The organism is Massilia sp. 01N417, assembly GCF_056399645.1.
In genome coordinates this window covers 279,960-466,009 of the sequence record NZ_JBFTRS010000001.1, presented here as the reverse complement: position 1 = coordinate 466,009, position 186,050 = coordinate 279,960, and the positions used below count along the sequence as shown (strand labels likewise).

The 186,050-nt window shown below is 66.3% G+C and carries 161 protein-coding genes, 2 tRNA genes and 2 pseudogenes (1 of these 165 only partly in view); 80 read left to right on the top strand and 85 right to left on the bottom strand.

Annotated features, from left to right (window positions below):
- The 16 genes and pseudogenes from AC1DOQ_RS02110 to AC1DOQ_RS02035 all read left to right on the top strand — a co-directional run.
- A pseudogene (locus tag AC1DOQ_RS02110) lies at positions 1-233 on the top strand (flagellar basal-body MS-ring/collar protein FliF); the annotation flags it as partial.
- A complete protein-coding gene (locus AC1DOQ_RS02105) occupies positions 214-1,236 on the top strand; it encodes a FliG C-terminal domain-containing protein (RefSeq protein WP_477359812.1) in 1,023 nt (340 codons plus the stop codon). The pseudogene AC1DOQ_RS02110 and the gene AC1DOQ_RS02105, both read left to right, overlap by 20 nt.
- The gene (gene fliH / locus AC1DOQ_RS02100; RefSeq protein ID WP_477359810.1) at positions 1,233-1,919 is read left to right on the top strand and encodes a flagellar assembly protein FliH; all 687 of its coding nucleotides are present in this window, start codon (positions 1,233-1,235) and stop codon (positions 1,917-1,919) included. Before AC1DOQ_RS02105 ends, fliH begins: the two co-directional genes overlap by 4 nt.
- The gene (gene fliI, locus AC1DOQ_RS02095) at positions 1,916-3,232 is read left to right on the top strand and encodes a flagellar protein export ATPase FliI (RefSeq protein WP_477359808.1); all 1,317 of its coding nucleotides are present in this window, start codon (positions 1,916-1,918) and stop codon (positions 3,230-3,232) included. Before fliH ends, fliI begins: the two co-directional genes overlap by 4 nt.
- A complete protein-coding gene (locus tag AC1DOQ_RS02090; RefSeq protein WP_477359806.1) occupies positions 3,229-3,672 on the top strand; it encodes a flagellar FliJ family protein in 444 nt (147 codons plus the stop codon). The genes fliI and AC1DOQ_RS02090 overlap by 4 nt, the downstream gene beginning before the upstream one ends.
- Positions 3,673-3,681: 9 nt before the next feature.
- Positions 3,682-5,121, top strand: coding sequence for a flagellar filament capping protein FliD (gene fliD, locus AC1DOQ_RS02085; RefSeq protein WP_477359804.1), 1,440 nt, complete (start codon positions 3,682-3,684; stop codon positions 5,119-5,121).
- 11 nt (positions 5,122-5,132) lie between these two features.
- A complete protein-coding gene (gene fliS / locus AC1DOQ_RS02080) occupies positions 5,133-5,522 on the top strand; it encodes a flagellar export chaperone FliS (RefSeq protein ID WP_477359802.1) in 390 nt (129 codons plus the stop codon).
- Positions 5,515-5,832 carry a hypothetical protein gene (locus tag AC1DOQ_RS02075; protein ID WP_477359800.1) on the top strand — a complete coding sequence of 106 codons (318 nt, stop codon included), beginning with the start codon at positions 5,515-5,517 and terminating at the stop codon, positions 5,830-5,832. Before fliS ends, AC1DOQ_RS02075 begins: the two co-directional genes overlap by 8 nt.
- A gap of 2 nt (positions 5,833-5,834) precedes the next feature.
- A complete protein-coding gene (locus AC1DOQ_RS02070) occupies positions 5,835-7,028 on the top strand; it encodes a flagellar hook-length control protein FliK (protein ID WP_477359797.1) in 1,194 nt (397 codons plus the stop codon).
- A 21-nt stretch (positions 7,029-7,049) separates the two neighbouring features.
- Positions 7,050-7,511, top strand: a complete 462-nt coding sequence (locus tag AC1DOQ_RS02065) for a flagellar basal body-associated FliL family protein (protein WP_477359795.1) — start codon at positions 7,050-7,052, stop codon at positions 7,509-7,511.
- Between the two features lie 23 nt (positions 7,512-7,534).
- Entirely contained in the window at positions 7,535-8,266 is a 732-nt protein-coding gene (locus AC1DOQ_RS02060; RefSeq protein ID WP_477359793.1) for a FliA/WhiG family RNA polymerase sigma factor, read from the top strand.
- Between the two features lie 25 nt (positions 8,267-8,291).
- A complete protein-coding gene (motA, locus tag AC1DOQ_RS02055) occupies positions 8,292-9,182 on the top strand; it encodes a flagellar motor stator protein MotA (RefSeq protein WP_477359791.1) in 891 nt (296 codons plus the stop codon).
- A gap of 20 nt (positions 9,183-9,202) precedes the next feature.
- A complete protein-coding gene (locus AC1DOQ_RS02050; protein WP_477359789.1) occupies positions 9,203-10,159 on the top strand; it encodes a flagellar motor protein MotB in 957 nt (318 codons plus the stop codon).
- 29 nt (positions 10,160-10,188) lie between these two features.
- The gene (gene flgM / locus AC1DOQ_RS02045; RefSeq protein WP_477359787.1) at positions 10,189-10,458 is read left to right on the top strand and encodes a flagellar biosynthesis anti-sigma factor FlgM; all 270 of its coding nucleotides are present in this window, start codon (positions 10,189-10,191) and stop codon (positions 10,456-10,458) included.
- A 2-nt stretch (positions 10,459-10,460) separates the two neighbouring features.
- Positions 10,461-10,889 carry a flagellar export chaperone FlgN gene (flgN, locus tag AC1DOQ_RS02040; protein ID WP_477359785.1) on the top strand — a complete coding sequence of 143 codons (429 nt, stop codon included), beginning with the start codon at positions 10,461-10,463 and terminating at the stop codon, positions 10,887-10,889.
- Entirely contained in the window at positions 10,876-11,607 is a 732-nt protein-coding gene (locus tag AC1DOQ_RS02035) for a glycoside hydrolase family 73 protein (RefSeq protein ID WP_477359783.1), read from the top strand. Before flgN ends, AC1DOQ_RS02035 begins: the two co-directional genes overlap by 14 nt.
- Here the strand turns inward: AC1DOQ_RS02035 and flgA are convergent.
- Positions 11,597-12,310 (bottom strand): flagellar basal body P-ring formation chaperone FlgA, encoded by a 714-nt coding sequence (flgA, locus tag AC1DOQ_RS02030; protein ID WP_477359781.1) that lies wholly within the window; start codon positions 12,308-12,310, stop codon positions 11,597-11,599. The two genes, AC1DOQ_RS02035 and flgA, sit on opposite strands and share 11 nt — an antisense overlap.
- A 76-nt stretch (positions 12,311-12,386) precedes the next feature.
- On the opposite strand from flgA, the gene flgB reads away from it, so the two are divergent.
- The 13 genes from flgB (at position 12,387) to AC1DOQ_RS01965 (ending at position 23,373) form a co-directional block, all read left to right on the top strand.
- Positions 12,387-12,746 carry a flagellar basal body rod protein FlgB gene (gene flgB / locus AC1DOQ_RS02025; protein ID WP_442122745.1) on the top strand — a complete coding sequence of 120 codons (360 nt, stop codon included), beginning with the start codon at positions 12,387-12,389 and terminating at the stop codon, positions 12,744-12,746.
- A gap of 14 nt (positions 12,747-12,760) precedes the next feature.
- Positions 12,761-13,165 carry a flagellar basal body rod protein FlgC gene (flgC, locus tag AC1DOQ_RS02020; RefSeq protein ID WP_477359779.1) on the top strand — a complete coding sequence of 135 codons (405 nt, stop codon included), beginning with the start codon at positions 12,761-12,763 and terminating at the stop codon, positions 13,163-13,165.
- A complete protein-coding gene (locus AC1DOQ_RS02015; RefSeq protein WP_477359777.1) occupies positions 13,165-13,833 on the top strand; it encodes a flagellar hook capping FlgD N-terminal domain-containing protein in 669 nt (222 codons plus the stop codon). Before flgC ends, AC1DOQ_RS02015 begins: the two co-directional genes overlap by 1 nt.
- Before the next feature lie 16 nt (positions 13,834-13,849).
- The gene (locus AC1DOQ_RS02010) at positions 13,850-15,031 is read left to right on the top strand and encodes a flagellar hook protein FlgE (RefSeq protein ID WP_477359775.1); all 1,182 of its coding nucleotides are present in this window, start codon (positions 13,850-13,852) and stop codon (positions 15,029-15,031) included.
- Entirely contained in the window at positions 15,031-15,756 is a 726-nt protein-coding gene (locus AC1DOQ_RS02005; protein WP_477359773.1) for a flagellar basal body rod protein FlgF, read from the top strand. The genes AC1DOQ_RS02010 and AC1DOQ_RS02005 overlap by 1 nt, the downstream gene beginning before the upstream one ends.
- A gap of 75 nt (positions 15,757-15,831) precedes the next feature.
- Positions 15,832-16,617, top strand: coding sequence for a flagellar basal-body rod protein FlgG (gene flgG / locus AC1DOQ_RS02000; protein WP_477359771.1), 786 nt, complete (start codon positions 15,832-15,834; stop codon positions 16,615-16,617).
- A 12-nt stretch (positions 16,618-16,629) separates the two neighbouring features.
- Positions 16,630-17,292: a flagellar basal body L-ring protein FlgH gene (flgH, locus tag AC1DOQ_RS01995; protein ID WP_477359769.1), complete on the top strand. Its 663-nt coding sequence runs from the start codon at positions 16,630-16,632 to the stop codon at positions 17,290-17,292.
- Between the two features lie 64 nt (positions 17,293-17,356).
- Positions 17,357-18,496, top strand: a complete 1,140-nt coding sequence (locus tag AC1DOQ_RS01990) for a flagellar basal body P-ring protein FlgI (protein WP_477359767.1) — start codon at positions 17,357-17,359, stop codon at positions 18,494-18,496.
- Complete coding sequence (locus AC1DOQ_RS01985) at positions 18,496-18,858, top strand: rod-binding protein (RefSeq protein ID WP_477359765.1); 363 nt, start codon at positions 18,496-18,498, stop codon at positions 18,856-18,858. The genes AC1DOQ_RS01990 and AC1DOQ_RS01985 overlap by 1 nt, the downstream gene beginning before the upstream one ends.
- 65 nt (positions 18,859-18,923) lie before the next feature.
- Complete coding sequence (gene flgK, locus AC1DOQ_RS01980) at positions 18,924-20,294, top strand: flagellar hook-associated protein FlgK (RefSeq protein ID WP_477359763.1); 1,371 nt, start codon at positions 18,924-18,926, stop codon at positions 20,292-20,294.
- 16 nt (positions 20,295-20,310) lie between these two features.
- Entirely contained in the window at positions 20,311-21,222 is a 912-nt protein-coding gene (flgL, locus tag AC1DOQ_RS01975; RefSeq protein ID WP_477359761.1) for a flagellar hook-associated protein FlgL, read from the top strand.
- 6 nt (positions 21,223-21,228) lie between these two features.
- Positions 21,229-22,266 carry a hypothetical protein gene (locus AC1DOQ_RS01970; protein WP_477359759.1) on the top strand — a complete coding sequence of 346 codons (1,038 nt, stop codon included), beginning with the start codon at positions 21,229-21,231 and terminating at the stop codon, positions 22,264-22,266.
- A 261-nt stretch (positions 22,267-22,527) separates the two neighbouring features.
- Complete coding sequence (locus tag AC1DOQ_RS01965; RefSeq protein WP_477359757.1) at positions 22,528-23,373, top strand: hypothetical protein; 846 nt, start codon at positions 22,528-22,530, stop codon at positions 23,371-23,373.
- A gap of 12 nt (positions 23,374-23,385) precedes the next feature.
- Here AC1DOQ_RS01965 and AC1DOQ_RS01960 read toward each other — a convergent pair whose 3' ends face one another.
- Genes AC1DOQ_RS01960 through AC1DOQ_RS01940 form a run of 5 tightly spaced genes read right to left on the bottom strand, consistent with a single transcriptional unit; the run spans position 23,386 to position 28,145 of the window.
- A complete protein-coding gene (locus AC1DOQ_RS01960; protein ID WP_477359755.1) occupies positions 23,386-24,141 on the bottom strand; it encodes a hypothetical protein in 756 nt (251 codons plus the stop codon).
- Positions 24,142-24,153: 12 nt separating this feature from the next.
- Positions 24,154-24,705, bottom strand: a complete 552-nt coding sequence (locus AC1DOQ_RS01955) for a DUF2059 domain-containing protein (protein WP_477359753.1) — start codon at positions 24,703-24,705, stop codon at positions 24,154-24,156.
- A 27-nt stretch (positions 24,706-24,732) separates the two neighbouring features.
- Positions 24,733-26,340, bottom strand: coding sequence for an OmpP1/FadL family transporter (locus tag AC1DOQ_RS01950; RefSeq protein ID WP_477359751.1), 1,608 nt, complete (start codon positions 26,338-26,340; stop codon positions 24,733-24,735).
- Positions 26,337-27,359 (bottom strand): transporter, encoded by a 1,023-nt coding sequence (locus AC1DOQ_RS01945; RefSeq protein WP_477359749.1) that lies wholly within the window; start codon positions 27,357-27,359, stop codon positions 26,337-26,339. Before AC1DOQ_RS01945 ends, AC1DOQ_RS01950 begins: the two co-directional genes overlap by 4 nt.
- 24 nt (positions 27,360-27,383) lie before the next feature.
- Positions 27,384-28,145 carry a C39 family peptidase gene (locus tag AC1DOQ_RS01940; protein WP_477359747.1) on the bottom strand — a complete coding sequence of 254 codons (762 nt, stop codon included), beginning with the start codon at positions 28,143-28,145 and terminating at the stop codon, positions 27,384-27,386.
- A gap of 166 nt (positions 28,146-28,311) precedes the next feature.
- Between AC1DOQ_RS01940 and AC1DOQ_RS01935 the strand changes: the two genes are divergently transcribed.
- Positions 28,312-29,172, top strand: coding sequence for a helix-turn-helix domain-containing protein (locus AC1DOQ_RS01935; protein ID WP_477359745.1), 861 nt, complete (start codon positions 28,312-28,314; stop codon positions 29,170-29,172).
- 182 nt (positions 29,173-29,354) lie between these two features.
- Positions 29,355-30,422 (top strand): AraC family transcriptional regulator, encoded by a 1,068-nt coding sequence (locus tag AC1DOQ_RS01930; RefSeq protein WP_477359743.1) that lies wholly within the window; start codon positions 29,355-29,357, stop codon positions 30,420-30,422.
- Here the strand turns inward: AC1DOQ_RS01930 and AC1DOQ_RS01925 are convergent.
- The 18 genes from AC1DOQ_RS01925 to AC1DOQ_RS01840 form a co-directional block, all read right to left on the bottom strand.
- A complete protein-coding gene (locus tag AC1DOQ_RS01925; protein WP_477359741.1) occupies positions 30,367-30,831 on the bottom strand; it encodes a hypothetical protein in 465 nt (154 codons plus the stop codon). The two genes, AC1DOQ_RS01930 and AC1DOQ_RS01925, sit on opposite strands and share 56 nt — an antisense overlap.
- Positions 30,828-31,688, bottom strand: a complete 861-nt coding sequence (locus tag AC1DOQ_RS01920; RefSeq protein WP_477359739.1) for a hypothetical protein — start codon at positions 31,686-31,688, stop codon at positions 30,828-30,830. Before AC1DOQ_RS01920 ends, AC1DOQ_RS01925 begins: the two co-directional genes overlap by 4 nt.
- The gene (locus AC1DOQ_RS01915; RefSeq protein ID WP_477359737.1) at positions 31,688-32,464 is read right to left on the bottom strand and encodes a hypothetical protein; all 777 of its coding nucleotides are present in this window, start codon (positions 32,462-32,464) and stop codon (positions 31,688-31,690) included. Before AC1DOQ_RS01915 ends, AC1DOQ_RS01920 begins: the two co-directional genes overlap by 1 nt.
- A 78-nt stretch (positions 32,465-32,542) precedes the next feature.
- Positions 32,543-33,112: a DUF6160 family protein gene (locus AC1DOQ_RS01910; RefSeq protein ID WP_477359735.1), complete on the bottom strand. Its 570-nt coding sequence runs from the start codon at positions 33,110-33,112 to the stop codon at positions 32,543-32,545.
- Positions 33,113-33,346: 234 nt separating this feature from the next.
- Positions 33,347-35,185 carry a translational GTPase TypA gene (gene typA / locus AC1DOQ_RS01905; RefSeq protein ID WP_477359733.1) on the bottom strand — a complete coding sequence of 613 codons (1,839 nt, stop codon included), beginning with the start codon at positions 35,183-35,185 and terminating at the stop codon, positions 33,347-33,349.
- A 236-nt stretch (positions 35,186-35,421) separates the two neighbouring features.
- Positions 35,422-35,982, bottom strand: a complete 561-nt coding sequence (locus AC1DOQ_RS01900) for a hypothetical protein (RefSeq protein WP_477359731.1) — start codon at positions 35,980-35,982, stop codon at positions 35,422-35,424.
- 126 nt (positions 35,983-36,108) lie between these two features.
- Positions 36,109-37,032, bottom strand: a complete 924-nt coding sequence (gene truB / locus AC1DOQ_RS01895; protein WP_477359729.1) for a tRNA pseudouridine(55) synthase TruB — start codon at positions 37,030-37,032, stop codon at positions 36,109-36,111.
- A complete protein-coding gene (gene rbfA, locus AC1DOQ_RS01890) occupies positions 37,029-37,457 on the bottom strand; it encodes a 30S ribosome-binding factor RbfA (protein ID WP_477359727.1) in 429 nt (142 codons plus the stop codon). The genes truB and rbfA overlap by 4 nt, the downstream gene beginning before the upstream one ends.
- A 142-nt stretch (positions 37,458-37,599) precedes the next feature.
- Positions 37,600-40,461, bottom strand: a complete 2,862-nt coding sequence (infB, locus tag AC1DOQ_RS01885) for a translation initiation factor IF-2 (RefSeq protein WP_477359725.1) — start codon at positions 40,459-40,461, stop codon at positions 37,600-37,602.
- A 95-nt stretch (positions 40,462-40,556) separates the two neighbouring features.
- Positions 40,557-42,122, bottom strand: a complete 1,566-nt coding sequence (nusA, locus tag AC1DOQ_RS01880; RefSeq protein WP_477359723.1) for a transcription termination factor NusA — start codon at positions 42,120-42,122, stop codon at positions 40,557-40,559.
- Positions 42,119-42,607, bottom strand: coding sequence for a ribosome maturation factor RimP (gene rimP, locus AC1DOQ_RS01875; RefSeq protein WP_477359721.1), 489 nt, complete (start codon positions 42,605-42,607; stop codon positions 42,119-42,121). The genes nusA and rimP overlap by 4 nt, the downstream gene beginning before the upstream one ends.
- 280 nt (positions 42,608-42,887) lie before the next feature.
- Positions 42,888-44,942, bottom strand: coding sequence for a pseudouridine synthase (locus tag AC1DOQ_RS01870; protein WP_477359828.1), 2,055 nt, complete (start codon positions 44,940-44,942; stop codon positions 42,888-42,890).
- 14 nt (positions 44,943-44,956) lie between these two features.
- On the bottom strand, positions 44,957-45,610 hold the full coding sequence (scpB, locus tag AC1DOQ_RS01865; RefSeq protein WP_477359719.1) for an SMC-Scp complex subunit ScpB: 654 nt from the start codon (positions 45,608-45,610) through the stop codon (positions 44,957-44,959).
- A 349-nt stretch (positions 45,611-45,959) separates the two neighbouring features.
- Positions 45,960-46,958 carry a glucokinase gene (locus AC1DOQ_RS01860; protein ID WP_477359826.1) on the bottom strand — a complete coding sequence of 333 codons (999 nt, stop codon included), beginning with the start codon at positions 46,956-46,958 and terminating at the stop codon, positions 45,960-45,962.
- 222 nt (positions 46,959-47,180) lie between these two features.
- Positions 47,181-48,134, bottom strand: a complete 954-nt coding sequence (locus AC1DOQ_RS01855) for a VTT domain-containing protein (protein WP_477359717.1) — start codon at positions 48,132-48,134, stop codon at positions 47,181-47,183.
- 253 nt (positions 48,135-48,387) lie between these two features.
- A complete protein-coding gene (locus tag AC1DOQ_RS01850; RefSeq protein WP_477359715.1) occupies positions 48,388-50,088 on the bottom strand; it encodes an ABC transporter ATP-binding protein in 1,701 nt (566 codons plus the stop codon).
- Between the two features lie 6 nt (positions 50,089-50,094).
- Complete coding sequence (locus tag AC1DOQ_RS01845; protein WP_477359713.1) at positions 50,095-51,111, bottom strand: ABC transporter permease; 1,017 nt, start codon at positions 51,109-51,111, stop codon at positions 50,095-50,097.
- Positions 51,112-51,120: 9 nt separating this feature from the next.
- Entirely contained in the window at positions 51,121-52,059 is a 939-nt protein-coding gene (locus AC1DOQ_RS01840) for an ABC transporter permease (RefSeq protein WP_477359710.1), read from the bottom strand.
- A gap of 321 nt (positions 52,060-52,380) precedes the next feature.
- Here AC1DOQ_RS01840 and AC1DOQ_RS01835 point away from each other — a divergent pair, with 321 nt between their 5' ends.
- Positions 52,381-55,155 (top strand): TonB-dependent receptor, encoded by a 2,775-nt coding sequence (locus AC1DOQ_RS01835; protein ID WP_477359709.1) that lies wholly within the window; start codon positions 52,381-52,383, stop codon positions 55,153-55,155.
- A 102-nt stretch (positions 55,156-55,257) separates the two neighbouring features.
- Here the strand turns inward: AC1DOQ_RS01835 and AC1DOQ_RS01830 are convergent, their stop codons facing one another.
- The 3 genes from AC1DOQ_RS01830 to aroG all read right to left on the bottom strand — a co-directional run bounded on the left by AC1DOQ_RS01830 (position 55,258) and on the right by aroG (position 57,806).
- Positions 55,258-55,950 (bottom strand): type 1 glutamine amidotransferase domain-containing protein, encoded by a 693-nt coding sequence (locus tag AC1DOQ_RS01830; protein ID WP_477359707.1) that lies wholly within the window; start codon positions 55,948-55,950, stop codon positions 55,258-55,260.
- A 96-nt stretch (positions 55,951-56,046) separates the two neighbouring features.
- Positions 56,047-56,652 (bottom strand): TetR/AcrR family transcriptional regulator, encoded by a 606-nt coding sequence (locus AC1DOQ_RS01825; RefSeq protein WP_477359705.1) that lies wholly within the window; start codon positions 56,650-56,652, stop codon positions 56,047-56,049.
- A gap of 95 nt (positions 56,653-56,747) precedes the next feature.
- Positions 56,748-57,806, bottom strand: coding sequence for a 3-deoxy-7-phosphoheptulonate synthase AroG (aroG, locus tag AC1DOQ_RS01820; RefSeq protein WP_477359703.1), 1,059 nt, complete (start codon positions 57,804-57,806; stop codon positions 56,748-56,750).
- Between the two features lie 430 nt (positions 57,807-58,236).
- Here aroG and AC1DOQ_RS01815 point away from each other — a divergent pair, with 430 nt between their 5' ends.
- Complete coding sequence (locus tag AC1DOQ_RS01815) at positions 58,237-61,095, top strand: TonB-dependent receptor (protein ID WP_477359701.1); 2,859 nt, start codon at positions 58,237-58,239, stop codon at positions 61,093-61,095.
- A 75-nt stretch (positions 61,096-61,170) separates the two neighbouring features.
- On the opposite strand, the gene tldD is transcribed toward AC1DOQ_RS01815, so the two are convergent.
- The 3 genes from tldD to AC1DOQ_RS01800 form a co-directional block, all read right to left on the bottom strand.
- On the bottom strand, positions 61,171-62,631 hold the full coding sequence (gene tldD / locus AC1DOQ_RS01810; protein ID WP_477359698.1) for a metalloprotease TldD: 1,461 nt from the start codon (positions 62,629-62,631) through the stop codon (positions 61,171-61,173).
- Between the two features lie 142 nt (positions 62,632-62,773).
- Entirely contained in the window at positions 62,774-63,577 is an 804-nt protein-coding gene (locus tag AC1DOQ_RS01805; protein ID WP_477359695.1) for a carbon-nitrogen hydrolase family protein, read from the bottom strand.
- Positions 63,577-67,917, bottom strand: a complete 4,341-nt coding sequence (locus tag AC1DOQ_RS01800) for a YhdP family protein (protein WP_477359692.1) — start codon at positions 67,915-67,917, stop codon at positions 63,577-63,579. Before AC1DOQ_RS01800 ends, AC1DOQ_RS01805 begins: the two co-directional genes overlap by 1 nt.
- Positions 67,918-68,072: 155 nt before the next feature.
- On the opposite strand from AC1DOQ_RS01800, the gene glnE reads away from it, so the two are divergent.
- The 3 genes from glnE (at position 68,073) to map (ending at position 75,152) form a co-directional block, all read left to right on the top strand.
- Positions 68,073-70,817 (top strand): bifunctional [glutamate--ammonia ligase]-adenylyl-L-tyrosine phosphorylase/[glutamate--ammonia-ligase] adenylyltransferase, encoded by a 2,745-nt coding sequence (glnE, locus tag AC1DOQ_RS01795; protein WP_477359689.1) that lies wholly within the window; start codon positions 68,073-68,075, stop codon positions 70,815-70,817.
- Between the two features lie 565 nt (positions 70,818-71,382).
- Positions 71,383-74,277 carry a TonB-dependent receptor domain-containing protein gene (locus AC1DOQ_RS01790; RefSeq protein ID WP_477359686.1) on the top strand — a complete coding sequence of 965 codons (2,895 nt, stop codon included), beginning with the start codon at positions 71,383-71,385 and terminating at the stop codon, positions 74,275-74,277.
- Between the two features lie 110 nt (positions 74,278-74,387).
- The gene (gene map, locus AC1DOQ_RS01785) at positions 74,388-75,152 is read left to right on the top strand and encodes a type I methionyl aminopeptidase (RefSeq protein WP_477359683.1); all 765 of its coding nucleotides are present in this window, start codon (positions 74,388-74,390) and stop codon (positions 75,150-75,152) included.
- 91 nt (positions 75,153-75,243) lie between these two features.
- Here map and AC1DOQ_RS01780 read toward each other — a convergent pair whose 3' ends face one another.
- From AC1DOQ_RS01780 to tkt, 3 genes are all read right to left on the bottom strand, one after another.
- The gene (locus AC1DOQ_RS01780) at positions 75,244-78,117 is read right to left on the bottom strand and encodes a TonB-dependent receptor domain-containing protein (RefSeq protein WP_477359680.1); all 2,874 of its coding nucleotides are present in this window, start codon (positions 78,115-78,117) and stop codon (positions 75,244-75,246) included.
- 250 nt (positions 78,118-78,367) lie between these two features.
- Positions 78,368-79,378 carry a type I glyceraldehyde-3-phosphate dehydrogenase gene (gene gap / locus AC1DOQ_RS01775; RefSeq protein WP_442122697.1) on the bottom strand — a complete coding sequence of 337 codons (1,011 nt, stop codon included), beginning with the start codon at positions 79,376-79,378 and terminating at the stop codon, positions 78,368-78,370.
- Between the two features lie 98 nt (positions 79,379-79,476).
- Positions 79,477-81,471: a transketolase gene (gene tkt / locus AC1DOQ_RS01770; RefSeq protein WP_477359677.1), complete on the bottom strand. Its 1,995-nt coding sequence runs from the start codon at positions 81,469-81,471 to the stop codon at positions 79,477-79,479.
- 137 nt (positions 81,472-81,608) lie between these two features.
- On the opposite strand from tkt, the gene AC1DOQ_RS01765 reads away from it, so the two are divergent.
- On the top strand, positions 81,609-82,337 hold the full coding sequence (locus AC1DOQ_RS01765; RefSeq protein ID WP_477359674.1) for a 16S rRNA (uracil(1498)-N(3))-methyltransferase: 729 nt from the start codon (positions 81,609-81,611) through the stop codon (positions 82,335-82,337).
- 78 nt (positions 82,338-82,415) lie between these two features.
- Here the strand turns inward: AC1DOQ_RS01765 and AC1DOQ_RS01760 are convergent, their stop codons facing one another.
- Positions 82,416-85,406 (bottom strand): TonB-dependent receptor, encoded by a 2,991-nt coding sequence (locus AC1DOQ_RS01760; RefSeq protein WP_477359671.1) that lies wholly within the window; start codon positions 85,404-85,406, stop codon positions 82,416-82,418.
- Positions 85,407-86,012: 606 nt separating this feature from the next.
- The gene (locus AC1DOQ_RS01755; protein ID WP_477359668.1) at positions 86,013-89,060 is read right to left on the bottom strand and encodes a TonB-dependent receptor; all 3,048 of its coding nucleotides are present in this window, start codon (positions 89,058-89,060) and stop codon (positions 86,013-86,015) included.
- 627 nt (positions 89,061-89,687) lie between these two features.
- Between AC1DOQ_RS01755 and AC1DOQ_RS01750 the strand changes: the two genes are divergently transcribed.
- From AC1DOQ_RS01750 to AC1DOQ_RS01740, 3 genes are all read left to right on the top strand, one after another.
- Positions 89,688-91,304 carry an NAD(P)/FAD-dependent oxidoreductase gene (locus AC1DOQ_RS01750; protein ID WP_477359665.1) on the top strand — a complete coding sequence of 539 codons (1,617 nt, stop codon included), beginning with the start codon at positions 89,688-89,690 and terminating at the stop codon, positions 91,302-91,304.
- A 2-nt stretch (positions 91,305-91,306) separates the two neighbouring features.
- Complete coding sequence (locus tag AC1DOQ_RS01745; protein ID WP_477359662.1) at positions 91,307-92,158, top strand: EamA family transporter; 852 nt, start codon at positions 91,307-91,309, stop codon at positions 92,156-92,158.
- A gap of 133 nt (positions 92,159-92,291) precedes the next feature.
- Complete coding sequence (locus tag AC1DOQ_RS01740; protein ID WP_477359659.1) at positions 92,292-93,296, top strand: acetamidase/formamidase family protein; 1,005 nt, start codon at positions 92,292-92,294, stop codon at positions 93,294-93,296.
- Between the two features lie 16 nt (positions 93,297-93,312).
- On the opposite strand, the gene AC1DOQ_RS01735 is transcribed toward AC1DOQ_RS01740, so the two are convergent.
- The 7 genes from AC1DOQ_RS01735 to glnA all read right to left on the bottom strand — a co-directional run bounded on the left by AC1DOQ_RS01735 (position 93,313) and on the right by glnA (position 103,415).
- Positions 93,313-94,266 carry an IS1595 family transposase gene (locus AC1DOQ_RS01735; protein ID WP_477359656.1) on the bottom strand — a complete coding sequence of 318 codons (954 nt, stop codon included), beginning with the start codon at positions 94,264-94,266 and terminating at the stop codon, positions 93,313-93,315.
- 138 nt (positions 94,267-94,404) lie between these two features.
- Complete coding sequence (locus tag AC1DOQ_RS01730) at positions 94,405-97,164, bottom strand: TonB-dependent receptor (protein ID WP_477359653.1); 2,760 nt, start codon at positions 97,162-97,164, stop codon at positions 94,405-94,407.
- Positions 97,165-97,440: 276 nt separating this feature from the next.
- Positions 97,441-98,406 carry a magnesium/cobalt transporter CorA gene (corA, locus tag AC1DOQ_RS01725; protein WP_477359650.1) on the bottom strand — a complete coding sequence of 322 codons (966 nt, stop codon included), beginning with the start codon at positions 98,404-98,406 and terminating at the stop codon, positions 97,441-97,443.
- Between the two features lie 288 nt (positions 98,407-98,694).
- Entirely contained in the window at positions 98,695-100,206 is a 1,512-nt protein-coding gene (ntrC, locus tag AC1DOQ_RS01720) for a nitrogen regulation protein NR(I) (protein ID WP_477359647.1), read from the bottom strand.
- Positions 100,207-100,268: 62 nt separating this feature from the next.
- Entirely contained in the window at positions 100,269-101,327 is a 1,059-nt protein-coding gene (glnL, locus tag AC1DOQ_RS01715; RefSeq protein WP_477359644.1) for a nitrogen regulation protein NR(II), read from the bottom strand.
- Positions 101,328-101,343: 16 nt separating this feature from the next.
- Positions 101,344-101,865, bottom strand: a complete 522-nt coding sequence (locus tag AC1DOQ_RS01710; protein ID WP_477359641.1) for a DUF4124 domain-containing protein — start codon at positions 101,863-101,865, stop codon at positions 101,344-101,346.
- Positions 101,866-101,999: 134 nt separating this feature from the next.
- Complete coding sequence (glnA, locus tag AC1DOQ_RS01705) at positions 102,000-103,415, bottom strand: type I glutamate--ammonia ligase (protein WP_477359638.1); 1,416 nt, start codon at positions 103,413-103,415, stop codon at positions 102,000-102,002.
- 296 nt (positions 103,416-103,711) lie between these two features.
- Between glnA and AC1DOQ_RS01700 the strand changes: the two genes are divergently transcribed.
- From AC1DOQ_RS01700 to AC1DOQ_RS01690, 3 genes are all read left to right on the top strand, one after another.
- Positions 103,712-104,170 carry a rhodanese-like domain-containing protein gene (locus tag AC1DOQ_RS01700; RefSeq protein WP_477359635.1) on the top strand — a complete coding sequence of 153 codons (459 nt, stop codon included), beginning with the start codon at positions 103,712-103,714 and terminating at the stop codon, positions 104,168-104,170.
- A 153-nt stretch (positions 104,171-104,323) separates the two neighbouring features.
- On the top strand, positions 104,324-105,370 hold the full coding sequence (locus tag AC1DOQ_RS01695) for an NHL repeat-containing protein (RefSeq protein WP_477359632.1): 1,047 nt from the start codon (positions 104,324-104,326) through the stop codon (positions 105,368-105,370).
- Between the two features lie 56 nt (positions 105,371-105,426).
- On the top strand, positions 105,427-106,506 hold the full coding sequence (locus tag AC1DOQ_RS01690) for an NHL repeat-containing protein (protein WP_477359629.1): 1,080 nt from the start codon (positions 105,427-105,429) through the stop codon (positions 106,504-106,506).
- On the opposite strand, the gene AC1DOQ_RS01685 is transcribed toward AC1DOQ_RS01690, so the two are convergent.
- From AC1DOQ_RS01685 to AC1DOQ_RS01675, 3 genes are all read right to left on the bottom strand, one after another.
- Entirely contained in the window at positions 106,493-107,863 is a 1,371-nt protein-coding gene (locus AC1DOQ_RS01685) for a TAXI family TRAP transporter solute-binding subunit (RefSeq protein WP_477359626.1), read from the bottom strand. The genes AC1DOQ_RS01690 and AC1DOQ_RS01685 overlap by 14 nt on opposite strands.
- Positions 107,864-107,888: 25 nt before the next feature.
- Positions 107,889-111,326 (bottom strand): transglycosylase domain-containing protein, encoded by a 3,438-nt coding sequence (locus AC1DOQ_RS01680; protein WP_477359824.1) that lies wholly within the window; start codon positions 111,324-111,326, stop codon positions 107,889-107,891.
- Between the two features lie 535 nt (positions 111,327-111,861).
- Positions 111,862-112,665, bottom strand: a complete 804-nt coding sequence (locus tag AC1DOQ_RS01675) for a competence/damage-inducible protein A (RefSeq protein ID WP_477359623.1) — start codon at positions 112,663-112,665, stop codon at positions 111,862-111,864.
- A gap of 172 nt (positions 112,666-112,837) precedes the next feature.
- On the opposite strand from AC1DOQ_RS01675, the gene AC1DOQ_RS01670 reads away from it, so the two are divergent.
- Positions 112,838-114,055, top strand: coding sequence for a WD40/YVTN/BNR-like repeat-containing protein (locus AC1DOQ_RS01670; protein WP_477359620.1), 1,218 nt, complete (start codon positions 112,838-112,840; stop codon positions 114,053-114,055).
- Here AC1DOQ_RS01670 and AC1DOQ_RS01665 read toward each other — a convergent pair.
- From AC1DOQ_RS01665 to AC1DOQ_RS01650, 4 genes are read right to left on the bottom strand one after another with little or no spacing between them, the layout of a single operon-like run.
- Positions 114,039-114,863, bottom strand: coding sequence for an EI24 domain-containing protein (locus tag AC1DOQ_RS01665; RefSeq protein WP_477359617.1), 825 nt, complete (start codon positions 114,861-114,863; stop codon positions 114,039-114,041). The genes AC1DOQ_RS01670 and AC1DOQ_RS01665 overlap by 17 nt on opposite strands.
- On the bottom strand, positions 114,864-115,865 hold the full coding sequence (locus AC1DOQ_RS01660) for a sterol desaturase family protein (protein WP_477359614.1): 1,002 nt from the start codon (positions 115,863-115,865) through the stop codon (positions 114,864-114,866). It abuts the gene before it with no gap.
- Positions 115,862-116,665: a polysaccharide deacetylase family protein gene (locus AC1DOQ_RS01655; protein WP_477359611.1), complete on the bottom strand. Its 804-nt coding sequence runs from the start codon at positions 116,663-116,665 to the stop codon at positions 115,862-115,864. Before AC1DOQ_RS01655 ends, AC1DOQ_RS01660 begins: the two co-directional genes overlap by 4 nt.
- Positions 116,665-117,636, bottom strand: coding sequence for a YncE family protein (locus AC1DOQ_RS01650; RefSeq protein WP_477359608.1), 972 nt, complete (start codon positions 117,634-117,636; stop codon positions 116,665-116,667). Before AC1DOQ_RS01650 ends, AC1DOQ_RS01655 begins: the two co-directional genes overlap by 1 nt.
- 198 nt (positions 117,637-117,834) lie before the next feature.
- On the opposite strand from AC1DOQ_RS01650, the gene AC1DOQ_RS01645 reads away from it, so the two are divergent.
- Both AC1DOQ_RS01645 and AC1DOQ_RS01640 read left to right on the top strand, forming a co-directional pair.
- Complete coding sequence (locus AC1DOQ_RS01645; protein WP_442122673.1) at positions 117,835-118,191, top strand: FKBP-type peptidyl-prolyl cis-trans isomerase; 357 nt, start codon at positions 117,835-117,837, stop codon at positions 118,189-118,191.
- Positions 118,192-118,345: 154 nt separating this feature from the next.
- Positions 118,346-118,603 carry an acyl-CoA-binding protein gene (locus tag AC1DOQ_RS01640; protein WP_477359605.1) on the top strand — a complete coding sequence of 86 codons (258 nt, stop codon included), beginning with the start codon at positions 118,346-118,348 and terminating at the stop codon, positions 118,601-118,603.
- Between the two features lie 9 nt (positions 118,604-118,612).
- Here the strand turns inward: AC1DOQ_RS01640 and AC1DOQ_RS01635 are convergent, their stop codons facing one another.
- Positions 118,613-118,888 carry a polyhydroxyalkanoic acid system family protein gene (locus AC1DOQ_RS01635; RefSeq protein ID WP_477359603.1) on the bottom strand — a complete coding sequence of 92 codons (276 nt, stop codon included), beginning with the start codon at positions 118,886-118,888 and terminating at the stop codon, positions 118,613-118,615.
- A gap of 159 nt (positions 118,889-119,047) precedes the next feature.
- Here AC1DOQ_RS01635 and AC1DOQ_RS01630 point away from each other — a divergent pair, with 159 nt between their 5' ends.
- The 6 genes and pseudogenes from AC1DOQ_RS01630 to AC1DOQ_RS01605 all read left to right on the top strand — a co-directional run.
- Complete coding sequence (locus AC1DOQ_RS01630) at positions 119,048-120,538, top strand: hypothetical protein (RefSeq protein ID WP_477359600.1); 1,491 nt, start codon at positions 119,048-119,050, stop codon at positions 120,536-120,538.
- The gene (locus AC1DOQ_RS01625; RefSeq protein WP_477359597.1) at positions 120,535-120,813 is read left to right on the top strand and encodes a protealysin inhibitor emfourin; all 279 of its coding nucleotides are present in this window, start codon (positions 120,535-120,537) and stop codon (positions 120,811-120,813) included. Before AC1DOQ_RS01630 ends, AC1DOQ_RS01625 begins: the two co-directional genes overlap by 4 nt.
- Positions 120,814-120,976: 163 nt before the next feature.
- Complete coding sequence (fdxA, locus tag AC1DOQ_RS01620; RefSeq protein ID WP_430894621.1) at positions 120,977-121,300, top strand: ferredoxin FdxA; 324 nt, start codon at positions 120,977-120,979, stop codon at positions 121,298-121,300.
- Between the two features lie 36 nt (positions 121,301-121,336).
- The gene (locus AC1DOQ_RS01615; protein ID WP_442122668.1) at positions 121,337-122,434 is read left to right on the top strand and encodes an NAD(P)/FAD-dependent oxidoreductase; all 1,098 of its coding nucleotides are present in this window, start codon (positions 121,337-121,339) and stop codon (positions 122,432-122,434) included.
- Between the two features lie 232 nt (positions 122,435-122,666).
- Positions 122,667-123,902: a polyhydroxyalkanoate depolymerase gene (locus AC1DOQ_RS01610; RefSeq protein ID WP_477359594.1), complete on the top strand. Its 1,236-nt coding sequence runs from the start codon at positions 122,667-122,669 to the stop codon at positions 123,900-123,902.
- Positions 123,903-124,044: 142 nt separating this feature from the next.
- Positions 124,045-124,203 (top strand): annotated as a pseudogene (locus tag AC1DOQ_RS01605) (IS1595 family transposase); the annotation flags it as partial.
- A gap of 25 nt (positions 124,204-124,228) precedes the next feature.
- Here the strand turns inward: AC1DOQ_RS01605 and AC1DOQ_RS01600 are convergent.
- The 3 genes from AC1DOQ_RS01600 to AC1DOQ_RS01590 all read right to left on the bottom strand — a co-directional run bounded on the left by AC1DOQ_RS01600 (position 124,229) and on the right by AC1DOQ_RS01590 (position 125,769).
- Positions 124,229-124,876, bottom strand: coding sequence for a VTT domain-containing protein (locus AC1DOQ_RS01600; RefSeq protein ID WP_477359591.1), 648 nt, complete (start codon positions 124,874-124,876; stop codon positions 124,229-124,231).
- 3 nt (positions 124,877-124,879) lie between these two features.
- Positions 124,880-125,248, bottom strand: coding sequence for a YfeK family protein (locus AC1DOQ_RS01595; RefSeq protein WP_477359588.1), 369 nt, complete (start codon positions 125,246-125,248; stop codon positions 124,880-124,882).
- 74 nt (positions 125,249-125,322) lie between these two features.
- Complete coding sequence (locus AC1DOQ_RS01590) at positions 125,323-125,769, bottom strand: RcnB family protein (RefSeq protein WP_477359586.1); 447 nt, start codon at positions 125,767-125,769, stop codon at positions 125,323-125,325.
- 172 nt (positions 125,770-125,941) lie between these two features.
- On the opposite strand from AC1DOQ_RS01590, the gene rsxB reads away from it, so the two are divergent.
- Together rsxB and nth are read left to right on the top strand one after the other, a co-directional pair.
- The gene (gene rsxB, locus AC1DOQ_RS01585; protein WP_477359583.1) at positions 125,942-126,613 is read left to right on the top strand and encodes an electron transport complex subunit RsxB; all 672 of its coding nucleotides are present in this window, start codon (positions 125,942-125,944) and stop codon (positions 126,611-126,613) included.
- A 24-nt stretch (positions 126,614-126,637) separates the two neighbouring features.
- Positions 126,638-127,315 carry an endonuclease III gene (gene nth, locus AC1DOQ_RS01580; protein WP_477359580.1) on the top strand — a complete coding sequence of 226 codons (678 nt, stop codon included), beginning with the start codon at positions 126,638-126,640 and terminating at the stop codon, positions 127,313-127,315.
- On the opposite strand, the gene AC1DOQ_RS01575 is transcribed toward nth, so the two are convergent.
- From AC1DOQ_RS01575 to AC1DOQ_RS01560, 4 genes are read right to left on the bottom strand one after another with little or no spacing between them, the layout of a single operon-like run.
- Positions 127,305-127,673: a nuclear transport factor 2 family protein gene (locus AC1DOQ_RS01575; protein ID WP_477359577.1), complete on the bottom strand. Its 369-nt coding sequence runs from the start codon at positions 127,671-127,673 to the stop codon at positions 127,305-127,307. The genes nth and AC1DOQ_RS01575 overlap by 11 nt on opposite strands.
- A gap of 56 nt (positions 127,674-127,729) precedes the next feature.
- Positions 127,730-129,169, bottom strand: a complete 1,440-nt coding sequence (locus AC1DOQ_RS01570; RefSeq protein WP_477359574.1) for a hypothetical protein — start codon at positions 129,167-129,169, stop codon at positions 127,730-127,732.
- Positions 129,170-129,595, bottom strand: coding sequence for an ExbD/TolR family protein (locus AC1DOQ_RS01565; protein ID WP_477359571.1), 426 nt, complete (start codon positions 129,593-129,595; stop codon positions 129,170-129,172).
- Positions 129,585-130,232 carry a MotA/TolQ/ExbB proton channel family protein gene (locus tag AC1DOQ_RS01560; protein WP_477359568.1) on the bottom strand — a complete coding sequence of 216 codons (648 nt, stop codon included), beginning with the start codon at positions 130,230-130,232 and terminating at the stop codon, positions 129,585-129,587. The genes AC1DOQ_RS01565 and AC1DOQ_RS01560 overlap by 11 nt, the downstream gene beginning before the upstream one ends.
- A 197-nt stretch (positions 130,233-130,429) precedes the next feature.
- On the opposite strand from AC1DOQ_RS01560, the gene AC1DOQ_RS01555 reads away from it, so the two are divergent.
- From AC1DOQ_RS01555 to AC1DOQ_RS01545, 3 genes are read left to right on the top strand one after another with little or no spacing between them, the layout of a single operon-like run.
- Positions 130,430-130,819 carry a VOC family protein gene (locus tag AC1DOQ_RS01555; protein ID WP_477359564.1) on the top strand — a complete coding sequence of 130 codons (390 nt, stop codon included), beginning with the start codon at positions 130,430-130,432 and terminating at the stop codon, positions 130,817-130,819.
- Positions 130,820-130,825: 6 nt separating this feature from the next.
- Positions 130,826-131,359: a hypothetical protein gene (locus tag AC1DOQ_RS01550; protein WP_477359562.1), complete on the top strand. Its 534-nt coding sequence runs from the start codon at positions 130,826-130,828 to the stop codon at positions 131,357-131,359.
- 10 nt (positions 131,360-131,369) lie between these two features.
- Positions 131,370-131,855, top strand: coding sequence for a hypothetical protein (locus AC1DOQ_RS01545; protein WP_477359559.1), 486 nt, complete (start codon positions 131,370-131,372; stop codon positions 131,853-131,855).
- A 3-nt stretch (positions 131,856-131,858) separates the two neighbouring features.
- Here AC1DOQ_RS01545 and proB read toward each other — a convergent pair whose 3' ends face one another.
- The 5 genes from proB to rplU all read right to left on the bottom strand — a co-directional run bounded on the left by proB (position 131,859) and on the right by rplU (position 135,319).
- Positions 131,859-132,986, bottom strand: a complete 1,128-nt coding sequence (proB, locus tag AC1DOQ_RS01540; RefSeq protein ID WP_477359556.1) for a glutamate 5-kinase — start codon at positions 132,984-132,986, stop codon at positions 131,859-131,861.
- The gene (locus tag AC1DOQ_RS01535) at positions 132,983-133,393 is read right to left on the bottom strand and encodes a hypothetical protein (RefSeq protein WP_477359553.1); all 411 of its coding nucleotides are present in this window, start codon (positions 133,391-133,393) and stop codon (positions 132,983-132,985) included. Before AC1DOQ_RS01535 ends, proB begins: the two co-directional genes overlap by 4 nt.
- Before the next feature lies 1 nt (position 133,394).
- Positions 133,395-134,507, bottom strand: a complete 1,113-nt coding sequence (gene cgtA / locus AC1DOQ_RS01530) for an Obg family GTPase CgtA (RefSeq protein WP_477359550.1) — start codon at positions 134,505-134,507, stop codon at positions 133,395-133,397.
- Positions 134,508-134,696: 189 nt separating this feature from the next.
- A complete protein-coding gene (rpmA, locus tag AC1DOQ_RS01525; protein WP_047824517.1) occupies positions 134,697-134,969 on the bottom strand; it encodes a 50S ribosomal protein L27 in 273 nt (90 codons plus the stop codon).
- A 38-nt stretch (positions 134,970-135,007) separates the two neighbouring features.
- Positions 135,008-135,319 (bottom strand): 50S ribosomal protein L21, encoded by a 312-nt coding sequence (rplU, locus tag AC1DOQ_RS01520; RefSeq protein ID WP_036230184.1) that lies wholly within the window; start codon positions 135,317-135,319, stop codon positions 135,008-135,010.
- A 268-nt stretch (positions 135,320-135,587) separates the two neighbouring features.
- On the opposite strand from rplU, the gene ispB reads away from it, so the two are divergent.
- From ispB to AC1DOQ_RS01480, 8 genes are all read left to right on the top strand, one after another.
- Positions 135,588-136,577: an octaprenyl diphosphate synthase gene (gene ispB, locus AC1DOQ_RS01515; protein ID WP_477359547.1), complete on the top strand. Its 990-nt coding sequence runs from the start codon at positions 135,588-135,590 to the stop codon at positions 136,575-136,577.
- Positions 136,578-136,628: 51 nt separating this feature from the next.
- Positions 136,629-136,705, top strand: a tRNA-Pro gene (locus AC1DOQ_RS01510).
- Between the two features lie 33 nt (positions 136,706-136,738).
- Positions 136,739-136,815: transfer RNA gene (locus AC1DOQ_RS01505), tRNA-Pro, on the top strand.
- A gap of 311 nt (positions 136,816-137,126) precedes the next feature.
- On the top strand, positions 137,127-137,315 hold the full coding sequence (locus tag AC1DOQ_RS01500) for a hypothetical protein (protein WP_477359830.1): 189 nt from the start codon (positions 137,127-137,129) through the stop codon (positions 137,313-137,315).
- 16 nt (positions 137,316-137,331) lie between these two features.
- Entirely contained in the window at positions 137,332-137,580 is a 249-nt protein-coding gene (locus tag AC1DOQ_RS01495; protein WP_477359822.1) for a TerC family protein, read from the top strand.
- Positions 137,581-137,612: 32 nt separating this feature from the next.
- Positions 137,613-138,101, top strand: coding sequence for a MarR family winged helix-turn-helix transcriptional regulator (locus tag AC1DOQ_RS01490; protein WP_477359544.1), 489 nt, complete (start codon positions 137,613-137,615; stop codon positions 138,099-138,101).
- Positions 138,094-138,843: a class I SAM-dependent methyltransferase gene (locus tag AC1DOQ_RS01485; RefSeq protein WP_477359541.1), complete on the top strand. Its 750-nt coding sequence runs from the start codon at positions 138,094-138,096 to the stop codon at positions 138,841-138,843. The genes AC1DOQ_RS01490 and AC1DOQ_RS01485 overlap by 8 nt, the downstream gene beginning before the upstream one ends.
- 36 nt (positions 138,844-138,879) lie before the next feature.
- Entirely contained in the window at positions 138,880-139,530 is a 651-nt protein-coding gene (locus tag AC1DOQ_RS01480; protein ID WP_477359538.1) for a glutathione S-transferase family protein, read from the top strand.
- A 6-nt stretch (positions 139,531-139,536) separates the two neighbouring features.
- Here the strand turns inward: AC1DOQ_RS01480 and AC1DOQ_RS01475 are convergent, their stop codons facing one another.
- Positions 139,537-140,739 carry an MFS transporter gene (locus tag AC1DOQ_RS01475; RefSeq protein WP_477359535.1) on the bottom strand — a complete coding sequence of 401 codons (1,203 nt, stop codon included), beginning with the start codon at positions 140,737-140,739 and terminating at the stop codon, positions 139,537-139,539.
- Between the two features lie 99 nt (positions 140,740-140,838).
- Between AC1DOQ_RS01475 and AC1DOQ_RS01470 the strand changes: the two genes are divergently transcribed.
- Entirely contained in the window at positions 140,839-141,783 is a 945-nt protein-coding gene (locus AC1DOQ_RS01470) for a LysR family transcriptional regulator (RefSeq protein ID WP_477359532.1), read from the top strand.
- A 2-nt stretch (positions 141,784-141,785) separates the two neighbouring features.
- Here AC1DOQ_RS01470 and AC1DOQ_RS01465 read toward each other — a convergent pair whose 3' ends face one another.
- From AC1DOQ_RS01465 to AC1DOQ_RS01430, 8 genes are all read right to left on the bottom strand, one after another.
- Positions 141,786-142,415 carry a head GIN domain-containing protein gene (locus AC1DOQ_RS01465; protein ID WP_477359529.1) on the bottom strand — a complete coding sequence of 210 codons (630 nt, stop codon included), beginning with the start codon at positions 142,413-142,415 and terminating at the stop codon, positions 141,786-141,788.
- Between the two features lie 100 nt (positions 142,416-142,515).
- Positions 142,516-145,224, bottom strand: a complete 2,709-nt coding sequence (locus tag AC1DOQ_RS01460) for a molybdopterin-dependent oxidoreductase (RefSeq protein WP_477359526.1) — start codon at positions 145,222-145,224, stop codon at positions 142,516-142,518.
- Between the two features lie 12 nt (positions 145,225-145,236).
- Complete coding sequence (locus tag AC1DOQ_RS01455) at positions 145,237-146,454, bottom strand: NAD(P)/FAD-dependent oxidoreductase (protein WP_477359522.1); 1,218 nt, start codon at positions 146,452-146,454, stop codon at positions 145,237-145,239.
- Between the two features lies 1 nt (position 146,455).
- A complete protein-coding gene (gene nirD, locus AC1DOQ_RS01450) occupies positions 146,456-146,803 on the bottom strand; it encodes a nitrite reductase small subunit NirD (RefSeq protein WP_477359519.1) in 348 nt (115 codons plus the stop codon).
- A gap of 18 nt (positions 146,804-146,821) precedes the next feature.
- Positions 146,822-149,350: a nitrite reductase large subunit NirB gene (gene nirB, locus AC1DOQ_RS01445; protein ID WP_477359516.1), complete on the bottom strand. Its 2,529-nt coding sequence runs from the start codon at positions 149,348-149,350 to the stop codon at positions 146,822-146,824.
- 12 nt (positions 149,351-149,362) lie between these two features.
- Positions 149,363-150,658 carry an MFS transporter gene (locus tag AC1DOQ_RS01440; protein ID WP_477359513.1) on the bottom strand — a complete coding sequence of 432 codons (1,296 nt, stop codon included), beginning with the start codon at positions 150,656-150,658 and terminating at the stop codon, positions 149,363-149,365.
- A 219-nt stretch (positions 150,659-150,877) separates the two neighbouring features.
- The gene (locus AC1DOQ_RS01435) at positions 150,878-152,032 is read right to left on the bottom strand and encodes a CmpA/NrtA family ABC transporter substrate-binding protein (protein WP_477359510.1); all 1,155 of its coding nucleotides are present in this window, start codon (positions 152,030-152,032) and stop codon (positions 150,878-150,880) included.
- 49 nt (positions 152,033-152,081) lie between these two features.
- Entirely contained in the window at positions 152,082-152,714 is a 633-nt protein-coding gene (locus AC1DOQ_RS01430; RefSeq protein WP_477359507.1) for an ANTAR domain-containing response regulator, read from the bottom strand.
- Positions 152,715-152,905: 191 nt separating this feature from the next.
- Between AC1DOQ_RS01430 and AC1DOQ_RS01425 the strand changes: the two genes are divergently transcribed.
- From AC1DOQ_RS01425 to AC1DOQ_RS01410, 4 genes are all read left to right on the top strand, one after another.
- Complete coding sequence (locus tag AC1DOQ_RS01425) at positions 152,906-153,145, top strand: hypothetical protein (protein WP_477359504.1); 240 nt, start codon at positions 152,906-152,908, stop codon at positions 153,143-153,145.
- Between the two features lie 25 nt (positions 153,146-153,170).
- Positions 153,171-153,338, top strand: a complete 168-nt coding sequence (locus AC1DOQ_RS01420) for a hypothetical protein (RefSeq protein WP_442122634.1) — start codon at positions 153,171-153,173, stop codon at positions 153,336-153,338.
- A 135-nt stretch (positions 153,339-153,473) separates the two neighbouring features.
- Positions 153,474-155,891, top strand: coding sequence for a S9 family peptidase (locus tag AC1DOQ_RS01415; protein WP_477359500.1), 2,418 nt, complete (start codon positions 153,474-153,476; stop codon positions 155,889-155,891).
- An 83-nt stretch (positions 155,892-155,974) separates the two neighbouring features.
- Positions 155,975-158,218 (top strand): RIFT barrel domain-containing protein, encoded by a 2,244-nt coding sequence (locus tag AC1DOQ_RS01410; RefSeq protein ID WP_477359497.1) that lies wholly within the window; start codon positions 155,975-155,977, stop codon positions 158,216-158,218.
- A gap of 18 nt (positions 158,219-158,236) precedes the next feature.
- Here AC1DOQ_RS01410 and AC1DOQ_RS01405 read toward each other — a convergent pair whose 3' ends face one another.
- Together AC1DOQ_RS01405 and AC1DOQ_RS01400 are read right to left on the bottom strand one after the other, a co-directional pair.
- Positions 158,237-158,725: a DUF2726 domain-containing protein gene (locus tag AC1DOQ_RS01405; protein ID WP_477359494.1), complete on the bottom strand. Its 489-nt coding sequence runs from the start codon at positions 158,723-158,725 to the stop codon at positions 158,237-158,239.
- Between the two features lie 92 nt (positions 158,726-158,817).
- Entirely contained in the window at positions 158,818-160,041 is a 1,224-nt protein-coding gene (locus tag AC1DOQ_RS01400; protein WP_477359491.1) for a urate hydroxylase PuuD, read from the bottom strand.
- Positions 160,042-160,145: 104 nt separating this feature from the next.
- Between AC1DOQ_RS01400 and AC1DOQ_RS01395 the strand changes: the two genes are divergently transcribed.
- Positions 160,146-161,084, top strand: a complete 939-nt coding sequence (locus AC1DOQ_RS01395) for a LysR substrate-binding domain-containing protein (RefSeq protein ID WP_477359488.1) — start codon at positions 160,146-160,148, stop codon at positions 161,082-161,084.
- A gap of 166 nt (positions 161,085-161,250) precedes the next feature.
- A complete protein-coding gene (locus tag AC1DOQ_RS01390) occupies positions 161,251-162,456 on the top strand; it encodes an ammonium transporter (RefSeq protein ID WP_477359485.1) in 1,206 nt (401 codons plus the stop codon).
- Here the strand turns inward: AC1DOQ_RS01390 and AC1DOQ_RS01385 are convergent, their stop codons facing one another.
- Complete coding sequence (locus AC1DOQ_RS01385; RefSeq protein ID WP_477359483.1) at positions 162,457-163,746, bottom strand: NRAMP family divalent metal transporter; 1,290 nt, start codon at positions 163,744-163,746, stop codon at positions 162,457-162,459.
- Positions 163,747-163,895: 149 nt separating this feature from the next.
- Between AC1DOQ_RS01385 and AC1DOQ_RS01380 the strand changes: the two genes are divergently transcribed.
- The 5 genes from AC1DOQ_RS01380 (at position 163,896) to AC1DOQ_RS01360 (ending at position 168,282) form a co-directional block, all read left to right on the top strand.
- Positions 163,896-164,465 (top strand): RNA polymerase sigma factor, encoded by a 570-nt coding sequence (locus tag AC1DOQ_RS01380; protein ID WP_477359480.1) that lies wholly within the window; start codon positions 163,896-163,898, stop codon positions 164,463-164,465.
- A complete protein-coding gene (locus tag AC1DOQ_RS01375; RefSeq protein ID WP_477359477.1) occupies positions 164,462-165,121 on the top strand; it encodes a zf-HC2 domain-containing protein in 660 nt (219 codons plus the stop codon). Before AC1DOQ_RS01380 ends, AC1DOQ_RS01375 begins: the two co-directional genes overlap by 4 nt.
- Entirely contained in the window at positions 165,118-166,401 is a 1,284-nt protein-coding gene (locus AC1DOQ_RS01370; RefSeq protein ID WP_477359474.1) for a S8 family peptidase, read from the top strand. The genes AC1DOQ_RS01375 and AC1DOQ_RS01370 overlap by 4 nt, the downstream gene beginning before the upstream one ends.
- Positions 166,317-167,063 carry a TorF family putative porin gene (locus tag AC1DOQ_RS01365; protein ID WP_477359472.1) on the top strand — a complete coding sequence of 249 codons (747 nt, stop codon included), beginning with the start codon at positions 166,317-166,319 and terminating at the stop codon, positions 167,061-167,063. The genes AC1DOQ_RS01370 and AC1DOQ_RS01365 overlap by 85 nt, the downstream gene beginning before the upstream one ends.
- 76 nt (positions 167,064-167,139) lie before the next feature.
- Complete coding sequence (locus AC1DOQ_RS01360; protein WP_477359469.1) at positions 167,140-168,282, top strand: TIGR03118 family protein; 1,143 nt, start codon at positions 167,140-167,142, stop codon at positions 168,280-168,282.
- 6 nt (positions 168,283-168,288) lie between these two features.
- On the opposite strand, the gene AC1DOQ_RS01355 is transcribed toward AC1DOQ_RS01360, so the two are convergent.
- The 8 genes from AC1DOQ_RS01355 to aptA all read right to left on the bottom strand — a co-directional run bounded on the left by AC1DOQ_RS01355 (position 168,289) and on the right by aptA (position 180,454).
- A complete protein-coding gene (locus AC1DOQ_RS01355; protein WP_477359466.1) occupies positions 168,289-170,253 on the bottom strand; it encodes an MHYT domain-containing protein in 1,965 nt (654 codons plus the stop codon).
- 192 nt (positions 170,254-170,445) lie between these two features.
- Positions 170,446-171,687, bottom strand: a complete 1,242-nt coding sequence (locus AC1DOQ_RS01350) for a Zn-dependent hydrolase (RefSeq protein WP_477359464.1) — start codon at positions 171,685-171,687, stop codon at positions 170,446-170,448.
- A gap of 141 nt (positions 171,688-171,828) precedes the next feature.
- The gene (gene hydA / locus AC1DOQ_RS01345; protein WP_477359461.1) at positions 171,829-173,229 is read right to left on the bottom strand and encodes a dihydropyrimidinase; all 1,401 of its coding nucleotides are present in this window, start codon (positions 173,227-173,229) and stop codon (positions 171,829-171,831) included.
- A gap of 48 nt (positions 173,230-173,277) precedes the next feature.
- Positions 173,278-174,765, bottom strand: coding sequence for an NCS1 family nucleobase:cation symporter-1 (locus AC1DOQ_RS01340; protein WP_477359458.1), 1,488 nt, complete (start codon positions 174,763-174,765; stop codon positions 173,278-173,280).
- 93 nt (positions 174,766-174,858) lie between these two features.
- The gene (gene preA, locus AC1DOQ_RS01335; RefSeq protein WP_477359455.1) at positions 174,859-176,133 is read right to left on the bottom strand and encodes an NAD-dependent dihydropyrimidine dehydrogenase subunit PreA; all 1,275 of its coding nucleotides are present in this window, start codon (positions 176,131-176,133) and stop codon (positions 174,859-174,861) included.
- A complete protein-coding gene (locus AC1DOQ_RS01330; RefSeq protein WP_477359453.1) occupies positions 176,121-177,497 on the bottom strand; it encodes an NAD(P)-dependent oxidoreductase in 1,377 nt (458 codons plus the stop codon). Before AC1DOQ_RS01330 ends, preA begins: the two co-directional genes overlap by 13 nt.
- 135 nt (positions 177,498-177,632) lie before the next feature.
- Positions 177,633-179,126 (bottom strand): CoA-acylating methylmalonate-semialdehyde dehydrogenase, encoded by a 1,494-nt coding sequence (locus AC1DOQ_RS01325; RefSeq protein ID WP_477359450.1) that lies wholly within the window; start codon positions 179,124-179,126, stop codon positions 177,633-177,635.
- A gap of 11 nt (positions 179,127-179,137) precedes the next feature.
- Entirely contained in the window at positions 179,138-180,454 is a 1,317-nt protein-coding gene (gene aptA / locus AC1DOQ_RS01320) for an omega-aminotransferase AptA (protein ID WP_477359447.1), read from the bottom strand.
- Between the two features lie 154 nt (positions 180,455-180,608).
- On the opposite strand from aptA, the gene AC1DOQ_RS01315 reads away from it, so the two are divergent.
- Together AC1DOQ_RS01315 and AC1DOQ_RS01310 are read left to right on the top strand one after the other, a co-directional pair.
- A complete protein-coding gene (locus tag AC1DOQ_RS01315; protein ID WP_477359444.1) occupies positions 180,609-182,087 on the top strand; it encodes an aminotransferase-like domain-containing protein in 1,479 nt (492 codons plus the stop codon).
- 11 nt (positions 182,088-182,098) lie between these two features.
- Positions 182,099-182,776 carry a TetR family transcriptional regulator C-terminal domain-containing protein gene (locus tag AC1DOQ_RS01310; RefSeq protein WP_477359441.1) on the top strand — a complete coding sequence of 226 codons (678 nt, stop codon included), beginning with the start codon at positions 182,099-182,101 and terminating at the stop codon, positions 182,774-182,776.
- Here the strand turns inward: AC1DOQ_RS01310 and AC1DOQ_RS01305 are convergent.
- Positions 182,769-184,814, bottom strand: a complete 2,046-nt coding sequence (locus tag AC1DOQ_RS01305) for a S9 family peptidase (RefSeq protein ID WP_477359438.1) — start codon at positions 184,812-184,814, stop codon at positions 182,769-182,771. The two genes, AC1DOQ_RS01310 and AC1DOQ_RS01305, sit on opposite strands and share 8 nt — an antisense overlap.
- A gap of 129 nt (positions 184,815-184,943) precedes the next feature.
- On the opposite strand from AC1DOQ_RS01305, the gene AC1DOQ_RS01300 reads away from it, so the two are divergent.
- Entirely contained in the window at positions 184,944-185,495 is a 552-nt protein-coding gene (locus tag AC1DOQ_RS01300; RefSeq protein ID WP_477359435.1) for a GNAT family N-acetyltransferase, read from the top strand.
- A gap of 98 nt (positions 185,496-185,593) precedes the next feature.
- Here AC1DOQ_RS01300 and AC1DOQ_RS01295 read toward each other — a convergent pair whose 3' ends face one another.
- Together AC1DOQ_RS01295 and AC1DOQ_RS01290 are read right to left on the bottom strand one after the other, a co-directional pair.
- Positions 185,594-185,989 (bottom strand): VOC family protein, encoded by a 396-nt coding sequence (locus tag AC1DOQ_RS01295; protein ID WP_477359432.1) that lies wholly within the window; start codon positions 185,987-185,989, stop codon positions 185,594-185,596.
- A gap of 35 nt (positions 185,990-186,024) precedes the next feature.
- On the bottom strand, positions 186,025-186,050 hold the 3' portion of the coding sequence (locus AC1DOQ_RS01290; RefSeq protein ID WP_477359429.1) for a VOC family protein. 373 nt of this gene lie beyond the right edge of the window; only the last 26 of its 399 coding nucleotides appear in the window; its start codon lies beyond the right edge, outside the window — the gene reads right to left on this strand; its stop codon occupies positions 186,025-186,027.

The following is a 186,050-nucleotide window of genomic DNA, read 5'->3' as shown; positions in this document are numbered from 1 at the left end:
CGCCGGCACTGGCGGGCGCCGCGGCGGCAGCGCTGCCGGCGGCGGGCACGCCTTCGCTGGGCGGCGCGATGCCGGTCCAGCCGCTGCTGGAAAACTATGATTTGCCACCGGCCGGTTCGGCCGTGGACGTGATGGTCGACCACCTGCGGGTCCTGGCAGGCAAGGAGCCGGAACGGGTGGCGGAAGTGGTCAAACAATGGGTGCAGAAGAAAAATGGCGGATCTGAACAATAACGACGTGCAGGAAGTGGCGCTGACCCCGGTCGAACAGGCCGCGATCGTGCTGCTGTCGATCGGCGAGGAACCGGCGGCGGCCGTGCTGCGCTGCCTCGAGCGCGAGGAATTGATCGAGCTGACCCACGTGATGAGCCGGATGAGCGGCATCAAGGTCGACGCCGTGAAGAACTCGATCCAGAAGTTCTTCGACGACTACCGCCAGCAGAGTGGCCTGCACGGCGCCTCGCGCAACTACCTGAAGCGCTCGCTCGACCTGGCGCTCGGCAGCGAGATCGCCAACAGCGTGCTCAATACGATCTACGGCGACGCCATCCGTCCGATGATGGCGCGCCTGCAGTACGCCTCGCCGAAGTGGCTGGCCGACTACATCGCAGCCGAGCACGTGCAGATGCAGGCCGTGTTCCTGGCCTTCCTGCCGCCCGCGCTGGCCGGCCAGATCATCGACGCGCTGCCGGAAGAAGGCCGCGAACTGGTGCTGCTGAACCTGGCGCGCCTGGAAGAGATCGACCGCGAGCTGCTGGCCGAACTGGAAGAGCTGGTGCAGCGCTGCCTGTCCGCGCTCGACACCCAGAGCGCCACCGTGGAAGGCGTGCGCCAGGCGGCCGAGATCCTGAACCGCCTGCCGAACAACCGCGCCACCATGGTCGAGCTGCTGCGCGCCCACGATCCGGAAGTCGTGTCGCAGATCGAGATGTCGATGTACGACTTCTTCATCCTGTCGAAACAGACCGAACAGACCATCACGCGCCTGCTGGACGAGATCCCGCTGGAGCAGTGGGCCATCGCCCTCAAGGGCGCCGAGCCGGCCCTGCGCGATGCGATCCTGGGCGCGATGCCGAAGCGCCAGGCACAGAGCTTCGAAGACCTGATGCGCCGCTCCGGCCCGGTGCCGATGTCGCGCATCGAGCAGACCCGCCGCGAGATCATGGCTGCCGTGAAGGACCTGGCCGACAACGGTGAAATCGAAGTCCAGCTGTTCGCCGAGGCGACCGCCGAATGAAGCAGTTCCGGCCTTATCACTTCCCGCCCCTGGCCCAATTCCTGGCTGCCAGCAGCAGCGCCTCGCCCGCATCAAACTCGACCACCGCGGAACAGGATTGGCAGGGCGCGATGGCCGACGGCTTTCGCCAGGGCCAGCAGGACGGCTACGACGTCGGCGTCGAGCAGGGCCGCAGCGACGGCTACGATGCCGGCCACGCCGAAGGCCTCGCGCGCGGCATCGAGGAAGGCCGCCAGCAGGCGCTCGCCGAGCTGGAAACGATGTCCAGGCCGATCGACGCCATGCTGCGCGCCCTGACGGAGCTGAAGACCGAATTCAAGAATGCCCAGCGCAAGGAAGTGGTGGACCTGGTCGGCAAGATCGCCCGCCAGGTGATCCGCGCCGAACTGGCGCTGCAGCCGGTGCAGATGCTGGCGCTGGTGGACGAGGCGCTGGCGGCGATGCCGCCGACCCGCGACGAGGTCGAGGTGCTGCTCAACCCCGAAGAACTCAAGCGTATCCAGGAACTGGATCCGAAGCGGGCCAGGAAGTGGAACCTGCTGGCCGACCCGAGCCTGGAGCCGGGCGAATGCCGCGTCAAGGCCGGCGATCACGAAGTCGATGCCGGCTGCCAGGGCCGTCTTGCCGCCTGCATGGAGCAGGTGCGTGAAGGCCTGGCTGCCGAAGAGGCGGAGGAAGCGTGAGCGCGCTGGCCCAGACCCTGCGTTCGCTCGACATCGGCGCGGTGCCGGTGGCCACGCCCACCGGGCGCCTGGTCGCGGTGCAGGGCCTGCTGCTCGAGAGCGTCGGCGTGAAGCTGCACACCGGCCAGCGCTGCCGCGTCGAACTGGTCGACGGCGACTGGCTGGACGCGCAGGCGGTCGGCTTTCGCGACAAGGTGACTTACCTGATGCCGTTCAAGAAGGCCGACGGCCTGGTGACCGGCGCCCGCGTACTGCCCATCAGCGGCCCGTCCAGCATCCAGATCGGCCCCTCGTGGATGGGCCGCATGGTAAACGGCCTGGGCGAGCCGATCGACGGCCTGGGCCGCCTCGGCGGCGACCAGACCCTGTCCACCACGCCGCCCAGGGTCAATCCCTTGCGCAAGGCGCCGGTGGAAGAGCCGCTGGACGTCGGCGTGCGCGCGATCAATTCGATGCTCACGCTCGGCAAGGGCCAGCGCGTCGGCCTGATGGCCGGTTCCGGTGTCGGCAAGTCGGTCCTGCTCGGCCTGATCACGCGCCAGACCGTGGCCGACGTGATCGTGGTCGGTTTGATCGGCGAACGTAACCGCGAGGTGCGCGAATTCGTCGAGAAGTCGCTCGGCCCCGAGGGTTTGCGTCGAGCTGTGCTGGTGGTGGCGCCGGCCGACGAAAGCCCCTTGATGCGGGTGATGGCGACCGAACTGTGCCACGCGATCGCCGCCCACTTCCGCGACCGCGGCCAGAACGTGCTGCTGCTGTGCGATTCGCTGACCCGCTACGCGATGGCGCTGCGCGAAGTGGCGCTGTCGCTGGGCGAACCGCCGGCGACGCGCGGCTATCCGCCGTCGGTATTCTCGAATCTGCCACAGCTGTGCGAATCGGCCGGCAACGGCGAGAACCCGAACGGCAGCATGAGCGCCATCTACACCGTGCTGGCGGAAGGCGACGACCAGCAGGACCCGGTGGTCGACAGCGCGCGCGCCATCCTCGACGGCCACATCGTGCTGACCCGCGAGCTGGCCGAACGCGGCCACTACCCGGCGATCGACGTCGCCCAGTCGATCAGCCGCTGCATGGCCCAGGTGGTCACGCCCGATCATGCTCAGGCAGCACGCAGGCTGAAGGCGGCGATGGCGAAGCATGCGCGCGTGCGCGACCTGATCCCGCTCGGCGCCTATCAGCCGGGCGCCGACCCGGAAACCGACCGCGCAGTGAAGCTGCATCCGCACATCGAAGCCTTCCTGTGCCAGGGCACGCGCGAAGATGCGCCCTTCGGCCCCTGCGTCGACCAGCTGATGGCGATGATGGCATGAGCAAGCAGAATACGATCACTAGCCTCGGCACCCTGGTGCGCCTGCGCAGCACCGAAGTCGAACGCCTGCAGGCCGACCTGGCCAAGCAGGAAGCGATGCGCGCGCGCTACCAGGCCACCGTCGAGCGCCTGACCGACCTCGCGGTCGGCAGCGGCCCGTCGGCTCAGCCCGGGGCCAAGCTGTCGCCGGCCCTGGCGGCCAATTGCGGCAACTACAAACAGGCCGTGTTCGCGCTGGCCGACAACCAGCGCACCGACCTGCACCTGATTGACGCGAACATGGCGGTCTCGCAGCGCAACCTGGCCCAGGCCTGGACCAGGCGCGAGCTGCTCGGCAAGGTGCTGGCCCAGCACGAAGCCGCGTTCGCGCGCGAGCAGGACCGCGCCCAGCGCAAACAGGAAGACGACATCGCCACGCAGTCGTGGCTGGCAAATCAATAAGGAGCAAGCATGTCCAGTATTAACGCCCCAACCTACGATCCGACCAGCACCGCGCAGGCGATGGCACAGAAGCTGACCGCGACCGCGCAGGAAATGCTGACCAGCCAGACCAAGAGCGCCAGCGCCACCTCGACCGCGCTGTCGAAACTGGGCTCGGCGATCTCCGCCTTCCAGACCAGCCTGGGTTCCCTGACCGGCATCGGCAAGACGATGCTGGCCCAGAGCGCGACCCTGTCCAACACCACCGTCGGCAGCGCGACCGCGAAGTCGACCGCTGCGGCGGGCACCTACAAGCTGTTCGTCCAGCAGGTGGCGACGGCGGGACAGGCGTCCTACCAGGTCCCTCAGAACGGCGACATCGGCGGACAGCTGACGCTCACGCTGGCGCCGCCCAAGACGCCGGCGACGACGCCGCCTTCGCCGTCGGCCACGCAGACCGGGCAATTCACGGTCCAGCTGAAAGCCGCCGCCGATACCGATAACGACGGCAGCCTGAGCGCGCGCGAGATCGCCGCCGCGATCAACAGCGAGCCGACCAACGCCGGCCGGGTATCGGCTGGCGTGGTCACGATCAACGGCGTGCCGCAACTGGTGCTGACGTCGGCGAACACCGGCGTAGCCAACAATGTCTGGCTCGATCCGAGCGCCGCCGGCACCACGCTTGCCGGCAGCCTGGCACTCGGCCAGCGCACGGTGACCACCGAAGCCAAGGATGCGATTCTCCTGTACGGCGCCAGCAGCTCGACCACCGGCACCCCGATCATCCAGCCCTCGAACACCTTCACGAACATCGACGGCGTGTCGCTGACCGTGACCCGCGCCCAGACGGCGGACGAAAGCCCGTTTACCCTGACCGTGGGCACCAGCACCAGCGCCACGCAATCGAATGTGCAGGCTTTCGTCGACGCCTACAACAAGCTCAAGTCCGTCATCGACGGCATGGTCGATCCGGGCGATCCGTCGACCGGCGCCAGCCCTGGCGCATTCGCGCACGACGCCGGTGTCCGCGCCCTGCAAAGCAGGTTGGTCAGCATGCTGCGCGCGACCGGCAGCCCGTCGCTGGCCTCGTATGGCATCACCGCCGCACGCGACGGCAGCCTGAGCCTCGATACGGGGCGCCTGAGCAAGCAGCTGGCGCTCGATCCGACCAGCCTGGACAAACTGATCGGATCGGCCAGCACCGGCAGCCCGACGGGCATCGCGGGCTCGCTGAACACCTACCTGAACCAGTGGAGCAACAGCACCACCGGCCAGATCACCCAACGCAACGATTCCATCACCAAGCTGCAAAGCTCGCTGACCAAGCGCCAGTCCGACCTGGATGCGCAGTACAACGCCGCGTACGACCGCTACCTGAAGCAGTTCACCGACTTGCAGACCCTGCAGGCGAGGATGAACAGCAACGTGTCGATGTTCGACGCGCTCTTCGGCAACGACAAGTCAAACTAAGAGATATTCCGATGTCTTATCAAGAAGCCTACGGCAGCTACCACGCCGTCAACCTGGAGGCGCAGACCTCGCGCGCCTCGCCGATCGAGCTGGTGCTGCTGCTTACCGACGGCCTGCTCGAAGAGCTGGCACGCGCCCGCGCCCACATCGTCGCCAAGCGCTACGAAGCCCGCGCCGCCAGCATCAACAAGTGCAACGACATCATCAACGGCCTTTCCAGCTCCCTCGATTTCGAAGGCGGTGGACAGGTCGTCGCCAACCTGGCAAACCTCTATGATTTCTGCACCCAGCACCTGCATGCCGCGGGCGTCAAGCAGGACCCGGCGATGGTCGACGAAGTCGTGAAGGTCCTCACCACCATTCGCCAGGGTTGGGCCGGCGTACAGGCGCGCAATGGATAAGTCGGCCGCCCTCCTCCGCACCGCCGAGTCGCTGCGCAGCGCGGCCGACGGCGCCGCCTGGGAACAGGTGGCGCAGATGACGCGCGCGCTGGCCCCGCAACTCGACGCGCTCGCCGCCGCCGGCCCGCTGAGCGGCGCCGAGCGCGCGGCCCTGCAGCGCCTGCGCGAAGCCCACGATCACGCCGCCGACGCCGTCGCCGCCGCCGCCAGTGCCCTGAAAGACCGCATGGACGACATGCGCGCCAACAAGGATGGCTGGATGGCCTATGCCATGCACGACGCAACCGAACCGGCCCCGAGCCAGGCTTGACCATGATGATGCTGAATACCGTCACCCAATCCGCCGGCGCCGCTGCCAGGAATGCCGACTCGGCCCAGCCGGCCCAGGCTGCGTCCGACGCCACGGGCGCCGCCCAGCCGACCGCCGCCCAGCCGGGCGCGCCCAGCCAGCCCTTCGCCGCCTGGCTCGACGCACAGTCGCAGGCCGTCGCACTGACGGCCCAGGCCAGCCTGCCGGCCGACGGCGCCGCCGTGGACGCCACGCCCCAGGCACGTGACGCCGCTGCCGCCACGCCGGACAAGGCCGCCGACGACGGCGCCGGCGCCGGTGCCGCGCAGCAGCCGCAGGATGGCGCGCTGCTGGCCGCGATGGCGATGCCGCTGATGCCCCTGACCCCGGTCCAGGTGGCGCAGGCAGTGCAGGCCGCGCAGCCCTCGGGCGCGCAGTCCGGTGACGACACCAAATCCACCGGCGCTACCGCGGCCGTCACCGCAGCCTTCGCCGATGGCCGCCGCGCCGCGACGCCGGACCGCGCCCTGGCCCTGCCGCCGGCCGTCGACACCGCGTCGGCCCCGGCCGCGCGCCAGGTCCAGCCGGACGCCGTGCCGGCGGTGCGCCTCGCCGTCCATGCGCAGGCCGATGCCGGCACCACGAACAGCGGCGGCCAGGATGCGGGCAGCGAACGTGGAGGCGCCGGCAATGCTGCGCCGGCCGGTACGCCGGACCGCGCCGCCCTCGCCGGCGCGATCGCATCGCAGCCGGCGCCGAACGCAGCGGCCGCCGACACCGTCAAGCTGGCCGGCCCGCCGACCGCTTGGCGCCAGAGCCTGCAGGAAGCGCTCGGCCAGCGCATGAACGTCCAGGTCGGCAATGGCATCGAGCAGGCCGTGATCCGGCTCGAGCCGCCGCAACTGGGCCGCATCGACATCGCGATCCGCCACAATGCCGGCGCACTGGAGGTGAACATCTCGGCCTCCAACAGCGAGGTGCTGCGCCAACTGCAAACCGTCAGCGACAACCTGCGCAGTGACCTGTCGCAGCGCCAGTTCACCGAGGTCGCCGTGACGGTCGCTCCGGCGCCGAAGAACGGCGCGGCACCGTTCGGCGATCCGCAGCAAGGCCGCGGCCGCCAGCAGGACCGCGAGCAGGAAGACAATCAGCCCGGCCGCGCCCTGGCCGAAGCAGGCAACAACTCGTCCGCTTTCACCCTGGGCGGACGCGACTAAGGTCAGACAACGATGAGCAAAATGAAAACTATCATCGCCATTGCCGGCGCCGTGATCCTGAGCGCCGCCGGCGCCGGTGGCGCCGTGTGGTGGTTCATGCCCAAGCCGGCGGTCGCCGCGGGTGCGGACAAGAAGGAAGCCGGGGAAAAGCCGAAGGCTGCCAAACCGATGAAATACGTCACCCTCGACAAGGTCATCGTGATGCTGCGCCGCGGCCCGAACGAAGGCGAGAGCCACTACCTGTCGACCGACCTGGTGCTGGCCACCGAGCCGTCCAGGGAAAAGGAAACCAAGGAAAACCTGCCGCTGCTGCGCAGCCTGGCCGTGAGCACGCTGTCGAGCTTCACGATGGACGAGGCCTCGACCATGACGGTCGAAAAATATGCCGAGCAGCTGAATCGCGCCTTCAATGCCGACTATGAGCGCAAGCATGCGGAAAAGCCGTTTGCGGAAGTCATGATCGGCAAACTGATCATCGAATAACAGCCGGGGACAATGTGGGTTACATGACCGACTACGCCGACAGTTACGCCAGCACCGAGTACGCCGGCGCCGCCATGCATGCGGCGATGAGCGCCGCGGAGGAGCAGCGCCACCTGGTGGCCTATGCGCCACTGGTCAAGCGCATCGCACGCCAGCTCAATTCGCAGGTGTCGGGCGCGATGGGACGCGAGGACATGGAACAGATCGGCCTGATCGGCCTGCTGGAGGCGCTACGCCGCTACGGCACGCCGGACACCGGCTTCGCCAGCTACGCGTCCTTGCGCGTGCGCGGCGCCATCCTCGACGAACTGCGCCGCCAGGACTGGCGTCCGCGCGCGGTGCGCCAGGACAGCCACAAGATGCGCGACGCCGTGCGCGCCCTCACCCGCAAGCTGGGCCGCGAACCGAACGACCGGGAAGCCGCGGAAGCGCTCGGCATCAGCCAGGAAGAATGGCGCCAGTTCCTGCTGGACGACGTCGCCGAGGAGCTGCTCAGCTTCGACGACGTGCTGCAGGAAGCGACCGACCGCGCCCAGAGCGCGCCGGGTCCGGAAGAACAGTTCATGGTGCGCCGCAGTCTCGAACAGGCGCTGAACGCCCTGTCCGAGCGCGAGCAGCGCGTGATCCAGATGATTTACGAATTCGAGCTCAGCTACAAGGAAATCGCGGCCGTGCTCGACCTGTCCGATGCCCGTGTCTGCCAGCTGAACAAGAGCGCGCTGGCCAAGATGAAAGCGGCGCTGGCCCAGGCCTGAACGACCAAACAAGAAAGGTAACAACATGCAAATCCTTGGCATCCTGATCGTGCTGGGCGCCGTATTCGGCGGCTTTGCCTTCATGGGCGGCACCGTCGGCGCCATCTGGCAGCCCATCGAAATGCTCATCATCGTCGGCGCCGCCGTCGGCGCCCTGGTGGTGGGCAATCCCAAGCACGTGCTGTCCGAGCTGCTGGTCCAGTTCAGGAAGATCATCGGCCGCCAGAAGCACGACTCGGAATTCCAGCGCCAGCTGCTACTGCTGATGTACGAGCTGCTGCAGACCGCCGCCGGCGGCCTGAAGGCGCTCGACGCCCACGTCGAGGCGCCCAAGGAAAGCCCGATGTTCCAGCGCTATCCGCTGATCCTCGAAGAGCCCAAGCTGCTGGCCTTCATCGTCGATAACTTCCGCCTGATGGCGATGGGTAAGATCAACGCCCACGAGCTGGAAGGCGTGCTGGAACAGGAGCTGGACGCCATCCACGAAGAGCTGATGCAGCCCTCGAAGTCGCTGCACAAGATCGCGGAGGCGATGCCGGGCTTCGGCATCCTGGCCGCGGTGCTCGGCATCGTGATGACCATGAACTCGGTCGGCGGCGGCGCCGACACCGCCGAGATCGCGGAGCACATCGGCGCGGCAATGGTCGGCACCTTCATCGGCATCTTCTTCTGCTACGGCGTGCTGGATCCGATCTCGAACATGATGAAGCAGCTGGTGAACTCGGAAGCGTCGACCATGGAGACCGTGAAGGTCGTGCTGTGCACCCACGTGGCCGGCAAGCCGCCGCTGCTGGCGATCGACGCCGGCCGCCGCCTGATCCAGCTGAACACCAAGCCGAGCTTCGCCCAGCTGGAAACCTGGATCAACGCCATGGCCGACGGCGAAGACGCCGGCGCCGCCAAGAAGCGCGCTTGATATAGACGGGGACGAGCGGCATGCAAGCAGCAAAAAAAGGCGAGAAGCACCACGAGGAGACCATCGTCAAGCGTGGCGGCGGCAAGCAGCAGGACGACGAGCACGGCGGCGCGTGGAAGGTTGCATTCGCCGACTTCTGCATGGCGTTGATGGCGCTGTTCCTGGTGCTGTGGCTGATCGCCGCGCGCGAGGCCTCGACGCTCAAGAGCATCGTGCGCGACAACACCGCGGCCGGCCTGATCGAAGGCAGCGGCGGCAAGCACGAAATCGCCGGCAATCCGAGCGGCAGCGTGATCGAACGTTTCCCGATGCCGAAGGCGAACGGCGGCGCGCAGGGGCCGGACGCCGGCGGCAAGGCCACCGCGAACACCCGTTACGAATCGCCGTCCGAGCTGGCGGCGCTGGCCCGCGCCCTGCAGAAGATGAGCGCCGATGCCGGCCTGGCATCGAACCTGGCCACCGTGGTCACACCGGAAGGCCTGCGCGTGATGCTGCACGATACCGATCGCCAGGGCATGTTCGTGCGCGGCAGCCCGATTCCCGTTGACCGTTTTTCAAAACTGTTGCGCGCAATGGCGCCGCTGTTCGAAAACATGGAAAATCAGATGCTGGTCGTAGGTCATACGGACTCCTTGCAGTACACTAGCAAGGACCCGAACAGCTACTCCAACTGGAGCCTGTCGGCCCATCGCGCGCTGGCTGCGCGCTCCCAGCTCCTGATCGGCGGCATGCGCAAGGAAAGCGTCCTGCAGGTGGTCGGCATGGCCGACCGCGCGCCGGTCGATGCCGCCAAACCCGACGCCGCCGTCAACCGCCGTATCGAACTGCTGATCCTGACGACGAAACAGGCCGCCTCCATTACCGCGATGTTCGGTACGCCCGCCCAGACCGAAGACCTGGGCAAGGACGTGTCGATCACCAAGCCGGGCGAGGACGCGCTCAAGGAACTGCGCAGCCAATTGCCGAAGAAACCATGACGATTCAATCCAAAACCCGAGGATCCCGCATGAAGATCACTGGCGCCTCCACACCTTCCATCACGATCACGCCGCAGGCCGGCGGTCCCGTGGCCGCTCCCGCCGCAGCCCCCGTCGCCGCCAGCGAAGCGCTCGAATCGAGCGTACTGCAGCCGGCGCAAGGCGCGCTGAAAGCCCTGCCCGACTTCGACGCCGCCAGGGTCGCCGAACTGCGCGACGCCCTGCAGAAGGGCGAGCTGCCCTTCGACGCCGGCCGCCTGGCGGGCCTGATCCAGCGCTTCCACGGCAGTCAGGGCTGACGATGGGCCGTCTGACCCGCGACCAGGCTGTCGCCCGCCTGCTGGACGGTATCCGGCACGACATGCAATCCTGCGCCGTCATCCGCGACCTGTTGGAGCGCCAGTTCCAGGCCGCGCTGCGCCACCGCGCCGCCGAACTCGGCGAACTGGCCGGCGAACTGATGCCCCAGCTCGACGCCATGGAGCAGCGCCGCCAGCAGCGCGTGCAGCTGGTGCGCGCCCTGCACGGCGCCAGCGCCACCATGGACGACATGCTGAACGGCCTGCCGGCCGCGCAGCGCGGCCGCGCCACGGCCGACTGGCAGCAGCTGGAGCAGCAGGTGCGCGACTGCAAAGAGGCCACCGCCCGCAACGGCAACCTGATGGCCGACCAGTACACCGTGATGCAGCGCGTGCTGCACGGCGAGGACCAGCTCTATGCGCCAGACTGAATTCACCACTGCCTCGATCACGGCGACCGCGCCGACCGCAGCGACCCGCCCGACGGCGGGCATCGGCGGCGGCAGCGGCTTCGGGAACATCTTCGGCTCGGTCCAGGAAGAAGTCGCGTCCTTCATCCAGAACGGCAGCGGCGACAGCTTCGGCGGCGGCAGTAATGCGACGCTGAGCGCGGAAGGGAGCATATGGCAGGCGCGCGCAAGCCAGGCCGCCAACGCCATCGTCGGCGACGGTGGCGAGGCCTCGCCCGACCAGCAGGCGTTTTTGGAGAGCATCGCGCCCTGGGCCAAGGAAGCGGCCGACAAGCTGGGCGTCGCGCCCGAACTGGTGTCGGCCCACGCCGCGCTGGAATCGGGCTGGGGCCAGCGTCCGCTGCGCAACGCCGACGGCAGCTCGAGCTTCAACCTGTTCGGCATCAAGGCCGGCAAGGGCTGGGCCGGCGACGTCGCCGAATCGGCGACCACCGAATACGTCGGCGGTGCCGCGCTCAAGACGAGCGCGCGCTTCCGCGCCTATCCGGACCAGGCCAGCGCCTTCCGCGACTACGCCCAGATGCTGATCGCTAACCCGCGCTTCCGCGGCGCCCTGGGAGCCGGCAGCGACGCCCACGCCTTCGCCTCGGGGCTGGCCAAGGGCGGCTATGCGACCGATCCGGGCTACGCGGCGAAGTTGTCGCGGCTGGCAGGCAAGCTGCAGGGAATCAGCGGCTGAGCCCGCTGTCGATGGGCTCCACGGTGCCCGGCCCGGCAACGCGCATGCGCACCACCTGGCCGCTGCCGGCGTTGCGCACCCGGACCACGGTGCCGCGCGCGCCGGCATCCATCGCCTCGCCGGCCGTGCTGACTTCGACGCCTTCGCGGCGCGCAACCATGAGTACCGCATCGCCGCGCTTGACCAGGACCGGGGCGCTGAGCTGCCCGCTGCGCAAAATGTCTCCTGGACGCAACATGCGGCGTGACATTTGTCCGACAGCTTCATCAGGCGAACTGATCGGATCGGCGATATTGGAAATATCACGGCGCTCGATCGTGACTTGCGCATCCGTCAAGGCTTCGTTGGCCGCGATCGGCGCCGCGGCGATGGCCACCATCGCCGTCACGCGGGCGCGGACGATGTACTCGTACCGCCATCCGGGCGTGTCGTTACAGCGCGCCAGGAAGCGCATCCGCTGGGGAGAACGGGTGTCCAGCGCTTCGATGGCGACGTTCTGGGCGCACGGCGGCGCGGCGCGGCTGGTGACGACGGACACCTCGAATTGCGGCTCCGTCAAGCCGGCAGCGGCCATCTGCCGGTCGAGCTCAGCACGGGCGGCTTGTTCGATTTGCACCGGAATCGATTGCGTGGCGGCTTGTGCAAACGCACAAAATAGTGCGAATGACGAAGCAACAAGGGTTGCCTTACGGAAAGCAATCATTAGACAATAGCGTCAGCGAAAAACCTGATTCTAACCAATCACACTGAAGTTCAAATAAAACCGGAGGTTTCTGCACATGACGATTAACTTCAAGGCCGCGCTCGGGGTGCATGCCGACGCGCTCGAGGTACGCGCCGAGCGCACCAAGGTGTTGGCCGCCAACATCGCGAACGAGAGCACGCCAGGCTTCACCGCACGCGACCTCGACTTCGGCGCCATGATGCAGGAACGCCAGGATGCGGACAACGGCCAGCTGAGCCTCGGCGACGACTCGCCGCTGTACCGCGTGCCCTACCACCCTAGCGCCGACGGCAACACCGTCGAGATCGGCGTCGAGCAGGCCGCGTTCTCGCAGAATGCCTCCGACTTCAATACCAGCCTCACCTTCATCAACATGCAGCTGCGTGGCCTGGCCAAGGCCATCAACGGCCAATAAAGGGCACAACCAGCATGGGCTTTAAAGATATCTCCCAGATCGCCGGTTCGGCGATGGCGGCGCAGTCGGTGCGTCTGAACACGATCGCCAGCAACCTGGCCAACGCCGACGTGTCGGCCGGCTCGGAAGCGGAAGCCTACCGCGCGCGCAAGCCGGTGTTCGCGGCCGCGATGGACAATGCCGCCGGCGGCGGCGTGCGCGTGCTGGACGTGGTGCAGAGCGCCGAGCCGCTGCGCCGCGTGCACGAGCCGGACAATCCGAAGGCCGATGCCGAAGGCATGGTCTACTACACCAACGTCAACGAAGTAGCCGAGATGGCCGACATGATGTCGGCCTCGCGCGCATTCGAAACCAACGTCGAAGTACTGGGCCGCATCAAGTCGATGCAGCAGTCGCTGCTGAAGCTGGGAGAAAGCTGATGGTCGCCACCACCGCCACCACCAACAGCCAGTTCAACGGCACCGGCACCCAGGGCTCGACCAAGGTCGCGACCCAGGCGAGCACCAGCGAGAACCGCGACATGTTCACCAAACTGCTGGTGGCGCAGATCCGGAACCAGGATCCCCTGTCGCCGCAGGACCCGACCGCCTACGTCAACCAGCTGTCGCAGCTGTCGCAGACCGAGGCGCTGCAGAACTTGTCGCAGATGACCACCGCCAACGCCAGCATCCTGCAGAGCATGCAGACCCTGGCGATGGGCAGCCAGGTCGGCTCCGAAGTCACCGTCGCGACCGATACCGTCAAGCTGGACGGCAGCAAGGTCAACGGCAGCATCCAGCTGAACGGCGCCAGCAGCGCCACCACCCTGGTGCTGACCGGCCTCGATGGCCAGCAGCACACGATCGAACTGGGCGCGCATGGTTCGGGCGCGCAGTCGTTCACGATCGACCCGGATGCACTTGGCCTGCCGCCGGGTACCTATGCGATCCAGGCCAAGCCCTCGGACGGCACCGCCCCGCAGATCGAAGTCGCCGCGCGCCTGAACAGCGTGCGCGTCGCGAACGGCGGCGTGGTGCTGCAGGTGGCGAACATCGGCGAGGTCGATCCCTCGTCCATCACGGGTTTCAACGGTAAAACCGCATCTTAAAGAACAAGGAATCGACATGAGCTTCGACATCGCGCTGTCCGGCATCCAGGCCATCAACCAGTCGCTGGAAACCACTTCGAACAACATCGCCAACGCCGCCACCTACGGCTTCAAGAGCAGCCGCGCGAACTTCGCGTCGGTGTATGCCGGCACCGCCGCCAACGGCGTGCAGATCGGCTCGCTGACCCAGACCATCGGCCAGAACGGCAGCACCCAGACCACCGGCCGCGCACTCGACGCCGCCATCGACGGCCGCGGCTTCTTCGTCAGCCGCGACCCGCTGGGCGGCCTGACCTACACCCGCGTCGGCATCTTCTCGACCGACACCAAGGGCTATCTGATCGACAGCAACGGCAAGAAGGTCCAGGGCTACGGCCCGGCCAACGGCGGCGCGCTGGGCATCATGGGCGACATCCAGGTGCCGACCGGCCAGATCCCGGCCGTGGCGACCACCAAGGTCAATTTCGTCGGCAACCTGTCGTCGGACTGGAAGCCGATCGCCGGCACCCCCAACCCGAGCGATTCGACCACCTACAACATGGTCAAGCAATCGGTCGCCTACGACTCGCTGGGCGCCCAGCACACCGTCTCGTCCTACTTCGTCAAGACCGGCGACAACACCGTCGACGTCTACTACGCCGTCGATTCGGCCGGCACCCCGACCAAGGGCGCGACGCTGACCTTCGACAACCAGGGCGCGCTGGCAAGCGGCGGCACCAGCACCGTCGCCATCCCGGCGACCGGCGGCGCAGCCGCAAGCTCCGTCGCCTTCGACTACACCGGTACCACCCGTTTCGCTGGCGAAGCCACCACCACCACCAATCGCAGCGACGGCTACGCCTCCGGCGCCTTCATCGGCGTCGAGCTGTCGAAGGACGGCTCGCTGGTCGCCAAGTACAGCAACGACCAGTCGCAGGTGGTCGGCACCGTCGCCATCGCGACCTTCGCCAACGAAGGCGGCCTGCAGGCGATCAGCGACACCAGCTGGACCGCCAACGCCGACTCCGGCGCCGCGCTGTACAGCGCGCCGGGCGTGGGCCTGTCGGGCAAGCTGAACACCGGCGCGCTGGAAGGCTCGAACGTCGACATCACCTCCGAACTGGTCGGCCTGATGACCTCGCAGCGCAACTACCAGGCCAACTCGAAGGTGCTGACCACCGAGAACCAGATGATGCAGGCCCTGATGCAGGCGCTGTAATGGACAAGCTGATCTTCACCGCCGTCTCCGGCGCCGAACGCCTGCTGCGCTCGCAGCAGGTCCACGCCAACAACCTGGCGAACATGGATACCTCCGGTTTCCGCGCCAGCATGGAAGTGGCGGGCAACACGGAGCTGGCCGGCTTCGGCTACGACGACCGCCACCTGTCGACCATGCAGGCCGACACCATCCTGACCCGTGCCGGCAGCGTGCGCGAAACCGGCCGTCCGCTGGACGTCGCGATCGGCGGCCAGGGCTACCTCGCCGTGCAGTACGGCGATGGCGAAGCCTATACCCGCTCGGGCGAGATCGAGATCGACGCCAACGGCGCGCTGTCGGTGAAAGGCCGTCCGCTGCTCGGCGAAGGCGGCCCGATCACCCTGCCCCAGCACACCGCGGTGGAGATCGGCACCGACGGTACGATCTCGGTGCTGACCGAAGGCGCGACCCAGATGCAGGTGGTCGACAAGCTCAAGCTCGTGAATGCCGAAGGCGCCGAACTGACCAAGAACGAGGCCGGCCTGATCGTCACCCGCGACGGCGCCAACCTGGCGGCCGACCCCGCGGTCAAGGTCAAGCCGCGCGCCCTCGAGGGCAGCAACGTCTCGGCGGTCGAGGAAATGGTCGCGACCATGAGCCTGAACCGCAGCTTCGAGATCCAGATGCGCCTGTTCAAGGCCAGCGACAGCATGAATGAAGCGGGCAACCGTCTCATCGGCGCCTAATTAATCAGACGGGGTCGGAGCCCACCCGGGAAATTCGGGCTCCGACCCCATGTATCACAGAATACGGAGAATCCCATGAATCCAGCAATGTGGATCAGCAAGACCGGCGTGCAGGCCCAGGACGCAAAACTGCAGGCCATCGCCAACAACCTGGCCAACGTGAACACCGTCGGCTTCAAGCGCGACCGCGTGGTGTTCGAAGACCTGTTCTACCAGGTCGACAAGCAGCCGGGCGCCCAGACCGCAGACAACACCGTCTCCAACGGCGTCCAGCTCGGCAACGGTACCCACATCGTCGGCACCCAGAAGGTCTTCACCAACGGCAGCATCCAGACCACCGGCCAGTCGCTCGACGTGGCGATCTCCGGTAACGGCTTCCTGCAGGTGCGCCGTCCGGACGGCCAGCCGGCCTTTACCCGCGCCGGCCAGCTGGCGGTCGATGCGAACGGCGTGCTGGTCAACGCGCAAGGCCTGCCGCTGGTGCCGCAGATCACGGTGCCGAACAACGCCACCGGCATCACCATCGGCGAGAACGGCATGGTCAGCGCGACCATCCCGGGTAACATCGCGCCGACCGAACTGGGCCAGCTGACCCTGACCACCTTCGTCAACCCGGCCGGCCTGCAGGCCCTGGGCGAGAACCTGTTCCAGGAAACCGCCGCCAGCGGCACCCCGAACGAAGGCCGGGCCGGCGACGGCGCCTTCGGCAAGATCAAGCAGGGCGCGCTGGAAGGCTCGAACGTGCAGGTGGTCGAAGAGATGGTGGACATGATCGCCGCCCAGCGCACCTACGAGATGAACACCAAGGTGCTGTCGGCCGCCGACAACATGCTGCAGTACCTGGCTTCCGCTTCCCGCTAATACACTCATCACATGATCCGTCTGACCACCGCGGCGGTAGCCGCACTGCTGCTCGCGGGCTGCGCGTCGAGCGTCCCCCTGAACAACCCGAAGCCGGTCGACGACGCGCTGGCCCTGCCGAAAGCGTCGGCGGCCCGCGCCGGCATCTCCGGCGGCGTGTTCTCGGCCGATACCGTGTCGCTGACCTCCGATGCACGCGCCTTCCGCGTCGGCGACGTCGTCACCGTGCTGCTGCAGGAAACCACCCAGGCCAGCAAGAAGGCCGGCACCAGCTTCTCGAAGGGGTCGAGCGCCACCGTGAACCCGATCGGCCTGCTCGGCAAGAGCTTCGGCCGCACCGGCGTCAGCGCCAGCGCCGACCGCAGCTTCCAGGGCGATTCCACCAGCACCCAGCAGAACGCGCTGTCCGGCGCCGTCACCGTGCTCGTGCAGGAAGTGCTGCCGAACGGCCTGCTGCGCGTGGCCGGCGAAAAGCGCCTGCAGCTGAACCAGGGCGAGGAATTCCTGCGCCTGGCCGGCTACCTGCGCGCCGCCGATATCGACAACGACAACCAGGTGTCCTCGCTGCGCGTGGCGAATGCCCGCATCGCCTACTCCGGCCAGGGCACGCTGGCCGAAGCCAACACGCCCGGCTGGCTGACCCGCTTCTTCACCGGTCCGCTGATGCCGTTCTGAGCGCTACCCAAGGCAAAACATGATTCGAATTTCTTCTACTGGCTCGGTTTTCCGTATCATTTCGATGGCACTGGCTGCGGCCCTGCCCCTGCCCGCGCTGGCGGCGCCGGCCGCGTCGGCCGCCCGTCCGGCAAGCGCGGCCGCCACCGTCATGCCGCAGAGCCGCGTGCAGCCGCTGCGCAACCTGGCCAGCGTCGAAGGCGTGCGCGACAACCCGCTGGTCGGCTACGGCCTGGTGGTCGGCCTGAACGGCAGCGGCGACTCGACCCAGGTGAAGTATTCGAGCCAGTCGGTGGTCAACATGCTCAAGCAGTTCGGCGTCAAGCTGCCGGACGGCGAAGAAGCGAAGAACAAGAACGTCGCCGCGGTGATGGTGTCGGCCGTGTTCCCGCCGGGTTACCGGCGTGGCCAGGCAATCGACGTCACCGTGTCCTCGCTGGGCGATGCCAAGAGCCTGCGCGGCGGCACCCTGCTGCTCACCCAGCTGCGCGCGGCCGACAACGAAGTCTACGCCCTGGCCCAGGGCAACCTGGTGGTCGGCGGCCTGTCGGCGTCCGGCAAGAGCGGCTCCTCGGTGACGGTGAATACCCCGACCGGCGGCCGGATCCCGAACGGCGCCCAGATCGAGCGCGAGATCCCGACCGATTTCGCGACCCGCCAGCAGGTGGTGCTGCGCCTGCGCCACCCGAACTTCGACACCGCCACCAACGTCGTCGACGCCATCAACCGCCGCTTCGGCCCGGTCGCCACCACTGCCGACGGCACCAGCGTCGAAGTGGTCGCGCCGGTCAATCCGACCGAGCGCGTGGCTTTTGTGGCCAAGCTGGAAAACATGCCGGTCGAAGCCGGCCTCGAAGTGCCGAAGGTCGTGTTCAACTCGCGCACCGGCACCGTGGTGATCTCCGACGGCCTGCGCGTGAAATCGGCCGCCGTCACCCACGGCGCGCTAAAGGTCGTGATCTCGGAAAGCTCGGCGGTCAGCCAGCCCGGCCCCTTCTCGAAGGGCCAGACCCAGGTCACGCCGCAATCCAAGGTCTCCGTCGACCAGGGCTCGGGCCAGATGTTCCACTGGCCGGCCGGCGCCAAGCTGCAGACCATCATCGACGTGGTCAACAGCCTGGGCGCGTCGCCGGACGACATCATGGCGATCCTGCAGGCGCTGGACCAGGCCGGCGCGATCGAAGGCGAACTGGTGGTGATCTGATGCTCGATAAACTCGACCCGCTGAACGCACAGGCGCACGCCGCCGGCAACGACCAGGATGCGGTGGCGCCGGCCGCCGACCTCCCCAGCCCCGCATCGGCGGACCGGGAATACGTAAAAAAGGCCACCAAGGCCGCCGTCGAATTCGAGAGCTTCTTCATCTCGCACATGCTGCAGCAGATGCGCGAAAGCCAGCGCACCCTGGCCCCCGAGGACAGCCCGATGAAGGACCCGGTCAACAGCGACATGCTGGACATGGCCGACAAGCTGCTGGCCGGCCACATGGCGAACCAGCGCGCCTTCGGCGTGGCGGATGCGATTCTGCGGCAATTGTTGCCGCAAGGATTTAATAAAGCCAAGTAAATGGTCGCCCTTGATTATTGACCGTTTACTGATCGCTTCCTGATCCCGAACAAGAAAGACACGCAATGAGCATCCTGAATAACGCACTGTCCGGCGCGCTGGCATCGCAACTGGCCCTGTCCTCGAGCAGCCAGAACATCGCCAACCTGCAGACCAAGGGCTACACCCGCCAGGCCGCCCTGCTGAGCGCGGTCGGCCCCTCGGCCGGCTCGATCCAGGCCGGCAACGGCGTGATCGTCAGCTCGCTGATGCGTTTTTCGGACAACTACAAGACCCAGCAGCTGTGGCGCGCCGCGTCCGACCTGGGCGAGCGTGCGCAGGCCCAGCCTTACCTGACCCAGCTCGAAACCGTGATGGGCAACGACGACGCCAGCCTGTCGGGCGGGGTCGACAAATTCTTCGCGGCCCTGAACGCGGTGGCCGGCGTCGATCCGACCTCGACCCCGCTGCGCCAGCAGGTGGTGACCGCGGCCGGCCTGCTGTCGCAGCGCTTCAATAGCCTGAACAACGTCTACAACTCGCAGCTGCAGTCGCTGCGCCAGCAGCGCAGCGCGATCGTCGACTCGGCCAACACCTCGATCGCCGCGATCGCCTCGCTGAACGCCCGCATCGCCAACGCCAACGCCACCGGAAGCAACGCCTCCTCGCTGATCGACCAGCGCGACCAGGCGATCGACAGCCTGGCCGGCCAGATGGCGCTCGAAGTCAGCGACCAGCCGGACGGCACCCGCAACGTGTCGCTGAAAAGCGGCCAGTCGCTGGTGCTGGGCAGCGTCGCCGGCAAGCTGGCCGTCACCGGCAACGCCGACCAGAGCTTCAGCCTGACCTTCGCCGGCACCACCTTCGGCCTCGACGTGACCCGCGCCGGCGGCCAGCTGGGCGGCCTGTCCGCCTACGAAAAAGACGTGCTGCTGCCGCTGCAGAACAACGTGGCCGAAATGGCCCAGCAGCTGGCCGACAAGGTCAACAACCAGCTCGCGCTCGGCAAGACCATGGACGGCACCCCCGGCAAGCCGCTGTTCGTCTACACCCCGGGCAGCACCTCGAGCATGCTGCAGGTGGCGAGCGGCTTCCAGACTGCCGACCTGGCCTTCTCCAGCGACGGCACGCCCGGCGACACCGGCAACCTGCAGAAACTGGTCGCCATCAAGGGCCAGTCGATCTCCCTCACCGGCCTGGGTTCGGTGCTGCTCAGCGACGCCGACACCCAGCTGGTCGGCAAGCTGGCGGTCGACAGCCAGCAGAACAAGGGCGCGCTCGACACCTACCAGTCCATGCGCGACCAGGCCGAGGCCGACTGGCAGTCGACCAGCGGCGTGAACCAGGACGAGGAAGCGGTGAATCTCGTCGAATACCAAAAAATGTACCAGGCCAATATGAAGGTGATGTCGGTCGCGAACGCACTGTTCGACGCCACCCTGGCGATGATGGGTTGAGAGTAGGGAGAGAACCATGCGTATCGCGACCAGCCAATACCAGGCGATGATGAATGCATCGCTGCAGAAGAACCAGGCCCGCATCACCGAGCTGACCCAGCAGATGGCCAACGGCAACCGCATCCAGGTGCCGTCGGACGATCCGGTCGGCAGCGTGCGCATCTCGCGCCTGAAGCGCGAGGAGGCATCCATCGCCCAGTACCGCGACAATATCGCCGCGGTGCAGCAGCGCCTGTCGAAGAACGAGGTCTACCTGGGCAACATGACCGGCGACATGAACTCCGGCCGCGACCTGCTGGTGTGGGCGTCGGACGGCAGCAATGCGCCGGCCGACCTGAACGCGATGGTGACCTCGCTGAGCGCCCTGCGCGACAGCCTGATGTACACCGCCAATTCGATCGACCAGGAAGGCCGCCACCTGTTCTCCGGCACCGCCACCGACGTCGCGCCGATCGCCTTCAACGCCAGCGCGCCGTTGGGCTCGCGCTACACCTTCGCCGGCAACGTCAACGACCAGACCGTGGTGGTCGGGAACGGCATCACCCAGGTCGCGAACCAGAACGTGAGCGGCCTGGAAAAGCTGCTGAACCAGCTCGACCAGACCATCTCCACCCTGTCGGCGCCGGGCGTGAACCCGAGCGACCCGGCCGTGCGCACCATCCTCTCGAACAACCTGGACGGCTTCGACGCCGCCATGAATCTCTTTTCCGGCAAGGTTGCGGTACTCGGCGGCCAGCAGAACATCCTCAAGACGATCGACGCCAACCACGAGAACGTCAGCCTGTCGAACCAGAGGGCGCTGCTGGACCTCAGCCAGCTCGACGTCGGTGCGGCGGCGATCGACCTGAGCGGCTATTCGACCGCACTCCAGGCAAGCTACAAGGCATACAGCAAGATCGGTAATCTCTCCCTGTTCGCAGTGCTCTAATCCGCAATGGAAACCACATTACGTACAACGACTGCCGGCGGCACCGGCAGCACCCTCGACACCCGCGCGCGCGTCTCGGCGCCCGTGGTCCGGTCCCGCGCCGCCACGAACACGAGCGAGACCGGCGCTACCGACAAGCCGGCGGCCGGCAGCGCCGCCGCGCCGCTGCGCAGCAATGCCACCAGCGTCGTCGGCGCGCTGCAGGACCAGGTCGCCCGCGCCCAGCAAGCGCTCGACTATCTCGACCAGGTCCAGGGCCAGCTCGAAGCCGTGAAGGGCGCGCTGAGCACCAAGCTGGCCGGCGCCCGCAGCGCCGTTCGCCAGCAGAACGACAGCCAGCTGGGCGCCACGGTGCGCCAGCTCGCCGCGACCCTCGCCGCGCGCCAGAAGAATGCCGGCGGCGGCGTCGACGGCAACCTGAATTTCACCGGCAACCCGGCCACCCAGCGCTTCCGCATCCGCGGCCTGGACCTCGCCTCGCTGCGCAGCGCCGGTCCGCAGAGCCTGGCCTTCTCGGTCGGTGGCAACGGCGGTCCGCAACTGTCTGCGAGCATCGGCCCCGACCAGACCGACGACGAGATCGCCGCCGCGATCGACCGCGCCATGGCGCCGATGGGCGTGCGCGCCGGTCTCGACGGCCAGGGCGGGCTGGTGTTTTCGACGCCGGAGTCGAACTGGCCGGCGGTCAAGGACAGCATCGCGATCAGTGGCCGCGGCCGCGTGGCCACCGATGAAGTCTCGCCCGCGCTCGCCCCGCAGCAGTGGCCCGCGGACAGCACCGGCGACGCCCTGCGTTCCAGCCTGCGCGAAGTGGTGCAGGCGCTCGAACGCGTACGCCGTTCGCGTGACGCCGCCAGCAACGCGCTGTCGGCCGCCACCGTCGAGATGACCCAGGCGACCACCCCGCCGCCGGAAGCCCAGGACGCGGCCCGGCAGTTCGCCAGCACCGCCACCAATCCCGACTACGAGTCGCTGCTGTCGCTGACCTCGGCGCTGGTGGGCGTCAGCCGCGAACGCGTGCTGGCGCTGCTCGGCTTGCGCTGACCCACAGCGGCACGCCGCGGGCCTGCCGCTGCTGTTGTGGATCTGCCACTGCGGCTGCGGGGCGGCGGCCGCGGGAATCTCACCAACCTGCACATTTCCAGCATCCGCCGCCGCCCGCACCGCAATCCTGTGGCCTGGCGCGGCCATGCGGCGCCACGCAAAATACGCACTTCCTCGCCACCGCCGATATCGCAGCGGTGCGGCGCGCATCGGCGTGTTTTAATCGGGACAACGCCAACTGGGTCTCCGACGACATCCGCCATGAAAACCCGCCTGTCCGCCTGTCTGTTCGTGCTTCTTCCGCTCGCCGCGATGGCGGCGATACCCCAGAGCCCACTGGCGGCCCGCTTCTCCTTGCCGCTCCGGGTCGACTCGAACGCCGTCCTCAACGTGCCGGGACAATCGATGATCGCGCTGATCGGCGAAATCACCCCGGGCTCGGTGGACGGCCTGACGCGCATCCTGCCCGGCGCTTCGGCGCCGGCAACCCTGTACATCGATTCGAATGGCGGCGACATGAAGTCGGCGCTCCGGCTGGCGAATTTCGTGCGCGACCACGACATCCGCGTGATCGTCGTCGGACGCTGCTTTTCGGCCTGCGCCCACTACGTCTTCAGCGGGGCGCGGCGCAAGGAGGCGATGCCGGGTTCGCTGATCGGCATCCACAGCAAACGCTTCCATTACCAGGATGGCGACAAGATCCTCGCACTCAACACCAGCGTGGACAAGGACAAGGCAAAGATCATGGCGGAGCCGGTCAGCCGCCGGCAGTATGGCGAGCTGCTCCAGCTGGAACGCGAATTCTATGCAAAAGCCGGCATCTCGAGCGGGTATCACGACGCCTATGCCGCCTTCGACGCCGCGCGCAGCCCCATCCAGGCGGCCAACTGCCGGAACGTGGACCTGTGGATCCTGAGCCGCTCCCAGCTGGAATCGATGGGCGTGAAAGGCTTCGGCGCGTTCTGGGCGCCGGCGTCGGCGGCCGAGGCCCGCAGCACGGCCGTCAAACTGGGCCTGCCTGAAAACCGGATCTTCTTCGGCAGCCCCACCGAGCTGGCCGCCCTGTGCAAGCCGACCCTGATGGAGCGCCTGCGCGCCCTGTTCTGATCGTCAGCGTCCTCAGTGGGGTTTGACGCTGATCGTCGTCCCCCGCAAATCGATATCGCGAATCTCCACGCTGCCAAAGCTCGGCCCCGGCGCACTCCCCACGCGGATATTGCGGAAGCTGATCTCGCCGATGGTGCTGGGCATGCGCAAGGTGATCGAGCCGTCCTTGTTGATCATCGCGTGCGAATTCGCGGCGTCATAGGTCACGTCGCGCATCGTGGTGTCGGCCGACAGCAGCATCGCCAGCGGATTGAAGACCCGGGCCAGTTCGCCCAGCACCCGCACGCCGCCGTCCGGCAGCGCGTTCGCCGGGTTACGGGCCGCATTCGCGCCGGCCTGCCCCGCCAGGGCGGCCAGGCGCAGCTCCAGCTGGCGGGCCTGGTCGCGCAGGGCGTCGTCATCCCCGCCTTTATTCCATCCCTGGGCCATGATCTCGCCCAGCTCTTCGTCCGACAATTCGCGCAGCGAGCGCTCGCCGACCAGGCGGGTCGACATCGCCGCGGCCGGCGCCGCCGTCACCGCGGCATAGGCATGCAAGGGCCCCAGCAAGGCCGTCGCCAGCGCCGCCGCCATCCTCAGGTTGCGCTGGCGCCGGATCGCGCCGCGTACCTGGGCTTCGCTGATCAGCTTCATGTCGGCCAGGATCTCGCCCAGCCTGCGGCCGCTGCGGCCCTGCTCGCGGATCGCCGCATCCAGCTGGGCTTCCGAAATCAGCTTCTTGCCCAGCAGGATCTGGCCCAGCTGGGACTTCTCGCGGTTCCGCGTCATCCAGTCCATCGCTTACTGCCCCACCGCGGTGCGCAGGCGCAGGCCGACACGGTTCTGCAGCTCCGTCATCTTCGGCTGGATCTGCGCGGCGTTGGCCTTGGCCACGTTCTCGCCGACGGTCCGTTTCATCTCCGGCACCAGGCTCTCGAACTTCGCCAGCAGCGGCGACTCGAGGATGTCGGCCAGCTGCTTGAGTTCCTCGGCGCTGAACTTCTGCGCCAGCAGCGGCGCCACGCTGGCCTGCACCACGGCCTGGGTGCTCGCGCGCAGCGGTGGCGCTTCCTGCTCGATGAATTTGCTGGCCTCGTCGTTCACGTCCTTCATCGCCGCCTCCTGCTTCTCGGCCGGCACCCGGCTGGTGATCACCACGCGCGACTGGCGGACCATTTCGGCCACCGGCGCCTGCAGCATCTGCATGCCGACGGAATCGAGCGCCATCTTGGCCAGTACGCGCTTCACCGGCGCCTGCTTCTCGGCCGGCACGCCCGCCGCGTTCTGGGCGCCGGCGCTCCCCGCCAGGGCCAGGCCCACGGCCACGCCTATTACAGACATCGATCGGGACATGTTCATCTCATCACTCCACATGTAAGTTCAGAACGGGCGCGTATAAGACGCGCCAAAATACCGGACAATCAGGCTGCCCGACACCGTGGTCGCCGCATACGGGTTGTAGATCAGGTTGAAGAAATCGTCGCAGTTCAGGTTGCAGTCGCTGCGCGCCGGGATGTTGTAGCTGCCCTTGATGTAGCTGCCGGTGACATTCACCTCGGCGCCGCTGTCGAATTTGTAGCGCAGGCCCAGGCTCTTCAATTTGGTGTCCGGCAGCGGTGCCAGGAGGCTCATCTGGTTGCCCGGGATCGAGCTCTTGCGCGGCTCGTAGCCGGCCCGCAGCGACAGCTTCTTCGTCACGTTGATCTGGGTACCGAAGCTGTAGTTGACCACGCTCTTGAAGCCCATCTTGAAGGTGGCCTGGTGCGAGTTCGCATAGCCGAACAGGCGCGCCATCTCGAGCAGCTTGACGCTCTGGTCGAACTCGAAGGTCAGCTGGTTCCACTTGTTCCAGTCGGCATAGCTGACGTCCGCGTTCAGCTGCACGTAGTCGGTCGCCATCAGCTTGATGCCGGCCTGCACCCGCCACGGGAAGGGAATCTTCGCCGTCATGTTGCCGCCCTGGTACTCGGGGATATCGGACGGCATGCCGGTGACGGCGCCGACGATCGGCCCCAGCAGGCTCGAATTCAGGCCGCGCACGAAGCCGCGCAGCATCGGGTCGGCGTGCACCATGTACTGGCCGCGGAAGGTGGTGGTGCTGCCGCCCTGGTAGACCAGGCCGAGTGCGAACCACTTCTTCGGCTCCCACAGGATGCCGAGGTTGACGGTCGGGTCGAAGGAGGCGTGCAGGTCGAAGTCGATGTTGGCCGCGCGCTTGAACGGGTCGACCATGGCTTCCGGACCGCCGCCGCACAGGCCGAAGGTCAGGGTGTCGATCACCGTGCCGTTACCGTCCGGGCACATGGCCCGCTGCAACTGGCCGACCGTGCCGAGCAGCTTGTTCGGCGCACGGAAATCGGTGTTGATCGCGAAGATGGAATAGGCGATCGGCACCGAAATGCCGACCCGCAGCGTGTCCGAGATCTTGTAGGCGGCGGTCGGCGACAGGTAGTTCAGGCGCTCCAGCTGGACCAGGCGGCCGTCGAAGCGCGCCGGGTCGTTCGGGTCCTTGGTGCGGTCCATGCTCATCGCCTGCGACAGGTAGACCAGGGTGCCGAAGGTCCAGTTCGAGCCGGGCGCATTGTACGAGAAGCCCAGACCCGGCACCGCCACCGCCGGCAGGCGCGCCTTCGGTATGCCGATGAAGGGAATCCCGATGGCTTGCCGCACCGGTCCGCTCGAGGTGCCGTTGATCGGGTCGTTCTTGAAGCCGCCGATGTCGATGTCGGACGCGGTCACGAACTTGTTCGGATTGCGGATCGAGGCGACGAACAAGGTGTCGATGTGCTGGCTGCCGGTCAGGCGCGCCAGGCCGGCGGGATTGAAATGGATCGATTCGATCCCCGGCGGGTCGGCCGTCACCGCATTCCCCATCGCCATCGCGGTCGGGCTGGTGGCCAGGTTGTCGGTGACGCCGGCCCGCGCCGCCGGCAGCGCGGCGGCCAGTGCGGCCGAGGCCACGGCGGCGGCGAGCAGGCGGGTCTTCATTTCAGCAGCAGCGGCACGCTCATGGTCAGCGACAGGTTCGGCGCCGCCGCGGTCAGGCCGGCACCGACGGTAACGTTGACGGTGGTCTTGGGCGTGAAGCGGTAGCCCAGGCCGATCGACAGGATGCCGGCGCTCTGGGTCTGGGTCTGGGCTTTGGTACGCGAGCCGGCACCGTCCTCGAAGGTCAGGGTGGAGCGCGCCGAGATCGATTCCTGGAACGAGAACGAGGTCGTGATCTTGTACGACAGCGCATACGCGAAGCCGAGGCCGAAGCCGAAGCTGGCGCCCGGCTGCACTTCGCGCAGCGTGGCGCCGGTCAGCTGCTGGTGCAGGTGCTTGGCCTTCAGGCCGTAGCCGACGTTGACGGAGCCGAACAGCGCGACCGGGTCGACGATGCGGGTCACGTTGGCGCCCAGGCTGAAGGTGTTGACGCCGGAGCCGGTCGCCAGGCCCTTCTGGGTGTCGACCTTGAAGGGGCTCTCGCCGGTGGCCAGGCGCACGCCGCCGGTAATGGTGAAGGTCGGCTCGTCGCGCTTGACCTCGAGCGGCTGCCAGCGCACGTTCAGGCCCAGGTCGCCGATCGTGTGCGAGACGCCCGAGTAGCCGGTATTGTCGGCGTAGCGGCTGATGAAGGGCATGATGACGTTGGCGGTCAGGTTGTTGCGCACGCCATAGTCGAGCATGAAGGTGTTGGTGACCGTGTGCGAATTGCTGTTCTCGATCGAGAACAGGGTCGCGAGCCCGGAGCTGAGGTCGGTGTTGATCTTCTCCTGGCCGATGTAGGCGTAATTCAGTTCGTAGTTCAGCTGGACCTGGCCCTTGCGGATCAGCGAATACTGCTTGTCGACGGCAGTCAGGGTCTCCTTCAGCAGCGTCGTGTTGTCGGCGTCGCCGTCCTTCTTGGCGAGGGCGTCGCGCACCGCATCCGAGGTCGCGGGCGCCGGCGACTGCTGGGCAAAGGCCGGCGCTTGGACGAGCAGGCCGCAAACGGCCAGCGCCAGCAGGGAACGAATCTTCATGGTGGTCCTTGTGGTGGTCTGTTTCTATTGTTTCCGGATCGAGACGCCGCCGAAGCCGTTCAGCAGGCGCTCCATCTGCAGCTGGTTGTCGATCGGGCGCAGCAGGCCGCGGTCGCGCACGCGGTCCATGTCGGCCACCCCCAGTTCGTGATCGGACAGGGCCAGCTTCATGACCGGCGGCTTGTCCTTCGGCGGATAGGCGAGGAACAGGGTGTTGCGGTCCCACAGGGTCGCGAATTCGTCGATCGGGAAGGTGATGTTGCCCATCGCCGGATCGGCCAGGAACACCAGGCCGCCGCGCACGCCGCGCAGCACCACGAAGTGCTTGAAGCCGGCGTAGTCGATTGGCACGATGCCCGGCTGGTCGAGCGTCAGGAGGTCGGCCATCTCGGCGCGGAAGCCCGCGCTCTGCACGTTGATCGAGGCCAGGTAGCGCTTCATGTCGAGCAGCGAAAAGCCGCGCCGCTCGATGATCTTGTCCTTCTCGCCGAAGGCCATCATGCCTTCCATCGACTGCTGCTCGCTGACGTCGATGCCGAGGTGGTACTTGAGGATGGTGACCAGGGCCGCCGAGCCGCAGCTGTAGTCGTAGGCCTGGTGGACGATGTTCTTGTACTTGAGCTCGGAGAACGGCTCGATGGTGACGTTCTGCACGCCGGCGGCCGCCACCGACATGGTGGTCGGGATGTCGAAGCGTTCGAGCGGACGGTCCTTGGCCTCATGCTTGGCCAGCACGCCCGCGCCACCCAGCAACGCCGCCAGGACGCCCAGCAGGACTGCGATCATGTCTTGTCTCCTCGGACGCTTCTTGCGTTCCTTGTGTGCCTGCCGGTCGACGTGGCGTTTTGGCCACGTTTATTGCAGTTTTTCTATATTTTGTATGCAGGCAAGCTATGGCGGTGTTATAAAACGCTGTCGTTTTTGTAAAAAACCGCTCATTCGAAAAGAAGCGATGAATTCCTGGGACAGGATCAGCAGTGCACTGGGAGAACCGGTGATCAGCGTCGAGATCGGCGGCGTGCCGCTGCGCGCCGAGCGCTACATCTTCCAGCTCGGCGGCTGCGAAGTGCCGCCGCTGGACTCGCTGGTGCTGGCCTGCCACCTGGGCGGCGCGCGCGCCACCGCCGGCCGCAGCGCCGGGCGCTCCTTCGATTTCCTGGCCGGTTCCTCGACCGTGTTTCAGCCGGGCTTCGCCAGCCGCTGGTCCTTCCACGGCGCGATCGACATGGCCATGTTCCACGTGCTCGATCCCAGCCACGAGCTGGTGCGCCACCTGCAGCGCCTGCTCACCGCGCGCACCAAGGCGCCGCCCTTCTCCGATCCGCTGGTGAATGCCAGTGCCCAGCAGCTGCTGGGCGAACTGGGGCGCACCAGCTCGCCCAACCGCACGGAGCACGGTTTCGTCGAGCGCCTGGCCCACATCATGATCGAGCAGACCTGCCGGGTCCTGGAGGGCAAGACCGGGCGCCACGTGCCGCCCGACGCCCTGCAGCTGGGCCGCCTGCAGGGCGTGCTGGAATGGATCGGCGACAACCTGTCGAATGAACTCTCGAATGCCGAGCTGGCCGAACGTGCCGGGGTGTCGGAGTCGCACTTCCGCCGCATCTTCCAGGAAGCGATGGGCATGACCCCGCACCGCTACGTGCTGCGCCTGCGCCTGGAGCGGGTCCACGAACTGCTGACCCGCACCAGTTTTTCGATTGCCCGTGTTGCGGCGCAATGCGGCTTCAACAGCCAGAGCCACATGACGTCCTGCTTCTCGGCCGCTTACGGCATCACGCCGGCGCGTGCGCGCCACCAATCGCGGATGTAAACAACTTCTTGCCGTAAATATAAAAAGTTTTCCGCATGAAAATGAGCGTTTTTTGAAAAAGAAACGATCATTTTCCGACGCGTCCGCATTTGGCGTGCACACATAATAAAAAACGGCAAGCGGGCGGCAGACCCGAGGCCACACAACAAGGAGACAGGCATGACCAAGGCACGGGGTCCAGCGTGAAGTATTTGTCGGCCACGGACGTGGTGCAGCGCATCAAGAGCTGCCTCTCGGCCGAAGGCGTGGACGTCGACGGCCTGTTCAAGACCGCCGGCCTCGGCTGGTTCGAGCAGGGCAGCGGCCGCGCCGCCGACCTGCTGGCGCTGTCCGACCAGTTCAGCCAGCTCTGGGAAGGCCTGGCGGCGGCCAGCGGCGATCCGCTGATCGGCTTTCGCGTCTTCGCGCCCGATCCGCTGAGCTGGCTCGGAGTGCTGGGCCACCTGATGCTGGCCTCGCCGACCCTCAGGCAGGCCGCGGACAGCCTGATGCGCTACATGCCGCTGGTCTCGCCGGTGGTGCGCGCCACCATCGAGCCGAAGAGCGACCGCGTGCGCGTCGGCCTGAACCTGGTCGGCAGCGCGCGTCCGGTGCCGGTGCAGCGCTACGACTTCACCTGGAACCTGCTGTTGACGACCTTGCGCTTCGTCGGCGCCCGTCCCGGGCTGAAGCCGGTCAGCGTCGAATACGCCTATCCCTCTCCCGGCGACGGCGCCGCCGCCTACGCCGAACGCTTCGGCTGCCCGGTGCGCTTCGGCGCGCCCGCCAACGCCCTCGAATTCGCCAACGCCGACATCACCGCGCCGATCCCGACCGCCAATCCGCTCGCCGCCGAGGGCCTGTTCCGCCTGCTTGACGAGCGCCTGGTGCAGGCCGAGCGCAGCAGCTTCGCGGCGCGCGTGCGCGAGATGCTGCCGGGCATGATCGACCAGGGCGGTGCCCTGCGCGATGCCGTCGCGCGGCGCCTCGCGATCAGCGAACGCACCCTGCAGCGGCGCCTGGCCGACGAGGGCACCGACTTCTCCACCCTGGTCGACGAAGTGCGCCGCACCATCGCCCAGCAATACCTGGGCAGCGACCGCATCAGCGTCAAGAACCTCAGCTACAAGCTGGGCTTCTCCGACCCCAGCGCCTTTCACCGCGCCTGCCTGCGCTGGTTCGGCAAGGCGCCCGGGGAATTCCAGCAGAAGGCCGCTAGTGGGACCACAAACGTAACTGGCCCTGCATCGTCATCTCGCCGTTCAGGCTGACCCGCCCCAGGTTGCCGCTCACCGGTCCGTGCGGGTCGGACTGCACGCTGATCGAATCGAAGCCGGTATCCGTGAACCGGACATAGCCCGGCAGGGTCAGCGCCACATAGCCGGTACCGTCGCCGGCGGTCTGCGGGCTGATGTTCAGACCCACCATCGTGATCACGCCGCCGATGTTCCTGACCACCATGTAGGTGGTGCGGCCGTCGACGTTCTGGGCGATGGTCAGGCGGCTGTCGGCGGTGATGGTATCGGGCTGGCGGTTCAGGTTCAGCTGGACCGCGAAGCTGATGCCGTCGGCGCCGCTGACCTGGGCCAGTTCGCTGTCCGGCAGCGCCTTCGGCCCGGCAAGCGCGGCGCCGCACAGCAGCATGGCTGACATGGCGGCGGCGGACGCGGCGATCCTCATGGCCTGAACTTGATGTCGAGGTACTGCAGCTGGATCGAGCCGATGCGCGAGCTGCCCAGGTCGACGTTGGTGCCGGGGTTGGTCCCACCTTCGCTGCGGAAGCCGATATTCCCGATCTGCAGCGTGCCCGCCTGCGCGGCGGCGCCGGCGTCCGGCCAGTTGATGCCGATGTGCAGGCGCGCATTGCCGGCATCGTCGGTGCGCACGTTGAAGATGCCGGCCTGGGAATTCACGTCGGCCAGGCGCCATGGCGCCACCGGCGCCGAACCATCGTCGGTGGCGGCGCCGATGCGCACGTTCGACAGCACCAGCGCCTCGCCGCTCGCGTCGCGGCCATTCGGTTGCAGCGCCAGGCTGCCGATCTCCATGCGGGTCGAGATGCCGAAGGCGAGGCCGTCGCCGGCCGCCGGCGTCGACCACTGGAAGCCGCCGCCGTAATAGATCAGGTCCTTCAGCACCACGCTGCCGCCCTTGACATTGAGGCCGCCGCCGTCGACGTCGAAATCGAACGCGATTTGCCAGGCTTCGCGTCCCAGCAGGTTCTGCGGCATGGCGATGTTGACGATCTGCGCCCTCCCCGGCCCGCCGGGCAGGATGTCCAGGCGGTAGGGGTCGGCGAAAGGCGCGTCGAGATTGTCCGAGCGCGAGGCCGACAGGTTGCCGATGCCGATGCTGCCGCGGCCGTCCGGCGTGGTGTAGCGCAGCACCGTGGTCCCGGACACCGCGAAGTTCGACAGGTTGAAGCTCATGCCGTCGCGCCCGCCGATCTTCGACAGCGCGCTGTCCGACAGCGGTTCCAGCGCCGCGGCCAGGCCGGGCACGAACGCAAGGAGGAACAGGGAAACGGCGGTGCGCATCAGTGGCCCGGCGGATTATTCGCCGGCACCAGGCCGGTCAGGTTCAGGGCGGTTAGCTTGTCGCGCCAGTTCAGCCAGATCCCGGCCTGGGCCTCGGTCAGGGCCGGCATGCCCGGCGCCGCCTGGAAGCTCACCGGTGTCTTCAGCACCGAGATCCAGAAGTCGCGGCTCGGGCCGGCGGCATCGCCGGCGGTGACGCCACCGACCTTCGACAGCGGGATGCAGCCGGTGCATTCGCCGTTCCAGCGCTTGCCGCCGCCGGCGTCGTTCAGGCTGTCGACGATGCCGGCCGCGCCGGCGTCGATGCGCAGCGCGCCGGACAGGCTTGCGATCTTCATGCCGATGTCGCCGGCGATGCCGTCGAAGCCCAGGCGCATGCCGATGATCTCGCGCTGGCCGGTGCTGCCGCTGTTCTGGTAAACGAATTCGAAATAGGGATTGGTGATCTGCACCAGGCGCTGGGCGTCGCCGGCATCGCTGCGGCCGAAGCGCAGCGCGCTGATGTCGAGGTCGGCGCCGCTGCCGTTGCGCGGACCGTAGTTGTATTCGCCCAGGCGCAGATTGGCCAGGTTGGCGTTCAGGGTCACGTCGGCATCGAGGGCGATGCGGGTGAAATCGAAACCGTTGTAGCTGGAATTACTGACGGTGAACAGGCCCTGGCCGCTCACGGTGGACATCTCGCTGTCCGACAATGCGCGCATCTGGGCCGACGCATTCCCCGCTGCCAGCAGGTTGAACGCGGCAAGCGCCAGCGCAACAAGAAAATATCTGCTCATGGATTATCCCGACGAGCGTTGCAAGTCAAAACGGCCCGGGGCCAAGCCCGCGGGCCGTCCGTCACCAAACAAGGGGAATCAGTGAGCCCAGATGTAGACGGTGGTGCCTTGCAGCTTGATGTCGTTGACGGCGAACGAACCGAAGGAGGCGCCCACATTCTTGCCGTTGGCATCCACCACGCCGCCCATGCGGATCGAGTCGACGCTCATGCTCAGGTTTTTGGTGGTGTCGACCAGCGGGATTGCGATCTTGACGACGTCGCCTTTCGGTGCAAAGGCGGCCAGGCCGGCGCTGGCGCCCGGCACTGCCAGCGGCGAGATCACGCCCAGGGTGGTAGCGGCGTTCTTGGTGCCGTCGGCATTGAAGGCGCTGACTTCGCCGTTGAAGGTTTCGTTGTTGACGATGTCGATCGTCGCTGCGATGGCGCCGGAGATCTTGATGTTGTTGAAGCTCACCGAGCCGCCCGTTGCGTCGGTATCGGTGTACTTGAATTCACCGATGTTGATATGCAGGTCGGCGGCGATCGACACACCGTCGCGGCCCGAGACCTTGGACAGGTCGCTATCGGCGATCGGGGTCAGGGCCGATGCGTACGAAGCGATCGAGGACAGGGCGGCGACGACGGCGAGTTGTTTCAGCAGTTTCATGGTATCTCCAGTAGTTATTGTGATCGACGGGTGTCTCTTCGGCTCCGCAGCGCCTGGGAGCTTGTTTCTTAATTGGAAGTCAATTAAGTGGTAATCATGTTATTACTTCCGTTTCATTTAATGCATTTTTTGTCCTGGCTCAGGGAGCCAAATCGATGGATTCCTGAGCCAGCCGATGGACGAAAAAAAACCCGCTGCAAGCAGCGGGTTTTTTCATGAAGCCTGAAAACCGGATTACGCGGCTTCGCGGCTGGCCTTCTTGCGCTCGTGCTCTTTCAGGTGACGCTTGCGCAGGCGGATGCTCTTCGGGGTGATCTCGACCAGCTCGTCATCCTCGATGAACTCGACCGCGTATTCCAGCGACATCACGATCGGCGGCACCAGGCGCACGGCTTCGTCGGTGCCCGAGGCGCGCACGTTGGTCAGCTGCTTGCCCTTGATCGGGTTCACGACCAGGTCGTTGTCGCGCGAGTGGATACCGATGATCATGCCCTCGTACACCGGGGTGTTGTGCTCGACGAACATGCGGCCGCGATCCTGCAGCTTCCACAGTGCGTAGGCGACGGCCTGGCCGTCATCCTGCGAGATCAGCACGCCGTTGCGGCGGCCGGCCAGTTCGCCCTTGCCGTTATCGACCGGCGAGTAGGCGTCGAACACGTGGCTCATCAGGCCGGTGCCGCGGGTCAGGGTCATGAAGTCGCCCTGGAAGCCGATCAGGCCACGGGCCGGGATGCGGTATTCCAGACGGACACGGCCCTTGCCGTCCGATTCCATGTTCTGCAGGTCGCCACGGCGGCGGCCCAGTTCTTCCATCACGCCGCCCTGGTTCACTTCTTCGACGTCGACGGTCAGGTTCTCGTACGGCTCGCACTTGACGCCGTCGATTTCCTTGAACACCACGCGAGGACGCGACACGGCCAGCTCGAAGCCTTCACGGCGCATGTTTTCCAGCAGGATCGTCAGGTGCAGTTCGCCGCGGCCCGACACTTCGAACACGGTGTCGTCCGGGGTCGGCAGCACGCGCAGCGCCACGTTCGACTTCAGTTCGCGGTCCAGGCGGTCGCGCAGCTGGCGGCTGGTCACGAACTTGCCTTCGCGGCCGGCCAGCGGCGAGTTGTTGACCATGAAGTTCATGGTCAGGGTCGGCTCGTCGACGGTCAGCATCGGCAGCGCTTCCGGGGTATCGACGGCGGTCACGGTCACGCCGATGCCGATGTCTTCGATACCGTTGATCAGCACGATGTCGCCGGCGACGGCTTCATCGACCAGCACGCGCTCCAGGCCCTTGAAGTTCAGCACCTGGTTGATGCGGCCCTTGATCGGGTTCTTGTCGTCCTGGCCGTTCACGACCAGCACGTCCATGCCCGGCTTGATGCGGCCACGGTTGATGCGGCCGATACCGATCTTGCCCACGTAGGACGAGTAGTCCAGCGAGGTGATCTGCATCTGCAGCGGACCGTCCGGGTTGTCGTCACGCACCGGCACGTATTTCAGGATGGCGTCGAACAGCGGCTTCATGTCGCCGCCGCGCACGCTTTCGTCCATGCCGGCGTAGCCGTTCAGGCCCGAGGCGTAGACGATCGGGAAGTCGAGCTGCTCGTCGGTGGCGCCCAGCTTGTCGAACAGTTCGAAGGTCTGGTTGATCGCCCAGTCGGCGCGGGCGCCCGGACGGTCGATCTTGTTGACGACCACGATCGGCTTCAGGCCCAGGGCCAGCGCCTTGCGGGTCACGAAGCGGGTCTGCGGCATCGGGCCTTCCTGGGCGTCGACCAGCAGCAGCACCGAGTCGACCATCGACAGCACGCGCTCGACCTCGCCGCCGAAGTCGGCGTGGCCCGGGGTGTCGACGATGTTGATGTGGGTGCCTTCATACTCGACTGCGCAGTTCTTCGACAGAATCGTGATGCCACGTTCCTTTTCGAGATCGTTCGAGTCCATCACGCGGGTGTCGACCGCCTGGTTTTCACGGAAGGTGCCGGATTGGCGCAGCAGCTGGTCCACGAGGGTGGTCTTGCCGTGGTCAACGTGGGCAATGATTGCGATATTACGAATCGCGCGTTTGGTGTCTGACATATGCGTATTCAACAGTGAATGTTGCGTGATGGATGGAGTTTCGGCTAGAGGCGCTCGGCGGGAGCCGGTTGGCATTGCCGATTTCCAGAACCCGCTAGTATAGCACGCGGATTCCGTCTGCTGCATTGCAGCGGCGAGAAAAGCCCTGAATTTTCAACGGTTTGAGCTTAAGGCCCAAATATTGAAGGATGATGACGGGCTGGCACGGGCCAGATGTGGAGGACGCTTCGCCGATTTCAAGAGCGGCGCAGCGCCCACATGGCGCTCGCCCAGAGGATCAGGCCGATGCCGAGAAAGCCCACCGGATCGGCCGGCCCGCCGGCGGCGAGTTGCGGATACGCCAGCGCGAACAGCACCAGCGCGGCCGCCGTCACGTAGTGCGGGGGATTGCGGAACACATAAGCCAGCGGCGCGAAGTGCAGGCCGATCACGGCGATCGCCATCGGCACCACCCAGGCGCCCTGCCCGATGTTGGCAAGCACATTGCCGAGCACCAGGATGAGGATCCACTGTCCGCCATTCACCAGATGAAACACGCGGTCGGCCCGCTTCTGTTCCGGCGTCTTCGCACGCGCGGCGACGGCCGCGGCATGGCGGCGGTAGCACAGCCAGGCGCTCAGGGCCAGCCCGATGCCCAGCACGGCGATGCCGCCGAACACCAGCAGCCCGGCGCCGGCGCGGCGGTCCCAGACCTCGAGCAGGATGGCCCCGAAAACCGAGAACAGCACGGCGCCGAAGGCGCGGCCACCCGCCTCGGCGGAGGGATTGCTGACGGTCTGGGGGATCTCGGCTTGCATGCGGGCTCCGGAGGAAGGGAATATTGGCTGATGTTCAATATTCTGCTTGCATGTATTAATTACAAGCAAGCTTTTCCTTCCCACTGTTGTTTCCCGGCGAACACGCCGAGCCCGGCGGATGGCGCTTCAGGCCTGGCGCGCGGCGATCAGGCGTTCCGGCGCCAGGATCGCGTATTCCTGCAGGATGGCCGTGCCCAGCAGCCGGCCGTCGGCATAGACGCGCACCCTGCCCTGCTCCGGCGGCACGGCGACCGCTTCCTTGCCGAGCGCCAGGCGCTGGCCGTTCAGGAAACGCTTTTCCAGCTCGGGCGTGAGGTCGATGCGCGGGAAGGTCGACAGCAGCGCGTCGACCGGGGCCAGCAGCGACAGCGGGTTCTCGTGCGCCTGCAGCTCTTCCAGCGTGACCATGTTGGCGGTGCCGAGGTCGCCGACCTGCACCCGGCGCAGCGCGCTCAGGTGGGCGCCGCAGCCCAGCAGCGCGCCGATGTCCTCGCCCAGCACGCGCACATAGGTGCCCTTGCTGCATTTCACGCGAATGGTCAGGAAAGGCGCCGCGATGGCAACCAGTTCCAGCTCATGGATGGTGACCGGACGCGCCTCGCGCTCCAGCGTGACGCCTTCGCGCGCATATTCGTACAGGGCCTTGCCGTCGCGCTTCAGGGCCGAGTACATCGGCGGCACCTGCAGGATGGGGCCGCGGAAGCGCGCCAGCGCGGCTTCGACCTGCCCGGTGCTGACGTCGACGTCGCGGGTCTCCAGCACCTCGCCCTCGGTATCGCCGGTGGTGGTGGTGATGCCCAGGTGGACGGTGGCCAGATAGGTCTTGTCCGCTTCCAGCAGGTCTTGCGAGAACTTGGTCGCCTCGCCGAAGCACAGCGGCAGCAGGCCGGTGGCGAAGGGATCGAGGGTGCCGGTGTGCCCGGCCTTCTTGGCGTTGACGATGCGCTTGACCTTGGTCAGCGCGTCATTCGACGACAGGCCGACCGGCTTGTCGATCAGGAGCACCCCGTCGACCAGGTCGCGGGGCTTTTTCGGCGGTCTTGCGTTCACTCGGAATCCGAATCTTCGTCAGTGTCTGCGGGGGCGGACTCGTCCACGTAGTCGGCGGCGCGCGTCGCATTCGCCTGGTCGATCAGGGCCGACATGGCCAGGCCGCGGCTGGTCGAGGTGTCGTGCACGAAGTGCAGCTGCGGCAGGGTGTGGATGTGCAGGCGCTTGCCGAGCAGGTTGCGCAGGTAGCCGGAAGCCTTGGTCAGGCCTTCCAGGGTCTGCTTGACCTCTTCCGGGCTGTCCTTGAGCAGGGTGAACCAGACCTTGGCGTGCGCATAGTCCGGGGTCAGCTTGACTTCGCTGATGGTGACCATCCCCACGCGCGGATCCTTCAGTTCGAACGCGATGAGTTCCGACAGGTCCTTCTGGATCTGATCGGCGACGCGCAGGCCGCGCGATGGAATGCTTTTACTGTGTTTTGCCATTTTGTTGACTGCGTATGTTTTTGTTATTACGCGTAAGGTGGGCACCTCGTGCCCACCCTACAAAAGATTGGGGCCAGTGGCCCGCGCCACATGGCACAGGCCTACTAGCCCCAATGCTACTCCAATCGTTGGAACGACCGTATTACAGCGTACGCGCCACTTCCTGCACTTCGAACACTTCCAGAACGTCGCCGACCTGGATGTCGTTGTAGTTCTTCAGCGACAGGCCGCACTCGAGACCGGCACGAACTTCCTTCGCATCGTCCTTGAAGCGCTTGAGCGAATCGATCTCGCCGGTCCAGACCACGATGTTGTTGCGCAGCAGGCGAACCGAGGAGGTACGCTTGACCACGCCATCGGTGACCAGGCAGCCCGCGATCGCGCCGACTTTCGATACCAGGATGACCTGGCGGATTTCGACCTGGCCGGTGATGTGCTCGCGCTTCTCCGGTGCCAGCATGCCCGACAGTGCCGTCTTGATCTCGTCGATCGCATCGTAAATGATGCTGTAGTAACGGATGTCGACGCCGTTGGTTTCGGCCAGCTTGCGCGCCTGGGCGTCTGCACGGGCGTTGAAGCCGATGATGACTGCCTTCGACGCGGTCGCCAGGTTGACGTCCGATTCGGTGATGCCGCCGACCGCCGCATGGACGATCTGGACGCGCACTTCCGAGGTCGACAGCTTCTGCAGCGAACCGACCAGCGCTTCCTGCGAACCCTGCACGTCGGTCTTGACGATCAGCGGCAGGTTCTTGACTTCGCCCTCGCCCATCTGGTCGAGGATGTTTTCCAGCTTCGCCGCCTGCTGCTTGGCCAGTTTCACGTCGCGGAACTTACCTTGACGGAACAGTGCGATTTCACGCGCCTTGCGTTCGTCGCCCATGACCATGGCTTCCTCGCCGGCGCTCGGCACTTCGGTCAGGCCCTGGATCTCGACCGGGATCGACGGACCGGCTTCGGTCACCGACTTGCCGTTCTCGTCCAGCATCGCACGGACGCGGCCGAAGGACGAACCCGCCAGTACGACGTCGCCGCGACGCAGCGTACCCGACTGCACCAGGATGGTGGCGACCGGGCCGCGGCCCTTGTCCAGACGGGCTTCGACCACCAGGCCGCGGGCCGGCGATTCCACCGGCGCCTTCAGTTCCAGCACTTCGGCCTGCAGCAGCACCTGCTCCAGCAGCTCGTCGATACCGGTACCGACCTTGGCGGACACCGGGACGAACGGCGAATCGCCGCCGTATTCTTCCGGCACCACGCCTTCGGCCACCAGTTCCTGGGTGACGCGATCGGTGTTGGCACCCGGCTTGTCGATCTTGTTGATCGCCACGACCAGGGGCACGCCTGCCGCTTTCGCGTGGGCAATCGCTTCCTTGGTCTGCGGCATCACGCCGTCGTCGGCCGCCACCACCAGGATGACGATGTCGGTCGCTTTCGCGCCACGGGCACGCATTGCGGTAAAGGCTTCGTGACCCGGCGTATCCAGGAAGGTGACCATGCCGCGCGGGGTGTCCACGTGGTATGCACCGATGTGCTGGGTAATGCCGCCGGCTTCGCCAGCCGCCACTTTCGCGCGGCGGATGTAGTCCAGCAGCGAGGTTTTACCATGGTCGACGTGGCCCATCACGGTCACGACCGGCGCACGCGGCTTGGACTCGAACTCGTGGTGCTCGCCCGGATCGGCCAGCAGCGCTTCCGGATCGTCGACGGCGGCGGCGAAGGCCTTGTGGCCCATCTCTTCCACCACGATCATCGCGGTTTCCTGGTCCAGCACCTGGTTGATGGTGCACATCTGGCCCAGCTTCATCAGCTGCTTGATGACCTCGGAAGCCTTCACGGCCATCTTGTGCGCCAGTTCGGCCACGGTGATGGTTTCCGGCACGTGGACGTCCTTGACGATCGCCTCGGTCGGGGCCTGGAAGTTCGATTCGCGATCGTCGTGGCCGCCACGACGGCCGCCACGTCCACCGCCCGCACGCCAGCCGTCACGGCCGCCGGTCGAGGGGGCGCCACGGCCCTTCATGCCGCCGCCAGGGGCGCCGCGCTTCTTCTCGTCCGACCAGGTCGAGGCCACGTTGGCCGACTTGATCGACTTCTTGTCGCCCGGTTTCGGACGTGCACCGCTACCGGTCGCATCGGCCGGCTTGGCTTCGCCCGGTTTCTTTTCAGCAGGTTTATGCAGGGTTGCCGGTTCGGCTGCCTTCGGCTTGGCCGCAGGCACTTCCGGCGCCTTGATCACGCGGCGCGGCTGGGCCATCATGGCCTTGATCTGGGCCACTTCGTCGGCCACGGCCTTGCGTGCACGCTCGGTGGCGGCGGCGCGTTCGGCGGCTTCCTTGGCGGCTTCGTCGGCCTTGCGCTTGGATTCCTCGGCGGCTGCTTTCTTGCTTTCCTCGGCAGCGGCGCGCTTGGTTTCAGCGGCGGCATCGGCGGCGCCGGCAGCGGCGTCGGCCGAAGCCTGTGCGGCGGCCGCAGCTTCGCGCTGCAGACGCTCTTCGGCATCGCGCTTGGCCTGCTCTTCGGCCGCCTTGGCCTGTGCGGCCTTCTCGGATTCCAGCTTGGCCAGGCGTTCCTGCTTCTCACGCAGTTCCGCTTCCTGGCGCGCCAGCAGTTCCGACTGGCGGCGCGCTTCCTCGTCACGGCGTGCCTGTTCGGCGGCGTCGATCACCGGGGCGGTAGCCGCCTTGGCAGTGACCAGATCGTCGCGTTGTACGAAAGTGCGCTTCTTGCGCACTTCCACCTGGATCGTGCGCGATTTGCCGCTGGCGTCAGCCTGCTTGATCTCGGAGGTTTCCTTGCGGGTCACCGTGATCTTCTTCTTTTCGCCGGATTCGGCGGCGCCATGGGTACGGCGCAGATGGTTCAGCAGCTTATCCTTATCATCCTTGGACAAGGGATCTGACGTCGAACTTTTCTCGACGCCAGCAGAACGCAGCTGCGTCAGCAGCAAGTCTGCAGGCATCTTCAGTTCGGTGGCAAATTGGGCTACGTTGTTACTCGCCATTCAGTCCTCTTTTCTATGTGTCGCGAGATGATAAAGAATTTTGCTCGGGTTGGAAACGCAAAGACCGCGGCACCGCCCCGGTCTTTGCACAACCCTTATGCCTTGGCCGTTTCTACCTGACTCCAGGCTTTCGCCTGCAGGGCCTTGGCCCGGTCGTCGTACTTGGCGTCGACCAGTTTCATCTCATCGTCAGACACATCATTAAATGCGTTCTTGATCAAATCACGGGCACGGTCGGTCGGCAGGGCCAGGATGGCGCCGAACTCGTCGTATGCCAGGCCCGCGAATTGTTCGAGGGTCTTGATACCGGCAAGACCAAGCTTGCCGGCGGTGGTGCGGTCCATCCCTTCCAGGCTGACCAGCGACTCTTCCATGCCCTCGAGGCCTTCTTCGGAAGCGATCGCTTCAGTCACCAGCGCGTCACGGGCGCGGGTGCGCAGTTCGTTGACGGTGTCTTCGTCGAACGATTCGATTTCCAGCATTTCGGAAATGGGAACGTAAGCGATTTCTTCAAGGCTCGAGAAACCTTCCTCGACCAGGATATTCGCCACTTCCTCATCCACATCCAGCTTTTCCATGAACAGCGCGCGCACGGCGGCGGTTTCCTGGGCAGCCTTGTTGGCCGATTCCTCGGCCGTCATGATGTTGATCTTCCAGCCGGTCAGATCGGACGCCAGGCGCACGTTCTGGCCCGAACGGCCGATCGCGATCGCCAGGTTTTCCTCGTCGACAACGACGTCCATCGCATGCTTCTCTTCGTCGACCATGATCGACGACACGTTGGCCGGGGCCAGCGCGCCGATCACGAACTGGGCCGGATCTTCCGACCACAGCACGATGTCCACGCGCTCGCCGCCCAGCTCACCGGTCACGGCCTGCACGCGCGAACCGCGCATGCCGACGCAGGTACCGATCGGGTCGATGCGCTTGTCGGTCGTGAACACGGCGATCTTGGCGCGCACGCCCGGATCGCGGGCAGCCGATTTAATCTGCAGCAGGCCTTGTTCGATTTCCGGAACTTCCAGTTCGAACAGCTTCATGATGAATTCCGGCGCGGTGCGCGACAGGATCACCTGCGGGCCGCGCATATTGCGGTCGACGCGAAGGATGTAGGCACGGACGCGGTCGCCGATGCGCAGATTTTCCTTCGGGATCATCTGGTCGCGCGGCAGGCGGGCTTCGATCTTGCCCGACTCGACGATCGCATCGCCGCGTTCCATGCGCTTGATGGTGCCGGTAACGAGGGCGTCGCCACGCTCCAGGAAGTCCTGCAGGATCTGCTCGCGCTCGGCGTCGCGGACGCGCTGCAGCACGACCTGCTTGGTGTCCTGGGCGAAGCGGCGACCGAACTCGACCGATTCGATCGGTTCTTCGATGTACTCGTCGACTTCGATGTCCGAAATCTGTTCCTTGGCTTCGAAATGCAGGATTTCCTGGTCGGGCAGCTGCAGGCCGGCCTCGTCGGGAACGACGTGCCAGCGGCGGAAGGTTTCGAATTCGCCGCTGTCGCGGTCGATGCTCACGCGGATGTCGACATCGCCCTCGTAGCGTTTTTTCGTGGCCTGCGCCAGTGCGAACTCGAGCGCGCCGAAGACGACCTCTTTATCGACGTTTTTTTCGCGCGCGAGCGCATCAACCAGTAACAAAATTTCGCGACTCATGCTTTGCGACTCCTAAAATCCACCTTCGGCACCAGGCGTGCCTTGTCCAGTTCGGCCAGCGTAAATTCCAATAACGCCAGGCCATCCTTGCTTTCAAATTCCAACCCGATCTTGTCGCCTTGCGGGGCGTGCAGGATGCCCGTGTAGGTCTTGCGGTTCGCAGTGCCGGGCATCGCGACGCGCAGCTTGACCGTGCATTCTTCGCCGGCAAAGCGTTCGAAGTCGGCCAGGGTGCGCACCGGACGGTCCAGTCCGGGCGACGACACTTCCAGGCGCTCGTAATCGACGTTTTCGACCGTCAACACGTGCGACAGCTGGTGGCTGACCGTGGCGCAATCCTCGACCGAGATCGGTCCCTTTTCGTCCGCCACCGCGGCCGGGAAATCGATGAACACGCGCAGGATGCCTCGCTCGGCACGCTCGATATCGACGAGTTCGTAGCCCAGTCCACTGACTGTGGTGGCAATCAAATCAAACAGCTGCACTGATTTCTCCAGATCGCCGGCTTGGCGCCGGACCTCTTAAAACGATTCAACAAAAAAAAAATGGGCAACTGCCCATCTTCTTATATTTCCAACCAGATGAAAGTGTCTGCACCAAACAAAACGCCGGGGAGAACTTTAATTGGTTGCGAATTATAACCCGATACAGGGCAGCTCGCAATCGCTGCGCTGCAAAATGAACAGGTATGCAACAGCTTACACCTTTGTCCAGCAGGGTGCATTCAATTCGCCGCCCCCGCCTGCGCGGGGACGACGGCACGGATTAACCCCGGCGGCCGCGTCGCGGCATGCCGTGATCGCTGACACGCGGACCCGACGGACGACGGCTCTGGCCGGCACCGGCGAAGCCGAAGGTGGTCTGCAGCGGATCCGGCTGGCGCGGACCCTTGCCGCCGCCACCGCCACCGCCACCGCCACCGCCGGCGCCGCGGCCCTGGCCGCCATTGCGTCCCTGGCCGCCGCTACGACCACCCTGGCCGCCGCCGAAGCCGCTGCCGCCGCGCCCCTGGGCGCCCGGCATGCCGGACTGACCGCGGCCGCCCTGCTGGGTGCCGACGCGCACCACGGGCGGGCCGAAGGGGTCGACGTTACGGTTGGCGTCGGCACGGTCGATGCGATTGCCGTTGCTGCGGTCCGCATTGGGGCCGCCGCGGTCCTTGCCGCCGCCCTGCTTCTGCTTCTGGCCACCCTGGCCCTGCCCCTGGCCGCCGGCCTTCTGCTCGCCCTTCTTCTCGATGCCGAAGGCGGTCATGAAATTGCGGACGTCGTTTTCTTCGAGCTCTTCCCAGCGGCCGCGCTTCAGGCCGGTCGGCAGGGTCATCGCGCCGTAGCGGGTACGGATCAGGCGCGAAACGGTCAGGTTGACCGCCTCGAACATGCGGCGCACCTCGCGGTTGCGGCCTTCGCCGATCACCACGCGGTACCAGTGATTGACGCCTTCGCCGCCGCCGTCGACGATCTTGGTGAAGGAGGCCAGGCCGTCTTCCAGCTCGACGCCGGCCAGCAGCTTCTGGCGCATGCCCTCTTCCAGCACGCCGAGGGTACGCACGGCATACTCGCGGTCGATGTTGTAACGCGGGTGCATCAGGCGGTTCGCCAGGTCGCCGGAGTTCGTGAACAGCAGCAGGCCCTCGGTGTTGAAGTCGAGGCGGCCGACGGCCAGCCATTTGCCGGTCTTCATGGTCGGCAGGCGGTCGAATACCGACGGACGGCCTTCCGGATCGTCCGCGCTGACGATTTCGCCGGCCGGCTTGTGGTACACCAGCACGCGCGGCGGCTTGTTGTTGTTCACGCGGCGCTGCAGCAGCTTGCCGTTGATGCGCACGGCGTCGGTCGGCAGGATGCGCTGGCCGATGTGGGCCGGCTCGCCGTTCACCGACACGCGGCCGGCGATGATCAGCTCTTCCATGTCGCGGCGCGAACCCAGGCCGGCCTCGGCCAGCACCTTGTGCAGCTTCGGCGCATCGTCCTCGGCGGTCAGGTCGCGGCGCGCCTTGGTCGCCTTGGCCTGGCCCTGGCCGCCCTCGTGGGCGTCGAAGGCGTCCGAGGTCACGAAGGAGAACACGGCGTCGGCATCGTTCGGCTTGGCGCCGCGGTTGTCCTTGCCGCCGCGGGCGTTCTTGCCCTTGCCTTGCTGCTGGCCCTGCTTCTGGGCTTGCTGGCCCGGCTGGCCGGCCTGGCCTTGCTGGGCCTGCTGACCCTGCTGACCCTGCTGGGCCTGCTGACCCTGCTGGCCGCGCTGCTGGCCTTTCCTGCCCTTCTTCTGGCCGTCGTGCTTGCCGCTGCGCGCGCCCTGGCGCTGCTCGGCGCGCTTCTCGGCGGCCTGCTCGCCCTGCTCCGCGCCGGCCTGGACCGGCTCGGCCACGGCATCGGCGCCGTCGGCCTGGCCACGCGGCGCAGCCGCGGCGGCGACCGCTTCACGCTGCTGGCGCTGCTCGCGCATCTGGCGCGGACCGCGCGGCTTGCGCTGGCCTTCATCCTGGGCCGCATCGGTGGCCGGTGCCGGAGCCGGCGCCGCTTCGGCGGCGGGCGCGCTCACGGCCTGCTCGGCATCGGCTTTCTTCGCACGCGGCTTGCGGGCTGGCTTGGCGGCCGGAGCCGCATCCTGCTGTGCCGGGGCCTCGGCTGCCGGCGCGGCGGCCTCCACAGTATCGGCGGCCGGCTTGGCGGCGGCCTTGCGGGTGCGTTTGGGTTTGGCGTCGGCTTCCGGCTGCGCGCCCTCGGCAGCGGCCTGGGCGCGCGTACGGCGCTTCGGCTTGGCTGCCGCCTCCAGCCCTGCTTCGGCAGGGGTCGTCTCGGTGTTGTCGGTTGGATTCATCATTCGTTTCGTTGTTATTGCTGACCTGACGCGAGATCAACCACCGGTTGCGTCGCAGGGTCGTGTTCATCAAATTGTTGCAAGGCCGCTTCCAGCGCTTCCAGGCTGCGTCCGCCGGCGCCGTCCGCCACTTCCTGCAGCGGCGGCAGCTGCGACAGCGAGGCCAGGCCAAGGTCGTCGAGGAACTGCCGGGTCGTGCCCAGCAGGGCCGGTCGTCCCGGCACCTCGCGGTGGCCGACCACGTCGATCCAGCCGCGGTCCTCGAGCATCTTGATCGTCTGCGAGTTGACGGCGACGCCGCGGATCTCTTCGATATCGCCGCGCGTGACCGGCTGGCGGTAGGCGATGATCGCCAGCGTCTCCAGCGTTGCGCGCGAATACTTCGGCGGCTTTTCCGGGGCGACCCGGTCGAGGTAAGGCTTCATTTCGGGCCGGCTCTGGAAACGCCAGCCGGATGCCAGGCTGACGATCTCGATGCCGCGGTCCTGCCAGTCCTGGCGCAGTTCTTCCAGCAGGATCTTGATCGTGTCGGCGCCCACGCCCGTGCCGACCTGGCGGCCGTTCGCATCCACGTCGGCGAACAGTTTCTTCATGCCGTGGATCGTCATCGGCTCGCGCGCGCACAGCAAGGCGGTCTCGAGGACCTTCTTGGCCTCATCAGTGTTCATAACGGCAAAGAAAACATCAAACACAAACGGCTTCAACGGTCACGAAGTGTCGTTGCAGCGACACAGGAGCTTACGCCCCGATGAGACAGTACGCGTTGAAACTGGGTTCCGTGGCCCGGCAGTGGCGCCGGGCGGATACCGTGGGGGCTTCATGCCGGCCACGCGGCAGCCCGCCGGAAAGCGGACTGCAAAGATAGACTTTCAGGAGAAACGGCGCTGCTGGAGCAGGAAGGACGACATCGTTTCTACCGATTGGCGGCCATTGTACCCGATAAAACCCGGAAAGGGAGAAGCCGCGAACAGGTGCGCGCGGATCGGCATGGCGGATGCTGCGCCGCCCTGCGCCCGCTCAAGCGGCAAGGCGCTCGGCCAGGATCGCGGAAACGCCCAGGAAAGCCGGATACTCGGCCGTGATCACATAGGTCGGGACCGCCGCCAGGTAGGCGGCAAAGCGGCCCTTCTGCTCGAAGCGGCGGCGGAAGCAGGAGCGCGCGAAGCGTTCGCCCAGGCGCGGCACGATGCCGCCGCCGATGTAGACCCCGCCCTGGGCGCCCAGGGTGACGGCCAGGTTGCCGGCCACCGTGCCCAGCATGCCGCAGAAGGCTTCGACGACCTCGTCGCACAGCGGGCATTCGCCGGCCAGGGCGCGGCGCGAAATCTCCGGCGCGTCCAGCACGGGTTCGGCCGCCCCGCGCAACTCGGCCAGCGCGCGGTAGATCAGCTCGACACCGGCGCCCGACAGCAGGCGCTCGGCCGATACATGCTCGAACTCGCGCCATGCGTACTGCAGGATCGCGATCTCGGTGTCGTTGGCCGGGGAAAAGGTGACGTGGCCGCCTTCGCTGCGCAGCGCGGTCCAGCCCTTGCCGTCCGGCGCCGGAATCAGGCCGGACACGCCGAGGCCGGTGCCGGCGCCCAGCAGGCCGATCGGTGCATTCAGGCCGGGCGCGCCGCCGCCGACCTGGACCTTGTCGCCGTCCGCCAGCCAGGGCAAGGCCATCGCCAGCGCCTCGAAATCGTTCACCACCACGAAGGTATCGAAGCCGCACTCGCGGCGCATCGCCTCGATCGAGAATTCCCAGTGGTGATTGGTCATGCGCACCATGTCGCCCAGCACCGGATTGGCAATCGCGATCGCCGCATGGCGCACCGTACCCGAGCCGGCCACCGCCTCGGCCACCGCCGGCAGGGCCAGGTAGGCGCGCAGGGCATCCGCCAGCGTCGGGTGGCTGGCGCAGGACAGCACTTCGATGTGCGCGATGCGGCCCGGGCCCAGTTCCAGCGCGAAGCGCGCATTGGTGCCGCCGATGTCGGCGAGCAGGCGCGGGCTGGCATGCCCCGCGGTCATGGTCGGGGAAGCGGCGGACGGCTGGAGAACGGTGGATGCGGGCGCAACAGTCATGGCATGGAATCGGAAACAGATTCCAGAAGCTTAAGGACTTCTCGGCTTCAGCGCAAGCGTTTATTGTAGTTTAGGTACATCGGCCTTTGTTTCTCTAGGAATCTCACGAAAGATTGCTAGGATTCATGAGTAGTCGAGCTACCAAACCTGGCCTGCGCAGGCGCTTGCTCAGCCGGCTTTCGGCTTGAGTTCGACGTCCGCATCGGCGGCGGCGCAATCCGCGTTCCAGGCGTCGAGGCCCCCGCGCAGGGGGCGGGCGCGGTGGAAACCGTTGGCGAGGAAGGTCTTCGCGACCTGGGCCGCGGTGACATCGTTCGGGCAGCTGCAGTAGATGACGATATGGCGGTCGCGGTCGAGGCTGGCCATCAGGCGTTCCGGGACGGTGTCGCCGTAGACCAGCGCGCCCGGGATGCCCTGCTCCAGCTGGCGCGCGGTGACGCCGCGGGCATCGACGATCAGCGGGTCGTGGCCGGCCTCGAGCAGGGATTTCAGCTCGGCGGTGGTGATGCGCGGCAGCTTGGCGGCGCCGAGGTTGCGGCGGCGCTCGATGTACTTGAACAACACGAACAGGGCCAGCAGCGCGCCGACCACCATCAGGGCCGTGCTGCCGAGGGTCTCGAACCAGGCGATGACGTCGTCGACGCTGCCGTGGAACCAGGCGCCGAGGCCCATGCCGACGCCGCTCCACAGCAGCCCGCCGGCCATCGACAGCCACAGGAAGCGCTGGGTGGTGGTGCCCATGGCGCCGGCCAGCGGCGGGGCGATGGTGTTGAAACCGGGGATGAACTTGGCGACCACCAGCGACTTCGCGCCCCAGCGGCCGAAATTGTCTTCGGTCTGGCTGACGCAGGAATCGGGTGACAGCGAAATCTTGCACAGCAGGCGCAGGATGCGCTTGCCGTAGTAGCGGCCGGCACGGAACCAGAAATAATCGCTGACCAGGCAGGCGGCGATGCTGGCCGCCAGATAAAGCGGCCAGTTGGCTCCCTTGTCAACCGCCAGCGCGCCGGCGATGATCAGCACCGGGAAGGCGGGAATCGGCAGGCCGATCTGTTCAAGCAGCACGATGCCGAACACGATCAGCGCGCCGTAAGTGTGTATCAGGTGGGAGAGCGAGGCCATGCCAATATGGTATCGGAAAAGCCCGCCCCGCGCCCCCTCCATATGCCTCTTGCCGGGGGCGCGACGCCTTAAATTCGGGGTCAGAGCACATTTCGCAACAGATTCGGGGTCAGAGCACTTTTTGCCCTTGCACTAACTGAAGCGATCCATGCCGAAGCTCGGCCAACCGCAGCTAAAGACCCGGCTCCGAAAAATCGCTCTGACCCCGAATTTCAGCGGAAATGTGCTCTGACCCCGAATTTTTGACGCAGCTTCAGGCGCCGCGCGGGATGGCGTTCAGCAGCGTTTGGGTATAGGGGTGACGGGGGTTGCGGTAGAGCTCGTCCGAGTCTGCCATCTCGACCACGCTGCCGTGGTGCATGACCATCACGCGGTCGGAGATGTACTTGACCACGGATAAGTCATGCGAGATGAAGATGTAGCTCATCTTGTACTCGTCCTGCAGGTCCTGCAGCAGGTTCAGCACCTGGGCCTGGACCGAGACGTCCAGCGCCGACACCGACTCGTCGCACACCAGGATCTCCGGTTTCATGGTCAGGCAGCGCGCGATCGCGATGCGCTGGCGCTGACCGCCGGAGAACTCGTGCGGATAGCGGTGGAAGGCCTGCTCCGGCAGCCCGACCCGCTTCAACAGGTAGTGGGCGTGCTCGACGCGCTCGGCATCGTTGGAACCGATGCGATGGATGCGCATCGGTTCCAACAAGATCTGGCCGACCGTGAATCGCGGGTTCAGCGAGGCATAAGGGTTCTGGAAGATGATCTGGATGCGCCGTTTATAGGCCTGGTACTCGCGGTCGCTCATCGCCAGCAGGTCGCGGCCTTCGAACAGGGCGCTGCCGCCGGTGGCGCGGTGCAGGCGCAGCAGGGTCAGGCCGACCGTGGTCTTGCCGGAACCGGATTCGCCGACCACGCCCAGGGTCTTCCCGCGCGGCAGCGTGAAGGAGACATCCTTCACCGCCTGGAACTCGCGCTTGCCGAACAGGCCTTCGCGCAGATAAAAACTCTTCTTCAGCCCCTCCACCACCAGCACGTTGTCGTCGGAAGCAGCATAGCCGCGCGAGCGCTGCGGCAGCACGATCTCCGTCGAGTAACGCCCGCTCAGCACATCGTCGATGACGGGCAGCCGCACCGGCCGCTCGTCCAGCTTCGGCCGGCAAAGCAGCAGCGCCCGCGTGTAGGGGTCGGCAGGCGCATGAAGTACCGACGAAGCAGGCCCCTCCTCCCGCACCTCGCCATGCCGCATCACGATCACGCGGTCGGCAATCTCGCCCACCAGCCCGAGGTCGTGGGTGATGAACAGCACCGACATCTGGTGCTTCTTCTGCAGCCGCGCGATCAGTTCCATGATCTGCTTCTGGATCGTCACGTCCAGCGCCGTGGTCGGCTCGTCGGCGATCAGCAGGCGCGGTTCGCAGGCGATCGCCATCGCGATCATCACGCGCTGCTGCTGGCCGCCCGACATCTGGCCCGGATAGGCGTCGATCTTGCTGGCCGGATCGGGGATGCCGACTTCGTCCAGCAGTTCGAGCGTGCGCGCGCGCGCCTGGCGCTTGTCCATGCCCAGGTGCTGGCGCAGCACTTCGCCGATCTGGAAGCCGACCGTGAACACCGGATTCAGCGAGGACATCGGCTCCTGGAAGATCATCGCGATGTCCTTGCCGCACAGCTTGCGGCGCGCCTCGATCGACTGCCCGAGCAGCTCGCGGCCGTCGAAGCGGATCGAGGAGCCCTCGTGCATGATCGTGGTCTCGACAGGCAGCAAGCCCATCACGGCCAGCGAGCTGACCGACTTGCCGCTGCCGGACTCGCCCACCAGCGCCACGGTGGCGTTCCTCGGCAGGCTGAAGGAGATGCCCTTGACGGCTTCGAACGTGCGCTTCTTGTCGATGCGGAAGGAAACGCGCAGGTCGCGCACTTCAAGCAGAACGTCAGGCAATGGCTGGTCAAAAGTCATACGGTCTCACTTCAGTTTCGGATCCAGCGCATCGCGCAGCGCATCGGCAAACAGCGAGAAGGCCGTCACCAGCAGGGCCATCGCGCTGGCGGCGGCGGCCAGCTGCCACCACTTGCCCAGGATGAGTTCATTCTGCGCTTCGTTCAGCATGCTGCCCCAGGACACCACGCCGACCGGCACGCCGAAGCCCAGGAAGGACAGGATGACCTCGGCCTTGATGAAGCCGACCACCAGGATCGACATCTGCACCAGCGCCACGTGCGAGACGTTCGGCAGGATGTGCGAGAACATCCGCCGCCAGCCGGAGGCGCCGATGGCGTCGGCCGCCATCACGTATTCGCGCGCCTTGTGCTTGATGTACTCGGCGCGGATCAGGCGGTAGGGCCCGGTCCATCCCGTCAGCCCCAGGATCAGCACGATGGTCAGCACGCCCTTGGTCTGCAGCACCGCGGCCACCGTCAGGATCATCAGGATCGACGGGATCGAGGTGAAGATGCTGTAGAACCAGTTGAACAGGTCGTCGACCTTGCCGCCGTAGAATCCGGAGACGGCGCCGAACAGGGTCCCCAGCGCCACCGCCACCAGGGCCGCGACCAGGCCGACCACGATCGAGGTCTGGCCGCCCTTGATGGTCTTTTTAACGATGTCGTGGCCCCATTTGTCGGCGCCGAAAGGCAGGGTCGCCGCCTTGACCACCTGCGTGGCGTGGCCACGCCGGGCCAGCTCCGCCTTCGATTCGGCGATATCGGCCGCCAGCGGATCGAAGGCATTCGGCGGTGCCGGCGCGGACGGACGGCTCAAGGCCGCCAGCGCGGGATCGGGACCGACGAAGGTCGGCGGCGCATAGTTGACGGCGACCTCGTTCTCCCAGTCGGCGGCCACCAGGCCGGTGGCGGACAGCAGCACCGACAGCAGGAAGATCAGCACCACCGCCAGCGAGGCCATGGCGATGCGGTCGGCGCGCAGGCGGCGCCAGGCGAGCGCCCACAGGCCGGGCGAAACGTTTTCGATCATTTGATTCATTTCAGCTGCTCATTTGAGCTGTACGCGAGGATCCACCGCCTGGTACATCAGGTCGGCCAGCAGGTTGAACACCATGGTGGCGGCGGCCACGTAGACCGTGATCGCCTTGATCACCGGGAAGTCGCTGCGCTCGACCGCCAGGATCACCTCGCGCCCGATGCCCGGGATGCCGAAGAAGCGCTCCAGCAGGAAGGCGCCGATCAGGAGGGCAGGCAGGTTCGCCATCACGTAGGTGATGATCGGGATCGCCGCATTGCGCAGCACGTGGACCCAGACGATGCGCCGCTCCGACAGGCCCTTGGCGCGTGCGGTGCGCACATAGTCCTGCCCCACTTCGTCCAGCACGAAGCTGCGGAACAGGCGCAGGGTCGGCGCCACCGACACCGTCAGGCCGATCAGGATCGGCAAGGTGGCGTAGCGCAGCAGGTTTTCGAGGAAATGGTCGCCCCAGCCCTGCACCGGGAACAGGCCCAGCTTGTAGGCCAGCCCGTACTGGAACACGATGATGTAGACCAGGATCGAGATCGACATGCCGACCGTGCAGGCAATCATCACCAGGCGGTCGGTCAGCGAGCCGCGCACGAAAGCGATGGCGAGCGCCAGCGCGATCCCGATCAGGGTCTCCAGCACGGTCAGCGGCACCAGCACCGTCAGCGAAGGGCCGAGCCTGGTCGACAGGATGTGCGAGACCGGTTCGCCGGTGCTCCAGGCATTGCCGAAATCAAAGCTCAGGATCTGCTTGACGAAGATGCCGAGCTGCACGTACCAGGGCTGGTCCAGGCCGAGCTGGGTGCGGATGTTGGCGATCGCCTGCGCATCCGCCATCTTGCCCGCCAGCAGGTAGGACGGATCGCCGCCGACCCAGTTGAACAGCACGAAGACCAGCACCACGACGCCGGCCATGGTGGGCAGCATTTGCCACAGCCGCCGGAGGATATAAGCAAACATCGGGGATTCCGGGTGAAAAGCGAAACTATAGAACAGTTTCCGAATGTTGCAGAGCAAAAAATTTTCCACCGCCTAACAGGGAAAATGCATACAAGTGTGGCATTTACGCAATGTTACGAAGAATTCATATTCATTCATATTGACACTGTAAGGACAGGAATGATCTGATGAGCCCGCGTCAGGTGAAAAAATTCTCATTTCTCACCGAACGACAATTGGTTACCTCTAGTGCTCGTATTCCTTGGTATATGCATGCCAAAGATTGACAAAAAAGCATATGCATGTGTGGACCGATTCATCAGACCATTTCTTGGAGTTGGAATGTATAAAAGAAAAGCTGTAGCCCAAGCAGTCTCCTTTGCCGTCGCCTACGTGGCCTTCGGCGCAGCCGCGATGGCGCAGGACACCTCGTCCGCCCCGATGCAGCGCGTCGAAGTCACGGGCTCGAGCATCAAGCGCGCCACCGCCGAAACCGCTTCGCCGGTCCAGGTGGTCACCCGCGAAGACCTGGCCAAGTCCGGCAAGGGCACCGTCGCCGAATACCTGCAGACCCTGACCGCCGACGGCGCCGGTTCGCTGCCGACCGGCTTCGGCAACGGCTTCGCCGCCGGCTCGACCGCGATCTCGCTGCGCGGCCTGGGCGCGACCTCGACCCTGGTGCTGCTGAACGGCCGCCGCATGGCCCCGTTCGCGCGCGCCGACGACGGCCAGAAGAGCTTCACCGACCTGTCGACCGTGCCGATGGAAGCGGTGGAACGCATCGAGATCCTGAAGGACGGCGCGTCCTCGATCTACGGCGCGGACGCGATCGCCGGCGTGGTCAACATCATCCTGCGCAAGGACTTCACCGGCCTGGTCGCCAAGGGCGAGCTGGGCGAGTCGCGCTACCGCGACGGCGAAGTGGCCAAGGGCACCCTGACCTGGGGCAAGGGCGATCTCGACACCGACGGCTTCAACGTCATGACCAACCTCGAGGTCTACGGTAACCACGAGCTGATGAACAAGGACCGCGCCGGTCGCAAGTGGATCGGCCAGGGCGACATCCGTCCGTGGGGCTATGCGGCCAACAGCCAGTTCGCCGGCGGCTACATCACGCCGGGCGCTTCCAGCCCGACCCCGACCGGCGCCCTGCGCGATCCGAAGACCGGCAACTACGTCTCGCTGCCGGGCTGCTCGCAGTTCTCGCCGGTGGTCAACCAGGACCCGGCCGGCGGCTGCCTGTGGTACCAGGACCAGTTCCGCTCGATGCAGCCGAATATCGACGGCGTGAACCTGTATGCGCGCGGCACCAAGAACCTGGACGGCGGCCTGCAGCTGTACGCGGAAGCCGGCTACTCCAAGCGCGACACCTCGTTCACCCTGACCCCGCCGGCGACCAGCTCGACCGTCGCCTTCCCGCCGAACGCGGCCAGCCCGACCGGCGTGATCGCCTACGGCAACACGATCCTGATGTCGGCCAAGCATCCGCAGAACCCGTACGGCGCCGACGTGCGCCTGCGCTACTCGATGTTCGACGTCGGCCCCAGCACCCGCTCGGTGGACAATGCCTTCAACCGCTTCGTGATCGGCATCAAAGGCCAGAAATTCGGCTGGGACTTCGACACCGCCTACCTGCACTCGATGTCGAAGCTGGACCTGAACTACAGCAACATGATCAACATGAAGGTGCTGCAGGCCGCCCTGGGCAATCCTTCCAGCCCGTACTTCCCGTACTACATCGGTACCCAGGCCAGCAAGAACCCGTCCTCGCTCTACGCCGCGATGGTGACCAATGCGACCTCGCATTCGACCACCAAGCTCGACATCGTCGACTTCAAGGCCTCGCGCGAGCTGATGCAGCTGCCGGGCGGCGCCATGGGCCTGGCGGTCGGCGCCGAACACCGCCGCGAGTCGCTGGACAACCCGTCGCTGTCGGGCACCGCCGACGGTTCGATCAACGCCTCCTACGTGGCGGCCAAGGGCGACCAGAACATCTCGGCAGTCTTCGTCGAAGTGGCTGCGCCTGTGATCCAGACCGTCGAACTGACCGGTGCACTGCGCTACGACAAGTACAAGAACTTCTCGTCCACCACCCCGAAAGTCGGCATCAAGTGGACCCCGCTGAAGACCTTCGCCCTGCGCGGCACCTACTCGGAAGGCTTCCGCGCCCCGGGTCCGGCCGAAGCCGGCGTCGAGTCGCAGAGCACCGGCAGCTCCTCGGTGCGCGATCCGGTCCGTTGCCCGGGCGGCGTCCCGGCAGCCGGCGGCGCAACCCAGGCCGACTGCGCGATCTCGATCGGTGCGGTCAAGGTCGGCAACCCGAAACTGTCGCCGGAAACCTCGAAGGGCTACACCCTGGGCATGGTCTGGGATCCGCTGGCCAACACCAGCCTGTCCGTGGACGGCTTCAAGATCCGCCGTGAAAACGAGATCAACCCGCTGTCCTACGTCGAAGCAGCCGCCCTGCCGACCGCGATCCGCAACGACAACAACCTGGTCGTGAACGGCGTCGTGATCCCGAACACGGGCACCCTGCTGCTGTCGAACGCACCGTACCAGAACTCGAGCTTCACCGAGATCAAGGGCGTGGACTTCGACGTCAAGCAGCGCGTCAAGCTGGGCGACTACGGCCGCGCGGTCGTGGGCCTGACCTGGACCCACATCGCATCGTGGGTACGCGCCGAGAAGAGCGGCACCCGTTACCAGTACGCCGGCACCCACGGCAACTGCGACACCTCGAACTGCGCCGGTACGCCGAAGGACAAGATCAGCCTCAGCGCTTCGTGGGACTACAGCCAGAAGTTCAACATGACCGCGACCGCCAACTACCGCGCCGACATGCAGAACGTGTACTTCGCCGGCGACAAGTGCGCCTCGCAGTTCGCGAACGGCAACCCGGCGCCTGGCGACTGCCGTCTGGCTTCGTTCACCACGGTCGACCTGTCGGCACGCTATAACGTGACCCGCCAGCTGCAGATCTACGGCTCGATCCAGAACCTGTTCGACAAGGTTGCTCCGCTGGATCCGCTGACCTACGGTGGCATGAGCTACAACCCGATGGACGCCAGCGGCGCCATCGGCCGCTACTTCAAGGTCGGCCTGCGCTGGACCATGTAAGCAAGAAAAACGGCGAATCTCGTTCGCCGTTTTTCGCAGCCCCCGCGCAGGCGGGGGCCCAAGGTGTCCAGCACGACGGCGAGCCCCCGGGCTCGCCGTTTTTCATTCCGCGGCGCCTGCGCGCAGGCGCTCCAGCAGCACGCTCGCCGCTTCCGCCGACGATCCGGGGTTCTGGCCGGTGATCAGGAGCCCGTCGCTGACTACGTAGGATGCCCAGTCCGCCCCCTTCGAATACACCCCGCCCTTCGCCTTGAGCTCGTCCTCGACGAGAAAGGGCACCACATCGAGCAATCCGACCGCGGCTTCCTCGCTGTTCGCGAAGCCGGTCACCCGCTTGCCTTCGACCAGGGGACGGCCATCCGGCGCACGCACGTGGCGCAGCACGCCCGGCGCGTGGCAGACGAATCCGACCGGCTTGCCCGCGGCCACGAAGGATTCGATCAGGCCGATCGAAGCGGGATCCTCGGCCAGGTCCCACAAGGGGCCGTGCCCGCCCGGATAGAAGACGGTATCGAAAGCGGCCTGCGAGACGCTGCCGAGGGGCACCGTGGAAGCGAGCTGCGCCATCGCGTCGGCGTCGGCTTCGAAACGGCGGGTGAGATCGGTCTGGAAATCCGGCTCATTGCTTTTCGGATCGAGCGGCGGGCGGCCGCCTTTCGGCGACGCCAGGACAATCTCGGCGCCGGCATCCTTGAAGGCATAATAAGGCGCGGCCAGTTCTTCCAGCCAGAAGCCGGTCTTGCGGCCGGTATCGCCAAGGCGGTCGTGCGAGGTCAGGACGATCAGAACTTTCATGCTACTCTCCCATGGTTGAGACCACTAATAGACCAGTCGTCTAGTTAGCGGCTAAAAAAAGCACCTTACGACAAGGTGCCCTTGTCCCTGCTTCGCTCAGGAAGCAAGGTGAAGCATCCGGCGCGTCGTCGCCAGGGCGGTATCGAAGGGCTGGGCCGTGCGCGCTATCTTGGCCATGATGCTGGCCCCCAGCCACAGCTGGTACAGGCTGCGCGCGACGCTCGCGGCATCGCCGTCGATGGTCAGCGAGCCCTCGTCCACGCCGGCTGCGATGGCCTGGGTCAAGCGGCTGACGATGCCTTCCGTGCCGCGCTGCAGCGCAAGGCGCATCGCTTCCGACAGGTCCGCCACTTCGGCGCCCAGTTTGACCGCCAGGCATTTTCCCTGGCAATCCTCGTAGGACTGCGATGCCTGCCACAGCTGCCAGTAATCCATCAGGCGCTGCGCCATCGTCAGGCCCGGCTGTGCGAGGATGCGATCGAATTCGGCCAGGTAGTCCTCGAAATAATTCTCCAGCAAGGCTTCGCCGAAAGCGTCCTTGGAGCCGAAGTAATGATAGAACGACCCTTTCGGCACGCCAGCCGCCGTCAGGATCTCGTTCAGGCCGACGGCCGAGTAGCCCTTGCCGGCCATGATGCGCTGCCCGGTCGCGAGAATGCCGGCGCGGACATCGGAATACGGGGCTGTGTTTTCAGTCGTCATGGAGTGCAGCTTAAACCGGAATAGACCAGTCGTCTAGAACTATTTTCGCTGCCCGGCTCAGTCGAGCCGGCAGCAATGATACTGGCCGTCGGACGTCAGTCCTGACGCAGCCGACGCTGGCGCACCGCCTGCGCCAGCCCTTCCAGCACGCCCACGCTGGTCTCCCAGTCGATGCAGCCGTCGGTGACCGACTGGCCGTAGACCAGCTCCTTGCCCGGCACCAGGTCCTGGCGTCCGCCCACCAGGTGGGACTCGACCATCACGCCGACGATACGGTCGTCGCCGGCCGCGATCTGGCCGGCGATGTCGGCGCACACCGGCACCTGGTTCTGCGGATTCTTGCTGGAGTTCGCGTGCGAGGCGTCGATCATCAGGCGGCCGGCGAGGCCGTTCGCGGCCAGTTGCTTGCAGGCGTCCTCGACGCTGGCGGCGTCGTAGTTCGGGGTCTTGCCGCCGCGCAGGATGATGTGGCAATCCTCGTTGCCGGCGGTCGACACGATCGCCGAATGGCCGCCCTTGGTCACCGACAGGAAATGGTGGGGCTGGGAGGCCGCCTTGATGGCGTCGGCCGCGATCTTGATGTTGCCGTCGGTGCCGTTCTTGAAGCCGACCGGGCAGGACAGGCCGGAAGCCAGCTCGCGGTGCACCTGCGACTCGGTGGTGCGGGCGCCGATCGCGCCCCAGCTGATCAGGTCGGCGATGTACTGCGGGCTGATCACGTCGAGGAACTCGGTGCCGGCTGGCAGGCCCAGCTCGTTGATGTCGCGCAGCAGCTCGCGCGCCATGCGCAGGCCGTCGTTGATGCGGAAGCTGTTGTCCATGTAGGGGTCGTTGATCAGGCCCTTCCAGCCCACCGTGGTGCGCGGCTTCTCGAAATACACGCGCATCACGATCTCGAGCTCGCCGATGAAGCGGCGGCGCTGCTCCGCCAGGCGGTGCGCGTATTCCACCGCCGCCTTCGTGTCATGGATCGAACACGGGCCGATCACCACCATCAGGCGATCGTCCTGGCCGTGCAGGATGCGGTGCAGCGCCACGCGCGCCGAAGCCGCGGTGTTCTCGGCGTTCGCCGTCACCGGAAACTCACGGATCAGGTGAGACGGCGGCGTCAGTTCCTTCATTTCGCGGATGCGTAGGTCGTCGGTGCGGGGCATTGCTGTTCTCCGTGTGCTGAGCTGACTTAAAAACGAAAAAACCGCCATCGCTGGCGGTTTTTCTGGAATCTTGCGTCGGACTTCGTTCTGCTGATGCGTGAACCTGCCGCTACTCCACCGCCGTCGGGCTGGAATGGCTAAACCAAAAATAAAAGGTAAAGAAGGCAGTGTGGCGCATGTGTGGTCCGGGGTGTTCGGTTGACTATAACAACAATATATGAGCATTGGCAAGCTCTTTATCCGTCGCGTGCGACCGTCATGACAGTCGATCGGTTGCGTGAAGCAGACATCCAACCTGGGCAAGCCAAACACGGTTGAGAGATGTCAGTCGTCCATGCAGCTCCGATGCAAAAGTCGGGATATGCCCCGGCCGACTTGCACCCTTCGCGAGCCGGGCAGGGAATCCATCAATGCCAACTGGAGTCTGGAAATGACTGAAACCCCGATATCCCGATCGATCCGGCGCCTGTTCGCCAGTGGCGGCGCTGCCGGTCTGGCGCTGCTGGCGCTGCCGGCCGCGCTGCCCTTGTCGGCCCAGGCGCAGGAAGCCGCGCCCAAGCCGATCCAGCGCGTCGAAATCACGGGCTCGAACATCCGCCGCTCCGAGGCGGAGACCGCGTCCTCCGTCATCACCGTCAACCGCGCCGACATCGAGCGCTCCGGCAAGGCCACCGTGGCCGAGCTGCTGCAGACCCTGGCGGTCGACAACCAGGGCTCGGTGCCGGTCAGCTTCGGCAACGGCTTCGCCGCCGGCGCCTCCGGCATCTCCCTGCGCGGCCTGGGTGCGGCCTCGACCCTCGTGCTGCTGAACGGCCGCCGCATCGCACCCTACGGCCTGGCGGACGACGGCCAGAAGCAGTTCGCCGACCTCAACATCATTCCCAGCGACGCCGTCGAGCGCATCGAGGTGCTGAAGGACGGCGCCTCGGCCATCTACGGTTCCGACGCCATCGCCGGCGTGGTCAACGTCATCCTGCGCCGGGACTACCAGGGCAACACGGTACGCGTCTCGCGCGCCTTCACCCAGGACTGGGACGGCAAGCAGACCAATATCGCCTTCACCAAGGGCGTCGGCAAGCTCGACACCGACCGCTACAACTTCCTGTTCAGCATCGAATACAAGAAGTTCGACGAGATCTGGTACCGCGACCGCGCCGACCGCGACTGGATCGGCCGGGTCGACCTGCGTCCCTGGGGCTATTCGTCCGAACAGGCCCTGGGCGGCACCGGCGCCATCGTTCCCGGCAGCGGCACCGCCGGCAGCGCCATCAACGGCAACGTGCGCCCGGTGGGCTCGACCGGCGACTACATCAACCGCGGCACCCTGATCCCGGCCGCGGCCTGCTCGAGGTTCACCAGCCACCCGCAAGGCGACCCCGGCGGCGGCTGCCTGATCGATGCGCCCCAGCTCTACAACCAGCTGATCCCGAAACAGGAAAACCTGAGCTTCTTCGCGCGCGGCACCTTCCAGGTCACGCCGGACATCCAGGCGTACAGCGAGCTCAACTACTACACCAGCCAGACCAGCACGTCGACCACGCCGTCCACGGTCAGCGGGTCGGTCGGCTTCCCGGGCGGCCCGGTCAACAACGGCATCGTCCGCCTCGGCCCCACCCATCCGGACAACCCCTTCGCCGGCACCCCCGCCACCCTGCGCTACCTGGCCGCCGACGTCGGTCCGCGCACCGCCCGCCTCGACGGCAACTTCATCCGCTGGATCGGCGGCGCCAAGGGCAGCAACTACGGCTGGGACTGGGACACGGCGATCCTGTTCTCGCACAACCACGTCAACAACACCCAGAACGGCTTCCTGCAGCGCGACGTCGCCTTCGCCCTGCTCGACCCGAGCGCGGCGAATGTCGCCGCCGCCCGCGCCGGCAGTCCGGTCTATGCGGCCCTGCCGCCGGGCACCGTCTGGCGCATCGGCGAGAACGCCGGCCTGAACTCGCCGGCGCTGTATGCGGCGCTGTCGCCGACGATCGGCAACCGCGCCAACACCAAGATGGTGCAGGGCGACGTCAAGGCCACGCGCGAATTCGACGGCATTCCCTACCTGGCCGGCAAGCTGGGCCTGGCGCTGGGCGCCGAGTGGCGCCACGAGGCGACCGAGCTGCAGCCGACCAGCGGCACCGAGCGCGGCAACATCATCGGCCTCGGCTATTCGGCCTACGAGGGCGCGCGCAATGTGTTCGCCCTCTACGGCGAGGCGCTGGTGCCCCTGCCCTACAAGGTGGAGGCATCGCTGGCCCTGCGCTGGGACCACTTCACCGACGTCGGCAACTCCTATACGCCGAAGGCCGGCCTGAAGTGGACGCCGGTGCGCGAGTTCGCCCTGCGCGGCACCTTCGCGCGCGGTTTCCGGGCACCGAGCTTCGCCGAGAACGGACGCGGCGGCCTGGCCGCCTACTCGACCGCGGCCGACCCGGTGCGCTGCGCCCTGGGCATCACCAGTGCCTGCAACCCGGCCTCGGTCGCCGTCATCACCTCACCCAACCCCGGCCTGTCGCCGGAGCGCTCGCGCAACTACTCGCTGGGCGTGATCTGGGATCCGCTGCCGCGCACCAGCATCTCGGTCGACTACTGGAAGATCAAGCGCAAGAACGAGATCAACCAGGAACAGGTCGGCGCCGCGATCGCCGCCAACCACGTGGCGCGCGACGCCACCAACGTCAGCGCCATCCCCGGCGACCCGGGCCCGATCGCCGCGGTGCTGACGCGCTACGAGAACTCGAACCAGACCAAGGTGCGCGGCCTCGACGTCGATGCGCGCTACGCCCACCGCCTGCCGGACGACTACGGGATGGCGACCGTCGACGTCAAGTACACCCGCCTGTTCGAATGGCTGCGCACCGAGCAGGACGGCAGCAAGACCGAGTACGCCGGCACCCACGGCAACTGCGACGTGACCAACTGCACCGGCACCCCGGACAACAAGATGAACCTGCGTTTCGGCTGGGAGCGCAACGACTGGCGGGTCTCGCTCAACGCCAACTTCCGCGGACGGATCCAGAACACCCTGTTCCGCGGCGACGCCTGCGCAGTGACTTTCGACAGCGGCGCCAACGCCCCGAACGGCAGCTGCGAACTGCCCTCGTTCACGAGCTGGGACCTGGTGGCACGCTGGAAGCCGCTGAAGGATTGGGAGGTGTTCGGTTCGATCCAGAACCTGTTCGACAAGGTCGCACCGCTCGACCCGCTGACCTACGGCGCCCAGTCGTACAACCCGCTCGACTTCGAAGGCGCGCGGGGGCGCTTGTTCACCTTGGGAGCGCGGTATACCTTCCAGTGAGCGGCTGATACACCGCGCAAAAACAAAAATGCCCGCAGCGATGCGGGCATTTTTCGTGTGACGGAGGGCTGGCGATCAAGCCGTACCACCCACCGTCACGCCATCGATACGCAGGGTCGGCTGGCCCACGCCCACCGGGACGCTCTGGCCTTCCTTGCCGCACACGCCCACGCCGGAGTCCAGGCGCATGTCGTTGCCGATCATCGAGATACGGTTCATCACGTCCGGGCCGTTGCCGATCAGGGTCGCGCCCTTCACCGGATAGGTCACCTTGCCGTTCTCGATCATATAAGCCTCGCTGGCCGAGAACACGAACTTGCCGTTGGTGATGTCGACCTGGCCGCCGCCGAAATTGACCGCGTAGATGCCGTTCTTGACCGAGGCCAGGATCTCCTGCGGATCCTTGTCGCCGGCCAGCATATAGGTGTTGGTCATGCGCGGCATTGGCAGGTGGGCGAAGGATTCGCGGCGCGCGTTGCCGGTGACCGGCATCTTCATCAGGCGCGCGTTCATGGTGTCCTGGATATAGCCCTTCAGGATGCCGTCCTCGATCAGCGTGGTGCACTGGGTCGGGTTGCCTTCGTCGTCCATATTGAGCGAGCCGCGGCGGTCCTTCAGGGTGCCGTCGTCGACCACGGTCACGCCCTTGGCGGCGACGCGCTGGCCGATCATGCCCGAATACGAGGACGAGCCCTTGCGGTTGAAGTCGCCTTCCAGGCCGTGGCCGACCGCCTCGTGCAGCAGCACGCCGGGCCAGCCCGGGCCGAGCACGACGGTCATCGGACCGGCCGGGGCCGGACGCGCTTCGAGGTTGACCAGGGCCGCCTGCACGGCTTCGTCGGCATATTTATCCAGCAGTTCGTCGCTGAAATAGCTGTAGTCGTAGCGGCCGCCGCCGCCGGACGAGCCCATCTCGCGGCGGCCATCCTGCTCGGCGATGACGGTCACGGACACGCGCACCAGCGGACGGATGTCGGCCGCCAGCACGCCGTCGCTGCGCACCACCAGCACCACGTCGTATTCGCCGGCCAGGCCGGCCATCACCTGCACCACGCGCGGATCCTTGGCGCGCGCGATCTTCTCGACGCGCTCGAGCAGTTTCACCTTGGCGGTGGCGTCGAGGGAATTCAGCGGATCGTGCGGCAGGTAGAGCGAGCGGCCGCCGCTCGGCTGGATGCTGGAGGCGACCTTCACGCGGCCGGCACCGGCACGGGCGATGGTGCGGGTGGCCGCGGCCGCGTCGAGCAGCGCGGCCTGCGAGATCTCGTCGGAATAGGAAAACGCGGTCTTGTCGCCGGACACGGCGCGCACGCCCACGCCCTGGTCGATCGAGAAGCTGCCGCTCTTGACGATGCCCTCTTCCAGGCTCCAGCCTTCGCTCTTGGTGAACTGGAAATACAGGTCGGCATAGTCGACCTTGTGCGTGAACATCGTCCCGAGCGTGGTGATGAGCTTGCCTTCGTCGAGCCCGAACGGCGTCAACAGCACGTCGCGCGCGACGGCGAGGGAGGAAAGATTCGGTTCGAATGGCTTCATGTTCAGGTCTTTCTGGTAAGGATAGGGGCATTTTGCCATATCGCGCCGGCGTTCGCGTTTGGCTGCGTTCGCGTGGGCACGGGGTGCCCACCCTACGGACGGCGGCATTGCGGTAGGGTGGGCACACCGTGCCCACGCGCGGTTACAACTTGCGGTGCTTCAGCGCAGGCAGGCTCTGACGCACTTCGGCCAGGACGTCCGTATCGACCTCGCCGACTACCACGCCTTCGCCCTCCGGCAGCTGGCCGATCACCTCGCCCCAGGGCCCGATCAGCATGCTGTGGCCGAAGGTGCGGCGGCCGTTGCGGTGGGTGCCGCCCTGGGCCGAGGCCAGCACATAGCACTGGTTTTCGATGGCGCGCGCGCGCAGCAGCACTTCCCAGTGCGCCATGCCGGTGGTGTGGGTGAAGGCGGCCGGCACCACGATCATGGCGACCTCGCCCATCGCCCGGTACAGTTCCGGGAAGCGCAGGTCGTAGCAGACCGACAGGCCGACCTTGCCGAACGGCGCGTCGAAGCTGCCGACGACTTCGCCGGGCACGATGGTGCGCGCCTCGTCGTAGCTTTCCTGGCCGCGGGTAAAGCCGAACAGGTGGATCTTGTCGTAGCGGCTGGCCGGCTTGCCTTCCGGATCGTAGACCAGGGTGGTATTCAGGACGCGTCCCGCTTCCGGCGACACCAGCGGCAGGGTGCCGCCGATCAGCCAGAAACCGTGTTCGCGCGCCTGCCCCGCCATGAACGCCTGGATCGGCCCCCGGCCCGGCTGCTCGGCGTGGCCGACCTTGTCCGAGTCCGACATGCCCATGATCGGCCAGTACTCCGGCAGGGTCACCAGCTTCGCGCCCTTGCCGGCGGCTTCCGCCAGCAGGCGGCGCGCGGTTTCCAGGTTTTCTTCGACGTTCGGTGAGGACACCATCTGCACTGCTGCGACTGTCGTCTTGCTCATCATTGGCCTTTCTTCTTCGCTGATTGTGCGGGCGACTGCGCAGGCGGCGCCGGATTGCCCGCCGTGGAGGCGGCCGCCGCGTTCGCCGCCTGGTTGTCGAGCTTGATCACATTGGGCGACTTCCAGGGACCGGTCACCTGCATGTGGTAAGTCAGCGCCTTCATCACCGGTGCCCTCAGGAAGAGCTGGGCCAGGTAGCTGCCCAGGCCGATGACCGGGTTGACCGCCAGCGCATACACCAGCGGTCCGGTGCCCAGGTTGAATTCCGGAATCACCACCACGTGCAGGTTGGTCGATTCATTGGCGATGTCGGCGGTGCCGTCCATCAGCACCGTGGCCGCCACCCCGTGCATTTTAAGATTATCCGTGTGCACCACTCCGCGCGAGATCATGGCGTTGGCGGTGATGCCGTCGAAGGCCAGGCCTTCCGAGAACACGTCGTGGAAGTCGAGCTTGAGCATGCGCGGCAGCATCTGCAGGCTCAGCACGCCGAGCAGCTTGGCCGCGCCCGGATCCTTCTTGAGGAACTGGCCGTCCTCGACGTTCATCTGCAGCTGGCCCGAGAGGCTCGGGATGTCGAGCGAATACGGCAGCCCGGCCCAGGAGATGTCGCCCGACAGCGAGCCCTTGCCGCGGCGCAGGGTGCCGGGGAAGCCGAGACGGTCGAGCAGGCGGCCGGCGTCGCTGATGTCGAGGTTGAAATTGAGCGCGGTATTGCTCTTGCCGTCGCGCGTCAGCCAGCGCCCGTTGGCCTTCAGCTGGCCGTCCGGATTGGTGATGGCGAGACGCTCGATGCGCCATTCGCGCCCGGCCAGGGCCTGGGCATTGCTGGCCACCAGCTCCAGGCGGCCGAACTGCTTGTCGAACAGCTCGAAACGCTCGGCCACGATGTCCAGGCCCGGGATGTTGGCGCCCGGGTCCTTGCCCGCTTCCAGCATGTCCTTGACTTCCCTGGCCGAGGATTCGGGGATGTCCAGCGAGGCCAGGCGCGCCGTCACCTTGCCCGACAGCTGGCCGTTCCGGGCTTCATCCCAGGTGACCCAGCCGGTGATCTGGCGCGAATCGACGCTGGCCTGCCACACGCCCGGCTGGTGCGACACGCCCAGCACCACGTCGTGCAGCGAGCGCTCGCCGATCACCAGTTCGCCGGCGCGCGCGCCGATCAGGTCCGGCACCACGTACTGGGCCATGCCGCCGCCCTGCCCGGCCTCTGGCGATGCCTGGCCGGCTGCCTCGGCGGGCCCGGCGATGCTCGACGCCGCCGCCAGCCAGCGGTCGACGTTCACCGACTTCATGTCGACGTTGATCATCATGCCGCTGTCCGGCTCCGGCGCCGGCACGTTCACGCCGATGCCGCCGCGCTTGACGATCCAGGGACCGTGGGGCTGGCGCTCGCGCACGTAGAGCGCCGCCATGGTGCTGCCGAGGGCGACCCGGATCTCGTCGTGGGCGACGCCGTTTTCACCTGGCGGCTGGCCGGTCAGCGTGAAGTGCAGCGGCAGCGCGTCCGCGGCCGGCTTGTTCAGCGGGGCCGGCAGTTCGACGCCGAGGCCGGCCAGGTTGGAGTCGAGCACGATCTGGGTCTGGCGGTCCCTGACCGTCACCGCGCCGCCGAAGCGGGCGCCGCCGGACAGCTTGCCGGCCAGGCGCTGCAGGGCCGGCAGCGAGCTCGTCGCGCGCATGCCGTCGGCGGTGGCGGTGCCGGCCATGCGGATCACGATGGCGCCGTCGCGCTGGGTGCCGCCGGACAGCTGCAGCGGCCCGCCCAGGAAGCTGGCGCCGATGCCGTTCAGGTTCACGCCGTGTTCGGTGAATTCGACCTTGCCGAGCGCGGCCTGGACCGGCGGCAGTTCCGGGAACAGGGTGATGTCGTTGTTCTGCAGCTGCAGCGCGCCCTGCACCTTGGTCTCGTGCAGGTCCGCCAGCGGCAGGTGCAGCTTCAGGCCCAGGCGCGCGCTGCCGCTGCCCTTGGTGTCTTCCGTGAAGTGGCCGATCCATTCCAGCACCGGGCTGCTCGCCACGTAGCGCAGGAATTCCTGCAGCTGGCCGGCGGCGGTGCCGTCGATGTCGAGCATCGATTCGTGGGAGCCCAGTTCGGGGATCACGGCGCGCACATTGCTCAGGTTCAGGCCGAGGGTGCGGGCGTTCTCGGCATGGATTTCCATGCGCGCGCGGTCGAACACGATGGAGCCGTTGATGTTCTCGGCCAGCGGCCACAGCGGCGTCTTGCCGTCCGCCGCGCGGTGCGTCGGCGCGTACTCGAGCTTGCCGTTGTCGATGCGGCCGCTGACGCGGAATTCGCCGCGTGCGCGCTCGGCCGCGGTGTCGCCGTGGAAGGGGAAGTGGGCCAGTTCGCCGCGCAGGCGCACCCTGGCGTCGCGCAGGGTGCCGCCCTGCAGCGCGCCGGTCAGCCATTCGCGCAGGCCTTCGTGGGTCACCAGCGGCAGCCAGCGGCCGATGGTGGCGATGTCGAAGCCGTCCACGGTGCCGGAAAAGTCGGCGCTGCCGGGGCCCTTGAGGCCGTCGCGGTGTTCGTTCAGCGGCAGCAGGTGGCGGCCCGACAGCGTACCCTTCAGGCTGCCCTGCGTGAAATTGAAGCCGTCGACCTCGACCAGCAACTGGTCGTCCTGCGGATAGGACCAGCGCGCGCGCAGGCCCAGTTCGTCGAACGGCAGGTCGGCTTCCGCGAACCAGGCCGGCAGCGCCAGCGCCATCTTTTCGGAGGCGATGTTGAGGCTGCCGCCGCGGTCGCTGGCGTCGATGCTGCCGCTCAGGTTGCGTACGCCCGGCACCGCCGCCCGCGCCGGGCGGGCCGGGTTGGCGCCCTCGGCCGGCTGGGCCGGGCGCGCCGCCAGCGCCTCGATGCCGAAGCCCTCGACCTGGCCGCGCAGCCGCCAGGCGGCCGGCCGCGGCAGGCTGCCATCCCATTCGGCGTCGACGTCGGTCAGGCGGCCGCGCGGCGCCAGCGCGGCCAGCAGTTCGCGCTGCTGCGGCGCCAGCGGCATCTGGGCCGCCAGCGTGGCCAGGGCGCCGAGGTCGACCTGGTCGGCACGCACCTCGAAGCGCTCCGGCTTGCCGTGCGCGGCCGGACGCCAGGTCTCGCTCAGCGTGGCCGGGGGCAGCACCACGCCGTCGCGGGTGACGACCGCGAAATTCTCGACGCCGATGCTGTGGCCGAGCGCGCCGAAGGTCGGCTTGCCTTCCTGGACGCCCGGCTTGATCTCTTCGCGCGCCGACAGCCGTCCGGACACCCGCGCCAGCTGCAGCGGCGGCGCATCGGCCGCCAGGCGGGCGCTGACCCCGGCCAGGGCGAGGTCGGCGGTAAAGCCGGCCAGGCGGGCCTGGTCGAAGTTGATCCAGGCGCGCACCGAGCCGCGCCCGGCATCGACGTTGAAGGGATAGCTGATGTACTGCTTCCAGCTGGCCAGGTCGGTGTTGCGCAGGTCGGCGTACAGCTCGCCCTTCCAGCGGCTGGTGTCGGAAGCCTTGGCGCCGAAGGCCGGGTGGGTGAAGCGGGCGCGCACGTCGAGCGGATCGGAGACCCCGGCCGGCGGCGTGGCGCGCAGGGCGAAACGGTGGGCCTTCCAGCGGTTTTCCAGCACCATGCCGAGGTCCGACAACTGCAGCACGGGCGCGCCGCGCAGCTCGTCGGTCCAGGACAGGCGGCCCTCGCGCACCACGATCTCGTGCTGGCGCAGCAGCCAGTCGGCACCGCCGCCGCCCTCCTCCTTTTTCTGGTTCGGGTCGATGCGCACGCCGGCCACCCAGAACACGCCGTCCGCGGTGCGGCGCACGTCGAGCTCGGGGCGGTTGATTTCCAGGCTCTCGAAACGCGGCTCGGCGGCCACCACCGACCACCAGGAGAAGGTTGCCGAGACCGAGGGCAGCGCCAGCAGCTGGCGGCCTTCGCGGTCGCGCAGGCGGACGTCGCCGAGGAAAAGGCTGGGATGCAGGCCGCGCCAGGAGGCGTAGACGCGGGCGATCGTGACCTGGTTACCGAGCACGCGGCTGGCGGCACGCTCGATGTCGGGCTTGTACAGGTCGATATTCGGCAGTACCGCCCAGCGCAGCGCCAGGAACAGCAGCATGAAGGTGAAATAGGCGAGCAGGACCGCCTTCACCGCGAAGCCGAGCACATGGTGCGAAGCCAGGTTGGCATAGCGGTAGGCGGCCTGCAGGCGGTGCCAGCGTTCGGACAGCGGCAGGTGGGCCTGGGCCGGAGGCGCCCCGGATGCGGGTTCGGAAGGCGCAGGCGCATCCGCGACACGGGCGTCTGCCGCGTGCCGGTCCTCGTCCTCTCGTCCGCCCTGCTGTTCCGGGTTGTGCATCAGGATGCTCAAATAAAGGCTTCGCCGTAAATATTTCGTCAATAAGAGAAGCGCTTGCAACAATCGCGGCGTCTACCTTACCATCACGCTGACCCAGGGCAGCATGGCGGGCAATTTTACCGCATAGCACGCCTCCCGGAACGTAGAAACTCGCCTGGATCCGCCCTATGAATTCCCCCGCAAGCGCATCACGCTTCTTTCAACGCTGGCTCGGCGCCGACGCCACACGGGCCGAACGGCTTGCGGCCCTGGCCGAATTATCGCTGTCCTCCCTCGATTTCGGCGCCGCACTGGAGAGCCAAGCCAGCGCCGGCCCCAGTGAAGTCAGGCTGCCGCTGGGCCGGGCGATGCGCCGCCTGCGCAATCTTTTGATCTGCGCCATTATCGAGCGCGACCTCGACGGCAGGGCCGACCTCGACGAAGTCGTCACCGCCATGAGCCGCTTCGCCGACTTTGCCGTGCAATCCCACCTGGCCTGCTTGACGTCCGAGATGACCGCCGCCCACGGCGTGCCGATCGGGGCCGAATCGGGCCGTCCCCAGCAGATGATGGTGCTGGCGATGGGCAAGCACGGCGGCGGCGAGCTCAACGTCTCGTCCGACATCGACCTGATCTTCGTCTACCCGGAAGACGGCGACACCCAGGCCGGGCCGGGCCAGCGTTCGCTGTCGAACCACGAATTCTTCATCCGCCTCGGTAAAAAGCTGATCGCCGCGCTGTCGGAAATCACGGAAGACGGCTTCACCTTCCGGGTCGACATGGCGCTGCGCCCGAACGGCAAGTCGGGCCCGCTGGCGGCCAGCCTGAACATGGTCGAGGATTACCTGATCGTCCAGGGCCGCGAGTGGGAGCGCTACGCCTGGGTCAAGGCGCGTGCCGTCACCGGCGACCCGCTGGACATCGCCGCACTGGACGCCATCGTCCGCCCCTTCGTGTTCCGGCGCTATCTCGACTTCGGCGTGATCGATGCGATCCGCACCATGCACGCCCAGATCCGCGCCGAGGTCAACCGCCAGGAGCGCCTGCACCCGGAACGCAGCGACAACGTCAAGCTGGGCCGCGGCGGCATCCGCGAGATCGAATTCCTGGCCCAGGTGTTCCAGCTGATCCGCGGCGGGCGCGACCCGGCGCTGCGCGAACGCTCGACCCGCAAGACCCTGCGCCTGCTGGCCGAGCGCGAACTGCTGCCGCCGGATACGGTCGAGCGCCTGCTGGACGCCTATACCTTCCTGCGCAACCTCGAACACCGCCTGCAATACCTGGAAGACGCCCAGACCCATACGCTGCCGGTCTCGCCCGAAGACCGGCTGGCGGTGGCGCGCATGATGGGCCTGCCTGACGAAGCCGCCCTGCTGGCGCGCCTGAACGAGCAGCGCGCCTTTGTGGCGGCCCAGTTCGACGCCATCTTCGCCGACAAGGCCGCCGGCGCCGAGCCGGCCGACCCGGCCGCCTCCTTCGGCCCCGCCATGAGCGACCCGGAGCACGGCGAGGCGATCGCCCAGCAGCTGGCAGGCCTCGGCTTCGACCGGCCGGAAGAAGCGGCCGCCCGCCTGGTCGCGACCTGGCAGGCGCCGCGCCTGCAGACCCTGCCGGAAGCCAGCCGCAACAAGCTGGCGGCGCTGGTCAACACGGCCCTGCCGCAGATCGCCGCCGTGGTGCGCGAAGCCGGCCTCGGCAGCCACGCCGCCACCCTCGGCCGCCTGCTCGACTTCTTCGAGGCGATCGCGCGCCGCGCGGCCTACCTGTCGCTGCTGATCGAGTATCCGCACACGCTGGACCGCGTGATCCGCATGATCAACGCCAGCGGCTGGGCCGCGACCTTCCTGACCCAGCACCCGATCCTGCTCGACGAACTGCTGGACGACCGCGGCACGACCGCCAACTGGGCCGACGAACTCGCCGCCCTGGCCACCAGCCTGGCCGCCCAGCTCGACGCGGCCGCGGGCGACACCGAGCGCCAGCTCGACATCCTGCGCGAAGCCCACCACGCCCAGCTGTTCCGCCTGCTGGCGCTGGACCTGGCCGGCGAGCTCTCGGTCGAGCGCCTGGCCGACCACCTGTCGGCGCTGGCCGACCTGATCGTGCTTGAAGTCGTCAAGCGCGCCTGGCTCACCCTGCCCCGCCGCCACCGCGAGGTACCGCGCTTCGCCGTGATCGCCTACGGCAAGCTGGGCGGCAAGGAGCTCGGCTATGTGTCCGACCTCGACGTGATCTTCCTGTTCGACGACGACGACCAGGACGCCCCGGGCAACTATGCCAAGCTGGCCCAGCGCTTCATCACCTGGATGACCACGCACACCCCGGCCGGCATCCTGTTCGACATCGACACCGCCCTGCGCCCGGATGGCGCCAGCGGCATGCTGGTCTCGACCGTCTCCGCCTTCGAGCGCTACCAGCGCAGCTCGGCCTGGATCTGGGAGCACCAGGCATTGACCCGCGCCCGGTTCTGCGCCGGCGACGCCGATATCGGCGCCCGCTTCGAAGCCATCCGCGAGGAAGTGCTGCGCCAGGACCGCAGCACGCGCGAAGCCGAGCTGCGCGACGAAGTGGTCAAAATGCGCAAGCGCATGCACGACGCCCACCCCAGCAGCAGCGGCCGTTTCGACCTGAAGCAGGACGATGGCGGCATGATCGACATCGAATTCATCGTCCAGTACCTGGTCCTGCGCCATTCCCACGCCCATCCCCAGCTCACGGCCAACAAGGGCAATATCGCCCTGCTGCGCATGTGCGGCGAACTCGGCCTCATCGATCCCTCCCTGGCACAAGGCGCCGCCGACGCCTACCGCGTCATGCGCCGGCTCCAGCACCAGGTGCGCCTGCAGGGCCAGGAACAGGCCCGTGTCGACCCCGCCCTGGTGGCTCCCCACGCCGAGGTGGTGTTGCGCCTGTGGCGCGCCTGCTTCGGCTGACATCCTGGGCAATTCCGCCGGTTTATGCACGCCGCATAAACAATCCACGGCAATCTTGATATTTCTTCAAGACAAAGAGTCAAGGTTGAACGTTGCGCAAAAGTGACAAAGCGCTAAGAAATTGCGCTGTCATGACGCATTTCTATTGTGCCAGCTTTGCAAAGCATAAACCCGATGACACACTGCACAGGCTGGTTTCCAGCTGTTCGGAAACAATTCTCACCGGGAATTTTTGGTGAGAATTCGGCTGCTTGCGTAACGTGAAATGTTTCAAAAGAACGTTGGTATTTACGCAAATTTGCAACAAAATTATTTATTCCCCGGAAACGATTGACATCCGGTTCCGCAAGATGATTTTATTGCTGTTTTGGAATGTATGTACTCTGCACATCGTTTCAAATAAGCCGCGACAACGACGGCATTCTTCACGGTTTGCTTGATCAGTCCACCGTGCCCTAACCCTAGGAGTTTTGCAATGATGATGGAAAAAGTCTTATCCCGGTCGATCCGCCTGATCTGTCTGGGTGGCGTTGCTCTCAGTGTGAACGCTACGTATGCGCAGGAGATGCAGACGCAGCAGGGACAGAACCAAAGCGGTGCCGCCCAGCAGCAGGCTGCAGCGGCAACCCAGACGCAGACGACGGCACCCGCCGCGATCCAGCGCGTGGAAGTGACCGGTTCGCGCATCGCCTCGCCCAACGCAGAATCGCCGTCGCCGCTGCAGGTACTGTCGGCCGCCGACATCGCCGCCTCCGGCGCCACCAACCTGCAGCAGGTGCTGCTGGAAAACCCGACTATGGGCTCGCCGGCGATCAGCCGTACCAACTCGGCTTTCCAGACCGCCAGCGTGGGCGTGTCCACCGTCGACCTGCGTAACCTGGGCATCTCGCGTACCCTGGTGCTGGTCAACGGCCGCCGCTTCGTTTCCGGTATCCCGGGCGAATCCGCAGTCGACCTGAACTCCATCCCGACCGATTTCATCGAGCGCGTCGAACTTCTGACCGGCGGCGCCTCGGCAGCCTACGGCTCCGACGCCGTGGCCGGTGTGGTCAACATCATCACCAAGCGCAACTTCAACGGCCTGATGCTGGACGCCCAAACTGGCCAGAGCACCAAGCACGACGACCTGAAGCGCAAGTTCTCGCTGACCTTCGGCACCAGCAACGACGACGGCTTCCTGATGGGCCACCTGGGCTTCACGCGCCAGGGCCAGGTCTGGTCGCGCGACCGCGAAGCCTCGGCGGTCGACCAGAACTCGAAAATGATCAGCACCGGCGATCCGGCCGATGCGTTCACGCCGATCCGCCCGTTCTACTCGAGCTACGCGCCGCAGGGCCGCTTCTTCCATGACACCGGCAGCTACACCTACGATGCCCAGGGCAACCCGATCCCGTGGAGCACCAACGGCAACAACGGCGTCGGCGCGACCGGCTTCAACCGCTCCTTCTACCGTTCGATCGCCGTGCCGGTCGACCGCTACCTGTTCGCCACCAACGGCGAGCTGAAGCTCAACGAGCGCACCCGCGCCTTCATGGAAGGCACCTATGCCTCCAGCCGCGTGTCCTCGACCATCGAACCGTTCGCCCTGGGCGCGGAAAACATCTTCCCGACCACCGGCCAGGTACCGGCCGAGTCGCGCGTCGGCAACACCATCGTGCGCAACCCGCTGGTCCCGCAATACCTGTACGACCGCATCAGCGACACCGACGGCGATGGCCTGAAGGACTACTACTTCACCCGCCGCCTGTCCGAAGTCGGCACCCGCAGCAGCACCGCGGACCGCGACACCTTCCGCTTCGTCACCGGCATCAAGGGCGACTTCGATGCCTGGAAGACCTGGAACTACGAAGTGTACGGCGCCTATGGCCAGACCAAGGAAGCCCAGCAGTCGACCGGCCAGGTCAACGTCCTGAACTTCGCCAACGCACTGCAGGCGATCCCGGGCGAAAACGGCGGTCCGCCGGTCTGCGCCAGCGCCGACGCCCGCGCCCAGGGTTGCGTGCCGATCAATGTGTTCGGCTTCAACAGCATCACGCCGGCCGCGCTGGCCTACGTGACCGCACCGGGCTCGCTGGTGACCCGCACCACCCAGAAACTGGTGGGCGGCCAGATCAACAGCGAAATCTGGGACCTGCCGGCCGGCCCGCTGGGCATCGCCGCCGGTTTCGAATGGCGCAAGGAATATTCGGAAGCGATTCCGGACGCCCTGACCCAGGCCGGCCTGAACGCCGGTAACGCGACCCCGCCGACCTCGGGCGAATTCAGCGTCAAGGAAGTGTTCGTCGAAACCCGCGTGCCGCTGCTGAAGGACATGCCGTTCGTGAAGTCGCTGAACTTCCTGGGCGCCTTCCGCCACGGCGACTACTCGTCGGTGGGCAGCACCAACAGCTGGAACGCCGGCTTCGAATGGGCGGTGATCGACGACGTCAAGCTGCGCGGCACCCGTTCGCTGTCGACCCGCGCGCCGAACATCAACGAGCTGTACCAGGCGCCGAGCCAGGACTTCCCGTCCGGCCTGAACGACCCCTGCCTGAACGTGACCGCGACCTCGACCGGCGCATATGACGCGCTGTGCCGTGCCGCACCGGGCGTGGCCGCGAACATCGCCGCCAACGGCAAGTTCACCCTGAACCAGGCCGACCTGCAGGGCATCAGCGGCTACAACCGCGGCAACCCGAACCTGAGCGCCGAAAAAGGCCGCTCGACCACCGTCGGCGTGGTCTGGACCCCGCGTTCGATCGACGTGCTGAAGCGTTTCACCTTCACGGCCGACTACTTCAACATCAAGATCGCCGACGCCATCGTCAGCACCCCGCGTCAGTTCACGCTGGAAAGCTGCTACAGCGGTTCGAACCCGACCTTCTGCCAGTTCATCACCCGCCGTCCTGCGGCCACCGGCAACAACAGCGCCGGCTCGCTGCAGTACATCGACACCGCCGTGTCGAACAGCGGTGGCCTGGCCACCGAAGGTATCGACCTGACCGCGGCCTGGAACGATCGCGTCGGCCCGGGCCGCCTGTCGACCAAGCTGGCCTACACCTACGTGAAGAAGGGCTACACCGTGCCGCTGCCGGGTGCCGCCCAGGATCCGTTCGCGGGTGAAGTGGGTGCTGCGAAGAACAAGGCGCTGTTCGACATCGGCTACAAGTGGAACCAGCTCAGCGTCAGCGCGACCATGACCTACCTCGGCCGCTCCGCGCTGGACGACCAGTTCCTGGCCGGCTTCGACCTGCCGCCGGGCTCGGTCAAGGTCGGTTCGCGTACCTACACCGACCTGCAGGCATCGTGGGCCCTGATGAAGTCGACCGAGCTGTACTTCGGCATGAACAATGCGTTCAACCAGAAGGCGCCGCCGATCATCAGCGGCCTGCCGGGCGACAGCACCGGTACCGAAACCGATGCCGGCACCTACGATCCAATCGGCCGCCGCTGGTACGCCGGTATCCGCGTGAAGCTCTGAACGCTTCCCTTCGGGGATGATCCAGGAACGCCGGGTTCGCCCGGCGTTTTTTTATTCGCGGTTATCATAGAGGGATGCCGGCGCAGGGCCGGCCATCACACTCTATATACATGGTCATCAAACTCAAGAACGACAAGGACATCGCCAAGATGCGCGTGGCCGGCCGCCTGGCCGCCGAGGTGCTCGACATGATCTCCGAACACGTCCAGCCCGGCGTCTCCACCGAGGAGCTCGACCGGCGCTGCAACGAATACATCCGCAAGGTGCAGAAGGCGACCCCGGCCAACGTCGGCTACCACGGCTTCCCGAAAACCCTGTGCACCTCGGTGAACGGCGTGGTCTGCCACGGCATCCCGAGCGAGAAAGACGTGCTGAAGGACGGCGACATCATCAACATCGACGTCACCGTCATCAAGGACGGCTGGCACGGCGACACCAGCCGCATGTACTTCGCCGGCACGCCCTCCCCCGAGGCCAAGCGCCTGGTCGACACCACCTTCGAAGCCATGATGGCCGGCATCCGCGTGGTGAAGCCGGGCGCGCGCCTGGGCGACGTCGGCCACGCGATCCAGACCCTGGCCGAGAAGGCCGGCTATTCGGTGGTGCGGGAGTACTGCGGCCACGGCATCGGCCGCGTCTACCACGAAGACCCGCAGGTGCTGCACTACGGCCGCCCGAACACCGGGCTGCTGCTGAAGGAAGGCATGACCTTCACCGTCGAGCCGATGCTGAACGCGGGCGACGCCGACGTCGAACAGCTGGACGACGGCTGGACCGTGGTGACGGCGGACAAGTCGCTGTCGGCGCAGTGGGAGCACATGATCGCCGTGACGAAGAACGGCTTCGAGATCCTGACGCCCTGGCCGAAACGCTGACGGCAGCAAGACGAAAAAAAGCCCGCGGACAAAACATCCGCGGGCTTTTTGCTGCCCGCCCGGCAAGCCGGACGGGTGGCTCAAGCAGGCATCACTTGAAGGCGTAGCGTGCGCTCAGGCTGAAGTAACGGCCGTACGGGTTATGCAAGGTTTCGTTGTAGCCGGAAGCCGTGTAACCCGGATCGTACGGCGCCTTCTCGTCGAAGAGGTTCTGGATGTTCAGGCTCATGGTCCAGTTCTTCAGGCCGGTGTACGTGTAACCCAGGCCGAAGGTCAGCCATTCCTTGACTTCGCAGCGCGGATAGTAAGTCGTGTACAGCGGGATCGTGTTGCTGCCCTTGGTGCTGTACTGGCAGAACGGCTGGGCGTAGGTGGTCTCGCCTTCCCAGATACGCAAGCGGGAAACCTTGCCCACGTAGTTGGCCGACAGGTTGACCGCGTGGTCGCCGTAGCGCCAGGTGGTCGAGACGTTGCTCTTCCAGCGCGGGGTCGCGCTGCCGGTCGACAGAGCCCAGTCGCGGACGCTCGGGAACGAACCGGCCAGGTTGTGGATCGGATCGCCGGCGAAGGTCTGGATGTAGAGGGTGTCTACATAGGTCGAACGCAGGGTGGTCGACAGCGAACCCCACTGGCCCAGGTTCTGGCGCAGGTGGGCTTCGATGTCGGCGCCGCGCAGTTCGGTCATGCCTTGGTTCTGCCACGGCAGGAACAGCATGATCAGCGGACCGGTGCCCGGGATCGGCTTGCCGTTGGCGTCGGTGATGAAGTTGACCGGGTTGGTGTCGCGCACGACGTTGCCTGGAACACGGTCTTCGTTCTTCAGTGCGTCATACGAGCTGCCCAGCACGATCTCGTTCTCGCGCTTGATGCGGTAGAAGTCCACCGATACGTCGAACTTGGTGCTCGGCGACCAGAGGAAGCCCAGGTTGTAGCTCTTCGAGGTTTCCGGCTTCAGGTCCGGGTTGAAGCCGCCGGAGCCGCCCACGCTCTTGGCGCAGTCGGCGGTGGTGCCGTTGGGCTTCGGGGTGACCTCGTCTTCGTTGCAACGCTTCGGATCCCAGGTGCCGTTCAGGAAGAACTGGGCGCCGCCCGGCACGACCTGGCTCAGCGACGGTGCGCGGAAGCCTTCCGCGTAGGTGCCGCGGATTGCGAAGGTGTCGGTGACGGTCCACTTGCCGCTGATCTTCGGCACATAGTTCGTCTTCAGGTTCGGGTATTTGTCGGCGCGGCCGGCAAAATCGAACTCCAGGTTCTTCAGGACCGGCAGGCGCGCCTCGATGAAGGCCGACTTGACGTCGCGCTCGCTGTTCAGGATGGTGTTGGCCAGGCCGTAGATCTGGCCGCTTGCCACCAGCGGATCGGGGGTCAGGTTGATCTTTTCCTTGCGCAGTTCGAAGCCGGCCGCGAAGCCGATTGCGCCGCCAGCCAGCTGGCCGAACTCGGTGGTGGCCTTGCCGTCCCACTGGGTGATCTGCGACATGTTGTGGGTGACCACGTCATGGCCGATGGTCGGGTCGGCTGCCACCGAAGCGATCGAAGCGCCGGCGTTCAGCTTGCTCAGGGTCGGCAGGAAGAGGCGGCCATAGTTGGTGCTTTCGTTCTCGGCACGGTTCCACAGCAGCGCGGATTCCCAGTCCCAGCCGAAGTGCGTGCCCTTGACGCCGGCCAGCAGGCGCTTGCCCTCGTTGATGGCCTGCGAACCGCCGCGCAGGTTGACGAAGCGGTAGCCGAGCGAAGCGCGGGCATCCGGGAACGGGTTGTTCGGGTGGCCGATCGGCAGGATGGTCTGGTAGGAAGCACCCGGACCGTTGGCGGTCCAGTTGGTGGTGACGCCGGTGCCGATGGTGATCGGCTCGCCGGTGTAGTCGCGGCGGGCGCGCGAATAGGCGATGTCCGCGAAACCGGTGACGTCCTTGCCCAGCTTCAGCTCACCGTGGGAGATGATGTTGGCATCGCGGCCATAGCCCTGGGCTTCCAGGTAAGGCGTGTTGTCGAAGTTACAGAAGGTGCGGCCCACCAGGGTGCTGGTCGGCAGCAGGCCATTGCCGGCAACGCTGCCGGTGATCTGTTGGCTGGCCGGGCAGCCCAGGTCGAACAGCATGTTGGTCGGACCGGTGGCCTGGGTCACGCCGAAGTTCTTGGAACCCGGACGGGTTTCCTTGTACATGGTCGGGTATTGCGACACCGAGCTGGCGTACGGCGACAGGAAGCGGCCGTTCAGCAGCTTGAGCTGGTCGTATTCGACATCCTTGGCGTCGCGGCGGGTGGTGCGATCACGCTGGTTGACGTCGGCGGTGATCATGAAGTTGTAGCCGTCGGTGTCCAGGTTGCCCTTGCCGAAGATGCCGTTGAAGCCCTTGCGGCGGAACAGGTTGTCGTCGTTCGCGCTGTAGCGCGCGGCGACTTCCGCGCCTTCGTAGTTCTGTTTCAGGATGAAGTTGATGACGCCGGCGATGGCGTCGGAGCCGTACACGGCCGATGCGCCGTCCTGCAGCACTTCGACGCGCTCGATGGCCGAGATCGGAATCGAGTTCAGGTCGTACAGGACCGAGTTGCCGTCGTTCGGGTCGGCATACGGGGCCGGGGTGACACGGCGGCCATTCAGCAGCACCAGGGTCGAGGACGAGCCCAGGCCGCGCAGCGAGGCGGTGGCCACGCCCTTGGCGAAGCCGGAGCCGCTCTGGAAGTCCTGAGCGCCGTCGGTACCCATCGACGGCACGAACTTCATCAGTTCGGATACGGACGCGGCGCCGGTGTTCTTGATGTCCTGTGCCGTCATGACGGCGATCGGCGAGGAGCCTTCCGTGTCGGTGCGCTTCAGGTTGGAGCCCGTGACGACGACTTTCTGGATGTGGCTGCCAGTCGTGGTATTGCTTTCACTGCCACTGCCACTTACGGTTTGGGCGAACGTGATCGACGTTCCCCCGAGGGTCATCGCCACGGCGATGACGCTACGCTTCAGCATGAGTTGCTTGTTCAAGTTAATCCCTCGGCATCTAGTTGTTATATGCATCACGTGTATGCACATCAAGAGTGTCGCCGAGGAAAATATTTTTTTGTACTGATTTGTATCTATTTATTACAAGAAAATGTCATTCGTTGTATTTATGAAACATCATTTTGCTAATATCTCAATTACAACTAGCATAAAACAACGCCCCTGGACCGATTCTCACGGTCAAGGGGCGTCTTTTACTGCAAGTTAATGTAACGGATTATTTCGCGTTCATCAGCGCGACGGTGGTGTCCAGCATGCGGTTGCTGAAGCCCCACTCGTTGTCGTACCACGAGGACACTTTCACCAGGCGGCCCGAGACCTTGGTCAGGGTGGCGTCGAAGTTCGACGAAGCCGGGTTGTGGTTGAAGTCGACCGACACCAGCGGCTCGGTGTTGTAGGTCAGGATGCCTTTCAGGGCACCTTCCGACGCGTCCTTCATGATCTTGTTGATTTCTTCGACAGTCGTGTCGCGCTTGGCGATGAAGGACAGGTCGACGATCGACACGTTGATGGTCGGTACGCGGATCGCGTAGCCGTCCAGCTTGCCGTTCAGCTCCGGCAGCACCAGGCCGACCGCGGCGGCGGCGCCGGTCTTGGTCGGGATCATCGACTGGGTGGCCGAACGGGCGCGGCGCAGGTCTTCGTGCATCACGTCGGTCAGCACCTGGTCGTTGGTGTAGGCGTGCACGGTGGTCATCAGGCCGGTTTCCAGGCCGATGGCGTCGTGCAGCGGCTTGACCAGCGGGGCCAGGCAGTTGGTGGTGCAGGAAGCGTTCGAGATGACGGTATCGGTGCTCTTCAGCACGTCCTGGTTCACGCCGAAGACGATGGTGGCGTCGACATCCTTGCCGCCCGGGGCCGAGATGATGACTTTCTTGGCGCCGCCCTTCAGGTGGGCCGATGCCTTTTCCTTGGTGGTGAAGAAGCCGGTGCACTCCAGCACCACGTCCACGCCCAGCTCGCCCCACGGGATCTCGGCCGGGTTACGCTGTGCGAACACGCGGATCTTGTCGCCGTTGACGATCATGGTGTCGCCCTCGACCACGACGGTGCCCGGGAACTTGCCGTGGGTGGTGTCGTAACGGGTCAGGTGGGCGTTGTGCTCGGCATTGCCGAGGTCGTTGATCGCCACGATCTGGATGTCCTGCTTCTTGCCGCCTTCGTAGAAAGCGCGCAGCACGTTGCGGCCGATGCGGCCATAGCCGTTGATTGCTACTTTGATCGTCATGTTTACTCCTGATTGAAAAAAATCTTATCGTCGAAGCATAGCGCGAAACGCTTGCCGCGCAGGCCGTCTCCAGGCCGGCGCGGCATCTACATCAAAACTCAAACCAGCACGGACTTGACCTTGCCGACCACGTTCTCGACGGTGAAGCCGAAGTACTTGAACAGCACCGGGGCCGGGGCCGATTCGCCGAAGGTGTCGATGCCGACCACGGCGCCTTCCAGGCCCACGTACTTGTACCAGAAGTCGGTCACGCCGGCCTCGACGGCCACCCGAGGAATTCCCTTGCCGAGCACTGACGCTTTGTAGCTCGCCTCCTGGCGGTCGAACACGTCGGTCGACGGCATCGAGACCACGCGCACGGCGATGCCCTGGCCGGCCAGGGTGGCGGCGGCGTTCACGGCCAGCTCGACTTCCGAACCGGTGGCGATCAGCACGGCGCGCGGATTGTCGGCGTCGCGCAGGATGTAGCCGCCCTTGGCGATGTTGGCCACAGTGGTGGCGTCACGCTCCATGAACGGCAGGTTCTGGCGCGAGAAGATCAGGGTCGACGGGCCGTCCTTGCGCTTCAGGGACTCGCCCCAGGCCACCATCGACTCGGTGGTGTCGCACGGACGCCAGTTGTCCAGGTTCGGGATCAGGCGCAGCGAGGACACGTGCTCGACCGACTGGTGGGTCGGGCCGTCTTCGCCCAGGCCGATCGAGTCGTGGGTGAACACGAACAGCGAGCGGATCTTCATCAGCGCGGCCATGCGCAGGGCGTTGCGGCTGTAGTCGGAGAAGGTCAGGAAGGTGGCGCCGAACGGGATGTAGCCGCCGTGCAGGGCGATGCCGTTCATCATGGCGGCCATGCCGAATTCGCGCACGCCGTAGTTGATGTGGTTGCCCGGGGTACCCGAACGGACCGGGATCGATTCCTTCCAGTTGGTCAGGTTCGAGCCGGTCAGGTCGGCCGAGCCGCCCAGGAATTCCGGCAGCACGCCGGCCAGCGCCTGGATCGCGTTCTGGCTCGCCTTGCGGGTGGCGATGGTTTCTTTCTTCTCCAGGGTCGCGCTGATTGCCGCGGCCAGGGTTTCCTCGAACTTGCCCGGCAGCTCGCCCTTCATGCGGCGCTCGAATTCGGCGGCCAGTTCCGGGAATTGCGCGCGGTAGCCGTCGAACAGCTTGTTCCATGCGCCTTCGGCTTCGGCACCCTTCTGCTTCTGGTCCCAGGCTTCATACACCGGGGCGGGAATGTCGAACGGAATCGCGTCCCACAGCAGGTGTTCGCGCACCGCGGCGACTTCCTTGTCGCCCAGCGCGGCGCCGTGCACCTTGTCGCCGCCCTGCAGGTTCGGCGAACCCTTGCCGATGATGGTCTTGCAGCAGATCAGGGTCGGACGGTCCGAGGTCTTGGCGCGGCGAATCGCGGCATCGACGGCTTCGACGCTGTGGCCGTCCACGTCCGGGATCACGTTCCAGCCATAGGCTTCGAAGCGCTTCGGCGTGTTGTCGGTGAACCAGCCCTCGACCTTACCGTCGATCGAGATGCCGTTATCGTCGTACAGCCAGATCAGCTTGTTCAGGCGCAGGGTGCCGGCCAGCGAGGCGACTTCGTGCGAGATGCCTTCCATCAGGCAGCCGTCGCCCACGAAGGCGTAGGTGTGGTGGTCGACGATGTCGAAGCCCGGACGGTTGAATTCCTTCGCCAGCAGCCACTCGGCCAGCGCCATGCCGACCGCGTTGGCGATGCCCTGGCCCAGCGGACCGGTGGTGGTTTCCACGCCCGGGGTGATGTGCACTTCCGGGTGGCCCGGGGTCTTCGAGTGCAGCTGGCGGAAGTTGCGCAGGTCGTCCATCGACAGGTCGTAGCCCGACAGGTGCAGCAGTGCGTAGTGCAGCATCGAACCGTGGCCGTTCGAGAGCAGGAAGCGGTCGCGGTTCATCCAGCCCGGATTGCCCGGATTGTGGCGATAGTGGCCGTCCCACAGCGCAACGGCGATCTCGGCCATGCCCATCGGCATGCCCGGGTGGCCGGAATTGGCTTTCTGGACGGCGTCCATCGCCAGCGCACGGATCGCGTTGGCCATCAGGGTGGTGGTTTGAACTGGTTTCATGGATGGATGTGGTAAGTCTGAGGATAGAAAAGCGGTGGCGCTGTGCGGCATTACTGCTGGCCTTAACCGCGTATTTTACCAGAGCATGATGGCGAAGCCTTAAAATGCCGACTTCTTATATGGAGAGCTTGCCGTTCATGCCACGTTTCTACTGCCCCCAGCCGCTCATCGAAGGCGCGATCGTCGACCTGCCGGACGCCGTCGCCCACCACCTGCACGTCGTGCGCCAGCAGCCAGGGGACGAGGTGGTGCTGTTCAACGGCGAAGGCGGCCAGGTTCGCGCGCGCCTGCGCGAGATCGGCAAGCGGCGTGCCAGCGCGGACGTCCTCGCCTTCGAGGACATCGACGTCGAACTCCCCTACCCCGTCACCCTGGCCCAGGGCCTGCCCGAGGGCAGCAACAAGATGGACTGGATCGTCGAGAAGGCGGTCGAACTGGGCGTGGCCGCGATCCAGCCGCTGGCGGCGGCGCGCTCGGTGGTGAAACTGTCGGGCGATCGTGCGGAGAAGCGCCAGGCGCACTGGGAAGGCGTGATCGTGGCCGCGTCCGAGCAGTGCGGGCGCAACCGGCTGGCACAGCTGGCGCCGCTGCAGGATTTCGGGCGCTATATCGCGCAGCCGTCGGACCAGCCGCGGATCCTGCTGTCGCCGCGGGCGACGCAATCGCTGGCCGGCTGGGCGCGCGTCACCGCGCCGCAGGCCGTCACCTTCCTGATCGGCCCCGAGGGCGGTTTCAGTGCGGAGGAAGAGGAAGCGGCGCTGGCACGGGGCGCGCTGGCGCTGTCGATGGGGCCGCGGGTGCTGCGCACCGAGACCGCCGGACTGGCGGCGCTGGCGGCGCTGGCCGCGCACTGGGGCGGCATCTAATATATAGAAACGAAAAAAGCCCACGGCGAACCGTGGGCTTTGCTTGATCGGGCTACGACCCCGAAGCTACATTTTCAATTACTTGAACTTGTAGTTGTACTCGGCGCTGAACTTCATCGAACGCGGAGCGCTGAAGCCGATCGGCATTTCGTAGGTCGCCAGGCGCTCGGTGTCGCCGTTGTAGACTTCGTTGACCTTGCTGATCGTCTGGCTGTTGAAGACGTTATACACGTCCCAACGCAGCTGCAGGCCTTGCAGGAACTTCGGCTTGTAGGTCAGGTTCAGGTCGAGCGTCTTTTCCCAAGGCAGGGTGCCCAGCGCGCCACGCGGCGACAGCACGTTGGTTTCGGCGGTTTCGCCGAAGCAGTAGTGCGCGGCGCCGCCGTAGTTCGGGCCACGGCCCAGCGGGTCGGTACCGAAGCACGAACGCGGACGGCCCGATGCCAGCAGCAGGTTACCGCCGACACCCCACTCAGGCGTGATGTCGTAGAAACCGAAGGCCTTGATCTGGTGCTTGCGCTCGTTCGGCAGCGGGCCGTCGGCGCCGATCATCTGCTCCGGATAGTCCCAGGTCTGGGTCGCGGCGATGTCGGTCTGGGCGGTGGAGGTATCCGACAGGGTCTGGCCTTCGGTATTGCCCCTGCTGCGCGACAGGGTGTAGGTCAGGCGCGCCCACCAGCCGTTGCGGTACGGGTGTTCCAGGCTGAAGTCCAGCGCGGCGAAGGTACGCGTCGGCTTGTCGAAGCCCAGGTCGGCCTTGGTCAGGTGAACCTTGGTGTAGTTCTTGTTGCCTGCAAAGTCGACCAGGAAGTCGTTGTCTTCACCCGGGTTGAACGTGGCGCAACCGAAGCCGGCGTAGTTCGAGGTGTCGATGTTGTGGGCCGCGGCGTAGGCGTCGAACGGACGCGAATCGCAGAGGTCGTCGATGGTCGAACGCAGCTTGCGGTAGGTGAACAGCACGCCGAAGGTGTAGTCCGGGGTCAGCTGTTTGTCCATGCCCAGCGTGATCTCGTCCTGGTAGGCCGGCTTCATGTTCTGCGCGGCGACGGTCTTCGGATCCTTGGCCTGGCCGAACTCGTTGTTGCTCGACACCGGCTGGAGGATACGGGTGGTGCCGGTCGGCAGGCCGTTCGCATCGGTGCCGGTGTAGGTGAAGTACTCATAGGTGTACTTCGAACCGTTGGCGCCGCGCAGGGCCACCGAGCTCGGGATCGGCACGGTGTAGCGGCCGGCGCTGCCGTAGACCTTGAGCGAGCTGTCGCCGTTCACGTCCCACGACACGTTCAGGCGCGGCAGCCACTGGTTCTTCATCTCGATGTACTTGGCGCCATCCTGGTTGGCGTTGTAGAAGCCTTCGCGGCGCACGCCCGCGGTCACCAGCACGTCCTTGGTCACCTGCCAGCGGTCTTCCAGGTACTGGGCGTCCTGGCCGGCATAGGCGTTCGAGTAGGTCTGGTAGACGATGTTGCGGACGTAGTAGCCCTGGGCGGCAATGCCGCCGTAGGTGTTCAGCGGCTGCGGCAGGACGCCGCCCGACACGACCAGCGGCGTGGTCACGTTGGTCGTCTTCTGGTATTGCCAGAGGCTGCCGCCGGCATAGCCGACGCCGGCATCCTTGGTCGTGATCTTGTTGTTGTCGAAGCCGCCGCGGATGGTGTGGGCGCCCAGCTTGTATTCCAGGTCGAGGCGCTTCGACTCGACTTCGTCGCTCGCGCCGCTCAGCGGCACGGTGCCGCTGACCTTCTGGCCGCTGGTGTAGTTAAAGCCGGGATAGCGGTTGGCGGTCGCTGCCGACACCTGGGCCAGGGTCGGATCGTAGCCGTTCGGCTGGTAGATGTGCTCCGACTTCATCTTGCCGTACAGGCCGTTGATGGTCAGGTCGTCGGTGATGCTGCCGATGTAGCGCAGGCTGTTGAACTTGCCGCCGTTGGCCTGCGACGGGCCGAATTCCTGGTGGGTCTGCGTCGTGGCGGCCGAACCGACGGCGCCGGTCGCGTAGTCATAGGAACGGGTCTGCTGGTCCGACGTCGGCAGGTCGCCGATGGTGGTGAATTCCAGGCGGTGGTTGTCGGTGATGTTCCAGTCCAGCTTGCCGTAGTAGCGCTTGTTCTTGGATTGCGTGTCGAGCCAGCCCGAGCTGCCCAGGTTGGTGGCGTTGGTGGCGCCCGCGACCTGGCCCGTATCGGTCTTGGTCTGCTCCAGCGAGACGAAGCCGAACAGGGTGTCCTTGATCAGCGGGCCGCCGACGTAAGCCGACAGCTGCTTCTGTTCCGATTCGTTCTGCGAACGGCGCAGGTACAGGGTGCCGTCGGTGGCCGGGAAGGCGCCGGTGTTGGCGTAGTAGCGGTCGCGGTACTTGGCGCGGGTCGACGACGGAACGATCGACGCGTAGGCGCCGGCTTCCCAGGTGTTGGTGCCGGATTTGGTGGTGATGTTGATCACGCCGCCGAGCGAACGGCCGAATTCGACGCCGTAGCCGCCGGTCAGGACCTGGGCCTGGGCGATCGCGCCGAACGGCAGCTCCATCGAGCCCATGCCGGTCAGCGGGTTGGTCACCGTCATGCCGTTGATGAAGAAGGCGTTCTCGCTGGCTGCGCCGCCGGCAACGCTGGCGCCGGCAGGATAGCTCGGGTCGCCGCGGGTGGTGTTCGGGGCCAGCTGGATGATGGCGTCGACGTTGCGGGCGATCGGCAGCTTGTCCAGTTCACGCGCGGTGAAGGTTGCGCCGTTGACCGAGCTCGACACGTCGATACGGGTACGGCGGCCGCTCACCTGCACCGTTTGCACGGCGCCGCTGGTGAAGACGGCTTCAGCGCCCAGGCCTGCCAGGACGTCCACCTGGGTCGTGCCGACGGCGTTACCGCCCTTCATCAGGGTTGCGGTATAGGTGCCGATCGGAAGGCTAGTGACGCGGAAGTTGCCGTTGGCGTCGATGCTCGAGCTACGGGTCTGGTTGGTGTCCTGGCTTTTCAGGACGATCGTATCGCCCTGGCCGGCAGCAACCTTGCCGTAGACGGTACCCGACGCGTTCGACTGCGCCATTGCCGGCTCGACCACGGCAGCGGTCAAAGCAACTCCTCCAAAAGCCAGTGCAAGCGCGTGAACTAATACTGATTTCTTCAACATGTGATTCCTTTATTTTCGATTCCAACAGTCTTGTAGACCGTTTCTTTTTAAATCACGGCCCCTACCCACTTTGTATTGACACCTGTATTTATAGGGATCAAAATAGGGCGCCCATTTCTTTGGTGCACAAAGATAATGTTTTGCCATAAAAGCATATGCATTCTTTCAATGTCAATTTTCTTTACGTATTGACATCGCATTGCCACAGCTGAAATTTAATGCACCGATTGGGTGCAAATCCATATCGCCAGCATGCTGCGTCGCAGTATGCCGGTCGAGCCGCTTCATCTCCGTGATTTGATTTTTTGCAATGTTCGGGTAAAGATCGCCGAAGTTAGCAAGAATTACAGACCCACTGTTCCGTATTGCGCCCCATGCGGCGCAACAATCTGGTGCGCCAGGCGCACTTCACCGAAGCAAATTCGGCAAACCCAATGTAAAAATCATGCACCTTGCATATACAAATTATGCAATTGACATGTCTGATTGATGCAACAAACAAAAAAATGCCCCGGCGAACCGGGGCATTTTTGCTTCAGGCTCGGCTGATCAGAACTTCTTGTCGTAGGACACGGTCAGGCGCACCGAACGCGGCTGGGTGTAGCTCAGCGGGGTCTCGTAGGTGTTGCGGATACGATTGCCGCTGTTGTAGCGCTCTTCCACGTTCTGCACGGTCTGCTTGTTGAACACGTTGAACAGGTCGACGCGCGCCTGCAGACCCGGCAGGAAGTCAGGCTTGTAGGCCATGTTCAGGTCCAGGTTGATATCCCACGGCAGGCGGCCGATGCTGCCACGCTGGTGGACCGTGTTGTGCGGCACGTCCGAACCCAGGCACCAGAAGGACTGGTTGGCGTAGTTCGGCGAGTCGCCCGGCTGTGCCGAGGTACCGATACAGCTGCGCGGACGGCCCGATGCTGCCAGGAAGTTCGCACCGGCGGTCCATTCCTTGGTCACGTCATAGAAACCGTAGGCCTTGATCTGGTGGGTACGGTCGTTCGGCAGGAAACCATAGGAGCCGACCATCAGCTCCGGATAGTCCCAGGTCGAGGTCGCCGACACGTCGGTCTGGGCGTTGTCCGACTTCACCTGGCCTTCGGTATTACCCTTGTTGCGCGACCAGGTATAGGTCATCTTGCCGTACCAGCCGTTGCGGTACGGGTGCTCGGCGAACAGGTCCAGGGCGGCATAGGTGCGCTTCGCCTTGTCGAAGCCCATGTCGGAGGCCTTCAGCGGAACGCGGGTCAGCTTCGAGGTATCGCCCGAGAAGTCCACCATGAAGACATTGTCCTCGCCCGGGTTGAAGCTCTGGCAAGTGTTGCCCCACAGCGGGTTGGTGATCGCGATGTTGTTGGCCTTCGCATAGCGCTCGAACGGACGCACGTCGCAGAAGTCGTCGATGGTCGCGCCCAGCTTGCGGTAGGTGGCCTTGGCACCGAAGTTCAGGTTCGGCGACCAGGCGCGCTCGAAGCCCAGGCTGATCTCGTCCTGGTAGGACGGTTTCATGTCGAGGGCGGCGAGGGTCGCGGTGACCTTGTCCTGGCCGTACTCGTTGTTGCCAGAGAGCGGCGGGGTCAGCTGCACCAGGCCGGTCGGGGCGCCGTTGGCGTCCACGCCGGTGTAGGTGAAGTACTGGTCGGTGAAGGTCGAACGGCCGGCGCCGCGCACCGAGATGTGGGTCGGGATCGGCACCGAGTAACGGCCCAGGGTACCGTAGACCTTCAGGCTGGCGTCGCCATAGACGTCCCAGGCAGCGGCGATACGCGGCTGGATCTGGTTCTTCATCTCCAGGAAGGTCACGTGCGCGTCGTTCTGGTTCTTGAACGACTCGCTGCGCACGCCCAGGGTCAGCAGCACGTCCTTGGTGACCTGCCACTTGTCTTCCAGGTACAGCGCGCTCTGCTCGCTGAAGGAGTCGGTCACGGTCGAGAACAGGTCCTTGGCCACGTAGTAGCCCTGGGTGCCCAGGCCGCCGCCGGTCGCCGGCGCCGGCATGGTGCCGCCGGTCACGTCGACCGGTGCGTTCGGGGTGTCGGTACGGTAGTAGATCCAGGTACCGCCGCCGGCCTTGAATTCACCGGCCTTCAGCGACGAGATCTTCGACTGGTCGAAACCGCCGCGCAGGGTGTGCTCGCCCAGGCGATACTCGAGGTCCAGACGGCCGTTCTTGACGATGTCCTTGGAGCCCGGCGCCAGGATGTTGCCGGCAATGACCTGCGGGTTGGTGTAGTTCAGGCCCGGCGCGCGCACCGACGGGTCGGAGGTGGTCGAGAACACGTTCGGGTTATAGCCGACGAAATCGTTCTCGTGCTTCGACACCGAACGGCCGTACAGCGCGGTCACCGTGAAGTCCTGGGTGATGTTGCCGGTGTACTTGCCCATGTTGACCACGGCACCGTTGTCGTTGACGTTGTTCAGGGTCTGCTGCGAGGTGACGTTGCCAGTGCGTTTCTTGTTCGCGAAGTCGAAGCCGCTGTCGGTCAGGTTGCGCTCGGGCGTATCGCCGATATTGGTGTACTCGAGGCGGTGGTCGTCGGTGATGTTCCAGTCGAGCTTGCCCATCCAGCGCTTGACCTTCTTGTCGTCGTCGCGCCAGCCGTTGTTGGCCATCGACGGCGAGATGCGCTCCAGGTTGACGTAGCCGCGCTGGCGGTCGTTGTATTCGGCCGACACGAACATGAACAGCTTGTCCTTGATGATCGGACCGCCGACATAGGCGCCGTAGGTCTTCTGCGTCTGGGTGTTGTCGTGCTGGTAGAAACGGATGGTGCCGTCGGTTGCCGCGTTATAGGTCTGGTGCGTATTGCCGTAGTAGATGTCCTTCTCGCGGGCGCGCAGGCCTTCCGGCTCCCAGGTCACCATCGCACCGGCCTCCCAGGTATTGGTGCCGCTCTTGGTGATGATGTTCAGCACGCCGCCGACCGAACGGCCGAATTCGGCACCGAAGCCGCCGGTGAGCACCTGCGCCTCGGCGATTGCGCCGTAAGGCAGCTGGGACGCACCCAGGCCGGTCAGCGGGTTGGTGACCGGGAAGCCGTTGATGTAGTACGAGTTTTCCGACGCAGCGCCGCCGCCCATCGAAGCGCCGCCGGAGAAGCGGGAGTCGACGCGGGTGGTGTTCGGGGCCAGCTGGATGATGGCGTTGATGTTGCGGGCGATCGGCAGTGCCGCCAGCTGGCGCGCGTTGAAGGTCGCGCCGCCGCTGGTGCTGGTGACGTCGATGGTGCGGCGCTGGCCGGTGATCTGGACGGTCTGCACGCCGGCGGCCGGCGCGAAGACGGCTTCCGCGTTCGAGCCGACGCTGGCGTCGACGTCGACCGACGACACCACGGTGTCGCCGCGCATCTGGGAAACCTTATAGGTGCCCGGCGGCAGTGCGGTTGCCTGGAAGCGGCCCTGGGCGTCCGGGACCAGGACACGGCGCAGGCCGGTCGCAGGATTTTCGATCAATACTTTGACGTCGCTGCCGGCCGTGGTGCGGCCGTAGATGCTGCCGGTGGCGTTCGACTGCGCCATTGCCGGCTCCATCACGGCGACGGTCAGCGCGGCGCCACTGAATGCCAGCGTCAACGCATGTACTAAAACTGTTTTCTTAAGCATGTGATTTCCTATTATGGGTAGTACGTTTTGAATCACTCAACTAGCCAGATCGAAAACTTCTCTCTCTAATTCGCCCGCAAGCGAAGGCCGTATCCTTCTTTCGTTAAGGATATGTACACACATAGAAACATGGCGATTCTGCAACTGTCAATTGCCGAAAATTGCTTGATGTGCGCCGCGTAATTACAAAAAAACCGTGCACCGAAAAAGGGCGTCCCGATATGCACAATTGTGTGGCGCAGCAAGACAATCGTTTCCGACTACCCCAAGCATCCGTACGCTTGAAAAAACCTCAATAAAATCAAGTCAATACATATACATATGCGTCAATACCATGCGTCTTGAGTTTATTGCAGCGCGGTATTTGTATATACAAAATTCTTATATCAAGAAATAATGCACCGTTATGGTGCATTCAAGAATTTTGTCTGGAACTTGTCAAATGTTGGGCCGGTGCAACGTCGCGGACATGCGGCGGACATGCGGCGGACATGCAACAGACATGGCGCCCGACTCCGGCAAGGCATGGAAAACGGACAATGCGGACGAGGCATTCTTGCCGCCGGCCCCGGCGGGTTACAATAGAAGGTTGAACCGACCAAGCGTTTGCTAGCGACGACCCCTACCATGTTGAGAATTGCCGAATTAAAACTTCCCCTCGACCATACCGAGCCCCAACTGCGCCAGGCCGTGCTGAAGCGCCTCGGCATCGGTGAAGACGAACTGATCGACTTCACCGTGTTCAAGCGCAGCTACGACGCGCGCAAGCGCAGCGCCATCGTGCTGATCTATGCGCTGGACGTGGAGGTGAAGGACGAGGCACAGGTACTGGCCCGCATGCGCGACGACCGCCAGGTCATGCCCGCCCCCGACACCGGCTACAAATTCGTCCAGGCCGGCAAACCGGCTCCGGGCACACCGCGCCCGATCGTGGTCGGCATGGGCCCCTGCGGCCTGTTCGTGGCGCTGATCCTGGCCCAGATGGGCCTGAACCCGATCGTCCTGGAGCGCGGCAAGGTCGTGCGCGAGCGCACCGTCGACACCTTCGGCTTCTGGCGCAAGCGCAAGCTGAACACCGAGTCGAACGTGCAGTTCGGCGAAGGCGGCGCCGGCACCTTCTCGGACGGCAAGCTGTACAGCCAGATCAAGGATCCGAAGCACTATGGCCGCAAGGTCCTGTCCGAGTTCGTGAAGTCGGGCGCGCCGGAAGAGATCCTGTACGTCAGCAAGCCCCACATCGGCACCTTCCGCCTGGTCAAGATGGTGGAACAAATGCGCGCCGAGATCCTGTCGCTGGGCGGCGAGATCCGCTTCGAGACCCGCCTGGAAGACGTGCTGATCGAAGGCGAAGGCGACAACCGCCAGGTGGTCGGCGTGCGCCTGGCCTCGGGCGAGGAAATCCCGACCCGCCACCTGGTGATGGCGATCGGCCACAGCGCGCGCGACACCTTCCAGATGCTGTACGACCGCGGCGTCTATATAGAAGCAAAGCCGTTCTCGATCGGCTTCCGCGTCGAGCACCCGCAATCGCTGATCGACGCCTGCCGCTTCGGCCCGAACGCCGGCAACAAGATCCTCGGCGCGGCCGACTACAAGATCGTGCACCACGCCTCCAACGGCCGCAGCGTGTACAGCTTCTGCATGTGCCCGGGCGGCACGGTGGTCGCCGCGTCGTCGGAAGAGGGCCGCGTGGTCACCAACGGCATGAGCCAGTACTCGCGCGCAGAGCGCAACGCCAACAGCGCGATCGTGGTCGGCATCACGCCGGAAGACTATCCGGGCCACCCGCTGGCCGGCATCGCCTTCCAGCGCGAGCTGGAATCGCGCGCCTTCGTCCTCGGCGGCGGCAACTACGACGCCCCGGGCCAGCTGATGGGCGACTTCGTGCGCGGCGTCGCTTCCACCGAGTTCGGTTCGGTGGTCCCGTCCTTCAAGCCGGCCGTGCACCTGACCGACCTCGCCACCGCCCTGCCCGACTACGCCACCGTCGCCCTGCGCGAAGCCTTCGTCGCCTTCGACAAGCAGATCAAGGGCTACTACAAGGAAGACGCGGTGCTGACCGGGGTCGAGACCCGCACCTCCTCGCCGATCCGCATCAAGCGCCACGACGACAACCTGCAGAGCCTGAACACCCGCGGCCTGTATCCGGCCGGCGAAGGCGCCGGCTACGCGGGCGGCATCATGTCGGCCGCGGTGGACGGCATCCGGGTCGCGGAAGCGGTCGCCCTGTCGATGGCCGGCTGAGCGTGGCGTCCGCGAGCAGGGACGCCGCCATCCCGGTACTGGCGATCGGCGCGGCGATGGTCTCGACCTACGCCGGCGCGGCCTTCGCCAAGCACCTGTTCCCGCTGGTCGGTGCCGAGGGCGTGGTCGCGCTGCGCGTCGGCCTGTCGGCCCTGCTGCTGGCGGGATTCACCCGGCCCTGGCGCGCCCTGCCCTCGCGCGCCGACCTTCCCTGGCTGCTGCTGTACGGCCTGGCGCTCGGCTCCATGAACCTGCTGATCTACCATGCGTTCTCGCGCATCCCGATCGGCATCGCGGTCTCGATCGAGGTGATGGGACCGCTCGCCGTGGTGCTGCTGTCCTCGCGCCGCGCGCGCGACTTCGGGTGGGTGGCCTGCGCCGGATTCGGCCTGTGGCTGCTGCTGCCGCTGCGCGGCTCCAGCGGCGCCCTCGACCCGGTCGGCATCGCCTACGCGGCCGGCGCCGCCTTCTGCTGGGCGATGTACATCGTGTTCGGCAAGCGCGCCTCCCAGGCCGGCGGTTCCGGCATCGTCGCCTGGGGCATGCTGGCGGCCAGCCTCTTCATCGTGCCGATCGGCGCCCACTATGCCGGCAGCGCCCTGCTCTCGCCCTTCGTGCTGGCAGCCGGCCTGGCGGTGGCGGTGCTGTCCTCGGCCGCCCCGTACACGCTGGAGATGATCGCGCTGCGCCGGCTGCCGCGGCGGGTGTTCGGCATCCTGGTCAGCTCCTCGCCGGCAGTGGCCGCGCTGGCCGGCTTCGTGGTGCTGGGCGAGCGGCTCGCCCCCGGCCAGTGGATCGGGATCGCACTGGTCATCCTTGCCTGCGGCGCGACCGCGGCCAGCGCGTCGGACTGACCGGCTTCGCTGAGCGTGCGTGGGCTCGGAGAGCCCACCCTACGCACACCACAGCATCGTAGGGTGGGCACACCGTGCCCACGCAAACACCAAGCGTGTAGACTAGGCTGGCTGCCACTTCGACCACAGTCCCATGCGCACCGCCCTCCTCTCGACCTGCCTGTTCCTGGCCTCCGGCCCCGCCGTCTTCGCCGCCGAATACACCCTGCCTGCCACGCCGCAAACGGTGGCCTGGGGCTACTACTCGGGCCAATCGAAACCCGTCCTCACCGTCCACTCCGGCGACACGGTCCGCATGCAGGCCCTGTCGACCTGCGGCTCGCCCGAGCGCATGATCGCCAACGGGGTCAGGCCGGAAGACATCCCGCCCTACACGGCCCCCATCTACAGCGAGGTCAAGGAAAAGGGCCCGGGCGGGCATATCCTGACCGGGCCGGTGGCGATCGCGGAAGCGGAACCCGGCGACGTGCTCGAGGTGCAGATCCTGAAAGTCGACCTGGACGCCGATTTCGCCTGCAATGTGTTCGGCGTCGGTTCCGGCTTCCTGCCGACCGAGTATCCCTATGGCCGCTACAAGGTGGTCCCGCTCGACCGCAGGAAGATGATCGGCCATTTCGCGCCCGGCATCGAGATCCCGCTGCGTCCCTTCTTCGGCAGCATGGGCGTGGCGCCCGCCGGCGGCAAGATCGACACCGCGCCGCCTTTCGTCCACGCCGGTAACCTGGACAACAAGGAGCTGGTGGCCGGCACCACCCTGTACATCCCGGTGGCGGCGAAGGGCGCGCTGTTCCAGGCCGGCGACGGCCACGCGGCGCAGGGCAACGGCGAGGTCGACATCACCGCGCTGGAGACCTATCTGTCGGGAACCTTCCGCTTCGTGGTGCACAAGGACCGCCGCCTGATCTGGCCGCGCGCCGAAACGCCGACCCACTACATCTCGATGGGCTTCTCGAAGGACCTGAAGGAAGCGACCACCCTGGCGCTGCGCGACATGATCGCGTTCCTGGTGGAGGAAAAGAAGCTGTCGCGCGACGACGCCTACATGCTGTCCAGCGTGGCGGTCGACATGGAGATCACCCAGCTGGTGGACGGCAACGTCGGCGTGCATGCCATGCTGCCGAAGAAGATCTTCAAATAAAAAGGCGCTGTTCGCGCTAGGTGTTGAACCTGCCCAGCGCCGCTCTCAAAAAGGCCTCGGGGCTAGCGATCCGCTGCCCATCCAGCGCCCAGCGCCAGCCGAAGTAATGGCCCAGGTAACGGCTCGCGACGCCGCGAAATGGCAGCAGCCAGGCGCGCATCCGGCTGTGATACGCGTTCACATTCTGGGTGTGCAGCGCACCGCGCCTTCGTTCGCCGGCGCTCGCGTTGATGGCCTCATGTGAGATCCCGAGCTCCCGCGCGAATGCCGGATAGGCCGCGTGGCTGTCGGTCACCAGCAGCACGTCGCGTTCCAGCCTTGGCCCCAGGTGCTCTACTAGCTGACGCTTGCTGACGCTTCCCTTGCCGGTCACGGCGTCGATGGTCCGGCCGCTGCGATCGCGTGCCACGAGGATGCACACCTGCTCGTTCGAGATCCCACGCTTCGTCGCCTTGCCGCCACGCTTTCGTGGTGGACGGTCGAGGCTTCTGGAACCCTTGTGCGATTCGAACACATACATCTCATCGGCTTCGGCGATACCGCTCAAGCGCTGCGGGCGGTCATCCTTGCTCAAGGCCAGGAAGCGGTGACGCCAGCGAAAACTGGTCGCACTGGCCACGCCGATCTCGCGCGCCGCGCGGCGCACGCTGTGGGAGTCGAGCATGCCGCCGAGGTAGTCGAGCCAGTGCCCTTTGTAGCGCAGCCGGGCCAGCGGCGTCCCGCTGAGCAGGTTGAAGGTGCGACGGCAACTGCGGCAGTGGTAGCGCTGCAGTCCATGTGCGTGACCGTGACGATAGGGTTTGCTGGCCTGGCAATGCGGGCAACAGAGTGGTGCAGCGGGCTGTTCGACGATCTCAAGTACGCGATCGAGGCCGGCTGCCGATTGCAGCAGTTCGAGCACGCGGGCGCGTTGCCGCCGGGTCAAGCTGGTGAGGCGTTGCAGGAACTGTTCGAACTGCCGTGCTTGCATAAGGCCTCCGTCAACGGTTCTGGTCGACGTTGGACCGGGAGCTTGCAAAAAAGATTCCACACTTGGCGCGAACAGCGCCAATAAAAAACCCGCCGCATCTGCATGCGGCGGGTTTCGTCGTTTACACGATGGCCAGTGTTAGAACTGGTAGGTCGCGCTCACGTAACCGGTCTGGCCATGCGGATCGTACCAGGTCGGATCGTAGCCGGTCTGGAAGTAGGAACCACCAGTGATGACTTCGGTCGGCTTGCGGTTGAACAGGTTCTTGACGCCTGCGGTCAGGGTCAGGTTCTTGATGCCGCCGTAGGTACCCTGCAGATCCCAGGTCGAGAAGGCGCCGACGTGCTGGGCGATCGGCAGGTCCGCGTCCGCGCGGGCCGCATCCCAGTAGCCCGACTGGAAGTTGTTGGTCAGCGCCAGGCCGAACTTCTTGTACTTCCAGTCCAGGGTCAGCTGATCCCTCCAGCGGAAGATGATGCCGCCGTTGGAGACTGCGCTCAGCACGTTGCCGTCCTTGTCGATGGTGGCGGCGACGCTGCGCTGCACGGTGCCGTCGGCCAGGGTCAGGTCGTACTTCGAGGTGTAGGTACCGTTCAGGCGCAGGTTGAAGTTACCGTAGGTCGGGCTCTTCAGCAGTGCCCAGCGCAGGTCGAGGTCGACGCCTTCGGTCTTCACGCTGCCGGCGTTGATGTTGGTGCCGACGATGTTGGTGATGTTGCCTGCGGAATCACGGGTCACCAGGCCGGTGTAGGCCGGGTTGCCGGCAGCCGCCTGGCCCAGCGTGAACGACGGCGACAGCGTGGTCACCAGGTTGTTCACGTTGATCTTCCACCAGTCGACGGCGATCGACAGGCCCTTGACCGGGTCGACGACGATGCCCAGCGAGGACTGTTCCGACTTCTCCGGCTGCAGCTTCGGATTGCCGCCGTAGGTCTGGTTGAACTGGCCGAACTGGCCGGTGACCGGGTCGGTCAGGTTGGCGCTGGTGCCGATGGTCTGCTGGTTCATCAGCTCAGGCAGCGACGGCTCGCGGAAGCCCTTGCCGTAGGAGCCGCGCAACAGCACCTGCGAGATCGGCTGCCAGCGCAGGCTGACCTTCGGGTTGGTGGCGCTGGCGTTCGGGTAGCGGTCGTGACGGACGGCCAGGTCGGCTTCCAGGTTCTTCACGATCGGGACGATGGTTTCCGCGAACACTGCCGACGAATTGCGCGATGCCGACAGCGGCAGCTGGGCGCCGCCGTAGCCCGACACGTCGCCGCTCTGGTAAGCCGCGCTCGGGTTGATCGCCAGGTTCTCGTCGGACATCGACGCGCCGACGGCGAACTTCACCATGCCGGCCGGCAGCTGGACCAGGTCGCCCGAGATGCGTGCGTTCAGGGCGTCGTTGCGCAGCACGGCGTTCATGACCGGACCGACGTAGTTGGTGCCGTAGATCTTGCGCGCCAGGTCGGCCGACTGGTACTGGACCAGCGGGTTGAAGTCAGGGTTGTTGCTCAGCAGCTTGACCAGTTCGGTCTGGCGCTGGTAGCCCTGGATCGCGCGCTCGGTGACGTCGCTCGAGTTGTGGGTGTAGGCGACGTCGTAGTCATAGCCCTTGACGTTGCCACGGAAGCCCAGCACCAGGTGCGATGCGATCGCGGTGTCCTTGGCGATGCGGTCGCCGCCGTCGAAGGCGCGGTAGCTGACGGTCACCGGCTGGCCGTTGACGCCGGCCGCGGTCGCGAGAGCGGTCGGGTAGTACGGGCTGTTCGGCGCGACGACGATGGCCGGGTACTGGTTGTTGGTCGCGAAGGCCGGGTCGGTCGACAGGAAGGACGCGCTGTACGGCGAAGCCTGCGCCTGCTGCGTGGTCTCGTTGCGCGACACGAAGCCTTCCATGAAGAATTCGGCGTTGTCGTTCAGCTTGAAGCGGAAGTTGCCGCCGATGTTGGCGCGCTTGGCCGCCGGCACCAGGTTCACGTACGGCGAGCTGTCGAAGCGGCATTTGCCGAGGTTGGCGTCCCAGGCGCTGCCGTTGGCTGCGCAGTTGGCCTGCGACAGGCCGTGGCCGATGCCCTCGCCGATCGAGTTCAGCGAATTCGGGACCACGCCCATGGCGTTGGGGGTGGTGGACGGATCGAAGGTGCTGTACGCGCCGCTCGGGGTGGCGCTGGCGTCGCGCAGGCCATTGTTGTTCCAGCCGGTGCGCGCGTAGTCGCGCTGGCGGCCGAAGATGGCGTCGTCCTTGCTCACGTCGGCCGACAGGGTGATGTTGTAGCGGTCGCTGTCGAAGTCGCCCCAGCCGGCCAGCAGGCTGGCCTTGTGGGTCTGGCCGCCGCCGTAGCGGCTGACGCTGGTGTAGCCGGTGGCTTCCACGCCCTGGTAGTTCTGGCGGGTGATGAAGTTGATGACGCCGCCGATCGCATCGGAGCCGTACACGCCCGAGGCGCCGTCCTTCAGGACTTCGACGTGGTCGATCGAGGCCAGCGGAATCGCGTTGACGTCGACGGCGGTGCCGTCGGTGGCGTAGTTGCCGAGGCGGCGACCGTTGACCAGCACCAGGGTCTTGCTCGCGCCCAGGCCGCGCAGGCTGGCGCTGGACATGCCGTAGGTCGACAGGCCCGCGCCTTCGGCCTGGTTGGTCGCGCCGGCCATGGCGTTCGAGGTCAGGGTGGTCAGCAGTTCGGCGGTGTTGGTGGCGCCGCTGCGCTTGATGTCGGCGGCGGTGACCATCTGCACCGGCAGCGCGCCTTCGACGTCGGCGCGCTTGATCGAGGAGCCGGTCACTTCGACGCGGGCGATCGGCTTGGTGGATTCCTGTGCCGACTCCTGCGCCAGCGCCTGGCCGAACATGCCTGCGCCAACGGCGCCGGCGAACATGACGCGCACGGCGCGCGACAGGGTTTTTTCTTTGAACATGGATGTTTTCCCAAACGATGATGAGATGTCGCTGGCTTGGGAAGATCAAGGTCGCCCAAGTCGGCGGACTGAATAATGATCGCCGGCTTGAGCATCGGTCAATATTTACACTGCTCGGAAGACATTTTCGCAACAGAACATTTAGTAACAATTGTAAGGTTGCTGAACAACGTACGGTTCGTTCCATTTGCTGCATAGCAATAAAAAAAGGCGCTCGAGGCGCCTTCTTCCGGATTTTTTCACACTTTCATGACGTTTTCATGACGTTTGCCCGGCTTACAGCCATCCGGCCTTGCGGAAGCGCCGATACAAATAGACACAAACTGCAATCATTACGCCGATCGCCATCGGGTAGCCCCACTTCCATTCGAGCTCGGGCATGTACTTGAAATTCATGCCCCACACGCCGGCGAAGGCGGTGAACACGGCAAAGATGGCGGCCCAGGCGGCCAGCTGCTTGTTCACCTCGCTCTCGTCGATCGAGACCATGGCCAGGTTCACCTGGATCGCGGTGGCGATGGTGTCGCGGATGCTGTCGAGGCGGCCGGCGATGCGGATCAGGTGGTCGTGGACGTCGCGCAGGTAATCCTGGACGCCGGCCGCCAGCGCCGGCGCCCGCCCGCCCAGCAGCGAGCCGACGGCATCCACCAGCGGGATCACGGCATGGCGCAGCTCCAGGCCCTTGCGCTTGAGCTGGTACAGGCGCTCGACGTTCTGGCGCTGGGCGCCGTGGGTGAAGATGCGGTCCTCGATGGTTTCCAGTTCGGATTCGAGCATGTCGACCACCGGGAAGTAACGGTCGACCACGGCGTCCATCAGCGCATACATCACGAAGCACGAGCCCATGCTCAGCAGGTGGGGTTCGCGCTCGGCGCGGGCGCGCACGCCAAGGAAACCCTTGACCGCATCGCGCCGCACCGACAGCACGTAGTTCGGACCGGCGAAGATCGCGAGTTCGCCGGTGACCAGGGCGTCGCCCTCGAGGTCGACCGTGTGCACGATGGTGAACAGGCTGTCGCCGTATTCCTCGATCTTGGGCCGCTGGTGGCCGCGCGCGGCATCCTCGACCGCCAGCTCGTGCAGGCCGAACTCTTCCTTCATCTGCACCATCTCGGCGTCGGTGGCATCGCGCAGCGCGACCCAGACGAAGCAGCCGGGGCGCTCCAGATAATCACTGATGTCCTCGACGGGGATGTCGGAGAGTTTTTTACCTTCCTGGTAGGCGACGCAGTTGATCAGCATGCCGATAGTCTAACACGCAGGGTGGGCGCTCCCGCGCCCACGCGGACGCAGGCGATATGCGAACGTCACTCGTGGGCACGGCGTGCCCACCCTACCCGGCTGCCCGGGAACGACGGTGGTGGTGCATTTTCGAATAAGGTCCCCCGGACCTTTCGAATAAGGTCCCCCCGACCTTTCGAATAAGGTCCCCCCGACCTTTCGAAAAAGGTCCCCCGGACCTTTCGAATAAGGTCCCCCCGACCTTTCGAAAAAGGTCCCCCGGACCTTTCGAATAAGGTCCCCCGGACCTTATTCGTCCTTCGCCCCGTCGATCCCCAGTTCCGCAATCTTCCGCGTAATCGTATTGCGCCCGATCCCCAGCCGGATCGCCGCATCGTTCTTGCGGCCATGCGTGTGCTTGAGCGCCGTGCGGATCAGGGCCGTTTCGAACTGCTTGCCCAGCACGTCCATCACCTCGACCTGGCCGTCGGACAGCATGCGCGCGGCCTGCAGTTCGAGCAGGCCGATCCAGCCGTCGGCGGCGGCCGGCACGCCTGCCGTCATCGCCGGCGGGATGCCGTTGCCGTCCACGCCGCCGTGCAAGGGGCTCGCCGACGGCGCCGGCATCGCCACCAGCGGCGCCATGGCCGCCGCCGGCAGCGCCTGGGCCTGGGTGGTCAGGTCGCGCGGCAGGTCCTTGACCTCGACGGTCTGGCCGGGCGCCATCACGGTGATCCAGTTGCACAGGTTTTCCAGCTGGCGCACATTGCCCGGCAGGTCGAGGCTGGAGAGGAAGCGCTGCGCCTCTTCGCTCAGGCGCTTGGGTTCGACGCCCAGCTGGCGTGCGCTCTGCACCAGGAAGTGGCGCACCAGGATGGGGATGTCTTCGCGCCGCTCGCGCAGCGAGGGCAGGCGCAGCCGGATCACGTTCAGGCGGTGGTACAGGTCTTCGCGGAACAGGCCGTCGCGCACGCGCTGTTCCAGGTTCTGGTGGGTGGCGGCGATCACGCGCACGTTCGCCTTGACCGGCTGGTGCCCGCCCACGCGGTAAAAGTGGCCGTCGGACAGCACCCGCAGCAGGCGGGTCTGCAGGTCGAAGGGCATGTCGCCGATTTCATCGAGGAACAGGGTGCCGTTCTCGGCCTGCTCGAAGCGGCCGCGCCGCATCGCCTGGGCGCCGGTGAAGGCGCCGCGCTCGTGGCCGAACAGTTCGGATTCCAGCAGGTCCTTCGGGATCGCCGCCGTGTTGAGGGCGATGAAAGGCTGGGAAGCGCGCGGGCTGTGCTTGTGCAGGGCGCGCGCGACCAGCTCCTTGCCGGTGCCCGACTCTCCCGTGATCAGCACCGTCACGTTCGATTGCGACAGGCGGCCGATGGCGCGGAATACTTCCTGCATCGCCGGCGCCTGGCCGAGGATCTCGGGGGTCTCGCTGGGCACGGTCTCGACGCTGGCTTCGCGCAGGCTTTCCTCGAGGGCGCGGCGGATCAGGGCGACCGCCTTGTCGATGTCGAAGGGCTTGGCCAGGTATTCGAAGGCGCCGCCCTGGAAGGAAGCGACCGCGGAATCGAGGTCGGAGAAGGCGGTGATGACGATCACCGGCAGGCCGGGATGCTTTTCCTTGACGGCGGCCAGCAGGTCGAGGCCGGATTCGCCCGGCATGCGGATGTCCGAGACCAGGACTTGGGGCGTATCGTCCTCGAAGGCGGCCAGCGCCTCGCGTCCGCTGGCGAAGCTCCGGGTTGCGAGGTTCTCGCGCGCCAGGGCTTTTTCCAGCACCCAGCGGATCGATGCATCGTCGTCGACAATCCAGATTGGTTTCATTGGTTCAGTGCTTCCCGCATAAGTACATCCATCGTTGGACCGCGGCCGCACCATCCCGGCGCTTATGGCAGCGGGATCAGGATGCGGAAATCCGTCAGTCCAGGCCGGCTTTCGCACTCGATCAGCCCCAGGTGCTGTTGCACGAAGGTCTGCGCCAGCGTCAGCCCGAGACCGCTGCCGCCGTCGCGCCCGGAGACGAGCGGATAGAAGATGCGGTCGCGGATATCGGGGGCGATGCCCGGTCCATTGTCGATGATATGCAAGTCTAATGCCAGCCCGTAACGAACCTTGGCCAGGGTGACCTGGCGCGCCACCCTGGTGCGCAGCACGATCTCGGCGTCGCCCGCGGCAATCCGCTCGCGCAGGGCCTGGGCGGCGTTGTGGACGATGTTCAGCACGGCCTGGATCAGCTGTTCCTTGTCGCCGCGGAACTCGGGAATCGAGGCGTCGTAGTCGCGGCGGATCGCCAGGCCGGACGGGAATTCGGCCAGCACCAGGCTGCGCACCCGCTCGCAGACTTCGTGGATGTTGACGTCGCCGACGATGTGGGGGCGGCGGTGCGGCGCCAGCAGGCGGTCGACCAGGGTCTGCAGGCGGTCGGCTTCCTTGATGATGACCTGGGTGTATTCGCGCAGCGAGGGGTCCGGCAGTTCGAGTTCGAGCAGCTGGGCCGCGCCGCGGATGCCGCCCAGCGGGTTCTTGATCTCGTGCGCCAGGTTGCGGATCAGTTCCTTGTTGGCCTGGCTCTGGTCGAGGATGCGTTCCTCGCGGTCGAGCTTGAGCTGCTGGACGTTCTCGCGCAGCTCGACCATCACTTCCTCTTCGCCGGCGGCGCTGACGATCACGTGCACGTGCAGGGGCTCGCGCCCGCCGCGCTGCAGGGTCAGGTCCTGGCGCAGGTCGGCGTACTTGTGCGCCCGCGCCTGGCGGCACAGCGCATCGAGCTCCTCGCCGTTGGTGAAGAGTTCCGCCAGGGTCTGGCGCGACAGCGATTTCACCGACACCTCGAGCAGGTGCTCGGCGGCGGGGTTCGCGTAGCGCACCAGGCCGGCGGCATCGGTCACCAGCACGCTCGATGCGAGCAGGTCGAGACCGGCGAAGCGCTCGTGGTTCGGCGTCATGTCAGCGGAAATTGGGTCAGCGGATATTGGCGATCTCGCGCTTGATCGCTTCGATGTTCTTTTCGGCGCGGCCGATGTCCTCGCGCATCTGGGCCACGCGCTCCTGGTACTTGGCGTAGTTGCGCTCGTTGCCCTGGCGTTCGGGTTCGCCGTTGTTGAAGTCGCGCTTGAGGTCGGCCAGCTTCTTTTCTTCGGCGCGCAGTTCCTCGTCGAGGATGGCGCGGCGGTCGTCGTCGCGGGCGCGCTGGGTGGCGTTGTCGACGCGCGGGAAATTCGCCGGGCTGGCGGCCGCGGCCGGCGGACGGGCGGCGCCCTGGCGCATGCCCACCGCCGGGGCGCGGGTCGGTGCCGGCGTCGAGATGGCGCCGGAGACGATCGAGTCGACCACCTTGCAGCTGCCGGTATTGGTATCGGTGTACAGCACGCGGCCTTCCTTGTCGACGCAGCGGTAGACCACGGATTGGGCGAAGGCCGGGACGGCCAGCGCGAGCGTCAGGTAGATGCCGGCCAGGCGCAGGCAAACGGCAGAGCTTGTCATTCGCATCAGGTCAGTCGGCACGGTGTGCCTGGTTGGGGAATCCACCGACTATACCGCATCCAAAGAAAAACGCGGGGCAGCCGGCCGGCTTTCCCCGCGTTTTTGTTACCGCATGGATACAGCTTGTCGAGAGATTACGACGAGTAGTACATGTCGAATTCGGCCGGGTGCGGGGTCATGCGCAGACGCTGCACTTCCTGCATCTTCAGCTCGAGGTAGGCGTCGATCATGCTGTCGCTGAACACGCCGCCGCGGGTCAGGAACTCGCGGTCCTTGTCCAGGGCGTCCAGGGCTTCTTCCAGCGACGAGCACACGGTCGGGATCAGCTTGTCTTCTTCCGGCGGCAGGTGGTACAGGTCCTTGCTCGCGGCTTCGCCCGGGTGGATCTTGTTCTGGATACCATCCAGGCCGGCCATCAGCAGTGCGGCGAAGCACAGGTAGACGTTGGCCAGCGGGTCCGGGAAGCGCACTTCGACACGGCGGCCTTTCGGGTTCGCCACGTGCGGGATGCGGATCGAGGCCGAACGGTTGCGGGCCGAGTAAGCCAGCTTGACCGGGGCTTCGTAGCCCGGCACCAGGCGCTTGTACGAGTTGGTGCCCGGGTTGGTGATCGCGTTCAGGGCCTTGGCGTGCTTGATGATGCCGCCGATGTAGTACAGGGCGGTTTCCGACAGGCCGGCATAGCCGTCGCCGGCGAACAGGTTCTTGCCGTCCTTCCAGATCGACTGGTGCACGTGCATGCCCGAGCCGTTGTCGCCGTTCATCGGCTTCGGCATGAAGGTGGCGGTCTTGCCGTAGCTGTGGGCGACGTTCCAGATCACGTACTTCATGTTCTGGGTCCAGTCGGCGCGCTCGACCAGGGTCGAGAAGCGGGTGCCGATTTCGTTCTGGCCGGCGCCGGCCACTTCATGGTGGTGCACTTCGACCGGGATGCCCAGCGATTCGAGGATCAGGCACATTTCCGAGCGCATGTCCTGGAAGCTGTCGACCGGCGGGACCGGGAAGTAGCCGCCCTTGACGGTCGGACGGTGGCCGCTGTTGCCGCCTTCGAATTCCTTGTCGGTCGACCAGGACGCTTCTTCCGAGCTGATCTTGACCATCGAGCCCGACATGTCGATCTTCCAGTGGACCGAGTCGAAGATGAAGAATTCCGGTTCCGGGCCGAAGAAGGCGGTGTCGCCCACGCCCGAGGACTTCAGGTAGGCTTCGGCGCGCTTGGCGATCGAACGCGGATCGCGGTCATAGCCCTTGCCGTCCGACGGTTCGATCACGTCGCACTGCATGAAGACGGTGGTCTCTTCCATGAACGGGTCGATGTTGGCGGTGGCCGGGTCCGGGATCAGCAGCATGTCCGATGCTTCGATGCCCTTCCAGCCGGCGATCGACGAGCCGTCGAAGGCGTGGCCGGATTCGAACTTGTCTTCGTCAAAATGCGAGATGGGAACGGTCACGTGCTGCTCTTTGCCGCGGGTATCGGCGAAACGCAAATCGACGAACTTGACTTCGTTATCCTTCAGCATCTGCATTACATCTGCGGCGGTCCTTGCCATTCGTATTCTCCTGATTGAAAAAGGGGTGTCGGTGACGCCAACGGGGCGTGCGACAGGCACATCTCCGTTAAAGCGAAAACTGTGCCAGCACTTGACCATGAGCAAATAAGCAATCTGTCCTTGGACCGCCTGCGATTTGCCCCTTAAAATCGACCACCGGTGCGGTGCACAAACTTGATGCAGGCTCGCTGTGAGCTCATCCATACGCACCAGCCTGGTGCAAGTGCGGCAGTATGCACCAACTTGATGCATGATGCACCATTTGTGCGAGCACGACCAACGATAGGAAAACGACCATGAGCACAAGCGAGGAAATCCTGGCCGCCGCCAGGGAGCGCGCACCCGGCCAGCCCTATGCGGGCGCCGTCACGCCGCAGGAAGCCTTCACCCTGATCAAGACCGATCCGCGCGTCAAGCTGGTCGACGTCCGCACGAATGCGGAGCGCGATTGGGTCGGCCGCCCCGCCATCCCCGAGGCCCAGCACGGTGCGGTGCAGTGGACCCTGTACCCGGGCGGTGCGCCGAATCCGGACTTCGCCACCCAGCTGCAGCAGGCCGCGGACAAGGACGACGTGCTGCTCTTCCTGTGCCGCTCGGGCGTGCGCTCGCGCCACGCGGCGCGCGTGGCAACCGAACTCGGCTACGAGAATGCCTTCGACATCCTCGAAGGCTTCGAAGGCGACCGCGACGGCGAAGGCCACCGCAAGAGCGTGGGCGGCTGGTGCAAGGCCGGCCTGCCCTGGACCGGGGCCTGATCCGCCGCGCCGCGGCGCGGTGACAATTTAACAGAATTTTCACAGTTCCAACGTGTTAGCCTGCCGGGATTCCAACGAAGGAATTCCGGTATGGCATCCACGATCACGCTGCGGCTTCGCCCGCTTCTGAATACAATCGGCGCAGGATTGTCGATGGCCTTGTGCATTGCCTGCGGCGGTGGTGGCAGCTCCGACGGCGCCGGCAACCCCACGCCGCCGGTGGGCACCACCCCGCCCGTCGTCACACCCGCGATCTCCGTGCTTGCCGGCAGCCCCACCGAATCCGGCGAAGTCGACGGCAGCGGCACCGCGGCACGTTTCATCGGGCCCACGCCGTTGACGATCGATGCCAGCGGCAATCTCTACGCAGGCGCATCCTGCGCCATTCGCAAGATCACGCCGTCGGGTGCGGTCTCCCTCTACGCCGGCACCTACTGCACCGGCACTAGCCAGAATGGCTTTCCGACAGCGTTCGCCCTGGCGGCAGCGTCCGACGGCAGGCTGTTCATGACCGATTACGGCCTCGATGTCTTCGAGGTCAGCCCGACCGGCGCAACGCGCACGGTCGCGGTGCTGGAATCGCCCACCGGAGGCGGACGCGGCGCCGGGATCGGCTTCGGCAACGGCCTGGCCGTCGATGCCGCCGGCAACCTGATCGTGACCACCGGCTTCGGCGCGCGCCGGCTTTCCCCTTCGGGCGGCTATACGATGCTGGAGGGCACGGCCAGCGGAGAAGCCGGGTTCAATACCTATGTTCCGGAACGCCGCGGCGTGGCCGTCGACGCCGCCGGCACGGTCTACCTGGCCAGCTACGACGCCACGATCCTGCGCATCGACACGGCCGGCAAAACGACGGTCCTGGCCGGCAGCAGCGGCCAACCCGGCGCCAGGGACGGCACCGGCGCCGAAGCGCGCTTCTACGGCATCGTTGCCCTCGCGCTGGATGGGCGGGGCAACCTGTATGCTGCGGAATCCGGCCTGCTCCCCGACAGCAGCGGCACCTCCACGAGGAGCACCCTGATCCGGAAAATCACCCCTGCAGGCGTGGTCACGACCATCGCCGGCAAGCCAGGCGCGAACGAGCTGCAAACCGGCGCCCTGCCCGGCAGCCTGTCCTTGCTGGGCGGTATCGCCGTCGACGGCAAGGGCAACCTGTACGCAAGCTCGGGCAGCACCATCGTCAAGATCGTCCTTCCCTGAGAGGCACGCCCGCCCGCCATGCTAGGATGCCGAAAACACAATATTCGGAGAACGGCATGCCGCCGAAAATAGTACGATCGTTCGCGTCGATTGCGGTAACGGCCCTGTGCGCCGCCTGCGGAGGCGGTGGCGGCAGCGGCGGTTCGAGCGGCGCCGGCAGCCCGGCTTTTTCCGCCGGCGTGACCACCCTGGGCCTGGTGGCCGGCAGCGCCGGCGAGGCCGGCAACGTCGACGCCACCGGCGCCTCGGCCCGCTTCGGCCATCCGGCCGGGATCGCCGCCGACACCGCCGGCAACCTGTACGTGGCCGACCGCGACAACTGCAGCATCCGCAGAATCGACACGGCGGGCGCCGTCGGCACCCTCGCCGGTTCGCCCCAACGCTGCCAAAGCATCGACGGCGCCGCCGGCGTGGCGGGCTTTTCCTTCCTGACCGCGATTGCCGCTTCGCCCGACGGCAGGCTGTACGCCACCGACGGCCTGGCGGTGCGCGAAATCGACCGGGCCGGCACCGTGCGCACCATCGCCACCCTCGACACCGCCACCGTGGTGAACGCCGCCGACATCCCCTATTTCTACGGCGGCGGCATCGCCGTCGACGGCTTCGCCAACGTGGTGGTGGCGAATGCGATCGGCGTGCGCAAGATCTCGCCTGCGGGCGTTGTCAGCATGATCGACGGCGTCGCGCGCCTGGACAATATCGCCAGCGTGCTGGGCAGCCACGCCTTCCAGCCGCGCGGGGTGGCCGCCGCCAAGGACGGCACCGTCCACGTCGGCGACTTTGCCAGCACGGTGAGCCGCATCGACACTGCCGGCAACAAGATGGTGCTGGCCGGCCTGTCCGGCGGCCGCGGCTTTGCCGACGGCGTGGCCGGCGCGGCACGCTTCGACCACGTCATCGCGCTGACCCTGGACGCCGCCGGCAATCTGTATGCGGCCGACGCCGGCAACGACCTGGTCCGTAGAATCGCGCCGGACCGGACCGTGTCCACGGTGGCCGGCACCATCGGCGCCACGACGCTCCAGCTCGGCAATGGGCCGGGCGCCCTGCCCGCGCTGGGCGGACTGGCGGGCGACGGCAAGGGAAACCTGTACGCGATCTCGGGCAACGCGGTGGTGAAGATCACCCCGCCGTAGGGCTCTTCAGGCCGGCGCGCACGCGCTGGCGCACGAAATTGATGTGGCTCCGCAGCCCATACAGCGCATCCGCATAGGCGAGCGGGATCGAGATGTGGTTGACGCGCGCCTCGATGTCGTCGAGGCGGCGCAGCAGGCCGGCGCGCACCTCGTCGCAGTGCGCCGGATCGGCGCTCGTTTCCAGCTCTTTCTCCAGCGTCTGTTCGACCGCGCGCAGCTGGCCGTACCAGCGGTAGACGCGCGAGCGGATCCGCCACACGTACAGCGGCGGCACGATCTTCGACAGCGGGATCACCAGCGCCGCCAGCGCCACCACGACGACCCACAGGCGGTCGAACAGGTTGGCCAGCCAGAACGACAGGTAGCGCTGCAGGAAGGGCGGGCCGTCGCGGTAGTACTTCGCCGCCTCGCGCGAGACCGGGATCTCGGTGTACTTCGGCGACGGGAACTGGCCCTGCTGCTGGAACCAGCCTGCGCCGCCGTGGATCTCGGTGGCGGCTTTCACGAATTCGTCGACCAGGGCCGGATGCAAATCGTCGCGCGCGACCAGGGTGGCGGTGGGCGCGATCAGGTGGAAGTCCTGGGCCGGGATATCCTTGCCGAGATCGACGATCCCGCGCGGCAGCACCACGTGGGTGAGGAAAGGCAGGCGCCGCGTATAGGCTTCGGCCTGGCGGAAGTCGAACAGCCTGATGCCTGGGGTCTGCAGCAGCATCTGGATCAGCGGCGCCTCGGGCGCGGAGCTGAACACGAGGCCGTCGATGCGTCCCGCCAGCAGCTCGACGGTGGCCGGGGTGTTCTCCAGCGAGGAGATGGTCAGCTGGCCCGGCTCGACGCCGTTCACGGCCAGCACCTGGCGGAACAGCCGCGGCACGCCGGTGCCTTCCGGCCCCAGGTTGATGCGCAGGCCCTTCAGTTGCGTGAGGCTGTGGATGTCGGCTTTACGACTCTTCTTCCCCTCGCGCAGGAACAGCCACACCGGCTCGGTGAACAGGCTGCCCAGCGACATGAGGTTGCGCCGCTCGGCCTGGGCTTCGCTGGTCGAGCCGCTCTGCACGAAGGCGATGTCGGCTTTCCCGTCGACCAGGCGCTGCAGGTTGTCTTCGGAGCCGAGGGAGCGCTGCAGCTCGGCCTTGATGCCGTCGCGCGCCAGCACGGCCGCGTACTTGCGGCCGAATTCCTCGTAGGCGCTGTTTTCCTGGCCGGTGGCCAGCACCACGTGGCGCGGCGGCGCCGGGTCGACCACGATATAGGCGACCACGCAGGCCGCCAGCACCAGCAGGACGGTGGGCAGCGACGCAACCACGAGGTCGCGCAGCGACACCAGGCTGAACTTGCCGATCCTGGGCCGCTTCACGCGGCCGCCTTGCGGGAGGTCCCGCTCAATGCAGCACTTCCTCCACCGCCGCCGGCTTCTGGCGCGGCGCCGGCTCTGCCTTCGGCTGTTCCGAAGGCTCGGCGCGCGGCTTGGCCGGCTTGGGCGGCGCCTTGGCGCGCAGGGCGTCCACCGCTTTCGGGTGCTCGTCCCCGCCCGCCGGTTTTGCGTGGACGCTTTCGCCGGCCGGCTTCGGTACGGCCGGCTTGTGATGCGGCGTATCGGCGGCCTCGGACTTCGGATGCACCGGCGCGGCGGCGTCGGCCGGCTTGGACGGCTTGGCCGGTTTCACCACCTCGGCTTGCGCGGCAGCCGCCTTCGCAGGCTTGGCCGGCGCCTCGATCTCTTCCGCCTGGGCGCTGTCGGGCGCCGGCTTCACGGTGGCGACGTCGTCGGTGAGCTGGGTCGGCGTCGGCGCCGGCGGCTTGGCCGGCGTCACGTGCAGGCCCGGTACCGTCACCGTATCCTGCTTCTCGATCATCGGCATCAGGCTCGGCGCCAGGGTCACCAGCAGCTGCACCGGCAGCGCGCTGGTGAAGTCGTAGTGGGCCGATTCCGGACCGTGCACATAGGCCGTCATGCTGCCGAAGAAGCGCTCGCCGATGTTGAACACGAAGGTCGCCGAACGGTTCACGTAGCGCGATTCGATCAGGCGGTGGCCGGCGCCGTAGACGTCGAAGCGCTGGTCGCCGGTGCCGGTCTTGCCGCCCAGTGCGATCACGCTGCCGTCCTGCTTGTAGAAGGCCTGCTTGACGCGCTTGGCCGTACCTTCCTGCACCACGCCGCGGATGGCGTTGGCCACCGCGCGCGCCACCGCGGGATTCAGCACCTGCTCGCCCTTGACGTCCTGGCTGCGCTTGACCATGGTCTCGTAAGGCGTGTCCTTGGCGAAGTGCAGCGAGTCGATGCGCTCGGTCGGCTTGCGCACGCCGCCGTTGATGATGATGCCCATCAGTTCGGCCAGCGCGATCGGACGGTCGGCCGAGGCGCCCAGGGTGGTCGCATAGGACGGCACCAGGGAATCGAAGGGATAGCCCATCTTCTTCCACTGCGCGTGGATCTTCAGGAATGCCTCGATTTCGATCAGGCCGGCGATGCGCTTGTCCTGGGCATGCTTGCGGTGGGTCTTGAACAGCCAGGAATAGACTTCCTGGCGCTCCTTCACCGAAGCCTTGGTGACCTCGTCCCAGCCCGCCTTCGGATGGGTACGCAGGTAGCCGGCCAGCCACAGCTCGAGCGGGTGGACCGAGGCCACGTAGCCGCGGTCGGCCAGCGACATGTTCGCCACCGAGTACTGGTCGTACATCTTGGCGATGCGCTCTTCGTCCACCTCCCTCGCATCGGGCAGGTAGGCATGGACGAACTTGCTGAACTCGGCCAGCGAGGCGTCCGGCATGATGGTGCGGTGGACCGCGGCGATTTTCGAGGCCGCCGGGCGCACCCCCTGCATCAGCGCGGTTTCGATCTCGGGCCATTCCATGCCGCGGTACTTGTTCCAGAAGCGCGCCAGGAAGTCCTTGCCTTCGCGGTCGGCGAAGCGCGACAGGTATTCGGCGCGGCGCGGATCGTCGGCGTCGGCCAGCAGCTGGGCCGAGGAGCCCGGCAGCTGGAACATGTAGTAGCGCACCACGTCGCGCATCAGGCGCACGAACACCAGGTTGGTCGAGTTCTGCAGCGCCTGCTGGACGGTGAGGATGCGGCTGTCGTCCAGCTTGCTGAAGTTGCCGAAGATGTGGACGCCGCCGCCGGTGAAGAAGGCTTCGCCCGGATTGCCCGAATACTTGCGCTCCATCGCCGCGCCCAGCATCGGCGGGAGTGTCCGGTCGGCGCCCGGCGGCAGCGCCAGGAAGTAGTCGACCGCCCACTGGCTCAGCCTGTCCTTCGGGTCGACCTTGACCTTGGCCAGCTCGGCCTTCGACATCGGCTCGTAGCGCTGGTGCAGCTGGTCGACGATGTCGAGGTAGGTGGTCAGGGTGCGCAGCTTGGCGGTCGAGCCGAGATCCAGCTTGGCGCCCTCGTTGATGTCGAGCGGCTGGTCGTAGTTGTCGGTCTGGACGCGCAGGTAGTTGACCTTGTCGCCGCGCTCCATCAGCGTGAAGCTGTACACGACCTTCGACGGATCGCCGTTGCCGAGCATGCCCTTGCCGGTCAGGCCGGCGGCGGCCGCCGCTTCGTTGTCGGTCAGGCGGCGCAATGCCGCGGTGACCGCCTTCTGCGCTTCCGAATTCAGGGTCGTCACCACCGACAGGTCGAGGCGGTCGAGGTTGTACAGGCGCGAGTCGCCCAGCAGGTTGGCCAGGTGGTTGCGCACCGCGTTGGCGGCCTTGCGGGTGACGAAGGTATTGGCCGGCGGCGGCGCCACGCCGGAGCCGAGGGCCGGATGCAGGACCACGCCCAGCGCGGCGTCGCGCAGCTGCGGCGAGATCACGCCGGCCTGGGCCAGCACCCGCAGGTGGCTGTTGGTGAGCTGTTCGAGATCCTTCTCGCCGGCGCCCAAGTAGTAGGCCGGACGGCGCTGCGCGATCATCAGCGACAACGCTTCCTTGTACACCAGCGCGAAGTCAGGCGTGACCTGGTTGCTGGACAGGACGCGGTTGACGTCGGCGAAGTCGCGGCCGTACCAGACCCACATGCCGTCGCCGATGCCGTTCACTTCACCATAGCCCAGCTTGGCCGACAGCGGCACCGTGTTCAGGTACTCGAGCACGATGCGGCGCCGGGTCGCGCTGGTGTCTTCGCCGTCCTGGTAGGAGCGCAGCATGGCCGACGCCATCTGGCGCAGCTTGTCCGACAGCGAGGCGGTGCGGCCTTCCGGCGAATGGCGGTATTTTTCGATCTGGGTCGCCAGCGTGCTGCCGCCGGCGACGCGTCCGCCGCCGCCCAGGCCGACCGCGTGCAGGGATTTGTCGAACACCGCTTTCGAGAAGCGGTCCCACTCCACCGCCGGATTGCGCTTCGGGTAGGTGGTATCGAGCAGCTCGCGGTTCTCGATGTACAGCAGGCTATGCACCAGCAGCGAGGGGGCGGCGTCGAACTTCTCGTACAGGCGTTCCGGGAAGCGCGCCGAGAACAGCGGCTCGCCGCTGTAGTCGAGGATGTCGAGGCCGGCGCGGGTCTTCTCGTGATAGGTCGCGAACAGGCCCATGTCGGCCAGCTCGACCATCTTCGGCGACATGCGCGCCTGCGATTCGATCACGTAGTCGCGCGTCTTCAGCTTGGCCAGGTAGTTCGGCAGGTTCGAGTAGCCGAGCCGCTCGTCGTAGGGGCTGGACGCGGGGAAGCGGATCGCATCGCTCGGGCCCTTCTCGACGCGGTAGCTGATCTTCTTCGCCAGGCCGGCGAAGAAGCGCGCCTGCATTGCCGAGGTGCGGCTTTCGTAGACGGCGAAGGCGGCGCCGCCGGCCACCGCGATCAGCAGCAGGACCAGGAAGGTGCGCTTGACCATGCGCCAGCGGCGCTTGGGCGGCGCCGGCGGCGGTTCCGTGCCCTGGCCGGAGTCGGCGGGGGCCGGGACCGGTGCCGGTTCGAAGGCGGGATCGAGGGCGGGTTCCAGGCGCGTATCGGAGCCGCGCAGCGGGACTTCCTGCACGGCGGCCATGACGGGCAGGCCTGCGAGTTCGGGTTGGCCCGGCAGCACGAGCCTGCGGAGGCGGCGCAGCATGCGGGTGGAGATGCGGGGCCGTCCTTGACGGCGAATACTTTCCATAATGGCTTAACCGGTTGAATCTACTACCTGCAATTCCCGTCTACCGGCACGCCCAATGATGCTGGTCGGTGCGAGTGATCCAGGTGCCGAGAATTTCACAAAGTCGGGCGCGACCTCACTCCAGATCGCACTGCCCACAGACATCATTCCACCACATCAATGTGACAATCAGGAACCACTCATGCAGATTTTTGACGCCGTCCGTGTATTTTCGCAAAAAAACAACGGCTCAGTTTGCACGAGCGTACCAGCCTTGCAACGGCCAAGCGAAGGGCTAGGTTGACAGCCGGTAGTCGGCCTTCATGCGATCGAGTTCCGCACGCATTTCCGCGAAGGCGGCGCCGACCTGGGCAGCACCGCCTTTGACGCCGAGTTCGATATGGCGGCGCGTCTGCGCATCGCCGACGCTGGGCAGGCTGAACACGCGCACGCCCGCATAGGCGGCCTCGATGCGCTCCATCAGCGGGGTCAGCACGGCTTCGGCCTGCTCGAACACCAGCAGCGCGCGCTCGGCGCGGTCTTCGCGGTGGAACAGGTCGCGGTATTGGGTATCGAGCACCCAGGCGATCATCGGCCAGGCCATGACCGGAAAGCCCGGCACGAAATGATGCGGGGCGCCGGCGTGGGACGCCACGCTGAAGCCGGGAATGCGGTTGTAGGGGTTCGGGATGAGTTCCGCGCCTTGCGGGAATTCGGCCATCTTGAGGCGCTGCAGGTTCTCGGGCGCGTCGAGGTCGGCGTCGATGCCGGCTTCGCGCGCCGTGTCGCGAATCCTCTCCTGCACCAGCAGCTTCCCTTCCGGATGCAGCACCAGCGGCACCCCGAGCGCCGCCGCCGCGCACTGGCGCGTATGGTCGTCGGGCGTGGCGCCGATGCCGCCGCAGGAGAACACGATGTCGCCTCCCGCGAAGCTGCGTTCCAGCAGCGCGGTGATGCGCGCCGGCTCGTCGCCGACGATCTCGGCCCATGCCAGCTGCAGCCCGCGTTCGGCCAGCAGTTCGATCACCTTGGGCAGGTGCTTGTCGCTGCGTTTGCCGGACAGGATTTCGTCGCCGATGATGATCAGGCCGAATGCCATCGCCACTCGCTCCCATGATGTCCTTGCTTCCAGTGTGCCACGAACGGCGAAACCGTCGCGCGCCGCTGCGTACCGATACATTTCCCGACAATCTCCCGACAAACCTGCGCAAGATCGGCGCGCCGTCCGGTCCTAGAATCGCCCTACCTTTTCGAGTGCGCAAGGAAGATCCATGATCCAGACACGTCCGGGCCCGGCCATCGCCGCCGCGGCCGCCCTTCTCCTCGTCGCCGGCTGCGGCGGCGGTTCCGCCAGTGCCGGCCTGCCGCCGGATGCCGGCGGCACCACGCCCGCAGGCACCCGCATCGAGGTATTGGCCACGTCGACGCGCGGCCTCGGCAACCTCGTCTACAAGGACGGCGCGGCCTGGGTGTCGATGTCGAATTCCACCACCGGCGGCAGCGCCGTCATGAAGACGCCCCTGCCTCTGCAGGCGAGTTCGCGCTGGACCGAGGTGCCGCTCGGCGCCTGCGCACTGGCCAAATCGGACAACGCGGAAACCGCGCGCACGCCGGCGCTGCGCGCCCTCGGATCGAACCTGTGGCTGTTCCAGAGCGCCCACGAACGCCAGCAGGGCCAGGCCGGCGAACACGGCCTGTGCACGCTCGACGCTTCCGGCAGCTTCGCGGCGCGCGACCTGCCGCTCGAGAACTGCATCGGCGGCTGGTGCGCGCCGCTGGCGATGAACGAGCTGAAGCTGTTCAACAAGCGCCTCTATTCCAACGCCGGCGCCGGCCAGAACCTGTTCGTCTCCACCGATGCCGCCGCCAGCTGGCGCGTGGCGCTGGGCCAGTTCGATTCGATGATCTGCACCCACCAGGCGTTCGAGGTGTTGGGCGACCGCCTGCTGGTGGGCGGCGAATGCCCGCTCGACTTCGCCTACATCCGCGCCTACAAGCTCGGCGCCGACGGCATGCCGGCTTCGAAGGACGAGCTGCCGGTATCGCTGCCGACGCTGGAGAACCGCAACGTGCAGTTCATCCAGCAGGTGGCGAACAGCCAGCGCGTGTTCGCCGGCGTCGAGGGCGGCCTGCTGCGCAGCGACGACGGCGGCCAGTCCTTCAGGTTCGTGATCCAGCAACCGCTGTCGGGGAACACGGGCTACCCGTATATCCGTTACTTCCTGGCGCTGTCGGGCAAACCCGACACGATGGTGGCGGGTGGCTTCGACAAGGCCAGGGCCCTGCCCTACCTCGCATGGTCGGCCGACGGCGGTAGCAGCTGGACCGACATCTCCTCGCTGCTGCCGGGCTATGCGCGCGCGGCGGGCGACACCGCGTTCGCGGAAGTGAGTTCGGTGAGCGAGGATCCGCAGGGCCGCGTGATCGTGACCGTGAATTTGAAGAACGGCAGCGAGGGACGGGTATTGCTGCTTACCCTGGTGCCTTGAGGGTGTCCTGGCCGGCCCGCAGGTCGGCCAGCGCCTGCAGGCAGTAGTACTGGAACCACAGTCCGGTGAAGATGAAGATGATCAGGTAGAGCCAGATCGACAGCACCGCCAGCACCGGGAACAGCACCACCGAGAACAGCGCGCCGCCGACCCAGGCCACGCCGGGCAGCGCGCCCAGCAGGCCGGAGATGGTGCCGATCAGGAGCAGCTGGCGGCGCCGCGTAGCGACGATGATGCGGCGCTCTTCCAGGCTGGCGTGGATGGACAGCGCGTCGTAGCTCATCACGCGCGCCGTCAGCCAGCCCCACAGTACCGCCTGCACCATCAGCGCCACCGGCGCCAGCGCATACAGCGGCAAGGTCACGACCCACAGCAGCGCGAACACCACGATGCCGGTCAGGTTGACCGCCAGGCTGCCGAGGAAGCTGCCGCCCTCCCTGCGCTCCAGCTCGGGAAACTGCACCCGGCTGACGTGGCGCGCAATGGCCGGCATCGCGCCCACGCCGATGAACAGCAGCGAGGTGATGATCATCAGCGGCAGCAGCGCCAGCATCGCCACCAGCGGCACCACCATGGTCTTGAGGAAGCCGAGGCCCAGGGTGGCCAGGATGCTGCCGCTGGTCTCGAACAGTCCATATTCCCTGAAGGTGTCCTGCAGCCAGTCGTAGAGCGGCTGCATGCCGGCGTACAGCAGGCTGCCCCACAGCGCCAGCGACAGCAGCAGCGGCACCACCGACAGCAGCAGCATACGGCCGGAAAACTGCGAACGCAGCGCGCGGCCGTAGGCGATGGCGATCGGACGGACCATTTAAGCCGTGCCTCTCGGGCGGCGCCCGATGGCATCCGCCAGGCGCACCAGGCCCAGCCACTGCTGGCGCCAGAAACCGCGCCCGTAGTCGCGCGCCGGCTTGACGCTGCCGTCCGCCGCGGTGCGCTCGAACTGGTCGCGCACGCCGGTGCCGTACCAGCCCGGCGCGAAGTTGGCGGTCCTGAACAGCAAATCCCAGACCGGCAGCAGCACGCCGAAATTGCAGCCGCCCAGTTCGCGGCCCTTCGATTCGTGGCCGATGCCGACCGCGTGGTGGGTGCGGTGGAAGCGCGGCGACACCAGCAGGCGCTCGCCCAGCCAGCCGAAGTGGATGCGCACATTCGCATGCTGCAGCGACTGCAGCGCCCGCGACACCGATACCAGCAGCACGTACTGCGAAGGCGCCACGCCGATCGCCAGCGCGATGACGGCCAGGTAGACGTCGCGCAGCAGGTCGTCCAGCAGGTGATTCCGGTCGTCGCTCCACAGGTTCATGTTCTGCTGGCTGTGATGCAGGCTGTGCAGGGCCCACCACCAGCGGAATTTATGCTGGCCGCGGTGGAACCAGTAGTCGAAGAAGTCGATCACCACCAGGTAGATCAGGAAGCTGGCCAGCGGGCTCATGCCGGTCACCAGCGACTCCAGGTTGAAGGGATGCACGCCGTCCATGCGCAGCGCGCCGGCCACCTGGTCCATGATCGGATCGAGGGTGAAGAATACCGCCATCGTGAAAAAGCCGAGGCGGTGGATCAGGGTGTAGACGAAGTCGTTCCAGCGCGCGTAGCGGTCGCTCATCTTCTGCGCCGGCATGAGGGCTTCCAGCGGGCGCAGCACCAGCCACAGGGCCGCCACCTCGCAGGCGCCGGCCAGGAACCACTCGACGCCCTCGAAGGCGTCCTCGGCGTACTCGCCCATGCCGGTGTAGAACAGGACGGGCTCGACCACGGACTCGAACAGCCAGCCCTGCAGGAATGCGAACCAGTCGAGGAAATGCTGAATCATTTTTTAAATCGCTTTAGGTAATCCGGATGCTCTCGCAGTGTAGCGAAACAGTAGCCTTTCTGCTCGAGCCCGGCAATCAGCGGCTCCAGGTTGGCCGGCGCCCACGGGTCCTTGCGCGACCAGATGCCCATGTGGGCCATGAAGATGTCGCCGTCGCGCAAAGCCCCGAGGGCGCGCTTGAGCAGCACTGCGTTCGGGTAGGCCTCGCTCGGCGTCTCGTCGCCGGAAAAGCCGGCCTTGGCCCAGCCCACGTGGCTGTAGCCGCAGCTGTTCGCGGCCGCCAGCAGGTTCGGCGAGGTATGCCCGCCGGGCGCGCGGAAGATCGGGTCGATGTGGTGGCCGGTCAGTTCGTGGAAGCGGGTGTCGACGCGGTTCAGTTCGTCGCAATACTGCTGCGGGGTCCAGTCGGCCAGCTTGCCGGCCTGGGCGCCGAACTGCGGCTTGACCGCGATGCGCCCGCCGGCCTCGTCGCGCTTCCAGTAGACGTGGTCGAAGGTGTGGGAACCGAAGGCGTGCCCTTCCGCCACCCGCGCCTTCCAGAACGCGGCCCAGGACGGGTCGAGCGACCAGTCGCCGCGCACCGTCTTCTCGTTGGCCAGGAAGAAGGTGGCCTTGATGTGGTGACGGCGCAGGGTATCGGCGATCAGCTCGGCCTGGGACTGGCTGCCGGTGTCGAAGGTGAGATAGATCGTGCCCTTGCAAGCATCCGCGGCGGACGCTTGCAGGCTCGGGAAGATGGTGGCCGCCAGCAGCAGCGCCGCGGCGGCCGGGGTCCATCGAGACCTTGGCCGCCCGGACATCACATCCTCGGCGCCGAATTGGCGAAGAATACGCCGTGCGGCGAGCGCCCCACCGGGATCATCTTGATCACCTTGCGGCTGGCGACGTCGACCACGGCCACCTTCTTGATCCAGCGCTGGGTGACCCACAGGGTCTTGCCGTCGCTTGAGAGCTCCATGCAGTCGGGGCCGCCCGGCACCGGGATCATGCCGACGTTCTCCAGCGTGACCTGGTCGATGATGCTGATCGAATTCTGCACGCGGTTCGAGACGAACACGTGGCGCTTGTCGCCGACGGCGCGGAAGTTGTGGGCGCCGTTGCCGGTCTTGATGCGCTTGACGCTCTTGGCGGTGCGCCAGTCGATCACTTCGACGTAGTCGCTGCCCATGATCCCGACCAGCAGGTATTTGTCGTCCGGGGTCATGGTGATGCCGGCCGGCAGCTTGCCGACCGCGAGGGTCCACTTGATGACGCCGGTCTTCAGGTCGATCGCGCTGACCTGGTCGCTGCCTTGGCGGGTGATGAAGGCGGTGGTGCTGGCGGCGTCGAAGGCGATGTGGCTGGGCATGCGCGGCATCGGCACGCGGCGGCTCAGGATCAGCTTGCCGTTCAGGTACTGGTAGATGTCGACGCGGTCGAGGCGCAGCGCGGTCGAGACGAACCATTTCTGGTCCGGCGAGAAGCCGATCTGGTAGGGGTCGAGCACGTCGGTCAGGCGCTGCTGGATCTTGCCGGTGATCGGGTCCAGGAAGATCAGCTCGTTGCCGACCGAACTGGCGACGATCACGGACTTGTTGTCCGGCGTGGCCATCAGGTGGTGCGGCTCCTTGCCGACCGCGAAAGTGCCGTTGTCGGCGCCGGTCGCCTGGTCGATCAACTGGACCGTGGCGTCACGCGAATTCAGGACGACGACGACGTTGGCCTGCGCGGCATGCACGGCGCCCAACAGACAAATACCGGAGAGGAAAAGCTTACGAAAACGACGCAGCATGGGAGGACGTGGTGCCCGGAGGGTGGAAAGTTACTATTCTACGAGGAAACGCGTTTGCTCAAGGGGTGGTTGACAGGTTTAGTGCGGAATTCGGCGCGCTGTCGCAACATAGTGAAAAGACGTCAACAGCGCGCCGATGGCAGCTTGACACGCCATGCACTACAATCGCCATTTCACCCTGAACAAAAGGACAATCCCATGCCCATCACCACCACAAATTCCGGCCTGCAATACGAAGACACCGTCGTCGGCGACGGTCCGGAAGCCAAGGCCGGCCAGTACGTGACCGTGCACTACACCGGCTGGCTGCAGAACGACGACGGCAGCCAGGGCGCCAAGTTCGATTCCAGCAAAGACCGCAACGACCCGTTCCAGTTCCCGCTGGGCGCCGGCCACGTGATCAAGGGCTGGGACGAAGGCGTGCAGGGCATGAAGGTCGGCGGCGCGCGCCGCCTGATCATCCCGGCAGCACTGGGCTATGGCGCCCGCGGCGCCGGCGGCGTGATTCCGCCGAATGCGACGCTGATCTTCGACGTCGAGCTGCTGGGCCTGTAATTCATCGGCTGTCGACAATTCGGATCCACGTAGGGTGGGCTCACCGAGCCCACGCCACCGAGGCCGCCCTCTAAAATACATCCAACTCAAGAGTGATCCCGCGCACCATGCGCTAAGATGGCCGAAGTATTGCCATTTTATTCAAGGAGTCACCATGAGTTTGCAAGAACAGTTCGCCCAGGCCCAGGCCGATTCGAAGAACCTGCCCGAGCGTCCGGACAACATGACCCTGCTGAAGATCTACGCCCTGTACAAGCAGGGTTCGAGCGGCGACGCCACCGGCGAACGCCCGGGCTTCACCGACATGGTCGGCCGCGCCAAGTACGATGCCTGGGCGGCGCTGAAAGGCACGTCGCAGGAAGACGCCATGCAACAGTACGTCGACCTGATCGAAGACCTGAAGGACGCCTGATCCGGCGTTTCAGGCAAAGGTCTTGCGCATGCTTTCCGCCACCTTCGCCTCGATGGTGGAGCGGAAAGCGCCCATCAGCATGCCCAGCTTGATACGCAGGGCCGCCTGACGCTCGCCCAGCGCGAGCGTGCCCTCCACGCCGCTGCGCTCGAAACGCAGCACGTCGCCATCCCACCTGCACTGCAGGCCATAGTCCCCTGCCAGCTTGTCCGCCACTTTCTGGGCCGCCGCGCGCGCCGCGTCCTGGCTGAGCTGGTGCTGTTGGGTAATGCTGATATCCGCCATCCTGGCAATCCTTCCTGAATCGAAAACCACAGAGCCTGCCATGATGCCAGTTGAGCCGCGCATTGGCTAGTTGACTCAAATCAATGTCCGATTCGGATGACGGGCGACCATTTCCCTTGTGGCCTGCCTGTCGCAGCCTGCTCCACCGGAGAAATGACCATGTCAACAGAAGCCAGCCTGCCCGAATCCGCCCAGCCCCCGATCGGCTACGTACCGATGCCGGCCGCCCCCTATCGCCAGCACCGCAAGGCCGCCCAGCTGCTCGACCAGCCCGGCCGGCCGCGTCCGCTGGCGGGCCCGGGCCTGGCCGGCGATGGCGAGGACACCCCGAATAACGACCTGCCCCTGCCCTATGCCTTCGGCGCGCGGGTGCTGATGTGGAAGCAGGACCCGTCGGTGGCCGAGATCGGCACCCGCAAGGTCTACCTGCCGGGCGTGGTGCTGGCCGGCCCGCGCGACGCCCGCATCGCCATCGCCGGCGATGCGGACATCCCGGCGGTCGAGCCGAATGCCTTCGGCGACTTCGTCACCATGCCGGACACGCCGCAATTCGATGCCGTCCACACTTATGCGGTGGTGCGCCAGACCCTCACCATGTACCAGCGCGCGCTGTCCACCGCAGGCGCCGCCATGCCCCTGCCCTGGCAGTGGAACAGCAGCGTCGACACCTCGCCGCTGCAGGTCCATCCCTACGGCCTGCCGAACGTGATGAACGCCTATTACAGCCGGACCCAGTGCTGCCTGAAGTTCGGCGACTTCATCCCGCCCGGCGAGACCGCGCGTATCCATACCTGCCGCTCCTTCGACATCGTCTCCCACGAGACCGGCCACGCGGTGCTGGACGGCCTCAAGCCGCAATGGCTGATGGCCGACAATCCGCCGCAGACCGGCGGCCTGCACGAATCCTTCGGCGACCTGACCGCGATCTTCCTGGCCCTGTCCCAGCTCGACCAGTGCGAGGCGGTGGTGGCCCAGACCAAGGCCCATCTGCACGATAAAACCTTCCTGTCCGACATCGCCGAGCAGTTCGGCCTGGCCCTGGGCAGCACCAACGGCCTGCGCAACGCCGACAACGACCTGACCCTGAGCGAGGCCGGCACCGAAGTCCACGCCATTTCCCAGGTCTTCACCGGCGCCATCTATGACATCCTGGCCGACATCTTCGCCTTCGAGCGCAATCCGGAATTCGAGGATTGCGCCAGCGTGCTGCACCGGGTCGCCGCCTGGCTGCGCGGCCTGCTGCTGCGCGCGCTGATCGCCGCGCCCGACACCGCCGCCAGCTATGTCGACGTCGCCAACGAAATGCTGCGCCTGAGCCTCGAAGACGGCAAGCCGGCCGAGTACACCACCTTCATCCGCAACCGCTTCGCCCAGCGCGAGGTGGTCGAGGTGCCGGCCGCCATGCTCGCCGCCCCGCATCCGGCCGGGCTGCGCCTGGCGCCCTGCGTGCAGGATGCCCCCGGCGCCAAACAGGACCGGCGCGCCTGCTGCGGCACCATGAACCTGGCCGAGTACTACGATGTCGAACGCATCCTGGACTCCGAAGCACAGGCGCTGGCGCGCTGGTGCGCCGAGCATGGCCGCTTCGGCCCGGCCGGCGAAGAAAGCGCCGCCGCCGAAGCCGCCACCATTCCCGCAAGCTGGAGATGAAGATCACGGCCCGCGCCAGCGGCGGCTTTGCCGGCCGCACGGAACGCTTCGAGCTCGACACCGGCTGCCACCGCGACGGCCGGGCGATCGAGTCCCTGCTCGAGCGCCTCGACTTCTTCGGCGCCCTGCCTTCCTGTCCGGTGGGCGCCGACCTGGTGCGCTGGGAAATCACGGCCGACGATGGCCGCCGCTGCCGCACGGTGAGCTTGCCGGAAGGCGGCGCCGATGCGGCCGGCTGGCAGGCCCTGATCGAACATCTACGCGCGAGCCGTTAAATATTCGGCAATTTTGCGCGTGAGAAGAACATTTGCTTATGTGTATTGTGTATAAGCCTGATTTGTCGTAAATGCGGAATTGCCCTAAAATACAGTGCTTTGCCGCGTCCGGCGAGCTCCCCCGTACCCAACACGCCGCCGCTTCCACTGATTAAGGACTGTTATGACCCACGTTGTCACCGAATCGTGCATCCGTTGTCGCTATACCGATTGCGTGGATGTATGCCCGGTAGATTGTTTCCGGGAAGGCCCGAACTTCCTCGCCATTGATCCGGACGAGTGCATCGACTGCGCCGTGTGCGTGGCGGAATGCCCGGTCAACGCGATCTACGCGGAAGAGGACGTGCCGTCGGACCAGCAGCAATTCATCAAGATCAACGCCGACCTGTCGCGCTTCTGGCCGTCGATCACCAAGACCAAGCCCGCCCTGCCCGACGCGGAAGAGTGGAAAGACGTCAAGGACAAGCTGGACCAACTGGCCCGCTAATACGCGTCTGCCGAACCACATCAACAGGATATACGCATGACTATCAGTGCTGCCCAGGAAGTGGGCACCATCGCTCCCAACAGCTCTTTTGCAGGCGCCATCGAAGCCGATGCCGTGATCATCGGCGCGGGCCCTGTCGGCCTGTTCCAGGTGTTCGAACTCGGCCTGCTTGAAATCAAGGCCCACGTGATCGACTCGCTGCCGGCCGTCGGCGGCCAGTGCGTCGAACTATACCCGGACAAGCCGATCTACGACATCCCGGCCGTGCCCGTCTGCACCGGCCAGGAACTGACCGACAACCTGCTGAAGCAGATCGAGCCTTTCGACCCGACCTTCCACCTGGGCCAGGAAGTCACGACCGTGCAGCGCCGCGAAGACCAGCGCTTCAACGTCGAGACTTCGACCGGCACCCGCTTCATCACCAAGACCATCTTCATCGCCGCCGGCGTCGGCTCCTTCCAGGCCCGCACGATCAAGGTCGACGGCATCGAGAAGTTCGAAGGCGAGCAGCTGTTCTACCGCGTCAAGGATCCGGCACCGTTCGAAGGCAAGAACCTGGTCATCTGCGGCGGCGGCGACTCCGCCCTGGACTGGGCCCTGAACTTCGTCGGCAAGGCCGAATCGGTCGTGCTGGTGCACCGCCGTGAAGACTTCCGTGCCGCCCCGGCCTCGGTCGCCAAGATGAAGCAGCTGTGCGACGAGTACGAGATGCAGCTGATCATCGGCCAGGTCACCGGCTTCGACGAAAAGGACGGCCAGCTGTCCGAAGTGAAAGTCACCGGCGCCGACGGCGTGACTCGCCGCGTCCCGCTGGACATGCTGATGGTGTTCTTCGGCCTGTCGCCGAAGCTGGGCCCGATCGCCGAATGGGGCCTGGACATCGAACGCAAGCAGCTCAAGGTGGTGGACACCGAGAAGTTCGAAACCAATGTGCCGGGCATCTTCGCCGTGGGTGACATCAACACCTACCCGGGCAAGAAGAAGCTGATCCTGTCGGGCTTCCACGAAGCCGCGCTGGCCGCCTTCGGCGCCGCGCCCTACATCTTCCCGGACAAGAAGATCCACATGCAGTACACGACGACCTCGCCGAAGCTGCACAAGATCCTCGGCGTCGAGACGCCGGTATTCGACTAAAGCGTTCCGTTACCGACGTACGACAAAAAATGCCCCGCCAGCGCGGGGCATTTTTCTTATGTAGGGCACCTAACCGAAGGCGGATAGGGAACTGTGATACTAATGTTGCAATGCACTATTTTTTCAATGGCGGTCATCATTTCATGTTGCCCCATGCCAAGGCAATTGGCCTATAATTGATTGAATCTGCTGCGCAACCATTCTGTAAGCAGAGCAATGTGAAGGAAATAATATGCTTTATCAACTGCACGAGATGCAACGCTCCTTCCTGAACCCGCTGATGCAGTGGGCCGATGCCTCTGCAAAACTGTTCACGAATCCCGTCTCGCCGTTCGCCCACACCCCGTTCTCCCAGCGTATCGCCGCCGGCTATGAACTCATGTACCGCCTGGGCAAGGATTACGAAAAACCGGCCTTCGACCTGAACTCGACCACGATCGACGGCCAGACCGTCGGCATCATGGAACGCACCGCGGTCAGCAAGCCCTTCTGCAAGCTGATGCATTTCAAGAAAGACATGCCGGACGCCGATTTCGCGGCGCTCAAGCAGCCCACCGTGCTGGTGGTCGCTCCATTGTCGGGGCACCATGCCACGCTGCTGCGCGACACCGTGCGCGCCCTGCTGCCGAACCAGGACGTCTACATCACCGACTGGGTCGATGCCCGCATGGTGCCGCTGTCGGACGGACCGTTCCACCTCGACGACTATATCTACTACGTGCAGGACTTCATCCGCCACCTCGGCCCGGACGTGCACGTGATCTCGGTCTGCCAGCCGACCGTGCCGGTGCTGGCCGCGATCTCGCTGATGGCGACCAACAAGGATCCGAAGCTGCCGAAATCCATGGTCATGATGGGCGGCCCGATCGACCCGCGCAAGTCGCCGACCGCGGTCAACGACCTGGCCACCGAGAAGCCCTTCTCCTGGTTCGAGAACACCGTGATCTACGCGGTGCCGGGCAACTACCCGGGCTTCGGCCGCAAGGTCTATCCGGGTTTCCTGCAGCATGCCGGCTTCATCGCCATGAACCCGGGCCGCCACGCCCAGAGCCACCGCGAGTTCTACCAGCACCTGGTGCGCGGCGACGACGATTCGGCGGAAGCGCACCGCAAGTTCTACGACGAGTACAACGCCGTGCTGGACATGCCGGCCGAGTACTACTTGGAGACCATCAAGACCGTGTTCCAGGAGTTCCGCCTGCCGAAAGGCACCTGGGAAGTCGGCGGCCAGCTGGTGCGTCCGCAAGACATCGAGAGCGTGGCCCTGCTCACGATCGAAGGCGAACTGGACGACATCTCGGGCGCCGGCCAGACCCAGGCCGCCCACGAGCTGTGCACCGGCATCCCGGCCGAGAAGCAGCAGCACTTCACGGCACCGAAATGCGGCCACTACGGCATCTTCTCGGGCCGCCGCTGGCGCGAGATCATCTGCCCGATGATCGGCGAGTTCATTCGCAAGAACGCCTGATTTTCGGCAGCGCCCATGCCAAAGCCGCGGATTGTTCCGCGGCTTTTTTATTCGCGCTGTTCGCGCCAAGTGTGGAATCTTTTCCGTAAGCCTGCGGTCCAATGTCGACCTGAACCGTTGACGGAGGCACCATGCAAGCACAAATGTAAACGCCTACCACAGCCGGATGCGCGCCTGGCTGCTGCCTTTCCGCGGCGTCGCCAGCCGCTATCTGTCCCATTACTTCGGCTGGCGCTGGGCGCTGGATGGGCAGCGGATCGCCAGTGCGGATGCCTTTTTGAGAGCGGCGCTCGGCAGGTTCAACACTTGGCGCGAACAGCGCCTTTTTATTTGCCGGCTACGCTGGCGCGCCCGCGCTCCATCAACCAGCCGGCGATGCCCGGCGCCAGCGACAGCGCGACGATCCCCAGCAGCACCATGGTCAGGTGCTCGCGCACCCAGGCGATGTTGCCGAACAAGCGCCCGGCGGCCAGCAGCGCGCCGACCCAGACCAGGCCGCCGGCCACGTTATAGGCAAAGAAGCGTCGATAAGCCATGCTGCCGAGCGCGGCCACGAAAGGCGCCATGGTGCGCACCACCGGCACGAAGCGCGCCAGCACGATGGTCTTCGGACCGTGGCGCTCGAAAAAGGCGCGGGTGCGGGCTATGTGTTCGGGTTTCACGAAGGGCAGGCGCCGCGTGTCGACGGCCCGCTTGCGCACCAGGCTGCCCGCCGCGTAGTTGGCGCCGTCGCCGGCGATGGCGGCCAGCGCCAGCAGTGGAAACAGGATCGCAAGGCTGAACGTGCCCCGGGCCGCGAAGGCGCCGGCCACGAACAGCATCGAGTCGCCCGGCAGGAAGGGCAGGATCACGACGCCGGTCTCGATGAAGATGACGGCGAACAGCAGCAGGTAGACCGCCATGCCATGGCTGGCGGCCAGTGCGTCCAGGTGGGTATCGGGATGGAGCAGCCAGTCCGTCAGCGTATGCCACATGGCCTATTGATGCGCGTCGGCCCGGTAACGCTCCAGCTCGGCGTTCAGCCATTGCGCGCTGGCGATTGGCTGCCCATTGCCGCAGCGGACCTGGTAGGCCCGGTGCGTGAAACTGCTCTCCGAGGCCGCGCGCTCGATGAAGGCGCGGGTGTCCGGCACCAGCTTGCGGCGCTGCAGGTAAGCGTATTTTTCCTGGAGATGGTCACGCGCCGCCTTGCTGTCGTGCCAGCTGCCGTTGCGATTGAACTGGCAGCCGGACTCGGCGACGAAATCGAGCAGGTGGGCGATCTCCTGGCGGGATCGCGCGTCCTGCTGGGCCCATGCGGGCGCACCCGCGCACATGGCGAAGGCGATGGACAAGCTTGTCAGCAACTGTCTGCGGCGCATGGATTTCCTTCCGGTGTGTCACCTACCGGGGCCGCCCCACGCGGGAGCAGCCCACGGCTTCAGTGATTGATGATCAGGTCCGCGATCACGCCGGTGGCAATCGCCGCCAGCACATAGTCGCCGCCCGTCTGCACCCAGTGATAGCCCCGCGGCGGTGGCCGCAAATGGTGTTCTCGATAGTTGTTCACCACGTACTGGTGGTTGCGGTAGCGTTCGGGCAGGCGGTCGCCGCGGCGGAAACTGTGGTCCGGACCGGCGCCGTTCCAGCGGCGCTCCTCGCCCCAGCCTTCGTTGCCGGCACGGCCGCCACCGCGGGCCTGGTAGCCATCCCGGCGGTCGTCATGGCCACGGTCGCGTCGGCCGTCGTCACGTCGGCCGTCGTCGCGGCGGTCGTCGTTGCGGTCGCGCTGGCTGTAACGGTCGCCATTGTCGTTGCGGTCACGGTCGCCGTGATAGCGGTCCTGGGCAAGACTCGCGGCGCTGGCGCTCAGCAGTGCAGTGACCAATGCCGGAATGATGAGGTGCTTCTTTTCCATAAGACCCTCCAGTAATTTATTGCCTGGGTCCAGTAGACCACCATCCACAACTACTGCTCCGTTCGTTGCCTCACGAAACCATGTAGGACAAAGGCTGGTCGTTTAGCGGATAATGGTGGTTTAGCAAATTGCTCGACCCATCGTGACGAAGACGCTCGCCGACCAGATTGAAGACCTGTTGCCGCAGACTCAGTGTACGAAGTGCGGCTATCCCGCCTGCCGCCCGTACGCGGAAGCGATCGCCAGCGGCGAGGCCGACATCAACCGCTGCCCGCCGGGCGGCATGGAGGGCGTCGCGCGGCTGGCGCGGCTGACGGGCCGTCCCGTCATCCCGATCAATCCCGCGAACGGCCTGGAGCGTCCGCGCCCGGTTGCCTTCATCGACGAGAACCTGTGCATCGGCTGCACCCTGTGCATCCAGGCCTGCCCGGTGGACGCCATCCTCGGCGCACCCAAGCAGATGCACACCATCCTGCCCAGCCTGTGCACCGGCTGCGACCTGTGCGTGGCGCCCTGTCCGGTCGACTGCATCGCGATGATTCCGGTGACCGGCGAGCGCACCGGCTGGGATGCCTGGTCGCAGGAACAGGCCGACGCCGCGCGTGCGCGCCACGACTTCCGCACCGTGCGCCTGCAACGCGAGAAGGAAGAAAACGATGCGCGCCTGGCCGCCAAGGCCCTGGAAAAGATGCGCGCCGTGACCGCCGAGGAAACCAACACCGCCGAAGAGCTGGCCGAGAAGGAGCGCAAGCGCGCCATCATCGCCGCCGCCATCGAGCGCGCGCGCCTCAAGGCCGCCGGAAAACCCGAATAAACGCAAGCAAATGAACGCAAGCAAATGAACGCCGCTAAGCGCTACGAGATCTTCACGCGCTTTCGCGCCGCCAATCCGCATCCGACCACCGAACTCGAATTCAGCACGCCTTTCGAACTGCTGATCGCGGTGCTGCTGTCGGCCCAGTCGACCGACGTCGGCGTCAACAAGGCCACCCGCAGGCTGTATCCGGTGGCGAACACCCCGCAGGCCATCCTCGACCTCGGCCTCGACGAGCTGAAGACCTATATCTCGACCATCGGCCTGTACAACAACAAGGCCAAGAACGTGATCGCCACCTGCGAGATCCTGGTAAACCAGTACGGCGGCGAAGTGCCGCGCGATCGGGAAGCGCTGGAAGCCCTGCCGGGCGTGGGCCGCAAGACCGCCAACGTGGTGCTGAACACCGCCTTCGGCGAACCGACCATGGCGGTCGACACCCACATCTTCCGCGTGTCGAACCGCACGAAGATCGCGCCGGGGAAGAACGTCGACGTGGTGGAGCAGAAGCTGCTCAAATTCGTGCCGAAGGAATTCCTGCACGACGCCCACCACTGGCTGATCCTGCACGGCCGCTACACCTGCGTGGCGCGCACGCCCAAGTGCTGGAACTGCATCATCAGCGACCTGTGCGAGTTCAAGGACAAGACGCCGGCGCCGAAGAACCTCCTGCCCGCCGCCGTGCCTTCGCTCAGCGAGTGAGGAGGGTCATCGCGCCCGGCGCGAACGAGGCGCGCCGGATGCGTCCATCGATCACCTCGTAAATGCACAGCATCTCGAGGGTGCCCAGGCCTTCCGGGAAATTGCGGGTGATGAGTTCGAGGTCGGTCACGAAATTCCCCATCACGGTGCGCGACAGCAGGCGCGCATGCAGGTCCGGCTCCGCAAAGCGCGCCAGGTAGCGCGGCCGCAGTTCTTCATGTCCGCTGGCCAGGCGCTCGCCGTGCAGTGCGAACTGCTCGGCATCCGGCGCATAGCTGCGCATCAGGGCATCGATGTCCTTGGCGTTGAAGGCGTCCAATTGGGCCTGGACGACGGCGAGGGGCGAAGTAGTTTCCATGGCCCTGGAGTCTACAGCAAGCCGCGCGCTGGTGCGTCCCCATCCCTGGCGCCATGTCATGGAGGCGTGAGGACGACGGAAAAGAACATCAGGTTGGTGCCGTTGTAGAGCTTCAGCAGGATCGTGTTGCGGCCCTTGTGGAAGTGCAGCTTGCGCTGGCCTTCGGTCAGGTTCAGCAGGGCCATCTGCGTGTCCAGCGTGTAGAAGGGCTGGCGATACCAGGGCTTGTCGCCGTCGCCGCTGGTCCAGACCAGGCGCTCGTTGAACCACAATTTCGTGTCGTCGTCCCCGCCGATGTGCATCCACATATCGGTGTCTTCCTCGACCATGACCTCGGTGTAGGCATAGTAGACCGCGCTCTCGGCGCGCGGGCGCGGCACGAAGGGATAGTCGGCATCCTGCTGCCAGACCCAGCGCACCGCTTCGTCGTTCTTGCCGTAGTAGACCGCGTCCAGGTCAAGGCCGCGCTCGGGCGGATAGACGGTCTCGATGCTGTCGCGCCCGCGGCCGGCGAAGGGCCCGATCACGTACCAGGTATTCAGATAGATACGGTTGGCGTAGCTGCCGCCGCGGCCCAGCGTACGGCCCGCGCCGGTGCGCACCGCGGCGGCGTCGACGACCGGCGGCGCGAGGAATTCTCCGTAGCGGCGCTGATCGCTGAAGCCTTCGCTGGACATGTCCAGGCTGCTGCCGGCGAGCGCATACGGCGTGTTCATTCCGAGGCCGCTGGCCAGGGCGTCGAGCCGGCCGCCGATCGACGCCGACTGGCCGCCCGGACCGTTGGTGGCGGCGCCGCCGTTCATGGCCCCCAGCCCGCCCTGCCCGGCTTGAGCGGTCTTCGCGAGCTGGCCGCCCGGCCCGCCCTGGCCGCCGCGGCTGCCCGGGCCACGCTGCTGCCCCTGCTGGCTCAGCTTGACGCCCTGCTGCTGCGCCATCAGCTGGGCACGGCGCTGCGCCAATGCGGCCATGGCCTCGGCGGCCAGCCTGGCCACCACCGCTTCCGGACGGTCCTTGGGCAGCGGCGGCTTCAGCTTGGCCGCCTCTTCGGCCCGCACGCGCCTGAGCGCTTCCTTCTCTGGAATGTCCAGCAGACGCGCCATCTCGGCGGCGCGCACTTCCTGCTGCACCTTGCCGATCGCCTCCATCAGCTGGCGCGCCCGCGCCGCCGGATCGCCGGCCGGTGGCGCGCCCTTCGCTCCGCCCTGCCTGTTCCCTTCCGCGGGCGCGCGGCCGCGGCTCTTCTCGAGCGCGTCCCTGATCTCTTCCATGTCGCGCAACTGGCGCTGCATCTCGCGGCGCCCGGTCTGCTGCAGCGATTCGTTCACCTGCGCGCGCAGACCCTCGTCGCGCCGGAGTTCCACGCGCACCGGGCCGGCGCCGACCAGGGCAAGCAGCAGCACGCCATGCGCTGCCGCCGACAGCGGCAGCCAGGGCCGGCGCAGCGCCAGCTCCCACAGGCTCGCACGCTCGAGCTTCGGATCGGCCGGGGCGTCCATCTACTGCCGCCGCGTCAGCATCGCGATATTCGTCAGGCCCTCGAACTGGCACAGGTCCAGCACGCGGACGATGCTCTGGTAATGCACGCGGCCGTCGCCCTCAATGCGCACCGGGCGTCCCGGCTGGCGCCTTGCCTCGTCGCGCAGGCGCTCGTGCAGGGCCTCGGTGCCCATGCCTTGTCCGCCGATCGAGACGACGCCGGCCTGGTCGACCCGGATCACCAGCGGATCGGGCGCCGCCTGGGCGCGCACCGGCGTCGCACTGGCGCGCGGCAGCTGGATCGGCAGCGGCTTGTCCTTGTGCTGCTGCTCCTTCTGCTTGAACGAGGTCGCGACCATGAAGAACATCAGCAGGAAGAAGATGCAGTCGATCAGCGCGATCAGGCCGATCTCGGGCTGCTCGTCGTCGCCGAGGTCAATGCGCACGGTGTTTCTCCCCCATGTGCTCCCGCATGCGGGTCTCGTCCAGCAGCCTGCCCAGCTGGCGTTCGAGCTTGATGCCGATATTGACCATGCGGTTGCGGAAGAAGTGGTGCATCGCCAGCGCGGGCAGCGCCACCGACAGGCCGGCCGCGGTGTTCACTAGCGCCTTCGAAATGCCGCCCGCCAGCAGGGTCGGATCGCCCATGCCGTTGAAGGCGATCACGTGGAAGGCTTCGATCATGCCGATCACGGTGCCCAGCAGGCCGACGATGGGCGCGATGGTGGCCACCACGTTGAGCGCATAGGCCTTCTGCTGCTGCAGGCGCAGTTCGGTGGACGCGATCTCGGCGGAGCGCGCCGACAGGGTCTCGACCGGCAGGCGCGGATGGCCGGCCATGAATTCCAGCACCCGCGCCAGGCTGCTGCGGCTGGCGCCGGCGAGGGCCGCCAGGGCCGTGTAATCGCCGGCGCGCCACAGGTCGAGGGCTTCGTCGGCCAGCGCCTGCGGCGCCACTTTCGGCGCCCGGAAGTTGGCGAAGCGTTCGAGCGACACGGCCAGCGCCAGCACGGACAAGGCGCCGATCACGACGATGCCGGTGCCGCCCTCCAGCAGCTGGGAGGCGAGGTTCAATTCCTGCATGGCTGTCCTTTCCGTGGATGTTCTTGATTTCCACATAATGTAGCACGAAGCATCCATTGGATAGCAATGCTTATTTCCATTCTTGCGCAACATAATTACTCCGCGCATACCTGCTCAAGCTCGCCGCATCAGTTAAGGCTTCCAGTCATGCAACAATCCACGCACATTCGCCGCTCATAAACTGTTAGTCTTGCAACATGTTTTCTCATGTGTTCGTCGGCACGACCGACTTCGACCGCTCGCTCGCCTTCTACGAACCGCTGATGTCCCTGCTCGGCCTCGCGCAGCGCTTCTGCGACCGCTCCCGCCCCTGGGCCGGCTGGCAAGTGCCGGGCCAGCCGCGGCCGCTGTTCCTGGTCGGCGCGCCCTTCGACGGCGAGCACGCCGCCGGCAACGGCCAGATGACGTCCTTTCTCGCTCCCGACCGCGCCACCGTCGACCGCGCCCATGCCCTCGCGCTCGCCCACGGCGGCAGCTGCGCCGGTGCACCGGGACTGCGTCCCGGCTATCACCCCGGTTATTACGGCGCCTATTTCCGCGACCCCGACGGCAACAAGCTGTGCGTGGTTTGCCATGACACGATCTGAACCACTATGACGCTGAACGATTTTTCCCGTTCCACCCCGCTGCTTGCCTGCCTGTCCCTGGTCTGCGCCTGCAGCAGGACGGCTCCCGCACAGGACCCCGCCCGCGATATCGAGAGCGCCCGCCGCAATGCCGAAGCCGTGCATGCCGCACTGTCCGCGCTGCCGCCGGCATGCGCGTTGGGAACGGCTGCGCTGGCGCCGCAGGGCAGCTGGCTGAACGCACCGAAGGCAATGCCGGAGCCCGGCCGGCCTTCCACCTTCGTCGAGCTGTTCGACACGACGGTCACCGCCGGCGCCGTGCGCGCTGGACTGAACCGCGCGGCGCTCGCCGCGCTCGACAAGGTGGAAATCCGCGACGCCGAAGGCAGGTGGGCCGAGCTCGCACCGGTCGGCGTCCACCAGGCGCCGGCCGGCTGCGACTACGTGTGGCTGCAGCAGGACCTGGGCGGCGCGCGCCGGGTGACGGCATTGCGCTACACTTTCCGCCGCAGCGCGGAGCCGGTGACCTTGGCCGATGCCGCGATCTTCACATCGGATTAAGGAGGACACCATGGCTGGGCATTTCATGACACGTGCGCGTACCCGGTGGCTGCTGGTGTTGATGACGCTGAGCTGTGCGGCGGCGGCGCAGGCCGTCACCGGCGTGCGCTATGGCGTGGCACCGGAACTGGACTGCAAACAAGCGGGCAAGGCGGCCGCGCAAGGCCGCTGGGTGGAGGCGAACGGCGTCGCCGTCGAAGGCAGTCCCGGGCGCCGGATGAGCCTGAGCTTCGACGAAGCGGTCGCCACCGACATGATCCATGCCGCGATGAACGGGATGGCCGCACGTGACCTTGCGCTGGTCGAAGTGCAGGATGGGAACGGTGGCTGGCACAAGGCCTGGGAGGGACGCATGGCGGCGCCCGCGCCAGGTGTCGAGCAGGCCTGCTTCGAACAGCAGCTGCCGCAGACGCAGGTGGTGCAGGCGCTGCGCTTCACGTTCCGCGCGGCGGAAGACCAGGTCGAGCTCAATCACGCGGCGCTGCTGCGCCGCTGACTGTCAGAGCAGCACCAGGTTATCCCGGTGCACCAGCTCCGGCGCCTCGACATAACCGAGGATGGACTCGATCTCGGACGAGGCATGGCGCATGATGCGCTTCACTTCGGAAGCGGTGTAGTTGGTCAGCCCGCGCGCGATCTCGGCGCCGTCTTCGCTCACGCAGGAGACCATGGCGCCGCGCCCGAACTCGCCGCGCACGGCGGACACGCCGATCGGCAGCAGCGACTTCCCTTCCTTTACCAGTTTCTGCACGGCGCCGGCATCCAGCACCAGTTCGCCGGCCGTGTGCAGGTGGTCGACCATCCACTGGCGGCGCGCGGTCAGGCGCGCGGTCGGCGCCAGCAGCTGGGTGCCGATCGCCTCGCCGCCGGCCAGGCGCACCAGCACATTGTCTTCCCTGCCCCAGGCGATCACGGTATGTGCGCCCGAACGCGCGGCGCGCTTGGCGGCCAGCACCTTGGTCAGCATGCCGCCGCGGCCGATGCTGCTGCCGGCGCCGCCGGCCATCGCTTCGAGCGTGGTGTCGCCGGCTTCGGCTTCCTGGATCAGCTTCGCGGCCGGGTCCTTGCGCGGATCGGCCGAGTACAAACCCTTCTGGTCGGTGAGGATCACCAGGGCGTCGGCCTCGATCAGGTTGGCGACCAGGGCGCCGAGGGTGTCGTTGTCGCCGAACTTGATCTCGTCGGTGACCACGGTGTCGTTCTCGTTGATGATCGGGACCACGCCCAGGCGCAGCAAGGTGGTGAGGGTCGAGCGCGCGTTCAGGTAGCGTTCGCGGTCGGCCAGGTCGGCGTGGGTCAGCAGCACCTGGGCGGTCTTGACGCCGTGGGTGGCGAAGCTGGTTTCGTAGATCTGGGCCAGGCCCATCTGGCCGCAGGCGGCGCAGGCTTGCAGTTCGTGGATGTCGGTCGGGCGCGCGGAAAAGCCGAGGCGCAGCATGCCTTCGGCGATCGCGCCGGAAGACACCAGCACGACTTCCTTGCCGAGGGTGCGCAGCGAGGCGATCTGCGCGGCCCAGCGCGCGATCGCGGCGTTATCGAGGCCGCGGCCTTCGTTGGTGACGAGCGAGGAGCCGACCTTGACGATGATGCGGGCGGCCTGTTGGATGACGGAGGTGGCAGGATTCATGGCGACAGAAGCTTTCCGTGCGGGCGGAGCAGCAGCAGCGCCAGGCCGACCAGCAGCTCGATCCCGCTAACGACGAACAATGAGCCCTGGGGCAGGCCGATCGCGAAGGACGCGACGATGCGGCCGAGCGGCTGCGCCAGGATGAATAATGCTGCGAGGTCGCCGAGGATGGGCTGGTCGCCCCGCCTGGCCGCCAGCAGAGCCAGCCCCGCGGTGGCGAGGCGGACTCCGACGTAGATGGCGTAGAACTGGCTGTAGCCGTTCACGCCGACGAGAAACAGGCCCAGCGCGTTGGCGATCCGGTCCGGATCGAGCAATGCCGACAGCGCGGCCAGCGAACTGGCCGTGGCGGTCACCTGCAGCAGCTGGCTGCGCAGGTGGAGGCGGCGCGACGGGCTTGGCAGCAAATCAGTCTTCGAGGATCTTGAAGCGGGGATCGTCCGGATCGATGGACGAGATGCCGCGCGCTTCCTCGGTCATCTGCTTTTCTTCCGAGCGCTGTTCCGCGTGACGCTTCTCTTCCAGGTACTGGTAGATCGCGTGGATGAGGTCTTCGCAGCCTTCGCGGTTCAGGGCCGAGATCTCGAACACGGGGCCCTTCCAGGCCAGTTTCTTGACGAAGTCCTTGACCAGCTTCTTGCGCTCGTCTTGCGGCACCACGTCCAGCTTGTTCAGTACCAGCCAGCGCGGTTTGTTGACCAGTTCCTCGTCGTACTTCTCGAGTTCCTTGACCAGGGCCTTGGTGTCCTTGACCGGGTCGCTCTTGCCGTCCGCCGGCGCAAAGTCGACGATGTGCAGCAGCAGGCCGGTGCGGCTCAGGTGGCGCAGGAACTGGTGCCCGAGACCGGCGCCTTCCGCCGCGCCTTCGATCAGGCCCGGGATGTCGGCGATCACGAAGCTCTTCGCGTGCGAAACGCGCACCACGCCGAGGTTCGGATGCAGGGTCGTGAACGGGTAGTCGGCGATCTTCGGCTTGGCGTTCGACACGGCCGTGATGAAGGTCGACTTGCCGGCGTTCGGCATGCCCAGCAGGCCGACGTCGGCCAGCACCTTCAGCTCGAGGCGCAGCGCGCGGCGCTCGCCTTCCTTGCCTTCGGTCTTCTGGCGCGGCGCGCGGTTGGTCGAGGTCTTGAAGTGGATGTTGCCCCAGCCGCCCTCGCCGCCCTTGGCCAGCAGTTCGACCTGCTCGTGTTCGGTGAGGTCGGCGATGATCTCGCCATTGTTGTCGTCGATGATCAGGGTGCCGACCGGCATGCGCAGGTAGACATCCTCGGCGCCCTTGCCGTAGCAGTCGGAGCCGCGGCCCGGTTCGCCGTTGCGCGCCGTGTGGACCTTGGAGAAACGGAAATCGACCAGCGTGTTGACGTTGCGGTCGGCGATCGCCCAGATCGAGCCGCCGCGGCCGCCGTCGCCGCCGTCCGGGCCGCCGAAGGGACGGAATTTCTCGCGTCGGAACGAGGCGCAGCCGTTGCCGCCGTCACCGCCGATGACTTCGATTCTTGCTTCGTCGATAAACTTCATGATGAACCACCAAAACTGAGGGCTATGTCACTGTTAAATGTGCCACAAGATGGGCCCATGGATCCGCACTTAACGGTGACAACGCCAGAAATTAAAAAGGCCCTACCTGAGGGCAGAGCCTATCGATTGCAAGGCTTGCGCCTCACGTCGCGGAACCTTGCCAGAGCGAGGTTCCGCTGGCCGCTTTATTTAAGCAGCGACTGCTTCAGCAGCAACGACGGTCACGTACTGCTTCGAGCCGACGCCTTGCTTGACGAACTTCACGGTACCGTTCACCAGGGCGAACAGGGTGTGGTCCTTGCCCAGGCCAACGTTGGTGCCCGGACGGATGGTGGTGCCGCGCTGACGCATGATGATGCCGCCTGCGTTGATCGACTGGCCGCCGTAGACTTTCACGCCAAGGCGTTTGCTTTCTGAGTCACGGCCGTTGCGGGTAGTACCGCCGCCTTTTTTGTGTGCCATTTAGATGCTCCTTGATGACTGATGAGGACGCGCGGCAATTAGCCGTTGATCGCAACCACTTGGATTTCGGTGTAGTTCTGGCGATGGCCCTGACGCTTCTGGTAGTGCTTACGACGACGCATCTTGAAGATACGCACTTTGTCGTGACGACCGTGCGAAACAACAGTCACGCGAACCGAAGCACCTTCCACCAGCGGAGCACCAAACTTGATGCTCTCGCCCTCGCCGACGGCGAGAACCTGATCGATAGTGAGTTCGGAACCAATGTCTGCCGGTATCTGTTCTACTTTGAGTTTTTCGCCAGCGACAACTTTGTATTGCTTGCCACCGGTTTTTATGACCGCGTACATGATTTGAAACCTCATTGATTGTTTAAAGAAATTCCAGCGAACCCGGCGTACAGCGGGCCCAGGATTCGGGGAACAGAGGATTATACATAATTTGGTGCAGGGCGTCAAAACTGCTGTGGCAACGAAACCTCATGCCGCTCCCGCTGCCGCGCGTGGCAAAGCCTCCTCCCGGCCAAACCGGTGTGAAAAAGCGCGAGATTTGCTTGCTTATCGTATAATCGCGCCACTTATCACATCCACACCGCCCATAACGTCACGCAGGTCCGCCTTGTCCGCCGCCACCAACACCGCCCAACAGAACCCCATCACCCGCACGATCGCAGCCGACATGGAGGCCGTCAACGGCGTGATCCGACAGCGGCTTCAGTCGGACGTCGCACTGGTGAACCAGATTGCCGAATACATCATCAGCGCCGGCGGCAAGCGGATCCGTCCGGTACTGGTGTTGCTGCTTGCTAACGCCTACGGCTACCAGGGCGCCGGCCACCACGAACTGGCCGCCGTCGTGGAGTTCATCCACACCGCGACCCTGCTGCACGACGACGTGGTCGACGAATCCTCGATGCGCCGCGGCCGCCAGACCGCCAACGCGATGTTCGGCAACGCCGCCTCGGTGCTGGTCGGCGACTACCTGTACTCGCGCGCCTTCGAGATGATGACCAGGCTGGACAACATGCGCGTGATGGAAATCCTGTCGCGCGCCACCACCGTCATCGCCGAGGGTGAAGTCCTGCAGCTGCTGAACATGCACGATCCGGACGTCACCCAGGAAAGCTACCTGACCGTGATCCGCTCCAAGACCGCCAAGCTGTTCGAGGCCGCCGCCCAGCTCGGCGCCCTGGTGGCCGGCGCCAACGATGCCCAGATCGACGCCGCCGGCGAATACGGCCGCTCGCTGGGCACCGCGTTCCAGCTGATCGACGACGTGCTCGACTACGCCGGCGACGCCGCCGAGATCGGCAAGAACGTCGGCGACGACCTGCGCGAAGGCAAGCCCACCCTGCCCCTGATCTACGTGATGGAAAACGGCAGCGCCGAGCAGCGCGAACTGATCCGCAGCTGCATCGAACAGGGCGACGAGACCCATTTCGACGCCGTGCTGTCGGCCGTCACCACCAGCGGCGCGCTCGACTATACGCGCCGCGAAGCCGAAGCCGCCGCCGGGCGCGCAGCCGCCGCCATCGCCGACTTGCCGGAGAGCGAATACAAGCAGAGCCTGCTCCAGCTGTGCAGCTTCGCAGTTGACAGGAACCACTGAGGCAACTATAGTAATGCCTTCCCGAGATTCGGCGACGAGTCTCAAACCAGTCGGGGTGTAGCTTAGCCCGGTAGAGCGCTACGTTCGGGACGTAGAGGCCGGAGGTTCGAATCCTCTCACCCCGACCATCAGTTTTTTCCCTCAGCAGTACCCATACCAGTCGGGGTGTAGCTTAGCCCGGTAGAGCGCTACGTTCGGGACGTAGAGGCCGGAGGTTCGAATCCTCTCACCCCGACCACCTCATCTTGCTGGTTCTCAGCGATCCTTCCTTCCAACCGCCTTCACTCCGCTCTACGCTGTTTCAGCAATTTATTGATTTCGTTAACGGCGTTCTGCTCGTCGATCTGAAACCATTCGGCTCGATGGTGGCCTTGAGCGTCTGGAAACCGACAAAGAGGCCGCCGGCTCCCATGAGGAACGACGCCAGATCAGCCTTGCCATTGATGGTTGCCCAGGCAGCAGCGCTCGCACGGCTCGATACGGCATCGGCAAATTGAGGGCAAGGTGCCGCGACACCGCTTGCCGCACCCCCATGGCAACATGGCGGACATGAAAAAACGTGCACACAAGCAGGATGAGGATGCCTTCCGGCGCTTCATGCGCAAACTTACCGCAGCTCTGCCGTCCGAAGGAGTGCAGGCCGATCCGGACGAGGCGAGGATCGCCGAACTGGAACGGCGCGTCAACGCGATACGGCGCGGCATGCGCAGGACGGCAAGGCGCCCCGCCGCCCCATAGGCCAGGCCGCCGCCGGCTGTTCCTGGTCCTGGTCCTGATGCCGGCCGAGGCCGCGGACCTGGTGTTCGCGCTGGACGCCGCTCCCGCCGTTCTCGCCGTCACCAGGGATCCCTTCATCGTGTTCGCCTCGAACATCCTCGTCATCCTCGCCATCCTCGTCTTCATCGGCGCCAGGATGCTGCTGCCGGACGTGCTCGGGTCGATGCTGGCGGCGGCGATCGCGGCCAATCCGCCGACGTCGAGGACGGCTCCGCCGCGCCGTTGAATTTACATTAGCGCTAATGTATTATCTGGCGCATGGACACCAGACAGAATCCCGGACTCGGCGAACTGCTCCGCTACGTCAACGACCTCGTCGAACAGGGCGCCGAGGAGCATTACCGTGCCATGCGCCTGAATTACCGGGCGCGCTACACGCCGGTATTGCGCGCCCTGCATGCCGGCGCCCGCACCGTCACCGACATCACCGAACGGACCCGCCTGACGCAAGGCGCGATCAGCCAGACCGTCGCCCTGCTGGACGGCGACGGGCTCGTGTCGCGCCACGCCCTCGACGACGGCCGCAAGACCGGCATCCGGCTCACCGCCGCCGGCCGCGCCCTGGTCCGCAAGCTGGAACGGCACTGGACCGCGACCTTTGCCGCCATCGACCGCCTGGAACGGGAAATCGGCTATCCGCTCAGGCGGGTGCTGGAGGCCGCCGCCGGAGCCCTGGAGCGCGAAGGCTTCGCATCCCGCGTGATGGCCGCGAAAACCGAACTACAAGGAGAGAACGCCAATGACTAATCCACCGGCACGCAACTGGTTCGACCAGGGTGGCCGCGCCTACGCCCGCTTCCGCCCCGAATACCCGCGCGAGCTCGCGGCCTACCTCGCCTCGCTGGCGCCGGACCACGACACCGCCGTCGACGTCGGCTGCGGCAACGGGCAACTGACCCAGCTCCTGGCACCGTATTTCGGCAAGGTGGTCGGGCTCGACCCGAGCGCCGACCAGATCGAGAACGCCATCCCGGACGAGCGCATCGATTACCGCTGCGCGCCGGCCGAGCAGCTTCCCCTGCCCGACGCCAGCGCCAGCCTGGTCACGGCCGCCCAGGCCGCGCACTGGTTCGACCTGCCGGCCTTCTACCGCGAGGTGCGCCGCATCGCCAGGCCGGGTGCGGTCGTGGCCCTGATCAGTTACGGCGTGATGAAACTCGAAGCGGAACTCGACGAGCGCTTCCAGAAGTTCTACCGGGACGAGATCGGGCCCTACTGGCCGCCGGAGCGCAAGCTGGTCGACAGCGGCTACGCCACCATCGACTTCCCGTTCGAGGAACTGGCGCCGCCCGCGCTCGAGATCCGCCTCGACTGGCACCTGTCCGAATTCCTCGGCTACCTGACCACCTGGTCGGCCGTGCGCAGCGCCAGGGAAGCGGGACGGGAAGACCTGCTGATCGCCTTCGCCAACGATATCGGCGCGGCCTGGGGCGATCCGAACCGCAGGCGGCCGGTGCGCTGGCCCATCAATATGCGGATCGGTAGATAATCACCATTCGATCGCCATCGCCGAAAGGACCCGCACATGAGCATCACCATCACCGCATTCGAACGCTCGCCGGACGGCGGCAAGGGGCTGGCGCGCGACACCCGCGTGCGCTGGGCACTGGAAGAAGCCGGCCAGCCCTATGAGGTGCGCCTGCTGTCCTTCGGCGCGATGAAGGAGGCCGCCCACCTGGCGCTCAATCCCTTCGGCCAGATCCCGACCTACGAGGAAGACGGGCTGGCGCTGTTCGAGACCGGCGCGATCGTCTTCCATATCGCCCAGCGCTTTGCCGGCCTGCTGCCGGCGGATGCGCATGCCCGGGCACGCGCCATTACCTGGATGTTCGCGGCGCTGAATACCGTGGAGCCGCCTATCCTCGACCTGTTCACCGCCAGGATCCTCGAGGGCGACAAGCCCTGGGCCGCGGAGCGCCTGCCGCTGGTCGGGGATCGCTTGCGTAAGCGCCTGCAGCAGCTGTCCGCCCGACTTGGCGATGCCGACTGGCTCGACGGCGCATTCAGCGCGGGCGACCTGATGATGGTGTCGGTGCTGCTGAGGGCAAGGCCGTCCGGCATCCTGGGCGAGTTCCCGAACCTTGCCGGTTATGTCGCACGCGGCGAAGCACGCCCGGCCTACCGGCGCGCTTTCGCCGCGCAGCTGGCGGTCAATACCGCCCCGCCGCCGGGCTGATCCCGTTCAGTGGCGGGCCCGCAGGCGCACCAGCAGCGCGCCGATCGAGGAGACGGTGGCCAGGAGCACCACGCCGGTCCAGCCCCAGGCCGCCAGGGCCTGGGCACCCAGCAGGCCGCCCAGCGACATGCCGACGAACATGCAGGTCATCAGGATCGCGTTCAGGCGGCTGCGCGCTTCCGGTGCGATGCCGTAGACGATGGTCTGGTGCGAGATCAGGCTGGCCTGCACGCCCAGGTCGAAGCCGACCGTGGCCAGTGCCAGCAGGGCCAGCTGGGCGGGCGCCGGCAGCAGCGGCATCAGGAACATCGATGCGAACGAGACCACGGTCACGCCGACGGTGATGCGGATGACGCGGGCCGGGCCATGGCGGTCGGCGAGGCGGCCGGCGAAGGGTGCGGCCAGGGCGCCCATGGCGCCGGCCAGGCCGAAGGAGCCGGAGGCGGCCGAACCGAGGTGGAACGGGGCTTCGTGCAGCATCACGGCCAGGGTCGACCAGAAGGCCGAGAAGCCGAGCGCCAGCAGGGCCTGGGCCAGCGCGGCCTGGCGCAGCTTCGGATATTCGACCCACAGGTGGGCCAGCGATTTCAGCAGCGCCGGATACGGCTGGTTGCTGGTCGGCGCAAAGCGCGGCAGGCCCTTGGCCAGCACCACCGCCAGCAGCGCGACGCTGGCCGCGGCGGCGATGAAGACCGTGCGCCAGCCGAAGTTCTCGGCGACGAAGCCGCTCACCACGCGCGACAGCAGGATGCCCATCAATAGGCCCGTCATCACGGTGCCGACCGCCTTGCCGCGCTCGTGCGGCGGGGCCAGCGTGGCGGCGGCGGGGACGATGTCCTGGGCCACGGTGGCAAACAGGCCGACCAGCAGGCTGGCCGCCAGCAGCACGCCGAGGCCGGGCGCCAGGCCGGTCAGCAGCAGCGCCGCGCTCAGGATCACGGCCTTCAGCAGGATGATGTTGCGGCGGTCGAAACGGTCGCCCAGCGGCGCGAGCAGCAGCAGGCCGATCGCGTAGCCGAACTGGGTGAGGGTCGGAATCCAGCCGATCTGGCGCGGGCTGGCGTGCAGGTCGCCGGCCAGCACGCCGAGCGTCGGCTGGCTGTAATAGAGGGCGGCGACGGTCAGGCCGGTGCCGCCGGCCAGCAGGAAGGTCAGCGACGACGATAGATGCGGCTGGGCCGGTTTCACGGTGGTGGTAGCGGAATTCATGGCTGGTATTGATGTTGGCTTCGAGGATGGTGCCATTATCGCCAGTACGGCCAGCGTATGGTAGACGCGCGTAACGTCGAAGTGTTATACGATGGACGTATGAACCTTGACCTCAACGGCGTCGTTTCCACCGCCGATCGCATGATGCTCGTGGAGACCTTCGTTCGCATCGTGGAGGCCGGCAGCCTGTCGGCGGCGGCGCGGCTATTGGAAACCACCCAGCCGACCATCAGCCGGCGCCTGAAGACCCTGGAGAAATCGCTGGGCGTGCGCCTGCTGCAGCGCTCCACCCACGCGATGAAGCTGACCGACGACGGCATGCGCTGCTATACGCGGGCCAAGGAGCTGATCGCCGGCTGGCAGGAATTCGAGAGCGAGATCCGCGGCGCCGGCGAGGAACCGGTCGGGCTGCTGCGCGTGATCGCGCCGCACGCCTTCGGCCAGCAGCAGCTGGTGACGCCGCTGGTGGAGTACCTGAAGCGCTATCCGAAGATGACGGTCGACTGGACCCTGCACGACCGCACCCCGGACTTCATCGCCGAAGGCATCGACTGCGCGATCCGGGTCGGCGACATTCCCGACCCTTCGGTGGTGGCGATCCGGCTGGGCGAGGTGCCGCGCATCGTGGTGTGCGCGCCCGCCGTGCTGGAAGGCGGCGCGCTGCCCACGCACCCGGAGCAGCTGGCGGCCCTGCCCTGGATCTCGGTCTTCCCCTTCTACCGCAACGAGGTCGCGCTGACCCACGGCCAGAGCGGCGAGACGCTGCGCATTCCGATCCAGCCGCGCATGTTCACCGACAACCTGTACGCGATGCGCAATGCGGCCATGCTGGGCGTGGGCGTGGCGCTCGGCTCGTCCTGGGCGCTGCGCGAGGAACTGGAGGCCGGCCGCCTGGTGCAGCTGACGCCGGACTGGCATGCCGCGCCGCTGCCCATCCACCTGATCTATCCGCCGGCGCGCTTCTATCCGGCGCGTCTGCGGCGCTTCATCGACATCATGAAGGTAGCGGTGCCGCAGGCGTTCGGGATCCTGCCACCGGGCTGAGTTCAGTCGCCTGCCTTGACCGAGCCGATGCCGCCGACCGATTTGTTGACCGTGGCCGGCTTGCCGTAATAGGTCAGGCTGCCCATGCCCTGCACGACGGCGTCGAGCCTGTTCTTCGCATAGACCTTGACGTCGCCGATGCCGCGGAAGCGGATGTCGACGTCGTTGGCGATCAGGGCCCTCGAATCGACTTCGCCCACGCCTTCGGCCTGCATCTTGAAGGTCTTCACTTCGCCGTTGATGCCCATGCTGCCGGCGCCGCGGTAGTTCACGTCGAGGCGCTCGCCGCGGATGTGATTCAGCTTGATCTCGCCGGCGCCTTCGACGGCGATGGCGCGCAGCTCCGGCATGGTGATGGCGATGCGCTGGTCGCCATCCTTGGAGCTGTAGCTCTTGTTACGCATGTGCAGGCGCAGTTCTCCATTCACGACTTCGCTCGTCAGCTCCTTGATGAAGCGGGGGTCGCCGCGCACCGTCAGCGACTGCGCCTTGCCGGCGTCCACGGTGACGCTGATCGGACCCTGCACGCTGATCGAGGTGAAGCCCGGCGTGGTGCGGACCTCGCTCTCCGCCTGCGCGCCGGCGGCGGCGATGGAAAGGGCGGCGGCAACTGCAAGTGTGAATGGGCGCATTGCATACTCTCGGTGGGGTTAAGGTGAAATCATTGTAAGCATGAAGCCCCTCCCATATTGCATTTTTGAGATGGAATGCAGGATTCGCCGCCCGAACGGTTCAAACGCTTTCCTTTTCCGCTGCATGGACTTCCGCCAGCAGCGCACGAATCTCCGGCACGCAGGAGCCGCAATTGCCGCCGGCCTTGACGCAGGCCGTGACCTGCGCGGCGTCCCGCAGGCCGTGCTTTTCGATGGCGATGCGGATGGTGTTGCGGCCCACGCCGAAGCAGGAGCACACGGTCGGTCCCGGATCGGCGCCCTGCTCCCTCGCGCGGCCGGACAGCAGGCCGATGCGGTCCTGCTGCGTCAAGGCCGCCTTGCCGAACATCTGCGCCAGCCAGGCGCGTGCGGGCAGGTCCTGGCGCTGCGACACGAACAGGCAGGCTTCGATGCGCCCGTCGACCAGGTGGGCGGCGCGGTAGACGCCGCCGCCGCGGTCTTCGAGCTCGATCCAGTCGGCGTCTTCGTCCTCCACCCGCAGCAGGCGGCGCGCCCAGCCGGCGGCGTCGGCGAAGGGATGGCGTCCGGCCAGCTCGTAGCGGATGAAGTCCGTGCCCTGGATGCGAGTCCAGTTGGCGGCATCTTCCAGCGGCAGCGCGGCGCGGCTGAGGATGAAGCCGTACCAGCGCACGCCGAAGGGCTCCACGCGCACCGGCGTGTGCTTGAATTCCGGCTCGCCCGAGACCGGATCGACCGCCGGGTTCACCACCGCGCCGACCCGCGCATCGGAAGCCGTCTGGCCGCTCCAGTGGATCGGCATGAACACGCTGCCGCGCGCGATGCCGCCGCCATGCCGCACCCGCGCCACGCTCGCGCCCCAGCGGCTGCTCACGCGCGCCAGCTCGCCCTCCTTCACGCCGCACAGCAGCGCGTCCTGCGGGTGCAGGTCGACGAAGGGTTCCGCCACGTGCTCGGCCAGCCTGGCGGAGCGGCCGGTGCGGGTCATGGTGTGCCACTGGTCGCGCACGCGGCCGGTGTTCAGCACCAGCGGATAGTCGGCGTCGGGCGCGTGCGCCGGCAGCCGGGCGCGGGTGGCGACGAAGCGCGCCTTGCCGTCGGGCTGGGAAAACATGCCGTCGCCGAACAGGCGTTTCGCGCTGTCGCCGGGACGGCGCACCGGCCACTGCACTGGCGCCAGGGCATCGTATTCGCGGCGCGTCATCCCGGCCAGGCCGCTGATGTCGAACAGGCGGCGGCGCTGGCTGCCGGCGCCGTTCTGCCAGCCCGACAGGCGGGCATGTTCGTCGAAGATCTGGTGCGGCGACGTGAAATCGAAGCCCTTGAAGCCCATGCGGCGCGCGACTTCGCAGACGATCTCCCAGTCCGCCTTCGCCTGCCCCGGCGCGGACAAAAAGGCGCGCTGGCGCGAGATGCAGCGCTCGGAATTCGTGACCGTACCGTCCTTCTCGCCCCAGCCGAGGGCCGGCAGCAGCACGTGGGCCAGCGCGTTGGTGTCGGTGCCGGCCACGATGTCGGAGGCTACCACCAGCTCGCACTTCGCCAGCGCGCGGCGGGCCTGGTCCGCATCCGGCAGGCTGACCAGGGGATTGGTCGCCATGATCCACACGGCCTTGACCTTGCCCTCCTCGATCGCGCGGAACAGGTCGACCGCCTTCAGTCCCGGCTTGTCCGCCATCCACGGCGCGTCCCAGAAGGCCTGCAGGGCGGCGCGCTGGGAAGCATCCTCCAGTTCCATGTGGGCGGCCAGCATGTTGGCCAGGCCGCCGACTTCGCGCCCGCCCATCGCGTTCGGCTGGCCGGTCAATGAGAACGGTCCCATGCCGGGGCGGCCGATGCGCCCCGTGGCCAGGTGGCAGTTGATGATGGCGTTGACCTTGTCGGCGCCGCTGGACGACTGGTTCACGCCCATGGTGAAGGCGGTGACGGTCTTCTCCGTGTTCGCGAACAGCTCGTAGAAGGCCAGCAGCTGGCCCGGGTCGAGCCGGCAGGCCCTGGCCACGTCCAGCAGGCTGCCGGCCTGCCCTGCCGCATCCAGCGCATCGCCCAGGCCGGCCGTATGCGCATCGACGAAGCCGGCATCGAGCGCGCCCCGGGTCGCCAGATACGCCAGCAAGCCGTTGAACAGCCAGACGTCGCTGCCCGGCCTGAGCGGCAGGTGCAGGTCGGCCAGGTCGCAGGTGGCGGTACGGCGCGGATCGATCACGACGATCTTCATCTGCGGCCGCGCTTCCCGGGCGCGGGCGATGCGCTGGTACAGGGTCGGATGGCACCAGGCCGCGTTCGAGCCCACCAGCACCACCAGGTCGGCCAGTTCGAAATCTTCGTAGCAGCCGGGCACGATGTCTTCGCCGAAGGCCCGCTTGTGGCCGGCCACGGCGGAAGACATGCACAGGCGCGAATTGGTGTCGATGTTCGCGCTGCCGATATAGCCCTTCATGAGCTTGTTGGCGACGTAGTAATCCTCGGTCAGCAGCTGGCCGGAGACGTACAGGGCCACCGCATCCGGGCCGTGTTCGGCGATGATCTTCCGGAAGCCGCCGGCGACCCTGTCGAGCGCGTCCGCCCAACTGGCCTCGTGCAGACCGCCTTCGGTGCGCAGCATCGGCGCCGTCAGCCTGTCTTCCAGGCCGACGGTCTCGCCCAGCGCCGCGCCTTTCACGCACAGCCTGCCCCGGCTGGCCGGATGCTCGTCGTCGCCGGCGATCGCAAGCGCGCCGTCCTGGCCGACCTGGGCGCGCACGCCGCAGCCGACGCCGCAATAGGGACAGGTGGTACGAACGGTGGTGGGAATGGCGGACAGCTTCATGCGGAGTTCCGGTTATGCCGCCGCCAGGGCCTGGGCCTGGCCGAACAGCAGGTGGTTGCGGATGGAAGAGATGTCGCTGCGGTTCTGGATCAGCTCGAAGTACCAGGGGCCGTCGGCGACGTCGCCGTAGAGCACCACGCCCAGCAGGCGGCGCCCGCCCACCACCAGGCGCTTGTAGACGCCGCCGCGGCGGTCGCGCAGCACCAGGTCTTCGCTGGCATCAAAGCCGACGATGTCGCCGGCCGAGTACAGGTCGACGCCCGTCACCTTCAGCTTGGTGGCGGTGGCCTGCTGCACGTAGCGGCGGTGGCCGGCGCCCGCCAGGTGGGCCGCGCAGACCCGGGCCTGGTCCCAGATCGGCGCCACCAGGCCGAAGGTGGCGCGGCGGTGCTGCACGCATTCGCCGACGGCGTAGATGCGCGGGTCGTAGGTCTGCAGGGTGTCGTCGACCACGATCGCGCGTTCGACGTGCAGGCCGGCTTCCTGCGCCAGCGCGACGTTGGGCCGCACCCCGGCCGCCATCACCACCAGGTCGGCCGGGATGGTCTCGCCGCCGTCGAAACGCAGCGCCTGTACTCTCCCTTCGCCTTCGATGGCGGCGGTCTGGCGGCTCAGCAGGATGCGCAGGCCGCGCCGCTCCAGCGAGGCGCGCAGCAGCTCGGCGGCGGGCGCATCCAGCTGCTGGTTCATCAGGCTGGCGGTCACGTGCACCACCGTCACCTCCATGCCCCGGCGCAGCAGGCCGTTGGCGGCCTCCAGGCCCAGCAGGCCGCCGCCGATCACCACCGCGCGGCCGCCCGCACGCGCGGCCGCCAGCATCGTGTCGACGTCGTGCAGGTCGCGAAAGCCGATCACGCCCGGCAGTTCGTGGCCGGGGACCGGCACGATGAAAGGCTTCGAACCGGTGGCCAGCAGCAGCCGGTCGTAAGCCACGGCCAGGCCGGACGCCGCGTGCACGGTGCGGCGCTGGCGGTCGATGCGCACGACCGGGTCGCCCGCGTGCAGCGTGATGCCGTGCTCCGCATACCAGTCGCGCGGGTGCAGCATGATGTCCTCGACCGTCTTCTCGCCGGCCAGCACCGGCGACAGGAGGATGCGGTTGTAGTTACCGTACGGCTCGGCGCCAAACACGGTGATGCGGTACCTGTCGCGGTCCAGCTTGAGCAGCTCCTCGACCGTGCGCATGCCGGCCATGCCGTTGCCGATCACGACCAGCGATGGCTTGTCCATGCTAGGCCCCTACCCAGACGTGGCCGTCCTGGACCCGCACCGGATAGCTGGACACCGAGTGCTGCGGCGCCTCCAGGCATTCGCCGGTCTGCAGGTCGAAGTGCTGCTTGTAGATGGGCGAGGCCACCACCACGCGCTCGCCGATGCTGCCGATCAGTCCGCGCGACAGCACGGCGGCATGCGAATTCGGATCGTAGTTGTCGATGGCGAACAGGCGCGGGGATTCCGCGCCGACGCGGAACACGGCCACCTGGCGCCCGTTCAGCAGGGCGCACACGCCGGTGTCCGGCACGATGCGCTCGAGGGGGCAGATGGCGTTCCATTGATTGAGTTGAATGTCGCGATGCATGTTTGCTCTCCTCGATGATCAGGCAGTACGAATGATGGGAATGAAGCGGCGTTCTTCCGGCGTCGCAGGCCTTTGCTGGCCGCGTTCCGGCATGAAGACCACGTTGTCGTCATGCTGGTCGCTGTTGACGAAGCTGCGGAAGCGCGCCCGCACGGCCGGGTCCTCGACCGCGTTCTTCCATTCATCGGCATAGCTGTCGACCACGCGCTGCATGTCGGCTTCGAGTTCGGCGGCCAGCCCCAGGCTGTCCTCGACCACCACCTGCTTCAGGTAGTCCAGGCCGCCCTCGAGGCCCTCGCGCCAGGTGCTGGTGCGCTGCAACCGGTCAGCGGTGCGCACGTAGAACATCAGGAAGCGGTCGACCAGCCTGGCGACCGCCGCTTTGTCCAGGTTCGAGGCCAGCAGCTCGGCATGCCGCGGCTTCATGCCGCCGTTGCCGCACACGTAGAGGTTCCAGCCTTTGTCGGTGGCGATCAGGCCGACGTCCTTGCCCTGGGCCTCGGCGCACTCGCGGGTGCAGCCGGACACGCCGAACTTGATCTTGTGCGGCGCCCGCAGGCCCTTGTAGCGGTTCTCCAGCGCGACACCGAAACCGATGCTGTCGCCCACGCCGTAGCGGCACCAGGTCGAGCCGACGCAGGATTTCACGGTGCGCAGCGACTTGCCGTAGGCGTGGCCGGACTCGAAACCGGCCGCGATCAGCTCTTCCCAGATCGACGGCAGCTGGTCGACCCGCGCGCCGAACATGTCGACGCGGGCGCCGCCGGTGATCTTGGTGTACAGGCCATACTTTTTCGCCACCTGGCCCACCGCGATCAGGCCGTCCGGCGTGACCTCGCCGCCGGGCATGCGCGGCACCACGGAATAGGTGCCGTCCTTCTGGATATTCCCGAGGAAGTAGTCGTTCGAGTCCTGCAGGCTGGCGTGCTCGGGTTTCAGCACGAAGTCGTTCCAGGTCGAGGCCAGGATGTTGGCGGCCACCGGCTTGCAGATGTCGCAGCCCAGGCCCTTGCCGTGCTTGTGCAGCAGCTCGCCGAAGGAACGCAGTCCGCCGACGCGGACCAGGTGGTGCAGCTCCTGGCGCGAGTAGGGAAAGTGCTCGCACAGGTGGTTGCTGACGGCCAGCCCGGCCTTCTTCATTTCCGCCTTCATGATCTGGTTCACCAGAGGCACGCAGCCGCCGCAGGCGGTGCCCGCATTGGTGCAGGCCTTGACGGCCGCGATATCGCAGGCGCCGCCCGCCACCGCATCGAGGATGGTGCCCTTGCTGACGGCGTTGCAGGAGCAGACCTGGGCCGTGGCCGGCAAGGCGTCGACGCCGATCGCCGGGCGCGCACCGCCCTCGCCCGCCGGCAGGATCAGGAACTCGGGCGCCGCGGGCAGCTTCAGGCCGTTCAGCATGGTCTGCAGCAGGCTGCCGTATTCGGCCGCATCGCCGACCAGCACCGCGCCGAGCAGGCGCTTGCCGCAGTCCGAGACCACGATCTTTTTATACACGCGCTTGCGCTCGTCGCTGAACTGGAAGCTGCGGCTGCCCGGCGTCGCCGCGTGGGCGTCACCGATCGAGGCCACGTCCACGCCCATCAGTTTCAGCTTGGTGCTCATGTCGGCACCGCCGAAGGTCGCTTGCTGGCCGAGCAGCGCGCGCGCCACCGTGCGCGCCATGTCGTAGCCCGGCGCGACCAGGCCGAAGGTCTGGCCGTTCCAGGCCGCGCATTCGCCGATCGCGTACATGTCCGGATCGGAGGTGACACAGGCATCGTCGATGGCGATGCCGCCGCGCGGGCCAAGCTCCAGGCCGCTGGCCCGCGCCAGCTCGTCGCGCGGGCGGATGCCGGCCGAGAACACGATCATGTCGGTCTCGAGGACGCTGCCGTCGGCGAATTCCATGCGGTGCATGGCCGCCTCGCCGTCGACGATGCGCAGCGTGTTCTTTTGCGTGTGCACCGTCACGCCCAGCGCCTCGATATGGGAACGCAGCATGCGCCCGCCCAGCTCGTCGACCTGCACCGCCATCAGGCGCGGCGCGAATTCGACCACGTGGGTCTCGAGCCGCATGTCGCGCAGGGCCTTCGCGCACTCCAGGCCCAACAGGCCGCCGCCGATGACCACGCCCGAACGCGCCGTCCCGCCGTGGGCGAGCATGGCTTCCAGGTCCTCGATGGTGCGGTAGACGAAGCAGCCGGCGCGCTCGCGGCCCGGCACCGGCGGCACGAAGGCAGAGGAACCGGTGGCGAAGACCAGCTTGTCGTAGCCCAGCACCTCGCCGCTCGCCAGGGTCACGGTTTTCGCCGCACGGTCGACCGAGGCTGCCTTGGCATTCAGCTTCAGGGTCAGGCCCGGGCGTTCGAAAAAGCCCGGCGCCACCAGCGACAGCTCGTCGGCGCTGCGGCCGGCAAAAAATTCGGACAAGTGCACCCGGTCGTAGGCCGGCCGCGGCTCCTCGCACAGGACGGTGACCTCGAAGGCGGAGGCGCCGGCATCGGCGTATAAAGTCTCGAGAAATTTGTGGCCCACCATGCCGTGGCCGATGACGATGAGTTTCATGATGCGGTTTCCTTATGCTGCGGCCGGCGCCGCGGTGTCGATGGCGGTGCTGGAGAAGCGCACGCCGATCGCGCACACGCTCGAGACCAGCACGGCGCCGCCGAGGATGAGCAGGGTCTGGCGCACGTCGCCCGTGCCTTTCATCAGGAAGCCGGCCAGCACCGCGCCGACATTGCCGCCCGCGCCGACGATGCCGGCCACGCCGCCCAGTGCCTTGCGGTTCACGAAGGGCACCAGCGCATAGGTGGCGCCGCAGGCCATGTGGGTGCACAGGCCGAAGGCCAGCATGGCGGCGATCGCCGGCACCACGCTGCCGGTCTGCGAGAACCACAGCAGGCCCAGGCCCTCGCCCACCATCAGGATGAACAGCAGGTTGACGCGGCTGTTCAGGTCTCCCTTCGCGGCCGCCTTGTCGGACAGCCAGCCGCCCAGGGCGCGGGCGAACAGGGCCAGCAGGCCGAAGCTGCCGGCCGCCATGCCGGCTGCCTTCAGCGAGAGCCCGAAATGGTCGACGTAATACACGGCGGCGACGTTGTGGATGAAGAGCTCGATGCCGAAGCAGGCGCCATAGGTCACGAACAGCAGCCAGGCGCGGTAGTTGCCGCAGGCCTGGACGAAGCTCGCCCAGCCGCCCTTGCCGCTGGCTTCGAAGGGGATGCCGGCGGCGCGCAGCTCGGCGTAATTGCCTTCCGGGCAGTCCTGGGTGAACTTCCAGTAGACCACGGCCATCACCAGCATCAGCACGCCCGGCACCAGCAGGGCCACGCGCCAGCCCATGGTCTCGCTCACGCCCAGCATGATCACGGCACCCATCAGCAGGGGCATGGTGGCCTGGGCCACGCCGCCGCCGCTGTTGCCCCAGCCGGCCGCCGCCGCGTTGGCGGTGCCGACCACGCGCGGGCCGAACATCACCGAGGTGTGGTACTGCGTGATCACGAAGCTGGCGCCGACCGCGCCGATCCCGAGGCGGAACAGCAGGAAGCTCTCGTAGCTCTGGGCCATGGCCACGCCCAGCACGGGAATGGCACCGAGAGCCAGCAGGCCGGTATAGGTCTTGCGCGGCCCGAAGCGGTCGCACAGCGGGCCGACCAGCAGGCGCACCAGGATCGTGATGGCGACCGCGGCGATGTTGATGTCGGCGATCTGGGACACCGACAGGTGGAATTCGCCCTTGATGACCGGCATCAGCGGCGCGCAGGCGAACCAGGCGAAGAAGCAGATGAAGAAGGCCATCCAGGTCAGGTGGAAGGCACGCATCTGTGGCGTGCCGATGGAGAACAACTGTAGGTGATTCGCTTTGCCGGCCATGATCGCTCCCGATAAAAAGAAAGGCGTCCGCTGCCTGGCCGAACACGTTTCATGTGTGCTCGGGTGCAGCGGACGCCGTTGTCCTGTGCGCCGGTTCCTCATTGAACCGGCTGAATTCATTTCAAGGGGATCGCCGTTGATCCTTGCAGGGAGTGTTTGCAAGAGCCGTGCCAGACGCCTTTCCCTCTGGGACGCCGGGATAGCCTCAGGCGGATCGCTTCATTGCGGTGCACCATGCCCGAAAACAGGGCGCGGCGCACCGTTCGCGAAGGACGAGATATAAGCGGCGGGGTCGCGGCCGTTCCAGATCCGGCCGTCGATCAGCACCGAGGAACGCAGCAGCGTGGCAGGCGCCGCCACGCCCGCCAGCACGGCGGCCTCGCGGTACAGGCCGACCCGGTTCACGCGCGCGGCCACCCCGTAGTAATCGGGATCTTCGCGCAGCAGGCTCCAGCGCCGGTGCTGGGTCATGAACCACATGCCGTCCGAGAGCCAGGGGAAGTTGGCCTCGCCGCCGGCGTGGAAGCACAGCGGGTCGGGATCCTGCCAGCGCCGTCCCAGGCCATCTTCGTAGAGACCCTGCAGGCGCGCGGCGATGACGGCGCGGCCGGCGTTCACATAGGCCGGGCTGGCCAGCACCTCGGCCGTGGCGTCGCGGTGCAGGGGCGAGGCGTCGATCCAGCGCGCCGCTTCCAGCAGCGCCGCCACCAGCGACCGGCAGGCTTGCGGATGGGCGTCGGCGAAGGCGGCGGTGGCGCCCAGCGCCTTGCCGGGATGGTCGGGCCAGATGTCCTGGCTGGTGGCCGCCGTGAAGCCGCTGCCGTCCAGCACCGCCCGCGCGCCCCAGGGCTCGCCCGCGCAAAAGCCGTCGATATGCCCGGCCGCCAGGCTGGCCGCCATCTGCCCTGGCGGCACCGTCGCCATCTGCACGTCGCGCAGCGGATCGATGCCGCTCGCCGCCAGCCAGTAATACAGGAACATCGCATGGTTCCCGGTCGGGAAAGTGTGCGCGAAGGTGAAGCGCCGGCGGCTCCTGCGGACCTGCGCCGCCAGCGCGGCGCCGTCCGTCACGCCGGCCTCGCCCAGCGCGCGCGACAGGGTGATGGCCTGGCCGTTGCGCGACAAATTCATCAGCACCGCCATCGGCACCGCGCGCGTGCCGATGCCCATCTCGACGCCGTACACCAGGCCGTAGAGGACGTGGGCGACGTCGAGGCTGCCGTTCAGCAGGCGGTCGCGCATGCCGGACCAGGAGTGTTCGCGGCTGAGGGCCAGTTTGATGCCGTGTTTTTCGTCGAGGCCGAGTACCGCGGCCATGATCAAGGGGGCGCAGTCGCTGAGCGGCATGAAGCCGGCTTGGATGGTTTTTTTCATATCAGGTTCCTGAGCGTCGTCTTCCTTTGTTACCGTCGTCCCGCGGTTCTCATAGGAGATCCTCGACGTCCAATACCCGCTGCGCCACCTCCGCCAACCTCAGCTTCCTGTTCATCGCCATGCTGCGCAGCTTCCGGTAAGCCTCTTCTTCATTGAGCCCGCTGCGCGCCATCAGCACGCCCTTAGCGCGCTCGACCAGCTTGCGGTCGGCCAGCTGGCGGCGGGTGTCGGAGAGTTCGTCGAGCAGCTTGCGCTCGCGCCGGAAGCGGGCCAGCGCCACGTCCAGCACCGGCTTCACGCGCTCGGCCTGCAGCCCGGCCACGATATAGGCGGAGACGCCGGCGCCGATCGCGGCGTCCATGCTGGTCGGATCCTGGTCGTCGGTGAACATCACGATCGGCCGCGGCTCGTCGCGGGTGGCGATCACGATGTGCTCGAGAACGTCGCGGGCGGCCGATTCGCTGTCGATGATGATCATGTCCGGCTGGATCTGGGCGATCCGTTCGGGCAGGAAGATATCGGCCGGCAGCGAGGCGACGATGTCGTAGCCCGATTCCAGCAAGCCGATGCGCAGCGCCGTGTTGCGCCGTGCCTGGGCCGCCGCGGCCTGTTCGCCGGCGCCGGGCGCGGTGTTGACCACAACGATGCGCAGGGTGCGCGGAACGGGAGGTGGCGATTTCATGCCTTGGGAATATGCAAGTTCCGGGCCAGACAGATATTTCCAGAGCGCATAACCGAAGTAAAGACGAGCCACAGTTATCCGTCAAGAAATATTCATCATGATGATGGAGAACATCACAAAGTAAAAGTTCACTTATGTCTTAATCCTCCCTATACTGCACCGCAACAACACAGTATTTATTGGAGAAAACAATGAGCACCGCAACCATCACCCAGGCGCAGAGCAAAGGTCTGCGCCACCAATTCGCAGAAACCGCCCGCACCATCCGCGCCTTCGCCATCGAACTGTATGTCGCCCACGGCGGCTGGTTCGCCCACGATGCCAAGCGCGACGAGCAGGCAAGCCGCCGCGAGATGCTGTCGCTGGCCGCCGCTGCCGAATCGCATAGCCCGAGCCTGTCGGCCGAGCTGCGCCACTTCGCTTCCAAGTAATTAAGTACTCACACAGGACACCATCATGACCCCAGTCGAATACGTCACCGTCGCCATCTCGGCCCTGGCCATCGTCACCCGCATCGTGTTCTTCATCCGCAACCCGACCGTGACCGCGCCGTCGGAACTGTGGATCGCGGATCACCCGCAAATGTGGATCGGCGACCCGTCGCGCCTGGAGAAGCTGCGCTAAGCTCTCCTGGTTGTTGCTCGCGTCTCCACACGCCCGGCATTGGCCGGGCGTTGTTTTTTCCAGATCGAATCCACGTTGCATCGCTGTCGGCTGAGCTAGAATGCTTTTTTGCAATTTTTACTCAGACAACCGACGATGCGCCTCCCTGTCTCCGCTTCCGCTCTCACCGTCCTTGCCGCGCTGCTGGCCTCAGTTCCCCCCACCTCCGCCATCGCAGCCGACGCCGGCACGCCCATCACCCTCGACCAGGCCATGGCCCATCCCGACTGGATCGGCAACCCCGTCGAAACCGCGTGGTGGAGCTGGGACGGCAAGCAGGTCCTGTATAAACAGAAGCGCGCCGGCTCGCCGCTGCGCGACGTCTACCAGACCGGCGCCACGTCCGGCCTGAACAAGGCGCGCAAGGTCGAGGATGCGGAGTTCGCCAAGCTGGACGGCTGGCTGGTCGTCTACAACCGCGACCGCACCCGCTCCGCCTTCGTGCGCAACGGCGACCTGTTCGAGCGCGACCTGAAGAGCGGCGAGCTGGTGCAGATCTCGCGCGCCAGCGGCGTCGCCATCAGCGCCGTCCAGTATTCCGCCGACGGCCGCAGCGTGCAGTTCCGCGTCGGCGACGACTGGGCCAGCTGGGACCGCGCCAGCCGCCTGGTGTCGCCGGTGGCCATGCCGCGCGCGGCCAAGGACCCGGCCGTCCAGGATCCCGACGCGCTGCGCGACATGCAGCTGCGCCTGATCGCCACCCTCAAGCGCCAGAAGGATGAGCGCGATGCCACCCGCGCCCGCACTGAGGAAGAGCGCCGCGCCGACCCGACCCGCGCCCCGGCCCCGATCTACCTGGGCGACAAGCTGGCCATCGTGAACACCCACCTGTCGCCGGACGGCCGCTGGCTGCTGGTCGTGACCGGTCCGAAGGATGCCGACAAGGGCCGCGTCGGCAAGATGCCGCGCTACGTGACGGAGAGCGGCTACGAAGAGACCTCGGACGAGCGCACCCGCGTCGGCCGCAAGGACCCGCGTCCGCACGGCCTGAAACTCATCGACCTGCAGACCCGCGACGTGAAGGACCTGTCCTTCGACGTCCTGCCGGGCGTGAAGGACGATCCGCTGGCAGGCCTGCGCGCCGAGCACAAGCTCGATCCGATCAAGGGCAACCGTCCGGTGAAGATCGGCTTCGACGGCGAGACCGTGGTCTGGAGCACCAACGGCGCGAATGCCGCCGTGATGCTGCGCTCGGTCGACAACAAGGACCGCTGGATCGCCACCGTCGACCTGCCGCGCGCCGCGCTCAAGCCGGTGCACCGCCTGACGGAGCAGGCCTGGGTCAACTTCGACAACAGCGAATTCGGCTGGCTGCCGGATAACACCACGCTCTGGTACCTGTCCGAAGAAACCGGCTACTCCCACCTCTACACCCTGGACGGCGCCGGCCGTACCCGCGCCTTAACAGGGGGCAAGTGGGAAGCCCAGAACGTGGCCTGGTCGCGCGACGGCGACACCGCCTGGCTGCTCTGCAACCGCAAGGATCCGGGCACCTATGAAGTGTGCGCCGTCAACGCCAAGGACGGCGCCACCCGCGAAGTCAGCAAGCTGGATGGCGGCGTCGAGGACTTCCGCCTGTCGCCGGACCAGCGCAAGCTGCTGGTGCATTATTCCGGGCCCTACCTGCCGCCGCAGATCGCCACCCTGCCGTCGAACGGCGGCGAAGCGGTCAGGCTGACCGACACCCGCAGCGCCGACTTCAAGTCCCGCGACTGGATCCAGCCGCAGTTCGTGACGGTGCCGTCGACCCACGGCGCGGAGCCGATCTGGGCCAAGCTCTACCGCCCGGCCCAGCTCGAGCCGGGCAAGCAGTATCCGGTGGTGATGTTCGTGCACGGCGCCGGCTACCTGCAGAACGTCTCGCACCGCTACACGCCCTACTTCCGCGAGCAGATGTTCCACAACCTGCTGGTGCAGAAGGGCTACGTGGTGCTGGACATGGACTACCGCGCCTCCAAAGGCTATGGCGCCAAGTGGCGCAGCGCGATCTACCGCCAGATGGGCCACCCGGAACTGGACGACTACCTGGACGGCGTCAACTGGATGGTCGCCAACCAGCAGGGCGATGCGAACAACGTCGGCATCTACGGCGGCAGCTACGGCGGTTTCATGACCTTCATGGCCCTGCTGCGCGCGCCGGACGTCTTCAAGTCGGGCGCCGCGCTGCGCCCGGTGACCGACTGGACCACCTACAACCACGAGTACACGGCGAATATCCTGAACACGCCGGAACTCGACCCGGAAGCCTACAAGGTCTCCTCGCCGATCGAGTACGCGCAGAACCTGAAGGGTCATCTGCTGATCGCCCATGGCATGGTCGACGACAACGTGTTTTTCCAGGACTCGGTGCGCATGGCCCAGCGCCTGATCGAGCTGAAGAAGGATCACTGGGAACTGGCACCGTATCCGATGGAGCGCCACTCCTTCGTCCAGCCCGAGAGCTGGTATGACGAGTACCGCCGCATCTACCAGCTGTTCGAGCGCACGCTCAAGAAACCGGCCGCTGGACAATAAGCGGTATGATCGGAGCGCCTCTTCAGGCGCTTCCACATTGGGCGCCTGCGGGCGCCCTTTTCAATTCAGCCACAGACACCGCCATGCCTGCATTCCGTCCCGCGTCCGTCCTGCTCCTCGCCGCCCTCCTTCCCGCCGCCCGCGCCCAGAGCCTGCCCGAGACCGGCCAGCTCGACGACGCCAAGGTGGTCCAGTCCCGCTACGGCAAGGCCGCCCCGGGCGCTCCGGCCGCCGGCCTGCCCTCATCCGGCGCCGCCCAGCAGCCCGCTTCCGCCCTGGCCGACATCGACTTCAAGGCCGGCATCGAGGGCGCGATCACGGGCGTGCAGGTCGACGCCGAAGAAGGCAAGGAAAAGGCCTCCATTCCGCTGAGCTTCGGCCAGGTGTTCGCGCCGGGCGACGTCAGGCGCGGCGAAAGCCTGGTTGGACGCCTGGCCGACGGCAGCAAGGTGCCGCTGCAGGTGGACGTCAAGGCCACGCATGCGGACGGCTCGCTGCGCCACGCGGTGATCAGCGCGGTCCTGCCGCCCGCCGGCGGCAAGGCCCAAACCCTGGTGCTGGTGAAGGACAAGACTGGCGCCAAGTCCGTCGCCGGCGCCGGACCGGCGGCGCTGCTCGAGGATGGCTTCACGGCTTCCGTCAGCGCCACCATCGACGGCAAGGTCTACACGGCCTCCGCCGACCGCCTGCTGCGCCAGAAGCCGGCGGTCTGGCTGGACGGGCCGCTGGTCACCGAATGGCTGGTGTCGGCGCCGCTGAAGGATGCCAAGGGCGCCGAGCATCCGCGCCTGTCCGCGCATTTTGCGGTGCGCTGGTACCGTACGCTGGGCAAGGCCAGGGTCGACGTCACGCTGGAAAACACCCCGGCATTCGAGCCCTCGCCGAGCAATATCGCCTACGATGCGCGGGTGTTGGTGGGCGGCAAGGAAGTCTACGCGAAGACCGACCTCGTCCACCTGAACCAGGCCCGCTGGCGCAAGGTGTTCTGGTGGGGCGAGGTCCCGCAGGTCCACATCCGCCACGACAGCGCCTACCTGATCGCCAGCCGCGCGGTGCCGAACTACGACCGCTCGGTGCGCGTGTCCGGCAAGGCGCTGGCGGATCTGGGGGCTTCTTGGAGCGGTGAGAAGACCGAACCTATGGGCCTTGGACTGGCGGTGCCTTACATGCCTACCACCGGAGGGCGAAATGACATCGGCCTGCTACCAGGCTGGGCGGCGACGTACCTTCTCACCATGGATGATCGTGCGAAGACGGCGACTTTAGGAACGGCTACCCTAGCCGGCAGCTGGTCGGTACACTTCCGCGACCAACGCACTGGCAGGCCGATTAGCGTGATCGACTATCCCTACCTGGCATTGAAGGGCCTGCCTGCCGACGTAACGAACCCGAAAACCGGTAAACAGGAGCTTATTCCTCCCTGCGTAAAAAAAGACGCATGTGCGACACCCTATTCCCAGGACGTGGCGCACCAACCATCTTTCGCCTACCTGCCCTACCTCGTCACAGGTGACTTCTATTATTTGGAAGAGCTGGAATTTTGGGCAATGTACAACGTGTTCTCGACTTTTCCTCCCTATCGCCAGAACATCAAAGGCCTGCTCAGTCCATTGCAAGTGCGTGCCCAGGCCTGGGGCTTGCGCACCCTCGGAGAAGCAGCTTATATCGTGCCCGACACCGATCCGCTGAAAGACCATTTCCGCCGCATTCTGGACAGTAATCTGACTTGGTACAATACAACCTATACGAACAATCCGGATGCCAACCCGATGGGGTTCATCAGCAACGGCTCCGCAATCGTTTACAAGAACTATACTGGCCTCGCCCCATGGCAGGATGACTTCTTCACATCGGCAGTGGGCCACCTCGCCGAACTCGGATTTTCCGAGGCCGATCGATTATTGAAGTGGAAGGTGCGGTTTGCAATCGGACGCATGACCGCGCCGGGTACCTGCTGGATCGAGGGTGCGCTGTACCAGATGATCGTACGCGACGCCGGAAACGCTCCATTTTATAAAACCATGGCGCAATCCTTCAAGGCGAGCCGGCGCCCGGAAGCGGCAGCTTTGCCCTGCGCGAGCGCCGAGATGGCACAAGCGCTCAAGCTCAAGCCCGGTGAAATGACGGGCTACGCATCTAGTCCCATCGGCAACCCGGCAATCATGCAAGCGGCCCTTGCCTACGCCGTCGACGCCGGTAACGAAGACGCTGGCCGGGCGTGGGCCTTGTTCAGCCAGCGCAGCGTCAAGCCAGACTTCAGCGGGGCGCCTCAATTCGCCATCGTGCCTCGCAAGGCAGTCCACCCAGTTCAACAGCAAAAAGACTAGAAGCGGTACAACGCCAGCTCAGCCAATCGCAGCAAGTTCGGCAACGACAGCCGGCAGAACCGCGGCCCGAATCACGCCCGGCGAAGGCCTCTGGCGCGACTCGAAGCGAACCGTCCTGAAGCCGCCCTGCGCCAGGCGGCCGTCGCGCACCTGGTCCTTCCCGCTCGAATGGGTCTTGTCGTCCAGTTCCACCACCGCGACGACTTCGCAGCGCCGGTTGCAGACGACGTAATCGATCCGCTGTTGCGCGATGCGCAGACGGTCGCTGTGCGCGTGCCCGCGATTGGTGGCGGCGGATTCGAGCAAGGCCGTCATTCCTACCTGAGGAAAGATGTAATGCTCGGGCAGGGCCGCGACCAGCCTGCCGAAGAACTCCATTTCGTTTTCCGTCATGATGGCGCGGCTTTTGTAGGCTGGGTCATGCCCGCGTTTTTTCCCTTGGCGCAGCACCAGCCCCAAGAGCATGGCTAGCGCCACCACCAATGGCAAAACGAGGACAGTATTCATGGCCGATCTTTCTTTAGTGCAATTGAAAAATCAGGAGGATAGCAAGCAAGGGGGCAAGAAAAATCCTCGCTTTGTAACTACAGCAACATTCTTCAGTGCGTCCTGGCGCCGCCCTCGAACCATGCCGCAACCTGGGCCCGCTCGGCGTCCGTCATATTCGTCATGTTCGCCAGCGGCATGGCCTTCAGCTGCACGGCCTGCTGGTAGATGCGCTGGGCGTTCTGGGTGATGCCGTGCGGGTCGTCCAGCATCACGCCGGCCGGCGCGGTGGCGAAGCCCGGCTGCGTCGGATGGGCCGCATGGCAGGACACGCAGCGCTGCTGCAGGATGCCCTGCACCGCCGCGAACTGCGCGCCGGCATCGGCTGCTGCCGCCGTAGCCGGGGCCGCGGCCGGCGGTTTCGGGGCGATCGCCACGGCCACCGCCAGCAGCAGCAGCACGCCCACGGCCGGGTACTTCCACTCGACCCGGCCCTTGTGGCGCAGGTTGAAGAAGTGGCGGATGAAGACGCCGGCCAGCATGATCGCGGCCAGCACCGCCCAGGCATGCTCGTGGCGGTACGTCATGGCGAAGTGGTTGCTGATCATGATGAACAGCACCGGCAAGGTGAAGTAGTTGTTGTGGACGCTGCGCTGCTTGCCGCGGATGCCGTAGACCGGGTCGGGCTTCTGGCCGGCGATCATCGCATCCACCATCTTGCGCTGGCCCGGAATGATGACCATCGCCACGTTGGCGACCATGATGGTGCCGATCATCGCGCCGACGTGGATATAGGCCGCGCGCCCGCTCAGCCAGTGGGTCAAGGCCCAGGCGGCGGCGCTCAGGAAGACGAACATCACGGCGCCGAAGGCCAGGTCGTGCTTGCCCAGCTTCGAGCGGCACAGCAGGTCGTAGACGATCCAGCCCACCACCAGGCTGCCGAGACCGAGGCCGATCGCCTGCCAGCTCGACAGGTCGGCAACCGTGCGGTCGACCATCATGGCCTGGGCATTGAACCAGTAGACGATGATCAAAAGGGCAAAGCCCGATAGCCAGGTCGAATAGGCTTCCCACTTGAACCAGTGCAGTTCCTTGGGCAGCTCGGCGGGCGCGACCAGGTATTTCTGGGGATTGTAGAAGCCGCCGCCGTGCACGGCCCACAGCTCGCCGGCCACGCCCTTCTTCTCCAGTTCGCCGCCGGGCGCCGGCGGCCGCAGGGAGTTGTCGAGCCAGACGAAGTAGAAGGAGGCGCCGATCCAGGCGATGCCGGTGATGACGTGCAGCCAGCGCACCAGCAGGTTCATCCATTCAAGGCCATACGGAAGCAGGTAGTCCATGCACATCCTTTGCACGTGTGATTACGAGAAGATACGCCGGTTTCCATTTATTCAACATGAAAAATACCGTATATTCGACATAAGCACACGCATATACACTTCCGATGAGCAGCCTGCCCCAGCACCTCGACCTGCACCTGATCCGCATCCTCTACCTGCTGCTGGTGGAAAAGAACGTATCGCGCGTGGCCCTCAAGCTGAACCAGCCCCAGCCGTCGATCTCGGCCTCGCTGCGCAAGCTCCGCGAGCTGACCGGCGATCCGCTGCTGGTGCGCGGCGCGCGCGGCATGGTGCCGACCCAGCATGGCGAGAGCCTACTGGAACCGGCCAAGCGCATCCTCGACGAGACCGAGAACCTGTTCATCAAGAAGTCGCCCTTCGTCCCCGAGCAGGCGGCGCGCACCTTTCACATCGCCGCGCCGGATTACCTGGACACCCAGTTCCTGCCGGGCGTGGTGGCCGCGATCCGCCGCGGCGCGCCCAACAGCAAGGTCGCCATCCACCACCTGGGGCCGGGCACCGACTACCTGCGCATGCTGTCGGACGGCGAGATCGACCTCGTGATCGCCAACTGGGACGAGCCGCCGCCCCACCTGCACATCTCGAAGCTGTTCGAAGACCCGATCATCTGCACCATGCGCGCCGACAGCGCCTACGCGCGCCGCACGGCCGGCGACGCGATGACGCTCGAGGACTACCTCAGCCTGCCGCACGTGGCGCCCTCGCCGATGCTGCCGGGTTATCACGGCGTCATCGACGCCTTCCTGGAACGCCAGGGCATGCAGCGCAAGGTGGCCGTCGAGTCGCCCTACTTCGGCCTGATTCCCTACATGCTGACGCAAACCGACCTGGTGCTGACCACCGGCCGCCAGTTCATCCGCTTCTACGAAAAGACCCTGCCGCTGAAGAACTTCACGGTGCCGATCAAGTTCCCGCCGATGCGCTTCTATCAACTCTGGCACCAGCGGGTGCACCAGTCGCCCGAGCACAAGTGGCTGCGCGACCTGGTGACGGCGGCGGCACAGGCCCTGATCAAGGGCTGAGCCGTCCCTTTTTGGCGCACGCCTGCACCTCGGCAGTGCACGCGCACGCGAACGGGGCGCTGCGTGACTTCCGCCCGCGGCCGGTGCATCCTTAGCTTGTTCCTTCACCAAATTGGAACGCTTATTGCTATCAAGAAGTGCTAACGCACTTTTTTGGGAATTTTGCATGGATGCCTACAAAACCGGGGCCGACGCGCTCTTCATCCTGCTCGGCGGGATCATGATCCTGGCGATGCACGCCGGCTTTGCCTTTCTCGAACTGGGAACGGTGCGCCGCAAGAACCAGGTCAACGCCCTGGTCAAGATCCTGATCGACTTCGCCGTCTCGACCATCGCCTACTTCTTCGTCGGCTACGGCATCGCCTACGGCATGCACTTTTTCGGCAGTACCGATACCCTGGTGGCGAAGAACGGCTATGAACTCGTCAAGTTCTTCTTCCTGCTGACCTTCGCCGCCGCGATCCCTGCCATCATCTCGGGCGGCATCGCCGAACGCGCCAAGTTCCACCCGCAGATGGCCGCCACCGCCGTGCTGGTCGGCCTGGTCTATCCCCTCTTCGAAGGCATCGCCTGGAACAACCGCTTCGGCATCCAGGACTGGCTGCACAGCGTGTTCGGCGCGCCCTTCCACGACTTCGCCGGTTCGGTGGTGGTACATGCGGTGGGCGGCTGGGCCGCGCTGCCGGCGGTGCTGCTGCTGGGCGCGCGCCGCGGCCGCTATGCCAAGGACGGGCGCATCGCCGCCCACCCGCCCTCGAACATCCCCTTCCTGGCGCTGGGCGCCTGGATCCTGACGGTGGGCTGGTTCGGCTTCAACGTGATGAGCGCCCAGACCCTCGACAAGATGAACGGCCTGGTGGCGGTGAATTCCCTGATGGCGCTGACGGGCGGCACCCTGACCGCCTTCGTCATGGGCCGCAACGACCCCGGCTTCGTCTACAACGGGCCGCTGGCCGGCCTGGTGGCGGTGTGCGCCGGTTCGGACCTGATGCACCCGCTCGGCGCCCTGGCCACCGGCGCGGTCGCCGGCGCGATGTTCGTCTCGCTGTTCACGCTGGCGCAGAACCGCTGGAAGATCGACGACGTGCTCGGCGTGTGGCCGCTGCACGGCCTGTGCGGCGCCTGGGGCGGCATCGCGGCCGGCATCTTCGGCAGCCACGCGCTGGGTGGGCTGGGCGGCGTCTCGATCTGGTCGCAACTGGTCGGCACTGTGCTCGGCATCGTCATTTCCGGGCTGGGCAGCTGGATCGTGTACGGCCTGCTGAAGAAGACGGTGGGCCTGCGCCTGGATCCCGAACAGGAATTCGACGGCGCCGACCTGTCGATCCACCGCATCAGCGCCACGGCGGAGCGCGAAACCACCTTCCAGTGATCAGCCTGTGAATTCGGTGACGAACATCGCCAGCACGGCGACGGCCATCACGCCGGTACAGATCCAGCCGAGCGCGCGCAGCCGGCCCGAGATCTTCAGCTCGCCCATGATCTTCGTGCTCGAGGCCACCGCCATCATGATCACCATGACCGGCACCGCGATCACGCCGTTCAGCACCGCGCTCCAGTAGAGCGCCTTGATCGGGTCGACCGGCGCGAAGTTGATGCCGATGCCGGCCAGGGTCGAGACGATGATGATGGCGTAGAACTTGCGCGCCGCCGAGAACTTGGAGTCCAGGCTGCTCTTCCAGTGGAAGGTGCCGGCCATCGCATAGGCGGCCGAACCGGCCAGCACCGGAATCGCCAGCAGGCCGGTGCCGACGATACCCAGCGCGAACAGCAGGAAGGCCAGCTCGCCGGCGACCGGCTTCAATGCCGTCGCCGCCTGGGCCGAGGTCTGCAGGTCGAGCGTGCCGTGCGCGTGCAGGGTGGTGGCGGTGGTCAGCATGATGAAGAAGGCGACCAGGTTCGACACCGCCATGCCGACCAGGGTGTCGAAGCGGATCCGGCGGAACTGCGCTTCCACCTGTTCCGGCGCGCGCCGCAGCGGCTGCGCATCGGCATCCGCGCGCAGCTCCTCGACTTCCTGCGAGGCCTGCCAGAAGAACAGGTAGGGACTGATGGTGGTGCCGAACACGGCGACGATGGTGGTCAGGTATTCCTTGTGCCACTCGATGCGCGGCAGCAGCGTGGCATTCAGCACTTCGCCCCAGGGCACCCGCACCACGAACACGGTGGCGACATAGGCCAGCAGCACCAGGGTCAGCCACTTCAGCAGGTTGACGTAGCGCTGGTAGGGAATGAAGACCTGCAGCAGGATCGACAGCACGCCGAAGCCGACCGCGTAGTAATGGGGTTTGCCGGGAGCGACCAGGGCCATCGCGTCGCCCATCGCCGAGATGTCCGCCGCGATGTTGATGACGTTCGCGATCAGCAGCAGGCCGACGATCAGCCAGACCAGCTGGCGCGGCGCGAAACGCTGCAGGTTGGTGGCCAGACCGCGGCCGGTGACCCGGCCGATGTGGGCGCTGATCACCTGGATCGCCACCATCAGCGGATAGGTGAGCAGCAGGGTCCACAGCAGGTTGAAGCCGAACTGGGCCCCGGCCTGGGAGTAGGTCGCGATGCCGCTCGGGTCGTCGTCCGCCGCGCCGGTGATCAGCCCCGGGCCCAGCTTCGAGAGCCAGGCCGAGGCCTCGGGCGACGGCTTGTCTGAGTCCTTGGATTCCATGCCTGCATGATGCGGGCAAACGGCAGCGTCATCCGTTCGCCCGCGCACGCAAGTGCGGGCCGGCGCAGGCTGCGCCCTTCCGTGTAACAATGCGATTGAACCTTTGCGCGGCGTCCGGGTATTCACGGAAAACAGCGGAGACCGAGTGCGTGGACCAGCAAGCGAATGAGCGGTCCGATGGCGAGGCGGACCTGGTTGGCCGGATCGCGGCCGGGGACCGGCATGCCTTCGAAATCCTGTACCGCAGCTACTTTCCGCGGCTGACGCGCTTCCTGCACCGCATGACGCGCAACGCGGCCACGATCGAGGAGATCGTCGACGACACCATGCTGGTCGTGTGGCAGCGGGCGGCGACCTTCGACGGCAGCTGCAAGCCGTCGACCTGGGTGTTCGCGATCGCCTACCGCAAGGCCTGCAAGGCGCTGCACGGACTCGACGAACCGCTGGACGCCTTCCCGGACAGCTGGGAAGGCGCGGAAGACGAGCAGCCCGAATGGCGCTTCGAGCAGCAGCGCCTCGGCCATGCGCTGGACGCCGCGCTCGCCGCCCTGCCGCTGGAGCAGCGCGCCGCCTTCCAGCTGACCTTCTATCACGACATGAGTTACGCGGAGATCGCAGACATCATGGAATGCCCCGTCAACACCATCAAGACCCGGCTGTTCCATGCGCGCCGCCGCCTTGCCCTGCAGCTGGGGCGGCAACTGGAGGGCAGGACATGAGCCTCGACAAGACCTTTTCGGCCGAGCACAAGGCGGCGCAAGAAGCCCTGCCCTGGATGGCCAACGCTACCCTGGACGCCGGCGAGGAAGAGCGGCTGCGCGCCCACCTGCGCAGCTGCGCCTGCTGCCGCGACGAGCTCGCGCTGCTGCAGGCAATGCGCGCCGCCGGGCCGGGCCCCGGGTCGGGGCCGGCACCCGGCTGCGACCCCGACCGCGCCTGGGCCCGCATGCAGCAGCGCCTCGACCGGCCGCAGACCGCGCCCATGCCCGGCATCCTGGCGCGCTGGCGTGCGCGCATCGCCGCCAACGACCGCAGCTGGCTGCGCGGCGCGGTGGCCCTGCAATGCTGCCTGATCGCCGTGCTGGCGGCCCTGCTGGTGCGCCCGGACCAGGGCCAGGACGCGGCCATGGCCTACCGCGGGCTCGGCGCCTCGGCGCCGGTCCAGGCCGGCATCCTGGTCGTGTTCCGCCCGGACACCCCGGAACGCGAGCTGCGCCGCATCGTGCGCGCCAGCGGCGCCCACCTCGCGGGCGGCCCGACCGCCGCCGACGCCTGGCTGCTGGACGGCGGCAACACGGCGGTGGTGCTGGCCCGGCTGCGCGCCGAACCCGCCGTCGAGCTCGCCGAGCCGCTCGGCACCGGAGCACGGCCGTGAAACGCCTGCTCGCCGCCCTGCTGACGCTGGTGCTGGCCTGCTGCGCCCTGCCATGCGGGGCGGGCGGCGGCGCCGGCGACAGCGGCGCCAGGGCGGCGCGCCAGGTGCTGGTGATGCTGCGCATGCCGCCGCCGCACTTCCGTCCCGACAGCGCCTACGGCAGCGGCTACGCCGACGACGGCAGCCGCGCCGCGCGCCGCCGCCAGGCCGCGGAACTGGCCGCCGCCCACGGTCTCAGGGTGGTGGACGACTGGCCGATGCCGGCGATCGGCATCGATTGCTTCGTAATGGAAGAGCCCGACGACGTCCCGCTCGAGCGCGTGCTGGCTGCCCTCGCCCACGATCCGCGCGTGGCCTGGGCCCAGCCGGTCAACACCTACCATGGGCTGGACGGTGATCCCCTCTATGCGGTGCAGCCGGCGGCGCGCGCCTGGCACCTGGCCGAGCTGCACCGCGCCGGCACCGGCCGCATGGTGATGGTGGCGGTGGTCGACAGCGGCGTCGACGGCGACCATCCGGACCTGGCCGGCCAGCTCGCGCTGCGCCAGAACTTCGTCGACGGCATGCCGGACGCCGCCGAGGCCCATGGCACCGCGGTCGCCGGCATCGTCGCCGCGCGCGAAGGCAATGGGATCGGCATCGCCGGGATCGCCCCGCAGGCCAGGCTGATGGCCCTGCGCGCCTGTTGGGAAACGGCAAAACAGGAAACGCTCTGCAACAGCTTCACGCTGGGCAAGGCCCTGCATTTCGCGCTGCTGAACGGGGCCCGCATCATCAACCTCAGCCTGGGCGGGCCGGCGGACCGCCTGCTGCAGACCCTGATCGACGCCGCCCTGGCGCGCGGCACGGCGGTGGTCGCCGCGGTCGACCCGCTGCGTCCCGACGGCGGCTTTCCGGCATCCCAGCGCGGCGTGATCGCGGTGGCCCAGGCCGGCGACCGGCATGCCCTGCCGCCCGGCGCCCTGCGCGCCCCCGGCGCCGACATCCCCACCACCCTGCCCGGCGCACGCTGGGGCCTGGTGTCGGGCTCCTCGTACGCGGCGGCCCACGTGGCCGGGCTGGCCGCGCTGGTGCTCGAGCTGCGTCCCGGGACCGCGCCCTTGCAGTTGCGCAGCATGCTGGCGCCGCCGCTGCACACCGCCCTGGCCGCGCACGATGCTGATCGGGAACGGGAGCAAGCTGGTAGCATAGACGCATGCGCGACCATTGCGCGCGCCGCCGGAGCATGCGTTTGCCGATGTCACCAGACCACCGCCATGACCGCCAATGCTTCTCCCTGACGGCCGCCTGCCTGGGCCTCGGTCTTTTCTTGTCCTTGGTTTGCGCGGCCGGCCCGGCATGCGCCCAGACCAGCGGCAGCCTGAGCCTGGTGTCCGAGTACGCGGTGCGCGGCATCTCGCTGAGCGGCGGCCGTCCGGCCCTGCAACTGCGCATCGACCATGACATGGCGGACGGCTGGTATGCGGGCGGCTTCGCCTCGCCTGCCAAACTGGACGGCGACCGCCAGGCCGGACTGGTCCTCTACGGCGGCCGCGCCGGCAGCCTCCCGTCCGGCCTGTCCTGGGACGCCGGCCTCAGCCGCGCAGTCTTCCTGAGCAGCCACGAGTACGACTACACCGAATTCCATGCCGGCATCGCGCTGGACCAGGCCAGCGCCAGCCTCTTCGTGTCGCCCGCCTATTACGGCAGCAAACCCAGCGCCTATCTCGACCTGAACGCCTTCCATCCGCTCGGCGAGCGGCTCAGGCTGACCTTCCACGCCGGGCTCCTGCACCGCTTCGGCGCCTATGCCGGCCCGCGCGACCGGGGCGACCTGCGCCTCGGCCTGGCCTCCACCTTCGGCGACTGCACGGTGCAGCTCGGCTGGCAGACGCTGCTGCGCGCCGGCGGCAACATACCGCGCGCCCGCGCCCTGTCCGGCAGCGTCGGCATCCGCTTCTGACTTCCGATTGAACCTTTGGCGGGCAGAAGGGCATAAACATCTGCCCTTCCTTCGATTCGTCCTGACAGGAGCAATCATGAACCTACATTCCAGAGCGACCGCCTGCCTCAGGGCAGGCCTGTTCGGCGCCGGTCTCGCCGTTGCCCTCGTTTCCTGCGGTGGCGGCGGTGGCGATGGCGGCAATTCCATGCAGATGATGACGCCGCCCCCGACCACCCCCACCATCGCCGGCGCCTTCGCCACCCGGCCCCTGGTCGCGGACAGCGGCAGCGGCGCCGCACACCTCGACGGCCACCTCGTCAACGCCTGGGGCCTCGCCTTCAACCCGACCGGCTTCGCCTGGGTGGCGAACAACGGCAGCGCCACCTCGACCCTGTACGACGGCGACGGCGTGCCCCAGACCCTGGTGGTCGCGATCCCGCCGGGCAGCAGCGGGACCTCCAGCCCGACCGGCATCGTCTACAACGGCAGCACCAGCTTCCAGGTAACCCAGAACGGCGTGAGCGGGGCCAGCGCCTTCATCTTCGCCACCGAGAACGGCACGCTGTCGGGCTGGTCGCCGGCGGTCAACCGCAACAACGCGGTGCTGGTGGTCGACACCGGCGCCACCGGCGCGGTCTACAAGGGCCTGGCGATCGCCACCTATGCCGGCGCCAACTACCTGTATGCGGCGGACTTCCGCAACGCCCGGGTCGACGTCTACGACGCTAGCTGGCACCGGGTGACCCTGCCCGGCGGCGCCTTCGCCGACCCCAACCTGCCGGCCGGCTACGCGCCCTTCGGCATCCAGGCCATCGGCGGCCGCATCGTCGTCGCCTACGCCCAGCGCACCACCGGCAGCATCGATGAAACCAAGGGCGCCGGGCTCGGCGTCGTCGACGTCTTCGATGCCAGCGGCGCACTGGTGAAACGGCTCGTCACCGGCGGCGCACTGAACGCCCCCTGGGGCATCGCGATGGCGCCGGCCAATTTTGGTGGCGCCAGCAACATGCTATTGGTGGGGAATTTCGGCGATGGGAAAATCAATGTCTACAATCCCGACACCGGCGCCTTCGCCGGTACCCTCATGCGCGCCGACGGCAGCGCGATCGTGATCGACGGCCTGTGGGGCATTGCCTTCGGCAACGGAGTGAGCAACCAGCCGACCAATACCCTGTTCTACACCGCCGGTCCCGGCGACGAGGAGCATGGCCTGTACGGCCGTATCGACGCTCAGTGATGCCCGTCAGTGAAGCACGCGCGGCCCCACCGCCTGGGCGATGTGGTCGACCAGCGATCCCGGCTCGACCGGCTTGGCGAGGTAGTCCGTGAAGCCGGCCTGGATCGCCTGGTTGCGGTCGTCCTGGCGCGTGAACGCGGTCAGGGCGATGGCCGGGATGGCGCCGCCGGCGCCGGCCGAACGGCGCCGGATGCGGCGCATCAGTTCGAAGCCGTCGACGTCGGGCATGCCGATGTCGCTGACGATCACGTCAGGCCGCTCGCGCTCCAGCAGCGCGAGGGCGGTGCCGGCGCTGGAGGCGGCCATGGTGGTGGCGCCGTTCTGGTGCAGGATCTGCTGCAGCACGTCGAGGGTGTCTTCGGCATCGTCCACCAGCAGCACCTTGACGCCGGCCAGGCCGCCCTGCCCCTGCGCCCACGCCGTGTCCCGGGGAGCGGCCGCCGGCGCCGCCGCGGCTTCCGGCTCGGCCAGCGGCAGGCGCAGCGTGAAGGTAGTGCCGGCATGCGAGCCCGCGCTGGCGACGTCGATGGTGCCGCCGTGCAGCTCGACCAGCTGGCGCGCGATCGACAGGCCCAGGCCCAGGCCGCCGTGCTTGCGGGTGATCGACGCATCCTGCTGGCGGAAGCGGTCGAACACGTAGGGCAGGAATTCGGGATCGATGCCGATGCCGGAATCGGCCACGCGGATCACGACCTCCTGGCCTTCGCGGCTCATCAGCACCTGCACCATGCCGCCGCTCGGGGTGAACTTGACCGCGTTCGACAGCAGGTTCCACATCACCTGCTGCAGCCGGCCCGGGTCGCCCAGCACGGTACCGATGCCATGCGCGACGTCGACGCGCAACTCGATGCGCTTGGCCACCGCGGCCGGATGCACGGTGCCGAGGGCGGCCTCGATCACCTTGTCCGGCTCGATCAGCTGCACGTCCAGGCGCAGGTTGCCGGAAATGATGCGGCTCATGTCGAGCAGGTCGTCGATCAGCTGGCCCTGGGCGCGCGCATTGCGCTCGATGGTCTCGAGGCCGCGCTTGAGGGTCGCCTCGTCCCTGACGCCGCGCTGCAGCATGCTGGCCCAGCCGAGGACGGCGTTGAGCGGCGTGCGCAGCTCGTGCGAGAGGGTGGCCAGGAATTCGTCCTTCAGGGCGCTCAGGCGCTCGGCCTCGTCGCGCGCGGCGCGCTCGCGCGTCAGCAGTTCCTCGCGCTCGGCGGCGGTGGCCTGCGAGATCGCCAGCACGCGCGCATTCGCCTCCAGGCGTGCATCGAACAATGATGCCAGCAGGGCGAAGCCGAGCACGCCGAAGGTCGCGATCACGACCAGGGTCGCCAGGCCGTCGTGGCTGACGCCGCCCTTCGCGGCCATGCAGACCGAGTCCAGCGGGAAGCTGGCCGCCGCCATGCCGGTATAGTGCATGCCGGCGATGGCCGCACCCATCACCACCGCCGCGCCCATCCGCGGCAGCCACACGTTCGGGGCGTTACGGCGCAGGCGGAAGGCGATCCACAATGCCAGGCCGGACGCGGCGATGGCGATCGCCACCGACAGCGCGAACAGCCAGGGATCGTAGACGATGCCCGGCTCCATGCGCATGGCGGCCATGCCGGTGTAGTGCATGGCGTTGATGCCGATCCCCATCAGCACGGCGCTGACGGCGAGGCGCTTCCATCCCAGCTCGCCGCGGCTGACCTGCCACAGGGCCAGGCCGGAGGCGGCGATCGGCAGCAGCAGCGAGACCAGGGTCAGGGAGAAATCGAAGGCGATCGGGATCGGCAGGCGGAAGGCCAGCATGCCGACGAAGTGCATGGCCCAGATGCCCGAGCCCATGGCGATGGCGCCGCCGACGATCCAGGCGCCGACGGCGCGGCCGCGCGACTGGCTCACGCGGCCGGCGAGGCTGAGCGCCGCATACGAGGCGGCGATCGCGACCAGGATCGAAATCAGGACCAGCGGTGTATCGTAGTGTCCAGTCAGCATCGTCAAACAACCGTTGGAAGACTGAAGATCGGAGCAGCATGCCCGACAGGCAGCGCTCCCCGGAAGGCGGCTGCCGACAGTATGCTACGACTTCCTCCGGTTCGGCGACACTGGAAACATCCGACTCGAAATTGTTACCATTGTGAAACAATTTCATCTATCGTGCCAGGCTGCCGGTGTGCCAGCCCGGTCTCAGCCGGACGCGATGCCTGCCCGCTCCAGCATCGCATGCAGCAGCACGTTGCAGCCCGCCTCCAGGTGGGCCGGCTGGGCGTCCTCGATCTCGTTGTGGCTGATGCCGTCCTTGCAGGGCACGAAGATCATGCCGGCCGGGGCCAGGCGCGCCACGTAGATCGCATCGTGGCCGGCGCCGGACACCACGTCCATGGTCGAATAGCCCAGCTTCGCGGCGGCGTTGCGCACCGCGCCCACGCAATCCGGGTGGAAGGGACAAGGCGGATAGTAGGACACGCGCTCGAGCTGGATCTTCAGGCCGGTCTCGCTGGCGGTACGCTCGACGAAGGCCGTGATCTCCCCGTGCATGGTGTTCAGGAGTTCGTCGTTCACGTTGCGCAGGTCGATGCTGAACTTGACCCGGCCGGGAATCACGTTGCGGCTGTTCGGGAACACCTGCACCATGCCGACCGTGCCGCGGCCATAGGGTGGATAGCGGTTCGCGATCGCCACCGTCTCCTGCATGATCTTCGTCGCGCCCTGCAGCGCGTCGCGGCGCAGGTGCATCGGCGTCGGGCCGGCATGCGCCTCCATGCCTTCCACCGTGCAGTCATACCACGACAGGCCCATCACGGCCGGCACCACGCCGATCACCTTGTCCTCGTCTTCCAGCACCGGGCCCTGCTCGATATGGGTCTCGAAGTAGGCGCCGATCGGATGCTCGCCCGGGGTCTGCGCGCCGCGGTAGCCGATCCTGTCGAGCTCCTCGCCGACGCTCAGGCCGTCGACGTCGCGCGCGGCATAGGCCGTCTCCAGGCTGAAGGCGCCGCAGAATACGCCGGAACCCATCATCACCGGCACGAAGCGCGAGCCTTCCTCGTTGGTCCAGAACGCGACCTCGATCGGGGCCTCGGTCTTTATTTGCAGGTCGTTCAGGGTCCGCACCACCTCCAGGCCGGCCAGCACGCCGTAATTGCCGTCGAACTTGCCGCCGGTGGGCTGGGTATCGATGTGGCTGCCGGTGACGATGGGCGGCAGCGCCGGATTCGCACCTTCGCGGCGCATGAAGACGTTGCCGATCTTGTCGACCGTGATGCTCAGGCCTGCTTCCTTCGCCCACTGGACCACCAGGTCGCGGCCCTGGCGATCGAGGTCGGTGAGGGCCAGGCGCTTGACGCCGCCTTTGTCGGTGGCGCCGATCCGGGCGAGGTCCATCAGGGAGGTCCAGAGGCGGGGGCCGTTGATGTGGAGTTCGTTCATGGGTGCTCCTCAGGATTCGTATTGTTTGATGTACCGGGAACCTAAACCAACGTCGTCCCCGCGCAGGCGGGGACCCAAGTTTGACGAGTAGACGTAACGCACGCGGGAACGACGTTTACATGTTCGTGGCGCTATTCGCGTTCACGCGGCGTTGGCAGTCGTGGCCGTAAACGCCGGCCGCTCCACATACTGCCCGGCCCCCTCTTCCGCCCGCAGATCGCCCTGCGCATACGCCACCTTCCCGGCCGCCAACGTATGCGTCGGCACCCCGCGCACGGTCCGCCCTTCGAACACATTGAAGCCGCCCTTCGAATGCTGGGTCGCGGCGGACAAGGTGCGCGTCGCCTCCGGATCCCACACCACGATGTCGGCATCGGCGCCCACCTGCACCACGCCCTTGCGCGGGTAGATGTTGAAGATCTGCGCCGCGTTGGCCGAGGTCACGCGCACGAACTCGGAGGTGGTCAGGCGGCCAGTGTTGACGCCGGCGTCCCAGACCACGGCCATGCGCTCTTCGACGCCGCCGCAGCCGTTGGGAATGCGGGTGAAATCGTCGGCGCCCATCGCCTTCTGCTCGGCGCAGAAGGTGCAGTGGTCGGTGGCCGTGGTGTGCAGGTTCCCTCCCTGCAGGCCCTGCCACAGCGCGGTCTGGTGGTGGCTGGAGCGGAACGGGGGGCTCATCACGAAGGCGCGCGCAAACGCGGGGTCGGGATTGCTGTAGACGCTGTCGTCGATCACCAGGTGGCCGGCCAGGGCCTCGCCGTACACGCGCTGGCCGTGGGCGCGGGCGCGCGCGATGGCTTCCAGGGATTCGGCGCAGGATACGTGCACGATGTAGACCGGGGTGCCGAGCACGCCGGCGATGGCGATCGCGCGGTTCGCCGCCTCGGCTTCCACCGCCGGAGGACGCGACAGCGGATGCGCTTGCGGTCCGCGGATGCCCTTGGCCAGCAGTTCGCGCTGCAGCTGGTAGACGAGTTCTCCATTTTCCGCGTGCACGGTCGGGATCGCGCCCAGTTCGAGCGCGCGGCGGAAGCTCTTCACCAGGGTCTCGTCGTCGGCCATGATCGCGTTCTTGTAGGCCATGAAGTGCTTGAAGCTGTTCACGCCATGCTCGCGCACCAGCGTGCCCATGTCTTCATGCACCGACTCGTCCCACCAGGTGACGGCGACGTGGAAGGTGTAGTCGGCGGCCGACTTCTTCGCCCAGCCGCGCCAGGTGTGGAAGGCGTCCATCAGCGGCTGCTTCGGATCGGGGATCACGAAGTCCATGATGGTGGTGGTGCCGCCGGCCAGCGCGGCCGCGGTGCCGGTATAGAAATCGTCGGCGGTGACCGTGCCCATGAAGGGCAGCTGCATGTGGGTATGGGTGTCGATCCCGCCCGGCATCACGTACTGGCCGCCGGCGTCGATCACGCTTGCATTGGCGGGCGCTTCGAGACTCTCGCCGACGGCAACGATCTTGCCGCCTTCGCACAGGACGTCGGCACGGAACGCCCGGTCGGCGTTCACGACGGTACCACCGCGGATCAATACGGACATGAGCAACTCCTATCGTTCATGGTGGGCACGGGGCGCCCACGTAGGTCGTCAATCGAGCGAGCGGGCGGGGGCCATGGCCGGCACCGCCCTGCCCTTCATCATCAGGCCGTACACCACCGCGGCGATCGCGATGCCGACGAACCATGCATAGGTGTACAAGGTCTTGAAAGTGGAGCCGACGCCCGGGAAGGCGTCCGGGAAGGCCGCGTTCAGGAAGCCCGGGATGTTCGGCAGCACGCCGGCGGCGAAGGCCACGATGGCGGCCGTGTTCCAGCCGCTCCGGTAGGTATAGATGCCGTCGTCGCGGTAGAGCTGGTCGACCGCCAGCTCGGTCTTGCGGATGAAGTAGTAGTCGATGATCAGGATGCCGGCGATCGGTCCGAGCAGGGCCGAATAGCCGGTCAGCCAGATGAAGATGTAGTTCTCGGTCTTCTCGAGTATCTTCCACGGCATCATGGCCAGCGCGATGCCGGCGGTGATGTAGCCGCCGACGCGGTAGGAAATGCGCTTCGGCGACAGCGCCGAGAAATCGTAGGCGGGGCCGACCATGTTGGCGGCCAGGTTGACGCTGGCGGTATCGATCAGCAGGATCAGCAGCGCCACCAGCACCCCGGCGCCGGTCATGCGGCTGGAAACGTCGACCGGGTCCCACAGCGCCTTCCCGTACAGGACGACGGTGGCCGAGGTGACGGTCACGGCCAGCGCCGCCAGCAGTGCCATCGGCAGCGGCAGGCCGAGCGACTGGCCGACCACCTGGTCGCGCTGGGTCCTGGCGAAGCGGGTGAAGTCGGGAATGTTCAGCGCCAAGGTGGCCCAGTAGCCGATCATCGCGGTCAGGGAAGGCCAGAACACGGACCAGAACATCCCGGCCTTCGGCCCGCCGGGGGCGAATTGCGAAGGCTGGTCCAGCAGCGGCCCGAAGCCGCCGACCTTGTCGTAGACCCACCACAGCAGCAGGAAGCAGATCGCGATCTTCAGCGGCGCGGTATAGGTTTCGAGCTTGCGGATCGAATCCATGCCGTGCACGATGAAATACATCTGGATCGCCCAGAAGCCCAGGAAGCAGCCCAGCTGGCCGGCGTTGATGCCGAGCCCCGGCAGCTTGTCGCCGCCGATCGGGGCGCCGAGCAGCACGCCCAGCAGCGTATAGATCATGCTGCCGCCGAACCAGGTCTGGATGCCGTACCAGCCGCAAGCGACCACGGCGCGCATCAGCGCCGGCAGCCGCGCGCCGCGCGTGCCGAACGAAGCGCGCGCCAGCACCGCGTAGGGAATCCCGTACTTGGTGCCGGCATGGCCGATCAGGAGCATCGGCAGCAGCACGATCACGTTGGCGGCGAACACCGTCATCACCGCCTGCCAGGCCGACATGCCGCCCTCGATCAGGCTCGACGCCAGCATATAGGCGGGAATGCTGATCACCATGCCGACCCACAGGGCGGCGAAGTGATACCAGCGCCAGGTGCGCTGGGCGGTCCCGGTCGGCGCCAGGTCGTGATTCCAGAGGTCGGGGTGTGCGGCTGGGTCCATGCTCATCGGGTCTTTCTCCATCATGACGTAGGGTGGGCGGTCTCCGCCCACGCGAATGGCCACATGATGCCACCATTCGCGTGGGCACGGTATGCCCCCCTACGCGCTCACCTCCGCCCTCGGATTGCGCGGATCCTTGGTCCAGTTCATGTACGGCAGGCCGGTCGGTTGCGGCACCATCGTGATGCAGTCCTCGACCGGGCAGGTGATTTCGCACAGGTTGCAGCCCACGCACTCGGACGGCTTGACCTCGTAGCGCCGCGCCTCGCCTTCCACCAGCCGCGCGATCGCCTGGTGCGAGGTATCCTCGCAGGCCACGTAGCACTTGCCGCACTGGATGCACTTCTCCTGGTCGATGTTCGCGATGACCTGGTAATTCATGTCCAGGTATTTCCAGTCGGTGGTGTTGGCCACCGCCTTGCGCGAGAAAGCCGCGATGTTCTCGTAGCCCTTGCTGTCCATCCAGCGCGACAGCCCGTCCTTCATCTCCTCGACGATGCGGAAGCCGTGCAGCATGGCGGCGGTGCAGACCTGGACCGAGCCGGCGCCCAGCGCGATGAACTCGGCGGCGTCGCTCCAGCTGCCGATGCCGCCGATGCCCGAGATCGGCAGCCGGCTGGTGAGCGGATCGCGCGCGATCTCGGCCACCATGTTCAGCGCGATCGGCTTCACCGCCGAGCCGCAATAGCCGCCGTGGGTACTTGCGCCGCCGACGATGGGGTGGGCCACCATGCGGTCGAGATCCAGGTGGGTGATGGAGTTGATGGTGTTGATCAGCGAGACCGCGTCCGCCCCGCCCGCCAGCGCCGCCCGCGCCGGCGCGCGCACGTCGGTGATGTTGGGTGTGAGCTTGACGATGACCGGCAGCCGCGTATAGGTCTTGCACCAGCGCGTGACCTGCTCGATCAGGTCCGGCTGCTGGCCCACCGCGGCGCCCATGCCGCGCTCGGGCATGCCGTGCGGGCAGCCGAAGTTCAGTTCGATGCCGTCGGCGCCGGTAGCCTCGACCAGCGGCAGGATCTCGCGCCACGGCGCCTCTTCGCAGGGCACCATCAGCGAGACGATCATGGCGCGGTCCGGCCATGCCTTCTTGACCGCGGTGATCTCTTCCAGGTTGATGGCCAGGCTGCGGTCGGTGATCAGCTCGATGTTGTTGAAGCCGATGACTTCGCGGTTCTTGCCGTGCAGGGCCGAGTAGCGCGACGAGACGTTGACGGCCGGCGGATCCTCGCCCAGCGTCTTCCACACCACGCCGCCCCAGCCGGCCTCGAAGGCGCGCACCACGTTGTAGGCCTTGTCGGTCGGCGGCGCCGAGGCCAGCCAGAACGGGTTCGGGGACTTGATGCCGCAGAAATCGATGCTCAGGTCGGCCATGCTGCCTCCGCTTTGGATAGGATGTCGTTATGGATGGCCAGCGCGGCCAGCTTGCCGTGCTGGACCGCCTGCACCGTCAGGTCCTGGCCCGGTGCGACGCAATCGCCGCCCGCGTACACGCCCGGCAGCGCGGTGCGGAAACCGGCGTCGACGCGGATCTTGTCGCGCTCGTGCTCGAGCTCCCGTGCCAGCGGATCGGCCAGTGCCTCCATGCCCATGCCCTGGCCGATCGCCTTGAACACGGCGTCGGCCGCGATCTCGACGATGGCGCCGGTGTTCAGCAGGCGCCCATCTTCGAGCCGGGTCTCCTCGAAGCGCATGCCGCGCACGCGGCCGTCCTCGTCGAGCAGCACCTCGAGCGGCGCGGCCCAGGTGCGGATGCGCACGAAATGCGTCTTGGCGATCTCGATCTCGTGGCCGGTCGCGCTCATGGCCTCGAAGCCGCGCCGGTACACCAGCGTGACCTCGTCGGCGCCCAGGCGCTTGAGCTGGACCGCCATGTCGATCGCGGTATTGCCGGCGCCGATCACGATGGCGCGGCGCGGCACCGGCAGCGCGGCCAGGTCGCCGGCCTGGCGCAGGGTGGCGATATAGTCGACCGCCGCCATCAGGCCGGGCGCGTCCTCGCCGGTCAGGCCCAGGCGGCGGCTGGCGGCCAGGCCGAGGCCGAGGAAGACGGCGTCGAAGCGCGTGTGCAGGTCGGCCAGCTGCAGGTTCTCTCCCAAGGCCTGGCCGTAGTGGATCTCGATGCCGCCGATCGACAGCAGGAACTCGACTTCCTGCTGGGCGAAGTCGCCCGGCAGCTTGTACTTGGCGATGCCGTATTCGTTCAGGCCGCCCGGTTTCTCGCGCGCCTCGAACACGACCACGCCGTGGCCCAGCATCGCCAGCCGGTGGGCGCAGGCCAGCCCGGCGGGGCCGGCGCCGACCACGGCGATGGTCTTGCCGGTGCTGGGAGCGCGCTGGAAGGGATGGCCCTTGAACTGCGCGTTGTCGATGGCATGGCGCTGCAGCAGGCCGATCTTGACCGGCTGCCCCTCGGCGTCGTTGTTGCGCACGCAGGCGTCCTCGCACAGGATCTCGGTCGGGCACACGCGCGCGCAGCTGCCGCCGAAGATGTTCTGCTGCAGGATCTTGACCGCCGCGCCTTCGATATTGTGGTCGTGGATGTTGCGGATGAAGCTGGCGACGTCGATGCCGGTCGGGCAGGCGCGCGTGCAGGGCGCGTCGTAACAGTAGAGGCAGCGCGCGCTTTCGATGGCGGCCTGGCGCGCGGTGAGGGGCGGGGCCAGGTCGGTGAAGCGCTCGGACAATGCGCTGTGCGTGCCGCCTGCTGGCGGCAGGTGCTGGAGTGACTCGATCATGTGCATCCCTTTTTGTTTGAGTACTTCGTACTGCGGGAAATGCTGTGATGCTCGGTACTACGTAGGGTGGGCACCATGTACCCACGCGGACAGCGGCGTTACGCGAACCTCACGCGTGGGCACGGAGTGCCCACCCTACTTCATCTGCGGGAACGCGAACTCCACCCCGCTGCTCGCCGTATTCGGCCAGCGCTGCATCACCGCCTTGTGCCGCGTATAGAACCTCACCCCTTCCGGCCCATAGGCATGGTGGTCGCCGAACAGGCTCTTCTTCCATCCGCCGAAGCTGTTGAAGGCCATCGGCACCGGCAGCGGGACGTTCACGCCCACCATGCCCACCTGCACCTGGCGCACGAATTCGCGGGCCACGCCGCCGTCGCGGGTGAAGACGGCGACGCCGTTGCCGTACTCGTTCCTGTTGATCAGCTCCAGCGCGCTGCCGACGTCCGGCATGCGCACCACGCACAGCACCGGGCCGAAGATCTCTTCCTGGTAGATGCTCATTTCGGGCTGCACGTGGTCGAACAGGGTGCCGCCGACGAAGAAGCCTTCCTCGCGGCCGGCCACCTTGAAGCCGCGGCCGTCCACCACCAGGGTCGCGCCCTGCTCCACGCCTTCGCCGATCAGTTTCTCGATGCGCTGCTTGGCCGCCAGGGTGACGACCGGGCCCATCTCGGCGTCCTTCTCCATGCCGTCGCCCACCTTCAGCGCCTTCGCGCGTTCGGCCAGGCGCGCGACCAGCTGGTCGCCGGCATCGCCGACCGCCACCGCCACCGAGATCGCCATGCAGCGCTCGCCCGCCGAGCCATAGGCCGCCCCGATCAAGGCGTCGACGGCCATGTCCATGTCGGCATCCGGCATCACGACCATGTGGTTCTTGGCGCCGCCCAGGGCCTGCACCCGCTTGCCGGCCGCGCTGCCGCGGGCGTAGATGTATTCGGCGATCGGGGTCGAGCCGACGAAGCTGACCGCCTGCACGTCCGGATGGTCGAGGATGGCGTCGACCGCGGTTTTATCGCCCTGGACCACGTTGAACACGCCGTCCGGCAGCCCGGCTTCCTTCAGCAGTTTCGCATGCAGCAGCGAGGCCGAAGGATCGCGCTCCGAGGGTTTCAACACGAAGGTATTGCCGCAGGCGATGGCGACCGGGAACATCCACATCGGCACCATCACCGGGAAGTTGAAGGGCGTGATGCCGGCGACCACGCCGAGCGGCTGGCGCATCGACCAGGCGTCGATGCCGCGTGCGATCTGGTCGGTGAATTCGCCCTTCAGCAGCTGCGGGATGCCGACCGCGAACTCGACCACCTCGATACCGCGCGCCACCTCGCCCTGGGCATCGGCGAAGGTCTTGCCGTGCTCGCGCGTCACCAGCGCGGCGAAGTCGTCGACGTGCTGCTGGCACAGCTGCAGGTATTTGAACAGCACCCGTGCGCGCGCCAGCGGCGGGGTCGCGGCCCAGGCCGGGAAGGCCGCGTGGGCCGCGGCCACGGCCGCGTTCACGTCGTCGGCCGAGGCCAGCGCCACTCTTGCGCAAGGCTGGCCGAGCGCCGGGTTGTAGACGTCGGCATGGCGGCCACCGCCCTCCACGCTTTCGCCATTGATGAAGTGATTGATCGTCTCGTTCATGATGTTCTTCATTAGTCCAGGTTCATGAGTACGTCCCGCAATTTGCCGAACAGCTCGTCGATATGCTTCTTCTCGAGGATCAGCGGCGGCGACAGGGCGATGATATCCCCGGTCGTGCGGATCAGGATGCCGTCCGCGAAGGCCTTCTTGAACGCGGCATAGGCGCGTGCCCCGGGTTTGCCGGCGATCGGCTCCAGCTCGATGCCGGCCACCAGGCCGATGGTGCGGATGTCGATCACGTGCGGCAGGCCGCGCAGCGAGTGCACCGCATCTTCCCAGTAGGGCTGGATGGCCTTGGCGTTTTCCAGCACGCCCTGCTCCTTGAAGACTTCGAGGGTGGCGATGCCGGCCGCGCAGGCCAGCGGGTGGCCGGAATAGGTATAGCCGTGGGCCAGTTCGATGCCCGGCGGCGCGTCCATGAAGGCGTCGTGGATGAATTTTTTCGAGAACACGGCGCCCATCGGCACGGTGCCGTTGGTGATGCCTTTCGCGGTGGTGAGCATGTCCGGCTCGACGTCGAAATAGTCGGCCGCAAACGGCGTGGTCAGCCTGCCGAAGCCGGTGATGACCTCGTCAAAGATCAGCAGGATCCCGTACTTGCTGGTGATCTCGCGCAGGCGCTTCAGGTAGCCCTTGGGCGGCACCAGCACGCCGGTGGAACCCGATACCGGTTCGATGATCACCGCCGCGATGGTCGACGGGTCGTGCAGGGCGACGATGCGCTCGAGCTCATCGGCCAGCTCGGCGCCGAAGTCCGGCTCGCCGCGCGAAAAAGCGTTCTTCAGCAGGTTGTGCGTGTGCGGCAGGTGGTCCACGCCGGGCAGCAGCGGGCCGAAGTTCTTGCGGTTGGGGCCGATGCCGCCCACCGACAGGCCGCCAAAGCCGACTCCGTGGTAGCCGCGCTCGCGGCCGATCAGGCGGGTGCGTCCGCCCTCGCCGCGCGCCTTGTGGTAGGCCAGCGCGATCTTCAATGCGGTGTCGACGGCTTCCGAACCCGAGTTGGTGTAGAACACGTGGCCGAACTTGTGGCCCGTGTATTCCATCAGCTGCTCGGCCAGGTCGAAGGCGGCCGGGTGGCCCATCTGGAAGGTGGGGGCGAAGTCGAGCTGGCCGACCATTTCGCTGACGGCAGCGACGATCTTCGGCTGCGCATGCCCGCAGGGCACGCACCACAGGCCGGCGGTACCGTCGAGGATGGCATTGCCGTCGACGTCCTTGTAGTACATACCTTCCGCCGATACCAACAGGCGGGGGTTGGCCTTGAAGTCGCGGTTGTTCGTAAACGGCATCCAGAACGACGACATCGACTGGGGCTTTGACTGGTTCATGCGGCTCTCCCAAAAGATTTACCAATTGGCAAAATCATCGTGCAATAATAGTCAGCAAGACAACGGCGGCACATATACACAACCGGCGAAATCGGCCAACCGTACTGGTAGCATAACCGGTACAGTTTGCGGCGTCGCACCGAAGGAGTGGACCATGGCTGGGACTGGAGAAGACCTGCGCGCGATGAAAGCCGACCCGGCCGACCCGGCCGCCCCGGCCTGGCCGGTGCTGCCGATCGACCGCCAGCGCCGCGGCAGCCTGGTCGACCAGATCGTCGCGGCAATCTCCGGGATGGTAAATCGGCGCGAACTGCGGGTCGGCACCAAAATGCCCTCGGTTCGACAATTCGCAAAGGTCAACGCCGTCAGCACCTTCACGGTGGTCGAGTCCTACGACCGCCTGCTGCACTTGGGCGTGCTGTCCTCGCGCCGCGGTTCCGGCTTCTTCGTCGCCCGCGGACCCGACGCCACATCACCGCCCTGCCCCACCGCCTTCACCGGCAACCTGTCCGCCGCGGTCGACGCCCTCACGCCCGACCTGTATTCCGGCCAGTCCGATGCGCTGCCGGTCGGCGCCGGCTGGCTGCCGCCGGAGTGGTATGGCGAATCGACGATCCTGGACGCGGTGCGCCACGCGATGAAGATCCCGGCCGGCCGCCTGCGCGGCTACGGCCATCCTCTCGGTTTTCCCTCGCTGCGCCAGCACCTGGCCCACACCCTGTCGGACGAGCTGTGCGCGGTCGAAGCGGAACAGCTGCTGCTGACGAATGGCGCCACCCATGCCTTCGACCTCGTGCTGCGTACCCTGACCCGTCCCGGCGACGTGGTGTTCGTCGAAGACCCCGGCTACAGCAACCTGCTGGCCCTGGTGCGCCACCACGGCTGCGTCCCGGTCGGCATCCCGCGCGGCGCGGCCGGCCTGGACATGGAGGCGCTGGCGCGCGAAGCGGAGCTGCACCATCCCAAGCTCATGTTCGTCAACACGGTGCTGCAGAATCCCCTCGGCACCTCGCTGTCGCAGGCCCAGGCCCACCGCCTGCTGGCGCTGGCCGAAGCCTTCGATTTCTGGCTGGTCGAGGACGACATCTACCGCGAACTGGCGGCACCCGGCGAAGCGTCGCTGGCGGCGATGGACGGCCTGCGCCGCGTGATCCGCATCGGCAGCTTTTCCAAGACCCTGGCACCTAGCCTGAGGGTCGGCTCGATCTGCGCTTCAAGCTCGCTGATCCCGGAACTGGTGCGGGTCAAGATGCTGACCGGGCTGACGACTTCGGAGGTCAACGAGCGCGCCGTGTTCGATGCGGTCAGCAGCCGCGCCTACCGGCGCCAGACCGAGCGCCTGGCCCAGCAACTGATCGAAGCCGGCGAGCGCGCGCAGGAAAAGCTGGTCGAGGCCGGCCTGCAGCCGCTGGCGCGCCCGCGCGGCGGCATGTTCGTCAGCGCCGGCTGGACCTCTCCCGCCACGCCGGAGCGCAACGGCAGGACGATCGCCGAACGCGCGCTGCGCGCCGGCATCCTGCTGGCGCCCGGCGAATTCTTCAGTTTGCGGCCGCCGCAAACGCCCTGGTTCCGCTTCAACGTCGCCTATGCGCACGAGCCGCTGCTGCTCGACTTCCTGCGCGCCCAATCTTGACAAGGATGGCCATGACCACGCCCACCACCACGACCACGATCGCGCCCGCCAACGACAGCCTGCCCGGCAAAAGAGTCCAGCATCGCGAGGAGGTCGAGGGCGCGATCCTGCGCGAAGCCGTGCGCCTGTTCGCCGAGCGCGGCTTCGAGGGCACGCCGATCCAGGAAGTCGCCGAGCGCGCCGGCCTCTCGAAGCAGAACCTGATGTACTACTTCCCGACCAAGCAGGCGCTCTACGAACGCGTGCTGGACGACGTGCTGGACGACTGGCTGGCGCGCATGGCCAGCCTGGCCGACCCCGACCGGGAGCCGGCCGACGTGCTGCGCGCCTACGTCGCCGCCAAGCTGCGCTTCTCGCGCGAGCAGCCGCTGGCTTCGCGCGTGTATGCGATGGAAGTGATCGGCGGCGCCAAGCTGTACGGCGCGCAGATCCGCGAGCGCGTGGTGCCCCTGCTGCGCCAGGACATCGCCGTTTTCCAGCGCTGGATCGCGGATGGGCGCATCGCGCCGGTCGACGCCACCCACCTGCTGTTCGCGGTATGGGCCATGACCCAGTCCTACGCCGACTTCGCGGCGCAGATGACCCTGGTGCTGGGCCGGACCGAGCTGACGGGACAGGACTTCGAGGATGCCGAACGCGTGATCACGGCGATGGTCCTGTCCCTCGTGCACGGCGGACGCGCTACCTGACGCCCGCCGCCTCCTTCAGGCCGGGCACGAATTCGGCGCCCTGCCTGACCTCGGCGGTGGACGCCTTCAGCGCATCGCCGATCGGCTCCGCGCGCCCGCCCAGGCAGGGCGCCAGGAAGTTTTCGGAGACGGCATTGAAGGCGATGCTGTTGACCGGCCGCGCGAAGCCGTGCCCTTCGTCCGAGAACACGACATAGGTCACCGGGATGCGCCGCGCATTCATCGCCGCGACGATCTGGTCGGATTCGCGCACATTCACCCGCGGGTCGTTCGCGCCCTGCCCGATCAGCAGGGGGCGCGAAATCTTGTCGGCGAAGTTGAGCGGCGAGCGTTCCTTCAGCAGCGCCCGTCCTTCCTCGGTGGTCGGATCGCCCATGCGCTTGTAGAACTGCTGCTTGAACGCCTCCCAATACGGCGGAATGGTCTCCAGCAGCGTGAACAGGTTCGAGGGGCCGACGATGTCGACGCCGCAGGCGAAGGTGGTGGGTGTGAAGCTCATGCCGGCCAGGGTCGCGTAGCCGCCGTAGGAACCGCCCATGATGGCGACCTTCTCGCGCGTGGTGACGCCATTCCTGACCGCCCAGTCGACGGCGTCGAGCAGGTCGTCGTGCATCTTGCGGCCCCACTGCAAATCGCCCTTCGAGATGAAGGCCTTGCCGAAGCCGGTGGAACCGCGGAAGTTCACCGACAGCACCGCGTAGCCGCGATTCGCCAGCCACTGGTGGAAGGAATAATAGCCGTAGCTGTCGCGTCCCCATGGGCCGCCGTGCACCAGCAGCACCATCGGTACCGGGCGCGCGGGCTTGCCGTCGGCATCCGCGCCGGCGGCCTTCGGCAGCGACAGGTAGGACACCAGGTTCAGGCCGTCGCGCGAGCGGATCTCCTGCGGGTACATGGACACCAGCGGCGCGCCCTCGAGTTCCGGGCGCGAGGTGAACAGCTTGCTCAGGCGTTTGCCCTTGCGCTCGTAGAGCCAGGTCGCGGCCGGCGCCGAGACCGGGTCGGCCACGAGCACCCATTTGCTGTCCGCATCGTCGCGCGAGCGGATCGTCAGGTCGCCCTTCACGTGCCCCTTCAGCCAGGCCAGGTCGGGCGCCAGCGCGCGGTCGAGCGGCACGTAGTCGCGCCTCAGGTATTCGAGTTCGTAGGCCTGGGCGCGTCCGGTGCGCGGATCGAACAGGGCCGCGCCGATGTCGGCGCGCGCATCCTGGGCCACGACTTTCGTCGCGCCGGTGGCGATGTCCTGGGCCACCAGCGCCGCCGTGTCGCGGCCGCGCGAGTCGCTCCAGTACAGGGTCTTGCCGTCGGTCGTGAAGCCCTGCGGCGAGGTGGTCAGCGCATCGTCCAGGTCGACCTTGACGAAGGGCGTCTCCTCGGCCTTGCCCCTGTCCTTGCCCATGGCCAGCCGGTAGTAGTCGATGCCGCCATCCTTGCGCGACTTGCTGGCCACGCGCAGGTTCAGCTGCTCGTCCGCGAACAGCTCGCCGTAGTCGTCGACGTTCTTGTAGATGAGCGACAGCTTGCCGCTCTTCAGGTCCAGGCTGTAGGCGTCGTGCCAGCGCGGATCGCGGTTGTTGATGCCGACCAGGATGCGGTCCTTGACGTGGCGGCTGATGTTGATGATCTGGACCCGGGTCTTTTCAAAAGGCGTGAACAGGGTCTGCTTGCCGCTGGCGATGTCGACGCCGTACAGCAGGAAGTTTTCGTCGCCGCCCTTGTCGTTGATGAACAGCAGCGACTTCGAATCCGGCGCCCAGTACACCGTGCGGATCGGCCGCGTCTTCTCCGCGGTCAGCGGCCTGGCTTCGTTGGGTGCGCCGATCGGCGCCACCCACACGTTCAGCACGCCGTCGCGCGGGGCGATCCACGACAGCCACTTGCCGTCCGGGCTGATGCTGCCGGCGGTCTTGCTGGGATTGCCGAACAGCTTGGCGCGCTCGATCAGCGGGACCTCGTTGTTGGCGGGAGACCCACTCTGGGCAAGCACGGCGGGCGTGAAACTGAGGGCGAAACATGCAAGCAGAATAGTGCGCAGCATAGTGACCTCGCGACAGGGATGAAAAGCCATCCTAGCCAGATCGGGCCTTGGGATAAAGACAATTTTCCGACGTGTTGTCAATACTCGACAATGCTAGACTAGCAAGCTTTACCGACTCCGAGGTCCGCCATGCCCACGATCCATCTCCCCGCCATCGAGACCGCCCGCCTCAGGCTGCGTCCGCTGCTCGAGGCCGACATCCCGGCGCACTACGCCGTCTTCTCCGACCCCGATGTGGCGCGCTACTGGAGCCGCGAACCCTGGACCGACATCGCCCAGGCCGAGGAATCGATGAAATCCATCCTGGCCGCGCAGGCGGACGGCAGCGAAGCCCGCTTCGGCATCGAGCTGCTGTCCACCGGCGAATTGATCGGCAACGTGGGCCTGCACCACTTCTTCGGATCCAACCGCCGCTGCGAGATCGGCTATGCGCTCGGCAGCGGCCACTGGGGCCAGGGCTATGCGACCGAAGCGCTGCGCGCGGCGATCCGGCACGGCTTCGAGGCCCTGGACCTGAACCGCATCGAAGCCGACATCGACCCGCGCAACATCGGCTCGGCGCGGGTCCTGGAAAAGCTCGGCTTCAGGAAGGAAGGCTACATGCCCGAACGCTGGTTCGTGTTCGGCGAGTTCGCCGATACGGTCAACTACGGGCTCCTGAAGCGTTACTGGGAAGCCTGACGAGACACGCCAGCCTGAAAAACCTCCAGGGCAAGGCGCATCGTCGAAGACAGTACGCTAGTACGGCGAGACGATGCAACGCCGCCATGGAGGCTTTTTCAGGCTGGCGCCATCCAGACCAGGTTCCACAAGTGGCCATCGATATCCTCGAATCCCTGGGTGACCATGAAGCCGTGGTCTTCCAGCGGATGCGGGCTGCGGCCGCCGGCGGCGACGGCCTTTTCCACCAGGCCCGCCACTTCGTCGCGGGTCTCGCACATCAGGCAGATGATAACCTCGTTGGCTTCCTTCGCCTGCACCACCGGCTTGTCGATCAGGCTCTTGAAGAAGGCTTCGGTGGTCAGCATGGCGCTGATCTTGTCCTTCTCGATGACCACCATCGCCGCGTTCTCGTTGGACATGTTCGGATTGAAGCCGAAACCGAGGCTGGCGAAGAAGGCCTTCGATTTTTCCAGGTTCTTGACCGGCAGGTTGAAGATGACTTGCTTGCTCATGATGTTGTCTCCTTGTCGATTTTCAGTTGAAGCGCTCAGGCCTGGGGCGCCATCCACACCA

Excerpts from the sequence above, each read along its gene's own strand:
- AC1DOQ_RS02105 (WP_477359812.1), top strand. The coding sequence starts at position 214 with ATGGCGGATCTGAACAATAACGACGTGCAGGAAGTGGCGCTGACCCCG.
- fliH (WP_477359810.1), top strand. The coding sequence starts at position 1,233 with ATGAAGCAGTTCCGGCCTTATCACTTCCCGCCCCTGGCCCAATTCCTG.
- AC1DOQ_RS02090 (WP_477359806.1), top strand. The coding sequence starts at position 3,229 with ATGAGCAAGCAGAATACGATCACTAGCCTCGGCACCCTGGTGCGCCTG.
- fliD (WP_477359804.1), top strand. The coding sequence starts at position 3,682 with ATGTCCAGTATTAACGCCCCAACCTACGATCCGACCAGCACCGCGCAG.
- fliS (WP_477359802.1), top strand. The coding sequence starts at position 5,133 with ATGTCTTATCAAGAAGCCTACGGCAGCTACCACGCCGTCAACCTGGAG.
- AC1DOQ_RS02075 (WP_477359800.1), top strand. The coding sequence starts at position 5,515 with ATGGATAAGTCGGCCGCCCTCCTCCGCACCGCCGAGTCGCTGCGCAGC.
- AC1DOQ_RS02070 (WP_477359797.1), top strand. The coding sequence starts at position 5,835 with ATGATGATGCTGAATACCGTCACCCAATCCGCCGGCGCCGCTGCCAGG.
- AC1DOQ_RS02065 (WP_477359795.1), top strand. The coding sequence starts at position 7,050 with ATGAAAACTATCATCGCCATTGCCGGCGCCGTGATCCTGAGCGCCGCC.
- AC1DOQ_RS02060 (WP_477359793.1), top strand. The coding sequence starts at position 7,535 with ATGACCGACTACGCCGACAGTTACGCCAGCACCGAGTACGCCGGCGCC.
- motA (WP_477359791.1), top strand. The coding sequence starts at position 8,292 with ATGCAAATCCTTGGCATCCTGATCGTGCTGGGCGCCGTATTCGGCGGC.
- AC1DOQ_RS02050 (WP_477359789.1), top strand. The coding sequence starts at position 9,203 with ATGCAAGCAGCAAAAAAAGGCGAGAAGCACCACGAGGAGACCATCGTC.
- flgM (WP_477359787.1), top strand. The coding sequence starts at position 10,189 with ATGAAGATCACTGGCGCCTCCACACCTTCCATCACGATCACGCCGCAG.
- flgN (WP_477359785.1), top strand. The coding sequence starts at position 10,461 with ATGGGCCGTCTGACCCGCGACCAGGCTGTCGCCCGCCTGCTGGACGGT.
- AC1DOQ_RS02035 (WP_477359783.1), top strand. The coding sequence starts at position 10,876 with ATGCGCCAGACTGAATTCACCACTGCCTCGATCACGGCGACCGCGCCG.
- flgA (WP_477359781.1), bottom strand. The coding sequence starts at position 12,310 with ATGATTGCTTTCCGTAAGGCAACCCTTGTTGCTTCGTCATTCGCACTA.
- flgB (WP_442122745.1), top strand. The coding sequence starts at position 12,387 with ATGACGATTAACTTCAAGGCCGCGCTCGGGGTGCATGCCGACGCGCTC.
- flgC (WP_477359779.1), top strand. The coding sequence starts at position 12,761 with ATGGGCTTTAAAGATATCTCCCAGATCGCCGGTTCGGCGATGGCGGCG.
- AC1DOQ_RS02015 (WP_477359777.1), top strand. The coding sequence starts at position 13,165 with ATGGTCGCCACCACCGCCACCACCAACAGCCAGTTCAACGGCACCGGC.
- AC1DOQ_RS02010 (WP_477359775.1), top strand. The coding sequence starts at position 13,850 with ATGAGCTTCGACATCGCGCTGTCCGGCATCCAGGCCATCAACCAGTCG.
- AC1DOQ_RS02005 (WP_477359773.1), top strand. The coding sequence starts at position 15,031 with ATGGACAAGCTGATCTTCACCGCCGTCTCCGGCGCCGAACGCCTGCTG.
- flgG (WP_477359771.1), top strand. The coding sequence starts at position 15,832 with ATGAATCCAGCAATGTGGATCAGCAAGACCGGCGTGCAGGCCCAGGAC.
- flgH (WP_477359769.1), top strand. The coding sequence starts at position 16,630 with ATGATCCGTCTGACCACCGCGGCGGTAGCCGCACTGCTGCTCGCGGGC.
- AC1DOQ_RS01990 (WP_477359767.1), top strand. The coding sequence starts at position 17,357 with ATGGCACTGGCTGCGGCCCTGCCCCTGCCCGCGCTGGCGGCGCCGGCC.
- AC1DOQ_RS01985 (WP_477359765.1), top strand. The coding sequence starts at position 18,496 with ATGCTCGATAAACTCGACCCGCTGAACGCACAGGCGCACGCCGCCGGC.
- flgK (WP_477359763.1), top strand. The coding sequence starts at position 18,924 with ATGAGCATCCTGAATAACGCACTGTCCGGCGCGCTGGCATCGCAACTG.
- flgL (WP_477359761.1), top strand. The coding sequence starts at position 20,311 with ATGCGTATCGCGACCAGCCAATACCAGGCGATGATGAATGCATCGCTG.
- AC1DOQ_RS01970 (WP_477359759.1), top strand. The coding sequence starts at position 21,229 with ATGGAAACCACATTACGTACAACGACTGCCGGCGGCACCGGCAGCACC.
- AC1DOQ_RS01965 (WP_477359757.1), top strand. The coding sequence starts at position 22,528 with ATGAAAACCCGCCTGTCCGCCTGTCTGTTCGTGCTTCTTCCGCTCGCC.
- AC1DOQ_RS01960 (WP_477359755.1), bottom strand. The coding sequence starts at position 24,141 with ATGACGCGGAACCGCGAGAAGTCCCAGCTGGGCCAGATCCTGCTGGGC.
- AC1DOQ_RS01955 (WP_477359753.1), bottom strand. The coding sequence starts at position 24,705 with ATGTCCCGATCGATGTCTGTAATAGGCGTGGCCGTGGGCCTGGCCCTG.
- AC1DOQ_RS01950 (WP_477359751.1), bottom strand. The coding sequence starts at position 26,340 with ATGAAGACCCGCCTGCTCGCCGCCGCCGTGGCCTCGGCCGCACTGGCC.
- AC1DOQ_RS01945 (WP_477359749.1), bottom strand. The coding sequence starts at position 27,359 with ATGAAGATTCGTTCCCTGCTGGCGCTGGCCGTTTGCGGCCTGCTCGTC.
- AC1DOQ_RS01940 (WP_477359747.1), bottom strand. The coding sequence starts at position 28,145 with ATGATCGCAGTCCTGCTGGGCGTCCTGGCGGCGTTGCTGGGTGGCGCG.
- AC1DOQ_RS01935 (WP_477359745.1), top strand. The coding sequence starts at position 28,312 with ATGAATTCCTGGGACAGGATCAGCAGTGCACTGGGAGAACCGGTGATC.
- AC1DOQ_RS01925 (WP_477359741.1), bottom strand. The coding sequence starts at position 30,831 with ATGAGGATCGCCGCGTCCGCCGCCGCCATGTCAGCCATGCTGCTGTGC.
- AC1DOQ_RS01920 (WP_477359739.1), bottom strand. The coding sequence starts at position 31,688 with ATGCGCACCGCCGTTTCCCTGTTCCTCCTTGCGTTCGTGCCCGGCCTG.
- AC1DOQ_RS01915 (WP_477359737.1), bottom strand. The coding sequence starts at position 32,464 with ATGAGCAGATATTTTCTTGTTGCGCTGGCGCTTGCCGCGTTCAACCTG.
- AC1DOQ_RS01910 (WP_477359735.1), bottom strand. The coding sequence starts at position 33,112 with ATGAAACTGCTGAAACAACTCGCCGTCGTCGCCGCCCTGTCCTCGATC.
- typA (WP_477359733.1), bottom strand. The coding sequence starts at position 35,185 with ATGTCAGACACCAAACGCGCGATTCGTAATATCGCAATCATTGCCCAC.
- AC1DOQ_RS01900 (WP_477359731.1), bottom strand. The coding sequence starts at position 35,982 with ATGCAAGCCGAGATCCCCCAGACCGTCAGCAATCCCTCCGCCGAGGCG.
- rbfA (WP_477359727.1), bottom strand. The coding sequence starts at position 37,457 with ATGGCAAAACACAGTAAAAGCATTCCATCGCGCGGCCTGCGCGTCGCC.
- infB (WP_477359725.1), bottom strand. The coding sequence starts at position 40,461 with ATGGCGAGTAACAACGTAGCCCAATTTGCCACCGAACTGAAGATGCCT.
- nusA (WP_477359723.1), bottom strand. The coding sequence starts at position 42,122 with ATGAGTCGCGAAATTTTGTTACTGGTTGATGCGCTCGCGCGCGAAAAA.
- AC1DOQ_RS01870 (WP_477359828.1), bottom strand. The coding sequence starts at position 44,942 with ATGAATCCAACCGACAACACCGAGACGACCCCTGCCGAAGCAGGGCTG.
- scpB (WP_477359719.1), bottom strand. The coding sequence starts at position 45,610 with ATGAACACTGATGAGGCCAAGAAGGTCCTCGAGACCGCCTTGCTGTGC.
- AC1DOQ_RS01860 (WP_477359826.1), bottom strand. The coding sequence starts at position 46,958 with ATGACCGCGGGGCATGCCAGCCCGCGCCTGCTCGCCGACATCGGCGGC.
- AC1DOQ_RS01855 (WP_477359717.1), bottom strand. The coding sequence starts at position 48,134 with ATGGCCTCGCTCTCCCACCTGATACACACTTACGGCGCGCTGATCGTG.
- AC1DOQ_RS01850 (WP_477359715.1), bottom strand. The coding sequence starts at position 50,088 with ATGACTTTTGACCAGCCATTGCCTGACGTTCTGCTTGAAGTGCGCGAC.
- AC1DOQ_RS01845 (WP_477359713.1), bottom strand. The coding sequence starts at position 51,111 with ATGAATCAAATGATCGAAAACGTTTCGCCCGGCCTGTGGGCGCTCGCC.
- AC1DOQ_RS01840 (WP_477359710.1), bottom strand. The coding sequence starts at position 52,059 with ATGTTTGCTTATATCCTCCGGCGGCTGTGGCAAATGCTGCCCACCATG.
- AC1DOQ_RS01835 (WP_477359709.1), top strand. The coding sequence starts at position 52,381 with ATGTATAAAAGAAAAGCTGTAGCCCAAGCAGTCTCCTTTGCCGTCGCC.
- AC1DOQ_RS01830 (WP_477359707.1), bottom strand. The coding sequence starts at position 55,950 with ATGAAAGTTCTGATCGTCCTGACCTCGCACGACCGCCTTGGCGATACC.
- AC1DOQ_RS01825 (WP_477359705.1), bottom strand. The coding sequence starts at position 56,652 with ATGACGACTGAAAACACAGCCCCGTATTCCGATGTCCGCGCCGGCATT.
- aroG (WP_477359703.1), bottom strand. The coding sequence starts at position 57,806 with ATGCCCCGCACCGACGACCTACGCATCCGCGAAATGAAGGAACTGACG.
- AC1DOQ_RS01815 (WP_477359701.1), top strand. The coding sequence starts at position 58,237 with ATGACTGAAACCCCGATATCCCGATCGATCCGGCGCCTGTTCGCCAGT.
- tldD (WP_477359698.1), bottom strand. The coding sequence starts at position 62,631 with ATGAAGCCATTCGAACCGAATCTTTCCTCCCTCGCCGTCGCGCGCGAC.
- AC1DOQ_RS01805 (WP_477359695.1), bottom strand. The coding sequence starts at position 63,577 with ATGAGCAAGACGACAGTCGCAGCAGTGCAGATGGTGTCCTCACCGAAC.
- glnE (WP_477359689.1), top strand. The coding sequence starts at position 68,073 with ATGAATTCCCCCGCAAGCGCATCACGCTTCTTTCAACGCTGGCTCGGC.
- AC1DOQ_RS01790 (WP_477359686.1), top strand. The coding sequence starts at position 71,383 with ATGCAGACGCAGCAGGGACAGAACCAAAGCGGTGCCGCCCAGCAGCAG.
- map (WP_477359683.1), top strand. The coding sequence starts at position 74,388 with ATGGTCATCAAACTCAAGAACGACAAGGACATCGCCAAGATGCGCGTG.
- AC1DOQ_RS01780 (WP_477359680.1), bottom strand. The coding sequence starts at position 78,117 with ATGCTGAAGCGTAGCGTCATCGCCGTGGCGATGACCCTCGGGGGAACG.
- gap (WP_442122697.1), bottom strand. The coding sequence starts at position 79,378 with ATGACGATCAAAGTAGCAATCAACGGCTATGGCCGCATCGGCCGCAAC.
- tkt (WP_477359677.1), bottom strand. The coding sequence starts at position 81,471 with ATGAAACCAGTTCAAACCACCACCCTGATGGCCAACGCGATCCGTGCG.
- AC1DOQ_RS01765 (WP_477359674.1), top strand. The coding sequence starts at position 81,609 with ATGCCACGTTTCTACTGCCCCCAGCCGCTCATCGAAGGCGCGATCGTC.
- AC1DOQ_RS01755 (WP_477359668.1), bottom strand. The coding sequence starts at position 89,060 with ATGCTTAAGAAAACAGTTTTAGTACATGCGTTGACGCTGGCATTCAGT.
- AC1DOQ_RS01750 (WP_477359665.1), top strand. The coding sequence starts at position 89,688 with ATGTTGAGAATTGCCGAATTAAAACTTCCCCTCGACCATACCGAGCCC.
- AC1DOQ_RS01740 (WP_477359659.1), top strand. The coding sequence starts at position 92,292 with ATGCGCACCGCCCTCCTCTCGACCTGCCTGTTCCTGGCCTCCGGCCCC.
- AC1DOQ_RS01735 (WP_477359656.1), bottom strand. The coding sequence starts at position 94,266 with ATGCAAGCACGGCAGTTCGAACAGTTCCTGCAACGCCTCACCAGCTTG.
- AC1DOQ_RS01730 (WP_477359653.1), bottom strand. The coding sequence starts at position 97,164 with ATGTTCAAAGAAAAAACCCTGTCGCGCGCCGTGCGCGTCATGTTCGCC.
- corA (WP_477359650.1), bottom strand. The coding sequence starts at position 98,406 with ATGCTGATCAACTGCGTCGCCTACCAGGAAGGTAAAAAACTCTCCGAC.
- ntrC (WP_477359647.1), bottom strand. The coding sequence starts at position 100,206 with ATGAAACCAATCTGGATTGTCGACGACGATGCATCGATCCGCTGGGTG.
- glnL (WP_477359644.1), bottom strand. The coding sequence starts at position 101,327 with ATGACGCCGAACCACGAGCGCTTCGCCGGTCTCGACCTGCTCGCATCG.
- AC1DOQ_RS01710 (WP_477359641.1), bottom strand. The coding sequence starts at position 101,865 with ATGACAAGCTCTGCCGTTTGCCTGCGCCTGGCCGGCATCTACCTGACG.
- glnA (WP_477359638.1), bottom strand. The coding sequence starts at position 103,415 with ATGGCAAGGACCGCCGCAGATGTAATGCAGATGCTGAAGGATAACGAA.
- AC1DOQ_RS01700 (WP_477359635.1), top strand. The coding sequence starts at position 103,712 with ATGAGCACAAGCGAGGAAATCCTGGCCGCCGCCAGGGAGCGCGCACCC.
- AC1DOQ_RS01695 (WP_477359632.1), top strand. The coding sequence starts at position 104,324 with ATGGCCTTGTGCATTGCCTGCGGCGGTGGTGGCAGCTCCGACGGCGCC.
- AC1DOQ_RS01690 (WP_477359629.1), top strand. The coding sequence starts at position 105,427 with ATGCCGCCGAAAATAGTACGATCGTTCGCGTCGATTGCGGTAACGGCC.
- AC1DOQ_RS01680 (WP_477359824.1), bottom strand. The coding sequence starts at position 111,326 with ATGGTCAAGCGCACCTTCCTGGTCCTGCTGCTGATCGCGGTGGCCGGC.
- AC1DOQ_RS01675 (WP_477359623.1), bottom strand. The coding sequence starts at position 112,665 with ATGGCATTCGGCCTGATCATCATCGGCGACGAAATCCTGTCCGGCAAA.
- AC1DOQ_RS01670 (WP_477359620.1), top strand. The coding sequence starts at position 112,838 with ATGATCCAGACACGTCCGGGCCCGGCCATCGCCGCCGCGGCCGCCCTT.
- AC1DOQ_RS01665 (WP_477359617.1), bottom strand. The coding sequence starts at position 114,863 with ATGGTCCGTCCGATCGCCATCGCCTACGGCCGCGCGCTGCGTTCGCAG.
- AC1DOQ_RS01660 (WP_477359614.1), bottom strand. The coding sequence starts at position 115,865 with ATGATTCAGCATTTCCTCGACTGGTTCGCATTCCTGCAGGGCTGGCTG.
- AC1DOQ_RS01655 (WP_477359611.1), bottom strand. The coding sequence starts at position 116,665 with ATGTCCGGGCGGCCAAGGTCTCGATGGACCCCGGCCGCCGCGGCGCTG.
- AC1DOQ_RS01650 (WP_477359608.1), bottom strand. The coding sequence starts at position 117,636 with ATGCTGCGTCGTTTTCGTAAGCTTTTCCTCTCCGGTATTTGTCTGTTG.
- AC1DOQ_RS01645 (WP_442122673.1), top strand. The coding sequence starts at position 117,835 with ATGCCCATCACCACCACAAATTCCGGCCTGCAATACGAAGACACCGTC.
- AC1DOQ_RS01640 (WP_477359605.1), top strand. The coding sequence starts at position 118,346 with ATGAGTTTGCAAGAACAGTTCGCCCAGGCCCAGGCCGATTCGAAGAAC.
- AC1DOQ_RS01635 (WP_477359603.1), bottom strand. The coding sequence starts at position 118,888 with ATGGCGGATATCAGCATTACCCAACAGCACCAGCTCAGCCAGGACGCG.
- AC1DOQ_RS01630 (WP_477359600.1), top strand. The coding sequence starts at position 119,048 with ATGTCAACAGAAGCCAGCCTGCCCGAATCCGCCCAGCCCCCGATCGGC.
- AC1DOQ_RS01625 (WP_477359597.1), top strand. The coding sequence starts at position 120,535 with ATGAAGATCACGGCCCGCGCCAGCGGCGGCTTTGCCGGCCGCACGGAA.
- fdxA (WP_430894621.1), top strand. The coding sequence starts at position 120,977 with ATGACCCACGTTGTCACCGAATCGTGCATCCGTTGTCGCTATACCGAT.
- AC1DOQ_RS01615 (WP_442122668.1), top strand. The coding sequence starts at position 121,337 with ATGACTATCAGTGCTGCCCAGGAAGTGGGCACCATCGCTCCCAACAGC.
- AC1DOQ_RS01610 (WP_477359594.1), top strand. The coding sequence starts at position 122,667 with ATGCTTTATCAACTGCACGAGATGCAACGCTCCTTCCTGAACCCGCTG.
- AC1DOQ_RS01600 (WP_477359591.1), bottom strand. The coding sequence starts at position 124,876 with ATGTGGCATACGCTGACGGACTGGCTGCTCCATCCCGATACCCACCTG.
- nth (WP_477359580.1), top strand. The coding sequence starts at position 126,638 with ATGAACGCCGCTAAGCGCTACGAGATCTTCACGCGCTTTCGCGCCGCC.
- AC1DOQ_RS01575 (WP_477359577.1), bottom strand. The coding sequence starts at position 127,673 with ATGGAAACTACTTCGCCCCTCGCCGTCGTCCAGGCCCAATTGGACGCC.
- AC1DOQ_RS01570 (WP_477359574.1), bottom strand. The coding sequence starts at position 129,169 with ATGGACGCCCCGGCCGATCCGAAGCTCGAGCGTGCGAGCCTGTGGGAG.
- AC1DOQ_RS01560 (WP_477359568.1), bottom strand. The coding sequence starts at position 130,232 with ATGCAGGAATTGAACCTCGCCTCCCAGCTGCTGGAGGGCGGCACCGGC.
- AC1DOQ_RS01555 (WP_477359564.1), top strand. The coding sequence starts at position 130,430 with ATGTTTTCTCATGTGTTCGTCGGCACGACCGACTTCGACCGCTCGCTC.
- AC1DOQ_RS01550 (WP_477359562.1), top strand. The coding sequence starts at position 130,826 with ATGACGCTGAACGATTTTTCCCGTTCCACCCCGCTGCTTGCCTGCCTG.
- AC1DOQ_RS01545 (WP_477359559.1), top strand. The coding sequence starts at position 131,370 with ATGGCTGGGCATTTCATGACACGTGCGCGTACCCGGTGGCTGCTGGTG.
- proB (WP_477359556.1), bottom strand. The coding sequence starts at position 132,986 with ATGAATCCTGCCACCTCCGTCATCCAACAGGCCGCCCGCATCATCGTC.
- cgtA (WP_477359550.1), bottom strand. The coding sequence starts at position 134,507 with ATGAAGTTTATCGACGAAGCAAGAATCGAAGTCATCGGCGGTGACGGC.
- rpmA (WP_047824517.1), bottom strand. The coding sequence starts at position 134,969 with ATGGCACACAAAAAAGGCGGCGGTACTACCCGCAACGGCCGTGACTCA.
- rplU (WP_036230184.1), bottom strand. The coding sequence starts at position 135,319 with ATGTACGCGGTCATAAAAACCGGTGGCAAGCAATACAAAGTTGTCGCT.
- AC1DOQ_RS01500 (WP_477359830.1), top strand. The coding sequence starts at position 137,127 with ATGAAAAAACGTGCACACAAGCAGGATGAGGATGCCTTCCGGCGCTTC.
- AC1DOQ_RS01490 (WP_477359544.1), top strand. The coding sequence starts at position 137,613 with ATGGACACCAGACAGAATCCCGGACTCGGCGAACTGCTCCGCTACGTC.
- AC1DOQ_RS01485 (WP_477359541.1), top strand. The coding sequence starts at position 138,094 with ATGACTAATCCACCGGCACGCAACTGGTTCGACCAGGGTGGCCGCGCC.
- AC1DOQ_RS01480 (WP_477359538.1), top strand. The coding sequence starts at position 138,880 with ATGAGCATCACCATCACCGCATTCGAACGCTCGCCGGACGGCGGCAAG.
- AC1DOQ_RS01475 (WP_477359535.1), bottom strand. The coding sequence starts at position 140,739 with ATGAATTCCGCTACCACCACCGTGAAACCGGCCCAGCCGCATCTATCG.
- AC1DOQ_RS01470 (WP_477359532.1), top strand. The coding sequence starts at position 140,839 with ATGAACCTTGACCTCAACGGCGTCGTTTCCACCGCCGATCGCATGATG.
- AC1DOQ_RS01465 (WP_477359529.1), bottom strand. The coding sequence starts at position 142,415 with ATGCGCCCATTCACACTTGCAGTTGCCGCCGCCCTTTCCATCGCCGCC.
- AC1DOQ_RS01460 (WP_477359526.1), bottom strand. The coding sequence starts at position 145,224 with ATGAAGCTGTCCGCCATTCCCACCACCGTTCGTACCACCTGTCCCTAT.
- AC1DOQ_RS01455 (WP_477359522.1), bottom strand. The coding sequence starts at position 146,454 with ATGGACAAGCCATCGCTGGTCGTGATCGGCAACGGCATGGCCGGCATG.
- nirD (WP_477359519.1), bottom strand. The coding sequence starts at position 146,803 with ATGCATCGCGACATTCAACTCAATCAATGGAACGCCATCTGCCCCCTC.
- nirB (WP_477359516.1), bottom strand. The coding sequence starts at position 149,350 with ATGAAACTCATCGTCATCGGCCACGGCATGGTGGGCCACAAATTTCTC.
- AC1DOQ_RS01440 (WP_477359513.1), bottom strand. The coding sequence starts at position 150,658 with ATGGCCGGCAAAGCGAATCACCTACAGTTGTTCTCCATCGGCACGCCA.
- AC1DOQ_RS01435 (WP_477359510.1), bottom strand. The coding sequence starts at position 152,032 with ATGAAAAAAACCATCCAAGCCGGCTTCATGCCGCTCAGCGACTGCGCC.
- AC1DOQ_RS01430 (WP_477359507.1), bottom strand. The coding sequence starts at position 152,714 with ATGAAATCGCCACCTCCCGTTCCGCGCACCCTGCGCATCGTTGTGGTC.
- AC1DOQ_RS01425 (WP_477359504.1), top strand. The coding sequence starts at position 152,906 with ATGAGCACCGCAACCATCACCCAGGCGCAGAGCAAAGGTCTGCGCCAC.
- AC1DOQ_RS01420 (WP_442122634.1), top strand. The coding sequence starts at position 153,171 with ATGACCCCAGTCGAATACGTCACCGTCGCCATCTCGGCCCTGGCCATC.
- AC1DOQ_RS01415 (WP_477359500.1), top strand. The coding sequence starts at position 153,474 with ATGCGCCTCCCTGTCTCCGCTTCCGCTCTCACCGTCCTTGCCGCGCTG.
- AC1DOQ_RS01410 (WP_477359497.1), top strand. The coding sequence starts at position 155,975 with ATGCCTGCATTCCGTCCCGCGTCCGTCCTGCTCCTCGCCGCCCTCCTT.
- AC1DOQ_RS01405 (WP_477359494.1), bottom strand. The coding sequence starts at position 158,725 with ATGAATACTGTCCTCGTTTTGCCATTGGTGGTGGCGCTAGCCATGCTC.
- AC1DOQ_RS01400 (WP_477359491.1), bottom strand. The coding sequence starts at position 160,041 with ATGGACTACCTGCTTCCGTATGGCCTTGAATGGATGAACCTGCTGGTG.
- AC1DOQ_RS01395 (WP_477359488.1), top strand. The coding sequence starts at position 160,146 with ATGAGCAGCCTGCCCCAGCACCTCGACCTGCACCTGATCCGCATCCTC.
- AC1DOQ_RS01390 (WP_477359485.1), top strand. The coding sequence starts at position 161,251 with ATGGATGCCTACAAAACCGGGGCCGACGCGCTCTTCATCCTGCTCGGC.
- AC1DOQ_RS01385 (WP_477359483.1), bottom strand. The coding sequence starts at position 163,746 with ATGGAATCCAAGGACTCAGACAAGCCGTCGCCCGAGGCCTCGGCCTGG.
- AC1DOQ_RS01375 (WP_477359477.1), top strand. The coding sequence starts at position 164,462 with ATGAGCCTCGACAAGACCTTTTCGGCCGAGCACAAGGCGGCGCAAGAA.
- AC1DOQ_RS01365 (WP_477359472.1), top strand. The coding sequence starts at position 166,317 with ATGCGCGACCATTGCGCGCGCCGCCGGAGCATGCGTTTGCCGATGTCA.
- AC1DOQ_RS01360 (WP_477359469.1), top strand. The coding sequence starts at position 167,140 with ATGAACCTACATTCCAGAGCGACCGCCTGCCTCAGGGCAGGCCTGTTC.
- AC1DOQ_RS01355 (WP_477359466.1), bottom strand. The coding sequence starts at position 170,253 with ATGCTGACTGGACACTACGATACACCGCTGGTCCTGATTTCGATCCTG.
- AC1DOQ_RS01350 (WP_477359464.1), bottom strand. The coding sequence starts at position 171,687 with ATGAACGAACTCCACATCAACGGCCCCCGCCTCTGGACCTCCCTGATG.
- hydA (WP_477359461.1), bottom strand. The coding sequence starts at position 173,229 with ATGTCCGTATTGATCCGCGGTGGTACCGTCGTGAACGCCGACCGGGCG.
- AC1DOQ_RS01340 (WP_477359458.1), bottom strand. The coding sequence starts at position 174,765 with ATGAGCATGGACCCAGCCGCACACCCCGACCTCTGGAATCACGACCTG.
- preA (WP_477359455.1), bottom strand. The coding sequence starts at position 176,133 with ATGGCCGACCTGAGCATCGATTTCTGCGGCATCAAGTCCCCGAACCCG.
- AC1DOQ_RS01330 (WP_477359453.1), bottom strand. The coding sequence starts at position 177,497 with ATGATCGAGTCACTCCAGCACCTGCCGCCAGCAGGCGGCACGCACAGC.
- AC1DOQ_RS01325 (WP_477359450.1), bottom strand. The coding sequence starts at position 179,126 with ATGAACGAGACGATCAATCACTTCATCAATGGCGAAAGCGTGGAGGGC.
- aptA (WP_477359447.1), bottom strand. The coding sequence starts at position 180,454 with ATGAACCAGTCAAAGCCCCAGTCGATGTCGTCGTTCTGGATGCCGTTT.
- AC1DOQ_RS01315 (WP_477359444.1), top strand. The coding sequence starts at position 180,609 with ATGGCTGGGACTGGAGAAGACCTGCGCGCGATGAAAGCCGACCCGGCC.
- AC1DOQ_RS01310 (WP_477359441.1), top strand. The coding sequence starts at position 182,099 with ATGACCACGCCCACCACCACGACCACGATCGCGCCCGCCAACGACAGC.
- AC1DOQ_RS01305 (WP_477359438.1), bottom strand. The coding sequence starts at position 184,814 with ATGCTGCGCACTATTCTGCTTGCATGTTTCGCCCTCAGTTTCACGCCC.
- AC1DOQ_RS01300 (WP_477359435.1), top strand. The coding sequence starts at position 184,944 with ATGCCCACGATCCATCTCCCCGCCATCGAGACCGCCCGCCTCAGGCTG.
- AC1DOQ_RS01295 (WP_477359432.1), bottom strand. The coding sequence starts at position 185,989 with ATGAGCAAGCAAGTCATCTTCAACCTGCCGGTCAAGAACCTGGAAAAA.